The following is a 226,160-nucleotide window of genomic DNA, read 5'->3' as shown; positions in this document are numbered from 1 at the left end:
GATGGCGGTGATCAACGTCGCGGCCGCCACCACCGGATCGTCGATCGCCGTCAGCGGCGACAGGGCCGCCTGCTTGCGCAGCTTCTTGCGGCGCACGGAGCCCTGGACCCTACCGATGACATCGGCAACGTCACGCGCCGCCTCGTTCATCGCCTTCATCCGGTACCACCAGAACGCCGCCGCGCCCAACACGCCAAGGATAGCAATCAGGAAAGGCATGAAGAATCCCCCAAAATCCCGGTGACGATAGGAGAACTCTTGCCTTGCATCAACGCGCAAAAGTTGCGAGCGAACCGAGACGTTCGCTTGACCGAACGCCCTGGTTTCGAAGTGGCCGCAACGCATGGCACGGATTTATGATCCCGGTATGTCGTAGATGGCGCGGACCTCGATGGTGCCGAGTTCGGCCAGCGGAATACCGGCGGCAATGTCCAGTGCCTCTTCGAGATCCCTTGCCTCGACCATGACGAAGCCGAGCAACTGCTCCTTGGTCTCGGTGAAGGGCCCGTCGGTGACCAGCCGCTTGCCCTGGCGCCGTCGCACGGTTTTGGCTGACGTCACCGATTGCAACGCCTCGGCGACGATCAGCAGGCCTTTCTCCTCGAGCGATCGGTCATAGGCCAGCGAATCGGCGTTGAGCTTGGCCGACCCTGCCGGGGTCAGCGCGTGAAGATCCTTTTCCTCACCATAGACCAGGCAAACATATTTCATTTCGAGCTCCCTTGCTGTGTCGAGGCGACAAGTGGGTCGGCCCGGCCCTTGCCCGCCGCCGCATGGTCGAGAATGCACACCGCAACCCCGATGATGGCAACCGCCGCCAGAAACCGGCCGAACGCCGGCGCGGGCTGGTGCATCCAGTCGGCCTCCTGTCCACCGGCTCCGCGGCCTGCTTTCTTCCAATGCGCACAAAACAGCATATCCATGTGATCCTCCATCCGGCCATCAACTTGCGTGGCCGCCCGCAGGACGGGCGAGGCGGATCAAAGTCGACATTTCTGCACGCGCATTTTTTAAAAAGAATCGAGGCCGCCGCCGTCGACACCCGTGCAGTGGTCCAAAGAGCGCAGTGGCCTTCGCGTCTGCGCGCGCTATAGTTGACCGGACGCCGGCTCCAACTCCGATCACAAGCCCCGGCAACCCGCCACGACAACCCACCACGACAACCAAGGAGGAATTCATGGACCGCACCGCAAACGCCGTCTGGAAAGGCAATCTGAAAGAGGGAAACGGCACGCTCGATACGCAGAGCGGGGCCCTGAAGGGCACGCGCTATTCGTTCAAGGCGCGCTTCGAGGACGAGAGCGGCAAATCCGGCACCAATCCGGAAGAGCTGATCGCCGCGGCGCATGCCGGCTGCTACGCTATGCAGTTCTCGCACTTCCTGGCTGAAAACGGCACGCCCGCCACCGAGCTCGACGCCAAGGCCGTGGTGACGCTGGTTCCCGGCACCGGCATCACCGGCAGCGCCCTCACTGTGGTCGGCAAGGTGCCGGGCATCGATGCGGCCAAGTTCAAGGAACTGGCCGAAAAGGCCAAGGCCGAATGCCCGGTCTCCAAGGCACTCGGCGCCATAAAAGTGTCGCTCGACGCCAGGCTTGGGTGAGAGCCCGGATTATCATCTCTGTTATGACGGCTTTCTCATTTTGCCGGGCAAATCTTTGGCAGCGTCGGCGATCCTTCGCGCCCCCTCTGCCCTGCCGGGCAGAGGGGGGCGCTGGCCCGCCAGCGTCTCGAATGATTGTTAGCGGCCTTCGCCGGTCAGCGCCTCGATGAGAGTGCGCAGCCTCGCAACTTCTTCCTCGAGGGTACTAATGCGCTCTTCGAGGCCGGAGACCGATGGGCCGACCGACGGGGCCTGGTGCATGGCGATGGCAGTGATCTGCGGTGCCCCGCCCAAAAGATGCATAAAACGCTCCTCGCGCTGGCCGGGGCCACGCTCGATCAGCACCACCAGCGGCGGCCGGCGGCCGATCAGCAGGTCGAGGTCGGTGCGGAGCGCCTCGATCGACGAAACCCGCGCCATGCGCTCGGCCCGCGCCAGCAACTCATGCGCCGTCTGCGCGCCGCGCAACAGCATCAGGCCGATCAGCGCGATCTGCGCCGAGGTCAACGAGAAACGCTGCGCCACCTGATGCTCGTAGCGCTCGACGCGCGAGGCGAAGACCTGCCGGACCAGGCCCTTCTGCTCCAACTGGCTCAGCGCCCGCCTGACCTCGACAAGTTCGACCCCCATCACCGGCTCGCGCGCCGTCTTCTGGTTGGCTGCGGCATGCGCGCCGTTGAGCGTCAACGGATAGACATCCGGCGTCAGCTCCTTCTTCTCGATCAGGCAGCCGAGCACGCGCGCCTCGACAGGGGAGAGAATGGGAAGGTCGGTATCTGTCATAAGGTCGCTATCCTTCTGAGGCCGGCGGGACAGCACCCCCCTCTGACGGATGAGGCGATCTGCCCACCGAAACTACACCCGCCGTTCCACCATCATCTTCTTGATCTCGGCGATCGCCTTGGCCGGGTTGAGGCCCTTGGGGCAGGTCTGCGCGCAGTTCATGATGGTGTGGCAGCGATAGAGCCGGAACGGGTCTTCGAGATTGTCGAGCCGCTCGCCCTTGGCCTCGTCGCGGGAATCGATCAGCCAGCGATAGGCCTGCAGCAGCGTTGCCGGGCCTAGATAGCGGTCGCCGTTCCACCAGTAGCTTGGGCAGGAGGTCGAGCAGCAGGCGCACAGGATGCACTCGTAGAGGCCATCCAGCTTTTCACGCTCCTCGTGGCTCTGCAGCCATTCCTTGGCCGGCTCCGGCGATACCGTCTTCAGCCACGGCTGGATCGAGGCGTGCTGGGCATAGAAATTGGTGAGGTCGGGCACCAGGTCCTTGACCACTTGCATATGCGGCAGTGGGTAGACCTTGACGGCGCCAGAAATGTCGTCGCAGCCCTTGGTGCAGGCGAGCGTGTTGGAGCCGTCGATGTTCATGGCGCAGGAGCCGCAGATGCCCTCGCGGCAGGAGCGGCGCAAGGTCAGCGTCGGATCGATCTTGTTCTTGATCCAGAGCAGTGCGTCGAGCACCATCGGCCCGCAATCGTCCATGTCGACGAAATAGGTGTCGATGCGTGGGTTCTCGTCGTCGTCCGGCGACCAGCGGTAGATGCGGTACTCGCGCAGATTGGTGGCGCCTTCCGGCTTCGGCCAGGTCTTGCCCTGCTTGATCTGCGAGTTCTTGGGAAGCGTCAGTTCGACCATTACCTGCGGTCCTTTCGGATGACGAGCTTCAGCCCGGACCAGATTTCATTCACTGCCGCGACCTTGACATCGACAAGGTCGCGCTTCAGCGCCTCGGCGCGAACGACACCCTCGGTGACGTCGGTGGCCACCTTCGATGCCTTCTTCGGCCAGGACACCCAGACCATGCCGTCGCGCTTGATCGCCGCCTCGACATCGCCGAGACGATCCTCGATCTCGGCACGCTGCCGGGTGAAGGCATGAACGGCATCGTATTTTTGGGTCGTTCCTAAAATCTCCGACCAGGCTGCCAGCCGGTCGACATCGGCAAAGGCCACGGCGCCGGCGAGGTCGTCGAGTTCCGGTGGCAGCGCGATGAAGGCGGCGGTCATCCCGTCCTTCAGGCCGAGCTTGGCCGGAAGGGGCGTAGCGGAATATCCCGAGGCCGCCAGCGCCATGGTCAGTACACCCTGGCCTTCGGCGCGATCTTGGCGAGACTGATGCCGCCGTCCTTTTCCGCCAGCAGCGGCTCGGTATGCACCGGCCGGTAGGACAGCGTCACCTTGCCGTCTTCGCTGAGCCGGGCCAGCGTATGCTTGCGCCAGGCCGTGTCGTCGCGTGCCGAAAAGTCTTCCCGCGCATGCGCCCCGCGGCTCTCCTTGCGCGCCTCGGCGCTGTAGACCGTTGTGATGGCGTTGGCCATCAGGTTTTCCAGTTCCAGCGTCTCGACCAGGTCGGAGTTCCAGATCATCGAACGGTCGAACACCTTTATGTCCTTGAGCTCGGTCCAGATTTCCGAAATGCGCTTGCAGCCATTCTCCAGCGATTCCTGCGTGCGGAACACCGCCGCGTCTTCCTGCATCGCCCGCTGCATTTTCTCACGCAAGCTTGCCGTCGGCGTCGAGCCGTTGGCGTGGCGCAGGCGGTCGAATCGGCCCATGATCTTTTCGACAGAGGCTTCGTTGGGCGCCGGGATCGCCGACTTGCGGTCGATGACCTGGCCGGCTCGGATCGCGGCCGCGCGGCCGAACACCACCAGGTCGATCAACGAGTTCGAACCCAGCCGGTTGGCGCCATGCACCGAGGCGCAGCCCGCCTCGCCGACCGCCATCAGGCCGGGCGACACCTTGTCCGGGCTCCTTGGTGTCGGGTTGAGCACCTCGCCCCAGTAGTTGGTCGGCACGCCGCCCATATTGTAGTGCACGGTCGGCAGCACCGGGATCGGCTCCTTGGTCAGGTCGACGCCGGCAAAGATCTTTGCCGATTCCGAAATGCCCGGCAGCCGCTCGTGCAGCACGGCCGGATCGAGATGGTCGAGGTGCAGGAAGATGTGGTCCTTCTTCGGGCCGACGCCGCGCCCTTCGCGGATCTCCAGCGTCATGCAGCGCGAGACGACGTCGCGCGAAGCAAGGTCCTTGGCCGACGGCGCGTAGCGCTCCATGAAGCGCTCGCCCTCGGAGTTGACGAGATAGCCACCCTCGCCGCGCGCGCCTTCGGTGATCAGGCAGCCGGCGCCGTAGATGCCGGTCGGATGGAACTGCACGAACTCCATGTCCTGCAGCGGGAAGCCGGCGCGTGCCGCCATGCCGCCACCGTCGCCGGTGCAGGTGTGCGCCGAAGTCGCCGAGAAATAGGAGCGGCCATAGCCGCCGGTCGCCAGCACCACCATCTTGGCCGAGAAGCGGTGGATGGTGCCGTCGTCGAGGTTCCAGGCGACGACGCCGGTGCAGGTACCGTCCGGCTCCATGATCAGGTCAAGCGCGAAATACTCGATGAAGAACTGGGCGTTGTTCTTCAGCGACTGGCCGTAGAGCGTGTGCAGGATGGCGTGGCCGGTGCGGTCGGCAGCCGCGCAGGTGCGCTGCACCGGCGGGCCCTCGCCGTAATTCATCATGTGGCCGCCGAACGGCCGCTGGTAGATCTTGCCCTCCTCGGTGCGCGAGAACGGCACGCCATAGTGCTCGAGCTCGTAGACCGCCGCCGGCGCCTCGCGCACCAGATATTCCATGGCGTCGACATCGCCCAGCCAGTCCGAGCCCTTGACGGTGTCGTACATATGCCACTGCCAGGAATCGGGCCCCATGTTGGATAGCGAAGCGGCAATGCCGCCTTGCGCCGCCACCGTGTGCGAGCGGGTCGGGAACACCTTGGTGATGCAGGCGGTGCGCAAGCCTTGTTCGGCCATGCCGAGCGTGGCGCGCAGGCCGGCGCCGCCGGCGCCGACGACCACGACGTCGAATTTGTGGTCGACATAGGTGTAAGCGGAACCGGTGTTGGCTCCTTTTGCGTCCTTGGCCAACTCAGCCTCCGAATGTCAGCTTGAGCAGGGCGAAGATCGAGGCGACGCCGACCGCTATGGTGAAAAATGTATTGAGCGCGATCAGCGCCAGTTTCATGCCTTCGCCATGCACGTAATCCTCGATGATCACCTGCATGCCGAGCCGCATGTGGATGAGGCCGGAGATGAGCACCAGGGCCAGCACCAGCGCCACGAACGGATTGGCGAGCGATGCCCGCACCTCAACGTAGCCGCCGCCGTTGAGCGCGGTCAGGAAACCGACGAAGAACAGCGTCAGCGGGATGTTGGCGATGGCAGTGAGGCGCTGGCGCCAGAAATGCCCGGTGCCCTCGCGGGCGGAACCCAGGCCGCGGACTTTCGCCAGCGGCGTGCGCATGTCGGTCTTGCCAGTGCTCATGATCAGGCTCCCCGCGCCATATAGCCGGCGATCCAGATCAGCAGCGTGAGCAGGACCGAGCCGGCCAGCGTCGCCCAAGCGATCTTCGAGGCCGTGTGCTTCTCGAGGCCGGCGCCGGTGTCCCAGACCAGGTGACGCACGCCACCCAGCATGTGGTGCATCAGCGCCCAGGTGTAGCCGAACAGGATGAGCCGGCCGAGCCAGGTGCCGAAGGCCCAGTTGACCCAGTCGAACGTCGGCTGCGAGCTTGCCGCCGCCATCAGCCATATGGCGACCAGCAGCGTGCCGAAATAGAGCGCGCCGCCGGTGATGCGATGGATGATCGACATCGTCATGGTGATCGGCGGCCGGTACACGGTCAGGTGCGGCGAAAGCGGTCTTGCGCGGGTGGCTGGTGATTTGCTCATGGCTCCCCCAGTTCGGCGTCCCTGGAGCCTCAGGTGGAAATGCGGCACTGCCGCTTCCGGATGCGACTTCGGACAGCCGGTTTCTAATGCTCTTTTTGCACCGCGTCAAAGCCAGAAAACCGTTTCGAAAACGTAATTTAGTCTGACTAAAAGGCAGGCGCAGGCTTCAATCGATTAGCGGTGATTGGGCCGAAGCCGGCTCGCTATTGCTGCAGTGCAACATACCGGTCCGACATGGCCCCCAAGTCAGCGCTTACAGGTCACCGGCGTCGACCCAGCCTTCATGACCAGCGCTTCGCGGCCATCGATCACAATCGCGTCATGCGCCTGCTGGTAACGGCTGTTCTGGTTGGCCGGCGAGGCCTGCAGATCTTCGCTGGTACCGTCGGACCCGAGAACATGCACCGAGGTGCCGAGATTCTCGATGGTCATCCTGCCGCCATCGGCGCAACTGTAGGTCGCGGTGCGCGGCTGCGGCGAGGTCATGTCGGTGACGGCGCCGCCCGCCGAGGCGGCAGGCGCCAGCGAGAACGACGTAGCGGCCCTGTTGCCGGCTCTCGGAGGATCATTCTGCGGCACGCAGGCCATGGCGACCAGAAGCGGCAACAGGACAAGCGTCACCCGAAACGTCCGGCCTGGCGCCATATGCTGTCCCTCCCGCGCGGCAAACTGGCCACGATGCGTTGCCAAGATCAAGATCGTCAGACGCCGAGCTTGACGCCGGCCGCGATGGTGCGGCCAAGCATGGCCGAAAGATGGCCACCGGGTTTTCCACCCAGTCGGATATTAACCATGTTTACCGAGACATCGCCGCGAAACGCGCCGGCCTCTTAACAAAGGTTAAGAAAAGGTTAATTTCTGATTCGAGGAGGCTTTCCTCTAAGCAAGGAGGACGCCATGCGTTCGAACTCGGAAAGAATGCGCCTTGCGGCGCTCATCGTGGCGGCTTCCGTCGTTGGCCTGGCGGCGCCAGCGCTCGCCGGCGCACGCCACCACGACCGCGTCTACGCCGATTCGCTCGGCAATCTCGTCATCGACAGCGCCGCCGGCTACAAGCGCATCCTGGTCGGCGAAGGCAAATTGGCCAAGCAGCTGTCCGACTACACCAGCGCCGGCCAGCCCAAGGTGATCTATGAGAATGAATCGGACGAAATCACCGGCTCCGGCGATTGTTACCGGCCGCCGGTGTTCGTGAAAGGGCGCAGCTATATGTACGGGCTTGCTGATGGCGAGATGCCCGAGCTCAGCCCCTGCCAGTGATGCGGATCTAACCAGCGCCGGCTGTAATCTCTCTTCCGCCGGCCGGCCCGGCGGAGACACGCACACAATCGCGCCCGGCATTCTTCGCCTGGTAAAGTGCCTGGTCGGCGCGCCGCATCAGACCGGCAAAATCTTCGCTCGGATGAAGCTCGGCGACGCCGAAGCTTGCCGTGCAGCGATTGTCCACCGGCAGTCCATCGATGGGCAGCGCGCTGAAAGCGCTGCGCGCGCCCTCGGCGAACAGCCGGGCGGCGGCAAGGTTGGTTCCCGGCAGGATGATGGCGAACTCCTCGCCGCCGATGCGGCCGGCGACATGGTGGCCGGCGGCGGCCTCGCGCAGGAAACCGGCAAAGGTCTCGATCACCCGGTCGCCGGACGCATGGCCGAAGCTGTCGTTGACGCTCTTGAAATGATCGAGGTCGGCGATGACCAGCGCGACCGGCACGCCTTGCCGCACGGCGCCCAGCACTGCCTGCTCAGCGTGGCGGGCGAAGCCGCCGCGGTTGAGCAGGCGCGAAAGCGTGTCCGTCTCCGACCTCGACGTCACCTCGGCGAGCACGTCGCGAACCAGGATGGCCAGAATCAGCAGCGCCAGCGCCAAGCCAAAGACGGTGCCGAGCGACTGAGACACCAGCGCGTAGTTGCTTTGCAGATAGGCCTGCGGGTTGGCGCCCCAGCCGCCGAGCGCATGCGCGATGAACGGCTTTGAGGCAAACTGCAGCCCGCTGGCCGCTAGCACCGCCATCAGGATGCGGTCGAGACGGGCGTGCCTTTGCCGCGACGACCACACGATCACGAGACCGATGAACTGCATGACCGCATAGGGAAGCTGGTAGGCCATCATGCGGGCCAGCGACTGGCGCGGCAGGCCCTGCACGAAATACACCGCGACAGAGGTGGCGACGAGGAAGAACAGCATCTGCTTCCACGGCGGCGACACGCCGTATTTGTGCGCCAGCCCGCCATTGAAGGCGATGGTGGCGCCAAGGAACACCGCGAAGGCGGCGACGACCACCGGCCGCGCGTTGTCGAAGGCGGGGATGCTGAATTCGATGGCGAAATACACCATACCCAGCAGATAGCCGAACGCCAGCCAGCGCGGCGCGGCGCGGCCGGCCTCATGCAATGCGACCGCGATGAAAGACGCCGCCAACAGGCCGGCGACCGACACATTGATCAACAGGATGAAATTGGCGCCGCTCATAGTCTTCCCGAACCCGCGCCGACAGCTAAGCATCGAGCGGCGAAGAAGACGTTAACGCTGGCCCAGCCGGGCGGGATCAGCCCACCTTGAGTGGCTCCGGCACGAACACCGTTTCCGGGCGCTCGTAGGACAGGCGCACGCTGTCGCGGCCATTCTTCTTGGCCTTGTAGAGCGCATCGTCGGCACGGCGCATCAGCGGCTCCAGCGCCTCGTCGCCGCTGCGGGCCGCCACGCCGAAGCTGGCTGTCACCTTGGTGCCGGCAGGAAGCCCGTCGACCTGGCCGGCCGAATAGACGGTGCGCACGGCCTCGGCGAACAGCCGCGCGGCGGCGAGATCGCTCAACGGCAGCAGCACGGCAAACTCTTCGCCGCCGATACGCCCGGCAACGCCGCGCGTCCCGGCGGCCAATCGAAGCTTGCTGGCGAAATCGGCGATCACGCGGTCGCCGGCCGCATGCCCGTGTACATCGTTGAGCGCCTTGAAATGATCGAGGTCGGCCAGCACCAGCGCGACCGGGAAGCGGGCCGTTGCGCAGTGCCGCAACAGCTGCATGCCCCGCTCCTCGAAGCCGCGGCGATTGAGAAGACCCGACAGCGGGTCGGTATAGGTCTCGGTCTTCAGCGCCTTCATCACATCAAGTGCCGCGGCGGAGAACAGGCAGAGCGCAATCAGCAGCGACAGCAGAGCATGCGACAGCAGCGCCGTCGTCCAGTAGGACGAGGCATAGAAGCCGTCATAGCTGGTGAAGGGTCCGTGCGCTATGACGACGACAAGGGTGCGCACGAAGAAGTTCAGGCCCGACAGCAGCGACAGCGCGAACAGGATGTTTTCGGTCGGGCCGTTGCGGCGAACCGGGCGCAGTTCGGCGGCGACCAGAAGACTGATCCCGCCGAAAGCGAAATTCATCGCCAGGATGCGCCAGGTGAGATCCGGGGCGACGAACAGGAACCAACAAAACGACGCCAGGCCACAGCCGGCCAGTACGCCGATCCCGACATAGGGCACCATGCGACCATAGCGGTGGATGATGGCGCTGGACAAACAGCAGCTGGCAACGGTGAAGCAGATGTTCGACGTCAGTTTGGTCAGCTGCATGCCGAAGGGCAAGGTGAAATACTGCAGCAGGAAGCCGACCGCCGAGAGACCGTAGCTGATCGCCAGCACGGCGAGATATGGGCGGTGGCGTTGATAGGACCATAGCACGAGGAAGGCCGCGCCGAGTGCCAGCGCGATCGTCGGATTGAGCAGCGCTATCAACAGGCCGGTGTCCAAAGGACTGTGACTTCCCCTCGCTTACGTCAGGGAAGACCTTAGGGTGCAAGCCCAAACAAGCAGTTAAGCGAAAGCTGAATATGCAACGGAGCGGATGAAAAAGACCCCGGAGCCGCAAGGCGGTCCGGGGTCTGGCATGCATTAGAAGCCGAAGGCTCCAGCGTTATTTCCACTCGCGGATATCGACGAAGTGGCCGGCGATCGCCGCCGCCGCCGCCATCGCCGGCGACACCAGGTGGGTGCGGCCCTTGAAGCCTTGCCGGCCTTCGAAATTGCGGTTCGAGGTCGAGGCGCAGCGTTCATGCGGCTTCAGCCGATCGTCGTTCATGGCAAGGCACATCGAGCAGCCCGGCTCGCGCCAGTCGAAGCCGGCGGCGACGAAGATCTTGTCGAGGCCTTCGGCTTCCGCTTGTTCCTTGACCAGGCCGGAGCCGGGCACGATCATCGCATCGACATGCGGACTGACCGTCTTGCCTTCGACCACCTTGGCGACGGCGCGCAGGTCCTCGATGCGGCCATTGGTGCAGGAACCGATGAAGACGCGATCGAGCGTGATGTCGGTGATCCTGGTGCCAGGCGTCAGCCCCATATAGTCGAGCGCGCGCTGCTTGGAGGTGCGCTTGTTTTCATCCGAGATATCGTCCGGGTTCGGTACGATGCCTTGCACGGACACGACATCCTCGGGCGAGGAGCCCCAGGAAACGATCGGCGGCAGCTTGGCCGCGTCGAGCACGATCACTTTGTCGAAATGAGCGCCCTCATCGGACTGCAGCGTCTTCCAGTATTCGAGCGCCGCATCCCAGGCCGCGCCCTTCGGCGCACGCGGCTTGTCCTTGACATAGGCGAAGGTCGTCTCGTCGGCGGCGATCAGGCCGGCGCGCGCGCCGCCCTCGATCGACATGTTGCAGATCGTCATGCGGCCTTCCATCGACAGCGAGCGGATCGCCTCGCCGGCATATTCGATGACATAGCCGGTGCCGCCGGCGGTACCGATCTCGCCAATGATGGCGAGGATGATGTCCTTGGCGGTGACGCCTTCAGGCAACTGGCCATCGACACGCACCAGCATGTTCTTGGCCTTGCGCTGGATCAGCGTCTGCGTCGCCAGCACGTGCTCGACCTCGGACGTACCGATGCCATGCGCCAGCGCGCCGAAGGCACCGTGGGTCGAGGTGTGGCTGTCACCGCAGACGATGGTCATGCCGGGCAGCGTAAAGCCCTGCTCCGGGCCGATGATGTGGACGATGCCCTGGCGGATATCGTTTTCCGAATAATACTCGACGCCGAAATCCTTGGCATTCTTGGCCAGCGCCTCGACCTGGATGCGGCTTTCCTCGTTCTTGATGCCGAACTTGCGCTCGGGCGAGGTCGAGACATTGTGATCGACCACGGCCAGCGTCTTTTCCGGATGCCGGACCTTGCGGCCGCTCAGGCGCAAGCCTTCGAAGGCCTGCGGGCTGGTCACTTCATGGACGAGGTGGCGGTCGATGTAGAGCAGGCAGGTGCCGTCGTCCTGGCGGTCGACGACATGGTCGTCGAAAATCTTGTCGTAGAGGGTGCGCGGTGCGCTCATGTGCGTAAATCCGTCGATATGAGAATGGGAAGGAGCAGATGCCGGACCATCAGTCCGGCGAAACGACCTGGACAGGTCGGCCTAGGGTAGTCGGCTGGTCAGCGCGCCGGAGACGCGCGCGGAGAAACGCGACGGCAGGCGTTTTCTGTCCTGCAGCACGAACCCCTTATAGGCCGGATTGCCAAAAAGCTCTTCCATGGCGTGGCTCATACCAATGTTTTCGCCTTTCGGCAATTGGCTGGTCCAATGGCTCAGGCGCGGCTCTCCCCTCACATCACCTCAAAGACAAAGGTCTTCACCAGCGCATCAGGCTCGGCGATCGCGTAGCAGCGGAACCATGGGCTTTGCTCGACCGGCCGCCATTTTTTCGCCTGCTCCAGCTCATCGAAAACGGCCTGGAAGTTGCCGCTCGCAAAAACCTGGTCGCGCACGGTGAAGATGGCGTGGCCGCCCTTCCGGGTGATGCGCACCAGCTCACGCAGGCCAGAGGCCGGCGCATGGCTGATGGTGAAAACGCCGGTTGAGAAGAAGGCGCGGAAATGGCCGTCCGGCCACGGCAGCGGCCCGCCCAGCATCGCCTTTTTAAGGTCGGTGTAGGCATCGCGGCTGCGGGCGATTTTCAGCATGTCGTCGGAGAGGTCGAGCCCGGCAATGTCGCGGTAGCCCAGCGCCTGCAGCGACGGTCCAGAGAGACCGGTGCCGCAGCCGGCATCGAGCAGCGGCCCTTCGCCCGCCGGCACGTGGCGGGCCACCCAGGCGGTGATCAGGAAAGGCAGGAGATAACCGAGCGAAGCGGTCTCGCTGTCATAGGTCGCGGCCCATGCGGCATAGGCCCCGGCCAGCGCTTCCGGCGTGTCGGCCGTATAGACGGAATCCAGCGCCGCATTGGCTTTGTCGACGTTCATGTGACCTCCTCGACGGGATATGCCGACAATGATCGTAGCGCCGTCTTCGTTCAAAAACTATTCTTCGTGCTGGCGGCGCAACCGCCGTTCCAGCGCCCGCAGTGCCAGGGAAAGGCCAACGGTCAGGATGAGATAGATGTAGGCGACGATCGAATAGGTCTCGAAGAAGCGGAACGAGCCGGCGGCATAGACCTTGCCCATCTGCGTGATGTCGGCGACGCCGAGCACCGAGACCAGCGAGGAATCCTTGACCAGAGCGACGAAATCATTGCCGAGCGGCGGCAGGATGGTGCGGATCGCCTGCGGAAACACGATCAGCCGGAAACGTTGAGCGCGTGTCAGGCCGAGCGCCTTCGCGGCCTCGATCTGGCCCCTCTCGACGGCCTGGATGCCGGCGCGAAAGACCTCCGAGATGAACGCCGAATAGCCGATGGTCAGCGCCATGATGGCGCGCCACAAGAGCGACACGTCGCGCACCAGCAATTCGCCGAGCAGGCCGGCATTCTGCAGCGGTGCGGTCAGGGCATTCCAGCCCGCGACGAAGGCCGGCGCGCCGACGAAGGCTATCCAGAACAACAGCACCAGGATCGGCACGCCACGGATGATCTCGACATAGAAGCGGGCGATCTGGCGTAGCCAGCGCGAGCCCGACAGCCCCATCAGCGCGATGCCGAGGCCGATGGCGGAAGCCAGCACGAAGGCGATCACGGTGACGAAGACGGTGATGCCGATGCCCTTGGCGACGGTGGCGAAAACCTGGGCGTAGAGGTTGCTGGTTGCGACGAAGACGGCCACCGCAATCGCGATGGCCACGGCCACGACCAGCCACCAGGGGAAGTCGGATTTTGAGGTAGAAGGGGCCTGCATCAGGCGAAGCCGGCGAAGCGAAGAGTCAGCGCGAGAATTACCGCGCCATCAGTATGCAATGCGCTCAACAAGAGGGGTTACTGCCCCATCTTGTAATCAAGGAACCATTTCTTGTTGAGCGTGTCGAACGTGCCATCGGCCTTGAGCGCCGCGATTGCGGCGTTGACTGGCTTCACCAGATCGGAGCCCTTCGGAAAGATAAACCCGAAATCCTCGGTGCCCAGCGGCCCGCCGATCAGCTTCAGCTTGCCGTCGGAGGCATCGACATAGCCCTTGCCCGCGGTACCGTCGGTCAGGACGACATCGACGTCGCCGGACTTCAACGCCTGCACCGTCGCACCAAAAGTCTCGAACAGTTTGATGCGCGGATTCTGCTCATTGCCGTCGAGCACGCCGTAGACGGCGGTGTAGAAGGGCGTCGTGCCGGCCTGGGCGCCGATCAGCCCGTCCTTGAAGGCGCCGAAGGTCTTGGCGTCCGTGAAGCGGCTTTCGTCGCCGCGCACCAGCATGAACTGTTCCGAGCGCATATAGGGGTCGGAGAAGTCGACCTTCTGCTTACGGTCGTCCTTGATGGTGATGCCGGTCATGCCGATATTGTACTGGTTGTCGGAAACCGCCTGGATCATCGTGTCCCAGGAGGTGTTCTGGTACTCGACGGTGAAGTTCAGCCGCTTGGCGATCTCGTTCATCGCATCATATTCCCAGCCGATCTGTTTTCCCGTCTTGGCATCGATGAACTGCAGCGGCGGATAGGCGTTTTCGGTCACCACCACCACCTTTTTGCCGGCGAGATCGGGCAGCGCCTGCGCCAAGGCGGCAACGGGCGTCAGCATGAGGGCAAGCAGGCCGGCCAGCAGCAGTTTCGATTTGGTCATGACACACTCCCCGGAAGTGAAAGCGCCCGGACATCGGCCGGGCTTGCAGGAAAATCCGGCGCCGACTTTAGCTTTCCGCAAGCGTCATGCAAGACGGTCCACTGCGTCGGCGCACGTGAAAACGGATTCCATTGCCTTCTATCCGGAGATTCCTGGATGATCGCCGTGGTGTCCCGTCAATCGGCGCTCGCTTCCCGCAAACCGTCGATCAGCCGGGTCAGGGAGCGATGCAGGGATTTCAGCTCGTCGCCGTCGAGCGGCGAATGGCACCGCATCGCGGCCGACACCGCCTTGGCGCCCTCGCGCAGTGCTTTGCCCTGAGGCGTCGGTTCGACCAGCACCCGGCGTTCGTCGGCGGCATCGCGCCGGCGCGTGACCAGGCCGTTCGCTTCCAGGCGCTTCAGAAGCGGCGTCAGCGTTGCCGAATCGAGCCCCAGCGCGTCGCCAAGTTCGCCGACCGTGCGCGGTGCATGTTCCCACAGTGCCAGCATGGTCAGATATTGCGGGTAGGTCAGGCCGAGCGGCTCGAGCAGCGGCCGGTAGAGCCGTGTCATCAGCCCGCTCGCCGAATAGAGCGCGAAGCACAGATGCTGGTCGAGCTTCGGTATCCCGGCGAAATCCGCCGGGATGTCCAGGTGCGAAGGGGTCGTTCTGGTGGTCATGCTGCCTTTGCCGGAAGCGCCGTTGCCGAAAGCGCCACCTCGATGTTGCCCTTGATGGCGTTGGAATAGGGGCAAACCTCATGCGCTGCCGATACAAGCGCTTCCGCCGCCGCCTGATCAAGACCTTTCGTTTCAGCCGCCAGCGAAACGCCGAGCAGGAAACCGCCCTGGCCATTGGGATGCAGGCTGACATTGGCTGTCACCGAGGCATCCTGCAGCGGCAGCTTCTGCTTGCCGGCGATGAAGCGCATGGCGCTTTCGAAGCAGGCGGCATAGCCCGCGGCGAAAAGCTGCTCGGGATTGGTGGCGCCGCCCTTGCCGCCAAGTTCCTTCGGCATGGCAAGGTCGAGGCTGAGCAGGCCATCGCTGCTCTGGACGTGGCCGGCGCGGCCGCCGAGGGCGCGGGCCTCGGTGGAATACAATGCGGTCATCTCGTGTCTCCATTTATCTTGTGCACGATTATTTAGTACACGATCTAAATCGAGTCAATCGCGGATTTCCTGCCAAGCAAAATTCCCACCAAACGAAAAAAGGCGGCCGAAGCCGCCTTTTCTATAAACATGATTGACGAAAAACTTATTCGGCGGTCGCGGCTTCCGCGGCCTTGGCCGCCTCAGCCTCGGCGGCTGCCTTCTTCTCGGCTGCTTCCTTGGCGGCCGTCTCGACGGCCAGAGCCTCGGCGGCTGCCACCTTCTCGGCCTCGATGCGGGCCTTCTCGGCGTTCAGCGCATCGCGCTCGTCATCGTTCAGCTTGCGGGCGCGCACGCCGGTGTTCTCCGAGATACGGGCCGACTTGCCGCGACGATCGCGCAGATAGTAGAGCTTGGCGCGACGCACCTTGCCGCGGCGGACGATCTCGACGCCTTCGACCATCGGCGAGTAGACCGGGAACACGCGCTCGACGCCTTCGCCGTAGGAGATCTTGCGGACGGTGAAATTCTCCTGGAAGCCGGAGCCGGCGCGGGCGATGACGACGCCCTCATAGGCCTGGACGCGGGTGCGGGTGCCTTCGGTCACGCGGACCTGGACGCGCACGGTGTCGCCGGGCTGGAATTCGGGAAGCTTGCGCTTGGCTTCGATCTTGGCGGCCTGTTCGGCCTCGAGCTGACGGAGAATATCCATCTCATAAATCCACTTCTTGTTCTTCCGACAGTCAGAGCGTCCGACACTCGCCTTGCAGTTCCATTGACCGCTCGGCTATGCCCTTTGTCTGGAAACATCGGGCAGGGGCGACTACACCGTCATTGTTGACGGGTCCGGTAGATTGTTCTTCCGGTTCGGCGGGCACATACAGCTATTTCGACGCTTTGTCACGCCCGATCCCGAGTCTTTTTTGGTCGCATGGCACCATCATAACCTTCCGGAGCCGGGTTGCGTCCGTCCTGCAAGCTTCCTAAGCCGGGCGCAGCACAGTTTTTTGCGGCGGCATTCCATGTCTATCTTCGACGCCATCCTGCTTTTCCTCGCGGGCTTTCTGTCAGGCGCCGCCAATGCGGTCGCCGGTGGCGGCACCTTCATCACCTTCGGCGCCATGACATTGGTCGGCCTGCCGCCGATCGTCGCCAACGCCACCTCCTCGGTGACGCAATTTCCCGGCTACATCACCTCGACGCTGGCGTACTCGGCCGACATCCGGCATTTCTGGCGCGGCGCGCTGCTGCTCTGCCTCATCTCGACGGTCGGCGCGCTGGCCGGCGCACTGATCCTGCTGGCGCTCGACAATCCGTCGTTTCGCGCCCTGGTGCCGTGGCTGCTGCTAAGCGCGACCGCATTGTTCGCCGCCGGGCCATGGTTGAAGCCGTCGCCAGAACCGGGGCATGAAGCGGCCGTCGGGTCGCTGGCCGGTTCCCTGGCGCAGTTTCTCACCGCCATCTATGGCGGCTTCTTCGGCGCCGGCATGGGCGTGATGATGCTGGCGACGCTCGGCCTGACGCAAGCCGGCGACTACCACCGGCTGAACGCGCTGAAGAACATGCTGGCCATGGTCATCGCCGCGGTCGCGATCGTCGTCTTCGTCTCGGGCGGCGTCGTCGCCTGGCCGCAGGCGATCATCATGATCCCGGGCGGAGCGCTGGGTGGCTATGCCGGCGTCTGGATCGCCAAGCGCGTGCCGCAGAACGTGGTGCGCGGCTTCGTCGTCGCGGTCGGCCTGTTCCTCGCCTTGTACTATTTCAGCAAAGGCTGAGCGCCGGGCAGGTCCGGCCGCCGCTGCTGCGTCAGCGCCTCGGATTGAGCCCGCCGCCAAGCGGCGATCTTCTTGTGATTGCCTGAGATCAGCACCTCGGGAATTTCGCGTCCCTCGAATTCCTGTGGCCGCGTGTAGTGCGGATGTTCGAGAAGACCGTTCTCGAAACTCTCCTCTTCGCCCGAGACCGCATTGCCCATCACGCCGGGCAACAGCCGCACCACCGCGTCGAGCAGCACGAGGGCAGCCGGCTCACCGCCAGAGAGGATGAAATCGCCGATCGAAACCTCTTCGAGGCCGCGCGCCTCGATCAGCCGCTGGTCGACACCTTCGAAGCGGCCGCAGACGATGACCGCGCCCGGTCCGGCGGCGAGGTCGCGCACGCGCACCTGCGTCAACGGCTTGCCGCGCGGGCTCATCAACAGCCGCGGCCGCGCGTCGCCTTCCGGCGAAGCATGGTCGATAGCCCTGGCCAAAACATCGGCGCGCATCACCATGCCGGCGCCGCCGCCGGCCGGCGTGTCGTCGACGGTGCGGTGGCGGTCGGTGGCAAAGTCTCGGATCTGGATCGCTTCCAGCGACCATGTGCCACCTTCCAGCGCCCGGCCGGCCAGCGACAGGCCGAGCGCGCCCGGAAACATCTCGGGATAAAGCGTCAGCACCGAGGCTTTGAACGTCACCGGTTGCCCCCGGCGTCGCGCGGTCCGCGCGGCCTGCCCTTCGGGTCGAAGTCTTCCTCGCGCGGCGCATCGCCATCCTCGTCCTCGAGCAGCCCGGCCGCCGCCGGGTCGACGCGGACAAAGCCCTCGGCGATAGACACTTGCGGCACCGCGGCCTGCGTGAACGGGATCAGCACGCCCTTGCGCCCGCCCAATGTCACATCGAGAATGTCGCCACCGCCGAAATTGTGCACGGCGACGACCTTGCCGATCGCAGCACCGGCATCGTCCCGGACCTCCAGACCGACCAGGTCGGCATGGTAGAATTCGTCCTCCTCGCCATCGTCGGGCAGCATCGAACGGTCGACGAACAGTTCGGTGCCGGCGAGCGCCTCGGCGGCGTTGCGGTCGGCAACACCCTTGAAGCGGACAACGACGACGGTGTTGGCGGGCCTGATGTCGATGATCTGGAAGGCGCGGCCATCCCTGGCATAGAGCGGCCCATAATCGGCCAGCGCCAACGGCTCACCGGTGAAGGTCTTCACCCGCAATTCGCCCTTGATGCCGTGGGCGGCGCCGATCACGGCCATCTGGACGGGGTTCTGGGGCTTGCTCATGGCGCGATATCCTTTGGCTTTGCTCTAACGCTCCCCGATTGTCATTTCAATGACATGGCTCTTCACCGCTTCCTAACCCGGCTGCCGGAAAATGGCGGCTGCTGCATGTCGCCCAAAAGTGGAGCCCGGTTTTGGGAAGACGACATGCATAGAGACAAATGCATGCCGCCCAAAAGTGGCTCCTGGTTTTGGGACAACGGCATGCATGAAACAAAGTTTGGAAGCACGCCATGCAGGAATTCCTCATCCCGGCAAAACCCGACCTCCAGGCGGCGCGTGAAAGCTGGCTGAAGATGCTGGCGCGCGAGCGCCGGCTGTCGCCGGAGACGGTCGAGGCCTATGAGCGCGACACGCGGCAGTTCCTGCATTTCCTCACCGGTCATTGTGGCGGCTCGCCCGGCATTTCGGACATCGCCAATCTGCGCCCAGCCGATCTGCGCGGCTTCCTCGCCGCGCGCCGCAACGCCGGCGCCGGCGCCCGCACGCTTGGCCGCGGACTGGCGGGCATCCGCTCGCTGTTGCGGTTCCTCGAACGGCGCGGCCTCGTCAACGCGGCCGGTGCGGCAGCCTTGCGCGCGCCGCGCCAGCCCAAATCGCTGCCCAAGCCACTGACGGCAAGCGATGCCAAGCATGTCGTTTCCGTCGAAGGCCAACTGGCGGAAGAGCCGTGGATCGCCGCCCGCAACGCAGCCGTGCTGACGCTGCTCTACGGCACCGGCCTGCGGATTTCCGAGGCGCTCGGCCTCGCCGCTGCCGATCTGGCCTTGGCGACCGACACCGTGCTGCGCGTCACCGGCAAGGGCGGCAAGACGCGGCTGGTGCCGGTGCTGCCAGTGGCGCTGCGGGCGATCGCCGAATACCGCCGGCTCTGCCCCTATCATCTCGACCCGAAGGGCCTTTTGTTTCGCGGCGCGCGCGGCGGCCCGCTCAATCCGGCCATCGTCCAGCGCGACATGGCCAAGCTGCGCTCGGCGCTCAACCTGCCCGATACCGCGACGCCGCATGCGCTACGCCATTCCTTTGCCACGCATCTGCTCGGCCGCGGCGGCGATTTGCGCACGATCCAGGAGCTCCTGGGTCACGCCAGCCTGTCGACGACGCAGATCTACACCGGCGTCGACACTGCCAGGCTGCTCGAAATTTATGAGGCCGCTCACCCAAGGGCATGATCATTTCGTCATCCCTGGGCGAAGCAGCCGCGCAGCGGCGTCGCGAAGACCCTGGGATCCATACCGCGATCTCAGCCGAAGAATGCCGCGGACCAGAATTCTGAACCGTGGCAGCGCTTTGAAGTCACGGCATGGATCCCAGGGTCTTCGCGACGTCGCTGCGCTCCTTGCTCCGCCCCAGGATGACGAAGCGATGGGCGTTTTCGCCAATTCACCAAGGCATGCGGTTTGGTCAACGCAAATAGACCCGTCAAAACGCCTGCGCCGAGTAGCTAGGACCGGTCAAAGACAATTTTGCAGTGCCGATTAACCGTTTTGCCGCTTTTTGCGCCTAGACCTGACCATGATCCCGAAAAGTGGGACCCGGTTTTCGGAAAAGGTCATGGTCAAATATGAAGACAGCGTCATGAAACGCGTCATCGCCATCGCCGACCGTGCAGCTTCCGTCTCGCTGAAGCTGCTTGTCGCGCTCAATGTCCTGTTTTTCCTGTCGTTCCTCGCCGTATTGCTGCTCGCGGCCGGCAGGGCGCATGCCGAGATCCCCACCTGCACCGGCGCCGACATGCTGTCTGCCTTGCAGAAGAGCGATCCGTCGGCCTATCAGAAGATCGAGACTGAAGCCGCCGCCACGCCGAACGGCAAGGGCCTGCTGTGGAAGCTGGAGAAGCCGGGCGAAAAGCCGTCCTTCCTGTTCGGCACCATGCACATGACCGACCCGCGCGTGACCGCGCTGCCGCCGGCCGCGCAGAAGGCCTATGACGCCGCCGCCACCATCGTCATCGAAACCACCGACGTGCTCGACAAGCAACAGATGATGGCAGCGATGCTCAAGGAGCCGGACCTGATGATGTTCACCGACTCTACGACGCTGTCGTCATTGCTGTCGCCCGACGATGCGGCGGCCATGAATGCCGCACTCGACGCGCGCGGCATCCCGCCGGCAACCGTCGCCAAGATGAAGCCGTGGATGCTCTCGGCCATGATGGCGCTTCCGGCTTGCGAACTCGCCCGACAGTCCGGCGGCGCCCCGGTGCTCGACGTCAAGCTGGCGGAAGGTGCCAAGGCCGCCGGCAAGCCGGTTGAGGGACTGGAAACGGCTGCCAGCCAGTTGCGCGCCATGGCCTCTTTGCCACTGGCCTTTCACATGAAGGGGCTGGTCGACACGCTGAAGCTGGGCGACAAGGTCAACGACATCAACGAAACCATGATCGTTCTTTACCAGCGCGGCGACACCGGCATGTTCTGGCCGCTGTTCCGCGCCGCCATGCCCGATGAGCAGGACGACCCCGCAGGCTATGCCGCGTTCGAGGAAACCATGATCACCAGCCGCAACAAGGTGATGGTCGATCATGCCCAGCCGATCCTGGCCAGGGGCAATGCCTTCATGGCGGTCGGCGCCCTCCACCTTCCCGGTCCCGAAGGCCTGGTCGAGGATTTCCGCAAAGCCGGCTATACTGTCACCGCTGTCAACTGAGTCGCCGCATGGTGGTGGAGGGTCCGGGCGTCGCGTTTTCGGCGTTTTCCTCGACTAGTGTGAAACCCATTCGACGGTAACGCGTTGATGGCTGTTGTTTGATGTTTTTCATCCACGGAGGACACTTTTATGGCGAACACACCGAATCCAAACGACCCGTTCAATTCGTCCACCAACGCTCCACGCCCAAGCGGCGGTGGCAGCACCTGGCTGATTGTGCTGGTCGTCGTTATTCTGGCGGTTGTCGCGTATTATGTTTTCGGAAGAAGCGGCGGTGAGCATCCGGCACCTGCCGAGGCGCCGGCGGCCAGCACACCGGCACCTGCGCCGGCTCCTGCAGAACCGATGAAGCCCGCCGAACCGGCTCCGGCCGCGCCCGCTCCCGCGGCGCCTGCCCCAGCGCCCGCACCGGCTCCAGCGCCTGCGCCGGCTCCTGCCGCACCGGCCAACTGATCAGGCTCGATATCGAATACGAACGGCCCGCTGAAAAGCGGGCCGTTTTGCTTTGTGTAGGGCCGCCTTAAAGGCCTTTCCAGAAACTCGCTCCGGTGAGTCAGCTGGCGTGGTTTTCGAGAACCGGAGCGCAGCGGACGTTTGGGTCCGTGAGCACCGGAAGCGGAGAAAACCTCACCAGATGGCCGCCGGAGTAGAGTTTATGAAAGGCCTTTATATGTGGATCGGCTTGAAGAAGGTCGCCAGCGCCGCCTCCTTGACCGCTTCCGACATCGTCGGGTGTGCATGGCAGGTGCGGGCGAGATCCTCGGACGAGCCGCCGAATTCCATCAGCACCGCCGCCTCGTGGATCATCTCGCCAGCGCCGAAACCGACAATATGAACACCAAGCACGCGGTCGCTTGCCTTGTCGGCGAGGATCTTGACGAAACCGTCGGTGTGCAGCATGGCGCGCGCCCGGCCATTGGCGGTGAACGGGAATTTTCCCGCCTTGTAGTCGATGCCCGCCTTCTTCAGCTCCTCCTCGGTCTTGCCGACCGAGGCGATTTCCGGACTGGTGTAGACGACACTCGGAATGACGTCATAGTTCACATGGCCGGCTTGGCCGGCGATGGTTTCCGCCACCGCCACGCCCTCGTCCTCGGCCTTGTGTGCCAGCATCGGCCCGGCGATGACATCGCCGATGGCGTAGATGCCGGGTACGTTGGTTCTGAGATGGCCATCGGTCGTGACCCGGCCACGCTCGTCGACCTCGACGCCGGCTCCCTTGAGCCCGAGAGTGTCGGAATAGGCGCGGCGCCCGGTGGCGATCAGCACCGCGTCGGCCTCGATGGTCTCGGCAGCACCGCCCTTGACCGGCTCGAAGGTGACGGTCGCGCCCTTCTTGGCCTTGGCGACACCGGTGGCCTTGGCGCCGAGCTTGAACTCGAAACCCTGCTTCGACAGCAGCCGCTGGAACTGTTTGGAGACCTCGCCGTCCATACCGCCCAGGATGGTGTCGAGAAATTCGACGACAGTGACCTTGGCGCCAAGCCGCGCCCACACCGAGCCGAGCTCGAGGCCGATGACACCGCCGCCGACCACCACCAGATGACCGGGCACTTTCTCCAGCGACAGCGCGCCGGTCGACGACACGATCACCTTCTCGTCGATGTCGACCTTGACGCCGGGAATGCCGGCGACATCCGAACCGGTGGCGATGACGATGTTCTTGGTCTCGATCTCCTCGACCTTGCCGTCCTCGCCGGTCACCGAGACTTTGCCGGCCGCGATCACCTTGCCGGTGCCGCGGAAGCTGTCGATTTTGTTTTTCTTGAACAGGAAGGCGACGCCGTTGACGTTCGACGCCACCGTCGCGTCCTTGTGCGCCATCATCTTCTTCAGGTTCAATTTCGGCGCTGATATCTCGACACCGAGCGTGTCGAAGGAATGGCCGGCCTCGGCGAACATCTCGGAGGCGTAAAGCAGCGCCTTGGACGGAATGCAGCCGATGTTGAGGCAGGTGCCGCCGAAGGTCGCGTTCTTCTCGACCACCGCCGTCTTCAGCCCGAGCTGCGCCGCCTTGATGGCGCAGACATAGCCGCCCGGTCCCGATCCGATGATAACGACGTCATAAGCCATGATACTGTCCTTCTTGATTGGGGCTCAGCGGCCGCCGCTTACATTCAGGATCGCGCCCGTCGTATAGGACGCGGCGTCGGATAAGAGATAGAGAACCGCACCAGCGACTTCATCAGCCGTGCCCGCTCTTTTCATCGGAAGCGTATCCTGGATGAGTGCCACCCGATCCGGCTGTCCGCCGGAGGCATGGATGTCCGTATCGATGATGCCCGGGCGCACCGCATTGACGCGGATGCCTTCCAGCGCCACCTCGCGGGCGAGCCCGATGGTGAACGTGTCGATGGCGCCCTTGGAGGCGGCATAGTCGACATAGTTGTCCGCGGCGCCAAGCACCGCCGCAGCCGACGAGATGTTGACGATGGCGCCGCCCTTGCCGCCGTGGCGCGTCGACATGCGCTTCACCGCCTCGCGGGCGCACAGGAACGAACCAACGACATTGATGCGCATCATGCGCTCCAGCCGCGAAAAATCCATCTCGTCGACGCGAGCCTTGGCGTCGACGATGCCGGCATTGTTGACGAAGGCATCGAGCCGGCCATAGGCGCGGTCGACGGCACCGAACATGGCAACGATATCGGCCTCGACGCCGACATCGCCCTTGACGGCAAGAGCGTCGCCGCCGGCGGCCTGGATCTCTGCGACCAGCGCATCGGCGGCGTCCTTGTTCGCAGCGTAGTTGACCGCGACGCGGTAGCCGGTCTTCGAGCCGAGCCGGCAGATCGCGGCGCCGATGCCGCGGCTGCCGCCGGTGACCAGCAGCACCTTTTGCGTATCGGTCATTCCTGGCATCCCTTCAAGGCAAACACATCCCACGGCACTTTCGAAAATCCATTGCCGCCATAGGCCGAGGATTGACGCAACGACTGCCCAAGATCCGGCAGGATCAGCGTCTTCGGCGCCTCGACGCCTTCGGCCGGCAGCAGGCCGATGCTGCCCTTGTCGTCCGACGTGTAGATGACGCCGTGCCAGGCCGTACAGGCGGCGAGCTCCTCGCCGGTGACGTCGCCCTCGGGGCATTTGTACATCAGCACGCCGTTCGGCCGCGACACGCCCTCGTTCCACATGACGATGCCGCTCAGCACCACATTGTTGTCGAGGATCATCCGGAAGCTGTTGGTGACGGTCGCCGAGGTGCCGGTCGGGCTAAAATCGATCTCACTGCCGCTTTGGGCCTCGCCATAGACGGCGAGTTCGATCGGGCAGGCTGCGATTGTGGCGGTGCCGGTGAACAAAACAGCCAGAGATCCCGCTAGGCATGCGATGGCGGACGACAAGGGGCTTTGCATCGCGGCGACCTACTGGCTCTCGCGGCCATCGGCGTTTTCAAGCACTTCAAAGTCGGTCATCAGCAGCAGCGGCTCGCCAGCCGCGCTGAGTCCCCAGAACGATGGATAGATTCCGTCACCCCAGCCGCTCCAGAACATCGCAATGTTGAGGGGTTTGCCGACAACGGGGTGATGCATCGCGAACCGATCCTGGTTGGGCGCAAACTCGGCCGCCAGGACGTCGTCATAGTAATTCTGCTTGGCTTCAAGCTTGTCCTGCTGCTCGGACATCAACGCCATTGCCATCTTGTCCATGAACGAACCAAGACCGGCATCGACGGGATATCCAAATACCTCGTTGCCCTTCAGGGTCGATGCATCCTGATCGGGCAAGGTTGCCAGCTCCCAGCGAAACGGCCTGCCGGGCCGGAAGCGCAGGACTGCTGCAGCAACACGGCCTTGTGCCTCAAGCAACGATACCGGGTAGCGCCCTGGTCTGACCTTGCGGCTCAACGCTGGCCAGTCAGTTCCGGTAGTCAGGGGATCGCAGGCGATAATTTCGCCTGTCGGCAAATCCAGCTCGCCGATCACCGTGACGGTTATCTCGCGCTCCGCCATTTGCGTATCGCTCAGGTCGAAGAGGCCGAGATTGCTGCTCGCCTGCGCCGGATCCCATTCGGCCGACACCACCGCCGACGTGGACATAGAGGTCCAAGGCTCACGCCGTAAAATCCGTAGCCCACGGCCCAGCTTGAACCCCAACTGCTCCAGCCAGCCGCTCATTGCGGATCAGCTCCGCTCACAGATCCAGAACCAGCCGTTCCGGATCCTCCAGGCTTTCCTTGACGCGGACCAGGAAGGTCACCGCTTCCTTGCCGTCGACGATGCGGTGATCGTAGCTGAGCGCCAGATACATCATCGGCCGGATCACGATCTGGCCACCGACCACCACCGGCCGGTCCTGGATCTTGTGCATGCCCAAAATGCCCGACTGCGGCGCGTTGAGGATCGGCGTCGACATCAGCGACCCGTAGACGCCACCGTTGGAAATCGTAAACGTGCCGCCCTGCATGTCGGCGACCGACAGCTTGCCATCGCGCGCGGCGATGCCCAGGCGGCCGATCTCCTTCTCGATCTCGGCGATCGACATCTGATCGGCATCGCGCACGACCGGCACGACCAGGCCCTTTTCGGTGCCGACGGCGACGCCGATATGGGCATAGTTCTTGAAGATGATGTCGGTGCTGTCGATCTCGGCATTGACCGAGGGGATTTCCTTCAAAGCGTGGGTGACGGCCTTGGTGAAGAAGCCCATGAAGCCGAGCTTCACGCCGTGCTTCTTCTCGAACACGTCCTTGTACTTGGCCCTGAGCGCCATCACGGCGCTCATGTCGACCTCGTTGAAGGTGGTCAGCATGGCGGCAGTCGACTGCGCTTCCTTGAGCCGGCGCGCGATGGTCTGGCGCAGCTTGGTCATCCGCACGCGCTCCTCGCGCGAAGCGTCATCGCCGGAGGATGGCGCACGCACGGCAACCGGAGCTGGCGCTGCCTTGGGTGTCTCGGCCGGCTGTGACGGCGCGCCCTTCGAGATCGCGTCGAGCACGTCGCCTTTCAGAACCTGGCCACGCTTGCCGGAACCCGAGAGCTGGTCGACAGCGAGATTGTTCTCGGCGATCAGCTTTGCCGCAGCCGGGGCCGGCGGCATGGTGCGCGGCTCGACCGCGCCGGCGTCGCCGGCGATCTTGGCGGTTTCGGCCGCGGCCTGCTTGCCGGTCGATGCCGCATCCGGCGACGAAGCCTGCGACACCGCCTGTGGCTTGGTCACTGGGGCAACAGCCCCATCACCTGCCGAAATCGAACCCAGCAGCGCGCCGACGCCGACAGTTTCGCCTTCCTTGACGGTGATCTCGCCCAGCGTGCCGGCGGCGGCGGCAGGCACCTCCACCGTCACCTTGTCGGTCTCGAGCTCGACCAGCGGTTCATCGGCGGCGATCGTGTCGCCGACCTTCTTGAACCATTTGCCGACGGTCGCTTCGGTGACGGATTCGCCGAGAGTGGGAACGCGGATTTCGGTAGCCATTGTGCCTGTCCGTTTCTTCCTGAGTTATTCGCCCAGATCTGTTCTATTCAGCCGAGTCTCTTCTATTCACCGAGCGCGTCTTCGAGCAAGGCGGCGAGCTGGGCAAGGTGCTTCGACATCAGTCCGGTCGCCGGCGAGGCGGCCGCCGGGCGGCCGGTGTAGCGCACCCGCTGATGCTTGGCGTCGATATGCGCCAGCACCCATTCCAGATAGGGGTCGATGAACGACCAGGCGCCCATGTTCTTTGGCTCTTCCTGGCACCACACCATCTCCGCATTGCGGAAACGCGACAGTTCCGTAATCAGCGCCTTGGCCGGGAACGGATAGAGCTGTTCGACGCGCAGCAAATAGATGTCGTTGATGCCTCGCTTCTCGCGCTCCTCGTAGAGGTCGTAATAGACCTTGCCCGAGCACAGCACGACGCGGCGGATCTTGGAATCCTTGGTGAGCTTGATCGCCTGGTTGGGCAACAGCTGCGCGTCGTCCCACAGCAGCCGGTGGAACGAGCTTTCGCCCGACATTTCCGGCAGCGTCGACACCGCCCGCTTGTGGCGCAGCAGCGACTTCGGCGTCATCAGGATCAGCGGCTTGCGGAAATCCCGCTTCAGCTGCCGGCGCAGAATGTGGAAGTAGTTAGCCGGCGTCGTGCAGTTCGCCACTTGCATGTTGTCTTCGGCGCAAAGCTGCAGGAAGCGCTCCAGCCGCGCCGAGGAATGTTCCGGACCCTGGCCTTCATAGCCATGCGGCAAGAGGCAGACGAGGCCCGACATTCTGAGCCACTTGCGCTCGCCCGAGGAGATGAACTGGTCGAACACCACCTGCGCGCCGTTGGCGAAGTCGCCGAACTGGGCTTCCCACAAGGTCAGCGCCTTCGGCTCGGCCAGGCTGTAGCCATATTCGAAGCCCAGCACCGCCTCTTCCGACAACATCGAGTTGATGACTTCGTAGCCGGCCTGCGCCGCCGACAGATTGTTGAGCGGGATGTAGCGGGTCTCGTCGCGCTGGTCGTAGAGCACGGAATGGCGCTGCGAGAAGGTGCCGCGTTCGGAATCCTGGCCCGACAGGCGGATCGGATTGCCGTCGAGCAGGATGGCGCCGAAGGCCAGCGCCTCGGCCGTCGACCAGTCGATGCCTTCGCCGGACTCGATCGCCTGGCGGCGATTCTCGAGGAAGCGGATGATCGTCTTGTGCGCCTCGAAATCCTTCGGCACCTCGGTCAGCTTCTTGCCGATTTCCTTCAGCGTCTTGACCGGCACGGCGGTCTTGCCGCGCCGCTGTTCGTCCTGGTTGTCGGCCGTGCGCAGGCCCGACCAGGCGCCGTCCAGCCAGTCGGCCTTGTTGGGCTTGTAGCTCTGGCCGACTTCCCACTCGGATTCCAGATGCGCCCGCCAGTCGGCCTTCAGCTGGTCGAGTTCGGCCTGGGTGATGTGGCCCTCGGCGATCAGCCGGTCGCCATAGATCTGCACCGTCGTCTTGTGGGTGCGGATGTTGCGGTACATGATCGGCTGGGTGAAGGCCGGTTCGTCGCCCTCATTATGGCCGAAGCGGCGGTAGCAGAACATGTCGACCACGACCGGCTTGTGGAACTTCATGCGAAATTCGATCGCTACCTTGGTGGCATGCACCACGGCTTCCGGATCGTCGCCATTGACGTGAAAGATCGGCGCTTCGATCATCTTGGCCACATCAGACGGATAGGGCGACGAGCGCGAGAAACGCGGATTGGTGGTGAAGCCGATCTGGTTGTTGATGATGAAATGCAGCGTGCCGGCGACGCGGTGGCCGCGCAGGCCCGACAGGCCGAGGATTTCGGCGATCACACCCTGGCCGGCGAAGGCGGCATCGCCGTGCAGCAGCAGCGGCAGCACCTTGGCGCGCTCTTCCAGCGGCACGATCTCCTCGCGGCTGCGGCCAAACAGATAGTCCTGCTTGGCGCGCGCCTTGCCCATCACCACCGGATCAACGATTTCCAGATGCGAGGGATTGGCGGTCAAGGACAGATGCACCTTGTTGCCATCGAACTCGCGGTCCGACGAGGCGCCGAGATGGTACTTGACGTCGCCCGAGCCTTCGACCTCGTCGGGTGCGGCCGAACCGCCCTTGAACTCGTGGAAGATGGCGCGGTGCGGCTTGGCCATCACCTGGGAGAGCACGTTCAGCCGACCGCGATGCGCCATGCCAAGCACGATCTCTTTCATGCCGAGCTGGCCGCCGCGCTTGACGATCTGCTCCAGCGCCGGGATCAGCGATTCACTGCCATCAAGGCCGAAGCGCTTGGTGCCCTTGTACTTGACATCGATGAACTGCTCGAAGCCTTCGGCCTCGACCAGCTTCTGCAGGATCGCCTTCTTGCCGGTGGCGGTGAAGGAGATCTCCTTGTCGGCGCCCTCGATGCGCGCCTGGATCCAGGCCTTTTCCTCGGGATCGGAAATATGCATGAACTCGACGCCCAGCGTCGAGCAATAGGTGCGCGTCAGGATCTCCAGCATCTGCCGGATCGTGCCGAATTCGAGCCCGAGCACATTGTCGAGGAAGATCGGCCGGTCGTAGTCGGCGGCGGTGAAGCCGTAATTCTCCGGCGACAATTCGTTGTAGTCCTCGAGCGGCTTGGCGATGCCGAGCGGGTCGAGATTGGCGTGCAGATGGCCGCGCATGCGGTAGGCGCGGATCATCATGATGGCGCGAACCGAATCGCGCGTCGCCTGGTGCACGTCGGCGTCGGAAAGGATGATGCCGTTGGTGACCGCCTTATCCTTGACCTTCTTTTCCAGATGCTTCTCGACGATGCCCCAGTTGCCGTCGAGCGCCGACACCAGTTCGCCATTGGCCTGCAGCGGCCAGGAGGGCTTCGCCCAGGAGGCGCCCTTGGCGTTCCTGCGCACATCGCCGGCGTCGTCCTTCAGCCCGGCGAAGAACTCCTGCCATTCGGGATTGACCGAGGCTGGATCGTCCTCATAGGCGGCATAGAGCGCGTCGATGTAGTCGGCGTTGCCGCCATAGAGGAACGAAGTGAGCGAAAATTGGTCGTTGGCCTGATCTTGTCTTGCCATGTCTCTATCGAAGCCTTGGCTTCGTCTCCTTGTCAGAGCGAATAGTGAGTAGCGAATAGCGAGTAGGGATTTTCCCCAGGTCGCGCCGTTACTCCGTTTCCTATTCGCTATTCACTACTCGCTACTCACTTAACCCTTGATCGCCTCGACCAGCGTCGTGCCCAGCCGGGCCGGCGAGGGCGAAACTTTTATCCCGGCCGATTCCATCGCCGCGATCTTGTCCTCGGCGCCGCCCTTGCCGCCGGAGATGACCGCGCCCGCATGACCCATGGTGCGGCCGGCCGGCGCAGTGCGCCCGGCGATGAAGCCGGCCATCGGCTTTTTGCGGCCACGCTTGGCTTCGTCCTTGAGGAACTGCGCGGCGTCTTCCTCGGCCGAACCGCCGATCTCGCCGATCATGATGATCGACTTGGTCTCGTCATCGGCGAGGAACATCTCGAGCACGTCGATGAATTCGGTGCCCTTGACAGGGTCGCCGCCAATGCCGACGGCGGTGGTCTGGCCGAGGCCGACATTGGTGGTCTGGAACACAGCCTCATAGGTAAGTGTTCCCGAGCGCGAAACAACGCCGACCGAGCCCTTGCGGAAGATGTTTCCCGGCATGATGCCGATCTTGCATTCGTTGGGGGTGAGCACGCCCGGGCAGTTCGGGCCGATCAGCCGCGAGGTCGAGCGGTCGAGCCGCGCCTTGACCTTGATCATGTCCATCACCGGAATGCCTTCGGTGATGCAGATGATCAGCGGGATCTCGGCCTCGATCGCTTCCAGGATCGCTTCGGCGGCGCCCGCCGGCGGCACATAGACGACCGAAGCGTTGGCGCCGGTCTTTTCCTTGCCCTCGGCGACGGTGGCGAAGATCGGCAGGCTCTCGCCCTTCGAGCCGGTCCACGTCTCGCCGCCCTTCTTGGGATGGATGCCGCCGACCATCTTGGTGCCGTGATAGGCCAGCGCCTGTTCGGTGTGGAACGTACCGGTCTTGCCGGTCAGGCCTTGCACCAGCACCTTGGTGTTCTTGTCGACGAGAATGGACATGGTGGCCCTTTTTCTTAGAAATCGTTGATCGAGGAAGGTGAGACACGGCTGTAGACGCCGCTCACCATGTCTTGCCAGACATCGCTGCCGGCGGGTTGGAACTGCAGTCGCATGCGGTAACTGTCATTGCTGTCGAAATCGTAGGTAACCCGGGCCGACCCGCGCGGCGACGAGCGCAGCAGCGTCAGCGTATTGCCATCCCAGGTGCCTGTAGCCGGTGCGGCCGGCACAAAGCCCATCGAGTCGAATTGATGCATGGTTACGACGCTGCTTTGCTGGTCGAAGCCGAACACGCTGTGCGCGCCGAACGACACCGTGCCGTCGCGGCGCTGGCGATAGTGCTGCACCACGAACAGGCCGCCAAATTCAACCACGGCAACTGCTTCGGCCGTCGCTGTGCTGGCATCGGTCCATTGCGTGGCCGCCACATCTTCCTCGCCACGCCAAGTGCCGACTAGCGCTTGCAGGCGCTGGTGGTCGGACGAGAGCGAAGAGAAGGAGGCCGCGTTCATGGTCAGAGCCGCTTCAGATCGGCGACGGTGAGGTCGCTCTTGGCGTTGCCCGTGTTGAGCGTCGTCGCCGGCTCGAACATCAGCACCACCGGTTCCTTGCTTAGCGAACGCGGCCGGTGCTCGACGCCGCGCGGCACGACCATGAAGTCGCCCTCGCCGAGCTCGACCGGACCGTCGCGGAAATCGATTGCGATGCGGCCGCGCAGCACGAGGAAGGCTTCATCCTCATTGTCATGCGCATGCCAGTCGAATATCTCGCCGAACTTGGCGACTTTCGCCTGGCTGTCATTGACGTCGCCGGCAATATGCGGATCGAAGACCTTGTTGATCTTCGCGTCCGCCGCCTCGACCAGGTTTATCTTGCGCGGCGGCACCGGATCAGCCCTTCACCACCGCCACGATCTTCTTGGCCGCGTCGTCGAGGTCATCGGCCGACACGACGTTGAGGCCGCTGTCGTTGATGATTTTCTTGCCGAGTTCGGCATTGGTGCCTTCCAGGCGCACCACCAGCGGCACTTCCAGGCCGACTTCCTTAACCGCGGCAATCACGCCCTCGGCGATGATGTCGCACTTCATGATGCCGCCAAAGATGTTGATCAGGATGCCCTTGACCGCCGGATCCTTGGTGATGATCTTGAACGCCGCCGTCACTTTCTCCTTGGACGCACCGCCGCCGACATCGAGGAAGTTGGCCGGTTCGGCGCCATAGAGCTTGATGATGTCCATCGTCGCCATGGCGAGGCCGGCGCCGTTGACCATGCAGCCGATATTGCCGTCGAGCGCGACATAGGCGAGGTCGTATTTCGACGCCTCGATCTCCTTCTCGTCCTCTTCGGTGGTGTCGCGCAGTTCGAGCACGTCGGGATGGCGGAACAGCGCGTTGTTGTCGAACGACACTTTTGCGTCGAGCACGCGCAGCCGGCCGCTCTTCATGACGATCAGCGGGTTGACCTCGAGCAGGCTCATGTCCTTCTCGACAAAGGCCTTGTAGAGGATCGGGAACAGCGTATCGCCATCCCGGCCGGCGTCGCCGTCGAGCTTCAGCGCGCCGTTGAGCGCCTTCAGATCGGCGGATGTGACGCCTTTCTCCGGGTCGATGGCGACAGTGATGATCTTTTCCGGCGTGTCGTGCGCGACCGCCTCGATGTCCATGCCGCCTTCGGTCGAGACGACGAAGGCAACGCGGCCCACCGAGCGGTCGACCAGGATCGACAGATAGAGCTCGCGCTCGATGTCGGCACCGTCCTCGATATAGAGGCGGTTGACCTGCTTGCCGGCGGGACCGGTCTGCTTGGTCACCAGCGTATGCCCGAGCATCTCGTTGGCGTTGGCGACCACGTCGGCCACCGACTTCGCCAGCCTGACCCCACCCTTGGCGTCGGGGCCGAGTTCCTTGAACTTGCCCTTGCCACGGCCGCCGGCATGGATCTGGCTCTTCACCACATAGAGCGGGCCGGGCAGCGCCTTGGCGGCGGCTTCCGCCTCGCTTGCCTTGAACACCGGCACGCCTTCGGCCACCGGCGCGCCAAAGCTCTTCAGCAGCGCCTTGCCCTGATACTCATGGATGTTCATCTTCGATGTCTCCGGGTCGACTGCTGGGGGTTACTTCGAGGCGAGCTGCGGCGCGATCTTGACGCAGGCCTCGGTCAGGCCCTGCACCGTCGCCACCGAAGCGTCGAACATCTTCTGCTCGCTCTTGTTGAGGTCGATCTCGATAATGCGCTCGACGCCGCCGGCGCCGATCACCACGGGCACGCCGACATAGGTGTTCTTGACGCCATACTGGCCGGAAAGATACGCCGCGCACGGCAGCACGCGCTTCTTGTCCTTGAGATAGGCTTCCGCCATCGAGATCGCCGAGGCGGCCGGGGCGTAATAGGCCGAGCCGGTCTTGAGCAGGCCGACGATCTCGGCGCCGCCGTCGCGGGTGCGCTGCACGATCTGGTCGAGCTTCTCCTTCGAGGTCCAGCCCATCTTGATCAGGTCGGGCAGCGGGATGCCGGAAACCGTCGAATAGCGGATCATCGGCACCATGGAATCGCCATGGCCGCCGAGCACGAAGGCGGTGACGTCCTCGACCGAGACCTTGAATTCCTCGGCCAGGAAATAGCGGAAGCGCGAACTGTCGAGCACGCCGGCCATGCCGACGACGTGGCTCTTGGGCAGGCCCGAGAACTTCTGCAGCGCCCAGACCATGGCGTCGAGCGGGTTGGTGATGCAGATCACGAAGGCCTTCGGTGCATATTTCTTCAGGCCGGCGCCGACCTGTTCCATGACCTTCAGATTGATGCCGAGCAGGTCGTCGCGACTCATGCCCGGCTTGCGCGGCACGCCGGCGGTGACGATGCAGACGTCGGCACCCTCGATGCCGGCATAGTCGTTGACGCCGGTGAGACGGCTGTCGAAGCCATCGACCGGCGACGACTGCGCGATATCGAGCCCCTTGCCTTGTGGGATACCCTCGGCAATATCGAACAGCACCACGTCGCCGAGGTCCTTGAGACCGATCATGTGGGCGAGCGTGCCGCCGATCATGCCAGAGCCGATAAGCGCTATCTTGTTGCGTGCCATGTCAGGATGTTTTCCCTTTGTCAGTGACGGCGCCCAAGTCCTTGGCGACTTGGTTGGCGGCGTCGAGGAAGAGGCCGGAATGCTGCGAGGAACCCGCGGATTTTCGCCGCACCAAATAGCCTTGGTGCAAGATAAATTCAATCGATTATTTCGGAGCTAGCATTTTCAATCGGTTAGATACATTGGGACTTACGTAAACGTCAAAGTTTGTAAGCCGACTTGAGAGAATTTACACAATGAAGATGGAAATCCGAAGGCTATTCCAAGGCGATGACGCCCTTGTGATGGAGGTCGCCGAGGACGTCTTCGACGAGCCGGTCAGGCCGGATCGGCTGGCAGCCTATCTCCGCGAACCCGGCCATTTCATGATCGTGGCGCTCGCCGACGGCGTGGTCGTCGGGCAATGCGCCGCCGTCATCCACCGCCACCCCGACAAGGTCAGCGAGCTCTATATCGACGAGGTCGGCGTTTCGCCGGCCTTCCAGCGCCAGGGCGTCGCGCGAGACATGCTCGACGCGATGTTCGCGATTGGCCGCGAGCATGGTTGCGAGGAGGCCTGGGTCGGCACCGAGCCGGGCAATGTGCCTGCCCGCGCGCTTTATGAGTCGCGCAAGGAGCCGCATGGGCCGGCGGAAGATTTCGTGATGTATCTGTATGCGCTTTAGATCTTTGGCGCCGGCGGGACAGAGGGGGGGGAGGATCGCAACCTTTCGGAGACTATCTCAGGCCCGTGCCTGTTCCGCCTCCGGCGCAGCCTTCGCCTTGCGCCGCTCCGCCCAATCCTCCAGCCAGTCGCGGCTTTGCATCTCGATCAGGCGTGATGCGGTGCGCTCGAACTCGAACACCTCGACGCCGCGTTTGGCTTGATAGAGCTGCGGCGGCGGGGCCTCGGCGCTGACCACCAGCCGCACGTGATGATCGTAGAGCGTATCGATCAACAGGATGAAGCGCTTGGCCTCGTTGCGCTTGCCTTCGCCGAGCACCGGGACGTGATCGATGAAGACGGTCGAGAAACGGCCCGCAATCGCCAGGAAATCGCGGGCCCCGAGCGGCTTTTCGCAGAGATCGGCGAAGGAAAACCGCGCCGCATCGCCGGCGGCAGCCGGCACGACCACCTGCCGTCCCTTGAGGGTCAGCGAGGTCTCGGCCGTCGGCACGCCCCGCGTCATGGTTTGCCAGGCCTCGTCGAGCATCTCGTCGGACGCCGCACCGGCCGGCGTGACATAGACCGGCGTGCGGACGAGCTTTTCCAGCCGGTAGTCCTTGTCGGCGTCGAGCGACAGCACCCGCGCATGCCGCTCCAGGATACCGATGAAAGGCAGAAAAAGCTGGCGGTTCAGGCCGTCACCATAGAGATTCTCCGGCGCCACGTTCGAGGTGGCGACCAGCACCACGCCGCTGGCAAACAGCGCCGAAAACAGCCGCGACAGGATCATCGCGTCGGCAATGTCGGTGACCGAGAACTCGTCGAAGCACAGCACCCAGGCCTGCTCGGCAAGCGCCTTGGCCACCGGCGGAATCGGGTCGTCCTCCTTGACCGTGCCATCCTTGCGCGCCTGCCGGTGCTTCTGGATGCGGTCCTGCACGTCGGCCATGAAGTCGTTGAAATGGACGCGGCGCTTGCGCCGCACCGGCAGCAATTCGAAGAACATGTCCATCAGCATGGTCTTGCCGCGGCCGACGCCGCCATGGATGTAGAGGCCTTTGACGGCCTCATGCGTCTCACGCTTGCGGGCAAACAGCCAGCCAAGTGCACTGGATTTGTGCGCCAGCCGCTTGGCCGAAATCTCGTCGGTCAGCCGGTCCAGCGCGGCGGCGATCCGTTCCTGCGCCGGATCGCGTTCGATCGCGCCGGTTTCCACCAGATGGTCGTAGCGCTGCCTGACGGTCGCATGGGTCTGGAGGCCGTCACGCAGATGCATCGGTCACGTCGTTGTCGAGCAATTCCAGGAAGGGTGTGTAGCGTTTTTCCGTTCGGAATGCGTAAGAAAAAATAAGGGGCGGTCGCCTACCTTGTAAGCGAAATCGCCTGGCCGTTGGAAGTCTGGCCGTCGAATTTCGAGCCGCCCGACGAATAGAGCCGCGCCAGCGTGCCGCCATTTTCGTCATAGAGCGTCAGCTGCTTGCCGGCGACATTCCACGACTTGATGCCGTCGATCGGCGCCGGGCAGTGCAACGGTCCGGCGCGGAAGCCGGCGCCGAACTTTGTCTGCGGAGTCGCCACCTTGCAGCTCTGGCCCGAAACGCTGGCATTCCAGACACCGGCGACGCTGGCCGCGGTCAGGTCCGCGGCACCGGCGGGCGCCGAGCCGTCCGGCGGCAAGGACGCAACCTGCGTATTGCCAGGCGCGGTCGGGAATTTCGACGGGTCGGTGGCGCCCGGTGCTGCCGGCGGCGGCAGCTGATTGGCGGTCACCTGGCCGGCCGGTGCCGGCTGCAGCGGTGCCGGCTGCTGGTCGTCCATCGACGAGAACCGTGAGGTCGAACAGCCACTCGCAACGAGCGCCGCCAGCGATACGGCCACCAGGCCGCTTTTCGAAAAAATCATTCCAACCTCCGTCGGATTCGGCTGGGGGGCGCCGTCCGCACAATCTCACCCCCACCAAGATGGAGAAGGTGGCGAAATTTCAACCCGATATGGTTAAAATACGGTTTGCAGCAAGATCTGTTGCAAATTTATCGCAATCCGAGCGTCACCGGTCGCCTGTCGCTCCAACCCTTGGGATAGGCTCACCCCGTATCGGCCCCAAGCGCCCCCGGCAAGTCAAATGCTTGCGCCGGCCAGCATTGGTCCTATCTCTTGAAAACCGAAACCTGCTGGAGCTGCAAAATTGGCCGCGAGAAAGAGGGCTGCCAACCGTTACTACAGCGGCCCACCCAGCGATCATTTCGACGGCACCTTGTTCTTCAATCCCGACGGCCAGCCACCCGGCCGCTTCGCCGACCTGCTGAAATGGCAGTTGAGCGGCAAGCGCTCGAAATGGCCGACGCCCACTCCGAACCCCTCTCCGCAGGTCAAACCGGCGACACGGATCGAAGGCGCAGCACTGCAAGTAACCATGGTCGGTCATTCCACCTTGCTGATCCAGACCGCGGGCCTGAACATCCTCACCGATCCGGTCTGGTCGCCGCGTGTATCGCCGCTCTCCTTTGCAGGACCGAAACGGATCAACCCGCCAGGCATCGCCTTCGCCGACCTGCCGGCGATCGACCTCGTCCTGGTCAGCCACAACCATTACGACCATCTCGACCTCGCCACGCTGAAGCGGCTGAAGGCCAGCCACGACCCGCTGGTGATCACCCCGCTCGGCAACGATGCGCTGATTGCCGATGCGGTTCCCGGCATGCGGCTGTCGGCGCATGACTGGGGCGACAGGGTCGAGATAGGCGACCGCGTCGCCGTCCATGTCGAACCGGTGCACCACTGGTCGGCGCGTGGCGCCCGCGACCGGCGCATGGCGCTGTGGGCCGGCTTCGTCATCGAGACGCCGGATGGCAACGTCTATTTCGCCGGCGACACCGGCTTCCACGATGGCATCAACTACCGGCTGATGGCTGCAAAGCATGGCGGTTTCCGTTTCGCCATCCTGCCGATCGGCGCCTATGAGCCGCGCTGGTTCATGGCGCCGCAGCATCAGAATCCGGAAGAGGCCGTGCACGGCATGAAATTGTGCAAAGCCGCCTATGCCGCCGGCTGCCACTGGGGCACCTTCCAGCTCACCGACGAACCGATCGACGAGCCGGCCCGGAAATTGACCGAGGCGCTCGACGATCAAGGCATTCCGCGGCAGCGCTTTCGCGCCTTGCGGCCAGGCGAGGTCTGGGACGTGCCAGCCATCTAGCCGAGCTGCCCGCCAAGGAACCCAAATTGCTAGACCGCGTTGCTTCCCCAACGCAATTTGGCTTGGCCTCTCCATGATCAAATGGATCATCATTTTGCTGATCGTCGCCGCGGCGGCGAGCCTGCTCGGCATGCCGGCCCTGGCAGGAGCCGCCGCCACCGGCGCGCGCATCCTCATCGGCATTGTTCTGGTCATCTTCCTGCTGGTGGTGCTCGGCATCTTCGCGGTGACGTAGCCCTGCTGCGCACTGGTAATTCCTGCTCGTTTCCGCCATATAGCGCCAAACGGACACGGAATTCGCGGAGCAATGGCCAGCACTGCCCCTTTCGCCAAGATGAACGGCATCGGCAACGAGATCATCGTTGCCGATATGCGTAGCCGTGCCGATCGGGTGACGGCGGCCGCGGCAATCGCGCTGAACGCCGATGCCGCGACCAGGTTCGACCAGATCATGGCGATCCACGACGCCAGGACGCCAGGCACCGCCTTTTTCATCGACATCTTGAATTCCGACGGCTCCAAGGCGCAGGCCTGCGGCAACGGCATGCGCTGCGTCGTCCAGGCGCTGGCCGCCGAGACCAGCCAGAAGAATTTCACCTTCGAGACCGTCGCCGGCATCCTCAACGCGCGCGAACATGCCGATGGGTCGATCTCGGTCGACATGGGCACACCGCGTTTCGGCTGGCAGGATATTCCGCTGGCCGAGGAATTCCACGATACCCGTATGATCGAGCTGCAGATCGGCCCGATCGACGCGCCGGTTCTGCATTCGCCCTCGGTCGTCTCGATGGGCAACCCGCACGCCATCTTCTGGGTCGACCGCGACGTCTGGTCCTATGAGCTCGACCGCTTCGGGCCGCTGCTCGAGAACCATCCGATGTTTCCCGAACGCGCCAACATCACCATCGCCGAGGTCACCTCGCACGACACCATGGTCATCCGCACCTGGGAGCGCGGCGCCGGCCTGACCAAGGCCTGCGGCTCCGCCGCATGCGCATCGGTGGTCGCGGCGGCCCGCACCAACCGGACCGGCCGCAGTGTCAGCCTGATGACTCCAGGCGGCGGCTCGCTCCATGTCGAATGGCTTGAAAATGACCACGTCATCCTCACGGGTGCCGCCGAATGGGAGTTTTCCGGCAGCTTCGATCCGTCGACCGGCGCCTGGGCCCGCGACACCGAAAGCGCGGCCTGATGGCCTCCCAGGGTATCGATGTCGTCACCTTCGGCTGCCGGCTGAACATCTATGAGTCCGAGGTTATGCGGCGCGAGGCGGAAAGCGCCGGCCTTGGCGCACTGGAAGGCGGCGCCGTGATCTTCAACACCTGCGCCGTGACCGGCGAGGCGGTGCGCCAGGCCAAGCAGGCGATCCGCAAGGCGCGTCGCGACAACCCCAAAGCGCGCATCATCGTCACCGGCTGCGCCGCCCAGACCGAACCGCAGAATTTCACCGCCATGGACGAGGTCGACCTCGTGCTTGGCAATGAGGAGAAGCTGAAGGCGAACTCCTATCGCGCACTGCCGGATTTCGGTGTCAACGACACCGAGAAGGCACGCGTCAACGACATCTTTTCAGTGCGCGAGACTGCCGGCCACATGGTCGACGCCATCGAGGGCAGGGCGCGCGCCTTCGTCCAGGTTCAGAATGGCTGCGACCACCGCTGCACCTTCTGCATCATCCCTTACGGCCGCGGCAATTCCCGTTCGGTGCCAATGGGCGCCGTGGTCGAGCAGGTCAAGCGCCTCGCCGGCAATGGCTATGCCGAGATCGTGCTGACCGGCGTCGACATGACCAGTTTTGGCGCCGACCTGCCGGGCGCGCCGAAGCTCGGCAAACTTGTGAAGACCATCCTCAGGCAGGTGCCCGATGTGCAGCGGCTGCGGCTGTCCTCCATCGATTCGATCGAGGCCGACGATGATTTGCTCGACGCCATCGCCACCGAGCCGCGGCTGATGCCGCATCTGCATCTGTCGCTGCAGTCCGGCGACGACATGATCCTGAAGCGCATGAAGCGCCGGCATCTACGCGATCAGTCGATCCGCTTCTGCGAGGATGTGCGCAAATTGCGCCCCGGCATCGTCTTCGGCGCCGATATCATCGCGGGCTTTCCGACCGAAACGGATGACATGTTCGAAAATTCGGAAAAGATCGTCGAGGAATGCGGACTGACGCATCTCCATGTCTTCCCGTTCAGCCCCCGCGAAGGCACGCCCGCCGCGCGCATGCCGCAGGTGCGGCGCGATTTGGTCAAGCAGCGCGCTGCCCGGCTGCGTGCCGCCGGTGAAGCTGCGTACCGGCGCCATCTGTCGTCGCTTTCCGGAACCCGCCAGTCGATCCTGATCGAGCGTGACGGCCTCGGCCGCACCGAAGGGTTTACCCTTGCCGCACTTGGTACAGGCGTGCCGGGTGAGATCGTCGAGGCCGATATCACCGGCCATGATGGTATCAGGCTTATCGCGGCGCCCCTTGCCGCCCGCGCCGCCTGAGAAACGTAAAGCATGGCTGGTTTTTTCAAGAAGATATTTTCGTTCGGCAAGAAGGAAGTGGTCGAGGAGCGGGTCGACGAGACCGCCCCACTGCCGCCGATCAAATGGGAAGCTCTCGATGCGCTGAAGCCGGCGGCCGAACAGATCGTTCCGGAATTTCTGAAGCGCGACGAGCCGCAGGCCGAGGTGGAAACTGCGCCGACGCCGACGGTCGAGCCGGAGGTAATTCCCGCGCCGGAACCGGCGCCTGTCGAGGAACCGGCGCCAGAGCCGGCACCGATCATTCCGGCCGAGCCGGAAATCCAGCCTGAGCCTGCCCCGGTCGAAGAGCCGATGCCGGTTGAACCGGAAGCGCCCGTCGAGGAGCCTGCGTCCGAGGAAATCCCGGCCGCGCCTGTGGCGCCCGAGCCGATTCCCGAACCGGAGCCGCCGGAAATTCCGGCGCCGGAGCGGCCGGAAATCGTCCCGCCGCAACCGCAGTTACAGCCGGAGCCTGTGCCTGTCGAAGTGCCGGCGCCACCGGTCGAGGCTCCGGCCGAAACGCCGGCACCCGAAATCCCTCCGGCCGAGATTTCGCCGCCCATTCGTCAGCCGGCTCCGATCGAGCAGCAACCTGTGCGCGCCGAGATCGCGCCGGAGATCCAAGCCGCGCCAGCGCCCCACCCTCCCCTCGATGGGGAGGGTCGCCGCGAAGCGGCGGGGTGGGGTGGCAGCGCCGGCGCTGGTCACTCCCACCCCCGAGCTGCGCTCGGGACCTCCCCCATCGAGGGGGAGGTAAAGCCAGCTCCCGGCAAGGTGACCGTCACCAAGAAGGTCGAGCAGAAAGCCGAGCCGCAGAAGGCACCGGAACCGGCACCGAGGCGTTCATGGTTCCAGCGCATGAGGGACGGGCTTGCCCGCTCGTCGCGCGAACTCACCGGCAACATCGCCGGCGTCTTCACCAAGCGCAAGCTGGATGAAGAGACCTTGCAGGACCTGGAGGACGTGCTGATCCGCGCCGACCTCGGCATGGAGACCGCCCTGCGCGTCACCGACGCGCTGGCTTCCAGCCGCTACGGCAAGGATGTCTCGGACACCGAGGTTCGCGCCATCATGGCGGCCGAGGTGGAGAAGGTGCTGACCCACGTCGCCATGCCGCTCGAGCTCGATCTCTCGCACAAGCCGCATGTCATCCTGGTGGTCGGCGTCAACGGCACCGGCAAGACCACCACCATCGGCAAGCTGGCGGCCAAGCTGACCGATGGCGGCCTGTCGGTGATGTTGGCTGCCGGCGACACGTTCCGCGCCGCCGCGATCGAGCAATTGAAGATATGGGGCGAGCGGACGAAATCGCCGGTCATCGCCTCCAAACTCGGCGCCGACGCCGCGGGGCTGGCCTATGACGCCTTCGAGAAGGCCAAGGAAGCCGGTTCCGACGTGCTGATCATCGACACCGCCGGCCGCCTGCAGAACAAGACCGAACTGATGGCCGAGCTCGAAAAGATCGTCCGTGTGCTGGGCAAGCTAGACCCGGAAGCACCGCACACCGTATTGCAGACGGTCGACGCCACCACCGGCCAGAACGCGCTCAACCAGGTCGAGATCTTCCGCAATGTCGCTGGCGTCAACGGCCTGGTGATGACCAAGCTGGACGGCACGGCGCGTGGCGGTATTCTGGTGGCGATCGCGGCAAAGCACAAATTGCCGGTCTATTTCATCGGCGTCGGCGAACAGGTCGACGACCTCGAACCTTTTTCGGCAAGCGAATTCGCCAGGGCGATCGCTGGAGTTGCCTGACAAGCATGTCCCAAAAAGTTGCAGGCTTTTTGGATCAGATTGTGCGTAAGAAAGAAAGTCCATGAACCCACCCATTCTCGAACGCGATCCGTCCGATCCGCAAAAGCAGAAGAAGGAAGGCGTCAATCCGCTGCTCAAGCTGGTGCTGGAGCTGGGGCCGTTGATGGTGTTCTTCTTCGCCAATGCGCGCGGCGAGTGGCTGGTGGGGAAATTCCCTGTCCTGGCCGAATTCGGCGGGCCGATCTTCGTCGCCACCGGCCTGTTCATGGCCGCCACGGCAATCGCGCTGATCGCCTCATGGCTGCTGATGCGCACCTTGCCTATCATGCCGATGGTGTCCGGCGTCGTCGTCTTCATCTTCGGCGCGCTGACGCTCTATCTGCAGGACGACATCTTCATCAAGATGAAGCCGACCATCGTCAACACGCTGTTCGGCGGCGTGCTGCTCGGCGGCCTCTACTTCGGCAAGTCGCTGCTCGGCTATGTCTTCGATTCGGCCTTCAGCCTCGACGCCGAGGGCTGGAGGAAATTGACCTTCCGCTGGGGTCTGTTCTTCCTGTTCCTGGCCCTTGCCAATGAAGTGGTGTGGCGGAATTTCTCCACCGACGCCTGGGTTACCTTCAAGGTCTGGGGCATCATGCCGATCACGCTTCTGTTCACCTTCAGCCAGATGCCGCTGATCCTGCGCCATTCGCTCGAAGACAAGGCCGGGAAGGAAGAAAAGGCGGGCAAATAGCGCAATTCCAAGAAAAGCGCATAGCGCTTTCCCTCAGGCAATTGCGTCAAACAAAGCTCTGGGGAGAGGGCCATGGAATTCGTCACCACGCGCGATGAACTGAGGACGATCTACAAGACACCGCGACCGACCGATGGCTCGATCCGCAAGGAATTGAAGGCGCTCGACGGCCATTGCCGCTCCTTCATCGGCAAGAGCCCCTTCGTACTGATCGGTTCGTCCGACGGCGCCGGCAATGCCGATGTGACGCCGAAGGGCGACAGGCCCGGCTTCGCCGCCGTTCTCGACGACAGGGCCATCGCCATCCCTGACCGGCCCGGCAACAACCGGCTGGATACGCTGGAAAACATCCTCCTCAACCCGTCGGTCGGGCTGCTGTTCCTCATTCCCGGCATGAACGAGACGCTGCGCGTCAACGGCGACGCGCGCATCACTGTCGACGCGACCTTGCGCGAACGGCTCGCCGTCGACGGCAAGCAACCGCAAAGCATCGTCGTCGTCTCCGTCAAGGCCGCTTACATGCATTGCGCAAAGGCCTTCATGCGCTCGGATCTGTGGAAGCCGGAAACCTGGTACGATCGCGCGACGCTGCCGACGCTCGGCCAGATTCTACACGACCAGCTGGCGGTGGCCGATTCGGCCGAGGCGACCGACCGCTGGCTGGACGACGCCTACAAGCAGACCATGTGGTAGGCTTTTGGGACGACGATTCGTCCTGACCGGTTCCAACCCTTGCTGAACATCCTTGCGATCTCCGGCAGCCTGCGGGCGGCCTCCACCAATTCCGCGCTGGTCGCGGCCCTGGCGCGGAATGCTCCGCCCGGCTGTCGGGTCACAGTCTATGACCGGCTTGGTCGTCTGCCGATCTTCAATCCCGACGATGAGGGCGAGCGGACGCCGCTCGCGGCATCCGAACTGATCGACGCGGTCGCTCAAGCCGACGGCGTCATCGTCTCCTGTCCGGAATATGCCCATGGTGTGCCGGGCGGGCTGAAGAACGCCCTCGACTGGCTGGTGTCGCGCGACGCCGCTGTCGAGAAGCCTGCGATGCTGGTGCACGCCTCGCCGCGTTCGATGTTTGCCCGCGCCGCGCTGACCGAGATCATGCGCACGATGTCGTTTGCGCTTTGCGAAGATGTGCTGGAGATCGCCCTGCTCGGCAAGAAGCCGCCGGAGGTGGAGACCATCCTGGCTAAGCCGGAAAACCGGCTGGCGATGCACAATGCGCTGTCCGCTTTCACGGACTTCATCGCTAGCCGCTGAGGCTACTTTTTGCTTCTCAGTGTCTCCACATCGGTCTTGCCGACGTACCAGTCGCGGGCGTTGACCTCCTCGAAGACCACCCAGACATCGTCATTGCTGAGGCCGGTGGCGTCCATGATGGCGGCCGTGACTTGCTTGGCTATGTCCGCCTTCTTGCCCGCCGGATCGGCGGCGATCACTTCCTTGACGATGCGGATGTTGACGAATGGCATGATTTCCTCCCCTTCGATTTTGTTGACGGCAGCTCAGTACGTTTTGGCGCCGTTGACCATCAGCCGCACCATGTAGAGTGAGGTGGTGCCCGCTATATAGAGGCAATTCCGCTTGTTGCCGCCGAACACGCAATTGGCCGTCACCTCCGGCACCTTGACCTTGCCGATCAGCGTCCCGTCCGGATCGTAGCAGTGGATGCCGTCGGCGGCACTGGTCCAGATGCGGCCGTCCTCATCGAGCCTGAAGCCGTCGAACAGGCCGGCCGTGCAGTCGGCGAAGATCTTTTCACCCGACACCTTTTTGCCGCCCTTGCCGACATTGAACACCCGTATATGGGCAGGATCCTGCGCGCCATGCGTGCGGCCGGTGTCGGCGACATAGAGCTTGCTCTCGTCAACCGAGAAGGCAAGGCCGTTGGGCCTGACCATATCGGTGATGACGGCCTCGACCTCGCCGGTGCCGGGATCGACCCGGTAGACGTAGCAGGCGCCGATCTCGCTTTCGGCCTTGTCGCCCTCATAGTCGGTGTCGATGCCGTAGCTCGGATCGGTGAACCAGATCGAGCCATCCGACTTGACCACCGCATCGTTGGGCGAGTTCAGCCGCTTGCCGCGCCATTTGGCGGCAATGGTGGTGACCGAGCCGTCGAACTCGGTGCGACTGACGCGGCGGCCCGAATGCTCGCAGGTCACCAGCCGGCCCTGCCGGTCGACGGTGTTGCCGTTGGAATTGCCGGAGGGCTGACGGAAGACGCTGACGTTGCCGTCGGTCTCGTCGTAGCGCAGCATGCGGTTGTTCGGAATGTCGGACCAGACGACGTAGCGGCCGGCGGCGAACCAGGCCGGCCCTTCCGCCCATTGGCATCCAGTGAACAGCTTTTCCACTTGGGCGTTGGAATTGAACAGCCGCGCGAAACGCGGATCAAGAATTTCGTAATAATCTTCGGCGGCCATGCTTTTTCTCCCGGCATTTAGGTCGGGCGCATGATCCCGAAAAATCGATTCCGATCTCCGGAAAGGATCATGCGCAAAATGAAAGTGCTACAGCGTTCTTTGCACGTCCGGAAAGACGCGACGCTACAGGCGCGATCAAGCCAGCCGGCGATCGATCTGGCAAGATCGATGATGAGCGCTTCACCGCATCTTGACCTCTCAAGGCAGATCGGAAGCAACGCCAACTCATCAGAACTGCCAGTAAGGACCGATTAACCGGCTATGCGCTGCGTGCAATGGTGCATTGCAACATCTTCTTTTTGCAATGAACCACTACTATGTCATGCTTCGTATCGATCAAGGGAGGAAGAACCGGCCGCCAGAAATGCGGCACAGAAGGAACCTTGCTATGATCTTCAACGACATCATGACCCGCGCTCGCACCAGCATTGCCAAGCGCAAGCACTACAACCGCCTCGTCGCCGAAATCGACAGCTTTTCCAGCCGCGACTTGGCCGACATGCGCGCTGACCGTTCAGAAATGCTCTACCAGGTCCACAAGCAGATCTACGGCTGATCTCGGACTATTGCTCGGCGCCGCCCAGGCGCGTTGAGATTGAGGTCAGGCCGAGCCGGAGTCGAAGACGGGCGCGAAGCGACCAAACAAGGTGGTTCCGAGAACCGGAGCGGAGCGTACTTTTGGGTACGTGAGCACCGGAAGCCCAGGAAGCCGCCGTTTGCAGGCCGGCAACACCTGAATATCAATGCGCGGCCAGTGCCTTGTCGATCTGCGGCAATAACACCGTCCGCGCCGTCTCGGCCGTCAGCGGGCCGACATACTTATAGGCGATCTTGCCGTCCTTGCCGATGACGAAGGTTTCCGGCACGCCGTAGACGCCCCAGTCGATCGCCGTGCGCCCAGCTTCGTCAACCCCTATCGCCTGGAACGGATTGCCGAGATCGCCGAGGAACCGGCGGGCGTTTTCCGGTTGGTCCTTATAGTTCAGCGCCGCCATCACGAAACGCTTGTCCTGCGCCAGCGCCAGCAGCACCGGGTGCTCTTCGCGGCACGGTGCGCACCACGACGCAAACACGTTGACCAGCGTGACCTTGCCGGCGAAGGATTTCGTATCGAGCCCGGGCAGGTTGATGCCCTCCAGCGCTGGCAGGTTCGTCTGCGGCGCCGGCAGGCCGATCAGGGCCGACGGCACTTCCGAAACATCGCGCCCCGACAACAGCTGCGACAGGAACAGTCCGGCCAGGCCGAGGAAGATCAACAGCGGCAAAAGCACGAACAGGCGGCGACTGGGTGGTGGCGTTTCCGTTTCCATGCTCATGGCTTGGCACCCTTGTCGGAACGCCGCCGCACGCCTGACGCTTCCAGTTCGGCGAGCTCGCGCTTGCGCGCCCGCTGGTCGAGCAGGATCCAGCCGACCAGCCCGGCCAGCACCACGACGGTGATCGTGTAGGCAGCGGTCACGTAGAGTGCGTGCGCGCTCATGCGGCAGGCTCCGCCAGGGTGCCGCTTTCCAAACCGGTCATGTCGCCCAATTCGAACATGCCTTCCCTTATCCCCGCACCATCGGCTTCGCAATCGGTCGCCGCGCCGCAGCCTTTGATGTCACCTCAATCCGTTCCATGACGAAGCGCCAGCGCCGCCGAGACCGGGCCCAGCACCGCAAGAAACAAGGTCAGCGCGGCAAGAATGAGGAAGGGCTGCAGAAACGGATCGGGATTGGCCGTCGCGCCGTAGCTCGCCGAAACGCCGAAGATCAGCACCGGGATGGTCAGCGGCAGCACCAGCACCGAGATCAGCAGCCCGCCACGCGGCAACGCCACCGCCACCGCCGCACCGGCGGCGCCGACAAAGGTGATCGCCGGCGTGCCGACGAGCAGCGTCAGCGACGTGGCACCGATGCTGATCGGCTCCATGTTCATGAACAGGCCGAGCAAGGGAGCGGCGACCACCAACGGCAGCACGCTGCCTGCCCAATGCGCCAGGCATTTGGTCAGCACCGTCAAGGCCAGCATGTGGCGATCGTTGCCCAGCACCAGCAGATCGAGCGAGCCGTCCTCGCGATCGGCCTGGAACAGCCGGTCAAGGCCAAGCAGGCAAGAGAGCAGCGCGCCAATCCACAGGATCGCCGGCCCGATGCGGGCAAGCAGCTTGAGGTCCGGCCCGACGCCGAAAGGGATGGTGGCGATGACGGCGAGGAAGAAGATGACCCCAGTCAAAGCCCCGCCGCCGGCACGGATGTTGAGACGGATATCGCGCAGGAAGAGGGCTAGCATGATTTGAGGTGCCTTTGCCCAGAAAGGAACGCCGATATCACTGCCCCATCCTCAATTCCTTCGCCCCATCCAATCCCAGCGGCAAATGCGTCGCCGCAACGATGATCCCACCCTCCTCACAATGCTTCCCCATCAGCTGCGCAAATCGCCGCTCCGAAGCCTTGTCCAGCCCCGCCGTCGGCTCGTCGAGCAGCCACAGCGGCCGGTGGCTGACCAGAAGCTTGGCGATCGCCGCGCGCCGCCGTTGCCCGGTCGAGAGATAACCGAACGGCAAATGGCCGATGCCGCCCAGCCCGACCGTTCCCACCGCCTCTTCGACGCCGACATCTCCATCGCCATTGAAGTCGCGCCAGAAGCACAAATTTTCCGCCACGCTGAGCGCCGGCTTCATTGCGTTCTGGTGACCAAGGTAATGACAGGCCGACGCGATCGACGGAAACGCTTCGCCCCCTTCCTCAATCCTCATGACGCCTTCGATCCGAACGCTGCCTTCGGCCACCGGCAGCAGTCCGGCGATGACCCGCAGCAGGGTTGATTTGCCCGCACCGTTCGGCCCGGTGACGACCAGCGCCTGACCATCCTCCAGGGCAAAGTCGATGTCGGAAAACACCGTGTCGCCGCCGCGTTCGCCGCTCAGATTTTCGGCGATCAGCCGCATCCCTCGCCTGCCCTGAGAACCATGTGTCGCGACAGCTGCCGCATCGCACAAATTTGCTTTGCAACTGTCTAGAACTATTCCAGAAAATTCTCTATATGCGGTGCATCCGTGCCAGCGGTCGGCGCGGGAACAGAATTAGCGCCGAACCAGCGCACGCGCCGCCTTGAACGGCTCGGGTTGCTTGGGAACGGACAGCGGAAATGGCCGTACCCGCACCTTTGCGCGTGATTGCATGCCATCGGCGTCCGTTCCCTTTCAGGCTGAATAGACAAGGATCGCACGTGTCAAAATCCCTCGACAGTTTCAATTGCCGCCGCACGCTGACCGCGGGCGGCACGGAGTATGTCTATTTCAATCTCATCGAGGCTGAGAAGAACGGCCTCACCGGCATCGCCCAGCTGCCCTATTCGATGAAGGTGCTGCTGGAGAACCTGCTGCGCAACGAGGACGGCCGCTCCGTCACCAAGGAATCGATCCAGGCGGTCGCCGGCTGGCTGACCGACAAGGGCACCGCCGGCGTCGAGATCGCCTATCGCCCGGCCCGCGTGCTGATGCAGGATTTCACCGGCGTCCCGGCGGTGGTCGACCTTGCCGCCATGCGCGACGCCATGGCCTCGCTCGGCGGCGACCCGCAGAAGATCAACCCGCTGGTGCCGGTCGACCTCGTCATCGACCATTCCGTCATCGTCGACGAATTCGGCACGCCGATGGCCTTCGCCCGCAATGTCGAGCTGGAATACGAGCGCAACGAGGAGCGCTACAAATTCCTGAAATGGGGCCAGCAGGCGTTCCGCAACTTCCGTGTCGTACCGCCCGGCACCGGCATCTGCCACCAGGTCAACCTCGAATATCTCGGCCAGGTGGTGTGGACCAACACCGAGGACGGCGAAACCACCGCCTATCCCGACACCTGCGTCGGCACCGATTCGCATACCACGATGATCAACGGCCTTGGCGTGCTGGGCTGGGGCGTCGGCGGCATCGAGGCCGAGGCGGCCATGCTCGGCCAGCCCGTCTCCATGCTTTTGCCGGAAGTCATCGGCTTCCGCCTCACCGGCAAGTTGAAAGAAGGCGTCACCGCCACCGACCTCGTGCTCACCGTCACCCAGATGCTGCGCAAGAAGGGTGTCGTCGGCAAGTTCGTCGAGTTCTTCGGACCGGGCCTGTCCAACATGACGCTGGCCGACCGCGCCACCATCGGCAATATGGCGCCCGAATACGGCGCCACCTGCGGCTTCTTCCCGGTCGACAGCGAGACCGTCCGCTACCTCACAATGTCCGGCCGCAGCGAGGATCGCATCGCATTGGTCGAGGCCTATTCGAAGGCGCAAGGCCTGTGGCGCGACACCGGCTCGGCCGACCCCGTGTTCACCGACCTGCTCGAGTTGGAACTTGGTTCCGTCGTGCCGTCGATGGCCGGCCCCAAGCGGCCCGAAGGCCGCGTCGCGCTGGAAGGTATTCCGGAAGGCTTCACCAAGGCGATGGAGACCGAATACAAGAAGGCCGCCGAGATCCACAAGCGCTACGCAGTCGAAGGCACCGACCACGATCTCGGCCATGGCGACGTCGTCATCGCCGCCATCACCTCCTGCACCAACACCTCGAACCCGAGCGTGCTGATCGGCGCCGGCTTGCTCGCCCGCAACGCCAACCGCCTCGGTTTGAAGCAGAAGCCGTGGGTGAAGACCTCGCTGGCCCCCGGCAGCCAGGTGGTCGCCGAATATCTGGAAAAGTCAGGACTGCAGAAGGAGCTCGACCAGATCGGCTTCAACCTGGTCGGCTTCGGCTGCACCACCTGCATCGGCAATTCCGGCCCGCTGCCGGCGCCGATCTCGAAAACCATCAATGAAAAAGGCTTGATCGCCGCCGCGGTCCTGTCCGGCAACCGGAACTTCGAAGGCCGCGTCTCGCCCGACGTGCAGGCGAACTATCTCGCCTCGCCACCGCTGGTCGTCGCGCACGCGCTGGCTGGAACCGTCACCAAGGACCTCACCACCGAGCCGCTCGGCGACGACAAGAACGGCAATCCGGTCTACCTCAAGGATATCTGGCCGAGCTCGGCCGAGATCCAGGAGTTCATCGAGAAGAACGTCACCCGCGAGCTGTTCGCCCGCAAATATGCCGACGTCTTCAAGGGCGACGAATACTGGCAGAACGTCGAGGCGCCGGAAGGCCAGACCTACACCTGGGACGACAACTCGACCTATGTGCAGAACCCGCCCTATTTCGCCGGCATGACCGCTGGTTTCGGCAAGATCGGCGACATCAAGGGCGCGCGCGTGCTCGGCCTGTTCGGCGACAAGATCACCACCGACCACATCTCGCCGGCCGGTTCGATCAAGGCGGCCTCGCCGGCCGGCGAATATCTCACCGACCATGGCGTTGGCGTCGCCGACTTCAACCAGTACGGCACGCGTCGCGGCAACCATGAGGTGATGATGCGCGGCACCTTCGCCAACATCCGCATCCGCAACCACATGCTGGGCGAGAATGGCAGGGAAGGCGGCTACACCATCCACTACCCGTCGAAGGAAGAGGAATCGATCTACGATGCGGCCATGGAATACAAGAAGGAAGGCGTGCCGCTGGTGATCTTCGCCGGCGTCGAATACGGCAACGGCTCGTCGCGCGACTGGGCGGCCAAGGGCACCAATCTGCTCGGCGTGCGCGCCGTCATCGCCCAGTCCTTCGAACGCATCCATCGCTCGAACCTGGTCGGCATGGGTGTCATCCCGTTCGTCTTCGAGGAGGGCACGTCCTGGGCGTCGCTCAACCTGAAGGGTGACGAGCTGGTCGAGATCGACGGGCTGAGCACCATCAAGCCGCGCCAGACGATGACGGCCAAGGTCACCTATGGCGACGGCACGGTGAAGAACGTGCCGATCATCTGCCGCATCGATACGCTGGACGAGCTCGACTATTTCAAGAACGGCGGCATCCTGCAATACGTGCTGCGCGATCTGGCAGCTTAGGGGAGTAGGGCAGTAAGGGAGTAGGGAAGTAGGGAAGGGGAAGACCTATTCCCCTATTCCCCTATTCTTCGGCGCTCCGAAGCGCGCCGCTGCGGCCAGCAGCACGCCGAGCATCAGTCCGTTGAGGATGTGCCAGAGGAAATGCGTGCCGAGCGGGAAGCCGGCGCAGACCAGCGGGTCGACCATCCGGCAGATGACGGACACGACGAAGATCGCCGATCCCACCAGATTGTACCAGCCGGCGCGATTGCCGCTGGCCGCCACCAGTATGCCGAAGAAGGCGAGCGCCAGGAACGGCGGCAGGTAGCCCGTCGTGCCATTCGAGGCCTGGCGAAGCCAGTCCGGCACCGCCAGCGTCAGCAGCCCGGCAACCACGTAAAAGGCGACGAAGATGGCAATCGCCTTGCCCCATTGCATGCCGAGGAAGCGGCGCAGGTTGAACAGCGTATAGGCCAGCGTAAAGCCGGCGATCGGCAGCACATCGGCCCAGACGGTGCCCCTAGTGGCGAAGGTGTGGAAGATCGTCGAGCCGATGCCGATTGCCACCACCCACCAGGCCAGCACTTCGGCGAAGGTACCGGTGCGTAGCCTTCGCACCTCGCGCACGCCCCACAGGCCGGCGGCGATGAAGGCAAGGTTTGTCAGGGCATTGACCGGCTCGGACCAGAGTTCCGGGCCGGTTCGCTCGCAATAGAGATCGATCGGCGCCGAAAGAGTTTGCCACATCGTGATTGCCGCCCGAATCGGTTTCTACCCTGAACTGCGAGCCCTTCTCCTATTGCGCCGCTGCGGTCGGTTGCAACGGCAAAAATTTCACCGCAACGTGACTTCCCGTTGACTTCCGCTTCTGCCACATATTCCAGCAACGACAATAAAGCCGGCGCCACCGGCGGGAATCGGAATGACCATGGCCTCGCGAAAAACATTGTGGCTGGCGGCCCTTGCGCTGGCCTTCTCAGCGGCTGCCGGCACCGGCCAAACAGCCGAGCCCGGCAAGACGCAGGCCGACAAACCTCAGATCGACAGGCCCCAGATCGACAGGCCCTTGGGCGTGGTCGAGCTGTTCACCAGCCAGGGCTGCAATTCCTGTCCGCCGGCCGATGCGTTGTTCGCCGAACTGGCCGCCAAGGAAGACATCGTCGCGCTCGCCTACCATGTCGACTACTGGGATTATCTCGGCTGGCAGGACACGCTGAGCCGCAAGGAGAACACCGAGCGGCAAAATGACTATATGCGCGCCTTCGGCAGCCGCTCCGTCTATACACCGCAGGCCGTCATCAACGGCCGCGTCCATGTCAACGGCGCCAGCCGCGTCGATGTCGATGGCGCGCTAGCGCGCATGGCCAAGAGCGGCCAGGGCATGCGGGTTGCCGTCAAGGTCAGCAGGACCAGCGACCGCGTGATGATCGACGCCGGCGATGCCGGAAGCGGTCCCAGCGATGCCCATGTCGTCATCGTCTATTTCGACCCGCCGCAGACGGTCAAGATCGGCCAGGGTGAGAACACCGGCCGCAAGCTGACCTACTGGAACGCGGTCTCGGGCATCCAGACCGCCGGCATGTGGCACGGCAAGGCGCAGCGCTACGAATTGCCGATGAGCGAGATCTCCAAGAAGGGCGGCTGCGCCGTGCTGCTGCAGTCGGTCGGCAGGGATGGCTTGCCCGGCCCCATTCTCGGCGCCGCCTTCATTCACAAGCCTTAGCATCTCGAGGTTGCGGCTCGCCCATGGCGAGGCGAGGTTGCACAGACGATCGTGCTCTGCCTCGCCGCATTGCCCCGCGCTCCACCCCAAAAACAAAAAACCGACGTCAGCTTGCTTCTGACGCCGGTCATTTAGGTTTTGGGATCGTCGCACCCGATCCTTCCGAAGAAAGACCGAGGTTGGTTCGATCCGACGCAGACCCGTGGGCGGGGGGCTTGGGGTTTACGAGCCGGTGCCGGACCGAACCGTCTCAGGCAACGCCGGTAAATTCGTCGGACATTGGGGCAAGAGCGCGGATAAAAAATGGCGAGAATGTGACGAAGCATCACCAATTCCAACAGGCGTTTCATAAAAGTGACTGGACGTTGCGGAAATAGCGCCACGCCGCGCTCGCTTCGCCGGGTCTTGCAATTCGGCTGCGAACGCGCCAACTTTGGTTGGCAAAGATTCATTTTGAAGGATCGAGGCATGACCGACGACAGCGGCGGGACGGGGGATGGGGACGCATCCGCAATATTGATCCCGCTGCACGAGGCGCGACGCGAGCGCCTCGATCAGCCGGTGCGGTTCGACCGGCGTGAACTGGACCAGATCCTGAGGCTCTACGGTCGCATGGTCGCCGCCAACGAATGGCGCGACTACGCCATCGATCATCTCACCGACAGAGCTGTTTTTTCCGTGTTTCGCCGCACCAGCGAAGTGCCGCTGTTCCAGATCGTCAAGGACCCGAAACTGGCGCGCAAGCAAGGTGCCTTTGCCGTCATTGCCGCCGGCGGCCGCATCCTCAAGCGCGGCCAGGAACTCGGCCGCGTGCTTGGGATCTTCGACGGCAAGCTGAAGCTCGTCGAGGCTTAACCCTTTATTTTTTCTGGCGGAATTTTCGCTCCGGCAGCGAATCGGGATCGGGTGGAGCGAGCGGCCCGCCATTCAGCGAGAGCTGCATGAACACCGTGTCCAGCCAGCGCCCGTGCTTGTAGCCGGAGCCTTCGAGGCGTCCCGAATGGCGAAAGCCGAGCTTCTCGTGCAGCCGCACCGAGGCGCTCTCCGGCCGCCCGTCGCCGATCACCGCGATGATCTGGCGGAAGCCCACTGAGCGGCAGGCCTCGATCAGGCTTTGCATCAGCAACAGCCCAACTCCCTGGCCCTTGGCCTGCGGCGCGACATAGACCGAATCCTCGACGATGAAGCGATAGGCCGGGCGCGGCCGGAAGGCGCCGGCATAGGCATAGCCGAGCACGGTGCCGTCCTTTTCCGCCACGAGATAGGGAAAGCCTCCAGCCATCAGAGTGTCGAAGCGAGCGCCCATCTCAACACCGCCGGGCGGCTCCAGCTCATAGCTCGCCGTGCCCTGGGTGACCGCGTCAGCATAGATTTCCGTGATCCGGTCGAGGTCGGCCTCTATCGCGGTCCGGATAATGATATTGCTCATTATTTATGCATGCCGTTGTTTTGCCCGCAATACAGCAAAACCCGACACAAAAGAAAAGGGCGGCCGTTAGGCCGCCCTTTCCAAACTCGCTGGTCCAGTCAGACCATGGCGCGGACAGCCTTTAGCGGCGGTCGCCCATGAACTGCAGCAGGAACATGAACAGGTTGATGAAGTCGAGGTAGAGCCTCAGCGCGCCCATGATCGCCTTGCGGCCGGCGACATCCGAAGCGTCGCCCTCGAAATACATCTCTTTGATCTTCTGCGTGTCATAGGCGGTCAGGCCCGCAAAAATCAGCACGCCGATCGCCGAAACAGCGAAGGACAGCGCCGACGACTGCAGGAAGATGTTGATCACCATTGCGATGATCAGACCGAACACGCCCATGATCAGGAACGAGCCCATCGCGGTCAGGTCGCGCTTGGTGGTGTAGCCATAAAGCGACAGCGCGCCGAAGCCCGCGGCGGTGGCGAAGAAGGTCTGCGATATGCTGGCCGTGGTGTAGACCAGGAAGATCGACGACAGCGACAGGCCGACGAGGCCGGCATAGACCCAGAACGTCGTCTGCGCCGCCGATACGCTCATCGACTGGACGCGGAACGACAGGAACATGACAGCGGCCAGCGGGGCAAAGATCACCACCCATTTCAGCGGCGACCCGAAGATCGCATAGCCAAAGGAGGTCAGCATCTGGCCGCTTGGCAGCGTCGCGACAGCCGAGGCCGGATCGGTGGTGGTGGCCAGCATGATTGTGCCGACCGCGACAAGGCCGGTGATGAGGAGGCCAAGCCCCATCAGATTGTAGACCTTGACCATGTAGGCGCGCAGGCCCTGATCGATGTCGACGGCAGCGCCGGGCACGGCACGCGTCTGCAAGTTGCGAATGGGTTCAGCCATGGTAGTCCTCTTATTGCTTCTGCCCCGTCGGGTGTCAGGTCCACCAGACCCAGGCGCCGCTGGCGGAGCTCCAGCATGCCTGTGGCGAAATATGATGGTTATTCGCGTCGAGAACAAGACCGTAACCGGGTGTAATGCTTCGTGAGACCCGCACGGTCCGGTTTTTCCGGCCTTTGGCGGCGCAACATTGCTCCGATTTAACCAAATCTGGGTCCCGGCGGGCGGAATTCAGAGGTTGCGCAGCACCGGTGCGGCCTTGTGGCCGAGGACCCGCCAGGTGCCGACGAGACCGATGCCGACCGTGATGACAAGCGAAAACAGAATGGTCGCCACCGCCACCTCGGGCATGAAATGCGAAGGCAAGGTCATGATGCGGGCGACGACGAACCATGCGGCGGCACCACCCGCCGCGAGGGCGAAGATCGCGGTGGCGAGCCCGATCAGCATGTATTCGAGCGAGAAGGCGGCAATCAGCGTCGTGCGTGTCGCGCCCAGCGTCTTCAGCACCACCGCGTCATGGATGCGAGCCCGGTTGCCGGCGGCAAGCGCACCGGCTAGCACCAGCACCGAGGCGATCAGCGCCACGCCGGCGGCAGCCCGGATCGCCGTGCCGAGCTGCCCGACCAGCCGGTTGACGACGTCGAGCGCATCCTTGACCCGGACTGTCGTCACCGCCGGGAAGGCGCGGGTGACGGCATTGAGGATCCGCGCGTCGTCGGCCGTCGAGGCGGTCTTTTCGGTCAGCGTCGCCATCCAGCCATGCGGCGCTCCTGCGAATGTGTTGGGCGAGAACACCATGACGAAATTGATGCCCATGGTCTCCCATTCGACCTGACGGAAATTGGCGATCTTCGCCGTCACGTTGCGGCCGAGCACATTGACGGTGATGGTATCGCCGAGCTTCAGCCCGATCTCCTTGCCTTCCACGGCCGAGAACGAGACCAGCGGCTCGCCGGCATAATTGTCCGGCCACCAGCTGCCCTCGGTCAGCGTCGCGTTGTCCGGCTGGCTGGCGTCGTAGGTCAGGCCGCGATCGCCTTTCAGCACCCAGGCGCCTTCCGCCGGCACCGTGACCTTGTCGACATCGACGCCGTTGAGCGCCATCACCCGGCCGCGCAGCATCGGCACCTTGGCCAGCGTCCCCTGCGGCGCCTGCTTGCCGATCAGCGCCGAAAACGCATCGACATCGCTGCTCTGGATGTCGACAAAGAAGAAGTTCGGCGCCCGCTCCGGCAGGCTGCCCGAGATCTGTTGCCGCAGGTTGCCGTCGATCAGCGCCAGCGTCACCAGCAGTGTCAGGCCGAGCCCCAGCGACAGCACCACCGATGGCGTCAAGGCGCCGGGCCGGTGGATGTTGCCGACGGCGAGCCGCAGCGCCACGAAGCCCACGCGCGGGCTCTTTCTGGCCGCCCACTGCACCAGTGCGCCGACCAGGCGCAGCACCAGGAAAGCGAAGATGGTGGCGCCGACGAAAATCGAGGCGATGCGGCGGTCGCCGGAAAAAAGGATGGCCAGCGCTGCCAGCAACAGCGCGATGCCGACAGCGGCCGCGACATAGACAGGGCGCGGAAAGCCGCGGCCTTCAAGCCCCATCTCGCGAAACAGCGCGGTCGCCGGCACATCGCGGGCGCGGCCGAGCGGCAGCAGCGCGAAGGCCAGCGTCACCAAAAGGCCGAACAGCGCCGCCATGCCGAGCGCGCCGGGATAGAAGCCGCCCTCCGCCGGCACCGGAATGACCTGATGGAGGGCGGCACCGGCCGCGAACGGCATCAGCGCCCCGAGCACGAGGCCAAGCACGATGCCCAGGGCGGCGATGATCAGGATCTGCACCAGATAGACGGCAAAGACGAAGCCGCCCGAAGCGCCCAGGCTCTTGAAGGTGGCTATGACGCCGCGCTTGCCGTCGAGATAGGCGCGCACCGCATTGGCGACGCCGACACCGCCGACCACGAGCGCCGTCAGCCCGACCAGCGTCAGGAATTGCGAGAAGCGTTCGATGTTGGACGACAGCGCCGGCGCCGCATTGCTGCGCGTGCGGATCGACCAGCCGGCCTGCGGAAAATCCTTGGCCGCCTGATCCTGGATAGCCTTGAGCCGCGCCTCATCGGCATCGGCGGGCAGCCGGATCTTGTAGGCGTTTTCGACCAGGCTGCCCGGCTGGATCAGCCCGGTGGCCGCCAGCCCTTCGGTCGAGATCATCAGCCGCGGCGCAAAGGCAAAAGCATCGGACACCGCATCCGGTTCGGTGACCAGCCTGGCGCGCAGTTCGAAGGTCGCGGTGCCGAGCTTCAGCCGGTCGCCGATCTGCAGATGCAGCCGTTCGAACAGCAGATCGGGTGCGGCGGCGCCGAAAACGCCGAACTCTTCGCCGAACAGTTCCTGCTTCGACAGCGCCGGCTCGGTCTCCAGCGCGCCATAGAGCGGATAGGCGTGGTCGACCGCCTTGGCCTCGACCAGCGCCTGGTCGGTTCCATCGGCGAGACGCGCCATCGAACGCATGCTGGCGGTGTGCGAAACGACCCCCAGCCCGTCAACGAAGCCGCGTTCGGCCTGGCTGGCGTCGCGTTGGTTGATCTGGAAGCGGAGATCGCCGCCGAGCAGCGTCTGGCCCTGATTGGCGACACCGGCGGTGATCGAACGCGCCACCGAGTTGACGCCGCCGATTGCCGCGACGCCGAGCGCGATGCAGGCAAGGAAAATCAGGAAGCCGGACAGGCCGCCGCGCATCTCGCGCAGCGAAAAGCGGACCGCAAGGCACAGCGTCCGCGACACCGGCATCAGGCCGTCACCTTGACGGGTGCCGGCGCCTCGATCCGGCCCGACCGCATCGAAACCTGGCGCGAGCAGCGTGCCGCCAATGCCGGATCGTGGGTGACCAGCACCAGGGTCATGCCGCGCTCGGCCGCCTTGGCAAACAAGAGGTCGGCGACCTGCCGCCCCGTCGCCTGGTCGAGATTGCCGGTCGGCTCGTCGGCAATGAGAATGCGCGGCGACGGCGCCAGCGCCCGGGCGATCGCCACGCGCTGCTGCTCGCCGCCCGACAATTCGCCGGGATAATGGGTGACGCGATCGCTCAGGCCCACGGCCGCCAGTTCGCGCGCCGCGACCGAAAACGGATCGGCATGGCCGGCGAGTTCCAGCGGCACCGCGACATTTTCGAGCGCCGTCATGTTGGGAATGAGATGGAAGGACTGGAACACGATGCCAATGTTTCGGCCACGAAACGAGGCAATCTGGTCCTCGGTTTTGCCATTGAGCAGCACGCCGGCGATTCTGACCGTACCCGAATCGACCGTTTCAAGGCCTGCCAGCACCATCAGCAATGTCGACTTGCCCGAGCCCGAAGGACCGACGATGCCGGTCGCCTCGCCTGCAGCAACATCGAGGCTGACACCCTTCAGCACATGCACGGAGGACGCCCCTTCGCCAAGTGTCAGCGATACGTCTTTCAGCGCGATGACGGCTTCTGTCAAAATGAAAGCGTCCTATATCAAGGGATGAAGGCTCTGCTTGCCGGATGCCGTCGGAAGAATTCCTTGGTCATATGGGGCCTGCCGCATGTCTTTCAAACGCCTGATTGCCGCAGGCTTCATCGTTTTCCTCGCCATTTGCGGCACCTTTTCGTCGGCGCTCGCCGAGCCGTTCAAGATCGTCGGCTTCGGTGACAGCCTGATGGCGGGCTTCGGCCTTGGGCCGGACCAGGGCTTTACCGAAAAACTGCAGGCCGCCCTTCGCGCCGAGGGTCACGACGTGACGGTCGCCAATGCCGGCGTCTCTGGCGACACGACAAGCGGCGGCCTGGCGCGGCTTGACTGGTCGGTGCCCGACGGCACGCAGCTGGTCATTCTCGAACTCGGCGCCAACGACATGCTGCGCGGCGTCTCGCCCGACATCGCCAGAAAGAACCTGGATGACATGATGGGCAAGCTCAAGGACCGCAGGATTGCCGTGCTGCTGGCCGGCATGCGCGCCGCGCCCAATCTCGGCGCCGACTACCAGAACGCCTTCGATGCCATCTTTCCCGACCTTGCCAAGAAATACGACGTTGCGCTCTACCCGTTCTTTCTCGACGGCGTCGCCGGTCAGCCCGGCATGCAACTCGAGGACGGCCTGCATCCGAGCCCTCAGGGCGTCGACCAGATGGTCGAACGCATCTTGCCGACGGTCGAAAAGGCGATCGCGGCGGCGCCGGGAGGTTCGTGAGATCGGACTAATTGCTTCCGTTGGGGAAACTTTTAACAAAGCCTGTGACCAACAAACCTCTTGCTCCGTTTGATTTTCGATGATTCGCTAGGGCTAATATTCGATTCGAGGAAGGGAGGCTCTTCATGCCGCGTCTTTTCACCGCCCTCGAAATACCGCGTGACGCGGCCCTTTCGCTGTCCCTGCTGCGGGGCGGCCTGCCCGGGGCCCGTTGGATCGACGTCGAAAACTATCATCTGACGCTACGCTTCATCGGCGATGTACCGGGTCATGTCGCCGACGAGATTGCCAACGCACTCGACCGCGTCCACCGCCCCTCCTTCCCGCTGACCCTGTCCGGCGTCGGCGCTTTCGGCCAGAAGAAGCCGCACGCGGTGTGGGCGGGTGCCTCCGCCTCGCCCGATCTTGCCGCCCTTCAGGGCGAGATCGACCGCATCTGCCAGCGGCTCGGCATTCCCGCGGATCCGCGCAAGTTCATGCCGCATGTGACGCTGGCGCGCTTGCGCAATTCGACCCCGCTGGACGTCGCCCAGTATCTCTCGGCACGTGGCAATTTCTCGACGTTGCCGTTCCGTATCGGCCGTTTCGTGTTGATGTCGTCGCGCGATTCGGTCGGTGGCGGCCCCTACATCGTCGAGGAAGCCTGGCCGCTGTCGGGCAAAGACGCCCGTGCTTCGAGCCTTGTCGCCAGCGCCTCCGACGCCTCGCGGATCATGCGGTAGACCGACGCGAAGGCTTCCGCCCCGTCATAATATGGGTCCGGCACGTCGCGCGCATTGCCCTTGGCGAACTCCAGGAACAGGTGCAACCGGTCGTGCATGGCCGCCGGCGCCAGCGCTTTCAGGTCACGAACGTTCGACCGGTCCATGCCGAGGATCAGGTCGAAGCAGTGAAAATCCTCCGGCGAGACCTTGCGCGCCCTCTGCCCGGAAATGTCGACGCCGTGACGCACCGCAACCGCGATCGAGCGTGGATCGGGAGGTGAGCCGACCTCCCAGCCGCTGGTTGCGGCTGAATCGAGCAGCATATCCCCGCCCCACCCGCGCTCTGCCAGCACGGCGCGAACAGCGCCCTCAGCCAGCGGCGACCGGCAGATGTTGCCGAGGCAGACGAAAAGAATGGAATTTATGGGCTTCGCGCTCATCGATCCAACGCTATGGTGACGACTTCAGTCGAAATAGCATGGGAAGCTGATATGACGAGAGAGAAACTGAGCCGGGAAGCCGTAGAAGCCGCGTTGACCGGTCTCGACGGCTGGGCGCTGGCCGCCGATGGCGCCTCGATCAAGCGCACGTTCACCTTCGCGAATTTCTCCGAAGCCTTTGCCTTCATGACCCGCGTAGCACTTGCCGCCGAGAAGATGGACCATCATCCCGACTGGTCGAATGTCTACAAGACCGTCGACGTGACGCTGAACACCCATGATGCCGGTGGCGTGACCGCGCTCGATATCGATCTAGCGAAGAAGATGAACCGCTTTTTCGGTGGCTGAACGGCGCAGCGGTTGCCAAATCGGCACCGGCATCTTGCAGCGTGGCTCGGGTTTCACCACATTTTCGCTCGCGGGCATGCGCAGGGATGCGCATGGACGCTCGCAAGGAGAAACTAATGGCGCAACAATCCGGTTTTGATTTCTTCGGCTTTGGCGGCAAGCTCGGCGACGAGAACGAAGTGCGCGAGAAATTCTGGCGCACGGCGAAGAAGGCCGCGCGGCAGATACCCTTCATGGAAGAAGTCGTGGCCGCGTATTACTGCGCTATGGACAAGAACACACCGCTGCGCGCCAAGGGCATTCTGCTCGCCGCGCTCGGCTATTTCGTGCTGCCGGTGGACGTGATCCCCGACTTCGTCCTCGGGCTTGGCTTCACCGACGACATCGCCGTGCTCACCGCCGCGATCACCGCTGTCAGCGCCCACATCACGCCGGCGCACCGGCAGGCTGCCAAGGACGCCATCGCCGACAAGGGCTGAGCAGGCCGGCGCCCGCGCAAATGCCTTTGGAGCCTGCGTTTGGCGGCAAAGCAAAAAGTCAAACTCTTGCCGCTTTCGTGGCCTCCAAGTCGCGAAAGGGACGTCGCGCCACCCGCTCGCAAGGCGGCGGCGCGGGAATGGCGGCGGTTTCCTCGGGTGTGGGTCCTTTTCTCAAAGGAAATTCACCGTTTGGTAACCCAGATTAAATCAAAATGAAGCGACGGGCAGGACGCTGAGCCGGCCTGCCGCCGCACCTTTGGAATACGGGAAAAACGATGCGCGGATTGATTGCTACAGTTTCGAGCCTGGCCCTGGTAGCCATGGCAGCGCCGGCACTGGCGCAGTCGGCGACCAAGATCGGCCAGCACAATGCCTGGGGCACCTACAGCTACCAGGCATCGGGCGGCAAGGTCTGCTATGTCCTGACCGTGCCGACCGACAAGCAGCCGCCGACGCTCGACCATGGCGACATGTTCTTCTTCGTCAGCCAGCGGCCCGGCCAGCAAGTGTCCTATGAGCCGCAATTCATCGCCGGCTACACCTTCCAGGAAGGCTCCAAGGCCACCGTCACCATCGACAAGAAGTCGTTCTCGATGTTCACGCGCGGCAAGTCGGCCTGGGTCGAGAACGCCGCCGAGGAGCCGGTGCTGATCGCCGCAATGAAGACAGGCACCGACATGAAGGTGACGGCGAAGTCGGGCCGCGGCAATCCCACCTCCTATGTCTTCTCGCTGAAGGGCATTTCGGCGGCGCTGTCGTCGATCGCCAAATGCAAATAGCAAAGTGCAAATAGGCAGAGCTCCAAAGCTTCGTTTTACACCACAGGCCGGGCCGCAAAGCCTGGCCTTTTGCTTTTTAGCCCGGGCTTGATCCCGGCGCGGCTTCCGCCCGCCGCCGCCGGATCGCCTCGGCGATGAAGACGCGTGACAGCGCGTGATAGAGCGGCTCGTGCGAGACCATGCGCGCCGTGCCGTAGCCGAGCATCGAGGCCAGCATCAGCGCGATGACATTGTCGTGATTGCCGGTCATTTCCAGGATGATGACGAAGGCCGTCATCGGCGCCTGCACCACGCCAGCGAAGTAGCCGGCCATGCCGAGCAGGGCCGCCGCCCCCGTACCGGCGCCGAACAGCAGGCCGAGCGAACTGCCGATGCCGGCGCCGACCGCCAGCGATGGCGCGAAGATGCCGCCCGGAATGCCGGAGATCATCGACAACAGTCCCGCCATGAACTTTTCGGCAAAGAAGAACCAGGGCAGCGGCGTGCCTTCGACGGCGCTACGCGCCTGTGCGTAGCCGGTGCCGAAGGTCAGCCCGCCCGAGGCGATGCCGATCACCGCCACCAACAAGCCGCAGACGGCCGCCACGACCAGCGCGCGCGGCAAGGGCTGCCCGCTGTGCCAGCGCCGAATCCGCCGCGTCGCCTTCAACGCCAACAGCGAGAACAGCGCGCCCAAACCGCCGCCGATGACGCCGCAGGAAAGCACCAGCGGCCATTCGGCGGCAAACGAGATCGTCTCCCTGGCGACGCCGAAATAGGTGTAGTTGCCGAGCAGGCCAAGCGAGGCAAGGCCAGCCAGGATCACCGCCGTCAGCACCAGCCCGTTGGTGCGCGCCTCGTAGGTACGGCCCATTTCCTCGATGGCAAAGACGATGCCGGCGAGCGGCGTGTTGAAGGCGGCCGCGATGCCGGCCGCCGAACCGGCCAGGATCAGGCCGCGCGCCTGCGCCATGCCGCCCCAGCGCGCCACCTGCAGCATCAGCGACGCGCCGACCTGCACGGTCGGTCCTTCGCGGCCGATCGAGGCGCCGCAGAACAGGCCAACGACGGTAAGCGCGATCTTGCCCGCCGCCAGCCGCAGCGACAGGATGTGGCTGCGGTCGTCATCGTCGCGCAGGTGGCGGGCGGCGATCGCCTGCGGAATGCCGCTGCCTTGCGAGCCCGGGAAGAAGGCATGAGCCAGCCACGCGCACAGCACGAAGCCGAGCGGCGTGACGATGAGCGGCAGATCGAAGCGCCAGCCGTCACCATTGCCTGTCATCGCATGGAACAGGCCTTGCGCCCTGTCGGCCAGCATTGCGAACAAAACGCTGATGACGCCGATCGAGATGGCGCCGGCCCAGAACACCAGGCGCGGCTGCCAGACACGCCGTGAGCCCAACATCGCGCGCGAACGCCGCAGCATGGGATATTTTCGCGATGCGCCGGCCATGTCAGTCCTCGTGCGGGGGATGCCCAGCCCTAGCACAGGCGTGAGGTGGATCAACCCTGCGCGTTCAGACCCCGACGGCAAGAGTTTGCCGCCGGGGTCTGACTCAGAGCCTCCATCCGTCACACTGGCGGCAGATATGCGGCCTGTTGGGGTATCCCGCCGGCCTGTGCCGACGGGACGGTCTACCTATCGGCTTGTTCGTATGGCCGATTTACATGGCCATTTTTTCACATTCGGCCTGAGCTTTCTTGGTCGACGTATCGATCATGAAGGCTTTGCCCTTGGCGTCGGTCATCATCATCATGCAGTGCTTGATGGGTTTCGCCATCTTCATCATCTCGGCGCCCATCTTTGCGTCCGGCATCATGGTGCCCATGTGCCCATCCGGCATGATCGCCATCACTTCCCCGCCCTTCATCATAGTCATCGTGCCCATCGCATCCTCGGCAAATGCCTGCGGGGCGGAAAGGCCAATGAGACCGGCAATCAAAACGAGCTTGATCGAGTGCATTCTGCGTACTCCCATTTTGCAGGGGCAAAGGTGCCCCTTTTCAGGTTCGCTGGCGCATTGCGGACCATTACGCCAACACGAATATGTGATCGGTTTGTCCTGCAGGCGCCCGCGGATGAAGCGATATGCCGGCCGGATCCATGCTCTGATCTGACTGCGACTGAACCAAAACCGCGGCGACGGACCGACCCGGATCGCCGCCCCGCATGACTCCGCCCCCAACCTGTGCTATGCGCCGCGCTTCATTTCCGGCACGATGGTGAAATCGGCCGCAAACCGCTTATGTCAAGTGCAACCATGACCCTTTCATTCGATCTTACCACCGAGGGCGCCCGTGACGCCTTGCGCGCCCGCGCCGCACAGCCGGAAAAGCAGTCGCTGATCGGCCTGACGCGGGCCGAGCTCGGCGAGGTCCTGGTTGCATCCGGCACCGTGCCGGAGCGCCAGGCGAAGATGCGCGCCCAGCAGCTCTGGCACTGGATGTATGTGCGCGGCGTTTCCGACTTTGCCGGCATGTTCAACATCTCCAAGGATTTGCGCGCCGAGCTGGACAAGCACTTCACCGTTGCCAGGCCCGAGATCGTCGAGGAACAAATCTCCTCCGACGGCACCCGCAAATGGCTGTTTCGCTTTCCGCCGCGCGGCGCCGGCAGGCCGGTCGAGATCGAGACCGTCTACATTCCCGAGGAGGGCCGCGGCACGCTCTGCATCTCCTCGCAGGTCGGCTGCACGCTGACCTGCTCGTTCTGCCACACCGGCACGCAGAAGCTGGTGCGCAACCTGACGGCGGAGGAAATCCTCGCCCAGCTGCTCACCGCCCGCGACCGGCTCGGCGATTTCCCCGACCGCGACACGCCCGACGGCGCCATCGTGCCGGCCGAGGGCCGCAAAGTCTCCAACATCGTCATGATGGGCATGGGTGAACCGCTCTACAATTTCGAGGCGGTGAAGAAGGCCCTGCTGATCGCCTCCGACGGCGACGGCCTGTCCTTGTCGAAGCGACGCATCACGCTCTCGACCTCCGGTGTCGTGCCGGAAATCTTGCGCACCGGCGAGGAGATCGGCGTCATGCTGGCGATCTCGCTGCACGCCACCAATGACGACCTGCGCGACCTGTTGGTGCCGATCAACAAGAAGTATCCGCTGAAGGAGTTGATCGCCGCCTGCCGCGCCTATCCCGGCCTGTCGAACGCCAAGCGCATCACCTTCGAATATGTGATGCTGAAGGACGTCAACGATTCCATCGAGGACGCCAAGGGCCTGATCAAGCTGCTCAAGGGCATTCCGGCCAAGATTAATCTGATCCCGTTCAACCCGTGGCCGGGCACCAACTACCAGTGCTCGGACTGGGAGACGATCGAGAAATTCGCCGACTACATCAACAATGCCGGCTATGCCTCGCCGATCCGCACGCCGCGCGGCCGCGACATCCTCGCCGCCTGCGGCCAGTTGAAGTCTGACTCCGAGCGCATGCGCAAGGTCGACCGGCTGGCGCTGGAAGCGATGATGATCGCGGGGCACGGCGAGGCGTGAGCCGCCGCTTCGCCTGGCCGAAACGCTTCGCCACGATAGCAGTCGGCTATATCGCCGCCGTGCTGACCTCGATCTTGGTCCCCGTGCTGCTGATCGCTCTTCTGGAAGGAATCGAAGACGGGAACTGGTCCATCATTTTCGCATTCGACTGGCTGGGTTCCTTCCCGCTCGCCGTGTTGACCGTGATGGTCAGTGCGCTGTTGATCGTCGGCCCGGCAATCTTTGTCGCCGAGCGGTTGTCGCTTCGAGGATGGTTCTACTTTGCAGTCACGGGTGCGGTAACGTCCACCGCTTTTGGTGTTTCTATTCCGCGTTCGGCCGGAGGCTTTGTTTTCAATCCGGGCTTTCTCGGTTTCTTGGCCACGGCCGGCACGGCTGGCGGCTCGGTCTACTGGCTTCTGGCCGGACGCAAATCTGGCACACGCCGAGATTTGGGATGACCCGCCTCATTGCTTACCTCGTCCGTTTCGCCGTCATCCTGTTCGGCTATGCTGTGGCGTCGCTAGCGGCGAGCGCCTTCCTCAACATCCTGTTCCTGGCTTCGCTCGGCTACATGCCGGAGTACGCGCACCCGAAGGCAACCGCTTCCCTGTATTTTTCAATTCCCTTCGTCGCCCTGTTCGTCGCCTATTTCGCCTTCATGCCGGCGGCGATCGTCATCCTGCTTGCCGAGATCCTCGGCCGGCGCGACTGGCTATTCTATGCGCTGGCGGGCGCGGTGGTCGCGGCCGTTTTCCTCGGCCTGGTCGACTATGCCCGGGACGCGGCCTTCGCGGTCCGGCAAACCAGCGCCATCCTGGCGGTGATCGGCGGCGGCATGGTCGGCGGCATCTTCTACTGGCTCAGCGCCGGGCGCTGGGCCGGAAGCTGGTGGCAAGACGGACCATGATTCCGAAAAGACCTACTTCGCCTGGGCCGTCAGGATCTTGAGCGCGAAGGCGGAAAACACGCCGGCGAAGAGATAGTCGACCACCCGCGTCACGCGCGGGCTGGCCTTCATCGCCGCCGAGAATTTCTCCGCCGCCAATACCATCGGCGCGGTCACCGGGATCGACAGCACGATGAACATCGCGCCGAGAAAAAACAGCTTTCCCGGCGCGTTCGGGTCATGCGCGGAGACGAACTGCGGCAGGAAGGTCATGAAGAACAGGATGATCTTCGGGTTGAGCAGATTGACGCCGAGCCCCGCCGCCCAGCTGCGCAACAGCGAAACCTGAGGTCCCGTCTTCTTCTCCGGTGAGAAGGCCGAGCCCCTGGTAACCGCTTGCCACGCGAGGAAGACCAGATAGCCGGCGCCAAAGATCTTCAGCACGAAGAAGGCCATCGGCGAGGCGACGATCAGCGCCGAGACACCGACCACCACCAGCGTGGTGTGGATCAGCGTGCCGCACAGCGCGCCGGCCATCGAGGCAAAGCCGGTGGCGCGGCCCTGGCTCAGCGTGCGCGAGACGAACAAGGTCATATCCGGTCCGGGCGTGATCGCCAGGATCACGGTGGCGATGGCGAACTGGAGCAGCGTGGCGGTGTCTGGGATGAACGACATGGACGGCCCTTTGGCTCGGGAACACGCAAGCCTATAAGGGATACGAACCATCGCTGCCAGCAACTGGAAGGCTGAAAGGCTGATCCAGCGCCCCGGATCGTATCCGTTGACCCAACGGTCCGCGGCGTTCATCTCTTGCGTAGCCCGGAAACGGCGTGATACCTCGCCCGCTGAGAACTCCTGTCGCGGAACCGCCAAATGTCAAAAGCAAAAGACGTCAAGAAAGTCGTGCTCGCCTATTCCGGCGGCCTCGACACATCGATCATCCTGAAATGGCTGCAGACCGAACTCGGCGCCGAAGTCGTCACCTTCACCGCCGATCTCGGCCAGGGCGGCGAACTCGAGCCGGCCCGCCGCAAGGCCGAGATGATGGGCATCAAGGATATCCGCGTCGTCGACGTGCGCGAGGAATTCGTCTCCGATTTCGTCTTCCCGATGTTCCGCGCCAACGCCGTCTATGAAGGCACCTACCTGCTCGGCACCTCGATCGCCCGGCCGCTGATCTCCAAGCATCTGGTCGAGATCGCCAGGGAGACCGGCGCCGACGCGATTGCGCATGGCGCCACCGGCAAGGGCAACGACCAGGTTCGCTTCGAGCTCTCGGCTTACGCGCTGAATCCCGACATCAAGGTCATCGCGCCATGGCGCGACTGGTCGTTCAAGTCGCGCACCGACCTGATCAATTTCGCCGAGCAGCACCAGATTCCGGTGCCGAAGGACAAGAAGGGCGATGCGCCGTTCTCGGTCGACGCCAACCTTCTGCATTCGTCTTCCGAGGGCAAGGTGCTGGAAGACCCGTGGAGCGAGCCGCCGGAATTCGTCCACCAGCGCACCGTTTCACCAATGGATGCGCCGGACAAGGTCACCGAGATCGAGATCGAATTCCTCAAGGGCGATCCCGTAGCGCTCAACGGCAAGAAGCTGTCGCCGGCCACCATGCTGGCAGCGCTCAACGATCTCGGCCGCGACAACGGCATCGGCCGGCTCGACCTGGTCGAGAACCGCTTCGTCGGCATGAAGTCGCGCGGCGTCTACGAGACGCCCGGCGGCACCATCCTGATATCAGCCCACCGCGCCATCGAATCGATCACGCTCGACCGTGGTGCCGCGCACCTGAAGGACGAGTTCATGCCGCGCTACGCCGAGCTGATCTACAACGGCTTCTGGTTCGCGCCCGAACGGCTGATGTTGCAGGCGATGATCGACAAGAGCCAGGAAGACGTCGAGGGCACGGTGCGCCTCAAGCTCTACAAGGGCAACGTCATGGTCACCGGCCGCAAGTCGAAGAAGACGCTCTATTCCGATGCACTGGTCACCTTCGAGGACGACCGCGGCGCCTACGACCAGAAGGACGCCGCCGGCTTCATCCGCCTCAATGCGCTGAGGCTGCGCACGCTTGCCGCACGCAGCCGCAAGAGCTGACCATCAGATGGCATGTCCAAACCCGGCTTTGGCCGGTTTTGGACTGCTACCTCGACGCGAGTCATGATTTGCCGGCTAAATGTCCAAGTCCGACACATGCGGATAGATGTGTACCACATAGCGACTGAGAGCATGTCGTTCAGAAAGCCCTATGATATGGTGGACGACCTTGTACGCGGCCTCCCACTCCGCTCTTGTTTCGGGTCCTCCGATGTCCCGGTCTCCGACGAAATTCGCCAGCACGAGCCAAGCTTTGCACCCCTCGCGACGAAGGAAGTGCAAATGGGAAAGCCGGTTTGCCAATTGATAAAATACATCGACCCATGGCGCGCGCGGTCTTGCTCCGAGATATTCGATAGTCTGAGCCAGCGCTTTCTCGATGACCATGCGCGATCTCGGACCGGCCGATGAGGCTGGCGAACACAACTCGGCAATATGCGCCTTCGCCTCGACCAGCAGAATATCTCCTGCACTCGTCCTGCCAAGCGCGTCCCATTGGGGTCCGCGTTGGGGCCAATACTCCGAGAGACGACCGGACAACTCACCAACACCGACCAGATCAAGAAAATCGCGATCACGATATTCTGCGTAGTCATCATTCGCTATCGGTGACAGCCAAACCGTCGACGCTGCAGTAGCAACAAGTTTACCAAGGGGCTCGCTGAGCACGCGTGGAGTTCTATTCACCGCGCGCTGTATCCATTTCAAGCTACCGCGCTGGCCGACCTTCTGAACGGCCCTCGACATCTTGCGCCCCCGATTCTTCCCATTCCCTGGCTTTGATGCGAAAGCCTGCTCATTCAGTCACAGCTCGGTCTCACCCGACTTTAACCAGCACCGGCGTTCCAGCCATGGCCGCGCAGGAAAGTTGCGATCGACGCTAGCACGTCAGCATCAATAGAAAAGCCCGGCACATGGCCGGGCTTTCTGCAAAACGGAGATCTTTTACAGAGACGTCTCTTCAATCGCCATCGATCGCCGTGGCGATGCGGGCGATGGCCTGTTGATAGACGCTGGCGGAATTCCAGCCGGCAATGGCGCCGATATTCGACTGCGCGCTCGCACCGGCCCGCCAGCCATGACCCTTGAGGAAGTTGGCGGTGGAAGCCAATGCAGTGGCCTTGTCGCGCAGGTTTCCGCTGCCGACGCCGTACTTCAAGACATTTCCGGGCAGGAACTGCGTGTGGCCGATCTCGCCATGTGCAGCGCCGACCGACGAGGAGGTCAACGCACCGCGATCAACCAGCTTCAGGGCCGCAATGGCATGTGGGTAAAAGAATTCCGGGCGGCGGCAATCATAGGCCAGCGTCAAAATGGCAGAGACCGTATTCTGGTTGCCCATCGCCGAACCGAAGCCAGTCTCCATTCCCCAGATGGCGAGCAGCACGCCTGGCGACACGCCATAGTTGCTTTCGATTTTGTCGAACAGCGCCGCGTTCGACTTCTTCAGCGCACGGCCTTTGGAAATGATCGCAGCGCCGCCACGGCGCTTCATGAAATCTTCCACTGAGCCGCTGAAAGCCTTGTGAATGCCGCGGTCGACGGAGATGGTCCTTGTTGCGTAGGTCGCGCCGGCCAGAGCTGCAAGACCCTTGGGGCCCACACCTTCGGCCCTGGCCTCCGCGGCGAACTCCGGCTTCCAGGCTTCGAAGCCGGCGCCAGTCTTGCCACAGCTGGCCGCCGCCTGTGCGCCCGTCGCCAGCGCAAGCACCGCCACCATCGCGGTCACAAAAATCCTACCCTTGGCAAGTAATGCCATGCTTTTCTCTCCTGATTGCCTGAATCACGTCCCGTTTGCGAATTTGCCAGCGAAACCCGCACTTGTCACTGTCTCTGCTGCAGTGCTGGCGAATGCCGGGGAATTTGCCTACGATCAAGTGAATATTGTGGCGGGGGCGAAAAAGCCATGGAAGACGTTGATGTCGTGATCATCGGCGCCGGCTCGGCGGGTCTGGCCGCGGCCAGGACCTTGCAGGCAGCCGGCCTCTCCTTCAAGCTGCTCGAAGCGATGGGCCGCATCGGCGGCCGCGCATGGACCAGCGACCAGCATTTCGGCATCCCCTTCGACATCGGCTGCGCCTGGCTGCACGCCGCCGACCGCAACCCCTATTTTCCAGAAGCCCAGGCGGCCGGCTGGACGCTGCATCACCACGACATGAATGTCGACCATCTCTATTATCGCAAGCGCAAGGCAAGCGAGGCCGAGGAAGCCGAGATGAAGGCGGCCGACGCACGGCTGTTGGAATTGCTGGCCAAGCATGAGGTGAAGGAGGGCGACGACGACCGGCTTTCGGCGTTGCTCGCCAAGGGCCATGCACCGCGCGCCGCGGCAACCTTCGCCGGGCCGATGGATTTCGGGGCCGACGAGGACGAGATTTCGATCCTCGACTTTCAGGCAGCCGCCGACCTCGACCCCAACTATTTCAGCAAGGAAGGCTTTGGCGCGCTGGTCGCCCGTTTCGGCGTCGACCTGCCGGTCGAATTGTCGACGCCGGTGCGCAGGATTCTCTGGGACGTGCCAGGCGTCGCCTGCGTCACCGATCGCGGCACCGTTCGTGCCAAAGCGGTCATCGTCACGGCCTCGCCGGCGGTGCTCGCCTTTGAGGAGATCGAATTCTCGCCCGCCCTTCCCGACACGCATTTTGGCGCCTTTTTCGACCTGCCGATGGGCATGCTGACCAAATTGCCGGTCGAGATCCGGGGCACGAGGCTTGGCCTTCAGCCCTTCGACGACCTTTTGATCGAGCGCATGGCCCGGCACGACATCTATTTCCTGTGCTTCCCCTTCGACCTCGACCTGATGGTCGGTTTCGTCGGCGGTGACTTCGCCTGGGAGATGTCGGCAGCGGGTGAGGCGGCGGGCATCGACTTCGTCGTCGACCGTCTGTGCGGCATTTTCGGCAGCGACACCCGCAAGCACGTGGCGCGCGCCATGATGACCAATTGGGGCGGCGAGCGCTTCGTGCGCGGCGCCTATGCTGCGGCCCGACCCGGCCGGTCGCTGGCCCGTGCGACGCTGATGCAGCCGGTGGCGGAAAAAATCTTCTTCGCCGGCGAGCACCTCGCTGGTTCGCTCATCCAGACCTGCGGCGGGGCGCGGCTGTCGGGCGAAGCGGTGGCAAGACAGGTCGCCGCCCAGCTTGCGGCGAAATAGGACATGATCCCGAGCCGAAGGACCACGCCGGCGAAGTGGAACCCGGTTTTCGGGAAGATCGTGTTCGAACAAACAGCCCGATCGATGTGGAACACCGACCGGCGGTTCGCGTTGGGCACGGGCCGCCGTGCACCTATATGCTGGCTCTGAAGGTTTGAGACCAACATGAAACTCTTCGACTGCCCGCATTGCGGCCACCGTCTCTATTTCGAGAACGCCCAGTGCCTGAATTGCTCAAGCCTCGTGCTCTACGATCCCGGGCATGCGCGTTTTGCGCTGTCGGGTGTCGACGGCATCTTCCAGTGCACCAACGCGGATGAATGCGCCTGCAACTGGATGGCCGAGCCGGGACAGGCTTTTTGCCGCGCCTGCGTGCTGAACCAGCTGATCCCGGATCTGTCGGTCGACGGTAATCGCCGCCGCTGGATCCGCGTCGAGGCGGCGAAGAAGCGCGCCATCTATTCGCTTCTCGCCTTCGGGCTGCCGGTTGCGCCCAAGCAGAACCCTGCCGACGAGGTCGGCCTTGCCTTCGACTTGCTGGCCGATCCGATCGGCGGCGGTCCTGGCGGCGAGCGCATCCTGACCGGCCACGACAATGGCCTGATCACGCTCAACGTCGCCGAGGCCGACTCGGCCGAGCGCGAAAGGCGGCGCATCGAGATGGGCGAGAACTATCGCACCTTGCTTGGCCATTTTCGCCACGAACTCGGCCATTACTACTGGGACCGCCTGATCCGCGACGATCCGCAAAGGCTGGAGGCTTTTCGCGCGCTATTCGGCGACGAACGCGCCGATTACGAACAGGCGCTGAAGACCTATTACGCCAACGGCGCGGCGCCCGACTGGCAGCAAAGCCACATCTCGGCCTATGCCACCTCACATCCGTGGGAGGACTGGGCGGAAACCTGGGCCCACCATCTGCACATCACCGATACGCTGGAAATGGTCCATGCGCTGAACTTCCCGCTCGGCCAGCTGGAGACCGTGGAGGCCAACCACTTGCCGCGAGGCGACACCGGCGGTGGACTGCAGGCGGCGCCATCGGAGCCTGCCGCAGCACCTGAGCCTTTCGAAAGGATCCTCGCCCGCTGGCTGGTGCTGTCGGAAGCCTCCAATTCGATCAACCGCTGCATGGGCCTGCCTGACCTCTACCCCTTCGTCATTTCAGACGTCACGGCGCGGAAATTGGCCTTCGTTCACGAACTTCTGACCGATTTGCCAAAGGAAGCCGGAACAAATCGTGAGTTGGCGCAGGCGTTTTAGCGGGAACGCATGCGCCGCTGCCCCGTTTTCGCTGGCGAGGGACCATGAAAACGGAGAGAAACCATGAGATCCGTATTGTTTCCCGCAGTCGCCGGAATGCTGACGATCATGTCGGGCGCCGCGTTTGCCGACACCGCCGTCTCCGCCGTCACCGATCTTAACGTGCGCGCCGGCCCCGGTCCGCAATATCCGGTGATCGGCGTCCTCGCCGCCGGCCAGTCGGCGACGCTGAATGGCTGCATCGAAAACAGCAAATGGTGCACCATCGCCGAAGCCGGGGGCCAGGGCTGGGTCTATTCCGACTATGTGACGGCTGATTTCGGCGGCAGCCGGGTGGTGCTGACGCAACGGCCGCACGGTTCCAGCATTGCCGTCGTGTCGCCGCCTGCCGACATTGGCGACTACTCGACCGACTACACCGGAGCGATCATCGCCAGTGATCCGCTCAACGATGCCTTTCCCCCACCTCCGACCGAGGTCAGAACCTATGTCGACACGCATCGCCTCGACCCCGTCTATCTCGATGGCGAGGTGGTGACCGGCGCGACCTTGCCCGACACGGTCGAGCTGCGCGAAATTCCGGACTACAGCTATCGCTATGTCTATGTGAACGGCCAGCCGGCACTGGTCGATCCGTCGACACGACGCATCATGTACGTGGTGCGTTGACGTTAACGAGGTGACCGCTGCTGAGCGCAGCGGCGGTCGCCTTCTCGCATGTCGCCACGTCGGATCGGTTCGAGCGACTCGCCGAAGTCGCTCGCGCGCGAGACAGCGATCTCCTAGATCATGCGACCCGAAGCACTTGCCCAAGGAATTCGCGTGATCGACCCTGCCGCCTTCGAACGTTACCGGCATTCGCCGAACGCCAGGACGACGTTGCCGCGCCTGTTCCTCGGAACGGCGATCGTCGTCCTGTTCTGGGCCGCAACGACCGTGGCCGTGCTGTTCGGCGGCGCCTATCTCTTCTTCACCTGGCAGGCATCGGCGGCTCCGTCACCCGATGGAGCGATGCAGGACTTCCTCGCCTCGCCGATCGGCATCCTCACCGCGCTCGCCTCTTTTGCCGGCATCTGGATCGGCCTGTGGATCGCCATGCGCTGGGTGCACCGCGAGAAGCTGTCGACACTGGTCGGCAATAGCCGTCGTGTGTCGCGGTCGGGCTTCCTCAAGGGGCTGATCGCGGTGCTGATCACCTCGTTTCTGTCCGAAATCCTGCTTTATCTTCTGCAGCCCGAGATTGCGCGCGGCCCGATCAGCCTGTCGTCCTGGCTGCTGTTCCTGATCCCGATCGTCGCGCTCACCTTGCTGCAGACATCTTCGGAAGAGGTGCTGTTTCGCGGCTATCTGCTGCGCGGTCTCGCCAACCGGTTCAAGAGCCCGATCATCTGGGCGCTGCTGCCGGCCCTGCTGTTCACCTCGCTGCATTGGAGCAACAGCGCCTCGGCCGCCATCAACGCCTGCGTGCTGGCCTCGGTCGCCGCTTTCGCGCTGCTTTTGACGCTTGTGGTCTATGCCACCGGCAATCTCGGGGCTGCCTTCGGCGCCCATCTCGGCAACAATCTGACCGGCTTCCTGCTGATCTCGCACCAGCAGAGCTACAATTCCTTCGCCTTGTTCGTGGCCAAGCCGCTCGAAGGGCCCGGCTGGATGGTGTCGGATGCAATTCTGATTGCCTTAATCGGCATCGCCTGCAGCCTGCTGACGGTTGCGTTGCTGCTGCATCCACGCTCGGTCCTGAAGGTCACGGCCGACCGTTCGGAAGCGAGCGGCGCGAATTGATTCCGCTCGGCGCGACGCGATCGGCATGGGCGTCAACCAGGCCTTGTCTTGACTCTGCCGCAGATTTCCTGTCTACACGCCCCGAATTCCGCGACGAGTATCCCTCCGAGCAAGCCGACCAGGACGCCGAAACCTCTTTGAGGTGAAGTGCTGTAAATCGATCCTGGAGGCCAACACCCGGCAGCGCTGAGCGCCCCCGGGTGGTTTTGGCTTTTGCTTGGACACTTGGCGCGAACGCATTACCTCTCGGGTCGAATGAACCGAGATCGAAGGACGCAAGATGTTTGAATCGCTGCAAGAGCGCCTTGGCTCCATCCTGAACGGCCTGACCGGCCGCGGCGCGCTGTCGGAGGCTGATGTCTCGGCCGCGCTGCGCGAGGTGCGCCGTGCGTTGCTCGAAGCCGACGTGGCGCTGGAAGTGGTGCGCTCCTTCACCGACAAGGTGCGCGAGAAGGCCGTCGGCGCCGCCGTGGTCAAGTCGATCAAGCCCGGCCAGATGGTCGTCAAAATCGTCCATGACGAGCTGGTCGAGATGCTCGGCGCCGAGGGCGTCGCCATCGACCTCAACGCGCCGGCCCCGGTCGTCATCATGATGGTCGGCCTGCAGGGCTCCGGCAAGACGACCACGTCGGCCAAGATCGCCAAGCGCCTTTCCGAGCGTCAGAACAAGAAGGTTCTGATGGCCTCGCTCGACACGCGCCGCCCCGCCGCGCAGGAGCAGCTCCGCCAGCTCGGCGAGCAGGTCAAGGTGGCGACGCTGCCGATCATCGATGGCCAGTCGCCGGTCGACATCGCCCGGCGCGCCGTCCATGCGGCCAAGCTCGGCGGCCATGACATCGTCATCCTCGACACCGCCGGCCGCACCCATATCGACGAGCCACTTATGGTCGAGATGGCCGACATCAAGAAGGTGTCGAGCCCGCACGAGATCCTGTTGGTCGCCGACTCGCTGACCGGCCAGGACGCCGTCAACCTGGCCAAGAGCTTCGACGAGCGCGTCGGCATCACCGGCCTAGTGCTGACCCGCATGGACGGCGACGGCCGTGGCGGTGCTGCCCTTTCCATGCGCGCCGTCACCGGCAAGCCGATCAAGCTGATCGGCACCGGCGAAAAGATGGACGGGCTGGAGGAATTCCACCCCAAGCGCATCGCCGACCGCATCCTCGGCATGGGCGACATTGTTTCGCTTGTCGAAAAAGCAGCCGAGAACATCGACGCCGAGCAGGCGGCGGCGATGGCCAAGAAGATGCAGTCGGGCAAGTTCGACCTGAACGACCTCGCCGGCCAGCTTCAGCAGATGTCGAAAATGGGTGGCATGGGCGGCATCATGGGCATGATGCCCGGCATGGGCAAGATGAAGGACCAGATGGCTGCCGCCGGTCTCGACGACAAGATGTTCGGCCGCCAGCTCGCCATCATCTCGTCGATGACCAAGGCCGAGCGCGCCAACCCCGATATCCTCAAGCACTCGCGCAAGAAGCGCATCGCCGCCGGTTCCGGCACCGACGCTGCCGAGATCAACAAGCTCCTAAAGATGCATCGCGGCATGGCCGACATGATGAAGGCGATGGGCGGCAAGGGCAAAGGCGGCGGCCTGATGCGCGGCATGATGGGCGGCCTTGCCTCCAAGATGGGCCTCGGCGGCATGATGCCGGGCATGGGCGGCATGGGCGGCGGCATGCCCGACCTGTCGAAGATGGATCCCAAGCAGCTCGAAGCCTTGCAGAAGCAGGCGCAGGCGGCCGGCCTCGGCGGCATGAAGGGCCTGCCCGGTGGTCTTCCCGGCGGCGGTGGCCTGCCAGGTCTGCCCGGCGGTATGAAGCTTCCGGGACTTCCCGGCATGGGCGGCGGCGGACTGCCCGGGCTTGGCAAGAAGAAGTGAGGACGCGATGAACGAAGAAAAGGACATGGCCGACGCACGCACGATCCTGGCCGACTATCGCGCCTCGATCGACAACATCGATGCGGCACTCATCCACATGCTGGCCGAGCGCTTCCGCTGCACCAAGGCGGTCGGCGTGCTGAAGGCGACGCATGGCTTGCCGCCGGCCGACCCGGCACGCGAGCAGCAGCAGATCGCCCGCCTTCGCCAGTTGGCGAAGGATGCGCATCTCGACCCGGATTTCGCGGAAAAATTCCTCAACTTCGTCGTCCGCGAAGTGATCCGCCACCACGAACAGATCGCCGCTTCCAACGGTGTGACGAAAGCCGGCTGAGAAACCAGTGCATATCGCCCAAAACTGCGCAGCGGCTTTGGGATAACGAAAACCACAAACCAACTAACGAAATCAGAGTTTTTAGGAGAAAAGAAATGCCCTTGAAGATCCGACTGGCCCGTGCGGGCTCGAAGAAGCGTCCTTACTACCACGTTGTCGTCGCCGATGCCCGTTCGCCGCGCGACGGCCGTTTCATCGAGTCGCTCGGCTCGTGGAACCCGCTGCTGCCCAAGGACGGCGAGCGCGTCAAGGTCGACGCCGACCGCGTCAAGCATTGGCTGTCGCATGGCGCCCAGCCGACCGACCGCGTGCTGCGCTTCCTCGACGAGGCCGGCCTTGCCAAGCGCGACGCCCGCTCCAACCCGAAGAAGGCCGAGCCGGGCAAGAAGGCGCAGGAACGGGCTGCTCTGCTGAAGAAGGCGCAGGAAGACGCTGCCGCCGCTGTCGCGGCCGCTGCAGCTGCGCCGGCCGAGGCGGAAGCTGCCACCGCCGAATAAGTATGCCGTATTGCATTCACGAAAACGGCGGGCCTGTGCCCGCCGTTTTTGTTTGAACGCTAACCGCCCCCTAAGTCTATTTTTCGCCGAGGCGCTTCAGATTGGCGAGACCGGCCTCGAAATCCTTGCCGATCAGCGTGTCGAAGTTCATGAACAGGCCCATCAGCTTGGCGATGAAGGGCCGGCTACCGCGCATCGCCCAGGTGACGGCGGTGTTGTCGCCGGAGGGCGTCAGGGTGAAGTCGACGCTGTTGTTGGCCCTGAACGGCTTCTCGAAGTCGAGCTTGAGCAACACCAGCGAGGACGGCACCGAATTCGTGATCTCCATGCGCCCCTTGCCGGCCTTGGCATTGCCTTCCCAGGCATAGGCCGCGCCCTTGCCGCTTGTCGGGCCGGAGAGCGTGCGCTTCATCTGAGGGTCGAGTTTTTCGTAAGGCGACCATGTTGGCCAGCGGCTGAAATCGTTGATCAGCGGAAAGATCGCTTCCGGCGGGGCCTTGATGCTGGCCGTGCGGGTGGTGACGAAATCGTTTGGCCGTGTTGCCGCATAGATAAGCACGGCGGCGATGATGACGACCAGGATGATGAGGATGGTGCCGAACATTTTTCTCTCCTTCGTATCTATCGGCTGAACGGGATCAGTGCGCGCACCCGGGGGTCGCGCAGGTACAGGCCGCCCCACAGGATGACGCCGAGATAGACGCCGAACAGCGTGTGCGAGAACAGCGGGTTGTCGACACGCACATTGGTGGCGATGGCGCCGCCCATATAGGCGGTGAGCAGGATGGCGCCGAGCACCGAGGTGCGCGGCAGGGCGTAGAGCGCGGTCGAGATCAAGCCGATGACGCCGAGCATGCGCGCGACATTTACGTCTGCCGTCCAGCCGAGCGGCACCATCGTCTGCGTGACGATGTCGAGAGGCGGCAGTTTGATGACGCCGTCGAAGATCATGAACAGCACGATGACGCCGCTGAGGGCGCGGCCGGTCCACAGGGCGCCCGCCGAGACGGGCGCGGTTTCGGAAATGCTCATGGTGTTCCCTCCTGGTGTTTCCAGCCCTATTCACTGGGGTCGAAACAAGGACGTGCCAGGAGGCCGTGATCCGACAGGGGTAGGATTCTTTTTGACTTAGTGACAGCAAGGCCGTTCTGTAGCGATCCTTCCATCCAACGCCCACGTTCTGCGCCGCGGCGACAGGCAGAGCTCCTACGAAAAATAGAACTTCTCGGCCGGTAACATTTTCGGCGGCGTTTCGCCCAGCGCTTCGAATACCGAGATTTCGCAGACGCGGCAGAGACCGTCGAGGGCGAGGTCGTTGGCCTCGGTGCCGAACGGATCCTCGAGTTCTTCGGAAAGCGCGTCGAGGCCGAAGAAGGTGTAGGCGATCAGCGCCGTGAACAGCGGCGTTGCCCAGCCGGTGGTCGAGATCAGCCCGATGGGCAGAAGCAGGCAGACGATGTAGGCCGTGCGATGCACCAAAAGCGTATAGGCGAAGGGCAAGGGCGTGCCGGCGATGCGCTCGCAGCCCGCCTGGATGGCGGTGATCGATGCCAGCCTTTCATCGAGGATGCGGAACCCGATCGGATCGAGCTGACCGGCCCGACGCTGCGCGTTGGCGCGCCGGCCCATGCGCCTGACCATCTCGTCCGCCGGGTTGGCGAAGTTCGCGGCCGTGTCGGCCTCGGTAGCAATGAAGGCGCGGGCGTCCTTCATGCTGTCGATCTTGCGCAACTGGCCGCGCAGGAAATGACAGAAGGCGAGCGCCTCCATCAGCAGCGCGCGCTGTTCGGCCGGATCGGCGATGAGACTGGTGGTGGCGCGCGCCAGATTGCGGATTTCGAAGACCAGCGTGCCCCACAATTTGCGCGCCTCCCACCAGCGGTCGTAGGCGGCGTTGTTGCGAAACGACAGATAGATCGACAACGTGACGCCAACCAACCCAAAAGGCGTGATGTTGAAGACGCTGAAATCGAGATGGAACTGGCGCGCCACGGCAAGGATGACCGCGGAATAAACCGCGAAACCCAGGATCTGCGGCAGGATGCGTGGCACCACCGAACCGCGCATGACGAAGAACAGCTGCAGGAAGGTGGGGCGCGGGCGAACGATCATCGAAAGACCTTTTCACGGACCGGCATCGGCCCTCAGCATCGCTATTGTGTGAGGCAACAGGCGGGCAAGCTCAGCCGTCAGCGACATCGCCATGTCGTGCGTGCAGTTTGCGGACTATCGGCATGCTTCGGCGGAAGATATTGAAGGGCCTGCGTCCTGTACAGGCGAGAGAGGAAAAAATGCCCGGCGAGACCGATCTGAAGACACTGCTGGCATCGATGACGCCGGAACTGCTGGCCGGCACCTATGTCTTCGCCACGCTGGCGCCCGGCATTGCCCAGCCGGAAGGCCTCGCACCGATGATGATCTTTCGCGAGCGCGAGGGCGTGACGCTGATCGTGACCGAGGATGCGGCCAGCGCTGCGGGGCTGACCGCTTCTTTCCGCTGCCGGATGGTGACGCTGAACATCCATTCGTCGCTGGAAGCCGTCGGCTTCCTCGCCGCCATTACCACACGGCTGGCCGCCGCTGGCATGGGCGTCAACCCGGTCTCGGCTTTCTATCACGATCATCTGTTCGTCCCTGCCGACCGGGCAGAGGAGGCGCTGGATTTGCTGCGCCAGCTGGCCAAAGACAGCGCCGGCTGAGTCAGCGCCTGCGGACAAAGAGGATGTCGGGCAGGCCTTCCTCGTTGTTGGTGCCGTCGCCAAAGCCCTCCGCAATGAAGCCATGGCGCTCATAGAAGCGCCGGGCGCCGGTATTGGCTTGGAAGCAGTGCAGCCTGACCACCGGCAGGGCAGTGGTCGTCTCCATCAGCAACCGGCTGCCGATGCCTTGTCCCGTCCAAGCCGGATCGAGATAGAGCTGCTCCACCCAGTCACTGCCGACGGCAATGAAGCCGACAATTGCCATGCCGGCCTCAGCGACCGTCACCTGCTGCCGTGGCAGCACGACATCGCAGATGAAGCCAAGGTCCTCCGCCGGCGTATGGATGACCGGTATCCAGTCGAACGACCCAAGCGCCGCCCGCATGATCTTCGCGATGGCGGCTGCGTCCGAACCGATGGCCGGACGCAGGATGATATCTACGGGCTGAGTGTTAGTCATGAAGGGAACGCCAACGTCTCACTCCGCTGGAACACCGCTCATCCGTCTCGGCGCTACGCGCCGATCCACCTTCTCCCACAAGGGGAGAAGGAAGAAACGCCCCGGCCAAAGGCCGAGCCCGCGACCGCGGGCCGCCGGCTTTCCGGCGCCCACGCGGAGGGCCCGCCGCGGCAGCGGCGATATGGCCCGTGAGCGAAACCTAAGCCGCCTTCTTCTTCGGCTGGATCAGGCCGCGCTCGACCAGCAGCTCGGCGATCTGCACCGCGTTGAGCGCCGCGCCCTTGCGCAGATTGTCCGCGACGATCCACATCGACAGGCCGTTGTCGATGGTCGAATCCTCGCGGATGCGCGAGATGAAGGTGGCGTCCTCGCCGGCCGATTCCAGCGGCGTGATGTAGCCGCCGTCCTCGCGCTTGTCCAAGACCTGGCAGCCTGGCGCCTCGCGCAGGATATCGCGCGCCTCGTCGGCGGTGATCGGCTTTTCGAACTCGATGTTGACCGCTTCCGAATGGCCGATGAACACCGGCACGCGCACGCAGGTCGCCGTCAGCTTGATCTTGGGGTCGAGCATCTTCTTGGTCTCGGCCACCATCTTCCACTCTTCCTTGGTGAATCCGTCGTCGAGGAAGACGTCGATATGCGGAATGACGTTGAAGGCAATGCGCTTGGTGAACTTCTTGACGTCGACCTGGTCGGCGACGAATACGGCGCGGGTCTGCGTGAACAGCTCGTCCATACCTTCCTTGCCTGCGCCCGACACCGACTGGTAGGTGGCGACGACGACGCGCTTGATGGTGGCGACATCGTGCAGCGGCTTCAGCGCCACCACCAGCTGCGCTGTCGAGCAGTTCGGGTTGGCGATGATGTTCTTGCGCGTGAACAGCGAGATCGCGTCCGGGTTCACTTCCGGCACGATCAGCGGCACGTCCTGGTCGTAGCGGAAGGCCGACGAATTATCGATGACGACGCAGCCCTGCTTGCCGATCTTGGGCGACCATTCCTTCGAGACGTTGCCGCCGGCCGACATGATGCAGATGTCGGTGTCGGAAAAATCATACTGGTCGAGCGCCCTGACCTTCAGCGTGCGGTCGCCGAACGACACTTCGGTGCCCTGGCTGCGCCGCGAGGCCAGCGCCACAACTTCGCTCACTGGAAAGCCGCGCTCTTCCAGTATGTTGAGCATTTCCCGGCCCACATTGCCCGTGGCACCGACGATCGCAACCTTGAAACTCATGAAGATCTCCTGTCCCTCTCCGCTCGGTTTTTGGAGAAAACCCGCCGGCCGAAGCGGGTTCCGTCCCCCGGGCCGGACCCGGGAGAGGGTGGTTAGGCCAAGGGAATCACACCGTTTTGGTGGTGGTTTTGCCAGTTTTGGCCAAGAACACGGTTTTGCTGGAACGAGAAGACGCGACAACGCGCCCGGCCCAATGATTTGCATTGTGGCCAGGGAAATCGAATGCAAGAGGAGCCATCAAAAGGCCGCGCATCGAAACCGTCCTGTTCGGTGCCGGCTTTTACGCGGTTTGCGTCAAGAGTCAATTGCCCTGCCGGCCGGCCACTTGCCCTGTACAATGGTGGCGGCAAGAAGTACGAACAGCCAAGATTGTTTGGCTGGCGCTGCGTCAGCCCCGGCACGTGCTCGATGGCGAGCGCAGACCCCGAATTCCGAAAGAGTGAGATGTCCAACTTCGAAGCTATTGTCCCAGCGCTTGCCAGGGCGCTGGAAAAGCGCGGCTATTCCGAACTGACGCCGGTGCAAAAGGCGGTCCTGGCGCCCGAACTGGGGCAGGCCGATGCGCTGGTGTCGGCGCAGACCGGCTCCGGCAAGACGGTGGCCTTCGGCCTCGCCCTGGCGCCGACCCTGCTGGGCGACGCGGAGCGCTTTGCCCAGGCCGCGGCGCCGCTGGCGCTGGCGGTGGCGCCGACACGCGAGCTGGCGCTGCAGGTGACGCGCGAGCTGGAATGGCTCTACGAGCTGACCGGCGCCACGGTGGCGTCCTGCGTCGGCGGCATGGACATGCGCACCGAGCGGCGCGCGCTGGAGCGCGGCGCCCACATCGTCGTCGGCACGCCCGGCCGCCTGCGCGACCACATCACGCGGCACTCGCTCGACATGTCGGCGCTCAAGGCCGTGGTGCTGGACGAAGCCGACGAAATGCTCGATCTCGGCTTTCGCGAGGACCTCGAATTCATCCTCGACGCCGCACCAGCCGAGCGCCGGACGCTGATGTTCTCGGCCACCGTGCCGCGCTCCATCGCCACGCTCGCCCAGGGCTATCAGCGCGATGCCGTGCGCATCTCGGCCGCCGGCGAGGAAAAGCAGCATCTCGACATCGAATACCGGGCGCTGAGCGTTGCCCAGGCCGACCGCGAGAACGCCATCATCAACGTGCTGCGCTTTTATGAGGCCAAGAACGCGCTGGTGTTCTGCAACACGCGTGCCGCCGTCAACCATCTCACCGCGCGCTTCAACAACCGCAACTTTTCCGTCGTCGCGCTGTCGGGCGAACTCAGCCAGAACGAGCGCAGCCATGCGCTGCAGGCAATGCGCGACGGCCGCGCCAAAGTCTGCATCGCCACCGACGTCGCAGCGCGCGGCATCGACCTGCCCAATCTCGAGCTGGTAATCCACGCCGACCTGCCGACCAACCCGGAGACGCTGCTGCACCGCAGCGGCCGGACCGGACGCGCCGGCCGCAAGGGCGTCAGCGCGCTGATCGTGCCCAACAGCGCCCGCAAGCGCACCGAACGGCTGTTGCAGAATGCCGGCCTCAAGGCGACATGGGCCAGCCCGCCCTCGGCTGACGACGTGCTGCGCCGAGACGATGAGCGCATCCTTGCCGACCCCGCCTTCAGCGAGCCTGTGAAGGATGAGGAACGCGGCTTCATCGGTGAGCTTCTCGAAAAGCATGGCGCCGAACAGGTGGCGGCGGCCTTCGTGCGCCTGTGCCGTTCAAGCCGCTCGGCGCCGGAAGATCTCCTGGAAATCGCGCCGTTCACGCCGTCTCGTGAAAGACCGGCGGGCGAAAACTTCGCACGCCGCGATGAAGCGCCCAGCCGCCGCGACGATTTCGGCGCCAGCGTCTGGTTCTCGCTGTCGATCGGACGCCGGCAGAATGCCGAGCCGCGCTGGCTGATCCCGATGCTGTGCCGCGCCGGCAGCATCAGCAAGCGCGAGATCGGCGCCATCAAGATGCAGCCGGAAGAGACCTTCGTGCAAATCGCGGCCGACTGGGCCGACCGCTTCCTGGCGGCGATCGGTCCCGATCGCAAATTGCAGAACAACATCGTGGTGAAGCGGCTGGACGGCACGCCCGACCTGTCGCGGGCCGGCTATCAGCCGCCAGGCCCCGACAAGAAACCGCATCGCGGCAAGGCGCCTTTCGACCCGAACGTGCCGAAGCGCAAATTCGAGAAGCGTGCACCGGCACCGGCATCGGCTGATCAGCGCCCCGCCGCATTCGAGGCAAAGCCGTGGGCCAAAAAGCCGGGCAAGCCGAAGTTCGAAAACACCGGCGCCCCGAAACACAAGAAGGCGAAGAAGCGGCCCTCGTAGGGCCTGGGGGCGGCTTCACCTGCCCGCAAGACGTTGGGCCGCATCCCAACGCGGCCTTGCCCATAGGCGCGGCCCTGTGTCACATCTTGGCCGGGACGTGGCGAGAGGGGGCAGGATATGCGCGGCGAAGTGCTTCATTATGACGAGGAGCAGGGCTTCGGCTTCATCACCGGAGCCGACGGCAACCGCTACACCTTCACCCGCGAGAACCTGCGCCGGCAAACCGCCATGTCCAAGGGCACGGCCGTCGAGTTCCAGCCGGGCGGCGGGCAGGCGCGCGACGTCTTTCCGATCGCCGCCCAGACCGCAGCCCCGGCCGTCGACGCCGGCACGAGCGCCGCGCAGCCTCAGGCCGGCAATAAAGCTGCGGCCGGTGCACCCCAGGCCCAGCATTTCGGTCGCTCCTCCGGGCCTGCCGAACCCACCGATTTGTGGAGCTATTTCTGGCGCGGCGTGACGCGGAACTACTTCAACTTCGCCGGCCGCGCCCGCCGTAAGGAATATTGGGGCTACTGCCTGTTCTGGACGGTTTGCCTGCTGATCATCGGCGGCATCGGTCTGTTCACCGATACGGATATGGGCCATTTCGACAGCGACGTATCGGCGGCGGTGACCGTTGGCCTGTGCGGCACCTTCCTGCTTGCGACATTTCTGCCCAGCCTCGGCATGATCGTCCGCCGGCTGCACGACATCGGCCTGTCGGGCTGGCTCAGTCTGGTGATCCTCATCCCCACCATCGGCAGCCTGATCATCCTGGTCTTCGCGCTGATTCCGACGCAGGCCCGGGAAAACCAGTGGGGACCGGTGCCGGCGGGCGTCAGGATTTAGCCGCCGTAAGCGCCTCGCCCGAAAGCCTGAGAAAGACCTTTTGGCCGTGGCGCTCGGCGCCGAGCCGGTCGTAGAACCGCAGCGCGCCCTCGTTCCAGTCCTCGGTAGTCAAGTCGATACGGCCGATGCCATGGCGCCGGCAATGGCCGGCGAGAAAGCCGATCAGCGCCCGGCCGACACCAGCGTTGCGAGCCTTGTCGCGCACGAACAGGTCCTTGAGGAACAGCAACCGCTCGAGATCGATGCCGGGATGCGCGATCGCCACCGAGGCTAGGCCGCTGACCTCGCTCTCGACGAAGGCCATCGCGAAATGCGGATAGGCCGGGCTTTCCTCGCCGAGCCATTTCCGCGCCGCTAACAAGGCCCGCTCATGGTCGAGCGGCGGCTGTCGGTAGTGCACGGCCATCTCGCACAGTATGGTGGCGAGCGCCGTCGCGTCGTCGATCGTCGCCCAGCGGACGTCGACCGGCACGCGATCAGCCGAGGAATTTGGCGATGATCGCGTCGCCCATCTCAACGGTGCCGACCTCGGTCATGCCCTCGGACAGGATGTCCTTGGTGCGCAAGCCCTGGTCGAGCACGGCGGCGATCGCGCCTTCCACACGGTCGGCTTCATCGACCATGCCGAAGGAATAGCGCAGGCACATCGCGAACGAGGCGATCATGGCGATCGGGTTGGCGATGCCCTTGCCGGCGATGTCCGGCGCCGAGCCGTGTACCGGCTCGTACAGCGCCTTGCGCTTCTTGGTCTTCACATCAGGCGCGCCGAGCGAAGCCGACGGCAGCATGCCGATCGAACCGGTGAGCATGGCGGCGATGTCGGACAGCATGTCGCCGAACAGATTGTCGGTGACGATGACGTCGAACTGTTTTGGCCAGCGCACCAGCTGCATGCCGCCGGCATCGGCCAGCATGTGGTCGAGCTTGACGTCGGCGTAGCGTGCCTTGTGGGTCTGGGTGACGACCTCGTTCCACAGCACGCCCGACTTCATCACGTTGCGCTTTTCCATCGAGGTGACGTGGTTCTTGCGGGTGCGGGCGAGTTCGAACGCAACGCCCGAAATGCGCTCGATCTCGAACGTATCGTAGACCTGCGTGTCGATGCCGCGCTTCTGGCCGTTGCCGAGATCGATGATCTGCTTGGGTTCGCCGAAATAGACGCCGCCGGTCAGCTCGCGCACGATCAATATGTCGAGGCCTTCGACCACCTCCTGCTTGAGCGACGAGGATGCGGCGAGCGCCGGATAGCAGATGGCGGGGCGCAGATTGGCGAACAGCTCCATGTCCTTGCGCAGCCGCAGCAGGCCGGCTTCGGGGCGCACCTCGTAAGGCACCGCATCCCATTTCGGCCCGCCGACGGCGCCGAACAGCACTGCGTCGGCCGCCATTGCCTTTTCCATGTCGGCATCGGAAATCGCTGCGCCATGCGCATCGTAGGCGCAGCCGCCGACCAGACCGTCCTCGGTGGCAAAGCCGCTGCCGAGCTTGTCGTTCATGACGGCGATCAGCTTCTTGACCTCGGCCATCGCCTCCGGACCGATGCCGTCGCCGGCGAGCAGGAAAAGATGCTTCGTTGCCATGGAGAACCGTCCTGGAAAGAATTGAACCGCGGCCTTGCTAAACGCCAAGCGCCCGGCGCGCAAGCCTGCGCGTTACAACGGCGATCACCGATGCGAGAGAATGTTGACCAGCCGGCCGAACGGATCGCGCACATAAAAGCGCCGCACACCCCAGGGCTCGTCGGCCGGGCCGTATTCGATGGCTAGGCCGGCCGCCTTCATGGCGTCGAGCGCCGCATCGACATCGTCGACCTCGATCGAGAGATCCGGCACTGGGGAACCGGAGCCGCCTTCGGCGGCGAAGCTGATCTGCACGTTCATTTTGTCTTGCGAGCCCAAGGTCCTGATCCAGCCATGGTCCATGATCACGTCGAGGCCGAGCACGTCCTGGTAGAAGCGCTTCGCCGCCGCGATGTCGGATGTCTCGATGTTGGCAACGATACGCAGGACTTTCATCGCCTGCGCGCCCTTCATGCCGTGCGCCGCAGCGCCGTCACTTCGATCTCGATCTTCATTTCCGGCTTGTTGAGTTGGCAAACGATCATCGTCGCCGCCGGCCTGACGTCGCCGAATATCTCGCCGAGGATCGGGAAGACGATGTCCACGAAGGCGGCATCGGTGATGTAGTAACGCGCCCGCACCACGTCGGCCATCTCGAAGCCGCCGTCCTGCAAGGCCTTGCCGATGGTCGCCAGGCAATTGCGCGTCTGCGCCTCGACCGTATCCGGCATCGTCATCGTCGCATAGTCATAGCCGGTCGTTCCGGACACGAAACACCAGTCGCCCTGCACCACGGCGCGTGAATAGCCAGCGGTCTTTTCAAATGGTGAGCCGGTGGAGATGAGTTTTCGCATGGGTGTCCTCGCAGGATCGTGGCGATCATCTTGCAGCCAAGGCGTTGATCCGGCCATGGGCCAACTCGCAATGGATTGGCGGTGCAAACCTACGATGTCGGCGGGACAGCACCCCCTCTGCCCTGCCGGGCATCTCCCCCTCAAGGAGGGAGATTGGCAGCTTCGCCGCCCATTTCTCTTTTCGGCATCGCAGGTTGGCGAAAGTGGAGGATATCTGATCTCCCCCCTCGAGGGGGGAGATGTCCGGCAGGACGGAGGGGCGCGCGAAGGATCGCGGATCTCGAAGGTGTGGTGGTCGCCAAGAGCTAGTTCGCCGACCCCAGCGCCTTGTCCAACGCCTCCTTCACATCGGCTGGCCATGTCGTCAGCGCCGGCCAGGCGTTCGGCTGGCCGTTGTCGCCGCGGCGGGCGAAATAGAGCTTGTGCTGGGCCGGGTCGACCGCCATGAAGCCGTCATTGCCGCCGCAATCGTGCGGCACGCAGCCGCTGGCGTAGAAAGCGCCCGAAGCGGTCTTTTCCGTGCCGCCGCCGACCAGCAGGCTGGTCGCCATGTCGGGCATGTCGTTGCCGAGCAGCTTTTGCGCTTCCTTGTAGACAGCCTCGTTGTGGAAGGCGTCGATGATGTTCTGGTACTTTTCCGGATTGATGTCTTTCCAGTCCGTGCCCGGTTCCGGCATGTAGGTCAGGTTGCCTGAAGTCGTCAGCCCCTCGGTCGGCGACCATTGCAAAGCCGGCTTCTCATCGCCCGGCAACAGATAGGGCACGAAATAGATGGCGTTGTCGGACACCGCCGACGGCGGCGCGCCGCACTCGTCCTGCTCAACCGTCGTGCTCTGGATGGTGCCGCCTTCCGGCTTCCAGACGATCACCGTGGCAGGGCCGCATTGATTGCCGCCATCGCCGACATCGAACAGCGCCACCTTGACGCCGCCGACCTCGACGATTTTGTCGAAGAAGACGTCATAATTGCTCGCCAGCTGTTGGCCGTCATAGGCAAGCACTTTCTCGCCGTCCTGTTCCGGCTGGGTAATGGTCAGCTGGCCGCCTTCGAATGGCACAGGCGCCTGCTTGTCGTCGTCGGAAGCATCGGCGGCGCCTGTACCTTGGTCGGTGGCCGGTTTCTCGGCGGAGGGCGCCAGCTGCGCCGCGGGCGTCTGCGTCTGGGCCTGGGCATGAGCGCCGGTCAGCAGAAGAAGCGCCAGCCCACAAGTGCCGGCAAGAAGCGAACGAGTCATGACATCCTCCATTTCGTCGGATCATAGCCAATCGCTCCGGAAACAAAACACCAGTTGCTTTGAGTCACATCAGGTGGATGGCCAACCGTGTTCTCGAACGAGTCAGGTGTGTTGAGATTCAGGTCAGGCCGAGCCGGAGTCGAAGACGGGCGCGAAGCGACCAAACAAGGTGGCTTCCCATAAGCGTACGTTTGGGTACGTGAGCACCGGAAGCGCAGGTATCAGCCGTTTGCAGGCCGGCATCACCTGAATATCAATATACCCTAATGCGGCGTGCCAAACGCCTCGTCCAGCGCCGCCTTGACCTCGGCCGGCCAGCTCTGCACCGGAGGCCACGCATCCATCACGGGCTTGCCGCTGCTGCGGGCGAAATAGAGCTTTTGGTTGGCCGCGTCGACCGCCATGAAACCGTGATTGCCGCCGCAATTGTGCGGCGCGCAGCCGTCGAAATAGACGATGCCGGACGCGGTTGTTTTCGTCCCGCCTGCGGCCAGGAAACTGGCTGCCAGAACGGTCATGTCGTTGCCAAGCAAGGCCGCGGCGTCCCTGTAGACCGCCTCGTTGTGGAAAGCGTCGATCATGTCCTCGTATTTCGACACGTCGACATCTTTCCAGACCGTGCCGGGATCCGGCATGTAAGTGAGATTGCCCGAAATCGTCAGCCCGTCGGTGGGCGACCATTGCATCGCCCGCTTGGAGGCGCCCGGCAGCAGATAGGGGACGAAATAGATGACATTGTCGGTCACCGACGCCGGTGCGCCGCAGCCATCCTGCTCGACCGTGATGCCCTGGATCGTGCCGCCTTTCGGCTTCCACACGATCATCACAGGGGGACCGCAGAGATGGTCGATGTTGCCGTCGCCGACATCGACCAGCGCCACTTTAGTGCCGGCGATATTGACGATCCTGTCGAAGAAGACGTCATAATTGCTCGCCAGCTTCTGGCCGTCGTAAGCGAGCACCTTTTCGCCGTCCGGCTCCTGCTGGGTGATGGTAAATTGACCGCCCTCGAACGGGATCGGCGCCTGCTGGTCGATGACAGGCGGCTGGGCGAACAGGCTCGTTGCCGGAAGCAAGATCGACATCATCAGCCCGCAGGCGCCGGCAACAAGCGAACGTGTCATGACAAGCCCTCGTCTTACCCGAAGACTCGCCGTCGGCGCGGCCTTGCGGTCAGGCCGCGTATTTCAGGCCCAGGGGCGCTGTTCGGCGTTTTTCTTCTCAAACGAAGCAATGGCGCCGGCCTTTTCCATGGTCAGGCCGATATCGTCGAGCCCGTTGAGCAAGCAGTGCCGCTTGAAATCGTCGAGGTCGAACGCGACCACGCCGCCATCCGGGCCGCGGATTTCCTTGGCCTCGAGGTCGATCGACAACGTGGCGTTGGAGCCGCGCGAGGCGTCATCCATCAGCTTTTCGAGATCCTCGGGGCTGACGGTGATCGGCAGCACGCCGTTCTTGAAACAGTTGTTGTAAAATATGTCGGCGAACGAGGTCGAGATGACGCAGCGAATGCCGAAATCGAGCAGCGCCCAAGGCGCGTGCTCGCGGCTCGAACCGCAGCCGAAATTGTCGCCGGCGACCAGGATCTGCGCCTTGCGGTAGGCCGGCTTGTTGAGCACGAAATCCGGATTTTCCGAACCGTCGTCATTGTAGCGCATTTCGGCGAACAGGCCGGTGCCAAGCCCGGTGCGCTTGATCGTCTTGAGATAATCCTTGGGGATGATCATGTCGGTGTCGACATTGACGATCGGCATGGGAGCGGCGACGCCGGTGAGCTTGGTGAATTTTTCCATGGCTTTTGCCCGTGTTCTTGTTTCGGGGGGATTGCTGAGGCACGGTTTACACAAAGCCGCGGGCAAATAAAAGGCAACTGTTTGTGCAGGTTGGCCACCTGCGCAAAACGGCTTCGAATTCACCGCCCGATGGTGCAGTCTGGTTGTCATGGCAGAAAACTCCCGAATCCTCTATGCCCGCGAGCCCGCGCTCGGCATCGCCGAATTCCGCCGTGTGCTGGTCGAATCCGGCCTCGGCGAGACACGGCCTGTCGATGACGACACCCGCCTGCAGGCGATGCTGTCGGGCGCCAACCTGGTGCTGACGGCGCGTCTCGATGTGGAGGGCAAGCCGCTGATCGGCGTTGCCCGCGCCATCACCGACTTCTCCTGGGTCTGCTACATCTCCGAGCTCGCCGTTTCCCAATCGGCGCAAGGGCTCGGCATCGGCAAAGGCCTGATGGACGAGGCACGGCGGCAACTCGGACCGTCCGTCGCCATCAGCCTGATCTCCATGCCCGACGCCGTCGGCTTCTATGAGCGCATCGGCATGACGCGCATGCCCGACGCCTTCTGGTTCTCCCGCAAAGGCTGACATTTTTTCCCCTGTGATCGCATCCAGCGGCCAACGGCGTGAAATCTGCATCTTGACATGCAACCAAATGGTTGCATATTAAAGCCATGAGCATGGATGCCGTCTTTCGCGCCTTGGCCGACCCGACACGCCGGCAATTGCTGGACAATCTCCATGCCCGGAACGGGCAGACGCTGAACGCGCTGTGCGCGGAGATGGACATGACACGCCAGGCGGTGACCAAGCACCTGGCGATCCTGGAGGAAGCCAACCTCGTTACCGCGCTCCGCAAGGGACGCGAGAAGCAGCACTACCTCAACCCGGTTCCGATCAACGAGATCGCCGAACGCTGGATCGGCAAGTTCGAGCGACATCGGCTGGATGCATTGAGCGACCTGAAGAAACGCCTCGAAAGGGAAGACTGATGAGCAACAGCTTCGTTTACGTGACCTACATCCGTACCACGCCCGAAAAACTCTGGGAGGCGCTGACCGATCCGGAGTTCAACCGGCGGTTCTTCCTCTGCTCCTATCAGGAGAGCGAGTGGAAGGTCGGCTCCAGCTGGAAACTGATCTTCCCCGACGGCCGCGTCGCCGACAGCGGCGAGATCCTCGAAATCGACCCGCCGCGACGCCTGGTCATCAAATGGCGCAATGAATGGATGCCGGAGGTCAAGGAAGACGGCCACACGCGCTGCACCTTCGCCATCGAACAGGACGGCGAGTTGATGAAGCTTGCCGTCACCCACGAGGCCGACGGCCCGCACCGGCTGATCCCGAATGTCTCCAACGGCTGGCCGCTGGTGCTGGCGAGCCTCAAGAGCCTGCTCGAGACCGGCAAGGGTTTCGAGCGCCCGCCATCGAAGGGTTGAAGCTTGGTTTCGGCAACGAAACAAACTTTTGGAGGCACCTATGCTGCATGTCCCTGTCGTCCACAGCATGACCAATGGCGAGACCGTCATGGCAAGCGCCGACATCGGCGCACCCGCCGAGCGGATCTTCCGCGCCCTGGTCACGGACGAGGTCGAGCGCTGGTGGGGGTCCGCCGACACCTACCGGATGGTCGATTGGTCGGCCGATCTTCGCATCGGCGGCCGTTGGAAGCTCACCGTTCGAACGGCTGACGGCCGGGACCTGCCAGCGAGCGGCGACTTGCTCGACATCGAGGCGCCGCGCCGGATCGTGCAGACGCGGGCCTATGAGTGGGACCATCCCACGCTTGGCCGGCGGCAAACGACGGTCGCCTGGCTGCTGCAGCCGATCGCCGCCGGCACGCGCGTCACCATCTGTCATGGCGGCTTTGCCGGCTTGAGCGACGCGGCGGCCGAGCATGCCGAGGGTTGGGGCAGGGTGCTGGGCTGGCTGCAGGCGTATTTCGAGGTGGGTAGGCTGGCGGCTTAAGCAGGCGGTCGGCGGCAGCGATCCTTCGCGCCCCCCTCTACCCTGCCGGGCATCTCCCCCTCAAGTAGGGAGATCGGCTGTCATCTCGGCTTTCGCCAACCACCAACGTTGCAGGAAGAAGCAGAGCGCCGAAGCTGGCAATCTCCCCCCATGAGGGGGAGATGTCCGGCAGGACAGAGGGGGGCGCTGTCCCGCTTGCCCTCAAATCACATTCAATTCCCTAAACGCCCGCCCTTCCGCAACCCGGCCATACCCAAACGCCGAGCAATCCACCGTGCGGTAGCCACCATGCACGATCAGCTCGGCCAGCGCCTTGCCGACTGCCGGCGCCTGCTGCAGGCCGTGGCCGGAAAAGCCGTTGGCGAACAGGAAATTCGTCACCTGCGGATGCGGGCCGATCACCGCGTTCTGGTCGAGAGTATTGTAGTCGTAGTGGCCGGCCCAGGCGCGCGTCGGCTTGATCGCCTCGAAGGCCGGGATGCGGGTGGCCAGCACCGGCCAGATGACCTCTTCGAACAGCGGCCAGTCCGGCTCGAAATCGGCGGGATCGGCCGGGCCGTCGCCCTCTTCCGGCTCGGCGCCGCCGGTGATGTAGACAGAGCCTTCCGGCCGCACATAGATTCCCGAGGGATCGACCAGCAGCGGCATATCGGGATATTTCTCGCGCGCCTCGAAGACGAAGACATTGCGCTTGCGCGGCTCGACCGGCAGCGCCAACCCGGCCATCGCCGAGACCTTGCCGGCATTCGGCCCGGCGGCGTTTATGACGATGCCGGCTTCGAGCGTCTCGCCATTGTCCAGGCTGACCCCGGTGACGCGGTCGCCTTGCCGCTCGATGCCGGTGACGTCGGCGGTGATGAAATCGATCTTCTTGCTGCGCAGTGCCTTGCGAAACAGCATCAGCATTGCATGCGCATCGAACCAGCCCTCGCCAGTTCGACCATAAGCGCCTGCGGTGATACCTTCGGCAGACAGCCAGGCAAACCGGCGCACCAGCGCATCCGCGTCCTCGAGCACGATATCGGCGCCCTCGGCCATCTGCGCCTCGTGATTGGCTTTCAGGATCGGCAAGCCGTTCTCGCCGGCCAGGATGAGATAGCCGCCCTCGCGAAAGCCGATATCGGCGTCAGTGCCGAACTCTTCCTTCAGCCGCCGGAACAGTTTTAGGGTGAACTGCGACAGGCGAATGTTTTCCGGGATGGAGAACTGCTGGCGAATGGACGCGCAGGACAATGTCGTTGCCGCGTGCGCGAATTGCGGATCGCGCTCGATCAGTGCGATCGAACCGGAAAATCCTTCTTCGCGCAGATAATAAGCGATCGAGGAGCCGACGATGGCCCCGCCGATGATGACGATGTCGTAGCGCACGCTTTTATGCCCTTTCCGGTTCGAGCCGCTGATTGGGGAGTCACGCGGCAGGCAAAATAATCTCGAAGCGCGTGCCGCGTTCGGAGTCAACCAGCCGGATCATACCATCATGCGCTTTCAGGAGGGCCAGCACGATGCCGAGGCCCATGCCGGTGCCACCGGAATCGCGCCGTGTGGTGAAGAATGGCTCGAAGATGCGCGCCCGGTTGCTCGGCGAAATACCGGCGCCGTCGTCGCTGACCAGGATGGTCGCCTTGCCGCCGGCACTCCCCGCCGTGACCGACACCTGCGTCGCGCCGTGCCTGGCCGAATTGTCGATGAGATTGGCAAGCACGATTGCCGCGTTCTCGGCCGATATACGCAAACCGATCTCGCCGCCGGCCTCGACACGAACCGCCAGCCTGTTGTCTACAGGAAGCAGTGCCAGCGCTGCGCCGATCGAGGTACTTTCACCGCTCGGCGCCAGATTCTCGGCCCGCGCCAGGTCGAGCAGCCGGCGCACCAGCAGATTGAGCCGCCCCGCATCGGTGACGATGTTGTTGGAGAAGCGCTGCCGCTCGGCCTGGTCCATCGCCGAACCGGAATCGCGCAGCAGCTCGGCCGCACCCTGGATCGCCGTCAGCGGCGATTTGAGCTCATGCGAGACATGGGTGGCAAAGGTCTGGATCGAGTCCGATCGCGCCTGCAGCTTTTCCGCCATGTCGAGGAAGGCGGCGGAGAGCTCCGCCATTTCATAGGTGCCGTGGTGGTCGAGCGGCTTGATGGCCTGGCGGTCGCCGGCGGCGATGCGCTGGGTGCGGTCGATCAGCGCATAGATCGGCCGACTGACGGTGCGCAGGAAGACCAGGCCGATGAGCAGCGTGCCGCCGAGGATGGCGATTGCCGCCAGGGTCACCTTGCCGCGCTCGCCATAGAGATGCTTGACGATGTTGTTGGGCGTCCGCGACACATAGACCACGCCGGCGACCTTACCGTCTATGGCCACCGGCAGGGCGACAAAGACACGCACCTTGGTGCCTCGGCTGACCGAATAGAGCGGTGGCGCCGGCTGGTTGGGAATGCGCAGCCGCAGCGCACTGGCATAGCGGCCGGCAAGGGCCTCGCGCACCTCTTCAACCCCGTCAAGCGATTGCCCGACCTCGCCACGTCCGGCAATGACGACGCCGCTGGGGTCGAGCAGCCGGAAGCCGGCCAGCGTGGTTTTCTGCGTGGCATCGAGAACACCGGACAGGCGCGCGCCGATGGCGGCGAAGGCGGGATCGATAGTGGCAGGCATCGCCGCCGGCCGCGTCGGCAGCACGTAGTCGGAAGCGAGATCGAGCTGCGGCTCGATCGGCCTGTATAGCGGGTCAGGGACGCTTCGGCTCGCATCCCCGTTTGCCCGCGCCATCGGCGCGCCGAGTTTTTCCGGCGGGATGCCGGCGTCGCGCACGTCCTGCGCATAGATGGCGGCGATGGCGGCACCTTGCGCGATCAACTCGGCTTCGGTCTGGCGGATCAGTTGGTTCTCGTAGAGCCGAAAGAAGAACAGGCCCACCAGCGGCAACGCCATCACCAGGATCAGGATGGCAACGACGACCGTGGCAAGGCGCGGCCGCCATTTGCGGCCGATCCATTTGCGAGAGGCCGTCAACCGCATCGGCCGAGCCGGAAGCCGACGCCGTGCACAGTCTCGATAGCATCCAGGCAACCCGCCGCCGCCAGCTTGGCGCGGATGTTGCGGATATGGCTGTCGACGGTGCGGCCGGCGACATGGATGTTGGCGGCATAGGCGTTTGCCATCACCGCGTCGCGGTCGAGCACATGCGTCGGCCGCGCCAAAAATCCTTTCAGGATCGAGAACTCGATCCCGGTCAGGGCAAGCGGCTTGCCGTCGAAGCTGGCGGCGTGGCTGGCCGGCGCCAGAGCAAGCTTGCCATGCGCGAACTGCCTGTCGTCGGCCGGTTCGGGCGGCACCGGGCGGGCGCGCCGCAGGATGACGTTGACGCGGGCGACCAGCTCGCGCGGGCTGAACGGTTTTGTCACATAGTCGTCGCCGCCCATTTCGAGCCCGAGGATGCGGTCGATCTCCTCGTCGCGCGCGGACAGGAACAGCACCGGCACGTCGGATGTGTGCCGCAGCCGCCGGCAGACCTCCAACCCGTCCATCTCCGGCATGCCAATGTCGAGCACGACGAGATCCGGCGCGCGGCGTCCGATCTCCTGCAAGGCGGCGGCGCCGTCGGCCACCCCAAGCGTTTTCATGCCGGCCTTTTCCAGCGCGAAGCAAATCACCTCGCGGATATGCGGGTCATCGTCGGCGACGAGGATGTGATGCGGCATCGGTCAGCGGCCCGGCAAGGAAGGTTGCGAAGGCTGAGGAAGCACGAGCGACCCCTTGCTGTCGAGATAGCGAAGCAGGCGCCAGTCGCGAAAGCTCCAGGCCCGCCAGTTTTCCTGAATGGTGCGGTACCAGTCTTCGTCGCTGCCGCGCCGCCCTGCCAGTTCGCGGAAGACCGAATTGTTGGCGGCTCGACTCTGATGATCGAGGAAGCGATCCATCGCCGGAAACGCACCCGGGCCGAGAGAGCGCAGATACCAGGCGTCGAGGGAAATGCCCTGGCCGGTCATTTCGAGGGAGTGGTCGACATTGTAATTGGCGATCAGCGCGGCGAAATTGATGAAACAGCCGGCATAAAGCGTCAGAGATAACGTCAGAAGATTGGCGGACAACAGCCATTCATTGGATTTTCCGAGCGCTATGCGGGCGATGATCAGCGCAAGACCTGATGCCACCAGCCCCATCCAGACGAAAGCCGCGATGCGCCAGTAGGTCAGCGCGTAGCTGCCGACATAGAGATCGAGCCGCAGGATCGACGAGATGACCAGCATGATGTTCTGCGCCACCCAGGCATAGACCAGCCGGCGGATGAGCGGATCCCCCGATGTTTCGCTTCCCGGCCTGAGCGCCGCCAGCACGAAGCCGGCGGCAAGCAGCGCGGTGACGATCAAGGGATAGGCGCCGCGATGCGCGTAAGCCGCATAGCTCAGCCCATCGGGCAGCGCCACCCCGCCCCACAGATAGGTGGCGTCGAGCCCGGTCTGCAGCGCAAACAGGATGTTGAAGACAACAAGCGCGCGCAGGATGGCGGGTTTGCCGAACAGGATATCCTCGATGGTGGTGATTTTCTCAGCTTGAGTGCTGACCACCGCCGGCGTCGCGCGAGGGATGCGACGAACCAGACGCGGCAGGCGTGGCCGCAGAAAGGCCCAGACACAGACCAGCACGAACAGCCAGAAGGCAATCCTCGTGAGCTGGATGAGATCGAGCAGCTTAAGAAGGTCGACCAGCGACAGCCAGTAGTCGATGACCGGATTGGCGGCGCCGAACAGCGCCAGGAAGACGGCGCCCAGCGTCAGCGGCATGACCCAGACGGCGATCGCTGCCAGCCGGACGCGGCGCCGGCCGAAGCGACGCGCCGTCCTGCGCCAGCGGATGAAGTCGTTGGCGAACCGGAACGGCGCCGCAAGCCCGAACAGTGCGATCTGGCCGGCAATGCGAGCGATGCGATGGCGCAACCGACCGCTCAGCGAAAGCGCAAAGACGACCAGGGCCGCAAGCGCGATCGATACCGACGGCGCGCTGACATTTTCGGCGAGCGGCAGCAGCGCGACAAGCAGCGCGGTGGGCTTGACCCACAGCCTGCCGTCGCTGAAGGCGGCGGGGTGCATGGCCACCACCGCGGCGGCAATCAGGATCGCGAACAGGAAAACCGTGATGCCGGCTGGCTGGCCGTAAAAGAGAAAATCCGCCAGCGCGACTAGCAGCACGCCAACACCGAAGCGGCTGCAGTAGCTCGGTGCCGCAGGGAAGAAAGCTTTCATGACCTGGCCCTCCTGATGGCTTCCAGCCGGACGGTCGGGGGGCGCTTGCGGGCAAAAGGGATGAGGATCGCCACCGGATTCGCGCGCGGCGGATTGACCAGCCACCAGCCTTCGTTGCGCAGCCGGTAAGGAAGGGACCAACGGGGTTTTGCTCGGTTTTGCATGCCGCCTGTCTCGCAGGCTGGCAGGGAGACGGCGGGGCGGATCGGAGGAGGTTTTCCGCAGGCGTGTGCAGTTTTCGTGCAGGGCCGGAGACGACTTGCCTCGACCATCCACAGACTGCATAGATCAGCCATGGAAACCCATCGCCCGCGCCGCTCGGTGCTCTACATCCCTGCCTCAAACGATAAGGCGCTGGCCAAGATCGCGCAGCTTGCCTGCGATGCCGTCATCATCGACCTCGAGGATGGCGTCGCCCCGGCCGACAAGATTGCCGTGCGTGAAAAGCTGGCCGGCATTTTCGCCAATCGCCCGGTTGCCAACCACTTTGGCAGCCGCTGCGAGATGGTGGTGCGCATCAATGCGTTGGCCAGCGAATGGGGCGCCGACGACCTGCTGGCAGCGGCGAATTGCGAGCCCGACGGCATCCTGTTGCCCAAGGTCGACACGCCGCGCGACCTGCTCGAGGCCGGCGATATGCTCGACGACAATTTTGTCCCCGACAGCGTGAAACTGTGGGCGATGATCGAGACGCCCAAGGCGCTGCTCAACATCGGCGCCATTGCCGAACTTGGCCGCGATCCGGCCTCGCGCTTGGCTTGTTTCGTTGCCGGAACGAACGATCTGCTCTACGAAACCGGCGTGCTGGCGACGCCTGACCGGCGCTATCTCGTGCCGTGGCTGATGCAGATGGTGCTGGCCGCGCGCGCCGGCGGTCTAGACATGCTCGACGGCGTCTCCAACGATTTCCGCAACCTAGACGCCTTCGCCCATGAATGCACGGAAGCGGCGGGCATGGGGTTCGACGGCAAGAGCCTCATCCATCCGGTCCAGATCGAAGCGGCGAACCTGGCCTTTGCGCCGTCCACAAAAGCCGTGGCCGAGGCACGCCTGGTGAAGGATGCCTTTGCGCTTCCGGAAAATGCCGGCAAGGGCGTGATTGCGCTGAATGGAAAAATGGTCGAGAGGCTGCACCTGGCACAAGCTGAAAAACTGCTGGCGAAGGCGGCGGCCATCGGCGCATGATATCAGCCCGATGCGCGCGGGCTATGGGCACTCACGACAGGAATTTGACGGATGAAACTCTACCGCTTTCTCACTGGCCCTGATGATGCCAGCTTCTGCCACAAGGTGACTGCGGCGTTGAACAAGGGCTGGCACCTGTTCGGCTCGCCGACCTATGCCTTCGACAAGAAGGCCAAGACGATGTGCTGCGGCCAGGCCGTGGTCAAGGACGTCGACGGTCAGGAATACGGGCCGGACACCAAACTCAGCGATTGGTAGGCTTGGCGATTGGTATACGGCTAGCCCCCACGCTGGCGGGACAGCGCCCCCCTCTGTCCTGCCGGACATCTCCCCCTCAAGGGGGGAGATCGGATGTCGTGGACGGCTTTCGCTAATTTTCAGCGTGGAAGAAAAGGAGCGGAGGTTGAAACTGCCAATCTCCCCACTTGAGGGGGAGATGGCCGGCAGGCCAGAGGGGGGCGCGAAGGAATGAGACGCCAGTTCCTTACCGCTGTGCGCAAGCCTCTGACGTTCTACTCAGCCGCCTCTTCGATCTTCTCCATATCATCGTCCGACAGGCCGAAATGGTGTCCGATCTCGTGGATCAGCACGTGGGTGACGATGTCTCCCAGCGTTTCCTCGTTTTCGGCCCAGTAATCGAGGATGGCGCGGCGGTAGAGCGTGATGCGGTTCGGGCCTTCGCCGGTCTGCGGGTTCCAGCGCTCGGCGATGCCGCGTCCCTCGAACAGGCCGAGCAGGTCGAAGGGCGTTTCCAGCGACAGATCGTCCATGATCTCGTCGGTCGGGAACTCGGCGATCTGGATGACGATCTCGCCGGTCAGCTTGCGAAAATCCTCCGGCAGATGGGCGTAAGCCTCCAGTGCCAGGAACTCCATTTCCTCCATCGACGGCGAAAGTTCGTCGTGCCAGCTGCGGGTCTTGTAGATGCGGGCCATGCTGTGTCCTTTGATCCCGGCATATAGGCTTTCGCGCCGCAATCAGCAAATGGCGCGGGCGGCCGCGCCTCTGCCAAGCCGCGCGACAGGAATAAATTCCCCATGACTCTGCTTGACTCTTCCAGCACCCTCTGGAATCTATAGGGAACATAACAGGAACAATTGTGAGTGGAAGCTGACCGTCATGGCGATGACCGCCGTGGCGCGGGAGACTGTTTTTGCCCTGCGCCGCCAGATCGCGAAGATCGAGGGAACGCTGCCCGAGCGCCTGCAGGCGCCGGCTGCCGCGGCCCTCGATGCTCGCGTCGACGCCGGTCCCAACATCGATGTGACGATTGTCCGCCGAGGCGTTGCCACGGCGCTGCCGGATGCGTTCCTGTCCACCGGCGTCGAGCGGCTCGATGCCGCCCTGAGCGGCGGCCTGCCGAAAGCCGCCTTGAGCGAAATCCATGGCATTGAAACCCGCGATGCCGGAGCCGTCGCCGGCTTCGCTCTGTCGCTCGCAAGCCTGATCCTCAAGCAGACGCAAGGGCTGCAGGTGCTGTGGATCGGCACATCGGAGATTTTTCGCGAGGCCGGCTTTCCCTATGCCAGGGGGCTTCATGCCTCGTTCGGCATCGAAGCCGAGCAATTGCTGTTTTCCGAGACGCCAAAACTTGTCGATGCGCTGTGGGTCGCCGAGGAGGCCGCCCGGATGACGGCGCTCGCCGCCGTCATCCTCGAGATCCGCGGCAATCCGCAGCGGCTCGACCTGACCGTAACGCGCCGGCTGCATGCCCGGGCACAGAGTGCCGGCCGCCCGGTGTTCCTGCTGCGGCAGGCCGCCGAGCCCGAACCGACGGCCGCACCCGTTCGTCTCATCGTCGCGTCGGCGCCGGCGGTGCCGCGCGACACCATCGCCGGGCCGCTCGCCGGCTCGATCGGCCGCCCAGCCTTCACCCTCACCATCGGCAAGAGCCGCACGGCCCTGCCTGGACAATTCACACTGGAGTGGAACCCCGATGAACGCGCATTCGATGAAAGGTGGGGCGACGAAAGAAGGGACGAGGAAAGAGCAAAGAATCCTGTCGCTGTGGTTTCCCTATCTCGCGGTCGAAAGGATCCTGCGGCAGCGTCTGGGGCGGTCCTGGCGTTCCCGGCCGTCGGATCACCTGCCGCTGGTGATCAGCCACCGCAAGGGCAACGCGCAGCGCATCTCAGCCCTCGACGAGCGGGCTGAGGCACTGCACCTGAAGCGCGACATGGGCATCGCCGATGCGCGCGCCATGCATCCGTCGATCGACATCGTCGAGGCCGATCCGCAGGCCGACCGCCGCCTGCTCGAAGGCCTTGCCGACTGGTGCGACCGCTACACCCCGCTGGTGGCGCTGGACGCAGCGGACGGCCTGTTTCTCGACGTCACCGGCTGCACCCATCTTTTCGGCGGCGAACGCGCCATGCTGGACGACATCCTGTCGCGCTTCTTCCATCAGGGTTTCGATGTCCGCGCCGGGCTTGCCGCGACACCAGGGGCGGCCTGGGCGGCGGCACGCTTTTCCGGCGACCGCATCGTCGCCGCCGGCGAGGAGGAAGCCTTGCTCGAGCCCTTGCCGCTGGCGGCCCTGCGCATCGAGCCGGCGACCCGCACCAGCCTAGAGAGCGTCGGCCTGCGCACGGCGGGCGCCGTCATGGCGGCACCGCGCGCGCCGCTTGCCCGCCGCTTCGGCGCCTCGCTGCTTTTGCGCCTCGACCAGGCGCTTGGCCGTCTCGACGAGGCGGTGTCGCCGCGCCTTCCCGTCGCGCCGCTTTCAGTCGAGCGTCATCTCAGCGAGCCCGTCACCCTGACCGAGGATATCGAGCGGCTGGTGGGCATGCTGGCTGCGGCATTGAAGACCGATCTCGAGCGCCGTGGCGAGGGCGCCAGGATGCTGGCGCTGCTTTTGTTTCGCGTCGACGGCGCGGTCAGCCGCATCGCCATCGGCACCTCGCGGCCGATGCGCGAACCCCCTCTGATCCAGAAATTGTTCCATGAAAGGCTGGCCGCGCTCGAACAGGATATCGATGCCGGCTATGGCTTCGATCTCGTCCGGCTCTCGGTGCTGTCGGCCGCCGCCTTCGACATGCAGCAGGCCGACCTTGCCGGCGACGTGACCGATGACGGCGCCGATATCGCGCTGTTCGCCGACCGCATCCGCGCCCGGCTCGGCGAGGGCGCGGTCCTGCAACCGGTCACTGTGGAAAGCCATCTGCCTGAGCGCGCCGTCGTCACGATCCCCTTCACCGAGGCCCCGCGCCGGACCACGCCGCCGAAGAAGCCGGACCGGATGCAGGCGCCAATGACCATCTTCCCGCCGGAACGGCCGATCCGGCTGTTCCGCTCGCCCGAGCCCATCGAGGTGCCGGCCACCGAAATGCCGGAGGGCCCGCCGCTGAACTTCCGCTGGCGGCGTGCGCTCTACAGGGTGACGCGTGCCGAGGGACCGGAACGCATCGCGGCGGAATGGTGGCGCGAGCCCGCGAGCGACGAGGCGGCATCGACACGCGACTATTTCCGCATCGAGGATGCCGACGGCCGCCGCTACTGGCTCTACCGGCAAGGCCTTTATGGCGGCTCGCAGGTGCCGCCGCGCTGGTTCCTGCATGGGGTCTTCGCATGAATGCGCTGACCGTCATTCCCTATGCCGAGTTCGGCATCCAGTCGAATTTCTCCTTCCTGCGCGGTGCCTCCAAGCCGGAGGAACTGGTGGTCGCCGCCAAGCTTTTCGGCTTTTCCGCGATCGGACTTGCCGACCGCAACACGGTGGCCGGCGTGGTGCGCGCCTGGCAGCAGGCCAAGGTCGAGACGCTCTCCTACCATCCCGGCTGCCGGCTGGTTTTCGGTGACGGCACGCCTGACATTCTCGCCTATCCGCAGGACCGCAAGGGCTGGGGGCATCTCTGCCGCATGCTGACGCAAGCCAATCTGCGCGACGAGAACGAGAAGGGCGCCACTCTTCTCCAGCGCGGCGACTTGCTTGAATGGGGGGACCTGATGTCGCTGGCGGTCCTGCCCGATCTGACGGCAGGCGTTGAAGACAGTCTCGCCTTGCTTCGCCAGCTCAAGGATCGTTTCGGAAGAAATCTCCGTCTGGCCGTTTCGCCGGACTATGCGGGCAATGACCGTTTCCGGATCGAGCAGGCAGCGGCGTTTGCCGAGAATGCCGGCATCCCGCTGATGGCGACCAACGACGTTCTCTATCACACGGCCGAACGGCGCCCGCTGCAGGACGTGCTGACCGCGATCCGCCTCAACACGCCCGTCGCCGAGGTCGGGCTGCAGCTGGCCGCCAATGCCGAGCGCCATCTGAAGCGGCCGATGGAGATGGCGCGCCTGTTCCGCAGGCATCCGCAGGCGCTGGCTGAAACCTTGCGCTTTGCGCAGGAGCTGACCTTCTCGCTCAGCGACCTCCAGTACAACTACCCCGACGAGCCGACGGAGTCCGGTCTCGGGCCGCAGGCCGAGCTGGAACGGCTGGCGCGGGAGGGGGCAGCCAATCGTTATCCGGCGGGGGTGCCTGCGTCCGTGATCAAGCGCATCGGGGAAGAGCTCGCTCTGATAGAGCGCCTCAACTACGCCCGCTATTTCCTGACGGTCTACGACATCGTCAAGTTCGCGCGCGGCCAGGACATCCTCTGCCAGGGGCGCGGTTCGGCCGCCAATTCGATCGTCTGTTTCTGCATCGGCATCACCGAAGTCGGGCCGGACAGGATCGACACGCTGTTCGAGCGCTTCATTTCCGAGGAGAGGAACGAGCCGCCCGACATCGACGTCGACTTCGAGCATGAGAAACGCGAGACCGTCATCCAGTACATCTATACGAAATACAGCGCCAAGCGCACCGCACTCGCCGCCGCCGTCATCAGCTATCGCGGCCGCTCGGCCTTGCGCGAAGTGGCGAAGGCCATGGGCCTCTCCGAGGATGTCAGAAGCGCATTGTCGAGCACGATCTGGGGCTGGTCGACCTCCGAACTTGGCGAGAAGGAGGCGCACGCTGGCGGCATCAACCGCGCCGACCCGCTGGCAAGACTGGTGATTGAGCGCTCCAACGAGATCATGGGCTTTCCCCGCCATTTGTCGCAGCATGTCGGCGGCTTCGTCATCACCAGGGACCGGCTCGACGAGATCGTGCCCATCGTCAAGACCGCGATGGACGAGCGCAAGATGGTCGAATGGGACAAGGACGATCTCGACGCGGTGAAGATCCTGAAAGTGGATGTGCTGGCGCTCGGCATGCTGACCTGCCTGCAGCGTGCCTTCGCCCTGCTTAAGGATCACTATCCAAACGCGCGAGATAAATATGGCCAACCCTATGTGCTGGCCACCCTGCCGCCGGAGGATAAGCAGGTCTACGACATGATCTGCCGCGCCGACACGCTCGGCGTTTTCCAGATCGAATCCCGCGCCCAGATGTCGATGCTGCCGCGTCTCAAGCCAAGGGATTTCTATGACCTTGTCATCGAGGTGGCGATCGTGCGGCCGGGTCCGATCCAGGGCGACATGGTTCACCCTTACCTGCGCCGACGGCAAGGCAAGGAAAAGGCCGAGTATCAAAAGCCGGAGCTGGAGGCGATCCTCAGCAAGACACTTGGTGTGCCCCTGTTTCAGGAACAGGCCATGAAGATCGCCATCGTCGCGGGCGGTTTCAAGCCGGGGGAGGCCGACGAACTGCGCCGCGCCATGGCCACCTTCAAGCGCACCGGCACCATCGGCAATTACCGCCAGCGCATGATCGACGGCATGATTGGTAAGGGCTACACGAAGGACTTCGCCGAGCGCTGTTTCAAGCAGATCGAGGGTTTTGGCGAATACGGCTTTCCCGAAAGCCACGCCGCGTCCTTCGCCCTGCTCGTCTATGCCTCCTGCTGGTTCAAGACCTTCTACCCCGACGTGTTCTGTGCCGCGATCCTGAATTCGCAGCCGATGGGGTTTTACCAGCCGGCCCAGCTCGTCCGCGACGCGCGCGACCATGGCGTCGACATCCGCGACGTCGACGTCAATTTCTCCGTCTGGGACTCCACGCTGGAGGAAGCATCTTTCGATCCGGACCGCATCCTCCCACGCCATGCCGAAATGCGTGGTGTCATCAAGACAAATCATGCGCTGCGGCTCGGCTTCCGCCAGATCAAGGGCCTGTCGGAGGAGCGCATGGACGCTTTCGTCAAGCGGCGCGGTTCAGGCTACGAGTCGGTCAGGGATGTCTGGCTGCGCTCCGGCCTCGATGTCGACGAGATCGATAAGCTGGCGCAGGCCGACGCCTTCCGTTCGCTTGGCCTTGATCGTCGTGAAGCACTGTGGGCGGTGCGGGCGCTCGACGGCAAGAGTGCTGCCGAAAAGCTGCCGCTGTTCGACCAGCCGGCGATCCGCCTGCGCGAGCTGGAGCTGGAGACGAAGCTGCCCAAAATGCCGCTCGGCGAGCATGTCATCCATGACTACCGTTCGCTCGGCCTGTCGCTGAAGGCGCATCCGGTCGCCTTCCTGCGCGAGCGGCTCGACCGGGCCGGCGTCACGCCCAATGCCGGATTGCCATCCGTGCGCGATGGCAGGCGTGTCTCGGTCGCCGGCCTCGTGCTGGTGCGGCAGCGCCCCGGCAAGGGCAACGCGATCTTCCTGACGCTGGAGGACGACAAGGCCGTCGCCAACATCATCATCTGGCAGAGAACCTTCGACCGCTACCGGCCCGTCATCATGGGCGCCAGGTTCGTCCGCGTCACCGGCAAATTGCAGTCGGAATCGGATGTCATCCATATCGTCGCCGAGAAGATCGAGGATTTGACCCCCTGGCTGACCGTGCTCCTGGAAAAGGTCAGCCAAGCCAACCTGACAGTCGCCGGCCCTGCGGAACACCCCGTCAGCGGTACGGATCGCGACCCCGCGCCACGCAACGCGGCGATCCGACCGGACCTCGCAACGCTGTCGGAAGAGGCGGAAAGTGTCATGCCCAAGGGACGCAATTTTCAGTAGGAGAGGGGGGCGCCGTACCGCCAGCCGCTGCCACTCTCGTCGCCCATCAAGACGGCCCACTCAAACGTGGCGGCGACAACACATCCTCCACGGAGAGCGTCCGCGCTTCCGAAGGCAGCATGATCGGGATGCCGTCGCGCACCGGATAGGCGAGCTTGGCGACCCGGGAGACCAGTTCGCCGCGCTCCGGATCCCAGGTCAGCGGCCCCTTGGTCAGCGGGCAAGCCAGCAGCTCCAGCAGCTTGGGGTCGACACTGACCTTCTTCCCGTCGCGTCCGTCCGCTGCCATCGTGTCCTCTTCTCAAGTGTCGGGTCCGTGTCGGACCCAAGATGTGTCGAGAGCAAGGTCAGGCCGCCAACGCAGGAAATTTGTCGTTTGCAGGCCGGCTAAACATCGACACATCTCATTGCAAGCTCGAACCAAAATCCTCATTCTCGCGCGCCAGCGCCATTTCGGTGATGGCGATCAGCGTTTCGGCCCGTGTCTTCAGATCCGCCGCCTCGAGCAGCGCCTGTTTCTCGGCCGGCCCATAGGGCGCCATCATCGACAGCGCGTTGACCAGCATGGCGTTTTCGGCCCGGCTGACGCTCTCCCAGTCGGCTTCGAGGTCATTGGCCTGCAGATAGGCGCGAAACGCCTTGAGCAGCGATGGCCGGTCGATCTCGTTCGCCGCCTGGTCCTCGTCGAGATCGGCCAGGAAGGGCGCCAGCTTGCACTGGCGAAACGGCGTCTTGACCGTCAACTCGTGGGCGATGCGGAACCGGCAAACGCCCTGCAGCGAAATCAGATAGCGGCCGTCGCCGGTTTCAGAAAAGGCGATGATGCGCCCGGCGCAGCCGACATTGCAGAGCTCCGGCTCGCCGTCGTCGCGCAAGGCGCCGTCGAGGCTGGGCTGGATGATGCCGATGAGCCGCGAGCCGGCGATGGCCTCGTCCACCATCTGCAGGTAGCGCGGCTCGAAGACGTTGAGAGGCATGCGGCCTCCCGGCAGCAAAAGCGCACCCTCGAGCGGAAAGATCGAGATCGTCGACGGCAAATTCTTGGCGAGCCGATAATGCGCGTTTCCCGCTTGCACCTCATTCCTCCGATCGCTTCCCACCGAAGCGCTGTCCTCGACGGGTAATCTGGCGCGATGGTCGCCGGCCGCAAGCCCGTACGGCCAACAATCGGTAACCGGCTCAGGAAAACAGCAGCGACGACAATTTGCGGCGCGCCGCAAGCGTCGCCTCGTCGGTCATGCCCCAGGCCTCGAACAACTGCAGCAATTGCGTCTTGGCGCCGTCCTCGTTCCAGGCGCGGTCGGACTTGATGATGGCCAGCAGATTGTCGGCCGCCGCCGTGCGATCGCCATTGGCGTTCTGGATCATGGCCAGATCGAAACGCGCCTGATGATCGCCGGGGTTCTCGGCCAGGCGCCGCTCGAACTCGGCCGGGTTGCCAAGCGCTGCCGCTTGCGCCGCCAGCGCCATCTTGGCGCGCAGGGCGGCCAGCGGCGGCGCATCCTTCTTGGCCTCAGGCGCGGTTGCCAACAACGTTTCGGCGCCCTCGATGTCACCAGCCTCGAACAACAGGTCGCCCAGCCCGCCAATCGCCTCGACCGTCTCCGGCGCCTGCGCCAGGATGGCATCGTAGATATCGGCCGCCGTCTGCATGTCGCCGGCCTCCCGCGCCTCGGCAGCCGCGGCCAGGGCCTCGGCCACCGGGGGCGCACCATTGCCCTTGCCGCCCACCTTGGTGATGAATTCGGCGATCTGGCTTTCGGGGATCGCGCCCATGAAGCCGTCGACCGGCTGGCCGTCCTTGAAGGCGATGACCGCGGGGATTGACTGGATGCCGAGCTGGCCGGCGATCGAGGGATGGTCGTCGATGTTCATCTTGACCAGCTTGACCCTGCCGCCGGCGGCCTTGACCGCCTTCTCCAGCAGCGGCGTCAGCTGCTTGCAAGGCCCGCACCAGGGGGCCCAGAAATCGACCAGCACCGGCTGGCGGCGCGATTCCTGGATGACGTCGGCGGCAAACGCGGCGGTCGTCGTGTCCTTGATCACATCGGCGGCCTCTGGGGCGGCGGCCGGCGGCGCCTCGCCAAGCGCGACTTTCGCGCGCGGAGCCTCCGTTCCACCATATTGCACGGTGGTGGAATATTGGCCGCCATGGCTTCCAAACGGATTGTTGTCGCTCATCTCTTTACCCTTCCGTGGCGTGGCCGCCGGCGGCCAGGCGCCTTTCAGACAATCTGACTTAGGTCATCCATGTGGCGATCACGCGGAGACTTTCAAGATAGCAGCATCGTGGCCGGTTGCCTCGACGAATCTGATCAGGTCCGCCGCTGCGACCGATGTCGTCGCCTCATTGGTCAGCGGATGCGCGTTGATCACCGCATGGTCCATCAGCGCCTTGTCGAGAACCACCTTGACCCGGCCCGCAACGTCGTTGATCAGGCCGAAGACCGTGACCGCGCCCGGCGTCACGCCGAGCAGCTCCATCAGCATCTCCGGCTTGCCGAAGGACACGCGGCTGGCAGCGCCGATCAGCTGGTGGATCTGCTTCAGGTCGACGACCGCGTCCTCGCCGACGCTGACCAGGAAGAAATTGTCCTTCTTGTCCTTCAGGAACAGGTTTTTCGTGTGGCCACCGGCGATTTCGCCGCGCAGCGCCTGCGAATCGGCAACCGTGAACAGCGGCGGATGGCGCCGCGTCGAGGCAGCGATCCCGAGTTCGGCAAGAAATTCCATCAGCTCGGCTTCGGTCTTCGGCATCGGTTTTGTCTTCGTCCCGTTTCCTGCCAAGCCGTTTACGGCCAATGGGGCAGCCGACACAAGACCGTCATGCGACATCCCGGCGAGTGCGCCCGCCGCATAGCAAAATGCCTGACATTTCCCTGTTGCAATCGCCGCGCTCTTCAGCCATATAGGCCCGGCTTGCGGCCAAGACGCCGTGTGAGCGGGTGTAGCTCAGGGGTAGAGCACAACCTTGCCAAGGTTGGGGTCGAGCGTTCGAATCGCTTCACCCGCTCCAAATCTTCTTTAGATTTGAAAAGCTTAAAGGGCCCGGGTAACCGGGCCTTTTTGCTGTCTGGCGCTGGGGAGCGCGCGGGGGATTTCTGTTTTCGCAGGGTCATCTGATTCAGTGGTGCAGGGCCTTTCGCAGCGCGTCCGGCGCATCGGCATAGAAAAGCACCTGGATTTTCGTCGCAACATCATCCGACAGGTCGATGAGGGTCCGGCGACAGGACACAGGCATCATGACCGTGGTCGCGCCCTTTTCGAGCGCAAGCTCCACGACATCGATCGGATTATGAACAGGATCGATTGATCCGCCGAGGATGATCCCTCCGACAATATCGCCGACGGCCAGTTGAGCACATGGCGCCTCGCTGCGACTTCAACTCGCGCACGACCTGGAACCCTATGGCTGCGCTGCGCAGAATGTATTAGAGTGGCCTTATACACGTCCATCTGTAGGCGAGCGGCGCCCGGAGGGTTAGGCGATGATGGTCTCCCGGCGATTGTTGCTGCCGAAGGCCTTCCCGATGCGGGTCAGGCGTTTCGGAACCGGCTGGGTTCGTATTGTCTGTCGGGCTCTCGTCGTTACCTTCATTTCCTGGTTTGCTGCCGGGCCGGCGATTGCGGGGCCCCTTCATGATGCTGCCGGAGAGGGCGACGCCGGCAAGGTCGCCGAACTCCTGGCACAAGGCGCCGATGTGAACGATCGCGACGAAAGCCGACAGACCCCGCTGATCGATGCAGCACTTGCCGGCAAGACCGAGGTCGCCATTGTGTTGATCGAGACCAAGGCCGACATCGAAGCCCGCAACGACCGCGGCTTCACTGCCCTTCATGCGGCAGCCTACTCAGGAAGCCTGGACATAGCTAAATTGCTGCTCGACCACGGGGCCGAGGTCGATGCGTTGAGCACGCACAAGATTACGCCGCTGCATGTGGCAGCAGAAGAGAACCAGACGGCCATTGCGGAGCTGTTGATCGCGCACGGAGCACAGGTCGAGGCAATCCAGGAATACGGCTACACGCCTCTCAGCCGCGCGACGTTCTTTCAGAGCGCCGATGTAATGGTCTTGCTCAAGAAGCACGGCGCAAAATGCCAACCCAAGGAAACGATGGGGTCGTCGTACAAGGTGTGCATCGCCCTCGGCAACTGACATCGAGTAGGGTTACGGGAGAAGAACATGACAGAGAACCGTTCCACGTTTGACAGTTTGCTTTGCGCGGGAGTAGCCGCCGTCTCCATCCTACTATTCGGCACTAGCGCATCCTACGCCGGCGACGGAGTGAACACCGGATATTTCGGCAACGTCGCCATACTGGGCTACGATCCGGTGGCGTACTTCACGGACGGTCGCGCGACGATGGGTTCGCCCAAGATCTCGAAGAAATGGCTTGGGGCGACGTGGTACTTCGCCAGCGTCCAGCACCGCGATGCCTTTATTTCCGAGCCTGTGCGCTATGCTCCTCAATTCGGCGGCTTCTGCACCGGGGGAATGTCAGCGAAGGAGGCATCTGCGAACCTTGACCCGGAAGCGTTCCGCATCGTCGATGGCAAGCTCTTCCTTTTCTCCGGAAAGGGGGGCCTGGAGGAAGACTTCGATGCCAACCCAGTGCCTGTCATTGCGAAGGCGGAAGCCGAATGGGCCGCAGTTGAGGCGAAGGAATTCGAGGCTAGAGCGGCCGCCAACTAGCCGAGGCGCATGTCGCGAGCCGTAAGTTGAATGGTGCCCGTCACTGAGACACTGAGAAATACCAGACGGTGACGGAGTCCGGCCAAACATACTCGTCCTGCGTTTCGCTGCTCCCCTGGGGGTTGCGAAAGACCGGGGCGCAGAACTTGCGGCCGAGCAAGGTCGCGGTGGATTGCGTGCAGAAGAGGTTGCCATCCAGGCTGGACGCGCCGGTGATGATGCTGCTTTGCGAACTCAGGGCGAAATCTCCATTTGCACTCAGCTCCATGACGAACGGAGCACCATTGTGTTGACGTCCGACCCATGTCCGATCGCCTGTCAGGGCGCGTAAGAGGGAGCCGTCCAGGCGGTCTTCTTCCCGCCCGCGAAAATCGAAGCTCCGCTCGGGAATTCCCGCGGCGCGAAGGGCGTCCAGCCGGTGATCGAGGTCCTGTTGCCGCCGGTGGTGGGCATAGACGGCACGATAAGCGGCGAGGTTCTGCTCGGGGATCTTTTTCAGGATTGCTGCAACCGCATCGTGCGCCTCGGCCATTCGGCCCAGCCGCGCATTTGCCATTGCGAGGGTTTCGAGGCCGAGGTCGCTGCGCTCTTCCGGCTGGACCTGGCTTAGCGCCCGCAAGGCCTTCTCGTATTGGCGGTTCATGTAGAGCACGAAGCCGTAGTAGTCGAAGACCTGCGCTCGCGGCTTGGGATCGAGTTGCAACACGCGCTCCATCGCAGCCAGAGCCTCCGGGCCCTGTCCTGCGTAGGTGAGCACGATGGCCAGGTTGAGCTCTGCCTCCGCGCCGTTCGGGTCCAGTTCGACGGCTTTCTGGACAGATGCGATCGCCTGGTCCCATTCGCCATCCAGCATCTGCAGGATGCCGAGCACAGCATATGCTCTCGATGACTGGGGATTGAGCTCCAGCGCCCGCCCTGCCGCTTCATAGGCGCGCTGGCGAGCGACGGCGCTGAGCATGAGCAACTGATAGTCGAAGCCGAGCACGTCCACCGTGGCGCGAGCATAGCCCGAGTAAGCATCCGCAAACGCAGGATCAAGCTTGATCGCTTTTTGATACAGGGACAGGGTCTCGCCGAGAGACCTGTTGTCGACCACATAAACCTTCTGCTCGGCTCGGGTGTAGAAATCGTATGCCTCCAGGCTTCGCGTAGGGAGACGAGCAATCTGTGCCCTTTCGCCTTCCGTCAGGCGTACCGAGAGTGCCTCGACGATGCGCCCGATCACCTCGTCCTGAAGCGCAAATAGCCGGGAGTAGTCGCGGTCGTAGCGCTCGGCCCAGATGTTGCTCCCCGTTTTGGCATCGATGAGCTGAACATTGATCCGGACTGCATCGCCCTCCCGGCGGACACTGCCCTCGACCACGTAGCGGACGTTCAACTGCGCCGCGATCTCGTCGACGTCGAGGGATCGATCCTTGAAGGAGAACGCGGAATTGCGGGCGATGACGAGGAGCCCGGAGATCTTGGACAGATCGGTGATGAGATCGTCTGCGAGCCCCTCAGCAAAGTAATCCTGCCCCGCTTTCTGGCCGAGATCGGTAAACGGCAACACGGCTATGGAAGGCTTGCCGGGCGTTGAAGCGGCCGGATGGGAACCGTGACCAGGCAGGAGGCCAATTACCTGCGGCCAAAGCATCAGGGCAATCCCCGCTGCCAGAGCCAGAAGGAGCGCCGCCACGCCGATCACAGGCCACCGCCGAGAGCGCGACTTCCTGGCTCCTCCGGTCTGTTCCAGCAGAACGCGATAGGCGCGGACCCGTTCTGGAATGTTCTTGAGGCGCTGTTCGCCGAGTGACTTGAAGATCAGGCCGAGCTTGTTATGGGCCTGATCGTAGGCCGTTCCCGAGATGACGATGCCGCCAGGATCGCTCAGCCCCTCCAGCCGGGCCGCGATGTTGACGCCGTCGCCGTAGACGTCGTCCTTGTCGATGATCACGTCACCAAGGTTGATCCCGATGCGGAACACGATCCGAGTATCTTCGGGAAGACTGAGGTTCTGCTGCGTGGTGACCCGCTGGATTTCGACGGCGCAAGCCACCGCATCGACGACGCTGGCGAACTCGACCAAAGCCCCATCGCCCATGAGCTTGACGATGCGACCATGGTACCCCTCGATCGACGGTTCGATGAATTCTCGGCGGAGCGACTTGAGCCGGGTAAGCGTGCCCGTCTCGTCCAGCCCCATCAGCCGACTGTACCCCACAACGTCGGCGGCGAGGATAGCGACTAGCTTCCGTTCGAGATGTTGAACCGGTTCCACCGCGCATGACTATAGCGAAAGCCCTATGGCAAGACCATATGCGCGGCCAAGGACCGGAAAAGCGCGCGTCGCAGAGGTATGGCGTCCGCGCGCGGCGCTCGGGGACCGGCCTGGCCCAGGCATACTCCAACGCCGTTGACGCAGATGCGATTATGAGAGGTTACCGCGCGGTCACCGTTACGGGATTTCGCTGCAGTTCACCCTCGTGTCGCTTGCCAAGGTTGGGGTCGAGCGTTCGAATCGCTTCACCCGCTCCAGTTTCCTTCTGGAAATCAAGCGACTAAGAGGCGCCCTTCGGGGCGCCTTTTGCTTACATGGCCTTGCCAACCGGCGATGTAGCGGTGCAAGCCTATTGGGTGACTTGGGACACGGCTGACATGAGCTCCCGCGGGCTTGGCGCCCCAAACATGTATCGTCCTCCCTCTGGAACCTCCGTGAAGCTCCAGCGCACGATCCCCTGCCGGTCCAAAAGGAACTGACCGACCAGTTGTCCGTGCCCGGTTGCCAACATCTGCTCGTCGGCTTCGGTCAGTTCGTAATGGTCCCTCTTGTCGAGGATTTCGCCGGCCGCCAAAGGATCCAAAGGACCAGGCAACTCGCCTGGCATCTCAATCCGCATATCCTTTACCGCTGCCATCGAGACCTTGTACGGCCAGTTCGTCTCGTTTTGGGTGAATTCGAGATTGGGCAGTCCAAAAGCACGATGCGAAGCGCGTTCAGGGTCGGAGGCCGCAAGCAGATTCGGCATCGGGTGGTAGCGGAAATAGAGGCGCGCCCGTTCGATCGGCGTGTTGACCACCGTCAGGCTCTCCACGCCCTTCTCGCGCAGCTCCGGATCAAGCCGCGCCTGGGCGGCGATATGGCGCCGGCAAAACGCACAATGCAGACCTCGAAACAAGCCGACCAGCACCGGTTTTTGTCCGCGGAAGTCGTCTAGCGCGATCTTGCCTTCCTGGGTAATGGCGTCGAGTACCACGTTCGGCGCGCGGTCGCCCGGTTGAAGCGGTACCAAGTCACGAGGCGCGGACATTTCAACCTCCCACCCGGCTAGTCGAGAAAAGGCAGCACCACAAGCGCTTCCGGGTCGAGCCCGTGCTGGGCGCATATACCCTGCGCCAAGGAAAAGTAGCGTTCGGCCTCGGCCAGATTGTCGAGGTCGAGATTAAGCGTTGCGAGACCATCATAGCACGGAAACAGCAGTTGGGGTTCGCCCGTTTCGCGGGCTACGTCCAGGGCTTCGTGGAACAAGCCGACCGCCAGTTCCGGACGGCCGTTGCACTGGTGGATCTGCCCAAGCACGATCAACGGCACCGGCAGGTGCTCGCGCTGGTCGAGCGCCCGGTCGATCTCGATGGCCTTCTCTGCAGCAGGGACGCCCTCCGTTGGACAGCGATCGGTGAAAGTACAGCAGGCGACCGCCAGATTGGCGAGGAGGCGCGCCTGGAAACCCAGATCGCCAATATGGCGCGCCACTTCGAGACCGCGCCGACAGACCGCCATCGCCTGTGTCGGATCGATGGTCGTGTAAAGCACGCCGAGATTGGTGTAGCCGCGGCAGGCCGCGCCCAGCAGACCGGCGGCTTCGGCCAATTCGATGCTACGCTCGACCTGACCCACGGCTTCCCGGTTTCGCCCAAGGCGAGCCAGCGCGACTGCCTTGGTATTGAGGGCCTCGGCGGTCACAAGAGTGGCATCACGCCCGGCCTCGGAGACATGCTCCGTTGTCAGCGTGCGCACGCAATCCAGCGCCGCATCCGCCCATTTTGCCGCGAGAGGGTGATCCCCGCTACGAAACGCCTGCCGGCCACGTTCTTGCCACAGATGCGCCTGCTCGATCGGGGCATCCGCTCCATCGAGGAGCGCTGCCGCTTCGGCATAGCGCGATTCTGCGTTGTCGCGCTTGCCGACGTCCCAGAGCAGCCGACCGATCTTACGCAAAACGCGCGCCGAAGCGACACGATCGGCTGACTCGCGGTATGCCTGCAACACCGTCTCATAGTGGTGGTGCGCGATCTCGCGGCGGCCTGCCGGGCCGCTCAAATCGGCAATGCGCTCTGCAATCGCCAGTTTGAGCGGTGTTTGCCCGGTCGCACCCAACGCAGTCAGTGCCCGCTCGTAGAAACGAAGGGCGTCGTCGTTGGCGTAGATCATGCGAGCGCGATCGCCCGCCGCCTGCAGGTAGTGCGCGCCCTTCTCCCGCTCGGCACTCTGTGCGAAATGATGACCGAGCACGGTCAAATCCTCAAGCCGTTCCGGTTTTTCGCCGCACAGTTGCTCCAAGGCAGCACCGACCCGCCCGTGGATGTCGGTCCGGCGCTGCAGAAGCAGATTCTGGTAAATCACGTCCTGCAGCAATGTTTGCGTAAAGCGGTAGCTTTGCGACGAGACCGAGCCTGATCCGGCAACTTCCTCGATGATTTCCGCATCGCAAAGCAGTTCGCAGCCGGATTCCAGCCGGCCGGGGTCGGCTGTCACGGCCTTCAGAAGTATGGCATCGAAGCGCGGGCCGATCACCGCGGCTTCCTGGGCCAAACGGCGCACCTCCTGGGGCAGGCGGTCGACACGGGCAAGCAACATTGCCTGGATGGTGGCGGGAATGCCGGTTGCGGCTTCGCCTGCCACAGTCCGCCATCGCTGGCCCTCGCGCACCAGGACACCGCGATCGATAAGGCCTCGAACGATCTCCTCGATAAAAAGGGGGTTGCCGCTCGCGCGCTCGAGGATCTGGTCAAGAAGCGTTCCTGCGGAGTTTACCCAGCTCTCGCCGAAAAGCGCCGCCAGCAGGCTGCGTCCGTCATCGCGGCTGAGCGGCGAAAGCCTGAGCGCTGTGTGACTGACCCGACTTGAGTCGAGCTGGCCGTGGTCCGGCTCCGGACGATGCGTGACCAGCAACATCAGCCGCGTGCGTTCCAACCTGTCCATCACGAAACGCAGTGCTTCGAGCGACACGGCGTCGGCCCAATGCAGGTCTTCGACGACGATCAACAGCGGCGACAACGCAAGCCGCCGTTCGATGATCGTGCGGACTGCGTAGAGAATTTGCCGCCGCAGCTGCTCGGGCTCGACATGCTGCAAGGTGGCATCGGGGTCGCCAAGGCCAAGCACATGGTAGAGCAAGGGCATCAGCCGCTTCGCCTCCTCGCCCTGCAGGCCGAGATCGGTCAGCAAGCCTGCGAGCTTCCCCCGCATTTCGTCCCCGGTGTCGTTCTGCATCATCCCGGCAGCGCTGCGCACCACCGCGCCCAAGGCGCCAAATGATCGTTCGCCCAGCGGTGAGCACGTGGCCTGCCGCACGGCGAGGTTGCGAAAACGATCCTCGTCGCCGACGCGGGCGACGAACTCCTTCACCAGTCGCGATTTCCCGATACCGGCTTCTCCAACGAGGCGGACAAGTTGGGCCGAGCCGCCGCACGCCTGGTCAAGGCTCGCCAGCATTCTATGCAGCTCCGCATCACGGCCTATCATCGGTGCGCTGAGGCCGAGCGCCTCGAGCCCACGCGCCGTACGCGGCGCCGCAAGCGGTGCATCCAGCCGATGGACGAGCACACTGCCAGCCTTGCCGCGAAGCACGACATCACCCAGCGGCTCGTAGGAGAAGGCATGCCGGGTCAGCCTGTGAGTGAGCTCGCCCACCAGCACCTCACCCGGTGCGGCCAGCGATTGCAGGCGTTGCGCCGTATTCACGGTGTCGCCGGTCACCGAATAGGATTTGGCGGTGCCGATGCCCAATCCGCCAGTGACGACCGGACCGGTGTTTATGCCGATGTGGAGCAACAGAGGCGAGCCGGAGTGGGGGGCGCTTTCGCCGAGCCGCGCCGTCCGGGCGATCATGTCGAGAGCGGCGCGAAGCGCACGTTCCGGATCGTCCTCATGCGCGACGGGCGCCCCGAACAAAGCGAGCAGTGCATCGCCGATGAATTTGTCGACGAAACCACCGAAGTTTCGCACGGCCGCCGTCAATTCCTTGAACAGTTCGTTCTGCAGCGTTTGCATCACCTCGGGGTCGAGCTGCTCGCTGAGTGTCGTGAAGCCGCAAAGGTCGGCAAACAGGACCGTCACCGTCCGGCGATCGGCGTCGGAGACCGGATGCGGCCCATCGTCGCTTTCGATGTTCGCAAGCAGCGACGGCGCTCGAGAAGGCGGTACAATGGTCCGGCTTGGTGTCGGAGCAGGCCGTTCGACGGCTTTCGCGGGCGCACCGACGCTTGCCCCGCATTTCGGACAGAATTCGAAATCAGGTGCGCAGGGGTAGCCGCAACTGGCGCATGGCACGGGCTGGCGCTTGCCACACCTCGGACAGAAAGCAAAACCGCCCTCAACCTCGAAACCGCAGCCCGAGCAGTCCATCGAACAAGACCTCACCAATGCATGTCGCCCAAAAGTGAACCCGGTTTTGGGATAACGACATGCATAAAAACAAACACCTAAGGCGCGTCGCCTGAATTCGTTCAAACGCAGCGCGCTTTAGCGGCCGTGACGGCGTGATCTCGCTACGCACCTCACGGCCAGGATATTCACAAGGATGGACCGATAGCGCTCGACCGGCAAGCGGCAGTGCAAATGGGCATCGAGTGATCCGTGCGGGTCCTGGGCAGGGCGCTGCCGATTCGGGCGGCTGCCATCGTTTGCGAAAGTTCCCTCCTAGCCTCCGTCTCCTGTTATCGTGGAGATGAGGAGACGGACCCATGAGCGAGAACCGCAAGCTGGCCGCTATCCTGGCCGCAGATGTTGTCGGATACAGCCGGCTCGCGAGCGCGGACGAAGATCGTACCTTGGCGCGGTTGCGGGCCCTGCGCAGCGACCTGATTGATCCCATCATCGCCGTGCACAACGGGCGCGTGATCAAGCGCACCGGCGATGGGGCGCTGGTCGAGTTCCGCAGCGTGGTGGATGCCGTGCGCTGCGCCGTTGAGGTTCAAAATGGCATGGTTGAGCGCAATGCCGGCGTGCCGCAGGACCGCCGTATCGAGTTCCGGATCGGCATCCATTTGGGGGACGTAGTCGAGGAAAGCGACGGCGACCTGATGGGTGACGGCGTCAACATCGCGTCGCGTCTGGAGGGCATCGCAGCGCCGGGCGCCATTTGCCTGTCCGAAGATGCCTATCGCCAGGTCAAGGCGAGGCTCGACCTCTCGGTCAGCGATCTCGGCAACACCCAGCTCAAGAACATCGCCGAGCCCATCCGGGTCTATTCGCTGCAGGTCGGCACCGCCGGGGCCAAGGCGCCCGCGACTTCGGAAACCGCGGCGAGCCGGCCTGCGGCAGCAGCGCCGCCGAAGCTTTCGATCGCCGTCCTGCCGTTCGCCAACATGAGCGGCGACGCCGAGCAGGACTACTTCGCCGACGGTATCTCGGAAGATATCATCACGGCGCTCTCGAAACTGTCGCAGCTATTCGTCGTGGCCCGCAATTCGTCGTTCACCTTCAAGGGCCAGAACGTCCATGTGCAGGAGGTGGGCGCGAAGCTCGGCGTGCGGCATGTGCTCGAGGGCAGCGTGCGCAAGTCGGGCAACAGGGTGCGCATCACGGCGCAGCTCATCGATGCAACCTCGGGCGGCCATCTTTGGGCGGAGCGGTTCGATCGCGACCTGACCGATATCTTCGCCGTTCAGGACGACGTCACGCAGCACATCGTCGGCGCGCTCGCGCTCAACCTGAAGGGGGGCGACCAGCAGCGGCTCGCGACAGAGCATACCCAAAATCTGGAAGCGTATGACTGCTTCCTGCGTGGCCGTGAACATATGTGGCGGTTCACGAGAGAGCAGAACAGCCAAGGCCGGGAACTGCTGGAACGGGCCATCGAACTGGACCCGAAATTCGCTCCGGCATTCGCGTTCCTCGCCGTGGCGCACGGGCTGGCCTACATCAACAGGTGGAGCCAATCGCCGTCGAAATCGCTGGAACAGGCGATCGAGGCTGCGACGCGGGCGGTGGCGCTCGACGATCGATACCCCCACGCGCATTGGGCGCTGGGCATCGTCAACTTGTACTTGCGACGGCATGACGTGGCCATCCGCGAGGCGGAACGCGTGATCGCGCTTGCTCCCAATCTTGTCGAGGGGCACGAGAGCCTCGGCAACGCGCTGCACTACGCGGGCAGGTCCGAGGAGGCGCTCCTCTGTTTCGAGCGGGCAATGGCCCTGAACCCGTACTATCCGGACATTTTCCTGCACTTCCACGCGCAGGCGACGTTCCAGCTGGGCAGGTACGAGGAGGCCGTCGGCATCCTGAAGCGGCGGCTCGTCCGCAACCCCGGCACCGACGTCTCACGCGTGCTGCTGGCGGCGTGCTATGGTCATTTGGGCCGTTCCGCGGAGGCACGCGAGCAGTGGGAGGAAGTGTTCCGCGTCAATCCCGACTATTCGTTGGAATACCGTCGCAAAGTCTTGCCCTACAAGAACCCTGCCGCTTTCGAGCTCGTGGTGGAGGGGCTCCGCAAGGCCGGGGTCGTGCAATGACAGCTGCGGCGATGTCAGGTCGCCCTGATGCCTGCCTGGCCGATCTTGCGCCATCGGGCGTTTTCGCGAACCAGTTTCAGGTCGTCGGTCGTCTCGGCAAAGGTCCGCAATCGGTACTGCCGGAGGAGGTCCGGGAAAAGCGCCCCTTCCGGCAGGCCGGCAAGCTGCTCGCGGACTGAGATCTTTTCATCGATGACCCGCATGCCCCAGGCATTTTCCCGAACCTGCAGCTCCTCAGCCAGATCGCGCTCCTCCGGCGCGTTTTCGTCTAGCGCTGCCAGCAGGATCGAGTGGAAAAGCGATACGTAGCCGATCTGCCTCAGGCCACCCACGACCCGCACGCGCGGCAAGATGGCAAGGACGAGGAACATCAGGAACAGGTTCGGCAGCAGCACGCCGTCCAGCAGCGCCTGCCTGAGATGCGGCCGCTCGAACGGGATGGAGAGACCATGCGGCCTGTCAGGCTCGATCAACTGCCCGTTCTCGAGCACGAGCTTGCGCACGCGCTCCTCGCGGATGCCCCAGAAATAGGCCGTGCTATTGGGCAGGAATCTGCCAAATGGGCCCGATGCCGCCACTTGCAAGGCACGTTCGAGACGCTGGCGCCTTGCCGGCTCGATGAGCAGCCTGGAAAGAAGGCTGCCGTCGTGTTCCAGATGCCGCGCCATGGCGGCCGCGGCGAGCCGATCATCGATGAAGACCGGCCGGGCCATGCCGGAACGATCCCAATCGGCGACCAGATCCTCGTTGAGGGCCGTCAGCGCATCGGCGGCGGTCCCAAACACCTTGTCGTGGCCGGCAAGCAGCGTGCCCAGCCAGCGGCTGGCATCCGTTTCATCGCCCACCGCTTCGAGCGCGCGCTTGTTGAGGGAGACGGGACCGGCCACGCAGGCGCTCTTGCGGCACAGTTTGTGGCGCCCCATGCCAAACAAATTGACCTTGTCGTCGCCGACATCGAGCCATCCCGGCCCCTCCCGGCCATTCGTTTCCATGGTCATCGTCGTTCCCATGAAGCCGACGAAGGCCGACAGCCCGTTTTCGACCGCGCCGAGCCAGGCAAGCAGGAGGGCATCGAAGGTGATCCGGTCCATCAGCAGCAGGCAGTGCAGGCCGGACTGGATCACCGGTCTGCGCTCGAACTCTTCGAGGGTCTTGCCGATCTCTTTAGGCTGCATGATCGCACCAAGGCGCTGATGCAGGACGTCGCGCAGGATCGAGCGGGCAGCGACCGCCGGGGCCGATGCAGGCCTTGCCACCGGCCGCCACAGATGGCGGGCGTAATCGGAAACCGGCGCATTCCAGTTCTGCTCGATGTCACGCACGACTTCCGGGCAGAGCAGCGACAGCACGGCCAGAATTTTCGCCGGAGGCGCAGCGGTTGGGTCAGAGACGGCGGTCATTGGTCCCGTCTAGCCGCTCGCGGTGCAAACGCCAAGGGAGACCAGACTTGCTGGACCCGGCCGGCCCACACATAGATCGTCAACTCGATCAAAACAGATAAGTCTCCAAACAGCGGATCTCAAAACCGCAGTCGGGCCATGCTCAGCAGGTCGCGGTACTGCCCGTCGGTAAAACCGGCCTTCACATGCCGACCTTCGACCTCGAAGCCCTGGTTTGTGTAGAGACGGACGGCCGGTTCGTTGTCGGCATAGACGGTCAATTCGACCCGCTTCAGGGCGCGCCAGTTATCGGCCACGTCAAGCAGCGCGCCAAGTATGGCAGAGCCGATGCCCTTGCCGACAAAGCCATCGTCAAGGCCGATATTGATCTCGCCGATATGCGACCGGCGTGGCGACCCCTGCACGACTAGGCTGCCATGGCCGACGACCTTGCCGTCCAACTCCGCGACGATCCAGGTGGTTTCCTGGCCGGCCTTGGCGATGCGCCGCTCCACCTGCTCCACCATCTCGAAGGGCATCCTGAGCGTGCCCCAGCGGAAGCCCGGCATGTTGAAGATAGCGCAAAGCGCCTCCGCGTCGCTTGGCCGGACGGGGCGGAGCTGCGGCTGGATTTTCTCGGAGGATGGCGAGGTCGTGCTGGTCATGGCGTTCCCGGCGAGGGCAATCGGCCCGGCACGATGCACCAGACGTCACCTGAAAATCCAGCTATCTCTGCAAGCTATGCTGCCGATTGCGCGCTGAAATAGCGGTAGGCGGCGGAGAGTTTGAAGACGCCGCTGATGCCGATCCAGCCGAAAAGGGCAAGCCAGCACAATGTCTTGGGCGCCGTCCAGTCGATCCGATGCACCGCAGCGTCGGTGATGACGAGGCCAAGGATGGCAAGCAGGCCAACCAGAAACTGCGCCAGGCCAAGCACCAGCAGTTCCTCGCGCGGAGCGCTTTTCCAGATCAGATATGCGCCGCCGGCGCCGGCGAGGAAGATGGCGCTGTAGACCTGGGCGTGGAAGGGATCGACCGGCCATGGCCAGGTGCTGCTGACCATCAGCGGAAACAGCAACATGCCGACGCCATAGAGCCCAAGGATCGCCGTTTCCGCCAACATGTAGCCGCGCCATGCGGGGTTTAGGGTCACGCCTTTTGCTGAAGGACGAGCCCTGGCCCGCCACAGGAACAGCCCGGATACCGCGGCTGAGGCAAGATAGACCAGGAACCAGAGCCAGGCCGCTTTGCGCTCGAAATTGAAATAGCCGAGATTGATCAACGAAACCGCCGACACGATGACGGTGAAGATGAAGGCCATGACGAGCACCAGCCTGCCGGGCGACCAGCGATTCCAGAACAAGAGCGCCGCCATCACCGCCATTTCGGCGGTGTAGAAGCCGCCGAGGAAGCGGGCACTAAATGGCGTGACGGGCCATGGCCAGCGCGGCTTGACCAGTGCCGGCGCGAAAAACAGGCCGGCGCCTACGATCAGGACGATGATAACCCCTGCGGAGAAAAGGCGCAGAGCCGCGGGAAATGGCGGGTTGTCAGATGTCGGCACGGGAGAAAGCCCCAAAAATGAATGCCCAATGTACCATCATAGTGCCGGTTGTGGCCGGTGAAAATCTGCTGAATGGAAATTGGACTGTCACCAGGCTTGTCTATTCGAATGGCCGTACGGTCCGTTTCGAAGTAAAATGGCGACTCGGACCAAAGAGCGGTCCGGATCAACCCGCCTCGGGGGCGCATTTTCCGGAGCCTGCACGATGAACGAAGCTCAGGATCTGTTCTCGCTTCTGCGGCAATCGAACGATGTTGATCCACAGGCAATCGACGCGATCGAGCGGACCATCGTGGAGGGCCAGGACCGCGAACTTTGCCGCATCAATGCGCCAGCCTTCGCCGGCAAGCATGGCCTCGACGAGGAACGCACCATAGGCGCCTTTCTCCACGCGGCAAGGGTGGGCATCTTCGACATTTCCTGGAATGTTCTGTGCCCCGGCTGTGGCGGCGTGCTCGACACCAATGCCACGTTGAAAACCCTGCAGAAGGACGAATACACATGCGCGCTGTGCGCCGAGGGCTATCCGCCGACCCTCGACGAGATGGTCGAGGTGACATTCACCGTCAGTCCCCGCGTGCGCAGGATTGCCGCCCACGATCCACACGAACTGCCGTTGCTGGAATATTTCCGCCAAATCTACTGGGCGTCCGGCGTCGATCTGCCGGAAGAAGATTTCGCCAAAAAGATGGAAGCGTTCTTGCTGGAAGGTATCGAGCTTGCGCCCGGTGAAAAGGCGGTTCTGCCCATACGGCTTCCGCCCGAGTTCATTATCGTCTTCGAGCCAGTCACCCATTCAGCGCAGTTCATCGACGCGAAGGGCGAACCAACAAAGGAGCGCCGAAGCCTCTCCTTGGTCTTCGACCGCGACCATGTCCAGAGCCAGACGCTGGAGATGCAACCCGGCCCGATGCGCATTTCGCTGGAAAACAGGACCGACACCCGCGTGCTGCCGACGGTCATCATTGCCGGACCGGCATTGCATGATTTGCTGGGCAAACGCCGGCCCTTCCTGACGGCCAAGCGCCTGCTCACCAACCAGACGTTCCGCAATCTCTATCGCGCGGACACGCTCGACATCGACCAGCGCCTGAAGATCACCAGCCTGACCTTCCTGTTCACCGACCTGCGCGGATCGACCGCGCTCTACGAGCGGGTGGGCGACCTTTCAGCCTTCGATCTCGTGCGCGAGCATTTCCAGGTTCTGCACGAGATCGTCGCGGCGGAGGCAGGCGCGGTGGTGAAGACGATCGGTGATGCGGTGATGGCGACCTTCGCGACGCCCGATCGTGCGATTGCCGCGGCCCTCAGGATGCGCGATGCCATGCGTGCGCTCAACGACAAGAGCGGGCGCGAGGATCTGCTGCTCAAGATCGGGGTCCATGCGGGCCCCTGCATCGCCGTGTCCATGAACGAGCGCCAGGACTATTTCGGCCAGACGGTCAACATTGCTTCGCGGGTCCAGAACCTTGCCACCGCACAGGCGATCTTCGCCACTCGTGCGGTGGTCGACGACAATCTCACCGCCGATCTGTTGCACAGGAAAGCGCTGACGCCCGTGCCCCACGAGGTCTCGCTGCGCGGCATTGAGCGCGAGATAGCAGTCTATACGATCCCCTGAATACTTGGAGCAATTCCAGGAAAAGTGTGAAACGGTTTTCCTGGGAAAGGCGCGTGGCGCTTTCCCTGGGGAATTGCGTTAAAACAAAGAGATAGAGCGGGTTCGGCGTTTCCGTGAAACAGTGAACCGCTCTACTGCATGTCGCCCAAAAGTAGCCCGGCTTTGGCGCAACGACATGCATAAAAACAAGACTTAAAATGCGTCGCCTGAATCCGTTTCAACGCGACGCGCTTTGGGTCGTCTCGGCCCCTCACACACGCCTATAGACAAATAGACGATCGGTGGGCACCGAAGGCGGAGGCGGGAGGCGTTGCAACTGCGGGTGATGGAGCGGTATGCCGCTGACCGCGAAGCCCCCGACGCGAAGCAGGTGCGCAATCAGATCGGGAAGCCAGCTAAGGGTCACGACATCGCGATCTTCATGGCCGGTACCGAGGTCGGCATTGACAAGAGCGGCGTCGATACCAATGAACCTGGGCGCCGTCTCGCTTATCTCGCCGAGCACGAGGTTTTCAGCGTCGGGAATTGAGCTGTCGTGTGCGGCAAGTGCGCGGTCGAACGCCACGATCCGGCGTCCGGGCAGGCGCTCGCGCAGGTGGTGGAACGTCCGGCCATTGCCGAGGCCGAGTTCGAGCACGGGGCCCTCGATCTTCGCCACCTCGACACAGACTTGATCGAGAATGTCGCGCTGTGCGGTCATCCTGCGGATGAAACTCTCGAGGCGACTCATATACGGTTGTATGTCCTGAACCAGCCCAAGAAATCGGCGACGCCCGCGACCAGGGCGGTTCGCGGCTGAAACCCGAGGGCGACGTGTTGAACCCCGATCGAATTTCGCCGCGTATAGAGGCGAACGGCAAACATTGCAACAACCGGACAGGCCGCCGGCAAGGATCATACCGGGGTGGAGCAGGCGGCACGGCGCGCGGCGGAATAGCGATCTCACTTGTAGGGGTCCGCGGCGTCCCGCAAGCCATCGCCGAGGAAGTTGAACGCCATGATGACGAGAACGACGGGGAGCATCGGCAAAAGCAGCCAAGGATAGAACGCGATCACGTTGACGCTGCGCGCCTCGGTGAGCAGGATGCCCCAGCTGGTTATCGGCGCCCTCAGGCCAAGCCCAAGGAAGCTCAGCGCCGTCTCGCCCAGGATCATGCTGGGTATGGAGAGCGTCGCCGTCGCGATCAGATGCGACATGAAGCCGGGAATGAGGTGCCGCCCGATGATGCGGCTGCTATTGGCGCCCATCAATTGCGCGGCCAGAACGTAATCCTCCTCGCGCAAGGCCAGAAGTTTTGAACGCACTGCCCGCGCCAGTCCGGTCCAGTCGAGCAGCCCGAGGATGACGGTGATGCCGAAATAGATCACCGCCGGACTCCAGGTTATCGGCATGATCGCCGCCAGAGCCAGCCATAGCGGAATGCTGGGGATCGATTGCAGAACTTCGATGATCCGTTGAACGATCAGGTCGAAGATACCGCCGTGATAGCCCGCCAGTCCGCCGATGACGATGCCGAGCAGGAAGCTGAAACTGATGCCGACGAGGCCGATCGTCAGCGAAATGCGTGCGCCATAGATGATGCGCGAGAGCACATCGCGCCCCAGCCTGTCGGTGCCGGCCAGGAAGAGCTGGCCGTTTTCGGCAGGGCAGACCAAATGCCTGTCACCTTCGATCAGGCCCCAGAACAGGTAACTGTCGCCCCTGCAGAAGAAACGGAGCCGCTGAACATCATCCTGGTTCTCGATGTAGTTCCGCTTGAGCGTGTCCATATCCAGCGTCATCTGGCGGCCATAGACGAACGGCCCGACGAACTCGCCGTTGTGGAACAGGCGCACCCGCTGCGGCGGCGCATAGATGTAGTCCATGTTGCGCGTGTGCAGATTGTAGGGCGCCAGGAACTCGCAGATCAGTATCCCGGAATAAAGCACTGCCAGGAATATGCCGGATACAAGGGCAAGCCGGTGGTTTCGGAATTTCCACCACATCAACCGCAACTGCGACGCCTGGAAGACCTTCGACTGCTCCGGCGTCATCGCCTCGACCGACTGCAGGTCAAGGGGCGCGGTGGAAACGTAGTGTTGCAGTGGAGCACCCGGAGCGGGCAGCGGCGAATGCGTGTTCATTTGGTGCTACCGCCCTGCAAACGAATTCGTGGATCAAGCAGCGCCAGCGCCAGGTCGGAAATCAGGACGCCGATGACCGTCAGGAAGGCCAGGAACATCAGGAACGACCCTGCCAGATACATGTCCTGGCTTTGCAACGCCTTGATCAGCATCGGCCCGGTCGTTTCCAAAGACAGCACGATCGCCGTGATTTCGGCGCCGGAGATGATGGCCGGCAGGATAGAGCCGATGTCGGAAATGAAGAAATTGAGCGCCATGCGCAGCGGATATTTGACCAGCGCCTTGAAGGGATGAAGGCCTTTGGCGCGTGCGGTCACCACATATTGCTTGTGTAGCTCATCGAGCAGATTGGCGCGCAACCGCCGGATCATGCTTGCCGTGCCCCCGGTGCCGATGATCAGGACCGGGATCCAGAGATGGGCGAGGATCGACTTCGCCTTGGCCCAGCTCATCGGCTCGCCGAGATATTGCTGGTCCATGAGATGGCCAATGGATGTGCCGAACCAGATGTTGGCGAAATACATCAGGATCAGCGCCAGCATGAAATTCGGAATGGCAAGGCCGAGAAGGCCGAAGAAAGTCAGGCCGTAGTCGCCCCAGCTATATTGGTGCGTGGCGGAGTACATGCCGATCGGAAAGGCGATGAGCCAGGTGAAGATGATTGTGACGAAGGAAACCAGCACGGTCAGCCACATTCGGTCCCCGACGACGTCGCGAACCGGCAGCTCATATTCGAAGGAATAGCCGAAATCGCCCTGCAGCATCCCGCCGACCCAGTAGAAGTAGCGAACGACCACCGGTTTGTCGAAACCATATTCCTTGCGCATCATCTCGATGCGGTCGGAATCTACCGCTTCGCCCTGAGCCCGAAGCTCGGCAACATAGCTGTCGAAATAGTCGCCTGGGGGAAGTTCGATGATCGTGAACACCAGCGCCGATATGATCAGCAGCGTTGGAACCATCACAGCGATACGCCAGACAAGATATCGAAACACGCTCAGGACTCTCCAAGCCAGAATGTATCCGGCATATAGACACCGAAATAGGAAGTCGGGTCGTAGCCGTAGAGCGCCTTGTCAGGCAGATTGCGCAGCCGCGAGGATGCCAGAACCGGCTGATGCGTCCCGTTCACCGTGCCGATCGAAAACACCTGATCGGTATAGATCGACAGCATTGAAGTCCAGATTTCGGCGCGCTCCGTGCTTTCGGTCGATGCGTTCCAGCGCGCGAGTAAAGCCATCAACTCGACCACAGGCGGAAGATCGGGCGCCTCACCCATCTTGCCATGAGACAAATAGTGAGCACCCCAGAGCGGCCATTGCAGCTGATCGTCGATGGTGGGGGCCAGCTGGTACGGGTTCATATCGGGGGTCGGCACGCCATTGTCGATGCCCGACCACATCGACATCATGATCTGGCCGCCAACCGCGCGGCTGCGGAAAATGTCGCGCTGCGAAGTCCGGATGAACAGGGCGATGCCGATCTTGCGCCAGTGATCGGTGATGAGTTCGAGCGCGTCGGTTTCCAGCGTGCTTTCGCCGGCCGTTTCCACGATGATTTGCGCCGGGCGTCCATCGGGAAGTATCCGCACCCCGTCATCGCCACGCTTCTGAAGCCCGGCCTCGTCGAGCAGGGCATTGGCCTGGTCGGGATCATGGGCGACCCAGGCTTTCGCGAATTCCGGCCGGAAGAGCGGGCTCTCCGGCAGCACCGTATCGGCACTTTCCTGCGCCAACCCGTAGAACACAGCCAAATTGATCTCGCGCCTGTCCACAGCCAGCGAAAGTGCGCGGCGCACGCGCACATCACGGAAAAGGCCACGCCACACCAGGTCAGCACAATTCAGATTGGGCAGCAGCGCCAACCGCGAACCCTGTGTGCGTTTCCACAGATGCATCTTCACCGGGTAGCGCTTCTCCGCATCCTTCAGGAAGGAGTAATCGGTGAAGTCAATTCCCAGGCTTTGCAGGTCGCTCTCGCCCGCACCGGTCTTGGCGGAAATGATCGTCGACGAGCTGACGTTCATGACAATCCGGTCAACATAGGGCAGTTGCCGGCCATTCTCGTCTATTCGATGAAAGAACGGATTGCGCTCGAAGACGAACTGCTCAGCCGGCGGCTTGGTCCGGTTCTGCCAGGGATCGAGCGTCGGCAGTTCCGGGTTCTCCGGGCGATACTGCCGTGACATGCGGATATGCAGGAGCGTCCATTTCCGGGCCCGGTTCTCCTTCATGAGGCCGGCGAGCCGGAACGGATCCTGGTATTTCTTGTGGAACTGCTTGAGATAGGCGGCCGGCAGAACAAGCGATAGCGGCGCAGCAGCGGCGAGCTTGGGCAGGAAGTCGGGATTGGGTGCATCCCAACTGTAGCGGACCGTCAACGGATCGACGATCTCGAAACGTGGCGGCTTGCCGTCCGCCATCAGGGCCGGGGCAAGCCCGCCTTGCGAAAGCTCATCGTTCAGCCAGACATCTTCCCAGCAATAGCGAAAATCCTCCGGCGTCAGCAGGCTACCGTCAGACCATTTGTGCCCTTCCCGTATCTTGAAAGTGAAGACACGATCATCCGCCACGTCGAAACTTTCGAGAATGTCGGCTTGCATGTTGAGCTTTTCGTCATAGCCGACCAGGCGGGCATACCCGTAGATCGTCATCATCCGGATATCTTTCTGGCTGCCGATGATCGTACGCAGCGTGCCGCCATACTGGCCGGGCTGCCGGCCCATCGCAGCGAGATTCACCGCGCGTGGGCTCTTGGGCAGGCGTTCGGCGAGTGCCGGCAGCGCCCTGGCCTTCAGCTCCGGCTGAAGAAATTCCGGCTCCAGATCGCCGGCGCGCGACGTGCCCGGCAGAAATGCCGAAGCCATGAGGCCAAGGATGGTGCGCCGGCTGATCAATGGCGTAGCTCGCTGACATCGGCCGAACGTCGGGCCAGCACCAGGTGGCCGCCGCCAAGATCGAGCGGCGACAGCACATCCTCCTCGCCCTCGTCGCGGAATTGCGGTCCCCACGCGCTGGTGTCGGATGCACCGCTGAGCTTCAGCGTCTTGAAATCCATCGGCCTGTCGAGATCGGGGAAAGGCACTGCGGCGACCAGTGAGCGCGTGTAGGGGTGGACCGGTTTCCGAAGCAGAATTTCGCGCGGCGCAAGCTCGACGATACGCCCGCCGCACATCACCGCGATGCGGTCTGCCATGTAGTCCACCACTGCCAGATTGTGGGATATGAACAGGTAGGTCAGGCCCAGTTCCTTCTGCAGGTCCTTCAGAAGGTTCAGGATCTGTGCCTGGACAGAGACATCGAGCGCCGAAACCGGCTCGTCGCAGATAAGGAGTTCAGGCCCCAGCGCCAACGCCCGCGCGATGCCGATACGCTGGCGCTGCCCGCCAGAGAAACTGTGCGGATAACGCTTGATGAAGCGCGGATCGAGCCCGATTGCCTGCATCAGGCTCTTGACCGTGGCGAGTCGGGACGCGGCATTGCCACGTTGATGGATTTCCAGCGGCTCGCTCAAGATGTTCTCCACCGTCATGCGCGGTGAAAGCGACGAAACCGGATCCTGGAAGACCATCTGGATTTTCGCGCGCAGCATGCGCAGGGCGTTTCCCTCGGCTTCCAGGACCTCGATCGGTCCCTCGCGGCCGTTGAAGATCACCGAGCCGCCACTGGGGGTGACAGCCCGCATGAGGATTTTGCTGACGGTGGTTTTGCCGGAGCCGCTTTCGCCGACCAGACCCAGGCACTCACCCCGCCTGATATCGAAGCTCACGCCGTCCACGGCGCGAACGGAGGTTTGATGACCCCCGCTGAACCATCCGGACTTGCGGGTGGTGAAGGTCTTCGTGAGATCCCTGACCGACAGCAGGATGTCGTCTGGCCCCTTCGACGTCGGCGCCGTCTGCTTGCCAAGCAGGTTCTCGACATTCACCGGCACCTCGCGGAGCGCCTTTAGCCTTTCGCCAGGCTTCAGGTCGAAATGCGGAACGGCTGCCATCAGGCCCTTCAGGTAAGGGTGACCTGGCCGGCGGAATATCGCCTCGACAGGTCCCGCTTCCATGATCTCGCCATGGTAGATGACCACCACCTCGTCGGCGACATTGGCGACCACGCCGAGGTCGTGCGTGATCAGCAGCATCGCCATGTTCAGCTTGGTCTGAAGCTCGCGCAGCAACTGCAGGATTTGCGCCTGGATGGTGACGTCCAACGCCGTGGTCGGCTCGTCGGCGATCAGCAACGCCGGCCGGCAGATAAGCGCCATGGCGATCATGGCGCGCTGACGCAATCCTCCCGAAAGTTCAAACGGATACATGTCATAGGCTCGCTTGGGATTGGGAAACCCGACAAGGCCGAGCATTTCCTCGGTCCGCGCCTTGCGCTCCGCCCGAGCCATGGGCGTATGAATCTGCAGGGATTCGCTGACCTGGTTGCCGATCGTGTGCAGCGGCGACAGCGACGTCATCGGCTCCTGGAAGATCTTGCCGATGCGGCTGCCTCTCAATGCCCGAATTTCGGGCCCGTCACGCGGCATCTGCAGGATATCCTGCGTTGTGCCGGGCTTTTCAGGATCGGAAAACAGGATACGGCCGCGAACATGGGCAGTCTTCGGCAAGATGCCCATCACGGCCTGGCTGAGAACCGATTTTCCCGAACCGGACTCGCCCACAAGCGCGGTAACCTTGCCTGGTAGGACGCGAAGATTCGCACGCCTGACGGCATGCAACGGTCCACCGATAATGGCAAAAGAGATGCCAACATCTTCGATCCGCAGCAAGTCAACACCCGAATTCATACCCGAATTCATTCTCACACCAGCCCCACTCTGGCGGCCTGCCTGGCTCAGGCCCAGAAAAGCGAGACTAGCGCATTGCCAGCCTAGAGCAACTTGGATTCTAAACGGTCGCCAGTTCCCTGACGGAACCGGCGACCGGACTGCAGACCAAAAGCGTTCGGATCAGATCGTGGCGGTTACTGGAGCTTCCGTCGGTCGCCCGCCGACAGCCGGGCGGCATCGCGATGAAGCAGCATGACCTGCTCGGCGTCCGATATCCGATCGTGAATCGGCTCCATCGCACTGTCTTCATCAAGCGCGAGAGCGCCCGACAGATCGGGTGAAAGCACCGTCAGCTTCTTGATGCCCGCCAGTTCCTCGTTACCGAGCGTCAGCCAGCTGTTGGTGCCGCAATAGCTGGCGAAGTCTTTGCTGGCGAGAACGCTGTGCGGATATTTCTTGGTCAGCGTCTGGAGGCGCTGGACCTCGTTTACAGCAGAGCCGAAGACAGAGAATGTCAGCCGGTCGGTAAGGCCGACATTGCCGAACATCACATTGCCGACATGCAGGCCGATACCAAAGCCTATGTCGCTCAACCCCTGCTGTTTCCTGCGCAGATTGAGATCCATCATGCGCGCGCTGGCCTTGTGCGCTGCCGCAAGAGCTGCCTGGCAGGCGATCTCGGACTGCGAGCGGTGCCTTTCGCAAGGGTAGACCGCAATGAAGCCATCCCCTATGAAACTCATGATCTGCCCGCCTTTGCGATTGAAAGGTGCGGCAACGGCGTCGAAAAACTGGTTCAGGGTATCGATATAGATTTCGCGGCCGGAGGTTTCGGCAAGCCTTGACGACCCGCGCATATCGGCCATGACCAGGGCGGCCCGGATTGTATCGCCCTCGCCGCGCTTGATCTGGCCGTCCAGCACGCGCCTGCCGGCGTCGCCGCCGAGATAAGTGGTCATCATGTTGTCGGCGAGCTTGGTGAGGACCGCCATCTTGGTTGCGATAGCGAGATGGTTCTGGATGCGCAGCAGCGCCGAAATCATGCTGTCGCTGAAGCCGGCAGCACTGTCGGTCGACCAAGACCCCATCATGCCCTGCGTGGTGTTGCCGCTGAAGGGATGGACGAAAGCCATGTAATCGGTGACGCCCATAAGCCTGAGTTCATCAAAAACAGGAAACTCCGACGGCACCGACGGGTCGAACCGGCGCCGCAGATGGTCGAGCTTGTTGCTGAGCAGATGGTAGTATGGGCTGGTCAGGAACCTGTCGGACAGCACGCCGCCCTCCTTGCGGAAGCCTTCCACTTCGATGCCCTGGCCGCGAAACCAGGTGAAGCCAAGCGCGTCATAAAGCGGATGAAGCATCGAAAAGCTCAAATGCACCCGCTTCAGCGGCAGGCCGGCGGCCGCCAGCCGTTCACAAAAGCCGTTTACCAATGTTTCCAGGTCATTGCCGGCCAGCGCCGATTGGGTCAGCCAATCGGCAACCTTATCCACGAGGATGGTGGAAATTTCTGTGCTCATGCTGTCTCCAAACCCGTCCAAGATGGGCCACTCCTTTGATCCGCCACAACACAGTCCGCCAATGATCCAAGGATAAGACCCCCGAAGTCAATAAAGCCGGCTTCGGCGGAAAAACCCGGCGAAGAATTTCCCGAATGACTGTCTTTGCAGGCAAGGGGCGGGCGTAACTGCATCTATCTGTTGCGCCATCATGTGGCGAGGCTGCCGGCGGAGTGCAACCACGATCCTGACATCGGTCGAAAAAATTCGCCGGCAAGACGCCGTCAGGCCTTCACCACCGTTTCTCGGGCTAGCCCGAGGCGGCCAAAAACATTGCGCGTGTCGACGATCAGCAGAGCGTGATCGGCGATCGCCTGATAGTCGATCGCATCGTGGTCGGTTGCAACGACCACAGCATCGAAATCCTTCAAGGCCGCCTCGGTCAATTCGACCGAGCGACGCCCCTTGATCGCCATATGCTCCCGTGTGCTGGGAATCTCAGCCACATGCGGATCGTGGAATTCCGCCTTGCCGCCCCATTCCTCGATGAGTTCAATGAGCCGCAATGAGGGGCTTTCGCGGATGTCGGGCACATTCTTCTTATAAGCGAGCCCGATGATGAGAATGCGCGAGCGGCTGAGCGCCTTGCCGCAGCGCCGGTCCAGCGCCTTCGCCAGTTCATCGACAACATGACGCGGCATAGCCGTGTTGATCTCCGCCGCCAGTTCGATGAAGCGGGTCGGCAGTTCGTATTCGCGCGCCTTCCACGTCAGGTAGAAGGGATCGATCGGAACGCAGTGCCCGCCAAGTCCGGGGCCAGGATAAAAAGGCATGTAACCGAAGGGCTTGCTCTTTGCCGCCTCGATCACCTCCCATATGTCGATGCCCATCGCACCGAACACGACCTTCAACTCGTTGACGAGGGCTATGTTGACCGAGCGGAAGATGTTTTCCGTCAGCTTGACCGCCTCGGCGGTCGCCGTGGTGGAAACCGGAACGACGGTCTTGACCACGCCCTGGTAGAAAGCCTGCACGAGCGTCGCCGCTTCAATGCCGTCGCCTGCCACGATCTTGGGGATCGTCGCGACCTCAAAGCTGCGGTTGCCGGGATCCTCTCGTTCGGGCGAGAAGCCGAGGAAGAAGTCCGTCTTCGACAGCAACCCGGTTTCTTCCAATATGGGCTTGATCACGTCGTCGGTCGTGCCGGGATAGGTGGTCGATTCCAGCACGATCATCTGGCCGAGACGCAGATGCTTGGCGATGGTGGCTGCGGTGTCCCTGACGAAGGAGAGGTCCGGCTCGCGGTGTTTCGTCAGCGGTGTCGGGACGCAGATGATGATGACATCGCAGACCGCCAGTTCGGCAAAATCCGCAGTGGCCCGGAACCGTCCGCTCGCCACCTGGCCGGCAAGGGCTGTCGACGTCACCGCCTCGATGTAGGATTGGCCGGCGTTCAGGCTCTCGACCTTCCGGGCTTCGATGTCGAAGCCGGAAACCGGGAAGCCGGCGCGTGCGATCGCAACCGCCAGCGGCAAACCGACATAGCCCAGTCCGATCACGCCGACTTGCGCGGTGCGCGTCGAGATACGGCTCAGAAGACGGTCATATGTCGATTGTGAGGCGTCCAAGAATCTGCTTTCCCGTCAATTCGGACAGGCTGTCCGCTCCCATGGCCGAGGCATATTGCGGAAAAACGATTTCCGCAAGCCGTCGTCAGACCGGCACCTTCGCCTTCAGGCTTGCGGCAGCCATCGCATAGCCGCCGGCGGCGCCATCGATGAAATGAAGGTGATCGCGCTGCAGCGGCGAGGCGACGAGGCATGTCATCAAGGCCGATTTCTGGCGGTGCAGGCCATAGTTGCAGATGCCTGCCTCTTCCGCCTGTTTCAGCCGGTTCTCAATCCGTTGCAACACATCCGCGTCAACGTCGATGGTCATCTTCAAGCCGTCATCGAACTTCCGGAAATCCGAATTGCTGGCTACCTCGCGTTTGTAGACCTTCGGATCGAAACGGCCGATCGTCCAGCCATATCTATCGGTGATAGCCGTAAGCGTCATCAGGAACACTATCCACAGCTTCGACAGCCACCGCCATCCTGCCGGCGCCGTGGCCCGCGCCTCGATATCGAGGCCGGCGGGCAGCAAACTATAGCCCGGCCCGTTCACGGGCACCGGGTGGCCATCGCGTTCCTGCCTGCCGGCAAGGGCGATGATGTCGGAAGCCAGGAACTGAAAACCGCGCAAGTCGCGCGACGCCCCCGGTATGGCTATGATCGAGACGATTTCGCCATGTCGGGCTTCGATTGTGTTCCAGCGGCAGGAGAGGCCGGTCAGGTCCGGCCGCGCGCCGGCCCGCGCAGGATCGATGCGGTAGCGCCCCGCTTTCATCTCGGCTTCCGCCCAACTGCCGCCACCGCCGGCGAACATGGCATAGAAGACTGCTTCGGAGGCCTGGAACCGCGCCACGCGAACGTCGAAGCCGTGCGCTCTTACATCCTTTATCGGCACGATCGCGGCACGCAAGGTCAGGTCCAGTTCGTCCGCCACCCATCTCTGGACAGCCGCCAGCGCGTTGCGGGTGATCTCCAGCGCCGAGCCGGGAAATGCCACGAGCGCGCCGTCGCCGCCGAAGACAAAGGGAAGATCTTGCCGGCCCAGTGCATTGAGCAGCGCCGAGATGACGCTGGCGCCGGCCATATTGACGGTCTTATAGCGCCCAGCCTCGATCGCCTTGGTCGAGCCGACGATGTCGGCGGTGGCCAGCGCCCAGCCATCCGGCAAAGGCCGATAATTGTCGATATCGGCAACGCTTTCGAACTTTGCGAATACCGGCAAGGACGCGACAAACGGGTCGGGCGCGACAGCTGTTTCCATGACCATCAGATAGCACATTCCACTGCTTGAAGGTGAAGTCGATCATGCTACGAAATTGACTTGCGCAGACTTTCCGATGATAGGGTCGCGCGATGCGAATTGCCTTCTACGCGCCGCTGAAGTCGCCCAATCATCCCGTTGCCTCCGGCGACCGCCAGATGGCACGGATGCTGGTCAAGGCGCTGGAGCATGGAGGGCATAGCGTCGAACTGGCATCCGAACTGCGCTTCTATTTACGCGAGCCGGAGCCGAAAAGTTTCGATGCGCTCAAGATCGAAGCCCGAGAGGAAGCCGCACGGCTGACCAAGCTTTGGGATCGTCACGGCAAGCCCGATCTCTGGTTCTCCTATCATCCCTACTACAAGGCGCCCGACCTGATCGGGCCCGAGCTGGCATCGGCCTTTGCCGTCCCCTATGTGACCGCGGAAGCCTCCTATTCGAGGCGGCGCAACGCCGGCTTGTGGGCCGACACGCAAGCGTTGGTGGCGCGAGCCGTCGAACAGGCAGTGCTGAACATCTGCTTCACGCAAAGGGATCGCCAAGGACTGGCAGATGCGATTCCCGGCGCCGCTCTCGGTATGCTTTCGCCCTTCATCGAGACGTCGGCATTCCGGGAAAAGCCGGCACGGGGTTGTCCGACGCGCCTGGTTACCGTCGCCATGATGCGCCCGGGCGACAAGGTCGAAAGCTATCGCATGCTGGCGCAAGCGCTCGGTCCGATCGGCCACCTGCCCTGGACCATGTCGGTCGTAGGGGACGGGCCCGCCCGTGACGAGGTCAAAGCGCAATTCGCCGGCTTGCCGGCCAACCGTATCGAATGGCTTGGCGCGATCGAGCCGGCCGCCGTGCCTGATGTGCTCTACAGGGGGGGAATCTACGTCTGGCCGGGCTACGGCGAGGCCTATGGCGTTGCCTATCTTGAAGCACAGGCCGCCGGCCTTCCGGTGGTGGCTCAGAACATCGCCGGCGTGCCGGAGGTCGTGCGGGATGGTCAGACCGGGTTTCTCACCCCGCCGGGCGATGTGGCGGCGTTCGCTTCCGCCATCGAAAGGCTTCTGGCCCGTAACGACGAAAGAACCATCATGGCCGGAAAAGCCAGACGTTTCATCCTCGAAGAACGCTCCCTCGGTGCTGCTGCCGCGCGTCTGGCCGAACTTCTTTCGAGGATCCCCGTTTCATGACACCCGATCGGATCTGGCAGCCCTTGGTGGAAGAACTGGCGCGCTGGCAACGGGCGGGCAGCAAGGCGGAGTTCTGGCTGCGCGACGATGACGCCGTGGAGCCGACGCCTGAGCTTGATCGGCTGCTCGACCTCACAGGTGAATTCGCGGTTCCGGTCACTCTGGCCGTCATTCCGGCCCTGACGGATGAGAAGCTTGTCGTCCGGCTCGACGAGGCGCCGCACGCCACGGTCGCCATCCATGGCTGGGCGCATCGAAATCATGCGCCCGGGGACCAGAAAAAGCAGGAGCTCGGCGCGCATCGGCCACGCGCGGCGGTGATGGATGATCTGGCTCGCGGGCTGTCGCGCCTGACCGGCCTGCACGGCGCACGTGCCGTTCCGATGCTGGTGCCACCCTGGAACAGGATCGACGCCGGCCTGGTATCCGACCTTGGATCGATAGGATTTTCGGCATTGTCGGTCTATGGGCCGCCGAAGCCGGCTTCCCTGGCGGTCATCAACAGCAATGTCGACATCATGGATTGGCATGGCACGCGCGGCTGCCACGATCATGGCCTGTTGGTTCAGGCGATCGTCGCGCAATTGCAGCATGCACTCGACGGCGGCGAACCGGTCGGCCTGCTCACCCACCATCTCGTCCATGATGAATCGGCCTGGCTTTTCCTCGAACGGCTGTTCACGCTCACCGCGCGGACTGAAGCCTGCGCATGGCTTCCGATCAGGACATTGATCGGGCGCAGCGCCGGCAGGGAAAATAGCTCAGCGCTTCTTGTGCAATGAGACTGGGAATTTGAGCGTCTGGCCATCGCGCGCGGCAAAAGCGCCGGCAAACCTTTTTTTGGCCAGTTTCTCGATCTCGTCCAGTTGCTCGTCGGTGCGTGTCGGATCGTGGTGAAACAGGGCGAGCCCCCGCGCACCGGCCGCCTCACAGAGCTTGACGCCCTGTTGCCATGTCGAGTGCCCGTGACCGCGGCGGCGTTCCATTTCCTCCTCGGTGTAGGTGCAATCGTAAATGACGAGGTCGGCATCTGCGATCAGGCTGAGCACCGCCTGATCGAGTTTGTCCGGCTCGTGCTCGGTGTCTGTGATCACCGCCACGACGCGGCCGCCCCATTCGACCCGGTAGCCTATGCAGCCGCCCGGATGGACAAGGCTGCCGGTTCGGACCACAACCCCATTGCGCGGCCGAAGCACCTCTCCGGATGCGAAATCGTGGTAGTCGAGGCTTGCCTTGCAGATATCCAGTGTCACCGGAAACCACGGCGGCCGTATGAACTCATCGACCATCTGCCTGGTCGTCATGCGTCCTGCAAGATGCCCGGACCAAAGCGCAATCTTGACGCTCCGGTCATAGATCGGCGCAAACACCGGCAGCCCGATGATGTGATCGTAATGGCAATGGGTGAAAAACAGGTCGAAATCGGACACGCCCGACGCCCGAAGCGCCGCGCCGGCAGGCCGTAGGCCAGAGCCCGCGTCGAACAGAAGCGTATGCCTGCCGCATCGCATCTCGATGCAGATAGTGTTGCCGCCATAGCGGGAGAATTCTGGCCCCGATACCGAAATGCTGCCGCGCACCCCCCAAAACCTGACCAGGAAAACATCGTCGTCCATGCTAGCCCTTCGTACTGCCCGTCACCCATCGTAGCCAAACAACGGCTGCTAGGCGAGACAGGTTTTCTCCGGGTGGCCCTCTCAGAGGCCGTGCCATCGCGACGGCGAGGATTGAATGCGCGCCATTCGTTATTTAGCGCTTCGTGCGTCGATCAGATCCGCGGTCGTATGGCTTAGGCGGTCGGCAAGAACCCGCAATATCTCGATGGTCATTTCCGGGTACTCCCGCATAAGCCTCAGGAAATGGTCCTTGCGGATTCTCAGGGCTTCCACCGGACTGGCCGCTCTGACGGTGGCTGTGCGCGAGCTGTTGCACAGTATGGCGATCTCGCCAACAATCGAATTTGGCACCATTTCGGCAATTTTTATCGGTCCGCTGTCGGAATCGACCAGAATATCCGCGCTACCTGAAAGGATGACATAGGCGGCGTCTCCCTCGTCGCCCTGCCGGAAAAGGATCTGGCCGGCGCTATAGCTCACGCGGTCGGATGTGAACGCAAGCAGCTTGAGCTTTGTCGACTCGATGCCGGAAAACAGGGGAATGCGTTGCAGCATTCCAACTTCATCCTTGAGCAGCATTGTCGCAAACCTCCCAAAATTCGCGTTTGCCAGACTAGAGCAACGAACGCCCAGATGGAATCAATTCTGTTTCCGGGATGGCGAAGCGAACCACGCGATGGCGAGCCTGATGTCGTGCGATCGGACGATGCCGCCTGACAAATTCCCACCGGCAGAATGATCCCATCTGAATGTCCATCCCTCTATGACAGCAGTTCCTTGAAGATACCGTTGCCTGCCAAAAGTGTCTCGTGTGTTCCGTCTTCCACCAATTGACCCGAGTCGAAGACGACAACGCGATCGAACATCGCCGCCATTGCCGGACTCGTCACGACCCACACTATTGCCGGCGAATGGCCGTCGCACCTGGCTGCCTCGAGCACGTTTCGCAGCACCTTCTCCTGCATGCGATGGTCGAGCGCCGACAGCGGCCGGTTGAGAATGAGAAAATCGGGACGCTTGAGCAGGGCCCGGGCAACATCGAGCTTCTGTCGCTGTCCACCGGTCAGCCGCCTGCCGCCGGAGCCGACGTTGAAGTCGAGGCCGACATCCAGCAGTTCGGCATAGAGCCCAAGTTCGTCAAGAATGTCATAGACGATGGAGCGTATGCGGTCCGGCGCGTCGGGATGGCTGTTGCCCACACGCCCGAACAGGACATTGTCCATGACGGTGGCCGCGGCAATATATTTGGCGGGATCATACCGTTCGATCGCATCTTGCAGCTCGGGCGGCAGGTTTTCATAGAACCGGTTGCGTGCCGCGACGATCTTGCTCATCAGTTCGTCGCTGAGCAGGCCGAAGCGGTGGCGGGGCTCGATATAGGCAAAGCTCAAGGTGACGATCATGGCGCGGTCGTTCTCGGAAACCGCCTCGTGGGGACGGTTCTTGAGCCGTTGCAGCAAGGTTTCGTAGGCGGGTATCTCCTCGGCGCTCATGAAGGCGAGCTGCTGGAAGAACTGGTGATCGGGCGGCAGGTCGGCAAACAGCTCGATCGCCTGTTCGGCGATCTCCATGCCCATTTCGTAGAGCGTGCGGTCGAGGCCAGCTTCTTTCAACACGGAAGCAAAATAGGGATTGGCCGCCAGAGCCCTGTCGGCCAGCTTGGGGCCGGCGGCAGCGCCGAAGAGCAGGTTTTCGCCGATCGTTGCTTCCTTGTTGTAGGCGCCGGGTTCGAAAGGAACCACCAGTCCGCTCAGCCCTTCCTGTTCCAGCCGGGTTCGCAGCGCCGCACGCAGTTCGACGATCCGCCTGGCAAGCTCCGTGTGACGCGTGAGGTTGGCCGAAGAGCGCAAGCCAAGATCCAGAATGTCGCGCGACAGGACAACCGCGTCGAGCACCCGACGCACGGCTTCAAAGAGGTCGTGCGGGCCGGTAGCGCCGGCGGAAGCATAGTTGATCCAGTCGCTCTGGATATCAAGATCCGGATTGCCCGACCGGCGCGCCTCATGCATGTTCCAGCGGTGCTGGTCCGCCGCGGCGCCATCATAAGTCACCGGCGTCAGCGGCGCATGCTTCAACCCGTAGAGCAGGTTGTCGCGAAGGCTTGCCTGGAACAGGAAAACATCCGACGAGGCATAGGACATGCGCCGGCCGGTCACTGCTTCGGGGAGTTCAAGCAGGTCATCGGCGCCCGAAGCGACCTTCCCGCTGGCCGGCCAGTTCAGCCGCGCGAAAGCTTCTGCAAGCGCCTCCGCGGCACCTGTTGCGGTGCTGACCAGCGCCACCGTCTCACCCGGCTTGACCTGGAGGGAGATACGGTCGAGCAGCATCGCACCGCCATCGTCCGCGATGGACACACCGATCGCCGACAGGGGGTTGGTCATCGGGCCGGGATCTTCGATCGTCAATGCCCCGATTCTCGGCTCGATGAGACCGTCGACGGTGAACTGTTCAACGACCTGCTGATATTTGACCTGGACATCCTGCCGCGCCTGATCCCAGTCGATCAGTTCCTTCATCGGGCCGGGCAGGTCCTTGTAGGCGCTGATCACGGCCACGAGCTGGCCGACGTCCAGCCGCCCCTGAATGACCAGATACCCGCCGATCATGTAGAAGAGAAAGGGCGTGAGCTGCGCGAGAAAATTGTTGAGGAACTTCACCATGAATTTCCATTGGTAAAGGTCGAAGCGGATCTTGAAGATGAGCCCGAGCCGGGCAGCTATGTCGGCGCGCTCGTAGTTTGATGTATCGTGGACGTGAACCGCGCCGATGCCGTCGACGATTTCGCCAACCCGGCCCGAAAGCGCACGCGCCGTCAACTGCCGCTCGCGCCCGAGCACGATCAGCCGCCGCCGCATTCGCGGGATGAGCACGATCTGGATCACCACGATCACGACCGCTATCATTCCGAGCCAGACGTTCTGGACCATGATGAACAGCATGGCCGTCAATGCCTGGCCGCCGAGCAGTACTGGCTGCAGGAAGGCATCGCCGATGAAGCCGCCCAGCGGCTCCACCTCGTCCTTCACCATGGTCGCCACTTCGGCGGATTTCACTCGCTTGAAGTAAACCGGAGGAAACCGCAGCACACGATCGACCAGATCGAAGCGGATACGCCGCAGCATGCGTTCGCCGAGGCGGCCCTTGTAGGTGTTGATGTAGAGTTTGAACAAGCCGTTGATGACGACCAGCAAGAGGAACACAAGGCTCAGGGCAAACAGCGTCTCCTTGCGGTCGAGCTGAAAACCGGAGAAGAACTGGACCTCTCCAATGAACGGCAGGTTGTAGTGTAGCTTCATGAATGACCGGGTCGCGCCAGGTTGCTCGAAGCCGCTACCCTGGATCGGGCCGTTGACGATCAGCTTCGGCAGGTCGAAGGACATGAAATACGGGATCATCGAAAGCAGGACGATGATCAATATCCAGACCTGCTGCTTCTTGGTGTGCGTCCAGATGTAGCGAGCTAGGCTGGGTTCCATATGCGACTGTGGACCTTCAGTTGGAAGGATGCAGGATGTAAGAGCACCTGCTGGCGAATGGCGGATCGGCGATTTCTTCGTCGCCAGCGACAAGCTCGAAGCTGCAGTGCACGGAGATTGTCCTGCGCTCGACGATGTAAGGAACCTGTGAGGCGGCGCGTTCCAGCACGAGGCCGCAGTTGCGCGGCTGGCGCTGGCGGATCGACGCCGATGGTCCGGACAGACGCAACAGGCTCTCTCCGGCACCGGGCAATGGCGAAGTGGCTTGCAGCATAATCACGTCCGCGAATCAAACGGCCTTGCGGGAGGCAAGATTGCGTTGTGTCGCCCGAAATCCCAACATACAAGACGAATATGATGGATGTTACGCAACCGCGCAATGCCGGCATGGACTGGCACGAGCAAGCCCTGGATCTCACGCGGGGAATTGCTGCCTATGTCAACTGCCCTCTCGTGGCAGGGCTGGCGCGCGTCGTCGCCAAGCATCCTGAGGCCGATATCGCCAATGCCTTCAACCACAAGCAGGTCGCCTGCAAGATGTGGGCGCGCGATAGGCTGTTCGAAAGCTTCGGCGGCCGGTTCGGCCGCATATGGGTTCTGGGTGGATGGTACGGCGTCTTGCCGGCGATGCTTCTCAACGACGCTCGCTTCGACGTCGCGGCGGTCGATAGCATCGACATCGATCCCGAAGTCGCGCCGGTCGCCCGGACCCTCAACCGGGAAGCTGGCGACCGGTTCCGGGCGGTCACAGCGGATATGTACGCACTCGACTATGCGGCCGGGCGGCCCGACCTGACGGTCAATACGAGCTGCGAGCACATAGCCGATCTGCGCGCCTGGCTTGCCCTGCTCCCGCCGGGCACGACTGTACTGCTGCAATCGAACGATTATTTCAGCGAGCCGACGCACATCAACTGCGTGGCCTCACTTGCAGCCTTCGAAGCCATGGCGGCGCTGCGGGAGGTGCGGTTCTCGGGCGAACTGCCGACAAAAAATTATACGCGCTTCATGCTGATTGGAACTGTTTGATGGCATAGCGCGTAGCGCTTTCCCTCAGGGAATTTGCGTCAAAACAAAGAGATAGGGCGGTCCTGCGTTTCCGTGCAAAGATGAACCGCTCTAGGATCCATCGTCTGTTTGATCATGAACTTTTCGGAAACCGGTCCCCAGTTTCAGAGACCAGGTTCGATACCGCTCGTGCAGGATTTGCGCCGAGTGACGTGCGCCTTCCAGATCGAGACGATGCGCGGATGGCGTCGGTCCCACAAGCGCCTGTTCGATCGCTTGCGCCAAACCTTCAGGCGTCAGGTCCTTTTCCGTCAGCACCGTTGCAAGACCGAGGTCTTCGAGCATCAGGGCGCGAACCGTCTGTTCGGTCTCCCCGCCGACTGCAAATGGAACGAGCAGGGAGCGACAACCCGCGCGCAGGACATCGCAGACCGTGTTGTAACCCGCCTGCGAGACTGACAGGCGGGCGCCGGTCAGCAGGCTGGCGAAATCCTCGCGGAACCGGAAGATGGACAGGCCCGGCGTGGCATCGCGTGCGATCGCGTCGAACTCGTCTTTCGGCAGGTTTGGGCCGGTGATCAAACACCATTTCCAACCGTTGTTGGTATTGCGCGCCGCGGCGATGGTGGATCTGACAAGGCTCTTTCCGGCAGCCCCGCCGCCAACCGACACCAGAACGTCGAAGCGCTCGGAGGCTGCGGGCGACGGCGGCGCGGCAACGAGCCCTGTGTAGGTGACCTCGGCCCTGATCGCTTCAGCCAGTGGAAATGTCTTGTCGATGGTTGCGAAACCCGGATCGCCGTGGACCATGACAAGGTCAAAATGCCTGTTGATGAGATCGACCGTTTCCTCGTTTCGGCCCGGCTTGACGCGCTCCTGAAGAATATCACGCACGGACGTCGCCAGCAGCGGTCTGGGCGACGTCGCGTCGATGGCCTCGATCAGCGGCAAGAGTTCGAAACGCATCTGCCGGCGCCCAAATGGAAACGCCTCGACAATGACGATATCAGGCCTGCACTCCCGGAATGCCTGCAGCAGCATCTCCGAACGCCGTTTCTTGAAATCATCGTCGATGGGTTTGCCCTGCAGGTCGACAAGTCCGGAAAATCCCTCATCGCCGGAGGTGACAGGTGGCAGGGTTACAGATCTTACACCCGGTCCCGGAAACCCCGCGATCGGCGCTCCGCCAGTCACGACGGTGACGTCAAACCCGTCATCGGCCAGAGCCGCCGCAATGCGGCTGGCGCGCGCGAGATGGCCGATGCCGAGCAGGTGCTGGACATAGAAGAAGACGCGCAGCCGCTTCATTCGGCGGCCCGCCACTCCCGCTCGAACAGGTCCTTGAGCTGCCCGATGCTTGCCGTATGATCGAAATCTCCACGTACGCGCTGCTCCGCGGCGTCGCCGAGGCGGGCACGCAGCACGGGATCACGGATCAGGCGCTCCAGCGCCTGTGCCAGGGCGATTGGGTTTTCCGTCGGAACCAGCAGCCCGGTTTCTTCAGGCGACAGAAGCTCCGGCACGCCGGAAATATCGGTCGACACGCAGGCAAGCCGCTGGCTGGCCGCCTCCACCAGGACATTCGGCAGACCGTCCCGGTCGCCATTTGCGGTGATCCTGCAGGCCAGGGCGAAGATGTCGGCGCAGCGGTAGTGCTCAAGCACCTCCTCCTGCGCAAGCGCGCCTTTCCAGGCGACGCGATCATCCAGTCCGAGCTTTTGTGCCAGCGCCTTGAGCCGTTCCAGTTCCTCGCCGCCGCCGATATGCTCGAAACGCCACGCCAGATCACCGGGCAAAAGGGCAAGGGCCTCCAGCAAGGTATCGTAACCCTTCTTCGCGACGGCGCGCCCGACACTCAGGATTATGACCGGTTCGTCCCACGCCGAGCCGTCATGCTGTTTTCGCGCCGCGCCGAAACTGCCGAAGCGATCAAGGTCGAGCCCATGATAGCTCAGATGCACGGACGAGTTGCCGTTGGCGAGTTTCGTCAGACGGTCGAAGCCGGTTTTCGTGCAAGTGACCGTCCAGCGCGCCGAGGAAAGCTTGCCGGCCAGATCCCAGTCCGCCGAAGTCCAGATGTCCTTGGCATGGGCCGAGCAGCTCCAGGGCAGGCCACGAAGCAGGCTGGCATAGCGCGTCACCGATGCCGGCGTGTGCGCGAAATGTGCGTGCAGCCAGCCCGCGTCTTCCGGCCATTCGGCCGCCAGCACGAGCGCTTGCCCGAAACGGCGCGCGCGATTGCGCGTAAAGTCGCGGGGGATGTCCGTTGCCAGCGATCCGAGCGCGCGCCAGAAGCCCGGTCGCAGCAGATGAGCAAACAGCGAGCGAGCCACGCGCAGCGGCTCTTCATGCAGATATTCCGGCAGATAGTGGACCGGCGCTTTGATCTCGTCATGCACGGGGTGGCGTTTTGCGTCGGTCGGCCGCCTGAGCGCGAAGAGTATCAGGTCGAACCCCGCACGCTCCAGACCGAGCAGTTCCTGCGCGATGAAGGTTTCCGACAGCCGCGGATAGCCTTTCAGAACCACGACGATCTTGCGATGTTGCAACTCAGTTCATGCCTTCAATGACCGAAAGGTGATGGCCGGCACGCCGCTCGAGCAGTTCCGCGACGATTTCGGAAATATGAGGCAGCCCTTCCAGCGTCAGATGCGGATTGCTCTGCGATGGGCGGGGCCGGTCCGCCAACACCTTCAGTGCATCGGCAAACCGCTGGGAATCCTTGGCTTCTTCCGGCAAAAGCATCTCGATGAGGCCGAGTTCGGCTGCGCGCCGTGCGCGGATCAGCTGTTCCTCGCGGGGCTTGACGCGCGGCACGATCAGCGCCGGCTTGTCGAAAGACAGGATCTCGCAATAGGTGTTGTAGCCGCCCATCGCCACGACCGCCTTGGCGCCGGCAATCAGGTCTTCCATGCGGTTGTCGAACTCGATGATCTTGATATAGGGGATCTTGGCCCCCTTCTTCAGCAGCTTGTTGCGCTTGCGCGCCGGCATGTAAGGCCCAAGCACGATCAGCGCCCTATGCTGCAATTGCGGATCCTGCTGATAGGCATCGAGGACGTCGTGGATCAGGTCGGCGCCGTCACCGCCGCCACCGGTGGTGACGAGGATATAGTCGCCCTCGGGCCGGTGGCCGGGCATCTCGTTCCGCTGCAGGCTCCGTTGCAGGAAACCGACGAATTTCATCTTTGCCCCGACAGCCGACGGCACATCCAGGCCGGTCAACGGATCGTAGAAATCCGGCGGACCATAGACCCAGATCTTGTCGTAGAACAGGCCTATCTTGCGCATCACGTCCCTGCGTGCCCACTCTGCTTCGAGCAGATGCGGCGCGTCCATCACCTCGCGCAGGCCAAGCACGAGCGTGGTGCCCCGCGTCTTGAGATAGGACAGCGTGTCCTCGATCTCACCGCGCAGGCCGAGCGGTTCCTTGTCGACGATGAAGATATCTGGCCGGTAGGTCTCGGCTGTGTGGCGGATGATCGACTGGCGCATCCTCAGCGTCTCATGCAGGTCGATGTGCTTTTCCAGCGAGGTGTATTCGCCGTTGCGCAGCTTGATGACGCTGGGGATCTTCACGAAGTCGACACGGGCGCGGTAGTCGAAGGCGCCGGCGATGGTCGCACCCGAAATGATAAGCACCTGAAGTCCGCGGAAATCTTCGACCAGCGAATGCGCGATCGTCCGGCAGCGCTGCAAATGGCCGAGCCCGAACGTGTCGTGGCTGTACATGAGAATTCGAGCGTTTTGTACGTGCTGGGTCATTGTTGAACGTCTTCTAGAATTCTCGCCTTGAGGACCGTGGGCCACTCGCAGGCTTCGAAACTCGCGGGGCTACCGACCTGTTTTGAAACATGAGGGCGCAATTTTCAATTTGAATTACCCAACAGGGTCCATCTGCTGAAGCCAGGAAACTGCGTCTGCTCAGCTGCCCGCTTGCCACATGTCTAAGCGCAATGGAAGCAGTCGGAATAGCAAACGGGGTGCCAGTCGGATATCAGGGTGAAGCCAAGATCGGTCGATTTATAGCAAACTCAACGGTTTATCGCATCATAGCGGAGATTAGGATAGGGCGGCCTTGGCAGAAATTGGTGTTGCGAGGGTTGGGCTCGAGCGTTCGAATCGCTTCAATCGCCTCCAAATTTCCTTTTATGTCTGAAAAGAACAAAGGGGCGGGGTAACCGGACCTTTTTTGCTGCCTGGCACTGGGGACGAGCGGGTAAATGCCGGGCCGGCGCCGAAGGCGCATGAAGCGGCCGGCGACGCGGCGGGTCAAAACAGGGCCGATCGGCCTTGCGCGGCGCGGAAGATTTGCGGCGCGCTTCTGGCGTGCAGGCACGCGAGGAAGGCAAGGAACTTATCTGCCGAACACAAATGCCATCCGGCGTGCCAACGGCGCTGACGGTCGCACTCTGAGATAGGAGCGCGACAACACGACGGACGTCATCACGATTTGATAGGCGGAAACAATGGCCCCGACGACAGGCAGAGCCATTGACAGGGAACCTAGATTTTTTGGATCGATGCCCAGCAGAAAGAACAGCAGCATCAATATAGCTATGAACAAAACAGTGATCAGGCCGAACGAGATGAGCAGACGCGGAAACGCATAGCCGAAGACCTTGGAACCGCGTTGGCCGGCAACTGTAAGTGTTTGATCATCATCGGCAATGACCGCAGGCAACATCGTACCCCATTTTGCGAACGCAGCGATGCCGGAAAAGGCCCAGACAAGAAGGGCGGCCAACAAGGCGACGGCCGCATGAACGCCGCCGACGACCATAGCAATCCCAACCGCAAGGGGAGCTATCGCGCCGAGGAAGCCGAGCAACAGGCAACGTCTCACGAAACTGAAGAATACTTTGGGCCTTTCCCTCAGCCAATTGGATACCTGGTCGGGGTCAAGCTGCGTCAAAACGGCGATGTGCGCGGGAATAGCCAGGAAGGTCGACGTCATTACGCCGATGAAGATTGAAGCTCCGGTGTTGAGGTGCATGAATTTGTCCAGCAAAGCCAACCCGCCAGCCATGCAGATGTATCCGACAACCCATTTCCAGTTACGGATATAAACTTCCAGCGAAGCCCCCCAGATATTGTCTTCGACCATCACCCGCCCCCTATTGGCACCCGGAGCGCAATCAGTATCGGCACCGCCTTGCGGGTTTCTTAATTGCAGACGCCAAATTTTCATCTTTGCAAAATTAGATAATTGGGACGGCAAGCCGGGAATAGTTGAATAGAATTACAACATCTTTTCTATGAATTCAGATGCACCGTGGCCATAGCGGGAGATACCACTTGCCGCCGATGCCGACACTCTGGAAATGACGCGTCGTGCCGAAGCCGGGGTCGGCGACCCACCTTCGGGTACCTGAACATCGCGAGCGTGTGGCAAAGTGGCCAGAGCGCCACTGACCAAACACCGGTCAGTAGGCTTCGACTGTCAGAAGTGCGTTCTCGAACCGCTTGGCCGCAAGGTCCTCGGGCGTGATCCAATATTGAAGCGGCCCCATCTCGCCAACGGTCCAATCGACCGCCATATCCGGATCTGGAGCAACAGCAGGCAGCGGTCCTTCATCTCGTCGGCTGCGACCTGGATGACTTCACCCTTGCCAAGCATCTGATGGCCACGGGGTGAGTGGCGGTGAGACAGGGCGGCTACGACTTCCCGGCCTATCAACGCCGCACCGTCCGGATCTGTCAGTCCACCCTCGGCGCCCCGGATCGCCGCGATTGAAAGCCAATGGTTCATCACCTGTGGAAGTTGGCGATGATGCGGCCGCCGCGCCGGAGAAGATGACGGCATGCCGTTGGCGCGCAAGTCTTCCAGGAAGGCAAGGATCTGCTGCTTCACCTCGGCTGGAGGCGCGTCATATTCCTTCAGTCCGGCATTGACCGTCGGAAAGAAAGCGTTGAACATCTTCGAACCGAATGCCGACAGTTCGCGCTGCACCAGCCGTAGTCGCTTGGCCTCCGGATCGTCTTCGACAACATCACCAAGCGCCCTCAGCTGTGCCGTGACGTCGGCCGTCTCTTCGCGGTGATATGCTTCCACGAGCTTTCGAACGATCCGCGCAGTATGCCAATTGGCCGGAAAACCCGGATATGGCGTCCAAAGCGTGTCCTTCGGCGCCTGACGAGCGGAAAGCAGCGGATCGGGGGTAACAGGCGAACCGTAGAAGGCCTCAACCCTTTCGGCGCGAATCTTGTCCGCGACCTCGAAGGCATGACCTTCGTCCGCACGCGCCGCGACTTCGGCGTCGGTCGGCTCCTCGATCCAGGCAAATTCGACCTCGACCCGATCATAGTGGGTTCGCTTGCCCCGCAGGATTTCGTCCGTCGGATCCGATCCCAGAATCTTGGCGGTGAAGGGCATGTCGAGCGGCTGCCACTTCTGCGTCACCCGGCGCGGTTCATACCGGGTCACGAAGTGCAGCGCGTCCGGCCCAAACGTGTCGGACATCGGCGCGAAGAAATAGAGGTAGCCCTTGTCGGGCAGCAGATCGCGGCCGGGTCCCGGTGGCAGATCCGAACAGTCGATTTGCACCATGAAATTGAGGCGCTCGAGCAATCCCTGCCGATTGTGAACCGTCGGCCAGTCGAATTCATCGGGGACGATCGGCAGCCCGCCAAAATAGCTCATGCTGCGTTGCGGAAGACGCGGCGGAAAGACGTGCCTGATCGCAATGCGCGCGGCTTGCCCCCGTTCGATCGCTTCGCGGCCATCGGCGGAAATCGGCGGGATCTTGCGCTCGACATGCGCTTTGAACTTCGCCTTGCGCTGGTCGTCGCTGTCCTTGGCTTGCTGCTGCAAGTCGGCGATCAACTTTTCCGCTGCAGGGTTGGGCCGGGGGGAAGCGGTGTGGGCCGCTTCAGACGATGCAGGCGGGCGCTGGCGAGCCTTGCCAACCGGCAAGGCGGAACTGTCCTGTGGCATGCTTTTTGAAGCCGAACGGGAGAACACCCCGGCAATGCCGCGATAGATCAGGCTGCCAACGATCAGGAGCGTCGCCCCCGCCACAAGCAGCGGCATCAGATTCGCCATGACGCTTACCCCCATCGTCGGCTGCGTCGCCTCCTCCGGCAGCCAAATTATTGCCGTGATATGAGGCCTCGCGCAAGCAGGGCGCCGATCAGGCAATATGGCGGCTGAAATCAGCCCGCAAGCAGCCCCGCCTTCCGCAGCGATGCCTGATGGACCAGCGACGTCCAGCTGTTGGTAGAGGCGAGATGGCAGTGGAGCAGGCCGAGCGCATGGGCGGCCCCGAAGCGTCCCAATCCATCGCCCCGGCAGGCCTCCGCCCGAACGGCCCAGCCGGCTGTAGCCTTCGACGAATTCGGGATCGCCATAGATGTTCCGGGTCACTTCCGTTCGTTCCTACTCCCGTGAACGACGTTGGCGCTGGGGAGGTAAATCAGATAGAACTAAATCAGGCAGAACGATTGTCTGCGATTTCAGGAGACGACATGTCTGAGGAGCATGTTGAGCGTCGGCTGGCGGCGATCCTGGCCGCAGATGTGGTCGGCTATAGCCGTCTCATGGAGGTCGACGAAGAGCACACGCTCAATCTCCTCCGGCAGCATCGACGGGAGTTCTTCGATCCGACCGTCACCAAGTACGGTGGGCGCATCTTTAAGGTGATGGGTGACGGCTTCCTGGTGGAGTTCGGCAGCGTAATCAATGCGGCGCGCTGCGCGGTCGAAATCCAACGCGGCATGTCCGCGCGGAATGCCGGCATCCCCGAAGACCGGCATTTCAAGTTTCGTATGGGCATCAACCTTGGCGACATCATCGTCGACGGTGATGATTTCCATGGCGACGGCGTCAATCTTGCGGTGCGGCTGCAGGGCCTCGCGATACCCGGCGGCATCGCCTGCTCGGAAGCGGTGCGCCATGAGGTCGGCAACAAGCTGGGCGTCGACTTCGCCGACCAGGGTGCCAGGACCGTCAAGAACATTGCTCAGCCGGTGCATGTCTATTTCGCCAACTGGGACCAAGGCGTCAATGTCGAGACGCATATTGCGGCCATGAGCGTCCAGACGCTGGTGCGGTCGGACAAGCCGTCGGTAGCGATCCTACCCTTCGCCAATCTGAGCAATGATCCCGACCAGCAGTATTTCAGCGACGGCATCACTGAAGATATCATAACCGACCTCTCGAACGTTTCCGGCCTGTTCGTACTCAGCCGCAATACGGTCTTCGCCTTCAAGGGCAAGACCGACAAGATGGAACGCATCGCCAGGGAGCTTGGCGTTGGCTATATTGTCGAGGGCAGCGTCCGCAAGGCGGGAAACCGGGTCAGGATCAATGCCGAGCTGATCGAGGGCGCCACAGACGGACACGTCTGGGCTGCCCGCTACGACCGCGACCTCACCGACATTTTCGCTGTGCAGGACGAAATCGCCAAGGCGGTCGTGGCGCAGCTCCGGGTCAGGCTCCTGCCCGAGGAGAAGAGGGCTATTGAGCAGTCGCCGACGGACAATGTGGAAGCCTATACGCATTATCTTCGAGGCCGCGATTACAGCCACATCGCCACCAGAGCGAACCACCTGATGGCCAGACAAAGTTATATCAGGGCCATTGAGCTCGATCCGGGATATGCCCGCGCATATGCAGGCTTGGCGGTCAGCGACGTACGCCTTCAGTCGATGTACGGCTCACCGATCCAAGTGGACGACATTTTCGCGACCGCCGATAAGGCCCTGGCTCTGGACCCGAATTTGGCCGAGGCGCATTCAGCCAGGGGCTTTGCCCTGTCCCTCGCCGGCCACCGTTCCGAGGCCGCGGCGGCGTTCGAACAGGCTCTCGCGCTCGACCCCAATTGCCACGAGGCCAACCGTTACTATGCCGAGTTCTGCGTAACTGGCGGCCAGTTCGAGCTCGCCGCGACGTACTTCATGCGCGCGATGGAGATCAAACCGACCGACTACGGCGCACCGGTCATGCTGGTGAACGTCTTCCGCACTCTCGGCCAACAGAACGACGCCGAGCTTTATGCGCGGATCGCATTGGAGAGAGCTGAAGAGGAACTCCGTCTGCATCCGGAAAACGCCAATTGTGCCTGCCTGGGGGCGATCATGCTGGCCTTCCTTGGTGAACGCGATAGGGCAGCGAAGTGGCTTGACCGGTCTCTGGCGATCGACCCTAGCGATATGAACACCCAATACAACGCCGCTTGTACCTATGCGTTGCTGGGGGAGTTCGAACGCTCGATCGACCTTTTGGAAGCGTGGTTGCCGCAGGCTGGCGCCGAGATGAGACTCTGGTTCAAGAACGATTCCGATTTCGCCTCTGTTCGCAGTCATCCTCGCTACCAGAAGTTGCTCCAGCTCCTGCAGTAGCGATACGCGTTGTTCTCGAGGCAATTTTGTTGCCGATAATCATGAACCGGCCTTCGGGAAGATTTACCCGACAAACCAACGCCCTCGCCATCCCACAGATATTATGTTATGTTACTAATATAACCGAGAGGTGGGGAATGGGTACCCGGTTCAGGCTGTTCGTTCAGCCTCCGTTCGAAGACCCTACGTCAAGCCCTGAGATCATTACGGTTTCTTCCCCGCCAGGCAGCGTCGGACCTGGCCCATCCGACGATCGTATGTATGTCGTCGAGCCGGTCGGCAAGACGCGGCCCTATGGCGTCAACCACGGCCCGTTGGGCACGCCCTTCATCTCCCTGCCGCCCTGGACGCGAGCGATCCTCGATCCGGCCGTTCCCGACGAGGAAGGCAATTTCGATCACTATCAGCCGTCGACGCCCGGCTTCGAAGCAGCGCACGCGTTCGGTTGCGTTCGCTTCACGCTCGACGTTTGGGAGCGTTACATCGGCCAGCCGCTCATCTGGCATTTCCGCGATCACTACGACCGTCTGGAGATCTCCATCCTGCCGGGTTGGGATAACGCCCAATACGGCTATGGCTTCCTCGAGCTCGGCAGCCAATTCACGAAAGACGGGCGCACGCTCCCCTTCAGCCTCGACTTCGATATCATCGCGCACGAGGTTGGCCATGCATTCGTCTACAGCGTCCTCGGCATACCTGACCCGGGAGCTGAGTTCCCCGAATATCTGGGCTTTCAGGAGGCCTTTTCCGACTGCGTTTCGTTGATTGCGGCCATGCATTTTCCCTCCGTGATCGAAAATGTTCTGACGGAGACACGCGGGAATCTCTACATCGCCAACCAACTCTCTCGCTTCTCGGAATTCTCGCCGCACCGCCAGATACGCGAGGCCAACAACAAACTGACGATGGCCGACTTTGCCGACGGCTGGACCGACGAGCATGCACTGTCGCAACCTCTCACGGGCGCCGTCTTCGACATTCTGGTCGATGTCTTTCACGAGAGCTTGGTGGCGCGAGGACTGATCTCGCCGGAGGCCGAAGATCTTGCCGACCTCGCCGAGATCGACCCAGCAGCGGAGCTGCCGGTCCAGGAAGTCTTCGACCGCGATTTCGCTCGCAATCCAGAAGGTTTCGTCGAAGCGCTGCTCGACGCGCGGGATATCGTGGGTACCCTTCTTGCCGAGACGCTGTGGGCTCTCGCCCCGGATTTCCTGGACTACGGTGACGTGGCGAGAGCGATGCTCGCAGTCGACGACAGTGTGACCGGGGGAGAACTATCGAGGATCATCTTCCGAGATTTCGACCGGCGAGGGATTTTTCGCTACCGCGCCGGGCCTCGCCTGACGAAACCAAGCCGAAAGAGCCATTTTCACGAGGGCCGAATCGCTCTTCCGCTGGACCAGGCGCGTCTGCCGGACATGAGCTATTTCGAGAAATATTGGATGTCCAGAAGTGGCGCTGAGTTTTGATCGACATGCAGAAGATGGGGTGATCCATGATACCTGAAACCATTCTAAATACCTCGGCCATACATTTGTTCGGTAGAGTTCTTGAAGATTTGAAGCTCAAGAAGAGGATCGATGGGGGACGGCCACCAAGGCCTGGCAACAACAGATTCCTGCAGAACCAGATCGACGCCTCCGGTAGCCTGCTGGCAAGGATCTATGCGTTCACCTTCGAGGCACAGTTCTACGAGCTGGCCCGACCGACCATACTTCTTGTCCATGGGCCTGGCACCGCGGTTGATTATCCAGCCCCGGGAAACACCGATCTCAAGGTCATGAGCCGCGGTCCAAGCGACCCTGCCTATACCGGATTGTCATCGCAGATAGGCTCGTTTGCGCGCGGAATGCTGGTCTGGGTGTACGACAAGAGTGACCTGACAATGCGGCTGGAACTGGACACCGGAACACTGGAAGATGTCCTGTTAAGTGCAGAGCTGGACCCGCGTTCGTTTGGTCGATCGGGTGGAGCAATGGGCAGATCCGGCGGTGCGATGGGGCGATCAGGCGGCGCGATGGGCAGGTCTGGCGGCGCGATGGGCAGGTCTGGCGGTGCGATGGGACGGTCCGGTGGCGCCATGAACCGCGGCGGGCGCGGCGATTTGGACTAGGGCAATTCCGGGAAAAGTGAGAGCGGTTTTCCGTCCGGATTTGCCTGAAAACGAGGAGATAGCGTTTCTGATCGTTAATTGAGAAATGCCGAAGGAGATGGACCATGGCAAACGTAGAGATAGTGCATGTCGCTACACCTGAAGGGAATGCCGTAAGAGGCAAAGATCCGGTTACGGTCGGTGTGACGGTGGCCCCAGGTTGGTTTAAAGAGGCAGAAGACTTGGCAATTAAATTTATTTACTCTGCTACTTTAGAGAGCACAGAATATCTATGCAATGACGATATAACAGTCGAGAATGCAACAGAAATCAACTTTCAGGTTAAAGCAGAATATGGCGCTTCGCCTGGAGAGTATTATGTTCAGATCAAGAAAAAATCTTCAGGTGAAACGATTGCAAGTGGCCCTGACGATGGAACTATCACTGTATCCTAAAGCTGGTCACTGCCAAACAAATACTCAGTGACCGACTGCAAGTCACATCGGCATCAACGGCTTTGCCGTCACGCCGGCAAAATCTTGCCGGGTTCTTGACGTTTTGCGGTTGAGTGTCTGCTTGATCGGCTTCCTCAGCTGCCTCCTCAAGTCCTTCACCACATGAGGGCCAGCGAAAAATCAGCCCGCCGGCAGCCCCGCCTTGCGCAGCGACGCCTGGTGGGCCAGCGACGTCCAGCTGTTGGTCGAAGCGAGGTGGCAGTAGAGCAGGCCAAGCGCGCCTGATTTGCGCAGGTCGAGAAACGCCTCGTCGCTCAGCTTGTTGAAAGCCGGCTCATCGATCACCTGGAAGTCGGTGAGGTTGAGCACCTCGCCGCCTTCGAGTGTCACCTTGCTCTGGCGCGGCGCGAACAGGCCGTGCGCGTCGATCCTTTCGATCATCACGCGGGTGGCGTTGAAATCGAGCTGGAACTGGTTGCAGAAGGCGAGCGCCTGCCTAGTCGCCTCGGTCGGCTCGGTGCCCCCTGTGCCCCCAGTGCTTGTGAAGAACGGCAGGATCTTTTCGTCGCGGAATGGCGCCAGCAACTGGTCGACGACGCGGTCGCTTGCCCGGTCGACGCACAGCGTCAGCCGGCCGGGCGACTTCGGGTCCTCGGCCAGGATGAAGGGATAGCGGCGGACATAGGCCGGGATGTAGTGCGGCCCGGTCCACTTGCCGTCGGCATCGACGAACAGATTCTCGTCCTTGCGCACGCCGGTGATGATGACCGGCGCCTTGGCCGAACCGATGAAGACGATCGGGTAGGAGCGCATCGCTGCCGGCATTTCCGACGCCACCACCGGAATGGCGTGCGCAGAGCGGGCAAAGCCGAAGTCGCTGCGCGCCGTCAGGCCGAGCGAGCCATGCCGCACCGGGTTGAGCGCCTCCGGCGTCGAGTAGAACAACGGCATCGTATCGCTTGCCACTTCCGTCTTCGTATCTGCCATCGTCGGTCCTTTCTCCCGCAGGCCGATCAGGCCGCGACCATCAGACCCGAAAGCCGGGATCTGTTCTTGTTGCGCTGACCTTGGTTTGGAAACAATCCCGCGCAGGAACAAAGTACTACAGCGTCTCTTGCGCGCATAAAAGGACAGGCGGTGCTGTATTTTGGGGTTTGTGCCGACGAATTGACTTGGCGCGACGCCGGTGCCGGCCGGGACCCTCTGGACAGCTTGCGGCGAAGCGGCGACAGTGCCGCCGGCAGTAGGCAGAGTGAGGCGAATTGCATGGCGTCGGCATCGGATTTCGAACAGGCGGTCGGGTCGGTTTTCACTGCCGAGATTGGCGGCAGGATGGTTTCCCTCGAGCTGACCGCGGTCCGCCAGATCGCTGCCAGCCCGCGTCCCGGCGGCGGTTTTACGCTTTTGTTCAAGGGGCCGCGCGACATAGGGCTGCCGCAGGCCATCTACCACCTCACCAGCGATGCCATCACCGACGACATCTTCATCGTCCCGGTTTCGGTCGACTCGGCCGGCTATGTCTATGAGGCTGTCTTCAACTGATTTTTTGATTTTCGGCGGTCCGGCCGGTCAGGGCGACCATCAGGGTACTCCGAGAGGGGCGACAGCTGGACAGATGATCGACCATTTCGAGATCGCGGGCGTGCTTGAGGAAGCCGCATGCAGCGCGCTGTGCGCGGAAATGCGGGCGGCCGGCGGTCGGCCGGCCGGCCTGATGGGGCGTGACGACCAGAAGCCGGCATGGCCGGAAGTCCGCCGGACCACGCGCGTCGAGGTCTCGCCGGCCACCGAAGGGCTGGTGAATGCCCTGTTAGCGCAGCAGAAGGCGGCTCTAGAACGGCATTTCGGTCTCGCTCTTGGCAATGCTGAAAAACCCCAGTTTCTTCACTATCGGGAAGGCGATTTCTTCGTGCCGCACCAGGACGGAAACACGCCGCTGATCCACGACGACTCGCGATTCAGAAGAATCTCGGCGGTGATCTTTCTCAACCGGCAATCGGACGATCCTTCGCCGGCAAACTATGCCGGCGGCTCGCTGGTCCTGCATGGTCCCTTACAGCGGTCCGCACCTGCGCGTCGCCATGCCGACATTGCCAGGCTCTCTCGTCGCGTTTCGTTCGGAAACGACGCACGAAGTCACCCCCGTCACGCGCAACGAGCGTTTCACCATCGTGTCGTGGTACCGCGGGGCGTGACGATCGGCGCGGGCGTCATGGCCGCTCTAATGCACGTCGCGTTGAACCGAACTCAGGACACGCTTCAGGCGTAGGCGCTGCCCCTCACCTGCCTGCCGGCATCCTCACCCCGTATAGTGACGGAGAGAGGGGCGCTGTCATCGACGGTTTCGCCAACCGCCAGCGTTGCAGAAAAGAGCGACAGCGTTGCGGCCAGCCTCTTTCTCCCCGTCACGATGCGGGGAGAAGATGCCGGCAGGACAATGAGGGGCGGCGCGGACCAACGATCCCTTGTTCAACGCGTTCGCACGAGGTTTCACGCGACGCGCTTTGGCTAGCGCGCTGAACACTCCATCAGATCGTAAAAGTACGTGAACATCGGAAGCGGAGGAAGCCGCCATTCGCAGGCCGGCATCACCTGAATCTCAACTCGCCTTACGGCGGACACTCCATCAGGTCGTAGACGCCCTTGTCCTCGGTGACGACGAATCCCAGCCGCGTATAGAGCCGCCTGGCCGGATTGTTCTTCTCGACATGGATCGACACCGCGTTGCCGGCGGCACTTGCCTCGTCGATCAGGTCGCTGAGCAGTGCCGCGCCGAACCCCTTGCCGCGATGCAGCGGCAGGAAGGAAATATCGATGATGCAATACTGGTTCTGCCAACGCTCGAGATAGAGGCGGCCGATGTCGTCCGCGCCAGACATCACCACCAGCCAGTCGGCTTGCGAATAATGCTTGATGTAATGTGTGTGCTGCGCCCGAAACTGCATGTCGAGGAAGGCGGTCTTCTGCGCCTCGGTCCAGGACGTTACGGCCAGTTCCTCGGCACGGGTCGAGGCATAGACCCGTGCCAGGAACGGCAGATCGGCATCCGTCACTGGACGAAACGTCAGTCCGGCGCCGGCCGCCCGCACCCAACCGGCCGAAGCCGTCCCGCGAAACTGGTTCATCGAAAAATCAGGGGCGCGGCGGGAACACACCCTGCAGCGCGATGCAGAAATAGCAGGCGAGATAGGGTTGCAAATTGTTGTGCGGCTGGTCGCCGCCGGCAGGCGTTATCGTCTGGTCCGACAGCGGCACCAGACTGCCTGGCGCGATATACACATTTCCCTGGCTCGACTTGGCGAACGCGTTGCCGGGGGCGATGTTGCTGTCTCCAGCAACGATCGACGGTGCGGCATCGACCTGGTGGGTGTGACTAGGAATCTCGGACTGCAGCAGCGTCACGGTGTCCGAGCCACCCGTCTCGCCGAGATCATGCAGCGAAAGACCAGGGCCTTGGCCTGGATGCATCGGCGCCCGGCCCTGGAGGTCCGGCAGCGCGAAATTGGACTTGCCGTTGCCGCCATAGGTGGTGCCGAGCAGCGAGAACAGCGCAGTGTTCTGCGACAGCGGCAGCAGTTGGCCATCGCACCAGGCCCATCCCGTGGGCGCGAAATTGAATGGAAAGATGCGGATTTCGGCAACGAACGGATTGGCCATGACGGTCCTCTTTAAGTCGGCGACGGAAAGATTCCGAACAGCGAGATGATGAAGTCGACGCACAGATACGGCTGGAAATTGGTATGTGGCTGGCTGCCACCGACCGGACCGAGAAACTGGGGCGCCATTGCCACCGATGGACTGCCGTTGATGAACGCGTTGACCTGGCCAGACCTGGCGATGACGCTTTGGGCCGGATTGGGCTGGTTGGCGACGTCATTGGACGCGAGCAAAAGGTGAGCGTGTGCCGGGATCTGCTGTGTTGTCAGCGTGATCTCCTCCGCGCCTCCGGTCTCGGCCATGGCGAAGCCGTTGCCCTGATGGATCGGAAGGCGGCCTTGCAGGTCCGGCAGCGCGAAGGTGCTCTGACCGTCGCCGCCATAGCTCGTGCCGATCAGTTGGAACAGCGTCTCGTACTCCGAGATCGGCAGAAGTTGTCCGCTGCAGAACATCCAGCCGGCCGGCGCGAAATTACCTGCAAACATGCGAATCTCGCCAACGTAGGGTTGTCCCATGGTTGCGCTCCCTCAATTCGGCGACGGAAAGATGCCCTGAAGGGCGATACAGAAGCTCAGTGTCAGAAAAGGCTGCATGTTGAGATGCGCCTGGCTTCCGCCGACATTGCTGATCGTGCCGGCAATCATGGCACCAAGGTTTTGCACCGGACCATAGAGTGTGTTCGGTGTGCTGTTGCCAAGCATGTCATTGGCCGGGAGATTGGTTGCGCCGGTGACGGTCGATGCATTGGCGGCGTGGACATGCGTGGGTATTTCGGCGATCGACAGCGTGTGTGACTGCTCGCCGCCACCCTCGCCAAGCGTGTGAGAGCCGCCGACATGAATTGGCGTGCGTCCTCGATAGTCAGGAAGCGCGAAATTCACCCTCCCATCGCCGCCAAAAGTGGTGCCGAGCAGCGAAAACAGCGCCTGGTTCTGATTGATGGGCAGAAGCTGGCCGTTGCAGAGTGCCCACCCCTTTGGCGCGAACACGAACGACATGATTCTGATTTCCGACAAAAACGGCTCAGCCATATGCCCCCCTCCGAAACAACCTAGACTGACTCTAGGCCGATTACATTAGCAAGTCGACAATAATATCACAGAAAACGGCCAGCGTATTACTTCGAATGGTTAACGAATCCTTGCCGCCAGCCCCGGCTTCTCTTCATCAGTTAGTCGGCACAAGAACCAGTCCGCCATTGTGCGCGCCCGGCACCGCCGCGTAAGCCTGCGCGCCGCCAGCGTCGAACGAGAACACCGAACCTGCCGGCGTGTTGCCGCCGGCATTCCAGATGGCGGTTGCAATCGCCTGGTTGTTGGCGCCGGCCGCAAAATTCTGGAAATACAGATGCGACGTGCTGCTGCCTTCGCGCGTCAGGAAGGCAATGTCGTCGGCAGGTTGGGCAAGGGTCACGGTATTACCGCTGATGTTCAGATAGGTGATCGTGAGGTCGCCGGCATTGGACCCCGCACGCACATCGATGCCGACCGCGCCGTTGCCGGCCGAACCGGTGCCCGAAAGCGTGATGTTGTTGTTCTTGATCGTCAGGTCGAGAGAGCCGTTGTCGGCGCTCGGACCGGCGCCATCGCCATGTGGCGTGGCAAGGATCGCCGGATCGTTGCCGGACTTGGTGATCGTGTTGCCGATGATCTCGACGATACCGGTCGAGGCATCTTCGGGATGGATGAAGATCGGCGAGCCCGTTGAGCCGACGCCGCCACCCTGGATGTCGGCATTGTTGTTGATGCGGCCCATGATGACGGCATTGTTGATGCCGAACACGTTGATGACCGGACCGCCATTGCCGTAGATCTTCTTGTTGTTGAGGATCTTGAAGTTCAGATGCGCGGTGTCCTCGGCATTGAGGCCGATGGCCCGGCCGAGGCCGCCTTGCGGATCGAACGTATTGCCGTTGCCGCCCGTGCCGCCGTCGGTGATGTTGACATTCAGCGTCGAGGTGTCGCGCGCGAAGGCTTCGACACCGGAAGTCTTGAGACTCAGGAAGCTGCTGTTCGAGATGTTGAGCGTCGCGTTGGCGGTGCCGAAGGCTTCGAAGTTGAGACCTTGCGCGCCGTTGCTGGAATCCTTGGTGTTGCTGAACGTGCTGCCGGCGATGTTCAGCGTCAGGCTCGTGCCATTGTCGTTGCGGATGTCGACCAGATTGTCACCGGCTGTGGCATCGCCTGCCGCGAAGCTGAACGTGGTGTTGGTGATCGATGCCGTGCCGGTGAGGTTGTAGAACCGCATATCGCCTTCGAAGACGGCGTCGCCGAAGCCGGTCACCGTGGTGTTGGCGATGGTCAGGTTCGAGACGTTCTGGCCGTTGATGCCGACCTGGACGCCGCCGTTCAGGTTCAGGTTGGTGAACGTTGCCGTCGCCACGCCGCTCATGTTGATCGCCGCCTGGGCAGCGCTGTTGAACGTTGGGCCGTCGATGTTGTTCAACGTGCCGTTGCCGGTGTTGGCATTGGTGAAATTCATGTTCGAAAGCGAAAGGTTCTTCGTCGACGTGAACAGCGCGCCTTGCGCGGTGTTCTGGACGGTGCCGCCGGAACCCGCCGTCACGCCGAGGCCGGTCACCGTCAGCCCACCGTTACCGGCGGCGAGGCCGGTGGTGTTGAGCACGATGCCGTTGGTGCCGCCGTTAGCCGAAATGCTCTGGAACGTCAGGCCCGAGCCGCCGATCGTCGTGCTGACGACGTTGAGCGCCGTGCCCGTGGTCGAGGTTATCGTGTTGCCGCTGCCCTGCACGGTGACCGTACCGCCGCCGGTGGCGTTGAAGCCAGCGCCGCTGGTGGTGTTGATGACCAGGCCGCCGCCGGTGAAGTCGATCGTCGCGCCGGTGTTGTTGGTCAAGCTGACGCCGGCAGCCGTCCCCGAGCTGATCGACTTCGACGCGCCGGACAAGGTGATGGCGCCGGCAGCGTTGCCGTCGAGGAAGATGCCGGTTTGGCCCGCCACGCTGTGGCTGATGTTGCCCGTCAGGGTGATGTTCTGCGCGGTTAGCGCCCGGTCCTGGATGTCGATGCCCCGCCCGGTTCCGCTGGTGATGGTGCCGGTATAGGTGAGACCCGCGGTGCCGCCGGTGTTGGCGCCGCCGGCGCCGTCGCCGATACGGATCACGGCAGCATTGCCGCCGACGAGCGAGCCGCCGCCGAGGCTGACCGTCCCGGTGCCGGTGACCGTATCCATGATGACGGCGCTGCCGCCGCCGGCGCCCTTGGTGGTCGTGGCGAAATTCACGCCCGCGGCGGCGACGATGACCGTGTCGAGATTGACGGCGACGCCGCTCGTCGTCGTGATCGAATTGCCGACGCCGGTTACCGAGACTGTACCACCGCCCGTGGCATTGAACCCTGTGCCGGAGGTGGTGTTGATCGCCAGCCCGCCATTGCTGAAATTGATCGTCGCGCCAGCGTTCGTCGCCAGGTCGACCGCCGTATTGACGCCGGTGGTCAGCGTCTTGGTGCCGCCGCTGAAATTGAAGGTGCCGCCGGTGTTGCCATGGACAAAGATGCCGTTGTCGAAACCGCCCGTGCCGGTGAGATTGCCGGCCAGCGTGATGGTACCGGCGGTAACGCCGGAGATATCGACGATCTTGCCTGCCGCGGCGGTCTTACTGATCGTGCCGTTGTAGGTGACGCTTGACGTGCCGCCGGCGACAAGGAAACCGACACCGCTCGGATTTGTGATCGAAGTACCGCTGGAGAAGCTGAACGTACCGCCCGAGCCATTGAGGATGTCGACGCCGGCGTCGCCGCCATTCAGCGTCGTGGTGCCGTTGAAATTGTAGGTGCCATCGGCATTGTCGAACTGCAGGCCGGTGCCGTTGGTGGCCGACAGCGTGCCGGTCTGGAAGGTGAGCGTGCCGGTGGCGTGGCCGCCTGAAACGCTGATCAAGGCGGCGTTGTTCGCCTGGGTGATGTTGCCGCCGTAGGTGACGGCGGCGGTGCCGCCGACGACATTGAACGCGGTTCCGGTCGGGCTGGTGATCGAGGTGCCGCTGCCGAAGCCGAAACTGCCGCCCGATCCGGTGAGGATGTCCACGCCGGCGTCGCCGCCATTCAGCGTCGTCGTGCCGTTGAACTGATAAGTGCCGTCGGCATTGCTGAACTGCAGGCCGGTGCCATTGGTGGCCGACAGCGTGCCGGTCTGGAAGGTGATCGTGCCGACGGAGTGGGTGGCCACGTTGACCATGGCGCCGCTGCCGCCCTGGCTGATGTTGCCGCTGTAGGTGACGCTGGCCGTGCTGGCGGACACGTTCATGGCCGTGCCGGTCGTATTGGTGATCGAGGTGCCGGTGCCGAAGCTGAACGTGCCGCCCGAGCCGGTGATGATGTTGATGTTGGCTGTGCCGCCGTTCAGCGTCGTCGTGCCGTTGAAATTGTAGGTGCCGTCGGCATTGGAGAACTGCAGGCCGGTGCCATTGGTGGCCGACAGCGTGCCGGTCTGGAAGGTCAACGTGCCGGTATGGGCGCCGACGACGTTGACCATGGCGGCATTGTTGGCCTGGGTGATGTTGCCGGCATAGGTGGTATTCACGCTGCCGCCGGAGACCAGGAACGAAGCACCCGTCGCACCGCTCAAGGCGCCGCTGCCGAGGCCGACAGTGCCGGTGACAGTGGTCAGGCTGACATTGTTGACGCCGCCGCCCGACGAGGTCGAGTCGAGCGCGATGTTGGCGGCGACGCCAGAGAGATTGATCGCCTGGGCACCGGTGGAAGTCACCGTCTGGCTGGCGGCGGTGGCGGCGATATTCATCGTTCCGCCCACTCCGGTAATGCCGATGCCGCTGGTGGTGTCGATGGTCAGGCCGTTGTTGAAGTTGGTCGTGCCGCCGTTCTGCGCGAGGCCCACGCCGCTCGTCGTATCGATGTTGGCGAGGCCGCTGACGTTGAGCGTGCCGCTGACCCAGCCGATGCCACCGCCCGTCGACGCCGTGTTGTTCACAGTCACCGTGTTGAAAGTGAAGGTGCCGGTGTTGGTGCCGATGGCGCTGATGCCGGTGCCTGACGCGCCTGTGATGCTCGTGGCACCGGTGACGCTGAACGTACCGGCGACGCCGTCGAAGACGATGCCGCTGGTGCCGCCGGCGGCGGTGACGCTGTTGAGCACCATGTTGACCGTCAGCGGATCGAGATTGAACGCCGCGCCGTTCGTGGTGTCGACCGTGCCGCCACTGCTGTTCAGCGTGAAGGTAGTGGTCTTGGTGTTGGCGATCACACCGGTGCCGCCAGTGTTGGCAAGGCTGAGCGTGCCCAGATCGAAGGTGCCGCTGGTGTTGGTGAAGCTGAGGCCGTTGCCCTGGATCCGCGCGCCGGGATTGCCCATGCCGAGCGTGCCGGCACTGACGGTGCCGCCGACGCCGTTGGAATCGAAGCGGACATTGTTGAAGACGATGCCGCCGCTGCCGGCGCCGCCGGTCACCGAATTGCCGGCAAACGACCTGATCGCGATCGAATTGTCCGTCGCATTGATGTTCTGGCCGACGAAGGACGCCGCCAGCCCGAACGCGGTCGACCTGAGCGTGTTGCCGTCGATCGAGAGGAGAAGCTTGTCGGCTGTCGCCGCGCCGCTCGTCGAGAAGTCGAGTGCGTTGCCGCCGGCGGTGATGATGTTGTCCCGGATCACGAAATTGGAGCCAAGCGTGGCATTGACGAAAATGCCGGCGCCGCTGCCGCTGTTGAGTGCCGTAACGTTCTGGACGCCGGCGGTGATGACGCCGGTGCCGCTGAATGGCAGGTTGATCGTCGCGGCCGCGCCGCTGCTGGCCAGGATCGGCCGTGAATTGTCGAGGCCGCCGGGATTCGTGACGACCGTCGAAGCCTGGATCGTGGTGAAGTGGAACGAGGATGGCGCGCCAAGGCCGCCGCCGACGCCGAGCGGCCCGACGTCGATCGCCGCATCGCCGCTCTGGAACGAGATCACCGCTTGCCCGTCCTTGAGGTCGAGCGAGCTGTTGCCGATGTTGATGGTCGCCTGGTTGGTGTCGACTGTCTTGTCGATCAGCACGAAGACATTGGCGGTGGAAGCCTCCGCCTGGGCGACGCTGCCCGGATTGAGGAAGCTGCCGTCACCGGTACCCGAAATCTCGCCGGCGGCGTCGATGTAGTAGACGCTGATCGCCGACAGGTTCGAGATGTCACCGACGAACGTGACGTCGTCGAAATCGTAACTGCCGCTGAGCGGCAAGGTGTCGGTGGCGTGGATGACCTGGCCGCCGGTTGTCGAGATCAGCGACTCGGCCGGTCCCGCGCCATCGCCGAACACCAGGGTTGCATTGGTCGTGCTGGAGAACTGTATGCCCTGCGCGACATTGGTGATGGTCGACGTCTGGGCGCCGCCGGGATTGACGGTGTCGCCGAGCTGGATGGTGGCGGCGCTCGTGGTTCCGGCCATGTCGATGCCGAGCGTGCCGGCAAAGCCACCGCCGGCGACGTCGAAATCACCAGCGTTGATGCCAGTGCTGATGACCGCGCCGTTGAGATCGAGGCCGATGGCGTTCGCGCCTCCGAGCCCGATGTTGAGGCTGGTGATGCTCAGCGCCGAGCCGAGCGTGCCCGCGACATCGAAGCCACGCGAGGTGATGCCTTGCAGGTTGATCGTGCCGAGGATGATGCCGCCGCCGCCGACATTGTTGAGCGAGACGCCGGTGGCGGCGCCATTGGCGGAGATGGAGCTGAAGTTGAGGCTGCCCGCGCCGACCGTCGCGTTGTCGAGCTTGAGCGCGGTGCCGGTCTGGGTGCTGATCGTGTTGCCAGAGCCGGTGACGCTGACCGTCCCGGCGCCGAAGGTGCTGGCGGTGAAGCCGGCGCCGCTGGTGGTGGTGATACCGAGGCCGCCGCCGGTGAAGGCGAGCGTTGCCGTGCCCTGTCCCGGGCCGATGCTGGGTTGCTTGACGACAGCGTCGTTAGCGCCGGTGTTGAAGGTCTTCGTCGCCCCGGAGAAGGTGATCGTGCCCTCCGAGGAACCATCGACCAGCACACCGGTGCCGCCTGTGTGATTGATGGTGCTCGAAATGTTGTACACGCCGTCGGCGTTGCCGCTGAAGACGAAGGCCGTCGACGCCGTCGTGGAAAGTACCGAACCGCTGAGGTTGAGGGTGGCGAGGTCGCCGCCGCCGGCACTCACCACGCTGCCCGCATTGACCTTGACTGAACCGTTGTAGTTCAGCGTGCCGCCGGTATTGGCGCCGACAGCGATGGCAAAGTCGCTGGTGCTTGTCGTCGCGCCGATGCTGGCGGTCCCGCCATTGCCGCCGATGTTGACAGTACCGCTCATCACGCCGTTGAAATCAATGCCGCGCGTGCCGCCGTCGATGGTCAGGCTGGACCCGGCGACATTGGCGATGTTGACCGTTGCAACCTGGCCACTGAACTGGAAGCCGGAAGTGTCGACGTCGATGTTGGTCGTTCCGGTGAAGTTGACGGACTTCCCGGAGCCGGTCGTCACGCCGAACATCGTGACGCCGATGACACCCGTATTGGTCAGCCCGCCGATGTTCACATTGCCGGCGAGGTCGACGCCGTTCAGCACCACGCCGCCGCCATCGGCGGTGGCGACCGACGAAATGTCGTCGAAGGTGATGCCGCCGCTGCCGACATTGGTTGAGGCCACCAGCAGCCCGTCGCCGCCGGAAGCGATGGTGTTGTTGGCGCCGGTTACGTTGACGACGCCGCTGCCGATCGCGACGAAGCCCGCCCCGCCTGTCGTCGTTATGTCGAGACCGCCATTGGTGAAATTGATCGTGCCGTTCGGATTCGGGGCCGGAGTGCCCGTCGCGAAGGGCCCGATGACGCCGAGGCTGACGGCATCCGTGGCGCCCGAGCGGATCTGCTTGCTGGCACCGGAGAAGGTGACGGTGGCGGCGGTGCCGTTGTCGATGCCGGCGACGACAATATTGCCGCCGGCCGCGGCGTTGCCATCGGTCAGATTGCCCGACAGTGTCACCGAGCCGCCGGTGAGTTCCCGGATCGAGACCGCCGCACCGGTGCCGTTGCTGGCGATGGTGCCGGCATAGGAGATGACCGCGTTGCCGCCGCTTGCGTTGGTGGCCGAGCCAACGTTGAAGGCGGCGCCCGCACCGGTGTTGGTCAGCGCGCCGGTGCCGAGATTGAGCGAGCCGGTCAGGTTCTGCAGGTTGATGCCGTTGCCGGCGGCGAAGCTGGCGCTGACCGAGGTGAAGCCGCCGCTGACACTGGCGTTGCTGATGCTGACGCCGGTGCCGTTGGTGGTGGAAACCGTGTTCGTGCCCGTCAGTGCCACCGCGCCGCGGTCGGCGGAGAAGCCGACGCCGCCGCTGTTCTGGATGGCGAGGCCGCCCGAGAAGGTCAGCGTGTCGGTGCTACCGGCCAGGCGCTGCCACTTGACGCCGCCGCCGGTGGCGTTGGTGATCGAGACCGCGCCGGCGAAGGTCACCGATGCCGCGGCGAGGTTGGTATTCTGGATCTGGATGGCGTTGGACGTCGTGCCGTCGATCGTCACCGGGCCGTTGAACAGAAGCGTCGGCGACGCGGCGAGATCGGACAGCAGGATACCGTTCTGGCCGCCGCCGCTCGAATTGATGGCGCCGAACTGCGCCGAGCCGCCGGAACCGTTCTCGACCCTGGTGCCGTTGCTGAACGAGATCGCCGGCTGGCCGGTGGTCGTCACCGTGTTGCCGGCCGCGCCGAAGAACAGCGTGCCGTCGAGATCGGACACCAGGCCGGCCGCCTTGACGGTGTTAACGGTGACCACGCCCGAGAAGCCAACACGGTTGCCCGTGGCGATCCGCGCCCACAAGGCATTGTTGAGCCCGGCGCTGGCGCCGGTACCGTCGATATTGAGAGTGGCCGTGCCGAGGTCGATGTTGTTGCCGCCTCCCGCCGCGCCGTTCGCAGCGACACCTATGGCGCTCGGACCGAGGAACGTTGTGTTGGTCGCCGTCTTGACCGCGACATTAGTCGTGTCGAATTTGATGTTGCCAGCCACACCGATCAGCGCCAGGCCGAAGCCACCGACACGGTTCGTCGTGGTGCCGGCGACGAAGGCGCCGCCGTCGACCTGGTCGATGCCGGGGGTGGCCGCGTTGGCGTCGAAAACGACCGACTGCACTGAGAAACCGCCGACTTCGCCCTTGTTGCCCAGAAGCGTGATGTCGGAGAAGGCGCTGACCTTCATGGTGCCGACGCCCGACGTGCCGTCGACCGAAGCAATGGTGCCGCCCGTCGCCGAGAGGACCAGATTGGACAGCGCGACCTCGCTGTTGGCCGCGCCGTCGACGATCGACAGCGCGCCACCGTCGCCACCGGTGATCGTCGCCCGGTTAAGCACGAATTCGGTGATGCCGGTGCCGTGCACGCCAATGCCGGTGCCGGTGTTGTCGATGATGACGTTGTCGATGCTGGCGCGGCCGGTGAAGTCGACCGTGTTGCCGCTCGCCGTCGTCAGCGTCGGCAGCACGGTGTCGACGCCGTCAGGCGCATCGATGATGCTCGACGAATTGATGTTGCTGAATTTGAAGTTGCCGCCAAGCGTGCCGCCAACACCGCCATAGGGCGCGGTGTCGATGGAATCGCCGGCCTTGAGGCCGATCAAGATCTGGCCGTCGGCGAGGTTGAGCGTCTTGTTGCCGGCGCCCGTCTGCTGCGCCAGCATCATGTTGATCAGGTTGCTGGTACCGTTCTGCGACCTGTCGATCAGCGCAATGATCTTGGCGCCTGACGCTTCGGCGCCGGCGATCGAGCCTGGATTGTCGGCGGTGCCGTCGCCGGTGCCGTTCGGGTCGACATAATAGATGGTCGAACCCTGCGCTTCGGAGATATCGCCTATGAAGCCGCCCGCAGCGCCGTTGACATCCTTGAAATTGTAGGTGCCGCCGGCCGGGAAGCCGCCGGTCGAATTCAGGATGTCGACCGCCTTGACCGTCGACAGCTTGTCGGCGGCACCCTCGCCGTCGCCATAGATGAAGTTGACCGCGGTCGTGTTGCTGAACTGGAAACCGATGCCGGGGCCGGCGCCGGGGCCGCCGATGGTGGAAGCGGTGGTGTTGGCGGGCGTGCCGGGATCGCCGAGCTGGATCGTGCCGGTGCCGGTCGTATTGGACAGGTTGACCGCCGTCGTGCCGGTCGAACTCGCGCTGGTCAGGTCGAAATCGGTCGCGGTGATGGTGCCGTTGACCACGGCATTCGCGAAGGTGATGCCGGTCGCGCCATTGCCGGTCATGGCGATGCCGAGGCTGGCGAAGGACAGCGTGCCCGAATTGGTGCCGGCAACGCTGACGCCGGTCTGGTTCAGCCCGACATTGGCGACGTTGGTGGCGCCGAAGGTGACGGTGCCCGAATTGCCCGACAGGCCGATGCCCGTCACGCTGCCGCTGGCCGCGACCGCGCCGAACGTCGCCGTACCGGCGACATTCGAAACGGCAAGCCCGGTTCCGGTTGAATTGGTGACGGAGAGCGGCGTTGTAGCGCTGAAGCTCGCGCCGGCGCCAAGCCCGCCAATCACGGCCCCGCCGCCGCCGGTCGCCGTCAGCGCCGGACCGGTGAAGCTGATCGCGCTGTTGGTCGGCGCCGTGGTGGTGCCGATGGCAAACAGATTGCCCGTGCCGGTCGACGTGACGCTGCCGCTGAAGGTGACCGAGCCGCCAGTGGTGCCGTCGACCTTGACCGCCGCGCCCGGCGCGCCTGCCGAACTGGATATGTTGGCCGAAACCGTGATCGCCGCGCTGCCGCCGGAGACGACGACGCCGTCGCCGCTGCCTGAATTGGCAATGGTGCCGCCGATGCCGAGCGTGCCGGTGTTGCCGGTCAGGCTGACATCGGCGCCCGAAACCAGCGTCGTCACCAGGTTGCCGACATTGACGGTCGCGCCGCTGCCTTGCACCACCAAACCGGGGCCGTTGCCGACAACTGTCGCAATGCTCGTCGTGCCGTTGAACGTGTAGATGCCGCTGGCGACATTGGTCAGTCGGATGGCATCGCCATTGACGCGGCTGATGTCGACGGCCCCGAAGGTGACATTGCCGCCGCTGGTGTTTGCTATGACGATGCCGCTGGAAACGATCCCGCCCGAGCCATCCACGGTGACGCTTGCGAAGTTCACGCCGGCCGCGCCGATTGTCATTCCGGTGCCGCCGATGAGAATCCCCTTCTCATCCAGCCCAACGCCGGTCGCCACGGTATTGCTGGAGCCGGTCACCGTCAGCGTGCCGCCATTGATGGCGCTGAAGCCGTAGCCGCCATCCGTGGTAAGGTCGAGCCCGCCGGTGAAGTTTATCGTGCTGCCGGTGTTGCCGGTCAGGTCGATCGCATTGACTGCGCCGATGCTGGCGGTGATTTTGCCGCCGAACGTGGCGCTGCCGCCGGTCAGGAAGGACACCTTCACCGCGCTTGCCGCGCTGGTCTGGTTGATGGTGCCGTTATAGGTGACGCTTGCCGACGAATTAGCGATGGAGAAGGCGTTGCTGCCAGTGTTGGCGATGGAACTCCCAGCCCCGAAGGTCAAGGTTCCGCTCGAGCCGGTGACGACGGCGACGCCTATGCCGCCGCCGGTGATGTCGAGATCGTTGAAGGTGGCGGTGCCATCGAAATTGTTGGCGAACAGCGCGACATTGGTGGCATTGGCAATCTTCGTGTTGCCGGTGAAATTCACGGTCGCGCTTGAATCGACAAGTGCGACGCCGGTTTGGCTCGCGCTCTGGATGGTCAGATTGTTGACCGTGACGATGCCGTTGGCGCTGTCAAGCAAAAGGCCGACTGTGGCACTGCTGATCGTCACGCCGCCGATCGTTGCGCCGTTGCTGCCCGTTCCGTCGATCGCAAAGTTGGAACTGCTGGCCGTCAGGTTCTTGACGAGGTTGCCGTTGGCGAGGTCGATGGTGTTGCCGGCGGCGTTGTTGAGCGTTGCCCCGCCAAAGCCAGTCGGATCGCCCTGCGTCGCGCCGGTAACGACATGGGTGCCGGTGACATTGGCGGGTGGCCCGCCCAGCGTGACAGTGCCGCCATTGGCGAAGGAAACGATTGACTGGCCGCTGGCCAGCGTGAAGCCGTCGGCGTCGGTGTCGATGGTCTGGACGGCTGCCGTCTTGACCAGAACGAAGATCGTGCTGGCACTGGTGGTCAGATCATCGGCGGCGGCGGCATTGATCAAATTGCTGGCGCTGGAGCCATCGCCAAGGCCCGTGCTGGCAGAGCCAACGTAGATAACATTGGCGGCGTCGAACAGCTGCGGCCCGTTCAGGGCCGTGTCGTGGAAGGCATAGGTGCCGCTGCCCGGGTTCAGGCCGCGCATGTCGAGCGAAGCCGTCGTCCCGGTGATCGATCCACCGCCAAATGAGAAGGCGGTGTTGGCGGTGGTTCCAGCCGCGCCATGCGTACCCATCTGCACGCCGGTGCCGGCCGAAATGGTACCGGTGCCGATCGTCACCGAGCCGCCGGTGGTGCCGGAAAGGTCGATGCCGGTCGAACTGCCGGCGCCGGCGATGTCGAGCGAGGTGGCGGTAAAGGTCGAGCGGCTGCCAGACAGGTCGAGCCCGGTCTGGCCAGTGGGCAGGCCGCTGATGTCGATGTTGCTGAAGCTGATCGCGCCGTTGACGCCCTGGACGTCGATGCCGTTCTTGGCCAGCTGCCCGATGCTGACATCGCCGAACGTCACGGCGCCGGTGTTGCTGTCGAGCCAGATGCCGGTGCCGCCGGCGCTGGGGGCGGTCATGCCGACCGGCCCGCTGAAGGTGAGCGTGCCGGTATTGTCGGAGGCAAGAATGCCCAGACCACTAATATTGTCTATGGTGACCGGCCCGCCAAACGTGACGGCGCCTGCGGAATTCTGGATTCGGATGCCTACGGCGACGTTCGAAATGCTGACAGCGCCGAAATTGACATCGGCGCTGCTGTCTGAGATGGCAATGCCGTCAAAGGCGGAGTTGGAGACCGTCGTCGTGCCGGTAACGGAGAAATTGCCGGTGGCGCGGGACAGGCTGACCACAGGGTCTCCGCCGGACTGACTCACCGCGTCCATCGAGACATCGAGCCCGATACTGTCGCCAGGCCCGACAGCGCCGACAGAAAAGCCCCCGATGACGTTGCCTGAAACCGTGCCACCCGTCATCGTCAGTGATGCGGCGCCGGTCGAAATGGCCACGACGCCTGAATAGCCATTGTCCTTCGCCTCGACCGTCTCGAACCCATAGGTTCCGCCGCCCTCGATGAACAGGCCGTAGTTGGCGTTGTTCGAGAGTTTCGTTGTGCCGGTGAAATTGTAAGTGCCGTCGCCCTGGATCGACAGGCCCGAACCGAAATTGCCGCTGGAGTTCAAATTGTTTGCTGTGACACCGTTGGTGCCATCGAACAGCACACCAGCGAGACCGGCGCCCGAAACATTCAGGCCCGAGATCGTGACATTGCTGACGCCACTGCCGTGGACGCCGTTGGCGCTGCCGCCTGCAACGTTGAAGTCGAGCAGCGAGCTGTTGTTGGCCAGCGTGACGACATCGCCGGCGCCGGTATTGGTCAGTGTCGCCGCGCCGCCTGCATCCGAGACGGCGCCGCTGTGTGCGATGTTGTCACCGGTCACATTGACCGGGATGCCGCCGAGCGAGAAGGTCCGCCCGTTGCCGAACGAAGCCAGCGTCTGCCCGGCGCTGAGCGAGAAGCCGTCGACATCGTCGATGGCCGTGCCGCGATTGACCAGCACGAAGATCGCATCTGCGTCGGTGCTGGCGTCGGCTGTCGCGATCGAGGCAAGGTCCAGCAGCGAGGAGCCGTTGCCCGAGCCGGTCGCGGAAGCGCCGACGAAAATCAGATTCTGCACGTCGAACAGTTGCGGGCCGCTGAACGTGGTCGAGCCGAACGCGTAGTGGCCGAGCGTCTGGTTGAGGCCGCGCGCGTCGAGCGAAGCGGTGATGCCGGCAATGGAGCCGCCGCCGAAGTTGAACTCGGCATTGGCCGAATTGGCCAGCGAGCCGGCAATGCCGAAGCGCACGCCAGTGTCGACCCCGGCGATCGTGCCGCCATTGGTGATGGCGATCGTTGCGCCGCCCGAGGTCGGCGACGAGAGATCGATGCCGATCGAGCCGGCAGCACCGGTGCCGGTGACGTTGAGCGACTGTGCGGTGAAATTCGTACGACTGCCGGAGAAGTCGAGGCCGGTGCCGACGCCGAGGCCGGAAATGACGATGTTGCCGGCGACCACCGCCGCATTGACGCCGGCAAACGAAATGCCGTCGCCGCCTGGTGCCGAGATGGCGACATCGCCGAAGCGGATCGCCGCCGGCGAATTCGAAATGGCGATCGCCGGTCCGGTCGTGTTCGAGATCGTCGTCGCGCCGTTGACGGTGAAGCTGCCCGAGACCTGATCGAGCACGACGCCCGACGTGCCGCCGGACTGGGTGATCGAATCCAGCACCACATGCGCGGTGATCGGATCGATGAAGACGGCGGTGCCGCCATTGCCCGACACGGTGCCGCCGCTGGTGGTGAAGCTGCCTGATGTCGCGGTGCCCTGCACGGCAATGCCACGGTCGGCATTGTCCTTCGCATTGAGCGTGGCGAACGTATAGGTGCCCTTGCCGGTGGCATCGAGCCCGTCGTCGCCATTACCCTGCAGCAGCGTCGTGCCGGTGAAATTGTAGGTACCGTCGCCCTCGACATGCAGGCCGTCGAGGCCGTTGTTCTTCGCCGTGAAGTCCGAGCCCTTGATGCCGGTCGAGGTGCCCGTGAAGTCGGCGCCATTGCCACCGGCCCCGGTCACCGTGACATTGGTCAGCGTGGCGCCGGAGATGTTGTTGCCGAAGATGCCGTTGGCGCCGCCGGTGATGGTGATGCCGTTCAGCGTGTTGCCATTGCCCAGCGTAATGACGTTGTTGGCCGGATTGGTGCCCTGGATCGTGCCGTTGCTGCCGCCCAGGTTGAAGCTGCTGGTGCCGCCGCCGAAAAGCAGGGCGGTGACGCTGCTGCCACCGCCGATGACGGTCTGGCCATTGGTCAGCGTCACGCCGCCGGTGGTGATATTGCCGCTGCCGCCAAGCGCCACGACGAAGCCGTTGCCGGCCTTGGTCACCGCATCGTCCAGCGTCGTCGGATCGCCAATGGTGCCGAGGCCGAGCGAGTTACCGCCGTCGGCGAAGAAGAACTTGCCGAAAGCAGCGCCCGTGGCGGCATTGATGGCGAGGCGCGTCGTCGTGCCGCCGTTCACGTCCTGCGACTGGATCCTGACGCCGATATCGCCGCGCACGCGCTCGTTGACGCGTTTGCGAAGGCCTTCGCTGACCGGATAGACCGGCTCCGGCCCGCTGTCGGCCCCATTGTCGGCATTGTCAGAGCCGTGGCCGGGGTTGAACGGGATGTTCAGCCGGACGCTGCCGGCGAACTGGGTGTCGTCGCGATTGTCGTTGCGGACCTCGCCGGCGAACACCAGCGAGGTGTTGCTGCCGAAGACATCGCCGATCGTATACTCGAACCCGGCCTTGGCGCCGGTGACGCTGTGGTCGTCGTCGTGCGGATCCTCGAAGTGATAGCCGCCGATATCCAGCCGCAGCGAATGCTTGTCGGGCAGGTTGATCGGCACCTGTGCGCCGACCTCGCCCTCGATGCCCCAGGCCGCGTATTGGCGATGATCGATCACCGATATCTGCTCGAGCAGCTGGTTTCCGACCATCGACAGGGTCGAGTCGGTGGAGCGGTCTTTGTAGTCGCCCTTGATCGGCAGATAGACGTTCACATGCGCGTCGAAATGCGGCGTGATCGCTTCGGCGCCGAGCGTCGCGGCGGTGAACTGGTTGCTGTTGAAGTTCTCGACGTTGAGATAGGCGTAGCCGCCGATCATCAGGTCCGGATTGACGATGCGGCGGACGCCGAGGCCGACATCCTGGCCGAAACCGTCCTTGAAATCGTGCTTGGCCCTGACATCCAGGAACAGCACCGATTCGGCCGTCTGCTTCAGCGGAATGAAGCCTTCGAGCGCGGCGTTGCCGCCATTGTTGTCGGCGCCGACGATGGCGCGCACCTGCGGCTGCCACAACCCGTTCGGGTCGGCATAGGCCGACATGCCCGAAAGGCCAAGCGCCAGCGTCGTAAGCGCCGTCGTCTTCCACAGATGCCTGGCAATTTGCGAACGGCGACAGCCAGCGCGCACGCGGAAATCCTCCCCACGCGCCGCCATCTCACCAACTTGCCGAGAATTCTCGGTAGTTCCCATCCCAGGCGAGTCCTTCCGGGACTGCACGTCCCGCGTGTTTAAGTCTTACGCAGATTGTATTGTATAGCGAGTCTCGGCTCCTTCGATTTCTAGGGGTTTCCTCCAATTTTCTTTCGTGTGTCCGAAAGGTCACAGTACTTTTGCCAGCTTTCTTGGCGCCGGCCTCGCTTCCGAAACAGTCCCGAGTGTTGTATCAAACCCCACCGATGAAAATACCTGACGGGGAAAGAAAGAATGCGGGGCCTAAAGAAAATGTCATCAAGTTTAGCTCGCGCTAATCTAATGATCGCAAGTTCAGCCGCCCTGTGGCTGGTCCTGTCGGCGGCAGGACCGGCCCTTGCCGAAGACGCCAAGCCGGCCCAGCCCAAACCGGCCGATTCCAATGCAAAACCTGCCGATGCCAATCCGTGGGCGGTGAACTGCTCGAGCGGCTCGGCAACCGCCGAGCTTCAGTGCCAGGTGTCTCAGAACCTGACCGAAGCCAAGTCCGGACAGCGCGTGCTGACCGTGACCGTGCGCCGCGACAACGGCAGTGGCGGCCTGGCCATGCTGCTCGCGCTGCCGCATGGGCTGTTCCTGCCGTCCGGCGCCTCGTTCCAGATCGACCAGGGCCAGAAGACAGTCCTCGCCATCCAGACCAGCGACCAGAACGGCGCCTATACCGCCACGCCGCTGTCAGCGGATATCATCAAGGCCATGAAGTCGGGAACCAACCTGAACATCGGCATGGAATCGGTCACCCGCAAGCCGGTCACCATCCCGGTGTCACTGGCTGGCTTCACGGCTGCCGTCGCCAAGCTGGAATCCATCAAGTAGCGGGGGTGCTGACGCCGGCTTGACGCGAAGCCGCCTCAACGCCCGCCGAACAATGCTGTGGGCAAAACTGAAAGTTGTTCTGTCGCGATCCTTCCCACCCCCCTCTGCCCTGCCGGCCATCTCCCCCGCAAGGGGGGAGATTTCGCCAATCATCATCGTCGCAGGAGTAAGCGGGGCGCCCAAGCTGCCGATCTCCCTCCTTGCGGGGGAGATGGCCGGCAGGCCAGAGGGGGGTGCTGTCCCGCCAACATCGCGCAAGTTCCGCGCACCTCTGCCTATGAAACCGGCTTGATTGTCTGTACCCGGAATGCTCCGTTGCCGCTTCGGACATCCGGAGAAGAATTCATGACGGGTTTTGTCGACCGCCTGCGCGCGACGCAGCTGATGGAACGCGTCGGCCTGCAGGCGCTGGTGCTCTGCGCGCCCGAGGCATTCCACTATGCGACCGGTGCCTGGGTCGGCCCGGCCGGACTGTTCCGGCGGGCCGGCGCCGGCTTCGTCATCATCCCGGCCCGGCAAGACCTGCCGATCGGTGTCGTGGTGGCGGATTTCAACGCGGCTCAATTGCAGGCGGCATTGCCGGACGCCGTGGTCCGCAGCCACCCGATCTGGATCGAAACCGCCACGCTCGACGTCTCGACCATCGGCTATACGCTGGCGCAACGCATCGAGGCCGGCCTCGCATCCTCTGGCCGGTCGCCCGACTTTTCCCGGCCAGCGACATTCGACCTGGCCAATTCCGCCCGCGAGCTGAAGCAGCTCCTGAGCGGTTTCGGGCTTGACCGCGCGACCATCGGCGTCGATCTCGATTTCATTGCCGTCGCCGATTTTTCGATCCTGCAGGCGATGCTGCCGGGCTGTTCGATGGTCGACGGTTCGCCGGTGCTCGATCGGTTGCGGGCAGTGAAGTCGCAACGCGAGATCGAGCTGCTCCAGCAAGGCATCATCCTGTCGGAAGCCGGGCTGGACCGGTTGCAGGTGGATGCCATGGCCGGCATGCGGCAGGCCGATGTCGTCGCACTCTACCGGGAAGGCGTCGCCACGGCCGCGGCCGGCCTGTCGCATCCGGTCGCGACAGCCGAATACATCACGCTAGGCGCCCGGGCCAAAGGCGCCGATGCCAAGGCAATGCCGGGCGATCCGCTGAAGTGCGACATGGTCTGCACCGTCGGAGGCTACGCCTCCGATATGTCGCGCAACTTCATTTTCGGGCCGCCATCCGCCGAACAGGCCGAACTGCATGCCATCGCCGAGCGGGCTTTTGAGGATGGGCTGGCGGCCCTTGTCCCTGGAGCCTCGCTCGGCCATGTGCACCGCGTCGCCAGCGACAGCCTGGCGCGGCAGGGGCTGCGCTCCTACCGCCGCGGCCATTTCGGCCATGGCGTCGGCCAGTCGGTCTTTTCCGAACAATGGCCGTTCATTGCCGCCGACAGCGATGTCGTGATCGAAGCCGGCATGGTGCTGGCCTTCGAAATCCCGCTCTACATCGACGGCCTCGCCAGCTTCAATCTCGAGGACCAGTTCGTGATCACGCCGGACGGGCCGGTTGCCATGAACCGCTTGCCGAGGCGGCTGGAGGCGATTGGATAGCGAGGGCGGATTTGGTCCTAGTCGTTGTTGACTGCGGGAGTAGCGCTCCACAGCGCGATGCGCCAAGGTCGATAATTGAGTTTTCGCGCCGTGTTCGGCGCCTTTGCGGCAAGAGGAAAGAAATGCTCGACATGGCACCATCGAAACAGGCGGCCGCATGGCTCGGGTCCTTTGCCAAGGCGCTCGAAGCGGGCGATGTGGCGGCGGCAAGCAAGCTGTTCGTCGACGACTGCTACTGGCGCGATCTCCTGACCTTCACCTGGAACATCACGACCATGGAAGGCCGCGAGGCGATCGCCGACATGCTCGTGTCGACGCTGGCGGCGACGAAGCCGACGGCTTGGCAGCTGACCGGCGAGGCGACCTCGGACGAGGGCACTGTCGAGGCCTGGTTCAGCTTCGAGACCGCATCGGCGCATGGCCAGGGCGTCATGCGCCTGCGCGATGGCCACTGCCGTACGCTGTTCACCGCGATGACCGACCTCAAGGGGTTCGAGGAGCGCAAGGGACCGGCGCGGCCGCTGGGCGTGCGCCACAAGGCCGACCCCGGCCGCGAGACCTGGACGGAGGCGCGGGCGCGCGAGACGCGCGACCTCGGCGCCGGCGAACAACCCTACTGCCTGGTCATAGGCGGCGGCCAGGGCGGCATCATGCTGGGCGCGCGGCTCAGGCAGCTCGGCGTGCCCACCATCGTCATCGAGAAGAACGCGCGCCCCGGCGATTCCTGGCGCAACCGCTACCGCACGCTCGTGCTGCACGATCCGGTCTGGTACGATCATCTGCCCTACATTCCGTTCCCGGAAAACTGGCCGGTGTTCACGCCCAAGGACAAGATGGGCGACTGGCTGGAAATGTACACGCGCGTCATGGAGCTCAACTACTGGGTCGCCACGAAGTGCCTCAGCGCCTCCTATGACGAGGCCGAAAAGGTCTGGACCGTCGTCGTCGACCGCGTCGGCCGCCACATCACACTGAAGCCGAAGCATATTGTCTTTGCGACCGGCGCCTATGGCCCGCCGCGGCGGATCGATCTGGCCGGCGCCGATCAATTCAAGGGCGAGTTGCTGCACTCTAGCCAGTATTCCAGCGGCGAGAATTTCCGCGGCAGGAAGGTCGCCGTCATCGGCGCGGCAAGCTCGGGGCATGATGTCAGCGTCGACCTCTGGGAGAGCGGGGCGGAGGTCACCATGATCCAGCGCTCGCCTACCACAGTGGTCAAGTCGGACACGCTGATGGAAGTTGGCTTCGAGATCTTTTCGGAGAACGCGCTGGCGCGCGGCATCACCACCGAGAAGGCCGACATGATCGTCGCCTCGACACCCTTCGCGCTGGTGCCGAAGGGCCAGCAGGCACTCTACGAGGTGATCAAGGCGCGCGACGCGGCCTTCTACGACCGCCTGCGCGCCGCCGGCTTCGCCATCGATTTCGGCGATGACGAGACCGGTCTGCTGATGAAGGCCTACCGCACCGGCTCCGGCTATTACATCGATGTCGGCGCTTCCGACCTGATCATCGACGGCGAGATCGGCGTGCGCAGCGGCATCGCCATCAAATCGCTGACGCCGAGCGGCGTCCTTTTCGAGGACGGCAGCGAGCTTGCCGCCGACGCGATCGTCGCCTGCACCGGCTTTCAGTCGATGAACGAGACGGTGGCCGCGATCGTCTCGCGCCAGGTCGCCGACAAGGTCGGCCCGTGCTGGGGGCTTGGCTCCGGCGTGAAGGGCGATCCCGGACCCTGGCAAGGCGAGTTGCGCAACATGTGGAAGCCGACTGCACAGCAAGCGCTGTGGTTCCACGGCGGCAATTTGGCGCTGTCTCGCTTCTATTCGAAATATGTGGCGCTGCAGATCAAGGCACGCATGGAGGGGATCGAGACGCCGGTTTATGGTGCGGTGAGCAACGCAGGTCGGTGACGCTCGATCTCCCCACAAGGGGGAGATTGGCTCTCATCACTCGTGCCGATGCCCAAAGTGCCTTCCCGCCACCTCGACATGCGTATGCGCGGCATCGGCTTCGAAACGTTCGGTCTCGCTGGCATCGTTGACCGCCTCGTTCGGCCACCAGGTGCCGCCGATGGCGATGCCTTCGCACACCAGCCGCTGGTCGGCGACCAGCGAGGCGCCGACCGCGTCGACAAAGGTAAAGCGGCCGGGGCGCTGCCGCAGCACGGCGACGTCGCCGACGGTGCCGACCGCCAGCGTGCCGAGGTCAGGCCTGGCAATCGCCTGCGCCGGGGCTTGTGTTGCCGCGCGTAGAACCTCGACCAGCGGCATGCCGAGCGCCAAAAGCTTCGACATGCAGACCAGGATGTCGAAGGCTGGCCCGTCGACGCAGTAGAGATGGACGTCGCTGCTGATCACGTCGGGCGCCAGCCCTTCCTCGAGCATGGCCCGCGCCACCGCGAAATCGAACGAGCCCATGCCATGGCCGAGGTCGAAGATGACGCCGCGCTCGCGCGCCAGCCGCATGTCAGGCCGCACCGCGCCGGAGGCGAACACCGGCGCGTTGGGGAACGGCCGGAAGCAGTGGGTGAGGATGTCGCCCTTGCGCAGGCGCGGCAGCACTTCGGAGCGGCCGGGCGGCGGCTCGTCGATATGCGCCATCAGCGGCAGGCCGGCCTGGTCGGCGGCCTCCAGCGCCAGGTCGACCGGGGCGATGCCGCTGGTGCCGCCGGCATGGCGGCCGGAGCGAACTTTGACGCCGACCACGACATCGCGGTGTTCGCGCGCCGCGGCCACGACCTCGCGCGGTTCGCAGAGCCTGAGATCGCTGCACTCGCCGACCGACACCGTCTGCGAGAAGCCGAAGATGCCGGCAAAGGAAATGTTGACATAGGCCAGTATGCGCACCTTCGAGCGCTCCATGACATGGCGGCGGAAGCCGAGGAAATTGCCCGCGCCCGCACTGCCGGCATCGATGAAGGTGGTGGTTCCGCTTTTGGCTGCCAGCCGGTCGGCATCGACGCCGAGCGAGGTGCCGCCCCAATAGACGTGGCTGTGCAGGTCGACGAGGCCGGGAGTGACGATGCAGCCGGCGGCATCGACGACCTGCGCGGCGCGGTCGGCCGGGATATCGACATCGACCGCGGCAATGCGTCCATTGGCGATAGCGACATCGCGCGGCGCATCGAGCCCTGAGGCCGGGTCGATCAGCCGTCCGCCCCTAAGCAGGAGGTCGAATTGCATTGAGGTAACCTCCTTTTCGTTGTTTTGCCGCCTCAGAGACTTAGACCGGCCGGTAGGCGACCGCCTCGACTTCGATCTTGATGTCGATCATCAGCCGCGACTCGACTGTGGTGCGGGCCGGCGGGTTCTTTGGGAAATGCCTGGCGTAGGCCGCGTTGAAGGCGCCGAAATCGCGCGCGTCCTCAAGCCAGACCGTGGTCTTAACGACATCGTCCAGGGTGCAGCCGGCCAGCGCCAGCGCGGCCTTCACATTGGCGAGCACCTGTTCGGTCTGTTCCGCTATGCCGCCCTTGACCACGATGCCGTCGCTGCCGACCGGAACCTGGCCCGAGACATAGACGAAATCGCCGGCGCGTACGGCCGGCGACAGCGGCACATGCGACGTTCCAAAACACTGCTTCGGCAAGGGATCACCTCCTCTGATGGCGTGACGGGATGCCATGGCGGCTCCCCGCTTCGATCGACATCTATAGCGATCGGGGCGATCCTCATAGGGGCCCTGTTGGAAAGCAACATTTTCACGGAATCCATGTTGCTTTATTACAGAGGCGCTTGCATCGTGCGCGCCGTCACGCTGCTTTGAAGCCGCGACGATAGACGCATTTGTGACCCGGAGAGAGTGAGAAAATGCCCTACGACAAGAATCCGTTTCCGGCCGGCGATGCCGATCGCCACGCGCTCTGGGAAATGCTGGTGCGGCGCGACATCGACGCCTTCATCGGCCAGGACTGGTCGATGGTCGAGGGCGATTTCGTGGCCTCGAGCTTCTTCGGCATGCATGCGCATTTCCTCAGCAATGCCGACGCCTGGCGACTGCAGTTCCCGAGGCTGGAGGTCTATCGCGACGAGTGGCTGCGCCAGGCCAAGGAGACCGCGGCGACGAAATTCGCCGAACCGCTGCGCGAGGCGCTGTTTCGCGCCACCAACATGCGCGACATCGATGTCGACGGCGACCGCGCCGTGCTGCACAAGAAATTCGACGGCTCCGTCGCCAAGGCCGACGGCAGCGTCGACAGGCTGAAATGGCAGACGCTGTATTTCTGCACCAATGTCGGCGGCAGCTGGAAGATTGCGGGCTTCGTCGGCTACATGCCGCATCCGCTTGGCAGCTCGTAGCGCTGGTTGAGCGGCGCTGCGCCGCTGATCAGTAGATCGTGACGAAGGCCGGGAACAGCAGGCCGGTCGCCCGGAAATGCTCGACCAGTTCGATGGCCGGGAAGATGGCGAGGAAATAGAGCCCGTCATAGAACGTGCGCTTCAGCGCCTGCGTCGAGAACTGCATCTGGTCATGGTCGCGATACAGAAGCGGATTTGGCCAGAACCGGGGCGTGTTCTTGACATAGGCAAGGTAGGCCGGTCCGAACTTGCCGAGCAAAAATCCGGCTTCCTTGCGCGCCGTGACGCGGAAGATGAAGAAGCTGGCAAGGCCAAGCGCGACGGCCGCCAGCAACGAGCCATAGAGCAATCCGACGCCGACCGCCCCGACCGTCGAGAAGAAGTAGAGCGGGTTCTGGGTCATCGAAAACGGTCCCGTCGAAACCAGTTCCTCGTTCTTCTTGCCGCCGACATAGAGGATGCTCCACAGCCGTCCTACGACGCAGACCAGCACCAGGCAGAAGCCGAACAGCTCGAGCGTCTCGTGCCCGTTCGAGCCCTCGCTGAGCGCCGGTTTCGTGACAAGCAGAAGCAGCACCGCCAGCACCGCCGCCACCCGCACGAAGATCAGCCGCTTGCGTTGGTTGAAGGCCCGTGAAACCGGTTTTAGGGTAGCGTAGGTCATCGTGTTTCCTGGAGCGCTGGCAAGCGCGCGTTCGGCAATCCGGGGGGACACCGGGTCACCCCATTGATGGCGGATGCAAGGCGCCCGGCCTTCTATCAGCGCACCGCGAGGCGTTCGTAAAGGCTTTTCGCGCGGCCCCAGCCCATTCTTACGAATTTGTAAGCCGCCGGACAGGCGAGCGTGAACTCCCTTCCCTACTGTGCTGGTGCCGGATCGGCCACCACCGGGCCGGATTCAATTGCCGCAACCGGCATCAAACAGGGAAACATCTCATGAGACGATTTGCGCTAGCCATCGCACTGGGCACCCTTGCCGTGTCCAGTCCGGTTTCCTCCGTGTTTGCTGCCACCGCGCCTTGCGAGGATACGCTGAAAACCCTTCGTGCGGCGGAGGCAGCGGCCACGCTCAGCGCCGCGGACAAGGCGAAGATCTCGGAACTGGAGAGCAAGGGGATCGAACGCTGCAACGCCGATGACGACAAGCGCGCCGACGAGTTCTTCGCCCAGGCCATGAAGGTCATGGGCAAATAATCCGTGTCGCCCAAGGCATGGCCTCGGGCCTAACTCGAGGCTGCGCACTGACTGGGACATGACATGCACCAGCGGATCGCACGAATCCCTCGCGATGCGCTTCATTCCGCCATAACCATCAACCTCAGGACTTCAGCCATGCTCTCGACCAACAAGCAACCTGCCGGACCGAGCTACAACAGGGTCCCGGACGTCACCGTCGATTTCTGGCTGATCAAGCTGATGGCGGTGACCATGGGTGAGACGGCGGCCGATTATCTCGCCGTCAACCTCGGCCTGGGGCTGACCGTCACATCGCTGATCATGACCGGCATCCTGATCGTCGCCATTGTCGTGCAGTTCGCGCAGAAGCGCTACGTGCCCTGGGCCTACTGGCTGGCGGTGGTGCTGATAAGCGTCGTCGGCACGCTGATCACCGACAACCTCGTCGACAATTTCGGCGTGCGTCTCGAAACGACCACGATCGCTTTCAGCGTCGTGCTCGCGGCCACATTCGCTGTCTGGTACGCCAGCGAGCGTACGCTATCGATCCACACCATCTTCACGACCAGACGCGAGACCTTCTACTGGCTGGCGATCCTGTTCACCTTTTCGCTCGGCACCGCCGCCGGCGACCTCGTCGCCGAGAGCTTCGACATGGGCTACCTGACATCCGGCCTGCTGTTCGGTGGCGTCATCGCGCTCATCGCGCTTGCCTACTACCTGCTTCATCTCGACGGCATCCTGGCCTTCTGGCTCGCCTATATCCTGACACGGCCGCTTGGCGCCTCCTTCGGCGATCTGCTGTCGCAGCCGGTCGAATATGGTGGCTTGGGTTTCGGCACCACCTTCACCAGCCTGATCTTCCTTGGCTGCATCGTTGCCCTCGTTCTCTACATGACCCTGAAGAGGACAGCCGATGAGGCCGACGAAATTCTGCTGGAATCGGACTAGACCCATCGCTTCGATCGATGCCTCGATGTTTGAGCGCTATAGCAGGACAGAAGGGGTAGGAAGGACCGCTGCCGAACAAGTTTCTATCCTGCCGTCGTGGCGGCTCGTGACTTCCTAGGAACGGACCCATGCCGGTGCTAGCCTATCACCGATCTCGGCAACGGACCGGAACAGCCATGCGACTTCTTCTCGTCGAGGATGACAACAGGACGGCCGACTACATCGTCAGGGGATTGACCGAGGCCGGTCATGTCTGCGACCTGCTGCGCAACGGACACGACGCGCTTTTCGCGGCGACCAGCGGCGCCTATGACGTGATCATAGCTGATCGGATGATCCCCGGCCTCGACGGCCTGTCGATGGTCAAGGCGGCCCGCGCCGCCGGAGTGCGAACCCCGGCCATCTTTCTCACATCCGTCGGCGGCGTCGACGATCGCGTCGAGGGGCTCGAGGCCGGCGGCGACGACTACCTGGTCAAGCCCTTTGCCTTCTCCGAGCTTCTCGCCCGCATCAACGCACTTGGCCGCCGGCCGGCCGCCCAGGAGCAAAAGACCGTCTTGCGGGTTGCCGACCTCGAAATGGACCTGATCATGCGCCGCGTCACCCGTCAGGGCCAGCCGATCGACCTGCAGCCGCGGGAGTTCAGCCTGCTGGAGGTGCTGATGCGCGGCGAAGGCCGCGTGATCACCCGCACCATGCTTTTGGAGCGCGTCTGGGATTTTCATTTCGACCCCAAGACCAGCGTCGTCGAAACCCACATCAGCCGGCTGCGGGCCAAGATCGACAAGCCCTTCGAAACCCAGCTTATCCACACGGTCCGCAACACCGGCTACAGTCTGCATGTACCGCTCGCGCCATGACCGGAGCATGGCCAAGCCTGCTGCGAAGCACGCCGTTCCGGCTCGCCCTGACGTTCGCCTTCCTGTTCATGCTGGCCTTCGTGCTGTCGGGCGCCATCGTCTATCGCATGATGAGCGCCGATCTTGCCGAGCGGCTCGATGAAACCATCAAGGAAACCTACTCGGTCGTTGCGGCGACCTATACCGAGAGCGACCTCGAGGACCTGATTTCCACGGTCGAAAGCCATTCGCAGCTCAGCCCGAAGAAGGAACAGCTGTTTTCGCTGACCGACGCGGCCGGAAATCATCTCGCCGGCAACTTCACCGCGGCAGGGCTTCCCGATGGCTTCTCGATGTTCGACGCCGTATTGCCAGGCGTGCCGCCGCACGCCGAGTACCGGGCCTATTCCGGCTCGATCGGCGGCAACAACCTGACAGTCGCCTTCAGCCTCTCCGAGACGGAGGAGCTGGAAAAGGTGGCGATGATGAGCTTCGGCTGGGCAACCCTGATCATCACCGGGCTCGCGGTCGCCGGCGGCGCCCTGCTTGCCTCGCGCGTCCAGCGCCGTCTCGACGGCATCGCCGCCACCATGGTGGACGTCTCGCATGGTCGAATGGATGCCCGCATTCCGCTGACCGGCAAGGACGACGATATCGACGTCGTCTCCAGCCAGATCAATGCGGCGCTCGATCGCCTGTCGGCGTTGGTCGAAGGCATGAAACAGGTCAGCGCCAACATCGCACACGATCTGAAGACGCCGCTCAACCGGCTGCAGATGATCCTGGAGGGCGCCGCCGACAGAGCCGCGCGGGGTCAGGAGGTCTCCGACGATCTGGCCGATGCGCGCGCCGAGGGTTATCAGATCAACGAGACCTTCGATGCGCTCTTGCGGATCGCCCAGATCGAGGCCGGCGCCCGTAAGGCGCGCTTTACCGATGTCGATCTCGACGAGACCCTGCAGACCATCGCCGAAATCTATATCGACGTGGCCGAGGACGACGGCAAGGTGCTGTCGTCGACGCAACTGAACGCAACGGCGGACCGGATCCATGGCGATCGGGAGCTGTTGACGCAGATGTTTGCCAATCTGGTGGAGAATGCGCTGCGCCATTGCCCGCCCGGCACGACCATCAAACTGACGGTGACGCACCAGGGCGAGCGCGTCCTTGCCAGCGTCGCCGACAATGGACCCGGCATTCCTCCGGACGAGCGCGAACGGGTGTTCCAGCGGCTCTACCGGCTTGACCACAGCCGGTCGACACCGGGCAGCGGCCTCGGCCTCAGCCTTGTCAGGGCCATCGCAGACCTGCATGGCGCATCGATCGCCCTTGAGGATTGCCGGCCGGGCCTCGCGGTGGTGATAAGCTTTCCGCTGATAAGATCGGTGGCGTCATAGGGCCCGAAAGCCAGAGCCAAAACCTTACCAAAGCGTATGAGGCCGGCGACCCGCCCGTAAACTTGCAGCGGCATACTGAATGGACCTCACCGTTCATCGAAAGGCTGCGGAAAATGAAAACCTATTTTCGGAAACCAATCGGCAACTTGCTAGTTCTCGCCGTCGCCGCGTGCCTGGGCACGACAGCCGCCCTGGTTCCGCTGCTTGGCAGCCTGCCCGCCTCGGCCGCCGAGAAGCCAGTCCAGCCGGAGAAGAACCCCCCGGGCGACATTCCCGATACGCAGGTCTTCATCGACTACACCTCGCCGCAAGGGTTCGCCATCAAGGTGCCGGAGGGCTGGGCTCGGTCGGATCGGCCCGATGGCGCCAGCTTCGTCGACAAGCTGGACGGTGTTGTCGTCTCGGTTTCCAGGGTGGATGCCGCACCGACCGTCGACAGCGCCAAGGCGGACTATGTCGCGAAACTCGAGGCCACCGGACGCGCCGTGCGGGTCACTGCCGTCAAGCAGGTCAAGCTGCCGGCCGGCGCCGCAATCCGCATCGTCTACACCTCGAACTCCGAACCGAATGCGGTCACCAACCGGCAGGTTCGTCTCGAGAACGAGCGCTACCTCTATTTCAAGGACGGCAAGCTCGTCGCGCTCGAACTCTATGCGCCCAAGGGCGCCGACAATGTCGATCAATGGCAATTGATGTCCAGCTCGTTCCGGTGGAAATGAGATGCACGCGTTGGACGCGCATGAGATCTATCGGTTCTTCCACATAGGCGATGACGAGACGGCCGCATTGCGGGGCGTCAGTTTCCACGTGGCTGCCGGCGAGATCGTCGCCTTGGTCGGGCCTTCCGGCAGCGGAAAATCCACCTTGCTGGCCTGCGTAACCGGCCTCGATGAACCGGATGGCGGCTATGTCGAGGTGGCCGGCGTCCGGCTGACCCGGCGACCGGAGGCCCATCGCACCCGCGTTCGCGCCGCCAGCTTCGGTATTCTGCTCCAGTCGGGAAACCTGTTCGGCCATTTGAATGTCGAGCAGAACCTTCGATTGCAGATGCTTTTGGCCAGGAATCCGGACGACAAGCGAATCGCCGGCCTGCTGGAAACTGTCGGGCTTTCGCATCGCGCGCGCGCTTTTCCCACTGAGCTGTCCGGCGGCGAGACGGCGCGCGCGGGTCTTGCCGTGGCGCTGGCCGCCGATCCGCCGGTCCTGATTGCCGACGAGCCGACCGCGGAGGTCGATGGCGATACCGAATCCCGGCTGATCGCTCATTTCGAGGCGCGGCGCGACGCCGGATTGGCGACGCTGCTGGCTACCCACAGCAGGGCGCTGGCACAGCGGGCCGATCGCATCATCAGGCTGAAGGATGGGAGGATCGACCGTGGGTGAAAGGCTCGTCGTCGCAAAAGGCCTCGGCCGAGACTTCCGGCATGGCAACGCCGGCCGGATCAACGTGCTGCGCGATGTTGACTGCGAGATCGCGCCGGGCGCGCGCATCGCCATCGTCGGACCTTCCGGCAGCGGCAAGACGACCCTGCTGCACATTCTTGGCGGCCTCGACAGGCCGACGGCCGGTACCGTCGAATGGCCCGCGCTCGGCGCATTCGAGACCTTGAGGCCACGCCATATCGGGTTCGTATTCCAGTCTCCCAGTCTTTTTCCTGCCCTCACCGCTGTCCAGAATGTCGGCCTGCCCATGCTGCTGGCCGGCGAGAACATCGGCGCCAGCGACATCGGGGCATCGCTTCTGCAATCGTTCGGCCTCGACGAACTCGGTGACAAGTTGCCGGAGGAACTGTCCGGGGGCCAGGCCCAGCGTATTGCGATGGCGCGCGCTCTGGCCATGGCTCCGAAGCTCGTGCTTGCCGATGAGCCGACCGGGCAGCTGGACAGCCGAACGGCACTGCTCTTCTTCGACGCCGTGCTCGACCGCCTGGAAGGCACCGACATCGCCCTGGTCATTGCCACACATGATGAAGTCGTGGCCAACCGCATGGCGACGCGCTGGACGATGGACCACGGCCGGCTCACCACCGGGCGCCGGCTAGGGGCCGCTGCCGCATGATGTTCCTGCTGTGGATTCGGGGTGTGCTCGCCCGCCGTTTCCTGCGCGTGACCGGCGCCGCTGCCGGCATCGCGCTGACAGTCGCCTTGCTTTCGGCGATGGCACTCTTCCTCGCCAACGCCGGTGCGTCGATGACCTCCCGCGCCGTGTCGGCGGTTCCAATCGACTGGCAGGTGCAAGTAATTTCCGCTGCCGATCCGGATCTCGTCGGCAAGGCCCTGGCTGACGCTGCCCCGGTGAAGGCCGTGCATCAGGTCCGCTATGCCGATGTCGCAGGCTTCGAGGCTCAGGCCGGCGGAACGACCCAGACCACGGGGCCTGGCCAGGCGGTTGCTTTTGACAGCCGATATCTAAGCGATTTTCCGGCGGAAATCCGCTGGCTTTCCGGCACCCTCGACGGCGTGCTGATTGCCCAGCAGACCGCCGCCAACCTCCATGTCGGCCCCGGCGACGCTGTCTCGATCCAGCGCATCGGTTTGCCGCCGGTAGAGGTCAGGATTGCCGGCGTGGTCGACCTTCCGGATGCCGATGCCCTGTTTCAGGCCGTCGGCCTGCCTCCCCAGGCAGCGCCGCAGGCACCACCCGACAACGTCCTCATCCTGCCGCAGGAAGCCTGGCGGCAAATGTTCGATCCGCAACAGAAGGCACGCCCCGACACGACCCGGCTGCAACTGCATGCGCGGCTTGCCCACGCGGCGCTGCCACCGGATCCCGTCACAGCTTATTCTTTTGTCACCGCCGCCCAGCGCAATCTCGAGGCGAGGGTAGCCGGTCAGGCCCTGGTGGCCGACAATCTCGGCTCGCGCCTGGGGGCGGTCCGCGAGGATGCGCTGTACGCGTCTGTCCTGTTCCTGTTTCTCGGCTTGCCAGGCATCGCGCTGGCGGTTGCCCTTACCTTTGCCGTCACCTCGTCCGGTGCGGCGCGCCGGCGGGCGGAGCAGGCGATGCTTCGCGTCCGTGGCGCGACGACCAAAGCCATCCTGCTTCTGTCCGCCACGGAAGCCGCTGTCGCCGCCATTGGTGGCACCGCGATCGGCATTGCCGTCACATCGCTCCTTTCCGCCATCGCTCCAGGGCTCAAGGCGACGGTTGGCATTAGCGGGCCGACGCTGCTTCTTGTCGCTGTCTTCGGTCTGCTGGTCGGGTTCATCGCCTTCCTCTATCCGGCCTGGCGGGACGCGCGCTGGGTGACCGTGGCCGCAGCGCGGCGCACCGTGAACCGGCCGAACGCGCCGCTCTGGCAGCGCCTGTGGCTGGACGGCCTGATGCTTGCAGCGGCGGGTTTGTTCTTCTGGCAATCGGCGAGCACCGGATACCAGATCGTGCTCGCGCCCGAAGGGGTGGCGGCGACATCGGTGGACTACAAGGCGTTCATCGCCCCGGCCTTGTTCTGGCACGGCATGGCGTTGCTGACGATCAGGCTGTCGGCCACCATCATCGCGCGCAATGGCGCGCTCCTGCGAATGATTGTTGCCCCGGTATCGGGAGCGTTGGCACCTGTTGTATCGGCTGCCCTGTCGCGGCAATCGGGGCGGTTGACGATCGGCATTGCGATGACGGCGCTGGCCATCTCCTTCGCCACGTCGACCGCGATCTTCAACACCACCTACAATGCCCAGGCGCGCATCGACGCCGAACTGACCAACGGTTCCGACGTCACAGTCTTTGGCACTACGGACAAACCGGCGGCGGCTCACCTGAAAGCTCTTGCCTCGTTGCCCGAAGCGGCAGCGGCCGAGCCCATGCAACATCGTTTTGCCTATGTCGGCGCGGACCTGCAGGACCTCTATGGCATCGATCCCCACGGCATCGGACGCGCGACGGGTCTTTCCGATGCCTATTTCAGCGGCACCAGCGCGGCCGGCACGCTGGCCATGCTCGCCGCGACATCGGACGGTGTCCTGGTGTCGGAAGAGACAGTACAGGATTTCCAGCTCCAGAACGGCGATACGATCAACCTGCGGCTCAAGGACGCCAGGGACCACCAGTATCATCCCGTGCCCTTCAAGTTCATCGGCGTCGCCCGCGAATTTCCAACTGCGCCAAAGGACTCCTTCCTTGTCGCCAATTCAGCCTATGTGGCCCGCATGACCGGCTCCGATGCATCCGAGTACGTGCTCATGCGAGCCAGGGCGGATCCGGCCGCGCTGGCGCGGCAGGTCTCGTCGGTGCTCACTTTCGATCCGTCGCTGAAGGTGGCCGATATCGGTCAGGCGGCACATCTCATCGGCTCGAGCCTGACCGCGGTCGATCTTGGCGGTTTGACGACAATCGAACTGGGCTTTGCGGTCGTGATGGCCGCCGCTGCCGCCGGCCTGATGCTGTCACTGGGGTTCTACGAGCGTCGCCGGCCTTTCGCCATCCTTGCCGCAATTGGCGCCAAACCGCGCCAGCTCGCGGCCTTCCTCTGGAGCGAAGGTCTGCTGATCATGGTCGGCGGCATGACGTTCGGCCTCCTCTCGGGCTTGCTGACGGCGTGGATGCTGGTCAAGCTGTTGACTGGCGTATTCGATCCACCGCCCGAAGCGTTGTCGATCCCCTGGCTCTATCTGGCAGTCGTGCTCGGCTTGGTCGCCGCTTCGGTGATTGCCGCCGTTTTGTCCGCCAGGCCATCGACGGGGCAGGCGGCAGAACAGCTGCGCGACTTGTGAAGGACGCGACTTGTGAAGTCGGGGCTTGATTTACCTATTTGTAAACTTGCGGCCATCCCGCCGACAACTCCACGGCATATTCTCGGTCCGTCTCCTTGAAGAGAGACAGATCCGGCAGCCAAGCGGACCGGATATCGAAGCCGCTCCGAGGCCAATGGCCGCCGGCTCCACAACCAGGCCAAAACGGGAAAGAGAACATGAAGAAGTCAGCTATCGCAGCCGCAATGATACTCGCCGCCGTATCGTCAACCGGTGCCTTCGCCAAGGCGGCCACCGGCACCATCGCCAGCATCGACAAGAAGGGCGATTCGATCACGCTCGCCGACGGCAAGACCTTCGTCTTGCCGGAGGGCATCGAAGCCGAGACGCTGAAGGTTGGCGAGAAGGTGGTCGTGACCTATTCGACCAAAGCCGGCAAGCTGGCGGCATCAAGCATCCAGCCGGCCAAATAAAGGCATGGGACCGAGCCGGGAGCGGCTCGGTCCTCCGCCGAGCGCGCCATGCACGGCGCATCGATTGCCCGTTGACGAGTATCGTTCGGGGCCTCGATGTGGCGGGGGGCTTTCCGCTGGCATTTGGTTAGCCGGCGATCCAGCTTGGGTTCCTCGCCCCCACCAGAGTGGGGGAGAGGTGGCTCGGCGCAGCCGAGACGGAGAGGGGGAACGGCGATGGCCGTGCCAGATGATCCGGAACCTTCCTTCGCCCAATGCCGCCCTATGAACACCCCTCTCCGGCCGCTTCGCGGCCACCTCTCCCCCGCTTCGCTGGGGCGAGGAACCCAAGTCCTCAGAAGTCAGCTCAGCGGTCGATGCGTGTCGACAGGATGATCGACGACAAGGTCCGTTCGACGCCATCCATCGCACCGATCTGGTCGAGCAGCATATCGAGGTCCCGGATCGACGGCGCGTCGACGATGACGATCATGTCGAAATTGCCGCTGACCGAATGCAGTGTCCGGACCGGCGCCAGCGCCTGCAGACCGCGCACCACCTTGTCGGCGAGTTTGGGCGTCACGGTGAGTAGCACATGCGCCCGCACCAGCCCCTGCTCGTAGTCCGGCGCCAGCCGGACGCCGTAGCCGGTGATGATGCCGCGCTGCTCCAGCCGTTCGATCCGGCTCTGCACCGTCGTGCGCGAGACACCGAGCTTGCGCGCAAGCTCGGCGGTCGAGGCACGCGCATTGTCGCGCAGCAGGGAGAGCAGGGCCTGCTCGGCTTCACTGAGCATTTCGACGATTCCCTTCGGCATAATGCACAATCAGCGTTTCGTTTCGAACAATTCCACGCTTCCTTTCGCCGGGCAAGCTGCGATTCTGATGCATGTCTCCCAAAAGTGCGCAGCGGTTTTGGGACAAACGACATGCACAAAACAATGTGCTGAGGTTCAGCTTTTGGGTGAGGGACGTTTCATGAAGAAAATTGTTGTTGTCGGCGCCGGCAAGATCGGCTCGACCATTGCCGAAATGCTCGCCGCCACCGGTGACTACCACGTCACTCTCGTCGACCGCTCGGCGGCCCAACTCGCTGCGGCCGAACTCCCGGCCACGGTTGCCACACTGGAACTCGACATCGAGGCATCGGGCGCGCTCGAGGCGGCCTTGGCCGGCAAGTTCGCGGTGCTCAGCGCCGCCCCCTTCCACCTGACCACGCGCATCGCCGAGGCAGCGGCAAACGCCGGCGTGCATTATCTCGACCTCACCGAGGACGTCGTCAGCACCAGGCGGGTCAAGCAACTGGCGCTTTCGGGCAAGAGTGCCTTCATCCCGCAATGCGGGCTGGCGCCGGGCTTCATCTCGATTGTCGCCAACGATCTCGCCAGCCGCTTCGATTCGCTGGAAAGCGTGCGCATGCGCGTCGGCGCGCTGCCGCAATACCCGTCGAATGCCCTGAACTACAATCTGACCTGGAGCACCGACGGCGTCATCAACGAGTATTGCGAGCCTTGCGAGGCGATCGTCGAGGGCGAGCTGATCGAAGTGCCGCCGCTGGAGGAGCGCGAGGAATTCTCGCTCGACGGCGTCACCTACGAGGCGTTCAACACCTCGGGCGGGCTGGGCACGCTGGCGGAAACGCTGAAGGGCAAGGTGCGCACGCTGAACTACCGCACCATCCGCTATCCCGGCCACGCCGCGATCATGAAGGCGCTGCTCAACGACCTTGGCCTCCGCCACCGCCGCGACGTGCTGAAGGACATCTTTGAAAGCTCCTTGCCGGCGACGCTGCAGGATGTGGTCATCGTCTTCGTCACCGTCTCGGGCCGCAAGAACGGCCGCCTGCTGCAGGAAACCTACGCCAACAAGATCTATTCCAAGCGCGTCGGCGACGTCGTGCGCAGCGCCATCCAGATCACCACCGCCTCCGGCATCTGCGCCGTGCTCGACATGCTGGCCGACGGGACTTTGCCCGCGGCCGGCTTCGTCAAGCAGGAAGACATCGCGCTCGACGCCTTCCTCGCCAACCGTTTTGGCCGCGCCTATGCGCAGCACGAAATGGTGAGCCGGCTCGCGAGCTGAGGCGCCGGCCTTACTTCTCTCCCGTGGGAGCAGGATGGGAGTGGAGGAGGAAGGGAGCCTGGAGGTTCGCGCCGTTCCTCTCCCCCGTCGATCGGGGAGAGGTGTCGAGCTAAGCTCGACGGAGTGGGGGTCGACCGGCTCAGGTGTTGTTATTTCAAGCCGGAGCGATGCCTCGCGCTGATTGCAGCCTGTGGTGAGCTGTCGACGGCTGTGCCTTCGAGGACCGGCTTCCCCCACTCCGTCGCTGCTTCGCAGCGCCACCTCTCCCCCCTTCCGGAGGGAGAGGAAAGCCACCACTTCAAATATGCAGCGCGTGCCCCAGCGCCTTGAGCGCCGCTTCCTGGAACCCTTCGCCTTGCGTCGGATGGGCATGGATGGTGCCGGCGATATCCTCCAGCCTTGCGCCCATTTCCAGCGCCAGGCCAAAGGCCGCCGCCAGTTCCGACGCGCCCTGGCCGACTGCCTGGATGCCGAGCACCAGATGATTGTCGGCGCGGGCAACGACACGGACGAAACCGTCTTCGCCGAGTTTCGTCATCGCCCGGCCGTTGGCGGCAAACGGGAACATGCCGATCTTGATCTCGCCGCCCGACGCCTTGGCCTCCTCCGGCGACAGGCCGGCCGTCACCAGCTCGGGATCGGTGAAGCAGACGGCGGGAATTGAGCGCTTGTCCCAGCTGCGCTTGTGGCCGGCAACGATCTCGGCGACCATCTCGCCTTGCGCCATCGCCCGGTGTGCCAGCATCGGCTCGCCGGTGACGTCGCCGATGGCGAAGATGCCACGCATCGAGGTGCGGCACTGGTCGTCGATGCGGATGAACTTTCCCGCCATGTCGAGGTCGATCTGGTCGAGCCCCCAACCTTCGGTCACGGGCTTGCGGCCGACGGTGACCAGGATTTTGTCGGCGGCAATCTTGGCGCTCTTGCCGTCCGATGTCTCGACCAGCAGCGCGCCGCCCTTGGTCCCCTTGGCCTTGGCGCCTGTCATCACCTCGATGCCGAGCGCGGCGAGCCGCTTGACCACCGGCCGCGTCAACTCGGCATCGTACTGCGCCAGCACGCGCGGCAAGGCCTCGACCACGCTCACCTCAGCGCCCATCTTGGCGAAGGCGATGCCGAGCTCGAGGCCGATATAGCCACCACCGACGACCGCGAGCTTCTTCGGCACTTCGCTCAGGGCCAGCGCCTCGGTCGACGAAATCACCGTGTCGCCGAACGGCAGGAACGGCAGCTCGACCGGCGCCGAACCAGTGGCGATGACGATCGTCTCGGCGCGGATCACCTGCACGCCGGTCTCGGTCTCGACCGCGACCGTCTTGCCGTCACGTAACGTCGCCCAGCCATGCACGGTCTTGACCCCAGCCTTCTTGAGCAGGCCAGCGACGCCACTGTTGAGCCGGCTTACGATGCCGTCCTTCCAGGCGACGGTCCTCGCAAGATCGAGCACGGGAGCGGTGACCGAGATGCCGAGCGGGCTGTTGCCGCCCACCATGTGGGACACCTTCTCGAACTCCTCCGCCGCATGGATCAGCGCCTTGGAAGGGATGCAGCCGACATTGAGGCAAGTGCCGCCCGGCTTGCCGGCCTCGACAATCACCGTATCGACGCCAAGCTGGCCGGCGCGGATGGCGCAGACATAACCGCCAGGGCCGGCGCCGATGACGAGCAGCTTGCAGGAGATTTCTTTCATCGTGGCATCCTAACTCGTTGTCGCGCTGGATCGGAAAGAACACTCCGTCGAGATCCTTCGCGCCCCCCTCTGTCCTGCCGGACATCTCCCCCACGAGGGGGGAGATTGGCTGCATCGGCGCTCCGCTCACTCCTCAAGCGGCGAAAATTGGCGAAAGCAGGTGTGACGTCCGATCTCCCCCCTTGTGGGGGAGATGCCTGGCAAGGCAGAGGGGGGCGCTGTCCCGCCGGCATCTCGATCGTTCCTTCAATCCACAAAAATCAGCGCCGGCGTTTCCAGCAGCGTCTTGATGCGCTGGATGAAGACGGCGGCGTCCCAACCGTCGATCACCCGATGATCGAAGCTGGAGGACAGGTTCATCATCTTGCGCGGCATGAACTGGGTGCCGTCCCACACCGGCCGCACCATCATCTTGTTGACGCCGATGATCGCCACTTCCGGATGGTTGATGACCGGCGTCGTCGCCACGCCGCCCATGGCGCCGAGCGAGGTGATGGTGATGGTCGAGCCGGACAGCTCGTCGCGTGTCGCCGTGCCCGACTTGGCCGCCTCGGCAAGCCTGATCACCTCGGCGCCGCACTCCCAGATGTCGCGCGCCTCGGCATGCTTGACCACCGGCACGACCAGCCCCGACGGCGTCTGCGCGGCTATGCCGATATGGATGCCGCCGTGCTGGTGGATGACGCCGGCCTCGTCGTCGAACAGCGAATTGAGATTGGGCTGGTCTGCTATCGCCTTGACCATCGCCCGCATCAGGAACGGCAGCAACGTCAGCTTCGGCCGCTCCCCCTTGGCCACGCGCCTTTCCTTGTTCAGCGCCGAGCGCAATTCTTCCAGCGCGGTGACGTCGATCTCCTCGACATAGGTGATGTGCGGGATGCGCGATTTGGACAGCGTCATTTTCTCGGCGATCTTGCGCCTCAGGCCCACCACCTTGATGTCCTCGACCGCGTCGTTGCGGGCGAGGCCGGACGCCTTGGCAACCTGCGGGCCGCGCGTCAGGAAGGCTTCGATGTCTTCGTGGCCGATGCGGCCGGCCGGACCGCTTCCCGAAACCTGCCGCAGATCGATGCCGGCCTCCTTTGCCCGCAGGCGCACCGCTGGCGAGGCCAACGGCTTTTCACCCTCCGGACGCGGTGCGCCGGAGACGGAAGGCCGCCGCGGGCTCTTCGAGACGGCCGGCGCAGGTTTCACGTCTGTCCCGCCCGCCTTTGGCGGCGCCTTCGCGGCCGGTGCGGCAGTTTCGGGCTTCGGGGTCGGCAGCTTCGCCGGCGGCTCGGCGGCGATCGCTTCAACGTCGCCGCCTTGCGGCTTTACATTCCCCTCGCCCGCCACCTTCAGCCGCACGATCGGCGAGCCGATCGCCACCGTGTCGCCGATCTCGGCGCCCAGCCACAGGATTTCGCCATCGACGGGCGACGGGATTTCAACCGTCGCCTTGTCGGTCATCACCGCGGCAAGCACGGTGTCCTCGCGCACGATATCGCCGATCTTGACGTGCCATTCGACGAGCTCTGCCTCGGCGACGCCTTCGCCGACATCGGGCAACTTGATGATGTGTTCGCCCATCTTAAGCTCCCATGGTTTCCAGCAGCGCCCGGCCAACGCGCGCCGGACCGGGGAAATAGTCCCACTCCTGGGCATGCGGGTAGGGCGTGTCCCAGCCGGCGACCCGCGCTACCGGCGCCTCCAGATGGTAGAAGCAGTTTTCCTGCACCAGCGCCGACAGCTCGGCGCCGAATCCGGAAGTCAGCGTCGCCTCATGCACGATGACGCAGCGCCCGGTCTTCTTGACCGAAGCGACGATTGCGTCGAGGTCGAGCGGCAAAAGTGTGCGGAGATCGATGATCTCGGCATCGATGCCGGTCTCCGCGACAGCCGCCTGCGCGACATAGACCATGGTGCCGTAGGCCAGCACCGTGACCGCCGAGCCCGGCCGGCGGATCGCCGCCTTGCCGAGCGGCACGGTGTAGTGGCCGTCGGCGACCTCACCCAGCTCATGCTTCGACCAGGGCGTCACCGGCCGGTCATGATGGCCGTCGAACGGCCCGTTGTAGAGCCGCTTCGGCTCGAGGAAGATCACCGGATCGGGATCCTCGATCGCCGCTATCAGCAGCCCCTTGGCGTCATGCGGATTGGATGGCACCACGGTTTTCAGCCCCGACACATGGGTGAACAGCGCTTCCGGGCTCTGGCTATGCGTCTGGCCGCCGAAGATGCCGCCGCCGGTCGGCATGCGCACCACGATCGGGCAGGTGAAATCCCCGTTCGAGCGGTAGCGCAGCCGTGCCGCTTCCTGGGTCAGCTGGTCGTAGGCCGGATACATGTAGTCGGCAAACTGAATTTCCACGCATGGCTTCAGCCCGTAGGCGGCCATGCCGATGGCCGAGCCGACAATGCCGGATTCGTTGATCGGTGCATCGAAGCAGCGGCTCTTGCCGTACTTGGCCTGCAGACCTTGCGTGCAGCGGAAGACGCCGCCGAAGAAGCCGACATCCTCGCCGAACACGACGACTTTGTCGTCGCGCCCCATCGACACATCCATGGCGTCGCGGATCGCCTCGATCATGGTCCGTCTTGGCATGGTCAGACCCCCGCCTGCTGGCGCTGGCGCCGCAGATGCGGCGGCATCTCGGCATAGAGCCCTTCGAACATGTCGCGCGTCGACGGCTTGCCGCCGGCATGCAGCGTGCCGTGGCTTTCGGCTTCCTTCTGCGCCGCGATCACCGTGTCGAGGATTTCGGCCTCGGCCTGCGCATGCCGCTCGTCCGACCAGACGCCGAGCTGGATGAGATGGTTCTTCAGCCGCACAATGGGGTCGCCAAGCGGCCAGGCGTCGGATTCGGTCTTTGGCCGGTAGGCCGAGGGATCGTCCGAGCTGGAATGCGCGCCGGCGCGGTAGGTGACATATTCGACCAGCGTCGGCCCGAGATTGCTGCGCGCCCGCTCGGCCGCCCATTTGGCCACCGCATGGACGGCGAGATAATCATTGCCGTCGACGCGCAGCGACGGAATGCCGAAGCCGAGGCCGCGGGCAGCGAAGGTGCCTGAGCCGCCACGCGCGATGCCCTGGAAGGTCGAGATCGCCCATTGGTTGTTGACAACATTGAGCACCACGGGCGCCTTGTAGGTGGAGGCGAACACCAGCGCCGAATGGAAGTCGGATTCTGCCGTCGAGCCGTCGCCGATCCAGGCGGCGGCGATCTTCGAATCGTTCGAGATCGCCGAGGCCATCGCCCAGCCGACCGCCTGGATATACTGCGTCGCCAGATTGCCGGAGATCGAGAAGAAGCCGTGCTCCTTCGACGAATACATGATCGGCAATTGGCGGCCCTTCAGCGGGTCGGCCTCGTTGGAGTAGATCTGGTTCATCATCGTGACCATCGGATAGCCGTCGGCGATGAGCAGCCCTGCCTGCCTATAGGTCGGAAAATTCATGTCGCCGGGGGCAAGTGCCTTGCGGAAGGCGCAGGCCACGGCCTCCTCGCCCAGATGCTGCATGTAGAACGACGTCTTGCCCTGGCGCTGCGCCATCTGCATGCGCGCATCGAAGGTTCGCAGCGTCATCATGTGACGCAGGCCGGCCAACAACTCGTCGCTGGAGAGCAACCCGGCCCAAGGGCCGACGGCTTCACCATTGCGGTTCAGCACCCGGATGATCGAGAACGCGTAGTCGCGGATGGTGCGCGGATCGACATCGATGTCGGGCCGCGGCACCGAGCCGGCTTTGGGGATGGGCACGTTGGAAAAGTCAGGCGTTCCGCCCGGCCGCACTTCCGGTTCCGGAACGTGAAAACGCAACATCCCAGCATCGGCCATGACCTTTGTCCTCCAATGTTGCCTGGCCCCAAATTTCCCTGGCCTAAACTTCCCCGGCCAAGGATATTTGCATATCTGCGCTGCCAGACCAGTGCGAATTCGTCTGGGTAAGCCTTCAGGCCTCGGTCCCAGCCGCGCCGGCCTCCCCGGCACAACATGAAGATATGTCCGCGAAATTTCTTGTCGATGTTGAGCAGGGATGCGCAATTAGGAACAAGGTTGGGCAATGTTTCCGGCCAGATAAGGTGATTGGTGGCAAGACCTGGGTTCCTCGCCCCCGCGAACCGGGGCGAGGTAGCCGCGAAGCGAACGGAGAGGGGGCTTTCGTAGAGCGCAGTCCCCCTCTCCGCCTCGGCTTCGCCGAGCCACCTCTCCCCCACTTCGGTGGGGGAGAGGAAACCCAAGCTGGAAACCGTTCACTCCGCCCCAGCATCATGCTAACCACCCCCCATGGCACAGAAGAAAGCTTTCGAGGTCGATTCCTGGCTGGCCCGTCCGGACCAGCGCATCTCGATCGTCCTGCTTTACGGCCCCGATCGCGGGCTCGTCGCCGAGCGCGCCAAGGCCTTTGCCGAAAAGACCGGCCTGCCGCTCGACGATCCATTCTCGGTGGTCAGGCTCGACGGCTCCGAGGTTGACCGCGACGAGGGCCGGCTGCTCGACGAGGCGCGCACCGTGCCGATGTTTTCCGACCGGCGCCTCTTGTGGGTGCGCAACGCCAGCGGCCAGAAGGCGTTGGCCGATGACGTCAAGGCGCTGACCGCAGAGCCGCCCCGCGACGCCATCATCCTGATCGAGGCCGGCGATCTCAAGAAGGGCGTCGGGCTGCGCGCCATCGTCGAGGCGGCGGACAACGCCATGGCCCTGCCCTGCTATGCCGACGAGGCCCGCGACATCGATGCTGTCATCGACGATGAATTGCGCAAGGCCGGCATGTCGATGACGTTGGAGGGAAGACAGGCACTGCGCCGCAACCTCGGCGGCGACCGGCTGGCCTCACGCGGCGAGATCGAAAAGCTCATTCTCTACGCCCATAACCAGAAGGAGATCGGGCTGGAAGAGGTCAGGGCGATGTCAGGTGACGTGTCCGGCGCCTCTTTCGATGACGCCGTCGACGCACTGCTCGAAGGTAAGGTCGGCGATTTCGACACCGCCTTCACCCGGCATTGCCAGTCCGGCGGCCAGCCATTCCTGGTGCTGTCCTCGGCGATGCGGCAGTTGCAGGCGATCCAGGCGATGCGTGGCCAGATGGAGTCTGCCGGCCGCAACGCCGCCTCGGTCGTTGCCGCCGCCCGCCCGCCGGTTTTTTTCTCGCGGCGCAAGCTGGTGGAGAAAGCGCTGGAGCGCTGGAGCAGCGAAGCCCTCGGTCGCGCGCTGACCCGGCTGCAGACCGCTGTGCTGCAGACGCGGCGGTGCCCGGATCTCTCCGTCGCACTGGCGCGCCAAGCACTGCTTGGCATTGCGGTGGAAAGCAGCCGGCTGGCGCAGCGGTAGTTTTGGGACTGACGGCTCAGCCGTCGAGGTCAGCGCCGCCCCTCATTGCCCTGCTGGGCATTTCTCCCGTGAACGGGGAGAAAGAGGCTGGCCGCTACGCTGGCGCTATTCCTGCGACGTTGGCGATTGTCGAAACCGGTGATGACAGCGTCCCTCGCCCCGTTTACGGGGAGAGGATGCCGGCAGGCAGGTGAGGGGCGACGCTGGCGTGCCAAGCACTTGGAATGACGATTGAATTCCATTTGAGTGAGCCCTTGTTAGATCAGCCTTCCAGCAGAATATTTGTCGGCTAACTACCGCTCCTGCTTCAGCCGGCGGCATAGCTCGTCGAGCTGCTCCAGCGACCGATACGCGACACGAAGCGTGCCGCCTTTGCTCTTGTGGTCGATCGACACGATCATCCCGGTCGTATCGGTCAACAGCTTTTCCAGCGCTAGCGTGTCGGCGTCCTTCTGTTCCGGGCTTGCCGCCGGCTTGGCTTCCTTTGTCGTGCTGCCGGCCGGCAACTGCGCCAGCGCCTCCGCCTGGCGCACCGAAAGCCCTTCTTCGACGATGCGCTTGGCAAGCCCGGCCGGATCCTCCGCCGTCACCAGGGTGCGGGCGTGGCCCGCCGACAGCGCGCCGTCGACCAGCATGTCGCGGATCACATCCGGCAGCTTCAAGAGCCGCAGCGTGTTGGCGACATGGCTGCGGCTCTTGCCGATCACCTGGCCGAGATCGGCCTGGGTGTAGCCATGATCGTCGATCAATTGCTGGTAGCCAAGCGCTTCCTCGACCGCGTTGAGGTCGGTGCGCTGGACGTTCTCGATGATCGCCAGTTCGAGCGCGGTGCGGTCGTTGACCTCGCGGATGATGACCGGTATCTCGTTCAGCCCGGCGCGTTGCGCCGCACGCCAGCGCCGCTCGCCAGCGATGATCTCGTAGCGGCCGGCCTGTGTCGGCGACGGCCGCGCCACCACCGGCTGTACGACGCCATGCTCGCGGATCGAGTGGGCAAGGTCGGTGAGCTCGGCCTCGCCGAAATGCCGGCGCGGATTTTTCGGATTTGGGGTCAGGAACTCGATCGGCACCTTGCCGTCGGCGCTCATCCCCGGCTTTTCGGGTGCCGCAGGACGATCGATCTCGCCGATCAACGCTGCCAGTCCCCGCCCCAGTCTTTTTCTCGAAAGGTCTTCGCTCATAACACTTCCAGTTATATTCCAGATCGTTTCGGTATCGAATCGGCTCTTAATTAAGCATTCCGGCTAATCAAGCGGCGCGCAATTTGCGCTCACGGCGGATCACTTCCGACGCGAGCTGCAGATAGGCCTGGCTGCCTGAGCATTTCAGATCGTACAGGATCGCCGGCTTGCCGTACGAGGGCGCCTCGGACACCCGCACATTGCGCGGAATGATGGTCTCGTAGACCTTGTCGCCCATATGCGCCCGCACATCCTGCACCACCTGGTTGGCGAGATTGTTGCGGCCGTCATACATGGTCAGCACGATGCCCTGGATGGTGAGATCCGGATTGATTGAACGACGCACCTGCTCGACGGTTTCCAGCAATTGGCTCAAGCCTTCGAGCGCGAAGAATTCGCACTGCAGCGGCACCAACACAGAATCGGCCGCGGCCATCGAGTTCAGCGTCAAAAGATTGAGCGAAGGCGGGCAGTCGATCAGCACATAGCCAAAACCAGCCGAACGGTCGGCCGAGGCACGCAAGGCGTTGCGTAGCCGCAGCACCCGGTCTGGCGCCGAGGCGATTTCCATCTCGATGCCGAGCAGGTCGAGCGTCGACGGCACGATCGACAGGCCGGGCACCGCCGTCGGGATCGCTGCGGCTTCCAGATCCAGTTCGCCCGTCAGCACGTCATAGGACGAGACCGTCCGATCCTTGCGGTCGATGCCGAGGCCAGTGCTGGCATTGCCTTGCGGATCGAGGTCGACGATCAGCACCTTTTCACCGATCGCCGCCAGGGCAGTAGCAAGATTAATGGCGGTGGTCGTCTTGCCGACGCCGCCCTTCTGGTTGGCTACGGTGATGATTCGGGGGCCATTCTTCATCATGGATCTATGCCAGAAATTCATTTTTGGGTCGCCTGGAGCAAATCAGACAGGTCGAAGATTCGACAGTTCGAGGATGACGCCATGTGGGTCGGTCACGCTTGGATGTTCTACCAGATCGAAGGCCCATCGGTGAACGCTTTCTTGCACTTCGGCGCGGTAATCCCGGCCTTTGTGGAACAGGCCACGCGCGCCTGAGGTCAGCCAAGGCGCCGACAGGTCCAGCAAGGTGGAAAGCGAGGCCAAGGCTCGCGCCGTGACGATCTGCGGCGCCGGGACCAGCGCATGGCTGTCTTCAATGCGGCGCGCGACCACCCGCGCCGTCAGGCCGAACTGGCCGATGATTGTCTGCAGGAACGACGCCTTTTTGCGATTGCTTTCAACCAGATCGATGCTCGCCCCATCGCGCTCGGCAAGCAGGAAGGCCATGACAAGCCCCGGGAATCCGCCGCCCGAACCAATATCGACCCAGTGATTCGCGGTCGGCTCGATACGCCCGAGCTGCGCGCTGTCCAGGATGTGACGCTGCCAGACGTCGGCTGCCGTCGACTGCGCAACCAGGTTGATGCTGCGGTTCCATTTCTGAAACATCTGTTCGAACGTCACCAGACGGTCGAATGTTTCACGTGAAACCGGACCGGCCGCGTCCTGCAGGCTCTTCCAGGAGAAAGAGTTCACGCAACGTCCCTCTGGGGCCTCTGCGCATTCTCCTCATGGCGCACATGCGCGACGATGATCGCCAGCGCGGCCGGCGTCATGCCTTCCATGCGCTGGGCATCGGCGATGGACCGCGGCCGCCGCGCTTGCATCTTCTGTTTCAGCTCGTTGGACAGCCCGGGCACACCGGCGAAATCGACTGTCTCCGGGATCAGCCGGCTCTCTTCATGCCGGATCTGCGCCACATCCGTCTTCTGGCGGTCCAGATAGACCGAATATTTCGCTTCCGTTTCCAGGCGCTCGGCCGTTTTAGCATCAACCGCCGCAAACTTGGGCTCCACGCCAGCCAGCCAGCCGACGTCGACACCGGGATAGGCCAGCATTTCATAGCCGGAGCGGCGCACGCCATCCCGGTTGATCTCAAGCCCATGCCGCGCCGCCTCGTTTGGGGTCATGGTCAGCGACACCGCCAGCTGACGCGCTTCGTCGAGCTGCTGCATCATATTGCCGTAGCGCTGCATCCGCTGTGCAGAGGCGATCCCCAACTTGGCGGCGAGGGGCGTCAGCCGCTCATCGGCATTGTCGGCGCGCAGCGACAGCCGGAACTCGGCCCGCGAGGTGAACATCCGGTAGGGCTCGCTGATGCCGCGGCTGGTCAGATCGTCGACCATCACGCCGATATAGGCCTCGGTGCGGCTGAGCACGATCTGCTCGCTGCCGGCAGCACAACGCGCCGCATTGAGGCCGGCGAGCAGTCCTTGCCCCGCTGCTTCCTCATATCCGGTGGTGCCGTTGATCTGCCCGGCGAGAAAGAGACCACTGACGCGCCTGGTCTCTAGGCCCGTAGTCAGCTCGCAAGGATCGACATGATCATACTCGATGGCATAGCCAGGCTGCAGCATGATGGCTCGCTCCAGCCCTGGGATGGTTTTCAGGATGTCCAGTTGCACATCCTGGGGCAACGAGGTCGAGATACCATTGGGATAGACGGTGTCGTCGTCGAGCCCTTCCGGCTCGAGAAAAATCTGGTGCCCGTCGCGGTCGCCGAACTTGACAATCTTGTCCTCGATCGACGGACAATAGCGCGGCCCGACACCTTCGATCGACCCGGAATACATCGCCGACCGGCCAAGATTGGCGCGGATCAAATCATGCGTCGCCGCGGTCGTGCGGGTGATGCCGCACTCGATCTGCGGTGTTTCGATGCGATCGGTCATCAGCGAGAACGGCACCGGATCCTCATCCGCCGCCTGGCGATCCAGCGACGCCCAATCGATGGTCTTCCCGTCCAGCCGTGGCGGCGTGCCGGTCTTCAGCCGGCCGAGCTGGAAGCCGACGCGGCCCATCGTCGCTGACAGGCCAATGCTCGCCTGCTCGTTCATGCGGCCGGCGACGATCTTCTTGTCGCCGATGTGGATGAGGCCACGCAGGAAGGTCCCGGTCGTCAAAACGACGGCGCCACAGGCGAGCCGCAGGCCGTTGGCCAGCAGAACAGCCGCGATCCGCCCATCGACGATCTCGAAGTCGAGAACCTCGCCCTCGATCACGTCGAGATCGTTCTGGAGCCGAATTGTTTCTTGCATGGCAAGGCGATAGAGTTTGCGATCCGCTTGAGTGCGTGGCCCGCGTACCGCTGGCCCCTTGCGACGGTTGAGCAGGCGGAACTGAATGCCGGCGGCATCAGCCACCCGCCCCATCAACCCGTCCATGGCATCGATCTCGCGAACCAGATGGCCCTTGCCGAGACCGCCGATGGCCGGGTTACACGACATCACGCCAATCGTGTCGAAGCGCAGCGTCACAAGCACGGTGCTGGCGCCGGCACGCGCCGCTGCACTCGCCGCCTCGCAACCCGCATGGCCGCCACCCACCACAACCACATCATAGTGATCGGTCATTTCCAAAAAACGTCCTGGACTAGAAAAAGATTGAGCGACACATGTCCCCCCAAGGCGATGCTGTCAAGAAAACTCCGCGGCTCGTTTCGCGTGAGACACCCCTGTGGCGAGTCTTCGCCATGTTTCACGGGAATCCGCGCTCCAACAGCAGGGGCAATCACAGCTTGGCTCTGCCCCTCACCTGCCTGCCGGCATCCTCTCCCCGTATAATGACGAGGGCCGCTGTCATCAATGGTTTCGCCAATTGTCAGCGCCGCAGAAAAGGCGCCGGCGCAGCGGCCAGCCTCTTTCTCCCCGTCGCTATACGGGGAGTTGAGGAGTGGTCCGCTCGAACGACGAGCGCCCGGTAGGGCAATGAGGGGCAGCGCCAGCGTCCGCGACTGCGTTTCACGTGAATCAAAGAGGTCGCCACAGCGATGCGCTGCCAATGTTTCACGTGAGTCATTTCCCAATGCAGAACTGCGCGAAAATCACGTCCAGCATGTCCTCCACGTCGATGGCGCCGACGATTCGGCCGAGCCGGTCGGCGGCGAGCCGCAACTCCTCGGCCCGCAGCTCCTGCCCGATGACCCGGCCGTCAACCGCCCGGCGCAGGTGGCGGTTTGCTTCGCCCAGTAACTCGACATGGCGCAAGCGCGACGGCAGAATATCGCCGGCGCTGCCGGCAGCACGCGCTGCGCGCCAGCCGATTTCCGCCAACAACGCGTCAACGCCGGCCCCATCGACGACCGAGATCACGAAATCGTAGTGCCTGTCCGCACTGGCAGCCGCTTGGCTATTCAAAAGGTCTCGCTTGGTGCCGACCTGCAAGGCCGGAATCGCCGACGGGATCGAAGCCACCGCCTGCGGCTCAGCGACGTCCTGCAACAGCAGCAACAGATCGGCTCGGTCCGCCTTGGCCCTTGCCTTCTCGATGCCGATCGCCTCCACCTTCCCAGCCGCCTCGCGCAGCCCGGCGGTGTCGGTCAACCTGACGCGCAGCCCCTCCAGATCCAACACCACCTCGAGCAGGTCGCGGGTTGTGCCCGGCTCATCCGTTACAATAGCGGCATCGCGCCGCGCCAAGGCGTTGAACAGACTCGATTTGCCGGCATTGGGCGCACCGAGAATCACGACCTCGAACCCATCACGGATGATTTCGGCGGCGCGAAATCCCGCAACGTGCCGGTCGATCTCGTCGATCATCGCCCGTACGTCAAACCAGACCGTATCCGAAACGGAACCTGGCACATCATCCTCGTCGGCAAAGTCGATCTCGGCCTCGATCATGGCGCGGGCGTGGATCAGCCGGCTGCGCCAACTCAAATAGAGCTCGCTCTGAACACCTTCCGCATTCTGGACCGCAAAGCGCCGCTGCGCCTCGGTTTCGGCGTTGACGAGATCGGCCAGCGCCTCGGTTTCGACCAGGTCGACCTTGTCATTGAGGAAGGCGCGACGGGTGAATTCGCCGGGATCAGCATGCCTGACACCGTCGAAGCCGGTGATCGTCTCCAGCATCCTGGCCACCACCGCGCGCCCACCATGAACGTGGAACTCCGCCACATCCTCGCCTGTAAAGCTTGCCGGGCCGGGAAAAAAGACAATCAGGCCGCTGTCGAGCACGGCACCATCAGGCGCTCGGAACTTGCGCAAAACCGTCGCCCGGTCCTTAACCATGCTGCCGGCGATCGTTTCGACTACGAATCGAGTCTGCGGGCCGGAAATGCGGATGACGGCAACGCCGGCAGGAAGCCGGCCGCTCGACAGCGCGACAATCGAATCCCTTGAAATCATTTGCCCGCTCTGCCGCACTGCCCTAGCTTTGCCCGTTCAATCGCATCGCCGAGTGCCTCATCGTGACATTGCCTCCGCAAAACCTGCTTGGCGAAGAAGCCAGCCCCTATCTGCAGCAGCACAGCGGCAATCCCGTCCATTGGCGGGCCTGGTCGCCGGCTTCGCTTGAAGAGGCGAGGGCACTGGACAGGCCGATCCTGCTCTCGGTCGGCTATGCCGCTTGCCACTGGTGCCATGTCATGGCGCACGAAAGCTTCGAGAACGACGACGTCGCCGCTGTCATGAACCGTCTGTTCGTCAATATCAAGGTCGACCGCGAGGAGCGGCCGGACATCGACCAGATTTACATGGCCGCCCTGTCTTCGATGGGCGAGCAGGGCGGCTGGCCGTTGACCATGTTCCTGACGCCGGACGGCAAGCCGTTTTGGGGCGGCACTTATTTTCCGCGCGAGCCACGTTACGGCCGCCCAGGCTTCATCCAGGTGATGCAAGCGGTGGACAAGGCCTGGCGGGAGAAGAGGGCGAGCCTGAACCAGAGCGCTGACGGCCTGACCACGCATGTCGAGGCGCGCCTCGCCGGTTCGCATGCCAAAACAGTGCTTGATCGCGACACGTTGGAAGGCCTTGCCAGGGGCATCGACGGCATGATCGACCGCGATCTCGGCGGCCTGCGCGGCGCGCCGAAATTCCCGAATGCGCCGTTCATGCTCACGCTCTGGCTGTCCTGGCTGCGCGATGGCAATTCCACACATCGTGACGATGTCCTGCTCAGCCTCGACCGGATGCTGAGCGGTGGCATCTACGACCATATCGGCGGCGGGCTCAGCCGCTATTCGACCGACGCGGAATGGCTGGTGCCGCATTTCGAAAAGATGCTCTACGACAATGCCCAGCTCGTTCGCTTCTGCAACTGGGCCTATGCGGCGAGCGGCAATGATTTGTTCCGGATACGAATCGAAGACACCATCGACTGGTTGCTGCGCGAAATGCGTGTCGACGGCGACGCCTTTGCTGCCAGCCTCGACGCCGACAGCGACGGCGAGGAGGGACTGTTCTACACCTGGAGCAGGGAAGAGATCGAAGCCGCACTTGGCAACGATTCCGCTTTGTTTTTCAAATACTTCACGCTCTCCAGCCCGCATGGCTGGGAAGGCAAGCCGGTGGTCCATCAAACCGGCTCGCAGCAAACCCAAAGTGTGGTCGATCGCAACCAACTCGTGCCGCTCAAAGCGAAACTTCTCGCCATAAGGGAAGGGCGGGTCAGGCCGGGCCTCGACGCAAAGACCCTCACCGACTGGAATGGCCTGATGATTGCAGCCCTTGCCGAGGCCGGCCGGTCGTTGTCGCGGCGTGACTGGGTCGACGCGGCGGCAAACGCCTTTGCCCATATCAACGCCGCCAGCCGCGACAACCGCTTGCCGCATTCGATGCTCGGCGCGAGGAAATTGTTCCCAGCGCTGTCCAGCGACTACGCCGCCATGGCCAATGCGGCGATCGTGCTGTTCGAAGCCACCGGCGAATGGAGCTACGTCGAGCAGGCCAGCCGGTTTGTCGAACAGCTCGACCTCTGGCACGCCGACGCCGACAGCACCGGCTACTATCTGACCGCTTCCGACAGCACCGACGTGCCGATCCGCATCCGGGGCGACGTCGACGAGGCCATTCCTTCCGCCACCGGACAGATTATCGAAGCGCTGGTCCGGCTCGCGTCCGTCACCGGCGACCTCGACCTGCCGGGGAAGGCCTGGAAGGTCGCCGAGCATGCCGCCGGCCGAGCCGCGCAGCAGGCCTATGGCCAGGCAGGCATCGTCAACGCCTGTGCGCTGGCGATCGAGCCGCTTAAGCTGGTGCTAATTGATGATCCGACCAATCCTGAACTTGTTCCGGTTGCGAATCGAAACCCCGATCCGCGTCGGGTCGACATTATCGTTTCTATCGGTTCGGAAGCGAATCGACCCGTGCTGCCCGGTGGATTCCTGCCGCCGACCGACAGGCCGGGTGCCTGGCTCTGCACCGGTCAAGTCTGCCTTCCCGTTGTGACGAATCCCAAAGAGCTCGCACACCTCTTGCGTCGCCAATAGGATCACGAAACCTCGCCTTCCGCGCGGAAGAGGGAGTCCGCTGCCACATACGGCCACGCCGTATCGGGGATGCGACCTGATCCCGGACAATGAACCCATCCCGGTTTGCCGGAATGGGGTTTGATGCATAGGCCGGATGTTTCGGCCAACCGTTACGTGTTCATCGAATCGAAGAAATCCGCATTGGTCTTGGTCTGCTTGAGCTTGTCGATCAGGAACTCGATCGCGTCGGTGGTCCCCATCGGCGCCAGGATGCGGCGCAGCACGAAGATCTTCTGCAGGTCCTGCTTGGAGACCAGAAGGTCCTCCTTGCGGGTACCGGACTTCAAAATGTCCATGGCCGGATAGATGCGCTTGTCGGCAACCTTGCGATCGAGCTGGATTTCGCAGTTGCCGGTGCCCTTGAACTCTTCGAAGATGACTTCGTCCATGCGGCTGCCGGTGTCGATCAGGGCAGTCGCGATGATGGTCAGCGAGCCACCTTCCTCGATGTTGCGGGCGGCACCGAAGAAGCGCTTCGGCCGCTGCAAAGCATTGGCGTCGACACCGCCGGTCAGCACCTTGCCGGATGACGGCACAACCGTGTTGTAGGCACGGCCGAGGCGGGTAATCGAATCGAGCAGGATGACGACGTCGCGGCCATGCTCGACCAGGCGCTTGGCTTTCTCGATCACCATTTCGGCGACCTGGACGTGACGCACCGCCGGCTCGTCGAAGGTCGAGGAGATAACCTCGCCCTTCACCGAGCGCTGCATGTCGGTGACTTCCTCCGGCCGCTCGTCGATCAGCAGCACGATCAGATAGCATTCCGGATGGTTGGCAGTAATTGAGTGGGCAATATTCTGCATCAGAACCGTCTTGCCGGTACGCGGTTGCGCGTTGATCAACGCGCGCTGTCCCTTGCCGATGGGCGCCACCAGGTCGATCACGCGCGGCGAGATGTCCTTGCTGGTCGAATTGTCGATCTCCATCTTCAGCCGCTTGGTCGGATAGAGCGGCGTCAGATTGTCGAAGTGGATCTTGTGACGGATCTTTTCGGGATCGTCGAAATTGATGGTGTTGACCTTTAGCAGGGCGAAATAGCGTTCGCCCTCCTTAGGGCTGCGGATCGGCCCTTCGACCGTATCGCCTGTCTTTAGCGAAAAGCGGCGGATCTGCGAGGGCGAGATGTAGATGTCGTCGGGACCGGGCAGATAGTTGGCATTGGCGGAGCGCAGGAAACCGAAACCGTCCTGCAGCACCTCGACAACACCGTCACCGATGATCTCGATCTCCTGGGCGGCCAGTTTCTTCAGGATAGCGAACATCAGCTCCTGCTTGCGCATGACGCTGGCGTTCTCGACCTCGAGCGATTCGGCATAAGCGATCAGCTCTGGTGGCTTCTTGTTCTTGAACTCTGCGAGTTTCATTTCTTGCATAGACGGACTCTGAATCTGCTTTGGGGAAAATATATCGGCGGGATGCGACAAATGCCGGGCGCGGCCGAAAGCAATAAAGGGCGGCGCATGACGGGAAGGAAGACCCGTCTTTTATCGTCGCTTGGGTGAAAGAGCAAGCTGCGTTTTATGGGCCTGGTAAGAGCTAAAACGGCTTGACGACAACCAGGATCACGATTGCGATCATTAATAATGTGGGGATCTCGTTGATCATCCGCCAGTGCCGGGCCGGTTTTTCGTTGCGGTCCTCGGCAAATTTGCGCACCGCCCCGGCCAGGTAGCCATGAACGGCGGACAATAGAAGCACGGCACCGATCTTGGCGTGCAGCCAGCCACCGTGGAAACCAAAGCCTTTCCAGGCGAGCCACAGACCAAAAACCCAGGTGGCGATCATTGCCGGATTGATGATCCCGCGCAGCAGGCGGCGCTCCATCACCTTGAAGGTCTCCGACTGCACCGAGCCCTTCTCGGCATCCACGTGATAGACCAGCAGCCGCGGCAGATAAAGCATGCCCGCCATCCAGGAGATGACGGCAAGGATGTGGATCGCTTTCGCCCATAGATAGAAGCTGTCGGGCGCGACGAAAAACAGAAGTGCCGTGAGAACGACCAGCACGGCAATGCCGATCACCATCCGCATCATTGCCTGGCCGGTGCTGTTGGTGCTGCCAGTGCTGTTTGAATGAGTCATCAGCGGGTCGCGCTCCTCACCAGTTTCACCATTGTCTCGACATGCGCTATCGGCGTCTCCGGCGTGATGCCGTGACCGAGGTTGAAAATCAGCGGCCCGTCGCCCAGCATTTTCAGGATGGCCTCGACACCATCGGATAGGGCTTTGCCGCCAGCAACGAGCCGCAAGGGATCGAGATTGCCTTGGACCGCACCCAAGCGCTGCAAATCCTTCGCCGCCACCAGGGGCACCGTCCAGTCGATCCCCAGGGCCGTTACTCCGGTCTTCTGGCGATAGGTCCGGTACCGCGCACCGGCCCCCTTGGGAAAACCAATGATTGGAACATCGGGATGAACCGCCCGGACCCGGCCAACGATCTCGGCCACCGGCTGAACGCAGAACAGGTCGAACGATGCATCATCGAGAACGCCCGACCAGGAATCGAAGATCTGCACCACATCCGCACCGGCCTCGATCTGGCGGATAAGATAGGCTGCCGAATGATCGGCAAGCACTTTCAGCAAATGTTGAAAGGCTTCCGGCTCGCGATAGGCAAACAGCCGCGCCGGCCCCTGGTCGGGCGTGCCATGGCCGGCAATCATATAGGTCGCCACCGTCCAAGGCGCGCCGCAGAAGCCGATCAACGTTGTCTCATCGGGCAGTTTTGCCCGCAGCCGGCGGACCGTCTCGTAGACCGGTTCGAGATTCACGTGAAACGTTTTGCTTTCCAGAGCCGCAATCTCTGGCGCCGTGATCGGCGTCAGCAGGGGGCCGCGCCCCTCTTCGAAGCGTACGTCGCGGCCAAGCGCGTGCGGAACGACGAGGATATCCGAGAACAGGATCGAGGCATCGAAGCCGAAGCGCTCTATCGGCTGCAAGGTCACTTCGACGGCAAGGTCGGGATCGTAGCAAAGGTCGAGGAACGAACCGGCCCGCCGGCGTGTCTCGCGATATTCCGGCAGATAACGCCCGGCCTGACGCATCATCCAGAGGGGAGGCGGAAACACCGTCTTGCCCTTCAGGACGTCCAGCATGATCCGGTTCTGGGGCATCGAGCGCTCGCTTCTCCAAGCCTCTCTATAATCAAAGATTCTTATATCTAAGATTCTTCTGATTCTAAGAGTCTGTTGGTTGTGGTGGTTGTCACCTGTCCCGCTTTGCCCACAAAAACACCAGCCAGCATATTGTCGCGCGCTTGCCTCTCCAAACTGTAGGGTTCTGGGGAAAGTCTGGAATCCATGACTGGAGTCAATGCGTTAGGAACCGCAGGGAAAAGCCGTCCCTGTGGACAGGCGAGAGACAAAAGACGCCGTCCCCAAACTTGTCCCCAGCCGCTCGGCGAAGCTGACAGTGCGACGAATTGTGGACAAACTGCCATCTGATACAGTCACCCGTGACCGGTCCGTCTTTCCATCCCGCTTTATCCACAGCCGCCCACAGCCTGGAGTGACCCCTTGTGAACAAACCCCAGAGCTTCTTCCACCTGCACCTGATTTCCGACGCGACCGGCGAAACGCTGCTCGCCGCCGGCCGGGCGGCTTCCGCGCAATACAAGGACGCGCGAGCCATCGAGCATATCTACCCTCTTATCCGCACCGAAAAGCAGGTGGCCAAGGTGTTCGAGGACATCGAGGAGGAACCGGGAATCATCCTCTATACGGTCGTCGACCAGAAGCTGGCGCGCGGCATTGACGAGCGTTGTGCGACCATGGGCCTGCCCTGCGTGTCGGTGCTGGAGCCGGTGCTGACCGTGTTCCAGTCCTATCTCGGCACGCCCGCCGGCCGCCGCGTCGGTGCCCAGCATGTTCTCGACGCCGAGTATTTCCGCCGCATCGACGCGCTCAATTTCACCATGGAGCATGATGACGGCCAGCTGCCGGCCAACATGGACGATGCCGACATCGTGCTGATCGGCATCTCGCGCACGTCGAAGACGCCGACCAGCATCTATCTCGCCAACCGCGGCATCAAGACCGCCAACATCCCGATCGTGCTCGGTGTGCCGGTGCCGGAGAGCTTGGTCAACGCCAAGACCCCGCTGATCGTCGGGTTGATCGCCACAGCAGAGCGCATCTCGCATGTCCGGCAAAACCGCATCCTCGGCAACAGCAGCACTTACGAAGCGAGCGACTATGTCGACCGCGCCGCCATCACCGAGGAGCTCGCCTATGCCCGCCAGATCTGCACGCGCCATGGCTGGCCGATGATCGATGTCAGCCGCCGCTCGATCGAGGAAACGGCGGCGGCGATCGTTGCCCTGCGCGGCAAGTCGAGATAAATGAGCGAAAAGTGAGTTTTCCGAGTCTTCTCCAGGCGAAATCTAGCCGAAAGTCGGTGCTGCCCCTCACCTGCCTGCCGGCATCCTCTCCCCGTATAGTGACGGGGAGAGGGGCGCTGTCATCGATGGTTTCGCCAATAGCCAGCGTAGCCGGAAACAGCGTCTGCGCTGAAGCTGCCCCTTTCTCCCGTCACTATACGGGGAGAAATGTCCGGCAGGACAATGAGGGGCAGCGCCCACTTTACCGACTAGAGCTGCTCATACTCCAACCGCGCCTGTGTCTGCGCCCGAGTGCAAAATGACCGAAAAAATCATCCTCGCCTCTAGCAGTCCGTTCCGCAAGGCGATGCTCGTCAATGCCGGCGTCGATGTCGAGGCGGTTGCGGCCGATGTCGACGAGCGGGCGCTCGAGGCGCCCTTGCAGGACAGTGGTGTCTCGCCCGAGGATGTCGCCCTGGTGCTGGCCGAGGCCAAGGCCACCGAAGTCAGCGAACGCCGGCGTGGTGCACTGGTGCTCGGCTGCGACCAGACGCTGTCGCTCGGCGACGACGTGTTCCACAAGCCGGACGACATGGAGGGCGCGCGCCGTCACCTGCTGGCGCTGTCGGGCAAGACCCATCAGCTCAACAGCGCCGCCGTGCTGGTCCGCGATGGTCAGGTGCTGTGGCGGCATGTCGGCATCGCCAGCATGACCATGCGCAAGCTCGACCCTGCCTTCATCGGCCGCCATCTTGCTCGCGTCGGTGCCAAGGCGCTGGCCAGCGTCGGCGCCTACCAGGTCGAAGGCGAAGGCATCGAGCTCTTCGAGAAAATCGAGGGCGACCATTTCACCATTGTCGGCCTGCCGCTGCTGCCGCTGCTGGCCGAACTTCGTGCCCTTGGAGCGATCGATGGCTGAGCCGATCAAAAAGGCCTTCGTCACTGGCCATCCGATCAGGCATTCGCGCTCGCCGAAGATCCATGGCCACTGGCTCGCCCAACATGGCATCGACGGCAGCTACCAGGCCATCGACGTGGCGCCGCAAGATTTTGCCGAATTCCTGGCGACGCTGCAGGCGAACGGTTATCGCGGCGGCAATGTCACCATTCCGCACAAGGAGGCGGCCTTTGCGTTGGTCGACCGGCGAGACGAGGCGGCCGAAGAGATCGGCGCCGTCAACACGCTGTGGTTCGAGGACGGCATCTTGTGGGGCGGCAACACCGACGGTCACGGCTTTGCCGCCAACCTCGACGATCACGCGCCGGGCTGGGCGCGCAACGGCCCGGCGGTCGTGCTTGGCGCCGGCGGCGCCTCGCGCGCCATCATCCATGCACTGAAACAACGCGGTGTCGCCGACATCCGCATCGTCAACCGCACGTTGGCCCGGGCGCAGGAATTGCGCGATCGTTTCGGCGCCGGCGTTACCGCGCACGGCACTGCGGCGACCGGCGAACTGCTTGCCGATGCCGGCCTGCTGGTCAACACCACGGCGCTCGGCATGCAAGGGGATGAAACCCTTGCGGCCAATCCGGCCTTGCTGCCGGATCACGCCATCGTCAACGACATCGTCTATGTGCCGCTGGAGACGCCGCTGCTTGCCGCGGCCCGCGCAAGGAAGCTGAAGACGGTCGACGGTCTCGGCATGCTGCTCAACCAGGCCGTGCCCGGCTTCGAGCGCTGGTTCGGCGTCAGGCCGCAGGTTACGGCCGAATTGCGCGCGCTCATCGTCGCCGACCTGGTGCCGAAACCATGATCGTGCTCGGTCTCACCGGCTCGATCGGAATGGGCAAGTCGACGACGGCCAGGATGTTTGCCGAGGCCGGCGTCCCGGTTCATGATTCCGACGAGGCGGTGCATCGCCTCTATGCTGGCAAGGCCGCGCCTCTGGTCGAAGCGGCCTTTCGCGGCACGACGGACGCCGGCGTGGTCGATCGCGCAAAACTTGGCGGGCGCGTGCTTGGCGACGCCAGCGCGCTGAAGCGGCTGGAGGCCATCATCCACCCGCTGGTGCGCGCCGATGCCGATGCCTTCCTGGCGCGCAACCGGGCCGCCGGAGCGCCGCTCGCGGTGCTCGACATTCCGCTGCTGTTCGAAACCGGCGGCCGCAACCGCGTCGACAAGGTCGTCGTCGTCACCGCCGCGGCCGAAGTGCAGCGCCAGCGCGTGCTGGCGCGGCCGGGTATGACCGAGGAAAAACTGGCATCGATCCTGGCCAAGCAGGTGCCGGATGCGCAAAAGCATCGTCAGGCCGATTTCATCATCGACACCGGAGAGGGGATGGACGCCGCCCGCGCGGCGGTCAAAGCCATCGTTGCGGATCTGACCGGGGATAAGTCAAGGAATGCCATCTCCTGACGCCAGGCCGTCAGCATTGCCCATTGCCATTTTGTTCCGGTCTTATGATTCTGCTCGCCTGGAGCGACTGATTCGATGCGTGAGATCATCTTCGACACGGAAACCACCGGCCTTGATTCGCGCGACGACCGCGTCATCGAGCTGGGCGGCATCGAGCTGGTCAACCGCTTCCCGACCGGCAAGACCTTCCACCACTATATCAACCCTCAAGGTCGGCCGATCCACGCCGAAGCGCAGGCGGTCCACGGCATCAGCATGGCGGACCTCGCGGGCAAGCCGACCTTTGCCGAGATTGCCGAGGAGTGGCTGGCCTTCATCGACGGCGCCAAGCTGGTCGCCCACAACGCCACGTTCGACGTCGGTTTCCTCAATGTTGAATTCGGCCGGCTGGGCCACCCGGTCATCGACAATGGCCGTGTCGTCGACACGCTGGCGCTGGCGCGCCGCAAGCACCCGATGGGCCCCAATTCGCTCGACGCGCTCTGCCGGCGCTACGGCATCGATAACACAAGGCGCACCAAGCACGGCGCCTTGCTCGATTCCGAACTGCTGGCCGAAGTCTATATCGAGCTGATCGGCGGCAAGCAGGCTGCCCTCATCCTCGACAGCGCCACCGCGCCGGCTGGGGGTAACGAGAATGTCCGCCAAATCGAAATCACCATCAGCCAACGCCCGGCCCCCTTGGCGCCGCGCCTGACCGAAGCCGAGCGCGCCGCGCACGCAGGCATGGTCGCCACACTCGGCGAAAAGGCGCTGTGGTTGAAGGTTCTTGGGAACTAGCGGCAAATTGGAGACCGGTTGGGAGCGAGGTACCGGGACAAACCTTGGAGGTTAGCCAAAGCCCTTCTCGCGTTCGTCATCCTAGGGTCTCCGCGACGTCGCTTCGCTCCTGCTCCGCCCTAGGATGACGAAGGTATAGGAGTCTCAGGCCAATCGCAGATGTTCGAGACTGACGCTTAAAGTCTTCATCTAAAACAAAAAAACCCGGCGCGAGGCCGGGTTCTTCACAATCCAGACAAAGGCAAGCCTCAGCTCACCTTGACGTTGGACGCCGCCTGGTCTTCGGCCAGTTTCTGCTGGAACATCTGCGCGAAATCGATCGGGTCGAGCATCAGCGGAGGGAAGCCGCCATTGCGCGTCGCTTCGGCGATGATCTGCCGGGCGAAGGGGAACAGCAGGCGCGGGCATTCGATGAACAGGATCGGCAGCATGTGTTCCTGCGGGAAGCCGCTGATCGCGAACACGCCGCCATAGATAAGCTCGACATTGAACAGCACTTCCTGGTCGAAGGAGGCCTTGGCGTTCAGCGTCAAATTGACGTCGAACTGCTTGTCGGAGAGCGGGTTGGCGTTGACGTTGACGTTGATGGCGATGCCAGGCGCCTTGTCGCGGCCGCGTAGCGAGTTCGGCGCGCCGGGGCTTTCGAAGGACAGATCCTTCACATACTGCGCCAGAACGTTGAGCGACGGCTGCGCCGCATTGCCGTTTCCGTTGGCTGCGCCGGGCGCCGCGTCATCTTTGCTTGCCATAAGCCTTTGTCCTCTTGCCTGGGCAGCATCGCTGACCGAATTGAAATCGGGCGTTCGCTACCATGGTCGGCATGACAAGACAAGGTTTGCCACCTTGCTTCTGGACCGCCGCCCTATTCGTCCTTGAGGCGGCGCCAGGGAGAGTTGTGGTCCGGTCCGCGCGAATAGTCGTCGCTGCGCGAATAATCGCCATCGTCGAGGTCGATGGTCTTGTCGCGCTGCCGGCCGCGGAACCCGCCGGTGCTGAAATTGGTGGCCAGCACGACGCGGCCCTTCAACGCCCGCCAGGCGAGATCGCGGACCGGCGGCAGGAACAGCAGCAGGCCGATGATGTCGGTGATGAAGCCGGGTATGATCAAGAGGATCGCCGCTAGCACGATCATCGCGCCATGCGCGAGCTGGCGGCTCGGATCGCGGCCGGCGTCCATCTCGGCCCGGATCCGCGTCATGACGCTGAAACCTTGGTGCCGGAGCAGCAGCGCACCGGCGATGCTCGATGCCAGCACCAGGCCGACCGTCGCCAGGGCGCCGACCTGGCGTCCGACAACCACGAAGCCGGCGATTTCCAGCAGCGGCAGCGCCAGGACAAAAAGGGGAAGGAACGAAATGCGCAAGTCTTGCCAACCCTTTTCGATCGTTTTGGCCGTTGGCGAGCAATCGCCGCTGGCACTGGGCCTGTTAGATAGGTATGCCTGCCTTTGATTTGAATGATTGCGCCTTGCGTTCTATATGCTTTGAATGTTGAACGCTATGCGACCGTAGCCCTTGGGGCCGGCGGTCCGGCTACAAGGCAGGGATTGATTGGCGGAAGATATGGGATTCTTCGACTTCGGCACGATTTTCTTCCTGATTGCGGCAGTGGTCATCTTTTTCCAGCTGCGCAATGTGCTGGGCCGACGCACCGGCAGCGAACGGCCGCCCTTCGACCCTTATACGGCCGCCCGCAGCGGCGACAAGGATGCCGCCCAGAAACCCGAAAATGTCGTCTCGCTGCCGCGCAAGCGCTTGCCGGGCGAGGCGGCCGCCGAGACCTATGCGGCGATTGACGCCTTCGCCAAGCCCGACACCGACCTCAACAAGGGATTACGCACGATCAAGGACAACGATCCGTCCTTCGAGCCGAAGAGCTTCGTCGACGGCGCCAAGATGGCTTACGAGATGATCGTCATGGCCTATGCCGACGGTGACCGCAAAACGCTGAAGAACCTGTTGTCGCGAGAGGTCTATGATGGCTTTGTGGCCGCCATCGGCGAGCGCGAGGCCAAATCGGAAAAGATCCAGTCCTCCTTCGTCGGCATCGACAAGGCCGACATCGTCTCGGCCGAGATGAAGGGTGGCGAGGCGCATGTCACGCTGCGCATCATAAGCGAGCTGATTTCGGCGACCCGCGACAAGGCCGGCGCTGTCATCGATGGCGACCCCGAAACCGTCGCCGAGGTCAAGGACGTCTGGACGTTTGCCCGCGACACGCGCTCGCGCGATCCGAACTGGAAGCTCGTCGCCACCGAGGAAGAAGACTGAATCCGGTAGAAGTGGCGAGGCTCCGGTGTCGCTATCGCCTCTTTTTGTCGGGAAATCCTTCGGCGCCTTGCCCGGCTGGGATGAGGACGACCATCTCTCCGCCTTCGCGGCCTTTCGCCGTTCCGCCTTCCATGTCCTGATCAAGCCCTATCGCAGCGGTTCGCTTGGTGTCGACTTCAATGCCTTTGCCGAGGCCTACGCCGAGGCCCGCATTGTTTCGCCGGCGAATCGGTCGCAGGCCCGGGCCTTTTTCGAGCGTCATTTTATCCCGATGAATATCCGCGCCGAGAACGGCGCCGCCGGCCTCGTCACCGGCTTCTACGAGCCCGAAGTCGAGGCGTCGCCGATCCGGACGCAGCGATTTTCCGTGCCGCTGCTGTCGCGTCCGGCCGATCTCGTCGATATCGACGACGCCAATCGGCCGCTTGGCATGGACCCTTACCTCGCCTTTGCCCGCCAGACGCAGCAAGGACCGGTCGAATATCCCGACCGCGGCGCCATCGAGCGCGGCGCGCTTGACGGCAAGGGGCTGGAAATGGCCTGGCTGGCCGACAAGGTCGATGCCTTCTTCATCCATGTGCAGGGCGCGGCCAGACTGAACATGACCGACGGCCGGCTCCGCCGCGTCACCTACGCCGCCAAATCCGGCCAACGCTTTACCGGGCCTGGCAAGATCCTCAGCGAAATTGGCGAGATCCCGCTGGAAAGGGTGACGATGCAGTCGATCCGCGCCTGGTTCAAGGCGCACCCGGACCGCGTCGACGAAATCCTTTGGCAAAACCGCTCCTACATCTTCTTCCGCGAGGCCGATGTCGAGGACGCCGCCCTTGGCCCGATCGCCGCCGCCAAGGTGCCGCTGACGCCGGGCCGCTCCATCGCCGTCGACCGCCTGCTGCACACATTCGGCACGCCGTTCCATATCGATGCGCCGTCGCTGACCGCTTTCGACGCAAAACCGTTCCGGCGCCTGATGATCGCGCAGGACACCGGCTCCGCCATCACCGGGCCGGCGCGCGGCGACCTGTTCGCCGGATCGGGCGATGCGGCAGGCGAGATCGCCGGCGTGGTGCGCAACGCGGCCGATTTTCATGCGCTGATCCCGCGTGCTCTCGTTCCGGGTACGAATCGATGACCCGGCGGCCAGCCAGACCGAGCGAAGCCGAGCTCAGCGAGGACGACCGGGTGCTGTGGAACCTGGTGGCGCGCACGGCCAAACCGCTCAAGGGCAGGATGGCCATCGACATCCCCGACCTCGCGGCCGAAACAAGGGCGACACCGTCGCAGCCAGCCCAGCCTGTTGCCAACCAGGCAGGCGCGGCAAAGCCGAAGACCCAGCATGTCGCGCACGCACTCGACGAACCAACGCTGGACAAGCTGTCGAAGGGGCGGCTGCCGATCGAAGGCCGCGTCGATCTGCACGGCCTGACCCAGGACGAGGCCTATTCGCTGCTGTTCTCGTTCCTGCACCGGGCGCATGCCGGCGGCATTCGCTACGTGCTGGTCATCACAGGCAAGGGTTCGTCCTCCGGCGGCGACGGGGTGCTGCGGCGCGCCGTGCCCGCCTGGCTGTCGACGCCTGCCTTCCGACCGCTGGTCTCCAGCCACGACCATGCCGCCCGCAATCATGGCGGCTCCGGCGCGCTCTATATCCGGCTGCGGCGGCAGCGCGCATGAGGATGCGGACATGACGCCGTTCGGCGAGAAGCTGCGGACGCTCAGAAGCGAGCGCGGTGTCAGCCAGAAGGATATGGCGGCCGCGATCGGCGTCAGCGCCGCCTATCTGTCGGCGCTGGAGCATGGCAGGCGCGGCGCGCCGACCTGGACGCTGATCCAGAAGATCATCGGCTATTTCAACGTCATCTGGGACGATGCCGAGGAACTGGCCCGGCTGGCCGAAGCCTCGCATCCGCGCGTGAAGCTCGACACGTCAGGCCTCAGTCCCGCAGCCACCGAGCTTGCCAATCTCTTGGCCGAGAACATCGAGAAACTCGACGAGGCGGAACTGCGCCGCATTACCGCCTCGATCCGCGCGGCTCTGGGCCGGCAACCGTAGCGAGGCCGGAGCCGCGAGTTTACACGCGCGTCCGCTTCTGCCTGAAGAGCTGCCCGCCGGCGGTCCGCTGCGTCGAGATCATTTCTTGCCGGCCGCGCCGCCCTTATCTCCCCGGCCGCCATTGTCATTGTGGCCTCGACCACCGTTTCCACCGCCCAGACAGTTCGAGTCGCCATTGCTGCAGCAGCGCCCGCCCCACAGGTCGTTGGTCGATGTCTTGGCGCAGCCTGGAATGGTCTGATCGGCCAAAGCGGATCCGGCCAGCGCCGATACCGCGACGGCGGCGAGAAGGGTATTTCGCAAAAGTGCAGTCATCGGAAGTCTCCATGGTTGGTTTCTATCCACGGCCATGTGTCGTCGGCCGGGAGGGAATGGTTCATGGAGAATGCGGAATTGTTGGAAGGCCGCATGATGCGCGCGGCGCTGGGCAAATAGCGAGACGCCGGCGGGACAGCGCCCCCCTCTGCCCTGCCGGACATCTCCCCCTCAAGGGGGGGGATTGGCGGCTTTGTGCTCGCTGCTTTTTTCTTCAACGTTGAAAATTGGCGAAAGCGCAGGTGACAAACGATCTCCCCCCTTGAGGGGGAGATGTCCGGCAGGACAGAGGGGGGCGCGAAGGATCGCCGACCTCCGCCGAAGCCCCACTGTTTGCTAGGGACCTACTGAACCGAACCGACCAAGACCTGCTGGCCGCCGCGGATCGAGACCCAGCGGCCGGTGTTGTCGATCGCCTGCCGCTTGAGGAAGCGGTAGCCGGTCAGGTCCCACGACTTGACCTTGTCGTTCAGATTGTCGAGCACATAGTCGCCCTTGTCGGTGCGCACCGTCAGCACCGCATGGCCCTCGCCGTCGGGCTTGCGCACGACGGTGATCAGAAGGTCGGCAAGCGAGATGCCCATGCGCGAAAGCTGGCGCCGCTTCTCCAGCACATAGTCCTCGCAGTCGCCGACGCCCTTGTCGGGGTAGGCCCAGACCTCGTCCTTGCCGTAGATTTCCATGTCGCTCATCGGCTTGACGGCGGCATTGACCCTGGCGGTGACGTTGGTCAGCTTGCGCATCAGACTGTCGGTCATCGCGGCTGGCGCCAGATTGCTCGGGCGGATCGAGCATTCGCCCGGATGGAGCTTGCAGAAATCATAGTGGCCGATCGGCTGCGAGGTGAGGCCCCCCGTCGCCATTGCTCCAGCCGCCAAAGCCGGTGCCACCCAGCCTCCCGTTGCTGCCAGCCCGGCTGCTAAGTACACGCGCAGCCTTCGCGCCATCGATGAGGATATCATTGTCCCCGTCCACCCTTAGTTATTAACGAAAGGTTAAAGGGGATTTACAGTCCGTGTCAATTACGACGACGGTCGGATTGATAGCATGGTTACCCGAGGGGCAGGACAGCGGCACTTGTGCAACAGAATCGGCTGCACAGCACTGGCCGTCTGGCCAGCTTTGCCGGCCAATTGGCCCGGATTTTCGCTGAGGGAACCTATCTTTTGGCGACGCGGACCAGCTTCGGCTTCACCGCAACGCGGTTCTGGCGACCATAGCTGGTGATGAAGTCGACGATGCGCGGCACGATTTCGGAGCGGAAGCGCGAGCCGTTGAAAACGCCGTAGTGGCCGACCGCGGGCTGCATGTAGTGCGCCGTCTTGTCGGCTGGGATGTTGGGGCACAGATCGTGCGCCGCTTTGGTTTGGCCAAGGCCGGAAATGTCGTCGTTCTCGCCTTCGACCGTGAACAGCGCGACGTTGCGGATATCGGTCGTATCGATCCGGGTGCCGCGATGCGTCATCTCGCCCTTGGGCAAGGCATGGCGCACGAAGACGGTGTCGACGGTCTGCAGGTAGAACTCCGCCGTCAGGTCCATCACGGCGAGATACTCGTCGTAGAAATCGCGGTGCTTCTCGGCATTGTCGCCATCATGCTTCACCAGGTGCATGAAGAAGTCCTTGTGGGCGATGATGTGGCGGTCGAGATTCATGCTCATGAAGCCGGACAGCTGCAGGAAGCCCGGATAGACCTCGCGGCCGAAGCCCGGCACCGGCCACGGCGCCCGCATCACCACATTGTCGCGGAACCAGTCGATGCCCTTTTCCTCGGCCAGCAGATTGACCGCGGTCGGGTTGCAACGGGTGTCGATCGGCCCGCCCATCAAGGTCATGGTCGAGGGCACGAAAGGGTCGCCGCGCGTCTCCATCAGCGCCACGGCCGCAAGCACCGGCACGGAAGGCTGGCACACCGCCATCACATGGCGGTCGGGGCCGAGCGCGTGCAGCATGTCGATGATGTAGTCGATATAGTCGTCGAGATCGAAACTGCCGTCGGCGAGCGGCACCATGCGGGCATCGACCCAGTCGGTGATGTGGACGTCGGCATAGGGCAGCATCGCTTCGACCGTGCCGCGCAGCAGCGTCGCGTAGTGGCCGGACATCGGCGCCACGATCAACAGCTTCGGATCCGCCCGGCGCCCGGCGGGCACGGCGCGTTCAAAGCGGAGGAGATTGCAGAACGGCCGCGACCACACGGTCTTCTCGGTGACTTCGACGCTCTTCCAGTCGACCACCGTCTTGTCGAGGCCGAATGTCGGCTTGCCGTAGCGGCGCGTGGTGCGCTCGAACAGTTCGGCGGTTGCAGCGACCGAGCGGCCCCACGATGTGTGCGAAAATGGATTGAGCGGATTGGTGTAGAACAGGCGCACCGCGTCGGCATAGAGACGCGCGGGCTGCATGGCGGCGTGATTCATTTCATAGAGCTGGTAGAACATCGAGAACCCCGCTGCTGCCTGCGACTGAAGGGACGACGAGCAGCGTCATGCCTTGAATGTCTCGCGGGGAAGTTAACAACTAATTGCTGCGATGCAATACGTCATGTGGCGTGACTAACGCTTCTTTCGTCCAAAGCCTTGAAAACCCGGCCTGAACGGCGCAGCCGGCTCACTGTGCGGCGCGAAGTGTGTAAGAAATGTGTCTGGCATTGGTGCCGGACACCCGACCATGATTCCCGAAAAGTGGATTGCGGTTTTCTCGGACAAACGGAAAACCGTTTTGTCCAGAGATCATGGTCCAGGCAATGGCAATATCAGACGCGCGCCATGCAGACGGCGGTATGGCCGGAACCGATGAAGCCGAGCTGGCCGGCGGCACCCTTCGACAGGTCGAGCACGCGACCCCTGATGAACGGACCGCGATCGTTGATGCGCACGATGACGCTGCGGCCGTTGTTCTGGTTGGTCACCCGAAGCTTGGTGCCGAAAGGCAAGGTACGGTGGGCGGCGGTCATCGCCGACGGGTTCATGCGCTCGCCCGATGCGGTTTTGGAGTGCAGGGCGTACCAGGAGGCACGGCCGCACTGGCCGGCGGCGGCTGCCGAAGATGCGCCGGCCATCAGGCCAGCAACCAGCGTTACCGCGACAAGCGCGGTCTGTTTTGTAGTATTCATATTTGGGGGATGGCTCCGTTTTTGACAGACCCCAGCCGTTAGGTGTCGAATAAGGCGTGAAATGCGGCAATCATCTGTCGGTTCCGTGGCAATGGCACACGTTTGGAGTCGCCGGGTAACAGTCTGTTAGGGATTTTCGGCAGGCCGATGATCAATTGTCGATGATCTTCGTGCCGATTACAGCGACTTGTTTGAAGATCGAACGACAATATCCAAGTAGAGGCCGAAGCGTTCGGGCCATTTCCTTTGGCTCCTTCATCGCGCCCACCACGCCGCCACCGATCGACTTCGAAAGGGAGATCCATCAATGAGACTGACGAAAAATCTGCTGGCGTTGATTGTGTTTGCCGTCGGCGCGGTGTGGTCGCTGCAGGGCATCGGCGTGGTCGGCGGAAGCTTCATGACCGGCCAGTCGCAATGGCTCTATACCGGCATCGTCACCATGCTGGTCGGCCTGGTCGGACTGGTGTGGGCAAACCGTTCAAGGGGATGAGTTGCCCTTCACTGCGACCAGTATTGCCAGGCCCAGTAAAAACTCTCGTCACGTGGCGGCAGGCGGTCGCGCCCGGCGTCCCCAGCGCACCGGCGCCGGCGATCGCGGGTCCTCCTCTTTCGTCCGTTTGTCATTGGACGCCAGGTCCAGCAGCCAGGCGCCGAAATGGCTGAACAGCACGGCGGTGGAATGGGTCATCGTCATTCTCCCTTTTCCGATCATTTCTTTCCCGCCTTGAGGTCGTCGGCCATGGCAGGACCGAGGAAGGCGGCACCGGCAAGGGCTGCCGACGAAAGCAGAATGATGCGTCGCGAAATGGTGGACATGAAGGGCTCCTGGAAAAGAGAAAACCGGAATGCCCTACGATAGTCCGCTAATTCTATCGCTCTTGTAGAGTTAAATCCTTCCAGCCAAGACGGGCTTGTTAGAATAAATGCATTGGTGGTGCGGTGCCGCAGCGGACAAGCGGGCTGTCTTTCGAGATTGGGTGAAGCCCACCAGCTTCGTCATCCCTGGGCGGAGCGACGCGAAGCGGAGCGCAGACCCTGGGATCCATGCCGTGATGCCAGAGCGCCGCTACGATGCAGAAGAGAAGAAGGGGATGGCGACAGAACGGACGTTGATTCTCCTCCGTTGCATTCTTCGACGGATGTCACGGCATGGATCGTCGGGTCTGCGCGACGGAGCTTCGCTCCTGCCCCGCCCGTGGATGACGAAGTCGGGGCCCGCCTCAACAGCTTGGACGCTGGGAACGAATGAGAATTCCCGCCACGACCATCTCCAGGCAAATCCATACCTCAAACAGCCGTGGATTTAAAAACCCGCTCCGCGTCTTCGGGGGTAAGTATAGTAATCTTATCGACATTGGGAACTGGAGGACGATGAGCGGCCACCGTATCGCGATGATCGCTGACAACGCACATGGGCCGTCAACGCCGTGCGGCTGTGTCCCTGCGGGCACAAAAGCCTGCCAAAATGGCCATTGCGCCTGAAAACGAAGCAAAATCAACAGCTGTTGGCTTGTACATCATGTCACTAGAATTTATGTGTCATGGCAGCTTGGACGCGGCGAGGTCGCACGTCGGGCGTTTGGCAACCGATGGTTTCGTGCCGTCGCATGACAGAGAAATTTTGATTTCATGCTCACGAAAAAGGGCAAGTACGGCCTCAAGGCGCTCGTACACCTCTCGCGACTGCCGGTCGGACAGCTCGCTTTCGTCAACGACATCGCCACCAGCAACAACATCCCGAAGAAATTTCTCGACGCCATCCTCGGCGAGCTGCGCAATGCCGGCTTCGTCCAGAGCCGCAAGGGCAAGGAGGGCGGCTATCGCCTGGCGCGGCCTGCCGACGAGATCAAGGTCGGCCACGTCGTGCGCGTGCTCGACGGCCCGCTGGCGCCGATTCCTTGCGCCAGCCGCACCCAGTACCAGCGCTGTGAAGATTGCAACGAGGCGACATGCCAAGTCCGACATCTGATGCTCGAGGTCCGGCAGGCGATCGCCGAGGTACTCGATCAGCGCAGCCTCGCCGAGATGCGCGACATGGCTGTCGACGACCTGCCGGTGGTGGTGAAGGTCCAGGCCTGACGCGCGCACTTCGCACGAGGCCGGGCGCATGACCGGGCGCGCCAACTCGATCATCATTGTCGGCGGCGGCGCCAGCGGCGTCGTGATGGCCGCGCATCTCTTGAAATCGCCCAATCCCGATCTGCGCGTCACGCTGATCGAAAAGCGCCCGCATTTCGGCCAGGGCATCGCCTATTCCACGCTGCTGTCGGCGCATGTGCTGAATGTCAGTGCCGCCAGCATGAGCGCCTATGCCGACGATCCCGGCAATTTCTGGCGCTGGCTGTTGGAGCGCGGCCTGGCGACATCGGACCAGGCGCCGGTGTACGCGCCGCGCAGCCTCTATGCCCGTTACCTCAAGGAACTGCTCGACGAGCTGGAAACGCGCGAACGCGAAACCGGCCGGTTGCGCCTGATCCGTGAGGAGAGCCTCTCGATCACGCCGACCACGTCCGGCGTCGAGGTCGCGCTCGCCAACGGCACCAGCGTCGTCGCCCATCTCGCCGTGCTGGCGACCGGCCATGACGAGGAGCCGGCGCAGGGGCATGCGATCAGGATGGGCTCCGAAGCCGACACGGCACTTGCCCCCGACAGCCGCGTCATGGTGCTCGGCACCGGTCTCAGCATGGTCGATGCCTTCCTGTCACTGGAGCAGCGCGGTCATCGCGGCGACATCATCGCGGTTTCACGGCGCGGCCTGCTGCCGTCGCCGCATCGCAAGGGCAATCCGATCAAGCTCGATGTCGCCGACATTCCGCTCGGCACCCAGCTGTCCTATTTCGTCGGCTGGTTCCGCGACCTGATCAAGCAGAACCAGAAGGCCGGCATCGACTGGCGCGACGTCGTCGACGGCTTGCGGCCATTCAACCAGAAGATCTGGCAGAACTGGCCAGCTTCCGCCAAGCGCCGCTTCGTCGAGCACACCAAGGCCTGGTGGGACATCCACCGCCACCGCATGGCGCCCGAAGTCTATGGCCGCGTCACCGAGGCCGTGCAATCCGGCCGCATCCGCCTGGTCGCCGGGCGCGTCGTCGACATCGCCCGGAACGGCGACTTCACGGTCCAGGTCCAGTCGCGCCACACGCAGCGTCTCGAAACCTTCGAGGTCGCCCGTATCTATGATTGCTCGGGCATCATCAGGGACATCTCGACCTCGTCGAACAGCGTCGTGCGCTCGCTGGTCGACCGCGGCCTGGCGCGGCCGGACCCGCTGCGTATCGGCCTCGACGTGTCCGCCAATTGCGAGATCATCGCTGGCGACGGCACAGTTTCAGCCAAGGTTCTGGCCGTCGGCCCGCTGACGCGCGGCACCTTCTTCGAGATCGACGCCATCCCCGACATCCGCGTTCAATGCGCCAGGCTGAGCAAGCGGCTGTTGAGTTATTAGCACTACTTTGGCAGTTTAGGTTTGAGGGCGTGTGCGAGCAGCTTCTGACAGTGAGGACATCTGCGGGGTGGCG

Annotated in this window: 212 protein-coding genes, 1 tRNA gene and 1 pseudogene (1 of these 214 running past the window's edge); 88 read left to right on the top strand and 126 right to left on the bottom strand. The window is 63.3% G+C overall.

Translation table 11 applies throughout. The features are described 5' to 3' along the window. The 3 genes from AC07FD_RS35635 to AC07FD_RS35625 form a co-directional block, all read right to left on the bottom strand. Positions 1–219: the start of a hypothetical protein gene (locus tag AC07FD_RS35635; RefSeq protein ID WP_478353631.1), read on the bottom strand. The gene continues 309 nt to the left of window position 1, outside the view; 219 of the gene's 528 nt are visible here — the first part of the coding sequence; its start codon is at positions 217–219; its stop codon lies off the left edge, out of view. Between the two features lie 135 nt (positions 220–354). Then, positions 355–711, bottom strand: a complete 357-nt coding sequence (locus AC07FD_RS35630; RefSeq protein WP_478353630.1) for a YciI family protein — start codon at positions 709–711, stop codon at positions 355–357. Then, positions 708–923, bottom strand: a complete 216-nt coding sequence (locus AC07FD_RS35625) for a hypothetical protein (protein ID WP_478353629.1) — start codon at positions 921–923, stop codon at positions 708–710. The genes AC07FD_RS35630 and AC07FD_RS35625 overlap by 4 nt, the downstream gene beginning before the upstream one ends. 254 nt (positions 924–1,177) lie before the next feature. On the opposite strand from AC07FD_RS35625, the gene AC07FD_RS35620 reads away from it, so the two are divergent. Continuing rightward, positions 1,178–1,603: an OsmC family protein gene (locus AC07FD_RS35620; RefSeq protein WP_478353628.1), complete on the top strand. Its 426-nt coding sequence runs from the start codon at positions 1,178–1,180 to the stop codon at positions 1,601–1,603. Between the two features lie 138 nt (positions 1,604–1,741). Here AC07FD_RS35620 and AC07FD_RS35615 read toward each other — a convergent pair whose 3' ends face one another. The 7 genes from AC07FD_RS35615 to AC07FD_RS35585 all read right to left on the bottom strand — a co-directional run bounded on the left by AC07FD_RS35615 (position 1,742) and on the right by AC07FD_RS35585 (position 6,965). Continuing rightward, positions 1,742–2,386, bottom strand: a complete 645-nt coding sequence (locus AC07FD_RS35615) for a YceH family protein (RefSeq protein ID WP_478353627.1) — start codon at positions 2,384–2,386, stop codon at positions 1,742–1,744. A 72-nt stretch (positions 2,387–2,458) separates the two neighbouring features. After that, entirely contained in the window at positions 2,459–3,238 is a 780-nt protein-coding gene (locus AC07FD_RS35610; RefSeq protein ID WP_477284486.1) for a succinate dehydrogenase iron-sulfur subunit, read from the bottom strand. Further along, positions 3,238–3,675 (bottom strand): DUF3052 domain-containing protein, encoded by a 438-nt coding sequence (locus AC07FD_RS35605; RefSeq protein ID WP_478353626.1) that lies wholly within the window; start codon positions 3,673–3,675, stop codon positions 3,238–3,240. Before AC07FD_RS35605 ends, AC07FD_RS35610 begins: the two co-directional genes overlap by 1 nt. 2 nt (positions 3,676–3,677) lie before the next feature. Then, positions 3,678–5,516 (bottom strand): succinate dehydrogenase flavoprotein subunit, encoded by a 1,839-nt coding sequence (gene sdhA, locus AC07FD_RS35600; protein WP_478353625.1) that lies wholly within the window; start codon positions 5,514–5,516, stop codon positions 3,678–3,680. Between the two features lies 1 nt (position 5,517). After that, on the bottom strand, positions 5,518–5,913 hold the full coding sequence (gene sdhD / locus AC07FD_RS35595; RefSeq protein ID WP_478353624.1) for a succinate dehydrogenase, hydrophobic membrane anchor protein: 396 nt from the start codon (positions 5,911–5,913) through the stop codon (positions 5,518–5,520). A 2-nt stretch (positions 5,914–5,915) separates the two neighbouring features. Next, on the bottom strand, positions 5,916–6,320 hold the full coding sequence (gene sdhC / locus AC07FD_RS35590; RefSeq protein WP_457150751.1) for a succinate dehydrogenase, cytochrome b556 subunit: 405 nt from the start codon (positions 6,318–6,320) through the stop codon (positions 5,916–5,918). Between the two features lie 246 nt (positions 6,321–6,566). Further along, a complete protein-coding gene (locus tag AC07FD_RS35585; RefSeq protein WP_478353623.1) occupies positions 6,567–6,965 on the bottom strand; it encodes a hypothetical protein in 399 nt (132 codons plus the stop codon). Positions 6,966–7,217: 252 nt separating this feature from the next. On the opposite strand from AC07FD_RS35585, the gene AC07FD_RS35580 reads away from it, so the two are divergent. Further along, the gene (locus AC07FD_RS35580; RefSeq protein ID WP_457150749.1) at positions 7,218–7,580 is read left to right on the top strand and encodes a hypothetical protein; all 363 of its coding nucleotides are present in this window, start codon (positions 7,218–7,220) and stop codon (positions 7,578–7,580) included. A 7-nt stretch (positions 7,581–7,587) separates the two neighbouring features. Here the strand turns inward: AC07FD_RS35580 and AC07FD_RS35575 are convergent, their stop codons facing one another. The 9 genes from AC07FD_RS35575 to rplS all read right to left on the bottom strand — a co-directional run bounded on the left by AC07FD_RS35575 (position 7,588) and on the right by rplS (position 16,061). Beyond that, positions 7,588–8,784: a GGDEF domain-containing protein gene (locus AC07FD_RS35575; RefSeq protein ID WP_478353622.1), complete on the bottom strand. Its 1,197-nt coding sequence runs from the start codon at positions 8,782–8,784 to the stop codon at positions 7,588–7,590. 76 nt (positions 8,785–8,860) lie between these two features. Further along, on the bottom strand, positions 8,861–10,057 hold the full coding sequence (locus AC07FD_RS35570; RefSeq protein WP_478353621.1) for a GGDEF domain-containing protein: 1,197 nt from the start codon (positions 10,055–10,057) through the stop codon (positions 8,861–8,863). Between the two features lie 163 nt (positions 10,058–10,220). After that, positions 10,221–11,630, bottom strand: coding sequence for a 3-isopropylmalate dehydratase large subunit (gene leuC / locus AC07FD_RS35565; RefSeq protein ID WP_478353620.1), 1,410 nt, complete (start codon positions 11,628–11,630; stop codon positions 10,221–10,223). A 269-nt stretch (positions 11,631–11,899) separates the two neighbouring features. After that, complete coding sequence (locus tag AC07FD_RS35560) at positions 11,900–12,535, bottom strand: class I SAM-dependent DNA methyltransferase (RefSeq protein ID WP_478353619.1); 636 nt, start codon at positions 12,533–12,535, stop codon at positions 11,900–11,902. 57 nt (positions 12,536–12,592) lie between these two features. After that, positions 12,593–13,402: an amino acid ABC transporter permease gene (locus tag AC07FD_RS35555; RefSeq protein WP_478353618.1), complete on the bottom strand. Its 810-nt coding sequence runs from the start codon at positions 13,400–13,402 to the stop codon at positions 12,593–12,595. Between the two features lie 77 nt (positions 13,403–13,479). Continuing rightward, positions 13,480–14,277 (bottom strand): transporter substrate-binding domain-containing protein, encoded by a 798-nt coding sequence (locus AC07FD_RS35550; protein WP_478353617.1) that lies wholly within the window; start codon positions 14,275–14,277, stop codon positions 13,480–13,482. Between the two features lie 176 nt (positions 14,278–14,453). Further along, entirely contained in the window at positions 14,454–14,939 is a 486-nt protein-coding gene (locus AC07FD_RS35545) for a MarR family winged helix-turn-helix transcriptional regulator (protein ID WP_478353616.1), read from the bottom strand. After that, complete coding sequence (locus AC07FD_RS35540) at positions 14,936–15,370, bottom strand: organic hydroperoxide resistance protein (protein ID WP_478353615.1); 435 nt, start codon at positions 15,368–15,370, stop codon at positions 14,936–14,938. Before AC07FD_RS35540 ends, AC07FD_RS35545 begins: the two co-directional genes overlap by 4 nt. Positions 15,371–15,515: 145 nt before the next feature. Further along, positions 15,516–16,061 carry a 50S ribosomal protein L19 gene (gene rplS / locus AC07FD_RS35535; protein ID WP_184872592.1) on the bottom strand — a complete coding sequence of 182 codons (546 nt, stop codon included), beginning with the start codon at positions 16,059–16,061 and terminating at the stop codon, positions 15,516–15,518. Positions 16,062–16,371: 310 nt separating this feature from the next. Here rplS and AC07FD_RS35530 point away from each other — a divergent pair, with 310 nt between their 5' ends. Beyond that, positions 16,372–17,124: a sulfite exporter TauE/SafE family protein gene (locus AC07FD_RS35530; RefSeq protein WP_478353614.1), complete on the top strand. Its 753-nt coding sequence runs from the start codon at positions 16,372–16,374 to the stop codon at positions 17,122–17,124. Here the strand turns inward: AC07FD_RS35530 and trmD are convergent. Together trmD and rimM are read right to left on the bottom strand one after the other, a co-directional pair. After that, the gene (gene trmD, locus AC07FD_RS35525; protein WP_478353613.1) at positions 17,106–17,804 is read right to left on the bottom strand and encodes a tRNA (guanosine(37)-N1)-methyltransferase TrmD; all 699 of its coding nucleotides are present in this window, start codon (positions 17,802–17,804) and stop codon (positions 17,106–17,108) included. The genes AC07FD_RS35530 and trmD overlap by 19 nt on opposite strands. Further along, positions 17,801–18,400: a ribosome maturation factor RimM gene (gene rimM, locus AC07FD_RS35520; RefSeq protein WP_478353612.1), complete on the bottom strand. Its 600-nt coding sequence runs from the start codon at positions 18,398–18,400 to the stop codon at positions 17,801–17,803. Before rimM ends, trmD begins: the two co-directional genes overlap by 4 nt. A gap of 230 nt (positions 18,401–18,630) precedes the next feature. Here rimM and AC07FD_RS35515 point away from each other — a divergent pair, with 230 nt between their 5' ends. Both AC07FD_RS35515 and AC07FD_RS35510 read left to right on the top strand, forming a co-directional pair. After that, positions 18,631–19,569 carry a tyrosine recombinase XerC gene (locus tag AC07FD_RS35515; protein WP_478353611.1) on the top strand — a complete coding sequence of 313 codons (939 nt, stop codon included), beginning with the start codon at positions 18,631–18,633 and terminating at the stop codon, positions 19,567–19,569. Between the two features lie 406 nt (positions 19,570–19,975). Continuing rightward, positions 19,976–21,043, top strand: a complete 1,068-nt coding sequence (locus tag AC07FD_RS35510; RefSeq protein ID WP_457150756.1) for a TraB/GumN family protein — start codon at positions 19,976–19,978, stop codon at positions 21,041–21,043. A 666-nt stretch (positions 21,044–21,709) separates the two neighbouring features. Here the strand turns inward: AC07FD_RS35510 and lpdA (AC07FD_RS35505) are convergent. The 11 genes from lpdA (AC07FD_RS35505) to mdh all read right to left on the bottom strand — a co-directional run bounded on the left by lpdA (AC07FD_RS35505) (position 21,710) and on the right by mdh (position 33,626). After that, the gene (gene lpdA, locus AC07FD_RS35505; RefSeq protein WP_478353610.1) at positions 21,710–23,116 is read right to left on the bottom strand and encodes a dihydrolipoyl dehydrogenase; all 1,407 of its coding nucleotides are present in this window, start codon (positions 23,114–23,116) and stop codon (positions 21,710–21,712) included. 24 nt (positions 23,117–23,140) lie between these two features. Next, positions 23,141–23,896 (bottom strand): SDR family oxidoreductase, encoded by a 756-nt coding sequence (locus tag AC07FD_RS35500; RefSeq protein ID WP_457150736.1) that lies wholly within the window; start codon positions 23,894–23,896, stop codon positions 23,141–23,143. Beyond that, positions 23,893–24,402, bottom strand: a complete 510-nt coding sequence (locus AC07FD_RS35495; protein ID WP_478353609.1) for a hypothetical protein — start codon at positions 24,400–24,402, stop codon at positions 23,893–23,895. The genes AC07FD_RS35500 and AC07FD_RS35495 overlap by 4 nt, the downstream gene beginning before the upstream one ends. A gap of 9 nt (positions 24,403–24,411) precedes the next feature. Continuing rightward, the gene (locus AC07FD_RS35490) at positions 24,412–25,143 is read right to left on the bottom strand and encodes a DUF4241 domain-containing protein (protein ID WP_478353667.1); all 732 of its coding nucleotides are present in this window, start codon (positions 25,141–25,143) and stop codon (positions 24,412–24,414) included. A gap of 37 nt (positions 25,144–25,180) precedes the next feature. Continuing rightward, positions 25,181–26,461, bottom strand: coding sequence for a 2-oxoglutarate dehydrogenase complex dihydrolipoyllysine-residue succinyltransferase (odhB, locus tag AC07FD_RS35485; protein ID WP_478353608.1), 1,281 nt, complete (start codon positions 26,459–26,461; stop codon positions 25,181–25,183). 62 nt (positions 26,462–26,523) lie between these two features. Then, complete coding sequence (locus AC07FD_RS35480) at positions 26,524–29,511, bottom strand: 2-oxoglutarate dehydrogenase E1 component (RefSeq protein WP_478353607.1); 2,988 nt, start codon at positions 29,509–29,511, stop codon at positions 26,524–26,526. A gap of 129 nt (positions 29,512–29,640) precedes the next feature. Next, on the bottom strand, positions 29,641–30,543 hold the full coding sequence (sucD, locus tag AC07FD_RS35475) for a succinate--CoA ligase subunit alpha (protein ID WP_027042853.1): 903 nt from the start codon (positions 30,541–30,543) through the stop codon (positions 29,641–29,643). 14 nt (positions 30,544–30,557) lie between these two features. Continuing rightward, on the bottom strand, positions 30,558–31,055 hold the full coding sequence (locus tag AC07FD_RS35470; RefSeq protein WP_478353606.1) for a DUF1579 family protein: 498 nt from the start codon (positions 31,053–31,055) through the stop codon (positions 30,558–30,560). A gap of 2 nt (positions 31,056–31,057) precedes the next feature. After that, the gene (locus AC07FD_RS35465; RefSeq protein WP_478353605.1) at positions 31,058–31,429 is read right to left on the bottom strand and encodes a cupin domain-containing protein; all 372 of its coding nucleotides are present in this window, start codon (positions 31,427–31,429) and stop codon (positions 31,058–31,060) included. Between the two features lie 4 nt (positions 31,430–31,433). Next, entirely contained in the window at positions 31,434–32,627 is a 1,194-nt protein-coding gene (gene sucC, locus AC07FD_RS35460; RefSeq protein ID WP_478353604.1) for an ADP-forming succinate--CoA ligase subunit beta, read from the bottom strand. A 30-nt stretch (positions 32,628–32,657) separates the two neighbouring features. Continuing rightward, positions 32,658–33,626 (bottom strand): malate dehydrogenase, encoded by a 969-nt coding sequence (gene mdh / locus AC07FD_RS35455; RefSeq protein WP_095084011.1) that lies wholly within the window; start codon positions 33,624–33,626, stop codon positions 32,658–32,660. 236 nt (positions 33,627–33,862) lie between these two features. On the opposite strand from mdh, the gene AC07FD_RS35450 reads away from it, so the two are divergent. Beyond that, positions 33,863–34,291, top strand: coding sequence for an N-acetyltransferase family protein (locus tag AC07FD_RS35450; RefSeq protein ID WP_478353603.1), 429 nt, complete (start codon positions 33,863–33,865; stop codon positions 34,289–34,291). A gap of 57 nt (positions 34,292–34,348) precedes the next feature. Here the strand turns inward: AC07FD_RS35450 and zapE are convergent, their stop codons facing one another. Both zapE and AC07FD_RS35440 read right to left on the bottom strand, forming a co-directional pair. Continuing rightward, positions 34,349–35,548, bottom strand: coding sequence for a cell division protein ZapE (zapE, locus tag AC07FD_RS35445; RefSeq protein ID WP_478353602.1), 1,200 nt, complete (start codon positions 35,546–35,548; stop codon positions 34,349–34,351). Positions 35,549–35,634: 86 nt separating this feature from the next. Next, positions 35,635–36,174, bottom strand: coding sequence for a protease inhibitor Inh/omp19 family protein (locus AC07FD_RS35440; RefSeq protein WP_095084008.1), 540 nt, complete (start codon positions 36,172–36,174; stop codon positions 35,635–35,637). 283 nt (positions 36,175–36,457) lie between these two features. Between AC07FD_RS35440 and AC07FD_RS35435 the strand changes: the two genes are divergently transcribed. The 8 genes from AC07FD_RS35435 (at position 36,458) to AC07FD_RS35400 (ending at position 43,727) form a co-directional block, all read left to right on the top strand. Then, positions 36,458–37,468, top strand: a complete 1,011-nt coding sequence (locus tag AC07FD_RS35435; protein WP_478353601.1) for an MBL fold metallo-hydrolase — start codon at positions 36,458–36,460, stop codon at positions 37,466–37,468. 73 nt (positions 37,469–37,541) lie between these two features. Beyond that, a complete protein-coding gene (locus AC07FD_RS35430; RefSeq protein ID WP_010912345.1) occupies positions 37,542–37,703 on the top strand; it encodes a DUF1328 family protein in 162 nt (53 codons plus the stop codon). Between the two features lie 72 nt (positions 37,704–37,775). Continuing rightward, positions 37,776–38,660, top strand: a complete 885-nt coding sequence (dapF, locus tag AC07FD_RS35425; RefSeq protein ID WP_478353600.1) for a diaminopimelate epimerase — start codon at positions 37,776–37,778, stop codon at positions 38,658–38,660. Continuing rightward, positions 38,660–39,952, top strand: a complete 1,293-nt coding sequence (gene mtaB / locus AC07FD_RS35420; RefSeq protein ID WP_478353599.1) for a tRNA (N(6)-L-threonylcarbamoyladenosine(37)-C(2))-methylthiotransferase MtaB — start codon at positions 38,660–38,662, stop codon at positions 39,950–39,952. Before dapF ends, mtaB begins: the two co-directional genes overlap by 1 nt. A 12-nt stretch (positions 39,953–39,964) precedes the next feature. Then, the gene (gene ftsY / locus AC07FD_RS35415) at positions 39,965–41,728 is read left to right on the top strand and encodes a signal recognition particle-docking protein FtsY (protein ID WP_478353598.1); all 1,764 of its coding nucleotides are present in this window, start codon (positions 39,965–39,967) and stop codon (positions 41,726–41,728) included. 61 nt (positions 41,729–41,789) lie between these two features. Next, the gene (locus tag AC07FD_RS35410; protein WP_184872615.1) at positions 41,790–42,464 is read left to right on the top strand and encodes a septation protein A; all 675 of its coding nucleotides are present in this window, start codon (positions 41,790–41,792) and stop codon (positions 42,462–42,464) included. Between the two features lie 72 nt (positions 42,465–42,536). Next, positions 42,537–43,157 (top strand): pyridoxamine 5'-phosphate oxidase family protein, encoded by a 621-nt coding sequence (locus tag AC07FD_RS35405; protein ID WP_478353597.1) that lies wholly within the window; start codon positions 42,537–42,539, stop codon positions 43,155–43,157. Positions 43,158–43,196: 39 nt separating this feature from the next. Then, entirely contained in the window at positions 43,197–43,727 is a 531-nt protein-coding gene (locus AC07FD_RS35400; RefSeq protein ID WP_478353596.1) for an NADPH-dependent FMN reductase, read from the top strand. A gap of 2 nt (positions 43,728–43,729) precedes the next feature. On the opposite strand, the gene AC07FD_RS35395 is transcribed toward AC07FD_RS35400, so the two are convergent. Both AC07FD_RS35395 and AC07FD_RS35390 read right to left on the bottom strand, forming a co-directional pair. Continuing rightward, positions 43,730–43,939, bottom strand: coding sequence for a tautomerase family protein (locus AC07FD_RS35395; protein ID WP_478353595.1), 210 nt, complete (start codon positions 43,937–43,939; stop codon positions 43,730–43,732). A 33-nt stretch (positions 43,940–43,972) separates the two neighbouring features. After that, on the bottom strand, positions 43,973–44,893 hold the full coding sequence (locus tag AC07FD_RS35390; RefSeq protein WP_478353594.1) for an SMP-30/gluconolactonase/LRE family protein: 921 nt from the start codon (positions 44,891–44,893) through the stop codon (positions 43,973–43,975). Between the two features lie 388 nt (positions 44,894–45,281). Here AC07FD_RS35390 and AC07FD_RS35385 point away from each other — a divergent pair, with 388 nt between their 5' ends. After that, entirely contained in the window at positions 45,282–45,449 is a 168-nt protein-coding gene (locus AC07FD_RS35385; RefSeq protein ID WP_478353593.1) for a hypothetical protein, read from the top strand. A 184-nt stretch (positions 45,450–45,633) separates the two neighbouring features. Here AC07FD_RS35385 and AC07FD_RS35380 read toward each other — a convergent pair whose 3' ends face one another. The 4 genes from AC07FD_RS35380 to ccmA form a co-directional block, all read right to left on the bottom strand. Continuing rightward, positions 45,634–46,209 carry a DsbE family thiol:disulfide interchange protein gene (locus tag AC07FD_RS35380; protein WP_478353592.1) on the bottom strand — a complete coding sequence of 192 codons (576 nt, stop codon included), beginning with the start codon at positions 46,207–46,209 and terminating at the stop codon, positions 45,634–45,636. Further along, a complete protein-coding gene (ccmD, locus tag AC07FD_RS35375) occupies positions 46,206–46,373 on the bottom strand; it encodes a heme exporter protein CcmD (RefSeq protein WP_478353591.1) in 168 nt (55 codons plus the stop codon). The genes AC07FD_RS35380 and ccmD overlap by 4 nt, the downstream gene beginning before the upstream one ends. 125 nt (positions 46,374–46,498) lie before the next feature. After that, positions 46,499–47,164: a heme exporter protein CcmB gene (gene ccmB / locus AC07FD_RS35370; RefSeq protein WP_478353590.1), complete on the bottom strand. Its 666-nt coding sequence runs from the start codon at positions 47,162–47,164 to the stop codon at positions 46,499–46,501. A gap of 37 nt (positions 47,165–47,201) precedes the next feature. Beyond that, the gene (ccmA, locus tag AC07FD_RS35365; RefSeq protein WP_478353589.1) at positions 47,202–47,822 is read right to left on the bottom strand and encodes a heme ABC exporter ATP-binding protein CcmA; all 621 of its coding nucleotides are present in this window, start codon (positions 47,820–47,822) and stop codon (positions 47,202–47,204) included. Positions 47,823–48,103: 281 nt separating this feature from the next. Here ccmA and acnA point away from each other — a divergent pair, with 281 nt between their 5' ends. Next, positions 48,104–50,794: an aconitate hydratase AcnA gene (acnA, locus tag AC07FD_RS35360; protein ID WP_478353588.1), complete on the top strand. Its 2,691-nt coding sequence runs from the start codon at positions 48,104–48,106 to the stop codon at positions 50,792–50,794. A 45-nt stretch (positions 50,795–50,839) separates the two neighbouring features. On the opposite strand, the gene AC07FD_RS35355 is transcribed toward acnA, so the two are convergent. Then, positions 50,840–51,520, bottom strand: coding sequence for a ceramidase domain-containing protein (locus AC07FD_RS35355; RefSeq protein ID WP_478353587.1), 681 nt, complete (start codon positions 51,518–51,520; stop codon positions 50,840–50,842). Between the two features lie 175 nt (positions 51,521–51,695). On the opposite strand from AC07FD_RS35355, the gene AC07FD_RS35350 reads away from it, so the two are divergent. Both AC07FD_RS35350 and AC07FD_RS35345 read left to right on the top strand, forming a co-directional pair. Further along, on the top strand, positions 51,696–52,496 hold the full coding sequence (locus AC07FD_RS35350; RefSeq protein WP_478353586.1) for a DUF1223 domain-containing protein: 801 nt from the start codon (positions 51,696–51,698) through the stop codon (positions 52,494–52,496). A gap of 468 nt (positions 52,497–52,964) precedes the next feature. Continuing rightward, positions 52,965–53,351, top strand: a complete 387-nt coding sequence (locus tag AC07FD_RS35345) for a DUF2794 domain-containing protein (protein WP_378921401.1) — start codon at positions 52,965–52,967, stop codon at positions 53,349–53,351. A 4-nt stretch (positions 53,352–53,355) separates the two neighbouring features. On the opposite strand, the gene AC07FD_RS35340 is transcribed toward AC07FD_RS35345, so the two are convergent. The 4 genes from AC07FD_RS35340 to AC07FD_RS35325 form a co-directional block, all read right to left on the bottom strand. After that, positions 53,356–53,925 carry an N-acetyltransferase family protein gene (locus AC07FD_RS35340; RefSeq protein ID WP_478353585.1) on the bottom strand — a complete coding sequence of 190 codons (570 nt, stop codon included), beginning with the start codon at positions 53,923–53,925 and terminating at the stop codon, positions 53,356–53,358. A gap of 121 nt (positions 53,926–54,046) precedes the next feature. Then, on the bottom strand, positions 54,047–54,820 hold the full coding sequence (locus tag AC07FD_RS35335) for a Bax inhibitor-1/YccA family protein (protein WP_478353584.1): 774 nt from the start codon (positions 54,818–54,820) through the stop codon (positions 54,047–54,049). A 228-nt stretch (positions 54,821–55,048) separates the two neighbouring features. After that, positions 55,049–57,598: an ABC transporter permease gene (locus AC07FD_RS35330; RefSeq protein ID WP_478353583.1), complete on the bottom strand. Its 2,550-nt coding sequence runs from the start codon at positions 57,596–57,598 to the stop codon at positions 55,049–55,051. Then, positions 57,598–58,293: an ABC transporter ATP-binding protein gene (locus AC07FD_RS35325; protein ID WP_478353582.1), complete on the bottom strand. Its 696-nt coding sequence runs from the start codon at positions 58,291–58,293 to the stop codon at positions 57,598–57,600. Before AC07FD_RS35325 ends, AC07FD_RS35330 begins: the two co-directional genes overlap by 1 nt. Before the next feature lie 85 nt (positions 58,294–58,378). Between AC07FD_RS35325 and AC07FD_RS35320 the strand changes: the two genes are divergently transcribed. Both AC07FD_RS35320 and thpR read left to right on the top strand, forming a co-directional pair. Continuing rightward, positions 58,379–59,023 carry an arylesterase gene (locus tag AC07FD_RS35320; protein WP_478353581.1) on the top strand — a complete coding sequence of 215 codons (645 nt, stop codon included), beginning with the start codon at positions 58,379–58,381 and terminating at the stop codon, positions 59,021–59,023. A 125-nt stretch (positions 59,024–59,148) separates the two neighbouring features. Continuing rightward, complete coding sequence (thpR, locus tag AC07FD_RS35315; RefSeq protein WP_095083984.1) at positions 59,149–59,745, top strand: RNA 2',3'-cyclic phosphodiesterase; 597 nt, start codon at positions 59,149–59,151, stop codon at positions 59,743–59,745. On the opposite strand, the gene AC07FD_RS35310 is transcribed toward thpR, so the two are convergent. Then, positions 59,649–60,167 carry a low molecular weight protein-tyrosine-phosphatase gene (locus AC07FD_RS35310; protein ID WP_478353580.1) on the bottom strand — a complete coding sequence of 173 codons (519 nt, stop codon included), beginning with the start codon at positions 60,165–60,167 and terminating at the stop codon, positions 59,649–59,651. The two genes, thpR and AC07FD_RS35310, sit on opposite strands and share 97 nt — an antisense overlap. Before the next feature lie 51 nt (positions 60,168–60,218). On the opposite strand from AC07FD_RS35310, the gene AC07FD_RS35305 reads away from it, so the two are divergent. From AC07FD_RS35305 to AC07FD_RS35295, 3 genes are all read left to right on the top strand, one after another. Beyond that, positions 60,219–60,515 carry a 4a-hydroxytetrahydrobiopterin dehydratase gene (locus AC07FD_RS35305; protein ID WP_478353579.1) on the top strand — a complete coding sequence of 99 codons (297 nt, stop codon included), beginning with the start codon at positions 60,219–60,221 and terminating at the stop codon, positions 60,513–60,515. A gap of 116 nt (positions 60,516–60,631) precedes the next feature. Next, positions 60,632–60,994, top strand: coding sequence for a YkvA family protein (locus tag AC07FD_RS35300; RefSeq protein WP_095084391.1), 363 nt, complete (start codon positions 60,632–60,634; stop codon positions 60,992–60,994). A gap of 275 nt (positions 60,995–61,269) precedes the next feature. After that, positions 61,270–61,773 carry an invasion associated locus B family protein gene (locus AC07FD_RS35295; RefSeq protein ID WP_095083982.1) on the top strand — a complete coding sequence of 168 codons (504 nt, stop codon included), beginning with the start codon at positions 61,270–61,272 and terminating at the stop codon, positions 61,771–61,773. Positions 61,774–61,849: 76 nt separating this feature from the next. Here AC07FD_RS35295 and AC07FD_RS35290 read toward each other — a convergent pair whose 3' ends face one another. Next, complete coding sequence (locus AC07FD_RS35290; RefSeq protein ID WP_478353578.1) at positions 61,850–63,205, bottom strand: chloride channel protein; 1,356 nt, start codon at positions 63,203–63,205, stop codon at positions 61,850–61,852. Positions 63,206–63,416: 211 nt separating this feature from the next. After that, complete coding sequence (locus AC07FD_RS35285; RefSeq protein ID WP_478353577.1) at positions 63,417–63,716, bottom strand: hypothetical protein; 300 nt, start codon at positions 63,714–63,716, stop codon at positions 63,417–63,419. 297 nt (positions 63,717–64,013) lie between these two features. On the opposite strand from AC07FD_RS35285, the gene rlmN reads away from it, so the two are divergent. From rlmN to AC07FD_RS35270, 3 genes are read left to right on the top strand one after another with little or no spacing between them, the layout of a single operon-like run. After that, on the top strand, positions 64,014–65,249 hold the full coding sequence (gene rlmN / locus AC07FD_RS35280) for a dual-specificity RNA methyltransferase RlmN (RefSeq protein WP_478353576.1): 1,236 nt from the start codon (positions 64,014–64,016) through the stop codon (positions 65,247–65,249). Then, the gene (locus tag AC07FD_RS35275) at positions 65,246–65,689 is read left to right on the top strand and encodes a hypothetical protein (protein WP_478353575.1); all 444 of its coding nucleotides are present in this window, start codon (positions 65,246–65,248) and stop codon (positions 65,687–65,689) included. Before rlmN ends, AC07FD_RS35275 begins: the two co-directional genes overlap by 4 nt. Continuing rightward, complete coding sequence (locus tag AC07FD_RS35270) at positions 65,686–66,138, top strand: hypothetical protein (RefSeq protein WP_478353574.1); 453 nt, start codon at positions 65,686–65,688, stop codon at positions 66,136–66,138. The genes AC07FD_RS35275 and AC07FD_RS35270 overlap by 4 nt, the downstream gene beginning before the upstream one ends. Before the next feature lie 12 nt (positions 66,139–66,150). On the opposite strand, the gene AC07FD_RS35265 is transcribed toward AC07FD_RS35270, so the two are convergent. After that, positions 66,151–66,792, bottom strand: coding sequence for a LysE family translocator (locus AC07FD_RS35265; protein WP_478353573.1), 642 nt, complete (start codon positions 66,790–66,792; stop codon positions 66,151–66,153). A 198-nt stretch (positions 66,793–66,990) separates the two neighbouring features. On the opposite strand from AC07FD_RS35265, the gene AC07FD_RS35260 reads away from it, so the two are divergent. After that, positions 66,991–68,214 (top strand): argininosuccinate synthase, encoded by a 1,224-nt coding sequence (locus AC07FD_RS35260; protein ID WP_478353572.1) that lies wholly within the window; start codon positions 66,991–66,993, stop codon positions 68,212–68,214. 75 nt (positions 68,215–68,289) lie between these two features. Here the strand turns inward: AC07FD_RS35260 and AC07FD_RS35255 are convergent, their stop codons facing one another. Together AC07FD_RS35255 and AC07FD_RS35250 are read right to left on the bottom strand one after the other, a co-directional pair. Then, positions 68,290–68,961 (bottom strand): hypothetical protein, encoded by a 672-nt coding sequence (locus AC07FD_RS35255; RefSeq protein WP_478353571.1) that lies wholly within the window; start codon positions 68,959–68,961, stop codon positions 68,290–68,292. Positions 68,962–69,175: 214 nt separating this feature from the next. Continuing rightward, positions 69,176–69,973: a lytic murein transglycosylase gene (locus AC07FD_RS35250; RefSeq protein ID WP_478353570.1), complete on the bottom strand. Its 798-nt coding sequence runs from the start codon at positions 69,971–69,973 to the stop codon at positions 69,176–69,178. 147 nt (positions 69,974–70,120) lie between these two features. Between AC07FD_RS35250 and AC07FD_RS35245 the strand changes: the two genes are divergently transcribed. From AC07FD_RS35245 to rpsP, 7 genes are all read left to right on the top strand, one after another. Beyond that, positions 70,121–71,368 carry a flavin monoamine oxidase family protein gene (locus AC07FD_RS35245; RefSeq protein WP_478353569.1) on the top strand — a complete coding sequence of 416 codons (1,248 nt, stop codon included), beginning with the start codon at positions 70,121–70,123 and terminating at the stop codon, positions 71,366–71,368. Positions 71,369–71,533: 165 nt separating this feature from the next. Beyond that, the gene (locus tag AC07FD_RS35240; RefSeq protein WP_478353568.1) at positions 71,534–72,631 is read left to right on the top strand and encodes a zinc-binding metallopeptidase family protein; all 1,098 of its coding nucleotides are present in this window, start codon (positions 71,534–71,536) and stop codon (positions 72,629–72,631) included. 63 nt (positions 72,632–72,694) lie between these two features. Further along, entirely contained in the window at positions 72,695–73,300 is a 606-nt protein-coding gene (locus AC07FD_RS35235) for a DUF1236 domain-containing protein (protein WP_478353567.1), read from the top strand. 120 nt (positions 73,301–73,420) lie between these two features. Further along, positions 73,421–74,413, top strand: a complete 993-nt coding sequence (locus AC07FD_RS35230) for a lysostaphin resistance A-like protein (RefSeq protein ID WP_478353566.1) — start codon at positions 73,421–73,423, stop codon at positions 74,411–74,413. Positions 74,414–74,693: 280 nt separating this feature from the next. Next, positions 74,694–76,295, top strand: coding sequence for a signal recognition particle protein (gene ffh, locus AC07FD_RS35225; RefSeq protein ID WP_478353565.1), 1,602 nt, complete (start codon positions 74,694–74,696; stop codon positions 76,293–76,295). Positions 76,296–76,302: 7 nt separating this feature from the next. Further along, a complete protein-coding gene (locus tag AC07FD_RS35220) occupies positions 76,303–76,629 on the top strand; it encodes a chorismate mutase (RefSeq protein ID WP_095083976.1) in 327 nt (108 codons plus the stop codon). A gap of 95 nt (positions 76,630–76,724) precedes the next feature. Next, a complete protein-coding gene (gene rpsP, locus AC07FD_RS35215) occupies positions 76,725–77,126 on the top strand; it encodes a 30S ribosomal protein S16 (protein ID WP_107651942.1) in 402 nt (133 codons plus the stop codon). Between the two features lie 76 nt (positions 77,127–77,202). Here the strand turns inward: rpsP and AC07FD_RS35210 are convergent, their stop codons facing one another. From AC07FD_RS35210 to AC07FD_RS35200, 3 genes are all read right to left on the bottom strand, one after another. Continuing rightward, entirely contained in the window at positions 77,203–77,730 is a 528-nt protein-coding gene (locus tag AC07FD_RS35210; protein WP_478353564.1) for an SRPBCC family protein, read from the bottom strand. A gap of 17 nt (positions 77,731–77,747) precedes the next feature. Next, the gene (locus AC07FD_RS35205) at positions 77,748–78,158 is read right to left on the bottom strand and encodes a DoxX family protein (RefSeq protein WP_478353563.1); all 411 of its coding nucleotides are present in this window, start codon (positions 78,156–78,158) and stop codon (positions 77,748–77,750) included. A gap of 174 nt (positions 78,159–78,332) precedes the next feature. After that, positions 78,333–79,238: a bestrophin family protein gene (locus tag AC07FD_RS35200; RefSeq protein WP_478353562.1), complete on the bottom strand. Its 906-nt coding sequence runs from the start codon at positions 79,236–79,238 to the stop codon at positions 78,333–78,335. 179 nt (positions 79,239–79,417) lie between these two features. Between AC07FD_RS35200 and AC07FD_RS35195 the strand changes: the two genes are divergently transcribed. After that, positions 79,418–79,825, top strand: coding sequence for an ACT domain-containing protein (locus tag AC07FD_RS35195; RefSeq protein WP_477392483.1), 408 nt, complete (start codon positions 79,418–79,420; stop codon positions 79,823–79,825). A 1-nt stretch (position 79,826) separates the two neighbouring features. On the opposite strand, the gene AC07FD_RS35190 is transcribed toward AC07FD_RS35195, so the two are convergent. Beyond that, positions 79,827–80,285 (bottom strand): N-acetyltransferase family protein, encoded by a 459-nt coding sequence (locus AC07FD_RS35190; protein WP_478353561.1) that lies wholly within the window; start codon positions 80,283–80,285, stop codon positions 79,827–79,829. 199 nt (positions 80,286–80,484) lie between these two features. Beyond that, positions 80,485–81,519 carry an aspartate-semialdehyde dehydrogenase gene (locus tag AC07FD_RS35185; RefSeq protein WP_477224732.1) on the bottom strand — a complete coding sequence of 345 codons (1,035 nt, stop codon included), beginning with the start codon at positions 81,517–81,519 and terminating at the stop codon, positions 80,485–80,487. A 444-nt stretch (positions 81,520–81,963) separates the two neighbouring features. On the opposite strand from AC07FD_RS35185, the gene AC07FD_RS35180 reads away from it, so the two are divergent. Beyond that, a complete protein-coding gene (locus tag AC07FD_RS35180) occupies positions 81,964–83,841 on the top strand; it encodes a DEAD/DEAH box helicase (RefSeq protein WP_478353560.1) in 1,878 nt (625 codons plus the stop codon). A 117-nt stretch (positions 83,842–83,958) separates the two neighbouring features. Further along, the gene (locus AC07FD_RS35175; RefSeq protein WP_478353559.1) at positions 83,959–84,669 is read left to right on the top strand and encodes a DUF805 domain-containing protein; all 711 of its coding nucleotides are present in this window, start codon (positions 83,959–83,961) and stop codon (positions 84,667–84,669) included. Here the strand turns inward: AC07FD_RS35175 and AC07FD_RS35170 are convergent. The 7 genes from AC07FD_RS35170 to leuD form a co-directional block, all read right to left on the bottom strand. Beyond that, positions 84,659–85,141, bottom strand: coding sequence for an N-acetyltransferase family protein (locus AC07FD_RS35170; RefSeq protein WP_478353558.1), 483 nt, complete (start codon positions 85,139–85,141; stop codon positions 84,659–84,661). The two genes, AC07FD_RS35175 and AC07FD_RS35170, sit on opposite strands and share 11 nt — an antisense overlap. 4 nt (positions 85,142–85,145) lie before the next feature. Then, positions 85,146–86,249 carry a 3-isopropylmalate dehydrogenase gene (gene leuB, locus AC07FD_RS35165; protein ID WP_478353557.1) on the bottom strand — a complete coding sequence of 368 codons (1,104 nt, stop codon included), beginning with the start codon at positions 86,247–86,249 and terminating at the stop codon, positions 85,146–85,148. 84 nt (positions 86,250–86,333) lie between these two features. Beyond that, positions 86,334–86,684, bottom strand: a complete 351-nt coding sequence (locus tag AC07FD_RS35160; RefSeq protein WP_478353666.1) for a VOC family protein — start codon at positions 86,682–86,684, stop codon at positions 86,334–86,336. Between the two features lie 14 nt (positions 86,685–86,698). Further along, complete coding sequence (locus AC07FD_RS35155) at positions 86,699–87,082, bottom strand: RidA family protein (protein WP_478353556.1); 384 nt, start codon at positions 87,080–87,082, stop codon at positions 86,699–86,701. Positions 87,083–87,387: 305 nt separating this feature from the next. Next, positions 87,388–88,317 (bottom strand): hypothetical protein, encoded by a 930-nt coding sequence (locus tag AC07FD_RS35150; RefSeq protein ID WP_478353555.1) that lies wholly within the window; start codon positions 88,315–88,317, stop codon positions 87,388–87,390. Positions 88,318–88,580: 263 nt separating this feature from the next. Further along, positions 88,581–89,441, bottom strand: a complete 861-nt coding sequence (locus tag AC07FD_RS35145) for a hypothetical protein (protein WP_478353554.1) — start codon at positions 89,439–89,441, stop codon at positions 88,581–88,583. A gap of 63 nt (positions 89,442–89,504) precedes the next feature. Continuing rightward, positions 89,505–90,110, bottom strand: coding sequence for a 3-isopropylmalate dehydratase small subunit (leuD, locus tag AC07FD_RS35140; protein WP_095083961.1), 606 nt, complete (start codon positions 90,108–90,110; stop codon positions 89,505–89,507). A 148-nt stretch (positions 90,111–90,258) separates the two neighbouring features. Between leuD and AC07FD_RS35135 the strand changes: the two genes are divergently transcribed. The 4 genes from AC07FD_RS35135 to AC07FD_RS35120 all read left to right on the top strand — a co-directional run bounded on the left by AC07FD_RS35135 (position 90,259) and on the right by AC07FD_RS35120 (position 92,063). After that, complete coding sequence (locus AC07FD_RS35135) at positions 90,259–90,684, top strand: GNAT family N-acetyltransferase (RefSeq protein WP_478353553.1); 426 nt, start codon at positions 90,259–90,261, stop codon at positions 90,682–90,684. A gap of 92 nt (positions 90,685–90,776) precedes the next feature. Then, a complete protein-coding gene (locus AC07FD_RS35130; protein WP_210248228.1) occupies positions 90,777–91,088 on the top strand; it encodes an ArsR/SmtB family transcription factor in 312 nt (103 codons plus the stop codon). After that, entirely contained in the window at positions 91,088–91,534 is a 447-nt protein-coding gene (locus tag AC07FD_RS35125; RefSeq protein ID WP_478353552.1) for an SRPBCC family protein, read from the top strand. The genes AC07FD_RS35130 and AC07FD_RS35125 overlap by 1 nt, the downstream gene beginning before the upstream one ends. Positions 91,535–91,574: 40 nt before the next feature. Continuing rightward, a complete protein-coding gene (locus AC07FD_RS35120) occupies positions 91,575–92,063 on the top strand; it encodes an SRPBCC family protein (RefSeq protein ID WP_478353551.1) in 489 nt (162 codons plus the stop codon). A 201-nt stretch (positions 92,064–92,264) separates the two neighbouring features. Here AC07FD_RS35120 and AC07FD_RS35115 read toward each other — a convergent pair whose 3' ends face one another. The 4 genes from AC07FD_RS35115 to AC07FD_RS35100 are packed head-to-tail and all read right to left on the bottom strand — an operon-like array spanning position 92,265 to position 97,295. After that, entirely contained in the window at positions 92,265–93,431 is a 1,167-nt protein-coding gene (locus AC07FD_RS35115; protein WP_478353550.1) for an NAD(P)/FAD-dependent oxidoreductase, read from the bottom strand. Positions 93,432–93,471: 40 nt separating this feature from the next. Beyond that, positions 93,472–95,070: an ATP-binding protein gene (locus AC07FD_RS35110; RefSeq protein ID WP_478353549.1), complete on the bottom strand. Its 1,599-nt coding sequence runs from the start codon at positions 95,068–95,070 to the stop codon at positions 93,472–93,474. Beyond that, entirely contained in the window at positions 95,061–95,753 is a 693-nt protein-coding gene (locus AC07FD_RS35105; protein ID WP_095083955.1) for a response regulator transcription factor, read from the bottom strand. Before AC07FD_RS35105 ends, AC07FD_RS35110 begins: the two co-directional genes overlap by 10 nt. A 3-nt stretch (positions 95,754–95,756) precedes the next feature. After that, positions 95,757–97,295: a DUF4153 domain-containing protein gene (locus AC07FD_RS35100; protein ID WP_478353548.1), complete on the bottom strand. Its 1,539-nt coding sequence runs from the start codon at positions 97,293–97,295 to the stop codon at positions 95,757–95,759. Between the two features lie 294 nt (positions 97,296–97,589). Here AC07FD_RS35100 and AC07FD_RS35095 point away from each other — a divergent pair, with 294 nt between their 5' ends. Beyond that, entirely contained in the window at positions 97,590–98,480 is an 891-nt protein-coding gene (locus AC07FD_RS35095) for an HpcH/HpaI aldolase/citrate lyase family protein (RefSeq protein WP_478353547.1), read from the top strand. A gap of 51 nt (positions 98,481–98,531) precedes the next feature. Continuing rightward, complete coding sequence (locus AC07FD_RS35090) at positions 98,532–98,738, top strand: DUF1737 domain-containing protein (protein WP_478353546.1); 207 nt, start codon at positions 98,532–98,534, stop codon at positions 98,736–98,738. Between the two features lie 254 nt (positions 98,739–98,992). On the opposite strand, the gene AC07FD_RS35085 is transcribed toward AC07FD_RS35090, so the two are convergent. Then, positions 98,993–99,415 carry a metallopeptidase family protein gene (locus tag AC07FD_RS35085; protein WP_095084388.1) on the bottom strand — a complete coding sequence of 141 codons (423 nt, stop codon included), beginning with the start codon at positions 99,413–99,415 and terminating at the stop codon, positions 98,993–98,995. 184 nt (positions 99,416–99,599) lie between these two features. On the opposite strand from AC07FD_RS35085, the gene AC07FD_RS35080 reads away from it, so the two are divergent. From AC07FD_RS35080 to AC07FD_RS35070, 3 genes are read left to right on the top strand one after another with little or no spacing between them, the layout of a single operon-like run. Beyond that, positions 99,600–100,634 (top strand): ImuA family protein, encoded by a 1,035-nt coding sequence (locus AC07FD_RS35080; protein WP_478353545.1) that lies wholly within the window; start codon positions 99,600–99,602, stop codon positions 100,632–100,634. Continuing rightward, positions 100,576–102,051, top strand: coding sequence for a DUF6504 family protein (locus tag AC07FD_RS35075; protein WP_478353544.1), 1,476 nt, complete (start codon positions 100,576–100,578; stop codon positions 102,049–102,051). Before AC07FD_RS35080 ends, AC07FD_RS35075 begins: the two co-directional genes overlap by 59 nt. After that, entirely contained in the window at positions 102,048–105,395 is a 3,348-nt protein-coding gene (locus tag AC07FD_RS35070) for an error-prone DNA polymerase (RefSeq protein ID WP_478353543.1), read from the top strand. Before AC07FD_RS35075 ends, AC07FD_RS35070 begins: the two co-directional genes overlap by 4 nt. A 46-nt stretch (positions 105,396–105,441) precedes the next feature. Here AC07FD_RS35070 and AC07FD_RS35065 read toward each other — a convergent pair whose 3' ends face one another. From AC07FD_RS35065 to AC07FD_RS35050, 4 genes are all read right to left on the bottom strand, one after another. Further along, positions 105,442–105,684, bottom strand: coding sequence for a Trm112 family protein (locus AC07FD_RS35065; protein ID WP_478353542.1), 243 nt, complete (start codon positions 105,682–105,684; stop codon positions 105,442–105,444). Between the two features lie 115 nt (positions 105,685–105,799). Beyond that, the gene (locus tag AC07FD_RS35060; RefSeq protein WP_478353541.1) at positions 105,800–106,471 is read right to left on the bottom strand and encodes an LON peptidase substrate-binding domain-containing protein; all 672 of its coding nucleotides are present in this window, start codon (positions 106,469–106,471) and stop codon (positions 105,800–105,802) included. 103 nt (positions 106,472–106,574) lie between these two features. Then, entirely contained in the window at positions 106,575–107,576 is a 1,002-nt protein-coding gene (gene trxA / locus AC07FD_RS35055) for a thioredoxin (protein ID WP_478353540.1), read from the bottom strand. A 78-nt stretch (positions 107,577–107,654) separates the two neighbouring features. Beyond that, positions 107,655–108,152 carry a prolyl-tRNA synthetase associated domain-containing protein gene (locus AC07FD_RS35050; protein ID WP_478353539.1) on the bottom strand — a complete coding sequence of 166 codons (498 nt, stop codon included), beginning with the start codon at positions 108,150–108,152 and terminating at the stop codon, positions 107,655–107,657. A 184-nt stretch (positions 108,153–108,336) separates the two neighbouring features. On the opposite strand from AC07FD_RS35050, the gene AC07FD_RS35045 reads away from it, so the two are divergent. Then, a tRNA-Gly gene (locus AC07FD_RS35045) sits at positions 108,337–108,411 on the top strand. A gap of 108 nt (positions 108,412–108,519) precedes the next feature. Here the strand turns inward: AC07FD_RS35045 and AC07FD_RS35040 are convergent. Next, the gene (locus AC07FD_RS35040; protein ID WP_478353538.1) at positions 108,520–108,675 is read right to left on the bottom strand and encodes a hypothetical protein; all 156 of its coding nucleotides are present in this window, start codon (positions 108,673–108,675) and stop codon (positions 108,520–108,522) included. Positions 108,676–108,883: 208 nt separating this feature from the next. Between AC07FD_RS35040 and AC07FD_RS35035 the strand changes: the two genes are divergently transcribed. Both AC07FD_RS35035 and AC07FD_RS35030 read left to right on the top strand, forming a co-directional pair. Next, positions 108,884–109,552: an ankyrin repeat domain-containing protein gene (locus AC07FD_RS35035; RefSeq protein ID WP_478353537.1), complete on the top strand. Its 669-nt coding sequence runs from the start codon at positions 108,884–108,886 to the stop codon at positions 109,550–109,552. A 27-nt stretch (positions 109,553–109,579) separates the two neighbouring features. Then, positions 109,580–110,089 (top strand): YHS domain-containing (seleno)protein, encoded by a 510-nt coding sequence (locus AC07FD_RS35030; protein ID WP_379018806.1) that lies wholly within the window; start codon positions 109,580–109,582, stop codon positions 110,087–110,089. A 40-nt stretch (positions 110,090–110,129) separates the two neighbouring features. Here the strand turns inward: AC07FD_RS35030 and AC07FD_RS35025 are convergent, their stop codons facing one another. From AC07FD_RS35025 to AC07FD_RS35015, 3 genes are all read right to left on the bottom strand, one after another. Continuing rightward, a complete protein-coding gene (locus tag AC07FD_RS35025) occupies positions 110,130–112,349 on the bottom strand; it encodes an adenylate/guanylate cyclase domain-containing protein (RefSeq protein ID WP_478353536.1) in 2,220 nt (739 codons plus the stop codon). Positions 112,350–112,698: 349 nt separating this feature from the next. Then, positions 112,699–113,379 (bottom strand): redoxin domain-containing protein, encoded by a 681-nt coding sequence (locus AC07FD_RS35020; RefSeq protein WP_478353535.1) that lies wholly within the window; start codon positions 113,377–113,379, stop codon positions 112,699–112,701. A 17-nt stretch (positions 113,380–113,396) separates the two neighbouring features. Continuing rightward, positions 113,397–116,696: an ATP-binding protein gene (locus AC07FD_RS35015; RefSeq protein WP_478353534.1), complete on the bottom strand. Its 3,300-nt coding sequence runs from the start codon at positions 116,694–116,696 to the stop codon at positions 113,397–113,399. 338 nt (positions 116,697–117,034) lie between these two features. Between AC07FD_RS35015 and AC07FD_RS35010 the strand changes: the two genes are divergently transcribed. After that, positions 117,035–118,807, top strand: a complete 1,773-nt coding sequence (locus AC07FD_RS35010; RefSeq protein WP_478353533.1) for an adenylate/guanylate cyclase domain-containing protein — start codon at positions 117,035–117,037, stop codon at positions 118,805–118,807. A 14-nt stretch (positions 118,808–118,821) separates the two neighbouring features. Here AC07FD_RS35010 and AC07FD_RS35005 read toward each other — a convergent pair whose 3' ends face one another. The 3 genes from AC07FD_RS35005 to AC07FD_RS34995 form a co-directional block, all read right to left on the bottom strand. Continuing rightward, the gene (locus tag AC07FD_RS35005; RefSeq protein ID WP_478353532.1) at positions 118,822–120,207 is read right to left on the bottom strand and encodes a hypothetical protein; all 1,386 of its coding nucleotides are present in this window, start codon (positions 120,205–120,207) and stop codon (positions 118,822–118,824) included. A 119-nt stretch (positions 120,208–120,326) separates the two neighbouring features. After that, on the bottom strand, positions 120,327–120,851 hold the full coding sequence (locus AC07FD_RS35000) for a GNAT family N-acetyltransferase (RefSeq protein WP_478353531.1): 525 nt from the start codon (positions 120,849–120,851) through the stop codon (positions 120,327–120,329). A gap of 74 nt (positions 120,852–120,925) precedes the next feature. Continuing rightward, complete coding sequence (locus AC07FD_RS34995; protein WP_478353530.1) at positions 120,926–121,750, bottom strand: hypothetical protein; 825 nt, start codon at positions 121,748–121,750, stop codon at positions 120,926–120,928. A 205-nt stretch (positions 121,751–121,955) separates the two neighbouring features. On the opposite strand from AC07FD_RS34995, the gene AC07FD_RS34990 reads away from it, so the two are divergent. Next, the gene (locus tag AC07FD_RS34990) at positions 121,956–123,371 is read left to right on the top strand and encodes a DUF5939 domain-containing protein (RefSeq protein WP_478353529.1); all 1,416 of its coding nucleotides are present in this window, start codon (positions 121,956–121,958) and stop codon (positions 123,369–123,371) included. A 250-nt stretch (positions 123,372–123,621) separates the two neighbouring features. Here the strand turns inward: AC07FD_RS34990 and AC07FD_RS34985 are convergent, their stop codons facing one another. From AC07FD_RS34985 to AC07FD_RS34950, 8 genes are all read right to left on the bottom strand, one after another. Then, the gene (locus AC07FD_RS34985; RefSeq protein ID WP_478353528.1) at positions 123,622–124,101 is read right to left on the bottom strand and encodes a class I SAM-dependent methyltransferase; all 480 of its coding nucleotides are present in this window, start codon (positions 124,099–124,101) and stop codon (positions 123,622–123,624) included. A 212-nt stretch (positions 124,102–124,313) separates the two neighbouring features. Beyond that, a complete protein-coding gene (locus tag AC07FD_RS34980; RefSeq protein ID WP_478353527.1) occupies positions 124,314–125,495 on the bottom strand; it encodes an ABC transporter permease in 1,182 nt (393 codons plus the stop codon). After that, positions 125,492–126,490 carry an ABC transporter permease gene (locus tag AC07FD_RS34975; protein WP_457155012.1) on the bottom strand — a complete coding sequence of 333 codons (999 nt, stop codon included), beginning with the start codon at positions 126,488–126,490 and terminating at the stop codon, positions 125,492–125,494. The genes AC07FD_RS34980 and AC07FD_RS34975 overlap by 4 nt, the downstream gene beginning before the upstream one ends. Positions 126,491–126,492: 2 nt before the next feature. Then, complete coding sequence (locus AC07FD_RS34970; RefSeq protein WP_478353526.1) at positions 126,493–128,391, bottom strand: ABC transporter substrate-binding protein; 1,899 nt, start codon at positions 128,389–128,391, stop codon at positions 126,493–126,495. Continuing rightward, positions 128,388–130,283: an ABC transporter ATP-binding protein gene (locus tag AC07FD_RS34965; protein ID WP_478353525.1), complete on the bottom strand. Its 1,896-nt coding sequence runs from the start codon at positions 130,281–130,283 to the stop codon at positions 128,388–128,390. The genes AC07FD_RS34970 and AC07FD_RS34965 overlap by 4 nt, the downstream gene beginning before the upstream one ends. A gap of 176 nt (positions 130,284–130,459) precedes the next feature. Beyond that, positions 130,460–131,788 (bottom strand): adenylate/guanylate cyclase domain-containing protein, encoded by a 1,329-nt coding sequence (locus AC07FD_RS34960; RefSeq protein WP_478353524.1) that lies wholly within the window; start codon positions 131,786–131,788, stop codon positions 130,460–130,462. Positions 131,789–132,051: 263 nt separating this feature from the next. Further along, entirely contained in the window at positions 132,052–133,395 is a 1,344-nt protein-coding gene (locus AC07FD_RS34955; protein ID WP_478353523.1) for a nucleotide sugar dehydrogenase, read from the bottom strand. Between the two features lie 85 nt (positions 133,396–133,480). Next, positions 133,481–134,659, bottom strand: a complete 1,179-nt coding sequence (locus AC07FD_RS34950; RefSeq protein ID WP_478353522.1) for a DUF3095 domain-containing protein — start codon at positions 134,657–134,659, stop codon at positions 133,481–133,483. A 74-nt stretch (positions 134,660–134,733) separates the two neighbouring features. Here AC07FD_RS34950 and AC07FD_RS34945 point away from each other — a divergent pair, with 74 nt between their 5' ends. Both AC07FD_RS34945 and AC07FD_RS34940 read left to right on the top strand, forming a co-directional pair. Next, the gene (locus tag AC07FD_RS34945) at positions 134,734–135,822 is read left to right on the top strand and encodes a glycosyltransferase family 4 protein (protein ID WP_478353521.1); all 1,089 of its coding nucleotides are present in this window, start codon (positions 134,734–134,736) and stop codon (positions 135,820–135,822) included. Then, positions 135,819–136,604, top strand: coding sequence for a polysaccharide deacetylase family protein (locus AC07FD_RS34940; protein ID WP_478353520.1), 786 nt, complete (start codon positions 135,819–135,821; stop codon positions 136,602–136,604). Before AC07FD_RS34945 ends, AC07FD_RS34940 begins: the two co-directional genes overlap by 4 nt. Here the strand turns inward: AC07FD_RS34940 and AC07FD_RS34935 are convergent. From AC07FD_RS34935 to AC07FD_RS34920, 4 genes are all read right to left on the bottom strand, one after another. Beyond that, complete coding sequence (locus AC07FD_RS34935) at positions 136,584–137,438, bottom strand: MBL fold metallo-hydrolase (protein WP_478353519.1); 855 nt, start codon at positions 137,436–137,438, stop codon at positions 136,584–136,586. The two genes, AC07FD_RS34940 and AC07FD_RS34935, sit on opposite strands and share 21 nt — an antisense overlap. Positions 137,439–137,567: 129 nt before the next feature. After that, positions 137,568–138,017: a cyclic nucleotide-binding domain-containing protein gene (locus tag AC07FD_RS34930; protein WP_095083929.1), complete on the bottom strand. Its 450-nt coding sequence runs from the start codon at positions 138,015–138,017 to the stop codon at positions 137,568–137,570. Between the two features lie 182 nt (positions 138,018–138,199). Then, positions 138,200–140,914 (bottom strand): ABC transporter transmembrane domain-containing protein, encoded by a 2,715-nt coding sequence (locus AC07FD_RS34925; RefSeq protein ID WP_478353518.1) that lies wholly within the window; start codon positions 140,912–140,914, stop codon positions 138,200–138,202. Between the two features lie 16 nt (positions 140,915–140,930). Next, a complete protein-coding gene (locus AC07FD_RS34920; RefSeq protein ID WP_478353517.1) occupies positions 140,931–141,188 on the bottom strand; it encodes a hypothetical protein in 258 nt (85 codons plus the stop codon). Between the two features lie 83 nt (positions 141,189–141,271). On the opposite strand from AC07FD_RS34920, the gene AC07FD_RS34915 reads away from it, so the two are divergent. Then, the gene (locus AC07FD_RS34915) at positions 141,272–141,943 is read left to right on the top strand and encodes a class I SAM-dependent methyltransferase (protein WP_478353516.1); all 672 of its coding nucleotides are present in this window, start codon (positions 141,272–141,274) and stop codon (positions 141,941–141,943) included. 90 nt (positions 141,944–142,033) lie between these two features. On the opposite strand, the gene AC07FD_RS34910 is transcribed toward AC07FD_RS34915, so the two are convergent. From AC07FD_RS34910 to AC07FD_RS34885, 6 genes and pseudogenes are all read right to left on the bottom strand, one after another. Beyond that, the gene (locus tag AC07FD_RS34910) at positions 142,034–143,230 is read right to left on the bottom strand and encodes a glycosyltransferase family protein (protein WP_478353515.1); all 1,197 of its coding nucleotides are present in this window, start codon (positions 143,228–143,230) and stop codon (positions 142,034–142,036) included. After that, the gene (locus AC07FD_RS34905) at positions 143,227–144,471 is read right to left on the bottom strand and encodes a glycosyltransferase family 4 protein (protein ID WP_478353514.1); all 1,245 of its coding nucleotides are present in this window, start codon (positions 144,469–144,471) and stop codon (positions 143,227–143,229) included. Before AC07FD_RS34905 ends, AC07FD_RS34910 begins: the two co-directional genes overlap by 4 nt. Position 144,472: 1 nt before the next feature. Further along, a complete protein-coding gene (locus AC07FD_RS34900; protein WP_478353513.1) occupies positions 144,473–145,687 on the bottom strand; it encodes a glycosyltransferase family protein in 1,215 nt (404 codons plus the stop codon). Between the two features lie 592 nt (positions 145,688–146,279). Continuing rightward, positions 146,280–147,029: a hypothetical protein gene (locus AC07FD_RS34895; protein WP_478353512.1), complete on the bottom strand. Its 750-nt coding sequence runs from the start codon at positions 147,027–147,029 to the stop codon at positions 146,280–146,282. 319 nt (positions 147,030–147,348) lie between these two features. Further along, a complete protein-coding gene (locus tag AC07FD_RS34890) occupies positions 147,349–147,435 on the bottom strand; it encodes a hypothetical protein (RefSeq protein ID WP_478353665.1) in 87 nt (28 codons plus the stop codon). Between the two features lie 911 nt (positions 147,436–148,346). After that, a pseudogene (locus AC07FD_RS34885) lies at positions 148,347–148,565 on the bottom strand (DUF1963 domain-containing protein); the annotation flags it as partial. An 824-nt stretch (positions 148,566–149,389) separates the two neighbouring features. Here AC07FD_RS34885 and AC07FD_RS34880 point away from each other — a divergent pair. From AC07FD_RS34880 to AC07FD_RS34865, 4 genes are all read left to right on the top strand, one after another. Continuing rightward, positions 149,390–151,264: an adenylate/guanylate cyclase domain-containing protein gene (locus AC07FD_RS34880; protein ID WP_478353664.1), complete on the top strand. Its 1,875-nt coding sequence runs from the start codon at positions 149,390–149,392 to the stop codon at positions 151,262–151,264. A 137-nt stretch (positions 151,265–151,401) separates the two neighbouring features. Next, positions 151,402–152,733, top strand: a complete 1,332-nt coding sequence (locus AC07FD_RS34875) for a gluzincin family metallopeptidase (protein ID WP_478353511.1) — start codon at positions 151,402–151,404, stop codon at positions 152,731–152,733. Positions 152,734–152,759: 26 nt separating this feature from the next. Further along, on the top strand, positions 152,760–153,377 hold the full coding sequence (locus AC07FD_RS34870; protein ID WP_478353510.1) for a hypothetical protein: 618 nt from the start codon (positions 152,760–152,762) through the stop codon (positions 153,375–153,377). 104 nt (positions 153,378–153,481) lie between these two features. Beyond that, on the top strand, positions 153,482–153,811 hold the full coding sequence (locus tag AC07FD_RS34865) for a hypothetical protein (RefSeq protein WP_478353509.1): 330 nt from the start codon (positions 153,482–153,484) through the stop codon (positions 153,809–153,811). 180 nt (positions 153,812–153,991) lie between these two features. Here the strand turns inward: AC07FD_RS34865 and AC07FD_RS34860 are convergent, their stop codons facing one another. Then, positions 153,992–154,798, bottom strand: coding sequence for a SapC family protein (locus AC07FD_RS34860; protein ID WP_478353508.1), 807 nt, complete (start codon positions 154,796–154,798; stop codon positions 153,992–153,994). Positions 154,799–155,077: 279 nt separating this feature from the next. On the opposite strand from AC07FD_RS34860, the gene AC07FD_RS34855 reads away from it, so the two are divergent. Together AC07FD_RS34855 and AC07FD_RS34850 are read left to right on the top strand one after the other, a co-directional pair. After that, on the top strand, positions 155,078–155,353 hold the full coding sequence (locus AC07FD_RS34855; protein ID WP_478353507.1) for a DUF6916 family protein: 276 nt from the start codon (positions 155,078–155,080) through the stop codon (positions 155,351–155,353). Between the two features lie 73 nt (positions 155,354–155,426). Further along, positions 155,427–156,080 carry a 2OG-Fe(II) oxygenase family protein gene (locus AC07FD_RS34850; RefSeq protein WP_478353506.1) on the top strand — a complete coding sequence of 218 codons (654 nt, stop codon included), beginning with the start codon at positions 155,427–155,429 and terminating at the stop codon, positions 156,078–156,080. A 340-nt stretch (positions 156,081–156,420) separates the two neighbouring features. On the opposite strand, the gene AC07FD_RS34845 is transcribed toward AC07FD_RS34850, so the two are convergent. From AC07FD_RS34845 to AC07FD_RS34825, 5 genes are all read right to left on the bottom strand, one after another. After that, a complete protein-coding gene (locus AC07FD_RS34845) occupies positions 156,421–156,936 on the bottom strand; it encodes an N-acetyltransferase family protein (protein WP_478353505.1) in 516 nt (171 codons plus the stop codon). A 7-nt stretch (positions 156,937–156,943) separates the two neighbouring features. Beyond that, positions 156,944–157,468, bottom strand: coding sequence for a phage tail protein (locus AC07FD_RS34840; RefSeq protein ID WP_478353504.1), 525 nt, complete (start codon positions 157,466–157,468; stop codon positions 156,944–156,946). Between the two features lie 11 nt (positions 157,469–157,479). Then, entirely contained in the window at positions 157,480–157,983 is a 504-nt protein-coding gene (locus AC07FD_RS34835) for a phage tail protein (RefSeq protein WP_478353503.1), read from the bottom strand. Between the two features lie 12 nt (positions 157,984–157,995). Next, the gene (locus AC07FD_RS34830) at positions 157,996–158,499 is read right to left on the bottom strand and encodes a phage tail protein (protein ID WP_478353502.1); all 504 of its coding nucleotides are present in this window, start codon (positions 158,497–158,499) and stop codon (positions 157,996–157,998) included. A gap of 136 nt (positions 158,500–158,635) precedes the next feature. Then, positions 158,636–173,578 carry a beta strand repeat-containing protein gene (locus AC07FD_RS34825; protein WP_478353501.1) on the bottom strand — a complete coding sequence of 4,981 codons (14,943 nt, stop codon included), beginning with the start codon at positions 173,576–173,578 and terminating at the stop codon, positions 158,636–158,638. 345 nt (positions 173,579–173,923) lie between these two features. Here AC07FD_RS34825 and AC07FD_RS34820 point away from each other — a divergent pair, with 345 nt between their 5' ends. The 3 genes from AC07FD_RS34820 to AC07FD_RS34810 all read left to right on the top strand — a co-directional run bounded on the left by AC07FD_RS34820 (position 173,924) and on the right by AC07FD_RS34810 (position 177,960). After that, entirely contained in the window at positions 173,924–174,457 is a 534-nt protein-coding gene (locus AC07FD_RS34820) for an invasion associated locus B family protein (protein WP_478353500.1), read from the top strand. 345 nt (positions 174,458–174,802) lie between these two features. Continuing rightward, entirely contained in the window at positions 174,803–176,047 is a 1,245-nt protein-coding gene (locus tag AC07FD_RS34815) for a M24 family metallopeptidase (RefSeq protein WP_478353499.1), read from the top strand. A gap of 122 nt (positions 176,048–176,169) precedes the next feature. After that, entirely contained in the window at positions 176,170–177,960 is a 1,791-nt protein-coding gene (locus AC07FD_RS34810; protein ID WP_478353498.1) for an NAD(P)-binding domain-containing protein, read from the top strand. Positions 177,961–177,996: 36 nt separating this feature from the next. Here the strand turns inward: AC07FD_RS34810 and AC07FD_RS34805 are convergent, their stop codons facing one another. Both AC07FD_RS34805 and AC07FD_RS34800 read right to left on the bottom strand, forming a co-directional pair. Then, positions 177,997–179,232, bottom strand: a complete 1,236-nt coding sequence (locus AC07FD_RS34805) for an amidohydrolase/deacetylase family metallohydrolase (RefSeq protein WP_478353497.1) — start codon at positions 179,230–179,232, stop codon at positions 177,997–177,999. 40 nt (positions 179,233–179,272) lie between these two features. Then, complete coding sequence (locus tag AC07FD_RS34800) at positions 179,273–179,674, bottom strand: RidA family protein (RefSeq protein ID WP_478353496.1); 402 nt, start codon at positions 179,672–179,674, stop codon at positions 179,273–179,275. A 185-nt stretch (positions 179,675–179,859) separates the two neighbouring features. On the opposite strand from AC07FD_RS34800, the gene AC07FD_RS34795 reads away from it, so the two are divergent. Then, complete coding sequence (locus AC07FD_RS34795) at positions 179,860–180,348, top strand: hypothetical protein (RefSeq protein WP_478353495.1); 489 nt, start codon at positions 179,860–179,862, stop codon at positions 180,346–180,348. Between the two features lie 28 nt (positions 180,349–180,376). Here AC07FD_RS34795 and AC07FD_RS34790 read toward each other — a convergent pair whose 3' ends face one another. Beyond that, positions 180,377–181,012, bottom strand: coding sequence for a methyltransferase family protein (locus AC07FD_RS34790; RefSeq protein ID WP_478353494.1), 636 nt, complete (start codon positions 181,010–181,012; stop codon positions 180,377–180,379). Positions 181,013–181,284: 272 nt separating this feature from the next. Here AC07FD_RS34790 and AC07FD_RS34785 point away from each other — a divergent pair, with 272 nt between their 5' ends. The 9 genes from AC07FD_RS34785 to AC07FD_RS34745 all read left to right on the top strand — a co-directional run bounded on the left by AC07FD_RS34785 (position 181,285) and on the right by AC07FD_RS34745 (position 189,873). Continuing rightward, positions 181,285–181,542, top strand: a complete 258-nt coding sequence (locus AC07FD_RS34785; RefSeq protein ID WP_478353493.1) for a hypothetical protein — start codon at positions 181,285–181,287, stop codon at positions 181,540–181,542. A gap of 138 nt (positions 181,543–181,680) precedes the next feature. Further along, entirely contained in the window at positions 181,681–182,475 is a 795-nt protein-coding gene (locus tag AC07FD_RS34780; protein ID WP_478353492.1) for a COG4705 family protein, read from the top strand. Positions 182,476–182,651: 176 nt separating this feature from the next. Further along, positions 182,652–183,335: a winged helix-turn-helix domain-containing protein gene (locus tag AC07FD_RS34775; RefSeq protein WP_478353491.1), complete on the top strand. Its 684-nt coding sequence runs from the start codon at positions 182,652–182,654 to the stop codon at positions 183,333–183,335. Then, the gene (locus AC07FD_RS34770) at positions 183,332–184,711 is read left to right on the top strand and encodes a sensor histidine kinase (protein ID WP_478353490.1); all 1,380 of its coding nucleotides are present in this window, start codon (positions 183,332–183,334) and stop codon (positions 184,709–184,711) included. The genes AC07FD_RS34775 and AC07FD_RS34770 overlap by 4 nt, the downstream gene beginning before the upstream one ends. A 113-nt stretch (positions 184,712–184,824) precedes the next feature. After that, positions 184,825–185,430, top strand: coding sequence for a hypothetical protein (locus AC07FD_RS34765; RefSeq protein WP_478353489.1), 606 nt, complete (start codon positions 184,825–184,827; stop codon positions 185,428–185,430). A gap of 1 nt (position 185,431) precedes the next feature. Next, on the top strand, positions 185,432–186,094 hold the full coding sequence (locus AC07FD_RS34760) for an ABC transporter ATP-binding protein (protein ID WP_478353488.1): 663 nt from the start codon (positions 185,432–185,434) through the stop codon (positions 186,092–186,094). Next, entirely contained in the window at positions 186,087–186,770 is a 684-nt protein-coding gene (locus AC07FD_RS34755) for an ABC transporter ATP-binding protein (protein ID WP_478353487.1), read from the top strand. The genes AC07FD_RS34760 and AC07FD_RS34755 overlap by 8 nt, the downstream gene beginning before the upstream one ends. Next, a complete protein-coding gene (locus tag AC07FD_RS34750) occupies positions 186,767–189,421 on the top strand; it encodes an FtsX-like permease family protein (protein ID WP_478353486.1) in 2,655 nt (884 codons plus the stop codon). Before AC07FD_RS34755 ends, AC07FD_RS34750 begins: the two co-directional genes overlap by 4 nt. 197 nt (positions 189,422–189,618) lie before the next feature. Next, on the top strand, positions 189,619–189,873 hold the full coding sequence (locus tag AC07FD_RS34745; protein WP_478353485.1) for a DUF1344 domain-containing protein: 255 nt from the start codon (positions 189,619–189,621) through the stop codon (positions 189,871–189,873). Positions 189,874–190,219: 346 nt separating this feature from the next. On the opposite strand, the gene AC07FD_RS34740 is transcribed toward AC07FD_RS34745, so the two are convergent. Further along, the gene (locus AC07FD_RS34740; RefSeq protein WP_095084380.1) at positions 190,220–190,648 is read right to left on the bottom strand and encodes an Lrp/AsnC family transcriptional regulator; all 429 of its coding nucleotides are present in this window, start codon (positions 190,646–190,648) and stop codon (positions 190,220–190,222) included. 181 nt (positions 190,649–190,829) lie between these two features. Between AC07FD_RS34740 and AC07FD_RS34735 the strand changes: the two genes are divergently transcribed. Further along, on the top strand, positions 190,830–191,933 hold the full coding sequence (locus AC07FD_RS34735; protein WP_478353484.1) for a saccharopine dehydrogenase family protein: 1,104 nt from the start codon (positions 190,830–190,832) through the stop codon (positions 191,931–191,933). A 298-nt stretch (positions 191,934–192,231) separates the two neighbouring features. On the opposite strand, the gene lpdA (AC07FD_RS34730) is transcribed toward AC07FD_RS34735, so the two are convergent. From lpdA (AC07FD_RS34730) to AC07FD_RS34715, 4 genes are all read right to left on the bottom strand, one after another. Continuing rightward, on the bottom strand, positions 192,232–193,623 hold the full coding sequence (gene lpdA, locus AC07FD_RS34730) for a dihydrolipoyl dehydrogenase (RefSeq protein WP_478353483.1): 1,392 nt from the start codon (positions 193,621–193,623) through the stop codon (positions 192,232–192,234). 246 nt (positions 193,624–193,869) lie between these two features. Continuing rightward, positions 193,870–195,192, bottom strand: a complete 1,323-nt coding sequence (locus tag AC07FD_RS34725; protein WP_478353482.1) for a dihydrolipoamide acetyltransferase family protein — start codon at positions 195,190–195,192, stop codon at positions 193,870–193,872. Between the two features lies 1 nt (position 195,193). Beyond that, the gene (locus AC07FD_RS34720) at positions 195,194–196,207 is read right to left on the bottom strand and encodes an alpha-ketoacid dehydrogenase subunit beta (RefSeq protein ID WP_095083894.1); all 1,014 of its coding nucleotides are present in this window, start codon (positions 196,205–196,207) and stop codon (positions 195,194–195,196) included. Positions 196,208–196,209: 2 nt separating this feature from the next. After that, on the bottom strand, positions 196,210–197,442 hold the full coding sequence (locus tag AC07FD_RS34715; RefSeq protein WP_477224795.1) for a thiamine pyrophosphate-dependent enzyme: 1,233 nt from the start codon (positions 197,440–197,442) through the stop codon (positions 196,210–196,212). 450 nt (positions 197,443–197,892) lie between these two features. Here AC07FD_RS34715 and holA point away from each other — a divergent pair, with 450 nt between their 5' ends. Continuing rightward, positions 197,893–198,936, top strand: a complete 1,044-nt coding sequence (gene holA / locus AC07FD_RS34710; protein ID WP_478353481.1) for a DNA polymerase III subunit delta — start codon at positions 197,893–197,895, stop codon at positions 198,934–198,936. A gap of 293 nt (positions 198,937–199,229) precedes the next feature. Here holA and AC07FD_RS34705 read toward each other — a convergent pair whose 3' ends face one another. The 5 genes from AC07FD_RS34705 to mnmE form a co-directional block, all read right to left on the bottom strand. After that, on the bottom strand, positions 199,230–200,117 hold the full coding sequence (locus tag AC07FD_RS34705) for a ParB/RepB/Spo0J family partition protein (protein WP_478353480.1): 888 nt from the start codon (positions 200,115–200,117) through the stop codon (positions 199,230–199,232). A gap of 67 nt (positions 200,118–200,184) precedes the next feature. Further along, a complete protein-coding gene (locus tag AC07FD_RS34700) occupies positions 200,185–200,985 on the bottom strand; it encodes a ParA family protein (RefSeq protein ID WP_095084379.1) in 801 nt (266 codons plus the stop codon). 42 nt (positions 200,986–201,027) lie between these two features. Beyond that, positions 201,028–201,660, bottom strand: coding sequence for a 16S rRNA (guanine(527)-N(7))-methyltransferase RsmG (gene rsmG, locus AC07FD_RS34695; RefSeq protein WP_478353479.1), 633 nt, complete (start codon positions 201,658–201,660; stop codon positions 201,028–201,030). Continuing rightward, complete coding sequence (mnmG, locus tag AC07FD_RS34690; protein WP_478353478.1) at positions 201,657–203,537, bottom strand: tRNA uridine-5-carboxymethylaminomethyl(34) synthesis enzyme MnmG; 1,881 nt, start codon at positions 203,535–203,537, stop codon at positions 201,657–201,659. The genes rsmG and mnmG overlap by 4 nt, the downstream gene beginning before the upstream one ends. 441 nt (positions 203,538–203,978) lie before the next feature. Beyond that, positions 203,979–205,310, bottom strand: a complete 1,332-nt coding sequence (mnmE, locus tag AC07FD_RS34685; protein ID WP_478353477.1) for a tRNA uridine-5-carboxymethylaminomethyl(34) synthesis GTPase MnmE — start codon at positions 205,308–205,310, stop codon at positions 203,979–203,981. 62 nt (positions 205,311–205,372) lie between these two features. Here mnmE and AC07FD_RS34680 point away from each other — a divergent pair, with 62 nt between their 5' ends. Continuing rightward, positions 205,373–207,391 carry a thioredoxin domain-containing protein gene (locus AC07FD_RS34680; RefSeq protein WP_478353476.1) on the top strand — a complete coding sequence of 673 codons (2,019 nt, stop codon included), beginning with the start codon at positions 205,373–205,375 and terminating at the stop codon, positions 207,389–207,391. A gap of 152 nt (positions 207,392–207,543) precedes the next feature. Here the strand turns inward: AC07FD_RS34680 and rho are convergent, their stop codons facing one another. The 3 genes from rho to hemE all read right to left on the bottom strand — a co-directional run bounded on the left by rho (position 207,544) and on the right by hemE (position 210,549). Continuing rightward, entirely contained in the window at positions 207,544–208,809 is a 1,266-nt protein-coding gene (gene rho / locus AC07FD_RS34675; protein WP_095083886.1) for a transcription termination factor Rho, read from the bottom strand. 163 nt (positions 208,810–208,972) lie between these two features. Further along, complete coding sequence (gene hemJ, locus AC07FD_RS34670) at positions 208,973–209,461, bottom strand: protoporphyrinogen oxidase HemJ (RefSeq protein ID WP_425352282.1); 489 nt, start codon at positions 209,459–209,461, stop codon at positions 208,973–208,975. A gap of 56 nt (positions 209,462–209,517) precedes the next feature. After that, on the bottom strand, positions 209,518–210,549 hold the full coding sequence (hemE, locus tag AC07FD_RS34665) for a uroporphyrinogen decarboxylase (RefSeq protein ID WP_478353475.1): 1,032 nt from the start codon (positions 210,547–210,549) through the stop codon (positions 209,518–209,520). A gap of 404 nt (positions 210,550–210,953) precedes the next feature. Here hemE and AC07FD_RS34660 point away from each other — a divergent pair, with 404 nt between their 5' ends. The 5 genes from AC07FD_RS34660 (at position 210,954) to dnaQ (ending at position 214,890) form a co-directional block, all read left to right on the top strand. Further along, the gene (locus tag AC07FD_RS34660) at positions 210,954–211,775 is read left to right on the top strand and encodes a pyruvate, water dikinase regulatory protein (RefSeq protein ID WP_095083883.1); all 822 of its coding nucleotides are present in this window, start codon (positions 210,954–210,956) and stop codon (positions 211,773–211,775) included. 298 nt (positions 211,776–212,073) lie between these two features. Next, on the top strand, positions 212,074–212,673 hold the full coding sequence (locus tag AC07FD_RS34655; protein ID WP_478353474.1) for a Maf-like protein: 600 nt from the start codon (positions 212,074–212,076) through the stop codon (positions 212,671–212,673). Next, positions 212,666–213,508: a shikimate dehydrogenase gene (locus AC07FD_RS34650; protein WP_478353473.1), complete on the top strand. Its 843-nt coding sequence runs from the start codon at positions 212,666–212,668 to the stop codon at positions 213,506–213,508. The genes AC07FD_RS34655 and AC07FD_RS34650 overlap by 8 nt, the downstream gene beginning before the upstream one ends. Further along, positions 213,505–214,110: a dephospho-CoA kinase gene (coaE, locus tag AC07FD_RS34645; RefSeq protein ID WP_478353472.1), complete on the top strand. Its 606-nt coding sequence runs from the start codon at positions 213,505–213,507 to the stop codon at positions 214,108–214,110. The genes AC07FD_RS34650 and coaE overlap by 4 nt, the downstream gene beginning before the upstream one ends. A gap of 75 nt (positions 214,111–214,185) precedes the next feature. After that, positions 214,186–214,890 (top strand): DNA polymerase III subunit epsilon, encoded by a 705-nt coding sequence (gene dnaQ, locus AC07FD_RS34640; protein WP_478353471.1) that lies wholly within the window; start codon positions 214,186–214,188, stop codon positions 214,888–214,890. Between the two features lie 248 nt (positions 214,891–215,138). Here the strand turns inward: dnaQ and secB are convergent, their stop codons facing one another. Then, a complete protein-coding gene (gene secB, locus AC07FD_RS34635; protein ID WP_095083878.1) occupies positions 215,139–215,639 on the bottom strand; it encodes a protein-export chaperone SecB in 501 nt (166 codons plus the stop codon). A gap of 113 nt (positions 215,640–215,752) precedes the next feature. Next, on the bottom strand, positions 215,753–216,253 hold the full coding sequence (locus tag AC07FD_RS34630; protein WP_478353470.1) for an FxsA family protein: 501 nt from the start codon (positions 216,251–216,253) through the stop codon (positions 215,753–215,755). Positions 216,254–216,452: 199 nt separating this feature from the next. Between AC07FD_RS34630 and AC07FD_RS34625 the strand changes: the two genes are divergently transcribed. The 4 genes from AC07FD_RS34625 to AC07FD_RS34610 are packed head-to-tail and all read left to right on the top strand — an operon-like array spanning position 216,453 to position 219,213. Further along, positions 216,453–217,160, top strand: coding sequence for a Tim44/TimA family putative adaptor protein (locus AC07FD_RS34625; protein ID WP_478353469.1), 708 nt, complete (start codon positions 216,453–216,455; stop codon positions 217,158–217,160). Between the two features lie 25 nt (positions 217,161–217,185). Further along, positions 217,186–218,292 (top strand): murein transglycosylase A, encoded by a 1,107-nt coding sequence (mltA, locus tag AC07FD_RS34620; protein WP_478353468.1) that lies wholly within the window; start codon positions 217,186–217,188, stop codon positions 218,290–218,292. Continuing rightward, positions 218,289–218,834, top strand: coding sequence for a Smr/MutS family protein (locus AC07FD_RS34615; RefSeq protein ID WP_478353467.1), 546 nt, complete (start codon positions 218,289–218,291; stop codon positions 218,832–218,834). Before mltA ends, AC07FD_RS34615 begins: the two co-directional genes overlap by 4 nt. A 10-nt stretch (positions 218,835–218,844) precedes the next feature. Next, the gene (locus AC07FD_RS34610) at positions 218,845–219,213 is read left to right on the top strand and encodes a helix-turn-helix domain-containing protein (protein ID WP_477392605.1); all 369 of its coding nucleotides are present in this window, start codon (positions 218,845–218,847) and stop codon (positions 219,211–219,213) included. 78 nt (positions 219,214–219,291) lie between these two features. On the opposite strand, the gene AC07FD_RS34605 is transcribed toward AC07FD_RS34610, so the two are convergent. The 4 genes from AC07FD_RS34605 to AC07FD_RS34590 form a co-directional block, all read right to left on the bottom strand. Continuing rightward, a complete protein-coding gene (locus tag AC07FD_RS34605; protein ID WP_184872749.1) occupies positions 219,292–219,528 on the bottom strand; it encodes a hypothetical protein in 237 nt (78 codons plus the stop codon). A gap of 344 nt (positions 219,529–219,872) precedes the next feature. Next, positions 219,873–220,490, bottom strand: a complete 618-nt coding sequence (locus AC07FD_RS34600) for a transglutaminase-like cysteine peptidase (RefSeq protein WP_478353466.1) — start codon at positions 220,488–220,490, stop codon at positions 219,873–219,875. A gap of 197 nt (positions 220,491–220,687) precedes the next feature. Further along, positions 220,688–221,965, bottom strand: a complete 1,278-nt coding sequence (locus AC07FD_RS34595) for a polyhydroxyalkanoate depolymerase (RefSeq protein ID WP_478353465.1) — start codon at positions 221,963–221,965, stop codon at positions 220,688–220,690. 314 nt (positions 221,966–222,279) lie between these two features. Then, on the bottom strand, positions 222,280–222,639 hold the full coding sequence (locus tag AC07FD_RS34590; protein WP_477280679.1) for a septal ring lytic transglycosylase RlpA family protein: 360 nt from the start codon (positions 222,637–222,639) through the stop codon (positions 222,280–222,282). Between the two features lie 307 nt (positions 222,640–222,946). Here AC07FD_RS34590 and AC07FD_RS34585 point away from each other — a divergent pair, with 307 nt between their 5' ends. Further along, positions 222,947–223,132 carry a hypothetical protein gene (locus AC07FD_RS34585; protein ID WP_478353464.1) on the top strand — a complete coding sequence of 62 codons (186 nt, stop codon included), beginning with the start codon at positions 222,947–222,949 and terminating at the stop codon, positions 223,130–223,132. Between the two features lie 48 nt (positions 223,133–223,180). Here the strand turns inward: AC07FD_RS34585 and AC07FD_RS34580 are convergent, their stop codons facing one another. After that, a complete protein-coding gene (locus AC07FD_RS34580) occupies positions 223,181–223,330 on the bottom strand; it encodes a hypothetical protein (RefSeq protein WP_478353463.1) in 150 nt (49 codons plus the stop codon). A gap of 941 nt (positions 223,331–224,271) precedes the next feature. Here AC07FD_RS34580 and AC07FD_RS34575 point away from each other — a divergent pair. Further along, positions 224,272–224,721 (top strand): RrF2 family transcriptional regulator, encoded by a 450-nt coding sequence (locus AC07FD_RS34575; protein ID WP_478353462.1) that lies wholly within the window; start codon positions 224,272–224,274, stop codon positions 224,719–224,721. Positions 224,722–224,749: 28 nt separating this feature from the next. Continuing rightward, positions 224,750–226,087: an FAD/NAD(P)-binding protein gene (locus AC07FD_RS34570; RefSeq protein ID WP_478353461.1), complete on the top strand. Its 1,338-nt coding sequence runs from the start codon at positions 224,750–224,752 to the stop codon at positions 226,085–226,087. Positions 226,088–226,160: the final 73 nt, after the last annotated feature.

Source organism: Mesorhizobium waitakense (assembly GCF_056431085.1).
The sequence above is the reverse complement of the archived record's forward strand: the minus strand, read 5'-3'. Positions and strand labels throughout refer to the sequence as shown.

What these genes read in the sequence shown, in the direction of transcription:
- AC07FD_RS35000 (WP_478353531.1), bottom strand. Translation starts at nt 120,851, where the DNA reads ATGACCAGCACGACCTCGCCATCCTCCGAGAAAATCCAGCCGCAGCTC.
- ccmA (WP_478353589.1), bottom strand. Translation starts at nt 47,822, where the DNA reads ATGCGGCTGATCGCCGAAAATCTGAGCGGCGAACGCGGCGGCGACACG.
- AC07FD_RS35110 (WP_478353549.1), bottom strand. Translation starts at nt 95,070, where the DNA reads ATGCGGTTGACGGCCTCTCGCAAATGGATCGGCCGCAAATGGCGGCCG.
- AC07FD_RS35530 (WP_478353614.1), top strand. Translation starts at nt 16,372, where the DNA reads ATGTCTATCTTCGACGCCATCCTGCTTTTCCTCGCGGGCTTTCTGTCA.
- AC07FD_RS34750 (WP_478353486.1), top strand. Translation starts at nt 186,767, where the DNA reads ATGATGTTCCTGCTGTGGATTCGGGGTGTGCTCGCCCGCCGTTTCCTG.
- leuC (WP_478353620.1), bottom strand. Translation starts at nt 11,630, where the DNA reads ATGAGCGCACCGCGCACCCTCTACGACAAGATTTTCGACGACCATGTC.
- AC07FD_RS34705 (WP_478353480.1), bottom strand. Translation starts at nt 200,117, where the DNA reads ATGAGCGAAGACCTTTCGAGAAAAAGACTGGGGCGGGGACTGGCAGCG.
- sdhD (WP_478353624.1), bottom strand. Translation starts at nt 5,913, where the DNA reads ATGAGCACTGGCAAGACCGACATGCGCACGCCGCTGGCGAAAGTCCGC.
- ffh (WP_478353565.1), top strand. Translation starts at nt 74,694, where the DNA reads ATGTTTGAATCGCTGCAAGAGCGCCTTGGCTCCATCCTGAACGGCCTG.
- AC07FD_RS35335 (WP_478353584.1), bottom strand. Translation starts at nt 54,820, where the DNA reads ATGGCTGAACCCATTCGCAACTTGCAGACGCGTGCCGTGCCCGGCGCT.
- AC07FD_RS35470 (WP_478353606.1), bottom strand. Translation starts at nt 31,055, where the DNA reads ATGAACGCGGCCTCCTTCTCTTCGCTCTCGTCCGACCACCAGCGCCTG.
- rimM (WP_478353612.1), bottom strand. Translation starts at nt 18,400, where the DNA reads ATGAGCAAGCCCCAGAACCCCGTCCAGATGGCCGTGATCGGCGCCGCC.
- coaE (WP_478353472.1), top strand. Translation starts at nt 213,505, where the DNA reads ATGATCGTGCTCGGTCTCACCGGCTCGATCGGAATGGGCAAGTCGACG.
- AC07FD_RS34575 (WP_478353462.1), top strand. Translation starts at nt 224,272, where the DNA reads ATGCTCACGAAAAAGGGCAAGTACGGCCTCAAGGCGCTCGTACACCTC.
- AC07FD_RS35330 (WP_478353583.1), bottom strand. Translation starts at nt 57,598, where the DNA reads ATGCCGGTGTCGCGGACGCTGTGCCTTGCGGTCCGCTTTTCGCTGCGC.
- AC07FD_RS35155 (WP_478353556.1), bottom strand. Translation starts at nt 87,082, where the DNA reads ATGCGAAAACTCATCTCCACCGGCTCACCATTTGAAAAGACCGCTGGC.
- AC07FD_RS34570 (WP_478353461.1), top strand. Translation starts at nt 224,750, where the DNA reads ATGACCGGGCGCGCCAACTCGATCATCATTGTCGGCGGCGGCGCCAGC.
- AC07FD_RS35310 (WP_478353580.1), bottom strand. Translation starts at nt 60,167, where the DNA reads ATGAGCGCGAAGCCCATAAATTCCATTCTTTTCGTCTGCCTCGGCAAC.
- AC07FD_RS34715 (WP_477224795.1), bottom strand. Translation starts at nt 197,442, where the DNA reads ATGGCCGATGCTGGGATGTTGCGTTTTCACGTTCCGGAACCGGAAGTG.
- AC07FD_RS35065 (WP_478353542.1), bottom strand. Translation starts at nt 105,684, where the DNA reads ATGGCAGCGGACGGACGCGACGGGAAGAAGGTCAGTGTCGACCCCAAG.
- mnmE (WP_478353477.1), bottom strand. Translation starts at nt 205,310, where the DNA reads ATGATTTCAAGGGATTCGATTGTCGCGCTGTCGAGCGGCCGGCTTCCT.
- AC07FD_RS35200 (WP_478353562.1), bottom strand. Translation starts at nt 79,238, where the DNA reads ATGATCGTTCGCCCGCGCCCCACCTTCCTGCAGCTGTTCTTCGTCATG.
- AC07FD_RS35175 (WP_478353559.1), top strand. Translation starts at nt 83,959, where the DNA reads ATGCGCGGCGAAGTGCTTCATTATGACGAGGAGCAGGGCTTCGGCTTC.
- AC07FD_RS35150 (WP_478353555.1), bottom strand. Translation starts at nt 88,317, where the DNA reads ATGACTCGTTCGCTTCTTGCCGGCACTTGTGGGCTGGCGCTTCTTCTG.
- AC07FD_RS34700 (WP_095084379.1), bottom strand. Translation starts at nt 200,985, where the DNA reads ATGATGAAGAATGGCCCCCGAATCATCACCGTAGCCAACCAGAAGGGC.
- AC07FD_RS35550 (WP_478353617.1), bottom strand. Translation starts at nt 14,277, where the DNA reads ATGACCAAATCGAAACTGCTGCTGGCCGGCCTGCTTGCCCTCATGCTG.
- AC07FD_RS34850 (WP_478353506.1), top strand. Translation starts at nt 155,427, where the DNA reads ATGATCGACCATTTCGAGATCGCGGGCGTGCTTGAGGAAGCCGCATGC.
- AC07FD_RS35030 (WP_379018806.1), top strand. Translation starts at nt 109,580, where the DNA reads ATGACAGAGAACCGTTCCACGTTTGACAGTTTGCTTTGCGCGGGAGTA.
- AC07FD_RS35385 (WP_478353593.1), top strand. Translation starts at nt 45,282, where the DNA reads ATGATCTTCAACGACATCATGACCCGCGCTCGCACCAGCATTGCCAAG.
- AC07FD_RS34925 (WP_478353518.1), bottom strand. Translation starts at nt 140,914, where the DNA reads ATGGAACCCAGCCTAGCTCGCTACATCTGGACGCACACCAAGAAGCAG.
- AC07FD_RS35540 (WP_478353615.1), bottom strand. Translation starts at nt 15,370, where the DNA reads ATGACCGCATTGTATTCCACCGAGGCCCGCGCCCTCGGCGGCCGCGCC.
- AC07FD_RS34770 (WP_478353490.1), top strand. Translation starts at nt 183,332, where the DNA reads ATGACCGGAGCATGGCCAAGCCTGCTGCGAAGCACGCCGTTCCGGCTC.
- AC07FD_RS34940 (WP_478353520.1), top strand. Translation starts at nt 135,819, where the DNA reads ATGACACCCGATCGGATCTGGCAGCCCTTGGTGGAAGAACTGGCGCGC.
- secB (WP_095083878.1), bottom strand. Translation starts at nt 215,639, where the DNA reads ATGGCAAGCAAAGATGACGCGGCGCCCGGCGCAGCCAACGGAAACGGC.
- AC07FD_RS34740 (WP_095084380.1), bottom strand. Translation starts at nt 190,648, where the DNA reads ATGCTCAGTGAAGCCGAGCAGGCCCTGCTCTCCCTGCTGCGCGACAAT.
- AC07FD_RS35035 (WP_478353537.1), top strand. Translation starts at nt 108,884, where the DNA reads ATGATGGTCTCCCGGCGATTGTTGCTGCCGAAGGCCTTCCCGATGCGG.
- AC07FD_RS35125 (WP_478353552.1), top strand. Translation starts at nt 91,088, where the DNA reads ATGAGCAACAGCTTCGTTTACGTGACCTACATCCGTACCACGCCCGAA.
- AC07FD_RS35555 (WP_478353618.1), bottom strand. Translation starts at nt 13,402, where the DNA reads ATGCAGGCCCCTTCTACCTCAAAATCCGACTTCCCCTGGTGGCTGGTC.
- AC07FD_RS35265 (WP_478353573.1), bottom strand. Translation starts at nt 66,792, where the DNA reads ATGTCGTTCATCCCAGACACCGCCACGCTGCTCCAGTTCGCCATCGCC.
- AC07FD_RS34845 (WP_478353505.1), bottom strand. Translation starts at nt 156,936, where the DNA reads ATGAACCAGTTTCGCGGGACGGCTTCGGCCGGTTGGGTGCGGGCGGCC.
- odhB (WP_478353608.1), bottom strand. Translation starts at nt 26,461, where the DNA reads ATGGCTACCGAAATCCGCGTTCCCACTCTCGGCGAATCCGTCACCGAA.
- AC07FD_RS35105 (WP_095083955.1), bottom strand. Translation starts at nt 95,753, where the DNA reads ATGCCGCATCACATCCTCGTCGCCGACGATGACCCGCATATCCGCGAG.
- AC07FD_RS35135 (WP_478353553.1), top strand. Translation starts at nt 90,259, where the DNA reads ATGGCAGAAAACTCCCGAATCCTCTATGCCCGCGAGCCCGCGCTCGGC.
- mdh (WP_095084011.1), bottom strand. Translation starts at nt 33,626, where the DNA reads ATGGCACGCAACAAGATAGCGCTTATCGGCTCTGGCATGATCGGCGGC.
- AC07FD_RS34590 (WP_477280679.1), bottom strand. Translation starts at nt 222,639, where the DNA reads ATGAATACTACAAAACAGACCGCGCTTGTCGCGGTAACGCTGGTTGCT.
- AC07FD_RS34890 (WP_478353665.1), bottom strand. Translation starts at nt 147,435, where the DNA reads ATGGGGCCGCTTCAATATTGGATCACGCCCGAGGACCTTGCGGCCAAG.
- AC07FD_RS35230 (WP_478353566.1), top strand. Translation starts at nt 73,421, where the DNA reads ATGCGACCCGAAGCACTTGCCCAAGGAATTCGCGTGATCGACCCTGCC.
- AC07FD_RS34875 (WP_478353511.1), top strand. Translation starts at nt 151,402, where the DNA reads ATGGGTACCCGGTTCAGGCTGTTCGTTCAGCCTCCGTTCGAAGACCCT.
- AC07FD_RS34820 (WP_478353500.1), top strand. Translation starts at nt 173,924, where the DNA reads ATGATCGCAAGTTCAGCCGCCCTGTGGCTGGTCCTGTCGGCGGCAGGA.
- AC07FD_RS35130 (WP_210248228.1), top strand. Translation starts at nt 90,777, where the DNA reads ATGGATGCCGTCTTTCGCGCCTTGGCCGACCCGACACGCCGGCAATTG.
- AC07FD_RS34785 (WP_478353493.1), top strand. Translation starts at nt 181,285, where the DNA reads ATGAGACGATTTGCGCTAGCCATCGCACTGGGCACCCTTGCCGTGTCC.
- AC07FD_RS34610 (WP_477392605.1), top strand. Translation starts at nt 218,845, where the DNA reads ATGACGCCGTTCGGCGAGAAGCTGCGGACGCTCAGAAGCGAGCGCGGT.
- AC07FD_RS35480 (WP_478353607.1), bottom strand. Translation starts at nt 29,511, where the DNA reads ATGGCAAGACAAGATCAGGCCAACGACCAATTTTCGCTCACTTCGTTC.
- AC07FD_RS34720 (WP_095083894.1), bottom strand. Translation starts at nt 196,207, where the DNA reads ATGCCAAGACGGACCATGATCGAGGCGATCCGCGACGCCATGGATGTG.
- AC07FD_RS35295 (WP_095083982.1), top strand. Translation starts at nt 61,270, where the DNA reads ATGCGCGGATTGATTGCTACAGTTTCGAGCCTGGCCCTGGTAGCCATG.
- AC07FD_RS35185 (WP_477224732.1), bottom strand. Translation starts at nt 81,519, where the DNA reads ATGAGTTTCAAGGTTGCGATCGTCGGTGCCACGGGCAATGTGGGCCGG.
- AC07FD_RS35440 (WP_095084008.1), bottom strand. Translation starts at nt 36,174, where the DNA reads ATGATTTTTTCGAAAAGCGGCCTGGTGGCCGTATCGCTGGCGGCGCTC.
- AC07FD_RS34580 (WP_478353463.1), bottom strand. Translation starts at nt 223,330, where the DNA reads ATGACCCATTCCACCGCCGTGCTGTTCAGCCATTTCGGCGCCTGGCTG.
- AC07FD_RS35580 (WP_457150749.1), top strand. Translation starts at nt 7,218, where the DNA reads ATGCGTTCGAACTCGGAAAGAATGCGCCTTGCGGCGCTCATCGTGGCG.
- AC07FD_RS34830 (WP_478353502.1), bottom strand. Translation starts at nt 158,499, where the DNA reads ATGGCTGAGCCGTTTTTGTCGGAAATCAGAATCATGTCGTTCGTGTTC.
- AC07FD_RS34990 (WP_478353529.1), top strand. Translation starts at nt 121,956, where the DNA reads ATGAACGAAGCTCAGGATCTGTTCTCGCTTCTGCGGCAATCGAACGAT.
- AC07FD_RS35010 (WP_478353533.1), top strand. Translation starts at nt 117,035, where the DNA reads ATGAGCGAGAACCGCAAGCTGGCCGCTATCCTGGCCGCAGATGTTGTC.
- AC07FD_RS34775 (WP_478353491.1), top strand. Translation starts at nt 182,652, where the DNA reads ATGCGACTTCTTCTCGTCGAGGATGACAACAGGACGGCCGACTACATC.
- AC07FD_RS34650 (WP_478353473.1), top strand. Translation starts at nt 212,666, where the DNA reads ATGGCTGAGCCGATCAAAAAGGCCTTCGTCACTGGCCATCCGATCAGG.
- AC07FD_RS35300 (WP_095084391.1), top strand. Translation starts at nt 60,632, where the DNA reads ATGGCGCAACAATCCGGTTTTGATTTCTTCGGCTTTGGCGGCAAGCTC.
- AC07FD_RS34935 (WP_478353519.1), bottom strand. Translation starts at nt 137,438, where the DNA reads ATGGACGACGATGTTTTCCTGGTCAGGTTTTGGGGGGTGCGCGGCAGC.
- AC07FD_RS34810 (WP_478353498.1), top strand. Translation starts at nt 176,170, where the DNA reads ATGCTCGACATGGCACCATCGAAACAGGCGGCCGCATGGCTCGGGTCC.
- AC07FD_RS34880 (WP_478353664.1), top strand. Translation starts at nt 149,390, where the DNA reads ATGTCTGAGGAGCATGTTGAGCGTCGGCTGGCGGCGATCCTGGCCGCA.
- AC07FD_RS35190 (WP_478353561.1), bottom strand. Translation starts at nt 80,285, where the DNA reads ATGACTAACACTCAGCCCGTAGATATCATCCTGCGTCCGGCCATCGGT.
- ccmB (WP_478353590.1), bottom strand. Translation starts at nt 47,164, where the DNA reads ATGCTAGCCCTCTTCCTGCGCGATATCCGTCTCAACATCCGTGCCGGC.
- sdhC (WP_457150751.1), bottom strand. Translation starts at nt 6,320, where the DNA reads ATGAGCAAATCACCAGCCACCCGCGCAAGACCGCTTTCGCCGCACCTG.
- AC07FD_RS34865 (WP_478353509.1), top strand. Translation starts at nt 153,482, where the DNA reads ATGGCAAACGTAGAGATAGTGCATGTCGCTACACCTGAAGGGAATGCC.
- leuB (WP_478353557.1), bottom strand. Translation starts at nt 86,249, where the DNA reads ATGGCAACGAAGCATCTTTTCCTGCTCGCCGGCGACGGCATCGGTCCG.
- ftsY (WP_478353598.1), top strand. Translation starts at nt 39,965, where the DNA reads ATGGCTGGTTTTTTCAAGAAGATATTTTCGTTCGGCAAGAAGGAAGTG.
- AC07FD_RS35605 (WP_478353626.1), bottom strand. Translation starts at nt 3,675, where the DNA reads ATGGCGCTGGCGGCCTCGGGATATTCCGCTACGCCCCTTCCGGCCAAG.
- AC07FD_RS34585 (WP_478353464.1), top strand. Translation starts at nt 222,947, where the DNA reads ATGAGACTGACGAAAAATCTGCTGGCGTTGATTGTGTTTGCCGTCGGC.
- AC07FD_RS35585 (WP_478353623.1), bottom strand. Translation starts at nt 6,965, where the DNA reads ATGGCGCCAGGCCGGACGTTTCGGGTGACGCTTGTCCTGTTGCCGCTT.
- AC07FD_RS34725 (WP_478353482.1), bottom strand. Translation starts at nt 195,192, where the DNA reads ATGGGCGAACACATCATCAAGTTGCCCGATGTCGGCGAAGGCGTCGCC.
- AC07FD_RS35320 (WP_478353581.1), top strand. Translation starts at nt 58,379, where the DNA reads ATGTCTTTCAAACGCCTGATTGCCGCAGGCTTCATCGTTTTCCTCGCC.
- AC07FD_RS35405 (WP_478353597.1), top strand. Translation starts at nt 42,537, where the DNA reads ATGGAATTCGTCACCACGCGCGATGAACTGAGGACGATCTACAAGACA.
- leuD (WP_095083961.1), bottom strand. Translation starts at nt 90,110, where the DNA reads ATGGAAAAATTCACCAAGCTCACCGGCGTCGCCGCTCCCATGCCGATC.
- holA (WP_478353481.1), top strand. Translation starts at nt 197,893, where the DNA reads ATGGCACAGAAGAAAGCTTTCGAGGTCGATTCCTGGCTGGCCCGTCCG.
- AC07FD_RS35260 (WP_478353572.1), top strand. Translation starts at nt 66,991, where the DNA reads ATGTCAAAAGCAAAAGACGTCAAGAAAGTCGTGCTCGCCTATTCCGGC.
- AC07FD_RS35250 (WP_478353570.1), bottom strand. Translation starts at nt 69,973, where the DNA reads ATGGCATTACTTGCCAAGGGTAGGATTTTTGTGACCGCGATGGTGGCG.
- AC07FD_RS34780 (WP_478353492.1), top strand. Translation starts at nt 181,681, where the DNA reads ATGCTCTCGACCAACAAGCAACCTGCCGGACCGAGCTACAACAGGGTC.
- dnaQ (WP_478353471.1), top strand. Translation starts at nt 214,186, where the DNA reads ATGCGTGAGATCATCTTCGACACGGAAACCACCGGCCTTGATTCGCGC.
- AC07FD_RS34895 (WP_478353512.1), bottom strand. Translation starts at nt 147,029, where the DNA reads ATGGTCGAAGACAATATCTGGGGGGCTTCGCTGGAAGTTTATATCCGT.
- AC07FD_RS35080 (WP_478353545.1), top strand. Translation starts at nt 99,600, where the DNA reads ATGGCGATGACCGCCGTGGCGCGGGAGACTGTTTTTGCCCTGCGCCGC.
- AC07FD_RS35005 (WP_478353532.1), bottom strand. Translation starts at nt 120,207, where the DNA reads ATGACCGCCGTCTCTGACCCAACCGCTGCGCCTCCGGCGAAAATTCTG.
- AC07FD_RS35560 (WP_478353619.1), bottom strand. Translation starts at nt 12,535, where the DNA reads ATGAACGTCGACAAAGCCAATGCGGCGCTGGATTCCGTCTATACGGCC.
- AC07FD_RS34855 (WP_478353507.1), top strand. Translation starts at nt 155,078, where the DNA reads ATGGCGTCGGCATCGGATTTCGAACAGGCGGTCGGGTCGGTTTTCACT.
- AC07FD_RS35290 (WP_478353578.1), bottom strand. Translation starts at nt 63,205, where the DNA reads ATGGCCGGCGCATCGCGAAAATATCCCATGCTGCGGCGTTCGCGCGCG.
- rlmN (WP_478353576.1), top strand. Translation starts at nt 64,014, where the DNA reads ATGACCCTTTCATTCGATCTTACCACCGAGGGCGCCCGTGACGCCTTG.
- AC07FD_RS34945 (WP_478353521.1), top strand. Translation starts at nt 134,734, where the DNA reads ATGCGAATTGCCTTCTACGCGCCGCTGAAGTCGCCCAATCATCCCGTT.
- AC07FD_RS35630 (WP_478353630.1), bottom strand. Translation starts at nt 711, where the DNA reads ATGAAATATGTTTGCCTGGTCTATGGTGAGGAAAAGGATCTTCACGCG.
- AC07FD_RS35240 (WP_478353568.1), top strand. Translation starts at nt 71,534, where the DNA reads ATGAAACTCTTCGACTGCCCGCATTGCGGCCACCGTCTCTATTTCGAG.
- AC07FD_RS35380 (WP_478353592.1), bottom strand. Translation starts at nt 46,209, where the DNA reads ATGAGCATGGAAACGGAAACGCCACCACCCAGTCGCCGCCTGTTCGTG.
- AC07FD_RS34900 (WP_478353513.1), bottom strand. Translation starts at nt 145,687, where the DNA reads ATGACCCAGCACGTACAAAACGCTCGAATTCTCATGTACAGCCACGAC.
- AC07FD_RS35180 (WP_478353560.1), top strand. Translation starts at nt 81,964, where the DNA reads ATGTCCAACTTCGAAGCTATTGTCCCAGCGCTTGCCAGGGCGCTGGAA.
- AC07FD_RS34965 (WP_478353525.1), bottom strand. Translation starts at nt 130,283, where the DNA reads ATGAATTCGGGTGTTGACTTGCTGCGGATCGAAGATGTTGGCATCTCT.
- AC07FD_RS34910 (WP_478353515.1), bottom strand. Translation starts at nt 143,230, where the DNA reads ATGAAGCGGCTGCGCGTCTTCTTCTATGTCCAGCACCTGCTCGGCATC.
- AC07FD_RS35355 (WP_478353587.1), bottom strand. Translation starts at nt 51,520, where the DNA reads ATGTGGCAAACTCTTTCGGCGCCGATCGATCTCTATTGCGAGCGAACC.
- AC07FD_RS34655 (WP_478353474.1), top strand. Translation starts at nt 212,074, where the DNA reads ATGACCGAAAAAATCATCCTCGCCTCTAGCAGTCCGTTCCGCAAGGCG.
- AC07FD_RS34870 (WP_478353510.1), top strand. Translation starts at nt 152,760, where the DNA reads ATGATACCTGAAACCATTCTAAATACCTCGGCCATACATTTGTTCGGT.
- hemE (WP_478353475.1), bottom strand. Translation starts at nt 210,549, where the DNA reads ATGCCCCAGAACCGGATCATGCTGGACGTCCTGAAGGGCAAGACGGTG.
- AC07FD_RS35610 (WP_477284486.1), bottom strand. Translation starts at nt 3,238, where the DNA reads ATGGTCGAACTGACGCTTCCCAAGAACTCGCAGATCAAGCAGGGCAAG.
- AC07FD_RS35020 (WP_478353535.1), bottom strand. Translation starts at nt 113,379, where the DNA reads ATGTCCGCGCCTCGTGACTTGGTACCGCTTCAACCGGGCGACCGCGCG.
- AC07FD_RS35070 (WP_478353543.1), top strand. Translation starts at nt 102,048, where the DNA reads ATGAATGCGCTGACCGTCATTCCCTATGCCGAGTTCGGCATCCAGTCG.
- AC07FD_RS34795 (WP_478353495.1), top strand. Translation starts at nt 179,860, where the DNA reads ATGCCCTACGACAAGAATCCGTTTCCGGCCGGCGATGCCGATCGCCAC.
- AC07FD_RS35515 (WP_478353611.1), top strand. Translation starts at nt 18,631, where the DNA reads ATGCAGGAATTCCTCATCCCGGCAAAACCCGACCTCCAGGCGGCGCGT.
- trxA (WP_478353540.1), bottom strand. Translation starts at nt 107,576, where the DNA reads ATGAGCGACAACAATCCGTTTGGAAGCCATGGCGGCCAATATTCCACC.
- AC07FD_RS34930 (WP_095083929.1), bottom strand. Translation starts at nt 138,017, where the DNA reads ATGCTGCTCAAGGATGAAGTTGGAATGCTGCAACGCATTCCCCTGTTT.
- AC07FD_RS34980 (WP_478353527.1), bottom strand. Translation starts at nt 125,495, where the DNA reads ATGAACACGCATTCGCCGCTGCCCGCTCCGGGTGCTCCACTGCAACAC.
- AC07FD_RS35575 (WP_478353622.1), bottom strand. Translation starts at nt 8,784, where the DNA reads ATGAGCGGCGCCAATTTCATCCTGTTGATCAATGTGTCGGTCGCCGGC.
- lpdA (WP_478353610.1), bottom strand. Translation starts at nt 23,116, where the DNA reads ATGGCTTATGACGTCGTTATCATCGGATCGGGACCGGGCGGCTATGTC.
- AC07FD_RS35615 (WP_478353627.1), bottom strand. Translation starts at nt 2,386, where the DNA reads ATGACAGATACCGACCTTCCCATTCTCTCCCCTGTCGAGGCGCGCGTG.
- AC07FD_RS35620 (WP_478353628.1), top strand. Translation starts at nt 1,178, where the DNA reads ATGGACCGCACCGCAAACGCCGTCTGGAAAGGCAATCTGAAAGAGGGA.
- AC07FD_RS34920 (WP_478353517.1), bottom strand. Translation starts at nt 141,188, where the DNA reads ATGCTGCAAGCCACTTCGCCATTGCCCGGTGCCGGAGAGAGCCTGTTG.
- AC07FD_RS35410 (WP_184872615.1), top strand. Translation starts at nt 41,790, where the DNA reads ATGAACCCACCCATTCTCGAACGCGATCCGTCCGATCCGCAAAAGCAG.
- AC07FD_RS35305 (WP_478353579.1), top strand. Translation starts at nt 60,219, where the DNA reads ATGACGAGAGAGAAACTGAGCCGGGAAGCCGTAGAAGCCGCGTTGACC.
- AC07FD_RS35625 (WP_478353629.1), bottom strand. Translation starts at nt 923, where the DNA reads ATGGATATGCTGTTTTGTGCGCATTGGAAGAAAGCAGGCCGCGGAGCC.
- dapF (WP_478353600.1), top strand. Translation starts at nt 37,776, where the DNA reads ATGGCCAGCACTGCCCCTTTCGCCAAGATGAACGGCATCGGCAACGAG.
- AC07FD_RS34595 (WP_478353465.1), bottom strand. Translation starts at nt 221,965, where the DNA reads ATGTTCTACCAGCTCTATGAAATGAATCACGCCGCCATGCAGCCCGCG.
- AC07FD_RS35430 (WP_010912345.1), top strand. Translation starts at nt 37,542, where the DNA reads ATGATCAAATGGATCATCATTTTGCTGATCGTCGCCGCGGCGGCGAGC.
- AC07FD_RS34615 (WP_478353467.1), top strand. Translation starts at nt 218,289, where the DNA reads ATGACCCGGCGGCCAGCCAGACCGAGCGAAGCCGAGCTCAGCGAGGAC.
- AC07FD_RS34840 (WP_478353504.1), bottom strand. Translation starts at nt 157,468, where the DNA reads ATGGCCAATCCGTTCGTTGCCGAAATCCGCATCTTTCCATTCAATTTC.
- AC07FD_RS34790 (WP_478353494.1), bottom strand. Translation starts at nt 181,012, where the DNA reads ATGACCTACGCTACCCTAAAACCGGTTTCACGGGCCTTCAACCAACGC.
- AC07FD_RS34960 (WP_478353524.1), bottom strand. Translation starts at nt 131,788, where the DNA reads ATGAGCACAGAAATTTCCACCATCCTCGTGGATAAGGTTGCCGATTGG.
- thpR (WP_095083984.1), top strand. Translation starts at nt 59,149, where the DNA reads ATGCCGCGTCTTTTCACCGCCCTCGAAATACCGCGTGACGCGGCCCTT.
- AC07FD_RS34835 (WP_478353503.1), bottom strand. Translation starts at nt 157,983, where the DNA reads ATGGGACAACCCTACGTTGGCGAGATTCGCATGTTTGCAGGTAATTTC.
- AC07FD_RS35235 (WP_478353567.1), top strand. Translation starts at nt 72,695, where the DNA reads ATGAGATCCGTATTGTTTCCCGCAGTCGCCGGAATGCTGACGATCATG.
- AC07FD_RS35270 (WP_478353574.1), top strand. Translation starts at nt 65,686, where the DNA reads ATGACCCGCCTCATTGCTTACCTCGTCCGTTTCGCCGTCATCCTGTTC.
- AC07FD_RS35090 (WP_478353546.1), top strand. Translation starts at nt 98,532, where the DNA reads ATGAAACTCTACCGCTTTCTCACTGGCCCTGATGATGCCAGCTTCTGC.
- AC07FD_RS35255 (WP_478353571.1), bottom strand. Translation starts at nt 68,961, where the DNA reads ATGTCGAGGGCCGTTCAGAAGGTCGGCCAGCGCGGTAGCTTGAAATGG.
- AC07FD_RS34805 (WP_478353497.1), bottom strand. Translation starts at nt 179,232, where the DNA reads ATGCAATTCGACCTCCTGCTTAGGGGCGGACGGCTGATCGACCCGGCC.
- AC07FD_RS35220 (WP_095083976.1), top strand. Translation starts at nt 76,303, where the DNA reads ATGAACGAAGAAAAGGACATGGCCGACGCACGCACGATCCTGGCCGAC.
- AC07FD_RS35350 (WP_478353586.1), top strand. Translation starts at nt 51,696, where the DNA reads ATGACCATGGCCTCGCGAAAAACATTGTGGCTGGCGGCCCTTGCGCTG.
- lpdA (WP_478353483.1), bottom strand. Translation starts at nt 193,623, where the DNA reads ATGAAAGAAATCTCCTGCAAGCTGCTCGTCATCGGCGCCGGCCCTGGC.
- AC07FD_RS34860 (WP_478353508.1), bottom strand. Translation starts at nt 154,798, where the DNA reads ATGGCAGATACGAAGACGGAAGTGGCAAGCGATACGATGCCGTTGTTC.
- AC07FD_RS35195 (WP_477392483.1), top strand. Translation starts at nt 79,418, where the DNA reads ATGCCCGGCGAGACCGATCTGAAGACACTGCTGGCATCGATGACGCCG.
- sucC (WP_478353604.1), bottom strand. Translation starts at nt 32,627, where the DNA reads ATGAACATCCATGAGTATCAGGGCAAGGCGCTGCTGAAGAGCTTTGGC.
- AC07FD_RS34985 (WP_478353528.1), bottom strand. Translation starts at nt 124,101, where the DNA reads ATGAGTCGCCTCGAGAGTTTCATCCGCAGGATGACCGCACAGCGCGAC.
- rplS (WP_184872592.1), bottom strand. Translation starts at nt 16,061, where the DNA reads ATGGATATTCTCCGTCAGCTCGAGGCCGAACAGGCCGCCAAGATCGAA.
- AC07FD_RS35510 (WP_457150756.1), top strand. Translation starts at nt 19,976, where the DNA reads ATGAAACGCGTCATCGCCATCGCCGACCGTGCAGCTTCCGTCTCGCTG.
- AC07FD_RS34735 (WP_478353484.1), top strand. Translation starts at nt 190,830, where the DNA reads ATGAAGAAAATTGTTGTTGTCGGCGCCGGCAAGATCGGCTCGACCATT.
- AC07FD_RS34800 (WP_478353496.1), bottom strand. Translation starts at nt 179,674, where the DNA reads ATGGCATCCCGTCACGCCATCAGAGGAGGTGATCCCTTGCCGAAGCAG.
- AC07FD_RS35395 (WP_478353595.1), bottom strand. Translation starts at nt 43,939, where the DNA reads ATGCCATTCGTCAACATCCGCATCGTCAAGGAAGTGATCGCCGCCGAT.
- AC07FD_RS34760 (WP_478353488.1), top strand. Translation starts at nt 185,432, where the DNA reads ATGCACGCGTTGGACGCGCATGAGATCTATCGGTTCTTCCACATAGGC.
- rho (WP_095083886.1), bottom strand. Translation starts at nt 208,809, where the DNA reads ATGCAAGAAATGAAACTCGCAGAGTTCAAGAACAAGAAGCCACCAGAG.
- sucD (WP_027042853.1), bottom strand. Translation starts at nt 30,543, where the DNA reads ATGTCCATTCTCGTCGACAAGAACACCAAGGTGCTGGTGCAAGGCCTG.
- AC07FD_RS34950 (WP_478353522.1), bottom strand. Translation starts at nt 134,659, where the DNA reads ATGTGCTATCTGATGGTCATGGAAACAGCTGTCGCGCCCGACCCGTTT.
- AC07FD_RS35120 (WP_478353551.1), top strand. Translation starts at nt 91,575, where the DNA reads ATGCTGCATGTCCCTGTCGTCCACAGCATGACCAATGGCGAGACCGTC.
- AC07FD_RS35245 (WP_478353569.1), top strand. Translation starts at nt 70,121, where the DNA reads ATGGAAGACGTTGATGTCGTGATCATCGGCGCCGGCTCGGCGGGTCTG.
- hemJ (WP_425352282.1), bottom strand. Translation starts at nt 209,461, where the DNA reads ATGGTGATCGGCATTGCCGTGCTGGTCGTTCTCACGGCACTTCTGTTT.
- AC07FD_RS35145 (WP_478353554.1), bottom strand. Translation starts at nt 89,441, where the DNA reads ATGACACGTTCGCTTGTTGCCGGCGCCTGCGGGCTGATGATGTCGATC.
- AC07FD_RS34915 (WP_478353516.1), top strand. Translation starts at nt 141,272, where the DNA reads ATGGATGTTACGCAACCGCGCAATGCCGGCATGGACTGGCACGAGCAA.
- rpsP (WP_107651942.1), top strand. Translation starts at nt 76,725, where the DNA reads ATGCCCTTGAAGATCCGACTGGCCCGTGCGGGCTCGAAGAAGCGTCCT.
- AC07FD_RS34600 (WP_478353466.1), bottom strand. Translation starts at nt 220,490, where the DNA reads ATGATATCCTCATCGATGGCGCGAAGGCTGCGCGTGTACTTAGCAGCC.
- AC07FD_RS35015 (WP_478353534.1), bottom strand. Translation starts at nt 116,696, where the DNA reads ATGGACTGCTCGGGCTGCGGTTTCGAGGTTGAGGGCGGTTTTGCTTTC.
- AC07FD_RS34745 (WP_478353485.1), top strand. Translation starts at nt 189,619, where the DNA reads ATGAAGAAGTCAGCTATCGCAGCCGCAATGATACTCGCCGCCGTATCG.
- AC07FD_RS35050 (WP_478353539.1), bottom strand. Translation starts at nt 108,152, where the DNA reads ATGCCGAAGACCGAAGCCGAGCTGATGGAATTTCTTGCCGAACTCGGG.
- zapE (WP_478353602.1), bottom strand. Translation starts at nt 35,548, where the DNA reads ATGCATCTGCGTGACGGCCTCCAGACCCATGCGACCGTCAGGCAGCGC.
- AC07FD_RS35545 (WP_478353616.1), bottom strand. Translation starts at nt 14,939, where the DNA reads ATGACCACCAGAACGACCCCTTCGCACCTGGACATCCCGGCGGATTTC.
- AC07FD_RS35285 (WP_478353577.1), bottom strand. Translation starts at nt 63,716, where the DNA reads ATGCACTCGATCAAGCTCGTTTTGATTGCCGGTCTCATTGGCCTTTCC.
- AC07FD_RS35210 (WP_478353564.1), bottom strand. Translation starts at nt 77,730, where the DNA reads ATGTTCGGCACCATCCTCATCATCCTGGTCGTCATCATCGCCGCCGTG.
- AC07FD_RS34625 (WP_478353469.1), top strand. Translation starts at nt 216,453, where the DNA reads ATGGGATTCTTCGACTTCGGCACGATTTTCTTCCTGATTGCGGCAGTG.
- AC07FD_RS35160 (WP_478353666.1), bottom strand. Translation starts at nt 86,684, where the DNA reads ATGAAAGTCCTGCGTATCGTTGCCAACATCGAGACATCCGACATCGCG.
- AC07FD_RS34815 (WP_478353499.1), top strand. Translation starts at nt 174,803, where the DNA reads ATGACGGGTTTTGTCGACCGCCTGCGCGCGACGCAGCTGATGGAACGC.
- mtaB (WP_478353599.1), top strand. Translation starts at nt 38,660, where the DNA reads ATGGCCTCCCAGGGTATCGATGTCGTCACCTTCGGCTGCCGGCTGAAC.
- AC07FD_RS35205 (WP_478353563.1), bottom strand. Translation starts at nt 78,158, where the DNA reads ATGAGCATTTCCGAAACCGCGCCCGTCTCGGCGGGCGCCCTGTGGACC.
- AC07FD_RS35100 (WP_478353548.1), bottom strand. Translation starts at nt 97,295, where the DNA reads ATGAAAGCTTTCTTCCCTGCGGCACCGAGCTACTGCAGCCGCTTCGGT.
- AC07FD_RS35495 (WP_478353609.1), bottom strand. Translation starts at nt 24,402, where the DNA reads ATGCAAAGCCCCTTGTCGTCCGCCATCGCATGCCTAGCGGGATCTCTG.
- AC07FD_RS35340 (WP_478353585.1), bottom strand. Translation starts at nt 53,925, where the DNA reads ATGAGCAATATCATTATCCGGACCGCGATAGAGGCCGACCTCGACCGG.
- AC07FD_RS34605 (WP_184872749.1), bottom strand. Translation starts at nt 219,528, where the DNA reads ATGACTGCACTTTTGCGAAATACCCTTCTCGCCGCCGTCGCGGTATCG.
- AC07FD_RS35345 (WP_378921401.1), top strand. Translation starts at nt 52,965, where the DNA reads ATGACCGACGACAGCGGCGGGACGGGGGATGGGGACGCATCCGCAATA.
- AC07FD_RS34765 (WP_478353489.1), top strand. Translation starts at nt 184,825, where the DNA reads ATGAAAACCTATTTTCGGAAACCAATCGGCAACTTGCTAGTTCTCGCC.
- mnmG (WP_478353478.1), bottom strand. Translation starts at nt 203,537, where the DNA reads ATGACCGATCACTATGATGTGGTTGTGGTGGGTGGCGGCCATGCGGGT.
- AC07FD_RS35085 (WP_095084388.1), bottom strand. Translation starts at nt 99,415, where the DNA reads ATGGCCCGCATCTACAAGACCCGCAGCTGGCACGACGAACTTTCGCCG.
- AC07FD_RS35450 (WP_478353603.1), top strand. Translation starts at nt 33,863, where the DNA reads ATGAAGATGGAAATCCGAAGGCTATTCCAAGGCGATGACGCCCTTGTG.
- AC07FD_RS35500 (WP_457150736.1), bottom strand. Translation starts at nt 23,896, where the DNA reads ATGACCGATACGCAAAAGGTGCTGCTGGTCACCGGCGGCAGCCGCGGC.
- AC07FD_RS35095 (WP_478353547.1), top strand. Translation starts at nt 97,590, where the DNA reads ATGGAAACCCATCGCCCGCGCCGCTCGGTGCTCTACATCCCTGCCTCA.
- ccmD (WP_478353591.1), bottom strand. Translation starts at nt 46,373, where the DNA reads ATGAGCGCGCACGCACTCTACGTGACCGCTGCCTACACGATCACCGTC.
- AC07FD_RS35390 (WP_478353594.1), bottom strand. Translation starts at nt 44,893, where the DNA reads ATGGCCGCCGAAGATTATTACGAAATTCTTGATCCGCGTTTCGCGCGG.